This is a genomic window from Streptomyces sp. NPDC101151 (genome assembly GCF_044768335.1).
Classification (GTDB): Bacteria; Actinomycetota; Actinomycetes; order Streptomycetales; family Streptomycetaceae; genus Streptomyces.
In genome coordinates, this window is the sequence record NZ_JBIWPP010000005.1 from 1 (window position 1) to 226094 (window position 226094).

Here is a 226094-nt window from a genome sequence, read left to right on the forward strand (position 1 = left end):
CTGGGAGATCCGCGACGACATCCACGAAGCGTTCCTCACTCTCGGATGCGCACTCATCTGCTGGCGACGCCTGAAGTCATTCCGATAGGAGTTCTTAGGGCCTGGCCGGCGGATCAGGCCCTAGCGCCGCTTGCGCAAGGCGCGGCCCAGGACGATCGCGGAGGCCAGGGCCAGGGCTGCCGCGGGGGCCGCCCAGCGCAGGACCTGGTTTCCGGCGACGGTCTGGGGGGCCGGGACGGGGGCGTAGCGGCCGCGCGGCGGGGCGTGGTCGACCTCCTCGGCGCTGCGGCCGATCATCGTGCGGCGCGCGTGCGCGGCCTCGGCGGGCGGCTCGCCCGAGTCCGTGGAACCGTCGGCGGCGGTGTACTCGGCCTGCGCCGCCGACCCGGCCCCGGTGTCGTCCGCGCCGGGGTCCAGGGAGGGCGGAGGGACCTCGGTGTCGAAGACGGAGGTGTGCCCGGGCTCGGGTTCCGGCTCGGGTTCCGGCTCGGATTCCTTCTCCTCCGGGCTCTGCGCCAAGCTCTCCACGAAACGGTCGAGCAGCCGGTTCAGCGCCGAACTCACCGCGTCCGCCGGGAGTTCCGCGATGCGTCCGTCCGCGTCCGCCGTGCCCTCGACCGTGACGGTCGTGCCGTCCTCGGTGCCGGTGAGGCGCAGGGTGAGGGCGAGTTTGACGCTCCCGGTGCCGCGGGCCTCGGTGGCGTCGCCCTCGACGGCGTACGTGCCGTCCTCGCGAGGCGTGACACGGACGGCTCCGCGGTAGGTGACGGAGTGGCCGCCGACGCGCAACTTCAGCCGCCCGGCGACGGGTTGGGCACCGGCGTCCTGCTGGAGCCCGGGGACCGCCCGCGCCACCCGTGCGGGGTCGGCGAGGGCCTCTGTGAGCCGGTCGGCCGGAACCGGAACGAAGACCTGGTACTCCATGTCGGCTGAGCCTACCCAGGTGTGGCCGGAACGTACCCTCCCCCGAAGGGGTGGCTCGTCAATAACGCGGATGCACCAGGGTCGACGCCGGCAGTCCCCCGATCCGGGTGCGTTCCGCCGCCCTCGCGTCCGCCGCCAGGCCGCCCGGTGTCAGGGTGCGCGGCCGTGGCCCCCGGGGGTCCAGGCGCAGCGGTGGTGCCGAGGCGGCCGGCGCTGCCAGCAGGAAGCCCCAGTCGTGCGGGGACCGGGACGCTCCCGCAGCGCGGTCGGGGCCGGCCGGGAAGCCGGAGCCGCGGCCGAGGACCCGGTAGGGGCAGGTGGCGAAGCCGGACGCGGCCAGGGTCGACGTCACCGTCCAGAAGACGCGGGGCCGGGTGGACAGCGGGCCGGGGTGCACCACCAGACGGCCGTCGGCGGCCAGGACGCGGCGGGCGAGGCCGTAGAACTCCTGCGAGTACAGCTTGGTGCTGGCCGTGATGCCGGGGTCGGGCAGGTCAGCGATCACGACGTCGTACGCCGCCCGGGGTGCCCGGCGCAGCCAGGTGAGCGCGTCCGCGGTCGTGGGGTGGACGCGAGGGTCGTCGTAGGCGTGGGCGTTGAGGGCGGACAGGCCGGGGTCGTGGCGGGCCAGGCCGATCAGGCCCGCGTCGAGCTCGACGAGGTCGACGCTGCGCACGTCCCGGTAGCGCAGGACCTCGCGGGCGGCCAGGCCGTCGCCGCCGCCGAGGATGAGCACGCGGGCGTGCGGACCGGTCATCGCGGGGTGGACCAGCGCCTCGTGGTAGCGGCGTTCGTCGCGGCCGCCGACGCGCAGCCGGCCGTCGAGGAAGAGATCGAGGGGGCGGCCGTGGGTGCCGCCGGCGAGAACGACCTCCTGGACGTCGGTCTGCACGGCGACCCGGACGTCCCTGCCGTACACCGCGTGCCGGGCGGCGCGTTCGAAATCGTCGGACAGGGCCGCCGCCGAGGCGAGGACGCCGAGGACGACGAGCCCGACGAGCAGCAGGGTCCAGCGGGCGCGGCGGGTCAGGTCGCGGCGGAACAGGCCGAGGACGAGGGCGCCGCCGGCGACCACGTTGACCGTGCCGGTGAGCAGGGCGCCGGTCAACTGGCCGAGGAAGGGCAGGAGAAGAAAGGGGAAGGCGAGTCCGCCGACCAGCGCGCCGACGTAGTCCGCCGCGAACAGGTCGGCCACCGCCCCGCCCGCGTCCTGGCGGCGGATGCGCTGGATCAGCTCCATCAGCAGGGGGACTTCGGCGCCGACGAGCAGGCCGATGGCGAGGGAGAAGGCGACCAGGAGACAGCGCGGGCCACCGGCCCACACCCCGCCCCAGCCGCCGGTCCAGGCGAAGACGGCGTACAGCGCCATCGCGCTGCAGCCGCCGACCAGCGCGAGGGCGGTCTCGATCGCGCCGAAGCCGACGGCCGCGTGCCAGCGCAGCCGCTTGGCGGCGAGGGAGCCGATGCCCATGGCGAAGACCATCACGGACAGCACGACGGAGGCCTGGGTGACCGAGTCGCCGATCAAGTACGAGGCGAACGCGACGAGTTCGAGTTCGTACACGAGTCCACAGGCCGCGCAGACGAAGACGCACACGAGGACCAGGAACCGCCCGGTGCCGGGCCGGACCGGCAGCCGTGCGGGGCCTGTCCAGGGCGGGGCACCCGGGGGAGCGGGGGCGTGCGGATCGATCACGCTGCGACGTTACGTCACATGCTCGGTACGCTTCGTCACCCACACGTGTGGAACTCGGGGCAGTTGACGCCCTGCGGGTTTATGTCTCCCCAGGGCCTGTCGTCACATTCCCGTCGTCGCCCGACGGGTGGCCCCGCGGCGTCCGGTGCGTGCTCCGGGGTGCGGCGAGTGGGGGTACCCCCGCTGGGGGAGCGTGCCGGGCGTCGCGGGGCAGAAGGGAAGGTGAGGACAGGTCCTAGCCTGGTCGGGCAACCGACACCCGCGCCCCGACCCGTGTCCGCGTGGCCACCAGCTGCCCGTCCTGCGGGTAGGCGTGCCAGGTGCGCCAGTGCACCTGGCCCTCGTGCCGCTGGGCGAGCATCGCGGTGAAGGCGTACGGGCTGCCCGGGAAGACACCGGCCAGACCGTGGGGGTGGTCCGAGACGAGGGCCAGCAGCTCCTGGGCGCGGCCTGCGAACGAGCCCGGTGTGAGCACCTCGACGCGCGCCGCGAACTCGTACTCCCAGTCGCCGACGCGCTTGGCGACACCCAGCGGCAGCGGCGTGCTGGACCCGGGGATGCACGCGACCGTCTCCGAACAGCTGCCCCGCTTCTCGTCCAGCAGTACCTGGTGGGATGCACCGAGCAGTCTCAACTGCAGCTTTGCTCCGGTCAGTTCCAGATCGAGGATGGCCAGGGCGGGGAGCGGCTCGCGTCCGAGTGCCCAGGCGAGGTCGGCAGCGCGCGTATCGGTGTAGGAGGTGTTCAGGGTCGTGAGCATGGATCGGCTCCGCTAACACGCAAAAGATGGGGGGAGATCGGCCATGTCAGCCCGGTCATCCCAGCCGGCCCGGCCGGGGAGGGGAGTCTGAGGGACGTCCGAGGGGCTGCGTTGGTGATTTAGAGGGAATCATGAAGAGTGGCTCCGCCACAGCGTTTTTACCCAACTTCGTGGGGTTTCCATCCCTCAGGGGGCTCCACAGTTCAACTGTTCAACTACGGCGTGCGCGGGGCGTGCGGACGAAACGGTCGGGCGCCCACCGGAATACCCTCGTCCGGCGGGCGCCCAGGAGCGGGAAGCTCAGCTGCCCCGTGTCAGCTGCCTCCGCCGCCGCATCCACCCCCGCCACCGCACGAGGAACCCCCGCCGCACGAGGAACCCCCGCCGCACGAGGAGTGGCCACCCCCGCAGGAGTGGTGACCGCCCGAGTGGTGGCCGGACGACGAGCCGCCGTCTCCCCCGGCCCACCAGCTGCTCCCGCCACCCGAGGCCGAGGACGACGAGCCGCCCCCTCGCCCTTTGCCGACCACGGCCGCGACGATCGCCACGAAGAGGATCACGACCACCACGACGATGAAGACGGTGCCCATGGCGTCACCTTCTTTCTTCCCCCGAAGCGGCCCCCGTGGACGCCTCGACTGTTGCCGCCTCTTGTGCGGTGAACGGGGGATGCCCCGCCGTTTCGGCCGTCAAAGCAGAGTTGAGGAACTTCAGAGGGTTCCCTCGGGGAAATGGCCCCTGACCTGCACAGAAGGGCAGGTCGGGGGCCGTCCGCACCTTACCGGGCCGTCATCGGTGCCCGAACGTGCCCGACCGAGAGGCGACCGCCGGGGTACAGCGGCGAGCGCCCCGGGAACGCGCAGGTCACCGTCTCCCTGGCTCAGCCCCCCCCATCCGCATACGCGCTCTGTGGTCACACGGTCAGGGGGACCGGGTGGATCTCGTCGGCCAGGTGACCAGCGCGTTCGTGGATGCGCTGGACCGCTTCGGCCGTGGGGGCCTCGGAGAGGCAGTAGACCGTGCCGGACTCCGGATCCGCCCAGGCCTTCTCGAAGTGGACGCCTTCTTCCTCCTCGATGGCGAGGTCGGCCCTGTGTGCCTGCATCAGCTGGTCGGCCGTGATGCCCTTCATCCCGTGGTGGACATCCATGAACTGGGGCATGGCGTCGCGCCTCCTTCCGGCTGTCGCGTCCCGGCGCATGGCCGAGTCGCCTGCCAACTCCGTCATGTCCATCGTGTGCCTGTACGGCCGCGACAGCGACCGTGCAGCCCGGCCCAGCAGCGGAGCTCCACCGACGCCGAGCCGCCGACGACGGCACTTCGGGTACCGGCGCAGGTGCTCATCCGAAAAGGTGAGTTGAGGAACCCCGGATCCTGGGCGGAGGATGACCGGCATGACCTCCACCGCGCGCCCGCACCTCAACCGCCGTCTCGCCGCGTTCGGGACGACGATCTTCGCCGAGATGTCCGCCCTCGCCGTGTCGACGGGTTCGATCAACCTGGGCCAGGGGTTCCCGGACACGGACGGCCCCGAGGAGGTACGGGAGGCCGCCGTACGCGCGCTGCGCGACGGGCGCGGCAACCAGTACCCGCCGGGCCCGGGCATCCCCGAGCTGCGCACCGCGATCGCCGCGCACCAGCTGCGCCGCTACGGACTGTCGTACGACCCCGACACCGAGGTGCTGGTCACGGCGGGCGCGACGGAGGCGATCGCGGCCTCGCTGCTGGCGCTGCTGGAGCCGGGCGACGAGGTCGTGGCCCTTGAGCCGTACTACGACTCCTACGCGGCGTGCATCGCGATGGCGGGTGGCAAGCGCGTGCCGGTGACGCTGCGCCCGTACTCCGAAGGAGGGGCTCGCTTCCGGCTGGACCTGGACGAGCTGCGTGCGGCGGTCACCGACCGCACCCGGCTGCTGCTGATCAACACCCCGCACAACCCCACCGGTACGGTCCTCACGCGCGCGGAGCTGGCCGCGATCGCCGAGCTGGCGGTGGAGCGGGATCTGCTGGTGGTGACGGACGAGGTCTACGAGCACCTGGTCTTCGACGACGCCGAGCACCTGCCGCTGGCCACGTTCCCGGGGATGCGGGAGCGGACGGTGACGATCGGCTCGGCCGGGAAGACCTTCTCCTTCACCGGCTGGAAGGTCGGCTGGGTGACGGCGGCGCCGGAGCTGGTGACCGCGGTCCGCGCGGTGAAGCAGTTCCTGACGTACGTCTCCTCGGGCCCCTTCCAGTACGCCGTGGCGGAGGCCCTGGCGCTGCCCGACTCCTACTTCGACGGTTTCCGCCGGGACATGCGCACGCGCCGGGACATCCTCGCCGAGGGGCTGGCCGAGGCCGGCTTCGAGGTCTTCGGGACAGCCGGCACCTACTTCATCACCACCGACATCCGCCCGCTCGGCGAGAAGGACGGCTTCGCGTTCTGCCGTGCGCTGCCGGAGCGGGCGGGCGTGGTGGCCGTTCCCAACGCGGTCTTCTACGACGACCGCGAGGCGGGAGCGCCGTTCGTGCGGTTCGCCTTCTGCAAGCGGGAGGAGGTCCTGCGGGAGGCGGCGGAGCGGTTGCGGCACATGTGAGCTGGTCCGGGGGCGTGGCCCCCGGACCCGGCCGGGCTCGCCTACTCCCCGTCTTCCTCGGGCTGCTCCGAGTCGTCGACGTCCTCTTCCAGTCCGAGCTGCTCGACCAGCCACTTGTCGAACTCGATCGCGGCCCGCACCCAGCTGACCGTGGAGGAGACGAAGTGGTTGAGGTCGACGCCGGTGCCGATCAGCATCTGGGCCTCACCGATGAGGCGGACGGTGCCGTCGTCATGGGTGTGGGTGTACACCTTGGGCCACAGCGTGCGGCGGTTCCAGTCGTCGATGGACTCCAGCAGCTGGATCTTCTCGTCGATCTTGTGCGGACGGTCGTAGAAGGTCCGCACCGAGAAGACGGCCTGCTCGGCCTCCCCGCGGAACATGAAGTAGGTGCGGAACTGCTCCCACGGCGCGGCGAGGTCACCCTCCTCGTCGACGACGTACTTCAGCTCCATCTGGTCGAGGAGCTGCTTCACGAGGTCCTGATCCGGGACGACGGGGCCCGCCGGCCCTTGGGGCTGCGGTTCGGGCTGGCCCCCGAAGTTCGGAATCGAGGACGGGTCGATGGTCACCGTGTATTTCCCTTCATGCGGATTCCGCCATCCTCCCCCAGAAGGGGCGGGGGATGGCAACCCCGCACCGCCTGTCAGCCGTGGGCTGAAGAAACGGCGCCGGGACTACGGAAGAACGTGGTGTGCGCCCACGGTGAGCGACGATGCGGGCATGCGCACCACACGGCCGGGGCGGTGGCTGCGGGCCCGGGCCGGAGCGTACTCGATCACAGCGTCTTTCCGGTCGCCGGACCCACGATCAGACCCTCGCCGAAGCGGTCCACGCGGACCGTGTCGCCGTCCTTGATCTCGCCGGAGAGGATCTCCTTGGCGAGGCGGTCGCCGATCGCGGTCTGCACGAGGCGGCGCAGCGGGCGGGCGCCGTAGGCCGGGTCCAGGCCCTCCTCGGCGAGCCACGCCAGCGCCTGAGGGGTGACGTCCAGGGCGAGGCGCCGCTCGGCCAGCCGCCTGCCCAGACGCTCGATCTGCAGCTGGGCGATCCGCTCCAGCTCGGCCTTGTTCAGTGCCGTGAAGACCACCAGATCGTCGAGCCGGTTGAGGAACTCCGGCTTGAAGGAGGTCCGTACGACCTCCAGGACCTGCTCCCTCTTCTCCGTCTCACCGGTCGTCGGGTCGACCAGGAACTGGCTGCCCAGGTTGGAGGTGAGCACCAGGATGGTGTTGCGGAAGTCGACCGTACGGCCCTGACCGTCCGTCAGGCGGCCGTCGTCCAGCACCTGCAGAAGGATGTCGAAGACCTCGGGGTGCGCCTTCTCCACCTCGTCGAGCAGGACGACGCTGTACGGGCGCCGCCGCACCGCCTCGGTGAGCTGGCCGCCCTCCTCGTAGCCGACGTAGCCGGGGGGCGCGCCGACCAGCCGGGCCACGCTGTGCTTCTCGCTGTACTCCGACATGTCGATGCGGACCATGGCCCGCTCGTCGTCGAAGAGGAAGTCCGCGAGTGCCTTGGCGAGTTCCGTCTTGCCGACACCGGTCGGGCCGAGGAAGAGGAAGGAACCGGTCGGCCGGTCGGGGTCGGCGATACCTGCCCGCGAGCGCCGCACCGCGTCCGACACGGCCTGGACCGCCTCGCTCTGGCCGATGAGCCGACGGCCCAGCTCCTCCTCCATGCGCAGCAGCTTCTGCGTCTCGCCCTCCATCAGGCGGCCGGCCGGGATGCCGGTCCAGGCGGCGACGACGTCGGCGATGTCGTCGGAGCCGACCTCCTCCTTGACCATGGTGTCCCGGGCGGCCTCCTCCTCGGCCTCGGACGCGGCCTCCAGCTCCTTCTCCAGCTGCGGCATCTCGCCGTACAGCAGCTTGGCCGCGGTGTCGAAGTCGCCGTCGCGCTGGGCGCGTTCGGCCTGGCCGCGCAGCTCGTCCAGCTTCTCCTTCAGCTCGCCGACCCGATTGAGGGACTGCTTCTCCTTCTCCCAGCGGGCGGTCAGACCGCGCAGCTCCTCCTCCTTGTCGGCGAGGTCGCGGCGCAGTTTCTCCAGGCGTTCGCGGGAGGCCGGGTCGGTCTCCTTGGCGATCGCCAGCTCCTCCATCTTCAACCGGTCGACGGCGCGCTGGAGTTCGTCGATCTCGACGGGGGACGAGTCGATCTCCATGCGCAGGCGGGAGGCCGCCTCGTCGACGAGGTCGATGGCCTTGTCCGGCAGGAAGCGGGAGGTGATGTACCGGTCGGACAGGGTGGCGGCGGCGACCAGCGCGCTGTCCGCGATCTGCACCTTGTGGTGCGCCTCGTAGCGGCCCTTGAGTCCGCGCAGGATCGCGATCGTGTCCTCGACCGTGGGCTCCGCCACCAGCACCTGCTGGAAGCGGCGCTCCAGTGCGGCGTCCTTCTCGATCCGCTCCCGGTACTCGTCCAGCGTGGTGGCGCCGACCATGCGCAGCTCACCGCGGGCCAGCATCGGCTTGAGCATGTTGCCCGCGTCCATGGCGGAGTCCCCGCCGGCACCGGCGCCCACGACGGTGTGCAGCTCGTCGATGAAGGTGATGATCTGCCCGTCGGAGCCCTTGATCTCGGCGAGCACGGCCTTCAGCCGCTCCTCGAACTCACCGCGGTACTTGGCACCGGCCACCATCGCACCGAGGTCGAGGGAGACCAGCCGCTTGTCCTTCAGCGACTCCGGCACGTCCCCCTTCACGATCCGCTGGGCGAGCCCCTCGACCACGGCGGTCTTGCCGACGCCGGGCTCACCGATGAGGACGGGGTTGTTCTTGGTACGACGGCTCAGCACCTGTACGACCCGCCGGATCTCCTGGTCCCGTCCGATGACCGGGTCCAGCCGGCCCTCCCGGGCGGCGGCGGTGAAGTCGGTGCCGAACTTCTCCAGGGCCTTGTACTGACCCTCGGGGTCGGCGGTGGTCACGCGACGTCCTCCCCTGGCCTTGCCGAAGGCCTCCTCGAGCTTCTTGGCGTCCGCGCCCTGCCGCTGGAGCACCTCGCCGGCCGCACCGCCCTTCGCGGCGATGCCGATCAGCAGGTGCTCGGTGGACAGGTACTCGTCACCGAGTGCCTTCGCCCGCTCGGTGGCGTCGGCGATGACGGCGAGCAGCTCGCGGTTCGGCTGCGGGGGCGCGACGGTGGAGCCGGTCACGCTGGGCAGCGAGGCGAGCACCCGCTCCGCGCCGGAGCGTACCGCGACCTGGTCGGCCTCGACGGCGGCCAGCAGGTCGGTGATGTTCTCGTTCTCCTGCCCCGCGAGCAGCGCGAGGAGCAGGTGAGCAGGCGTGAGGTCCGGGTGCCCCTCGGTCACGGCCCGGTTGCCGGCCGCGTTGATCGCGTCCCGGCTCCTGTTGGTCAGCTCGGCGTCCACGTTCGCGTTCTCCTCCAGGCGTCGGCTCGTCGGCCACAGCTCCCACTGCTGACTTGACCAGCGTACACAAAGTTGAGTCCGTTCCGCTCAAGGTAGGAGTACGGGTTGCAGGATCCTGCAGCTAGGTTCGGGCCATGCCCACGCATTCCCAGGACCCCGCCGCCCCCGACGAGCCGTACCTCGCCTTCTGGCGGGAACGGCACCTGTGCACGCTGACCACGCTGCGGCCCGACGGCAGCCCGCACGTGGTGCCGGTCGGGGTGACGTACGACCCCGAGGCACGGCTGGCCAGGGTGATCACGAACCGGACGAGCGCGAAGGTGGCCCACGTCCTGGCGGCCGGACCCGAGGGCGCGCGGGTCGCGGTGTGCCAGGTGGACGGCCGGCGCTGGGCCACGCTGGAGGGCCGGGCGCGGGTGCGCACCGAGCCGGAGCGGGTGGCGGAGGCGGAGCGGCGGTACGCCGAGCGGTACCACCGGGAGCCCCGGGAGAACCCCTCCCGGGTGGTGATCGAGATCGAGCTGGAGCGGGCGCTCGGCCATGGCTAGAACGGGGCGGTCACCCGGTTGGTTTTCGGCCACCGTGAAAGCGCTCGCACGTCCCGAAATGTCGGCACAAACTGCAGCGGCGTCACCGTGTTCAGGTCACGGTGACGCCGCTGCGGGGGGAAGCACCTGAGCGATCTTTTACGACGGGGGAATCGCGTCAGGCACTGCGGGGGGTGGCCGAAATGGTCCTCAAGTCCGCGATCTCCGGTTCTGCCAGCCGGTGGTCACGTTGGTCCAGGTTCACAAAGATCATGCCGTACCGGACGGCGCACCGTACCGGCTGCGGCGCCCCGCGGGGCTTGCGCAGGCACCGGTAGGCCCTGACGTCCTCGTCGTCGTCCCGGGTGACGACGACCGGCTCGCCGAACACCGTCACCATCAACGAGTCACCACTGTGGGGGATGGCGGTGACCAGGTCGATGAAGTGCCAGCCCGAGCGGTAGGCGGTGGCCATTTCGCGTCGGAAGGAGCGGTCGTCTGGTGGAGTAGTCATAGTCAGTCAGTCCCAGACACTGTCGTCCATGCTGACCGGAGTCTCGACGCCGACAGCCACCGTCCCCGTGGTCCGAGTACCACTCGTCTTGTGGCCGTCACCCTGCGCACCGGAGAGGCCGGCCAGCGTTCCGAAGGCCACAACGGCGGAGAAGGCGGCGACAAGCACCGAGCGAAGCATTCTCTTACGCATAGTCGGCTTCGTCCTCACTTGAAGGTCCCCTCTTCCCCCGTCGTGTAAGACGATGGCTCATTCGGGCACGTCATGACCACACGATCGGTGCATCATGTTCCTGCACGTTCAGGACCCTGGGGGGTGGAGATTTGGCAACAAATGGGACTAAGGCGGCACATCCCCACGCGATGACCGAGCTATGTGACGAAGGCAACCGTCTCTATGCGACGGCACTGCGCACCGGTCGCATCGCACGGTCCGACGCCGAGGCCGCTCCTTGCCTGATGGAGTTCGCCCTTCTCCACCCCGATCCGGACGACGCCAACTGGCTGCGCCCCGTCCCGCCCGCGGTGGCCCTCGCCCAGCGGCTCCACCCCCTGGAGCGGGAGATCAGCGACCGGCGCCGGATGTCCGTGGCTCTGGCCGACGCCTTCGAGCCGTTCATGGCACTCAGTGCCCAGGAGAGCGCGCCGACCCACTCGATCACCGTCCTGGAGGGGCTCGACCGGATCAACGCGGCACTGGACCTGGCCACCTCCCAGTGCCGGACGGAGATGCTCACGGTGCAGCCGAGCGGCCGGCGCCGCCCCGAACACCGGCTCATCGAGGGCCTCGAACGGGACAAGCCGCTGATCGAGCGCGGGGTGCGGATCCGGACCCTGTACCAGCACACCGCCCGGTACAGCCCCGACCGGCTTGCCTACGTGGACCAGTTCACCAACGGCAAGGTGGAGTACCGCACCATCGACGAACTCGTGGAGCGGCTCATCGTCTGCGACGAGGCCGTGGCGTTCATCCCCATCCGGGACGACCGTCAGGTGGCTCTGGAGCTCCGCCACCCCGGCCTGGTCAGCTATCTGATCAAGGTGTTCGAGTTCATGTGGGACCGCGCGGTACCGCTGAGTGCCGGCGCTCCCTACGAAACGGCCCCCGACGGCATCACCGACATCCAGCACTCCATCGCCAAGCTCCTGGTCGAGGGGCACGTCGACGAGGCCATCGCCCGCCGCCTCGGCATGAACGTCCGCACCTGCCGGGCCCACATCGCCAAGCTCGCGCAGGCGCTGGGCAGCGGCAGCCGGGCTCAACTCGGATTTCTCATAGCCCAGTCCGGAATCCTGAAGCAGGAGCCCTGAGCCGCAGGGGGAGAGCCACCCGTGACCGCAAGAGCGCACCACCACGGACCGGAGGAGCTGTGCGAGGCGGGTCTGGAGCTCTACTCGCGCGCGCTGCGTGAGGGCCACGTCCCGGCCCGCGACGCCGCCGCGCTGCCCTGTCTCGCCGACGCGGGACTCCTGCGGCCGGACGTCGAGAACGCCGACCGTCTGCGCCCGGTGGCACCCTCCGTCGCCCTGCCCCGGCTGCTGCGCGGCTCCCGGGCCCGGATCGCCGACGAGTACCGGCGCGAGGAGCGGCTGGTGGAACGTCTGGAGCCGCTGCTGCGGACGGGCGGACCGCCGGCCGCCGGCACCGGAGCCGGCGCCGACACCCCGATGCTGCGCCTGCACAGCGGCACCCAGCGGATCAACCAGGCCATCACCGAGGCCATGGAGGAGGCGCACCGGGAGGTTCTGGCCGTCCAGTCGCACACCGGTCTCGTCGGCCCGCGCGGCGAGACCGCCCACGATGTCGCCTACGACCGCGACCAGAGACTGCTCGACCGGGGCGGCCGCATCCGCACGCTCTTCCAGCACACCGTGGTCCATCTGCCGACCGTCCACGCGTACAGCGAACGCCTCGTGGGCGACACCGAGGCCCGCTGCCTGGACGAGCTGACCGACCGGCTCCTCGTCATGGACCGCACGGTGGCCTTCATCCCGGCCGACGACGACGGCAGGCTCGCCCTGGAGGTCCGCCACCCGGCGCTGGTCACGTACTTCGCGACCACCTTCGAGCGGCTGTGGCGGCTGGCGACGCCGATGTACCCGCAGCCGGTACGGCGCCCCACCCTGAACGGCGTCACGCCCCGGCAACGGGCCATCGCCCGGCTGCTGGTCGAAGGGCACACCGACGCCGTGATCGCGGACCGCCTCGGCATGAACGTGCGCACCGCCCGCGACCACATCGCCAAGCTCGCCGCCACCCTCGGCAGCGGGAGCAGGGTCCAACTCGGCTTCCTGATAGCGCGGTCGGGGATACTCGAGCTGGAGGAGACGACCCGGTGAACCACCGCGAGCACGGGATCGAGGACCTGTGCGCGACGGGCGCCGAGCGGTACGAGCAGGCGCTGCGGGAGGGCCGTATCAGCGCGGCGGACGCGGCGGACGCCCCGTGCCTGACCGACCTCGGGCTGCTGCACCCGGCCGTCGACGACCTCGGCCGGCTCGAACCCGTCGCGCCCGCCGCCCTGCTGAGCCACCTGCTGCGCGGCTCCCGCGCCCGCATCGCCGAGGAACGCCGCCGCGAGGACCGGCTGGTGGAGCTGTTCGAGCCGCTGATGCGCGTCGAGACCGGGCACCGTACGCACACGGACACCCCCACCCTGCGCGTCCTGAGCGGCACGGAACGCATCAACGGGGCCATCGGCGACGCCATGGGCCAGGCGGCCCGCGAGCTGCTCTGCATCCAGCCGAACGTCCAGTACGGCACCGAGCGCGGCCGGAAGGCACAGGTGGTGGCCATGGACCGCGACCAGGCGCTGCTGGACCGGGGCGGCCGTATCCGCACCCTCTACCAGCACACCCAGCGCCATCTGCCGCTCGTCCACGCCCGGTACGAGGAGCTGCGCGGGGAGGCGCAGGCGCGCACCCTGGACGAGCTGCCGGGCCGGCTCATCGTGATCGACCACACGGTCGCCTTCATCCCGGCCGACGAGGACGGCCGGCTCGCCCTGGAGGTACGGCACCCGGCCCTGCTCCGGTTCTTCGTGACGGCCTTCGACCGGCTGTGGCGGCTGGCCACCCCGATGTACCCCGAAGCCGTCCAGCGCCCTTCCCTCCACGGCATCACCCCGCGCCAGCGCGCCATCGCCGCCCTCCTCGTGGAGGGCCACACCGACACCGCCGTCGCCGACCGGCTCGGCATGAACGTCCGCACCGCCCGCGTCCACATCGCCAGACTCACCGCCACCCTCGGCAGCGAGAGCCGCGCCCAGCTCGGCTACCTCATCGCACGCTCGGGGATTCTTGATCAGGAACCCTGAGCGCGGCCGGCGGGCCGGCCTGCGGGAGCCCGTCCAGGCCCACCTGGGCGATGCGCACGCCCAGTTGGGTACGACTCGCCGCACCGAGGGTGTCCGACAGGCGGGCGATGTGGGCCCGGCAGGTACGGACGCTGATGCCGAGCCGCTCGGCGATCACCGCGTCCTGGTGGCCCTCCGCGAGCAGCGCGGCGATGGACCGCTCGCGGTGCGAGATGCCCTCGATGCCGGTGTCGGGCAGCGGGGCGGTCAGCGGCAGGGCGAGCCGCCACAGCCGCTCGAAGACCGTCACCAGATACTCGACCAGGGCCGGGTGGCGCAGCTCAAGGGCCATCGTGCGGTCGGTGTTGGCGGGGATGAAGGCGACCGTGCGGTCGAAGAGGATCAGCCGGTCGATGACCTCGTCCAGGGTGCGGGCCTCGACCGCGTCACCCATCAGCTCCAGGTAGTTGAGCAGCCCCTGCCCGTGCCGGGCCACATGCGTGTACAGGTCGCGCATCCGCACGCCCCGGCCGCGCAGCGCCAGCGCCCGGTGCAGTCCCTCGGTCAGCTCGGCCTCGCGCCGGATGCCGCCCGGCTGCACGGTCAGCACCTCGGTGGTGCACGCCTCGGTGGCCTCGTCCATCGCGGCCTGGATGCGGGAGAGTCCGTCCAGCACGCGGATGGCCGTTCCCTCGCCCGGCACCGACAGCGCCTGCAGCTGCCGGCCCAGACCGGCGTACCACTCGAACGCGGCCACCGCCGAGCCCACCCGCCGCTGGCTCTCCCTGACCTCGTCGTAGACCCCGCGCAGCAGCCGGGTCATGACCTCCTGCGGGGAGGTCGGCACCAGCCAGTCCATGTCGTCGGGATCCGGGTGCAGCAGGGCCAGTTCCAGCAGACAGGGCACCGGCTCCGCGTCCGTGCGCGGCACCCGTCCCCGGCGTACGGCCCGGGAGTACACGCGGTCCCCGGCCCCGCACAGTCGGTCGGCACCGTGTGGATGCTCACCCGTTCCGTGCCCGGCCATCGCCCATTCCACCCCCGGTTTGCTGCCACTTCCGCAGCGCAACTATGCGCGGCCGGGACCGGGTCCGCAACACGGCTCCGTCTGCCGTGGGCGTCGAAAAGCGCGGTTCTGCGGTGGTATCGTCCGGCCTCCGCCCGTCGCATTGCAACAAGCTGATGGTGGTGGCGGGAACACCACCGGGGCATCGTTGATCCCGCTTCCCCCGGGTGCACCAGTACCCGGAAGCGGCCCCGGCCGGGCTCCCCCCGCGCGGCCGGGGCCGCGTGCATCGCGCCCACGGGGGTGGCGCGATGCCGGGAGGGTCGCTCGGGGCACGTGACGCGGCAGCCCGACGGAATCCGCCGGCGATCGCCGCGTTGCGTGCCCCCACCCAGGACACCGGGTCGAGGCGTCCGGCGGCCTGCCCGCCCCTACTTCAGGCCGTTGGCCGCGCAGGCCGTCTTGTACTTGGCGGTGCAGATCTGGCCGACCGTGTAGATCCCGTCGGCGATGACGGTGTCCTTGATCTTGCTCTTGGTCAGCGCGCTCACCTGGACCAGCTTGGACGGGATGTCCTTGTCGGTGGGGCTGTCCACCTTGTCCTGGGTGAGGGCGTCGAACTGGATGTCCTTGCCCTGCACCTTGGTGACGGCCATCTGGGCGGCGGCCTCGGCCTCGTCCGGGTAGGACTTGTAGACGCTCATGTACTGCTCGCCGGTCAGAACCCGCTGCACCGCGTCGAGTTCGGAGTCCTGGCCGGTGATCGGGGGCAGGCTGGTGACGCCGGCCGCTTTGAGGGCCTTGATGACACCGCCCGCCATGCCGTCGTTGGCGGCGTAGACCGCGGCGATGTTGTTCTTGCCGATCTTGCTGATCGCCTCGGTCATTTCGGCCTCGGCGTTCTCCGGCTTCCAGTCCTTGGTGTCGTAGCTCGCCGCGATCGTCACCTTGCCCTTCAGCTCGGAGAGCGCGCCCTGCTTGAACTGCTTGGCGTTCGGGTCGGTGAGCGAGCCGTTCACCATGACGACCTTGTCGGAGGTGTCGGCGCCCGTCCCCAGCGCCTCCAGCACCGAACGGCCCTGCACCTCGCCGACCAGCTCGTTGTCGAAGGAGATGTACGCGTCGATCGGGCCCTCGGCCAGCCGGTCGTAGGCGATGACCGGAATGCCCGCTTCCTTGGCTTTCTTCACCTCACCGGAGATGGCGTGCGCGTCGACCGCGTCGAGCATGATGATGTCGACCTTGTCGTCGATCATCTGCTGCATCTGGTCGGCCTGCCGGGCGGAGTCCGCATCGGCGTTGGCGTACGCGACCTTGCCCTTCTTGTGGGTCAGTTCGACGACCTTGTCCCTGATGATGGGGTAGTCGAACTTGTCGTAGCGGGTGTTCGCCTTCTCCGGCAGCAGCAGCCCGATGGTGACGTCGTCGCCCTTGGTCGGGCTCGCGCTCGCACCGTCGTCCGTCGCGTTCAGCACCCCGCAGCCGGCAAGCGAAAGGGTCATTGTGGACGCGGCCACGGATATGGCGATACGGCGCATTCGAGGGCTCACTTCAGGTGCGTTCCGGACGTGGGTGCTGCATTACGACCCAGGTGTCTGAAAAGCCAACGCGGACCACACACCCGTCGTCAAGCGGAACTACTTAACGAGTGCGCAACAGCACGCTCCGCTGCACCTGTGAAGAAGGAGCGGAATCATCTTCAAGCTCTCTTTACGGACCCTCCATCCAAGGGGAGTTCATGAGACGGCAAAGATCCGCACAACCAATATCGATCTTCGCGAGTCGTGATCACCGGTGGCCGTACAACGCCCCGTCGAAATCGACCAGAGGACCGAATGAACCCAGCCAGACGCACGGTCGCCACGGCCGTCGCACTCTTTGCCGCCGGCACCCTGCTGAGCGCGATCACCGCCCCCGCTTCCGCCGCCACGAGCTGTGCCTCACCGGTGTACACCCGGACGTTCTACGCGAACACCACGTTCTCCGGCACGCCGAAGAAGACCGACTGCGACAGTGCGATCGACCAGAACTGGAAGACCGGCGCTCCTGCCTCCGGCCTCCCGAAGGACAACTTCGGCGTCCGCTGGACCGTCACCCGCGACTTCGGCTCCGGCGGCCCCTTCGCCCTGCCGGTCGCCGTACAGGACGGAATCCGGGTCTACCTGGACGGCGTCCGCAAGGTCGACCTGTGGAAGAACGTCTCGTCCACGGTGAAGAAGACCGCCGACGTCACCGTCCCGTCCGGCAAGCACACCCTGCGCATCGACTACGTCAACTGGACCGGCACCGCCAACGTCTCCTTCACGTACCAGCCGCGCACCTCCGCCGATGTCGACAAGGTCAGGCCCCTCGTCCCGACGGGGACTTCGGTGTCGTACGACACCGCCGCCGGCAGGACCGAGGTCACGTGGGCGAAGAACAAGGAGATGGACCTCGCCGGCTACCGCGTCTACCGGCGGCTGCAGGGCACCGCCTTCGGCGGCAAGCCGCTCGCGACCACCACCTCCGGCGCCTACACCGACACCCCGCCCGCGACCGGGCAGACGTACTACTACGAGGTCCGCGCCCACGACAGGGCGGGCAACGAGTCGGCCGGCACCGCCGACCAGCCCGTGGCCACCCCCGACCGCACGGGTCCGGCGGCGCCCTCGGGGCTCACCGCGCACGGCGACCTGTACGGGATGGTGCTCACCTGGAACGCCCTACCGGACGCGGCCGGTTACGAGCTCTACGAGCGGGACGCGGCCACCGGCGCCTCCACCCTCGTCAAGAAGCTCACGGGTACGTCCTACACGCAGCCCATGGAGCAGACCGCGGCGAAGCACACCTACGTCGTACGGGCCCATGACGCGGCCGGGAACGCGGGGGCCTACTCGGCGCCGGTCACCTCCGACAGCGTCGACCGCACGGCACCGCCGGCGCCCGGCAATCTCCGGGCGGTGCCCTACCGGGGCGGGGTGACGCTGTACTGGGAGGCGCCCTACACCCCCACGGACGACGAGCTGACCAACGGCGCCCACTTCACGCTGTACCGCTCGAAGGGGACCACGCTCGCCGCGGACGCCGCCGAGGTCGCCTGCGAGTACCCCGATCACGGGATCGGCAGCCTCGACGACACCCATCTCACGTTCGAGTGCGAGGACCCCGCCTGGGAGCTCGACACCACGTACACCTACGGCGTCACCGTCACCGACGGCAACGGCAACGTCTCGGAGATGTCCCGGACAGCCACCGTGACCACCGCCGACCGCACCGCGCCACGCCCGCTGACCGGGCTCACCGCGACCCCGCGGGCCGACGGCATGGTGCTGCGCTGGGACCCTCCCGTCGACGACGACGTCGTCTCCTACCGCGCCCTGGCCGGGGTACGGCGGGCGGACGGGACGGTGAACTGGCTCGCGGGACCGATGTGCGTGGACCACGGTGACGACCCGCTCGCCCTGCTGTGCCCCGACGTCCCGGACGGCGAGACCTACGTCTACACCGTGATCGCCGAGGACAAGTGGGACAACGCCCTCTCTCCCAACGATCCGTCCACGGCGGCGGTGACCGCGACCGAGCTGGACATCGCCCCGGGTGAGCCCATCGGCGCCGACAAGGGGCCGTTGTTCCCCTCCGGCGGCTGGCTGGCGACCGAGGACATCACCCCGGCCGAGTGGGACTGCCGCGGCGCCGGCTGCGCCGGCGTCAAGGAGTTCCGGGTGAGCCGCTGGGACCCCGCGACCGGGACCTACCAGCTCCTCGCCACCGTGCCCGCGACGAAGCCGGAGACGGACTACTACTTCTCCTACCTCGACCGGACCCAGCCGCTCGGCTCGGTCTCGTACTACCGGGTCGTCGGTGTCCGCACCGACGGCACCGAGACGGCGGCCACGCACCCCTGGCGGATCCGGCCGGACCTGCTCTGAGCGGGGCCCGGCACGGCGAAGGGGCCGGGAGGACTGATCCTCCCGGCCCCTTCCGCCGCGCACACACGCGATTCAGTCCGACGGCTGCTGCCGCTTCGGCCGCCACACCACCAGCGCGCTGGTCTGCTGCACCTCCTGGTACGGGACCAGGTCACGGCGGTAGGAGGCGTGGACCGCGGCCTCGCGCTGCTGCATCGCGGCCGCCGCACCGTCCAGGGCCGCCTGCAGCTCCGCGACGCGGCTCTGGAGCGCGGCGACCTGGTTCTCCAGTTCGATGATGCGCTTGATGCCCGCCAGGTTGATGCCCTCGTCCTGCGACAGCGCCTGCACCTGGCGGAGCAGTTCGATGTCGCGGGCCGAGTAGCGACGGCCCCGCCCGGCGGTGCGGTCGGGAGAGACCAGGCCCAGGCGGTCGTACTGGCGCAGCGTCTGCGGGTGGAGTCCGGAGAGCTGGGCCGCCACCGAGATGACGTAGACCGGGGTCTCCTCGGTCAGTTCATACGGGTTACGCCGACGGCCTGGTGTGTCCATGGGGCTCTCAATCTCCCTTCGCGGCCTCGAACAGCTCCGCCCGCGGGTCCTCGCCCGCGGTTGCCTCGCGATACGCCTCCAGTGCGTCACGAGCCTTCCCCGACAGGTCCTTGGGGACACTCACCTCGACGGTGACCAGCAGATCGCCGCGAGTGCCGTCCTTGCGGACCGCGCCCTTGCCCCGGGCGCGCATGGTGCGGCCGTTGGGGATGCCGGGCGGAAGCTTCAGGGTGACGGCGGGGCCGCCGAGAGTCGGGACCCGGACCTCGCCGCCGAGGGCCGCCTCGGCGAACGTCACCGGGACGGTGACGGTGAGGTTGTCGCCCTTGCGCCCGAACACCGGGTGCTCGCCGACGTGCACGACCACATACAGGTCGCCCGCCGGTCCGCCCCGCTCGCCGGGCGCGCCCTTGCCGCGCAGCCGGATCCGCTGCCCGTCCGTGACCCCGGCCGGGATCCGGACCTGCATCGTGCGCGACGACTTGGCGCGGCCGCTGCCCTTGCACTCCAGGCAGGGGTGCTCGGCGATGAGGCCGCGGCCCTTGCAGTCGGGGCAGGGGTCGGTCAGCGAGAAGCCGCCGCCCGAGCCCCGGGCGACCTGCCCGGTGCCGACGCAGGTCGGGCACACGCGCGGGGTGCCGTTCTTGTCGCCGGTGCCGGAACAGGCCTTGCAGGGCGCCTGGGAGGACATCCTGAGGGGCACCGTGGCGCCCTCGATGGCCTCCGTGAAGCTCAGCGTGACCTCGGACTCGACGTCCTGGCCGCGCCGGGGCTGGGTGCGGGTGCCCGTGGTGCCACCGCGGTTGAACAGGCCCCCGAAGACGTCACCGATGCCGCCGCCGAAGCCGCCGCCGCTCTGCGCGTTGCCTCCGAAGAGGTCGCCCAGATCGAAGTTGAAGTTGCCGCCGCCCGCGCCCGGCCCCGGGCGGAAGCCGCCGTTGCCGAAGAGGGCGCGGGCCTCGTCGTACTCCTTGCGCTTCTTGGCGTCGCCGAGGATGTCGTTCGCCTCGGAGATCTCTTTGAAGCGCTCCTCGGCCTTGGCGTTGCCCTTGTTGGCGTCCGGATGGAACTCGCGGGCGAGCTTCCGGTACGCCTTCTTGATCTCGGCCTCGGTGGCGTCCTTGGGGACGCCGAGGACCTTGTAGTAGTCCTTCTCGATGAAGTCCTTGGTGCTCATCCCCGACGTCCCTCCTTCCACTCGGTGTTCACGTCAGCCCTCGTCCGGGCCACCGTTCTCCTTGTCGTCGGCCGCGGCCGCCTCGGTGCTCTCCTCGGCGCCCTCGGCCTTGACGGTCTGCGCGCCGGGCTGCGGCTCGGCGACGGCCACCCGCGCGGGGCGGATGGTGCGCTCGCCGATGCGATACCCGGGCTGCAGGATGGCCACGCACGTCGTCTCGGTGACGTCCGGCGCGTAGCTGTGCATCAGGGCCTCGTGGATCGTCGGGTCGAAGGGCTCGCCCTCCTTGCCGAACTGCTGCAGGCCCATCTTGGCCGCGACGGTCTCCAGCGACTCGGCCACCGACTTGAAGCCGCCGACCAGTTCGCTGTGTTCCCGCGCGCGGCCGATGTCGTCGAGCACGGGCAGGAGCTCGGTCAGGAGGTTCGCGATGGCGATCTCCCGGACCGCGACCCGGTCGCGCTCCACTCGGCGGCGGTAGTTCTGGTACTCGGCCTGGAGGCGCTGGAGGTCCAGCGTGCGCTCGTTCAGTGCCGTGCGCACCTGGTCCAGCTGGGCCACCAGGCCCGCTTCTGCTGCTACGTCCCCGGCCGGGGCCGCCCCCTCCTCGGGAGCGGCCTTCGACTCGGCGTCGTCGGGGGTCGCGCCGGAGGGGACGTCGGGCTTCTCCTCAAAGCCCGGGGTCTCCTCCGTCACGCGGCACCGTCCTTGCGCTCGTCGTCCACGATCTCGGCGTCGACCACGTCGTCGTCGGCGGCCTTGGCGTCACCGGCGGCGGCACCCTCGGAGCCGCCCGCGGCCTGCGCGCCCTGGGCGTCGGCGTACATGGCCTGGCCCAGCTTCTGGGAGACGGCCGCGACCTTCTCGGTGGCGGTGCGGATCTCGGCGGTGTCCTCGCCCTTGAGCGCGGCCTTCAGCTCCTCGACGGACGCCTCGACCTCGGTCTTGATCTCGCCCGGGACCTTGTCCTCGTTGTCCTTGAGGAACTTCTCGGTCTGGTAGACGAGCTGCTCGCCCTGGTTGCGGGTCTCGGCGGCCTCGCGGCGGGCGTGGTCCTCCTCCGCGTACTTCTCGGCCTCCTGGCGCATGCGGTCGACCTCGTCCTTCGGCAGCGAGGAGCCGCCGGTGACGGTCATCTTCTGCTCCTTGCCCGTGCCCAGGTCCTTGGCGGTCACGTGCATGATGCCGTTGGCGTCGATGTCGAAGGCGACCTCGATCTGCGGGACGCCACGCGGGGCCGGCGGCAGACCGGTCAGCTCGAACATCCCGAGCTTCTTGTTGTACGCCGCGATCTCGCGCTCGCCCTGGTAGACCTGGATCTGCACGGACGGCTGGTTGTCCTCGGCCGTCGTGAAGATCTCGGACCGCTTGGTCGGGATCGTGGTGTTGCGCTCGATCAGCTTGGTCATGATGCCGCCCTTGGTCTCGATACCGAGGGACAGCGGGGTGACGTCGAGCAGCAGGACGTCCTTGACCTCACCCTTGAGGACACCGGCCTGGAGCGCGGCGCCGATGGCGACGACCTCGTCCGGGTTGACGCCCTTGTTGGCCTCGTTGCCGCCGGTCAGCTCCTTGACGAGCTCGGCGACGGCGGGCATACGGGTGGAGCCGCCGACGAGGACCACGTGGTCGATCTCGCCGAGCGCGATGCCGGCGTCCTTGATGACGTTGTGGAACGGCGTCTTGCAGCGCTCCAGCAGGTCCGCGGTCAGCTGCTGGAACTGAGCGCGCGTCAGCTTCTCGTCCAGGTGCAGCGGGCCCTCGGCGGACGCCGTGATGTAGGGCAGGTTGATCGAGGTCTCGCTGGACGAGGACAGCTCGATCTTGGCCTTCTCGGCGGCCTCACGGAGGCGCTGCAGGGCCATCTTGTCCTTGGACAGGTCCACGCCGTGGCCGGACTGGAACTGCTTGACCAGGTAGTCGACGACGCGCTGGTCCCAGTCGTCACCACCGAGGTGGTTGTCGCCGTTGGTGGCCTTCACCTCGACGACGCCGTCGCCGATCTCCAGGAGGGACACGTCGAAGGTGCCGCCACCGAGGTCGAAGACGAGGATCGTCTGGTCGTCCTTGTCGAGGCCGTAGGCGAGCGCCGCCGCGGTGGGCTCGTTGACGATGCGAAGGACGTTGAGACCGGCGATCTCGCCGGCTTCCTTCGTCGCCTGGCGCTCGGAGTCGTTGAAGTACGCCGGGACGGTGATGACCGCGTCCGTGACCTTCTCGCCCAGGTAGGACTCGGCGTCGCGCTTCAACTTCTGCAGGATGAAGGCGCTCATCTGCTGCGGGTTGAACTGCTTCCCGTCGAGCTCGATCTTCCAGTCCGTGCCCATGTGACGCTTGACGGACCGGATCGTCCGGTCCACGTTCGTGACCGCCTGACGCTTGGCGACCTCGCCGACGAGCACCTCGCCGTTCTTGGCGAAGGCGACGACGGACGGCGTGGTCCTGGCGCCCTCGGCGTTGGTGATGACGGTGGGCTCGCCGCCCTCCAGAACGCTGACGACGGAGTTAGTCGTGCCCAGGTCGATGCCGACCGCACGTGCCATGGTTGATTCCTCCAGCTGACTTGAGTGGAACAGGCTCAAGTGTGCACGAGGAGATTCTCTGGGTCAACAGACCTGAGTGCAGCCGACTCAACTCTTATCCGTTCCTTACACGCAATTGGCCTGTGACCTGTGTGGATGTATCCCCTCTAGACGACTGGACAGGGATACGAAGGAGTACAAGCACAGCCAACACCACCCCGCCGGCCACCCACAGCACGGCCCCCTCACCGGTCCATCCCGTGTGCACGAGCACCCCCACGAGCACCGCGGAGAAGGACCCGGCACCCAGCAGCACGACGACCCCCGGCGGGGTGGGGCCGAGCCGCCGCAGCCGGTGCGCGAGATGGTCCGGGCCCCGCCTCAGCAACGGCCGGCGGGCGAGCCCGCGCGCGAGGACCACGAGCAGGAAGTCGGCGACGGCGACGGCACCGAGGCAGAACAGCACGCCCGCACTCGGCCCGAGCCCGTACCCCGCGCGCGTGAAGACGGCGGCCGAGGAGAGCAGGAATCCGGTGAACAGGGATCCGCAGGCGCCCAGCCCGACCCGCGCGGGGTGCCAGTTGTGCATCAGGAAGCCGGTGAGGGCGGCCGCGAACACGCTCAGCAGTACGGCGAGCCCGTCCATCACCTCGGCCGCGGCGCAGGCCCCCGCACCGAAGGCGGTGACCACCCCGACCGTTCCCGCCAGCCCGTCGGCGTGGTCGAGCCCCTTGAAGGCGAGGGAGGCGAAGACGATCCAGCCCACGGCCAGGATCCCGCCCCAGACACCGGTCTCGTCGTACGGCACCACCCAGATCGCCGCCACCGCCGTACCGGCGACCAGCACCCGCGGCCGCAGCCGCCACACGTCGGCGACGAGCCCCAGCAGAGCGACCGCGGCGCCGGCGACGAGCAGATCTCCCACCCCCTCGCCGAGCGGGGCCACCTTCGTCCACTCCCCCGCCCATGCGACCAGACAGGTGACAGCCACGACGGCGGCTCCCCCGAGCACCGGCAGAGGCCGCTGCCGCCGCCGGTCGACGATCCCCGCACGCAGGGCGGGCACCCGGAGCAGCGCCGCGAGCACGGCGGTGAGCAGAAGGGCGGCGGAGGCTGCGGCGATCCCGTATAGCACGGCTCTAAGTTAGGCGCGAATGTAGCAATTCGGTACGAATAACACGATCAGATTGCCTGCCGGCTCAGGCTCCCCTCAGCGACCCAGATCACTCCATGCCTGGCTACAGTGCGAGTAAGGATGCGGGTAGTCTCGAACGGACTGCATAAGTTACCGCTTAGTAATTTCCCTCGCAGGCCCGAGGAGCCCCGAAATGCAACTCGCCGCGATCATCGTGTCGCTGGTTCTGATCGTGGTCGGCGTGGCCCTGTTCGCCCGCGCCGTCCTGCAGATCTACACCTTCATGCGGCTCGGCCAGAACGTGCCCGCGGGCACCCGCACCGACGAGCCCGTCCAGCGCACCCTCACGGTGGCCCGGGAGTTCCTCGGCCACACCCGGATGAACCGCTGGGGCATCGTCGGTGTCGCGCACTGGTTCGTGGCGGTGGGCTTCTTCTCGCTGCTGCTGACGATCGTCAACGCCATCGGCCAGCTGTTCCAGGCCGACTGGATCCTGCCGATCATCGGCGAGTGGGCGCCGTACAACGTCTTCGTCGAATTCATCGGCACGATGACGGTGCTCGGCATCGCCGTGCTGATCGTGATCCGCCAGCTGAGCAAGCCGGGCAAGCCGGGCCGCAAGTCCCGCTTCGCCGGCTCCAACTTCGGCCAGGCGTACTTCGTCGAGGCCGTCATCCTCATCGTCGGCGTCTGCATCTTCATGCTGCACGCGCTGGAGGGCGCCCAACACCACGTGGACGGCTACGAGGCCTCGTTCTTCATCTCGTACCCCGTGGTGTCGTGGCTGGAGGGCATGGACGTCTCCACGCTCCAGAACCTCACCTACTTCTTCGCGGGCCTGAAGATCGCGACCTCCTTCATCTGGATGATCACGGTCGCCCTGAAGACCGACATGGGTGTCGCCTGGCACCGCTTCCTGGCCTTCCCGAACATCTGGTTCAAGCGGAACGCCAAGGGCGAGACCGCGCTCGGCGCCCTGCTGCCGATGACCTCCGGCGGCGAGCCGATCGACTTCACCGACCCCGGTGACGACGACGTCTTCGGCGTCTCCCAGGTCGAGCAGTTCTCCTGGAAGGGCCTGCTGGACTTCTCCACCTGCACCGAGTGCGGCCGCTGCCAGTCGCAGTGCCCCGCCTGGAACACCGGCAAGCCGCTCTCCCCGAAGCTGCTGATCATGTCGCTGCGGGACCACGCGCACGCCAAGGCGCCGTACCTGCTGGCCGGCGGCGGCAAGACCATGGAGGGCGAGGAGAAGGCGAGCGAGGAGCAGCTGAAGGACGTTCCCGCGGCCGCCCTCGCCGAGGCCGAGCGCCCGCTGATCGGCACCGCCGAGGAGAACGGCGTCATCGACCCGGACGTCCTGTGGTCCTGCACCACCTGCGGCGCCTGTGTCGAGCAGTGCCCGGTGGACATCGAGCACGTCGACCACATCGTCGACATGCGCCGCTACCAGGTGATGATCGAGTCCGCGTTCCCGTCCGAGGCGGGCACGATGCTCAAGAACCTGGAGAAGAAGGGCAACCCCTGGGGTCTGGCCAAGAAGCAGCGCCTGGAGTGGACCAAGGAGGTCGACTTCGAGATCCCGGTCGTCGGCAAGGACATCGAGGACCTCACCGAGGTCGAGTACCTGTACTGGGTCGGCTGCGCGGGCGCGCTGGAAGACCGCGCCAAGAAGACGACGAAGGCCTTCGCCGAACTCCTCCACATCGCGGGCGTGAAGTTCGCGATCATGGGCGGCGACGAGAAGTGCACCGGTGACTCCGCCCGCCGCCTCGGCAACGAGCCCCTGTTCCAGGAGCTCGGCATGGAGAACGTCATGGCCCTGAACACGGCGTTCGGCGAGGAGCTGGACGACGACGGCAAGGCCACGGCGGAGTCGAGGAAGCCGAAGTCGGCGAAGAAGATCGTCGCCACCTGCCCGCACTGCCTCAACACGCTCGGCAACGAGTACCCGCAGCTCGGCGGCGACTACGAGGTCATCCACCACACCCAGCTGCTGCAGCACCTGGTGGACGAGGGCAAGCTGATCCCGGTCACCCCGGTCGAGGGCATCATCACCTACCACGACCCGTGCTACCTGGGCCGCCACAACAAGATCTACACGCCCCCGCGCGAGATCATCGGCAAGGTCCCGGGCCTGCGCAACGAGGAGATGCACCGCCACAAGGAGCGCGGCTTCTGCTGTGGCGCCGGCGGCGCCCGGATGTGGATGGAGGAGCGGATCGGCAAGCGCATCAACAACGAGCGCGTCGACGAGGCCCTCTCCCTCAACCCGGACATCGTCTCGACCGCCTGCCCGTTCTGCCTCGTGATGCTGACCGACTCGGTCAACGGCAAGAAGAACGAGGGCACGGCCAAGGAGTCCATCCAGGTCGTGGACGTGGCCCAGCTGCTCCTCGACTCCGTCAGGACGCCGGTCGACCCGGCGGGCGAGGCGGCGACCGAGAGCGAGCCGGAGCCGGAGCCGGTGAAGTGACCGCTCGCTGACGTGACCGGCCGCTGAAAAGCCCGACGGCGCCCCCTGACCCGCACAGGCAGGGGGCGCCGTCGTCTGTGCCTGCCGGTGCGGAGCCGGGCGTCCGGGCGCGTTGCCGTACGAGTCGGCGCCGGAGCGACCGGTCCTGCCGCGGCCTACTCGCCCTTCGGCCCCGCCTGCTGCACCACGTCGAAGGACCACAGCGTGGACCCGGAGGCGGCAGGCCCGGGCCGCTCTCCGCCCTCACCGGGAGCGCCGCCCTGGTGAGCGGACTTCATCGGCCCCTCCATCCACGCCTGGAACGACTCCTCGTCACGCCAGCGCGTGTACACGAGGTAGGCGTCGGTGCCCTCGACGGGCCGCAGCAGCTCGAACCACTCGAATCCGTCGGAGTTCTCGACGGCGTGGGCGCGCGAGGCGAACCGCTTCTCCAGCGTCTCCCGCTGCTCAACCGGAACGGTCAGCACATTGATCTTCACTACGCTCATGGCACCACCCTGGCTCAGGAGTTCGAAGGCCGCAGAAGCCGGCACGGGCCCCGCACCGCGGAAGACGCCGGCACGCTGAACACCTGATCGCTACCCGGCAGCCACGACCTGGCCGGCCGTGACCTGAGGAGGGTTGGGGAGCAGCGACGCGAGGTTGTCCCGTACGAAGTCCGCCGCCCTCGTGATCGACTCCTCGGCCCCGGACCGGTCTTCGAAGACGCTGGTGGAGAGCATCACTCCGTCCCCGGCGTCGACCCAGTAGTAGGCGACGAATCCGGAGACCTGGCGGAGGAGAGGCACGAATCCCTCGTCCACTCGGCGTCCCGCCTCGGCGGGGTCGGTCACCCCTTCGTATCGCCGGACCACTGCGTACATAGCTGCTCTCCTCATGGATCCCGCGGTCACCTTGCGCGAAACGACATACCCCCACCGCGCGTCTCTCGCTCGCGGGATGTCCGGAAGGGACTCGGATAGGCGCATGGGCCGTCCGAACCGGGCACAGGCGACCCGTTCCGGCGCCCCTGCCTCTCCCCGGCCGGGGCCGCCGCCGCGTGACCGATCCCGCACCCCCCACCCCTTACCCCATCACTCGAACACGTGCATCATTGCGAGGTTGTCGGGCGACGGTGCGGACGAGGTGAACGGTGCGCGTGCGAAGAGGCGGGATCTCCACGGCGGTCCTCTGCGGCGCACTGATGCTCGCCGCCTGCGGTCCCAGCGGCCCGGACGCCGGGCACGACACCCCCACCCGCGTCGCCGACGCCCCCGCCAGGCTCCCCGTCCCGCACGGCAGGGGCAGCAAGGTCCCGGACGACTTCAACGGCGACGGCCACCGCGACCTCGTCCTCAACGACCTGGTCAAGGAACAGAGCCACGCCGACGACGCCGGCATCGGGATCGTCTACGGCGGTCCGCACGGACTCACGCCCGGCGCACGGCAGTTGCTCAGCCCCACGAAGCAGGCGGCACCCACGAAGGGGCGACTCCCGGCCGTCTTCGACGCGGAGGAGAGCTGCGACCTCGACGGCGACGGCTTCACCGACCTCATCGTGTCCACCGACCCGCCCTACGACGGGCAGGGCCGGCCCCCGGTGCCGTTGCAGCTCCTGTTCGGCTCCCCCGCCGGGCTGACCGGCCGCGCCGTCAAGCTCGCCGTCCCGGCCCGGGCCCGCTTCGGCAACGACTGGGCGGACCAGCCGGTGTGCGGCGACTTCGACGGCGACGGCGAGAAGGACCTGGTGCTGCACGCGTCCGGGGGCAGGCTGTCGTATCTGCGCGGCCCGTTCAGCCGGAAGGGCGCCCCGCATGCGGCAGGCGCGCCCCTTCCCTCCCCCGGCGAGGTGCCCACCGGACCTGCCGCCGACGTCGACGGCGACGGACGCGACGACTTGATCGTCCGTACGGCGGAAGGCACCGGAAAGGCGGCGGTGGTGCTCGGCGGCCCCGACGGCCCGACCCGCACCGGAGTCGTCCTGCCCGCCGGCGTCGATGTCGCCCTGGGCCGCTTCGGCAGGGGCAAGGCACTGGACGCGGCCGTCGGCGGCATGGGGGAAACGTCCCTGCGCTACGACCTCCCGGCCCCGGCCGCCTCCGCCGCCCTCGCCGCCCCCGGCTCGATGCTCGACTCCGCCGACTTCGACGGCGACGGCCGCGACGAACTCGTCTCCAGCGGCTCCCGGCTGCACGTGCTCCGGGCCGGCGCGGCGGGCCTGTCGGCCACGCGGGGCGCGGTCACCGTCGTACCGCCCGTGCCCGGCACGACCCGCGTCCTGGCCGCCGCGGACCTCGACGGGGACGGCCGCGCCGACCTGGCCGTACGCACGTACCGGGGCGAGACGAAGGACACGGTCGCCGTGTACCGGGGGACGAAGCGGGGGCTGCTGGAGGCCCGGCCGGCGGTGACCTTCTCCAGCTCGGAGTTCCTGGCACCGTAGCCGCCGGCCACTCGGGTCACAGCAGTCTCAAGAATTTACCGAACGCCTGTACAACCCTTACGCCCCGACGCCGGTCTCCTGATCGCCGACCGCCCCGTGAACGGTGGGTCAACCCACGACGAACACGGATGGTCCGCACCCCATCGAATGCGGGATGCCCCGCCAGGCATCCCCCGCATGCCGCAGGAGAACCAGCATGCACACGCACCGCCGACTTGCCCTCGCGACGGCCACCGCGGCCGCGCTGACGGGCGGTCTGCTCACCTTCGCCGCCTCGCCCGCCACGGCGGCCGACTCCTTCAAGGTCGCCGGGGCCGACTTCAACGGCGACGGCATCGGCGATGTCGCCACCTCGGCGGCCACCGGCTACGTCAGCGGCCACAAGGGCGCCGGCCAGGTCGTCGTCCTGTACGGCACGTCCACCGGCGTCTCCTCCGCCCGGCGCTCCACCATCAGCCAGAACACCTCCGGTGTCCCGGGCGGCGCCGAGGCCGGCGACAGCTTCGGCTCGGAGCTGGCGTACGCCGACTTCAACAGCGACGGCTACGACGACCTCGCCGTGGGCACCCCGTACGAGAAGGTCGGCACCGACACCAACGGCGGCGGCGTCGCCATCCTCTGGGGGTCCGCGAGCGGCCTCACCGGCAAGGCCGTCGACGTGCCCGACCCGGCCGCCTCCTCGCACGACTTCTGGGGCAAGGACCTGGCCGCCGGCGACTTCGACGGCGACGGCAAGGCCGACCTCGTGGTGGGCAGTTCCACCAGCACCCTCTACCTCTACAAGGGCGGCTTCAGCAGCACCGGCGCTCCGGGCAGCCGCACCACCGTCAAGCCGCCGATCCAGTCGGGCACCAACGACTCCCCGTTCGGCCCGATGAGCCTGACCGCCGGTGACGTCAACGGCGACGGCCGCACCGACCTCGTCGTGGACGGCTACGAGACCACGACCCAGTACGGCTGGAACACCAACTACTGGCTGCCCGGCAGCGCGAGCGGCCTGAGCGGCTCCTCGGCCAAGGCCCTCAAGTCCGGCATCGTCACCGCCATCGGCGACATCAACGGCGACGGCTTCGGCGACATCGTCAGCGGCGCCGGCTGGGACGCCACCACCGAAGACGGCACCCCCGTCCCGGACGCCTCCAACGGCGGCCGGGTGAACGTCACCTACGGCTCCGCCTCCGGCCCGGCCGCCACGACCGGCATCAGCCAGAACACCGGCAGCGTGCCCGGCACCTCCGAGAAGGGCGACGGCTTCGGCTGGGACCTCGACCTCGGCGACATCAACGGCGACGGCTACCAGGACCTCGTCGTCAGCAGCCCGGACGAGGACATCGACGGCGTCACCGACACCGGCATGGTCACCGTCCTGTACGGCTCGGCCTCCGGCGTGAACACCGCCTCCGGCGCCCAGTCCTTCGAGCAGAGCACCGCCGGCGTCCCCGGCAGCGACGAGAAGAGCGACCTGTTCGGCGCCGACGTCAAGCTCGACGACGTCACCGGCGACGGCAGGGCCGACCTGATCGTGGGCTCGTACGAGAACAGCGCGGACGGCGCGGTCACCTACCTGCCGTCCGACGGCACGAAGATCACCACCAGCGGGTCGCGCGCCTTCGGCGCGAGCGCCGTGGGCGTCTCGACGACCGGCACGCCGCAGTTCGGCGCCCTGTTCGCCGACTGAGCCGTCCCGTCCCCTGCTCATCGACGGCCGGGCCCGCAGCCGTGCGGGCCCGGCCCGACGACAGCCCTGTGACCTCCCGGAGGACCACCCCGATGCCCCACCCGCGCAAGGCCGCCCCCGCCGCCCTCGCGGCCGCTCTGCTCGCCGCCGGCCTGACCCCGCTGGTGCTGGCCGCGCCGGCCACCGCCGCGGTCGCCAAGCAGTACGACGACTTCAACGGCGACGGCCACCGCGACCTCGCCTACCTCGGCTACAACCGGGAGAACCACCGGGGCGGCGCCGTCACCGTCGTCTACGGCGGCACGAGCGGCCTCGACACCTCGCACGTCCAGGTCATCGACCAGGACAGCGCCGGCGTGCCCGGCAGCGGCGAGGAGGACGACCTGTTCGGCGACTCCCTCGCCGGCGCCGACCTGAACAAGGACGGGTACGCCGACCTGGTCGTCGGCAACCCCACCGAGCACGTGGGCAGCGCGCGGTACCGGGGCACGGTCACCGTCCTGTGGGGCTCCCGCTCGGGCCTGTCCGGCGGCACCACCCTCACCCCGAAGGGCAGCGCGAACGGCTCGCAGGCCCACTTCGGCTCCGACCTCGCCACCGGCGACTTCACCGGCGACGGCTCACCCGACCTCGCGGTCATCGGCGGCGAGGAGGCCTGGCTGTACCGCGGGCCGTTCACCAAGTCCGGGCACACCGGCACCGTCGGCAAGATCGACAAGGAGGGCGGCGGCTGGTACTCCACCGGGCTCGCCGCCGGCCGGGTCAACAGCGACGGCAAGGCCGACCTCGTGATCCTCGGCGAGCAGTTCACCGGCGCGAGCAGCACCCCCGCCCTGCGCGCCTGGTTCCTGAAGGGCGCCTCCTCCGGCCTCGCCTCGGGCGCCACCAAGACCCTGGAGTCCGCCTGGCACGGCGGCCTCGGCCCGAACGCCGCCATCGCCGACTTCGACAAGGACGGCTACGGCGACATCGCCATCGGGCAGCCCGACAAGGACAAGGGCAAGGGCGCGGTGACCGTCTGGCGCGGCACCTCCTCCGGCCCCAGCGGCTCGAAGACGTTCACGCAGGCCACCGCGGGCGTCTCCGGCAGCCCGGAGACGGACGACGACTTCGGCTACGACGTCTCGGCCGCCGACACCAACGGGGACGGCTACGCGGACCTGGCGGTCGGCGTGCCCCACGAGGACGTCGACGGCAAGCAGGACCAGGGCGGTGTGCACGTCTTCCGCGGCGGCTCCGGCGGCCTGAGCGGCACCCGCTCCGCCTGGATCCCGCAGACGGTGGCCGGTGCCGCCGATTCCGACACCGCCTTCGGCTACAGCCTCCACCTGCGTGACCTCACCGGCGACGGCAAGGCCGACCTGGCGATCGGTCTGAGCGGCGGCGGAGTCCTGCTGCGCGGCACGAGCGGCACCCCGGCCGCGACCGGGGCGACCGTCCTGCCGGACCTGGGCGGCGCCTTCCTCGACTGACGCCCGCCCCCGTCAAGACCCCCACCTCCCGAACGGACGACATGCGCAAGCGCACCCTCCTGCTGGCAGCGACCCTCACCACGGGCCTGCTCACCGCCCTGCCCGGCACCGCGGCCTCCGCCGCCCCCGCCCGCTTCTCCGACGACTTCAACGGAGACGGCTACCGCGACCTGGTCACCGGCGCGCCCGGCACCACCGTGGGCGGAAAGGCCCGGGCGGGCGCCGTGGTCGTGCACTACGGCTCCAAGTCCGGCATCAGCGCCGCCCGGCACACGGTGATCACCCAGAACACGGCAGGCATACCGGGGACGGCCGAGCAGGACGACGAGTTCGGCTCGGCCCTCGCCTCCGGCGACCTCAACCGCGACGGCTACGCCGACCTCGTCGTCGGCACCCCGGACGAGAACGCCGGCTCCGGCACCGCGGTCGTCGTCTGGGGCGGCAGGAGCGGCCTCTCCGGCGCCTGGACCGTCCCCGACCCCGCGCCCTCGGCACACGACGACTACGGCCTGTCCCTGGCGGTCGGCGACTACACCGGCGACGGCCGCGCCGACCTCGCCGTCGGCAGCCTCGGCAAGGACGTGTGGATCTTCAAGGGCGGCTTCACCAAGGCCTCCGGCGCCGCGTCCCGGTTCGCGCTGCAGACCGTCCTGGAGGCCGGTGTCATCCATGGCGCCCAGGGCCTGGCCGCCGCAGACGTCAACGGGGACCAGGTCGACGACCTGGTGATCAGCGGCACCGACGAGCGGACGTACGACGACGGCCAGCTGGTCTACACGGGGTCCGCCGACGCCGCCTCGCCGCTGACCCTGCAGACCTTCGTGCACAGCGGCGCCTGGCGCACGGCCGCCGTCGGCGACCTCAACAAGGACGGCTACGACGACGTGGTCGCGGCCACCGCCCCCGGCTCGGTCTCCGCGAGCGACGGCGGCTCGGTCCGCGCCTACCTGGGCAGCGCGAACGGCCTCCGCACCAGCCCCCAGGCGACGATCACCCAGAACAGCCCCGGCGTCCCCGGTTCCGACGAGAAGGAGGACTGGTTCGGTCACTCCCTCTCCGTCGGCGACGTCAACGGCGACGGGTACGCGGACGTGGCGGTCGGCGCGATCTACGAGGCCGTCGGTTCCGTCTGGCAGGCCGGCTCCGTCACCGTGCTGCGCGGCTCGGCCGCCGGCCTGACCGGCACCGGCGCCCAGGCCTTCTCCCAGGACACGGCCGGCGTCCCCGGTGCCGCCGAGGACAACGACTTCTTCGGCTCGGCGGTCCGCCTGTCCGACCTGAACGGCGACGGCAAGGCGGACCTGTCCGTCGGCGCCCACGGCGAGAACGACTCCGACGGCGCGGTGTGGAGCCTGCGCGGCTCGTCCTCGGGAATCGGGGCGACGACGGGTGCGGTGTCCTTCGGCCCTGCGGCGAGCGGGGTGCCGGCCACGGGCTACCCGCACCTGGGCCGTCTGATGGGCCAGTGAAACCGGGGAAGTCCCTGGCACGCCCCCTGGCGGTCCCTTAGGGGATGTCACAGGTCGGCCGCAAAGCCGGGCCCGGATGGCCGGGCCCGGCACGTCACTCTTCGGGACCAGGTACGTTCGATGACGTGGCTGGATTCAGGATCGGACGCGGGGGCCGGGACAACCGCACCCCCCAGGGACAACAGGCTCCGCAGGGACCGTCGTACGGGCACGGCCAGGGACGCGGACACGGGCAGCCCCAAGGACGGCCGGGCGGCCGTCCGGAGGGCCCGTCGTACGGCTACCCGGCGGCGTCGCAGCCGTCGTACCCGCAGCAGGGTCGGCAGTACGGCTACCCGGGACCGGCCGACGACGGGCCGGAGTACTTCGGTGACGGCGGCTACGCGAGCCAGGGGCCCGACGGAGCCCACGACCCGTACGCGGCCAACAACCCGGGCCACACCCAGGCGTTCTCGATCGACGAGGCCTCCGGCTACACCCAGGGCGCGACCTACCACGCCGGTGCGGCGGCCGCGTCCGGCCCGATCGGCCCGCCCCTGCACTGGAAGGAACTGCTGCGGGGCATCGTCCTCGCCCCCAACCAGACCTTCCTGCGCATGCGGGACTACACGATGTGGGTCCCGGCCCTGATCGTCACGTTCCTCTACGGCCTGCTCGCCGTCTTCGGCTTCGACGGCGCCCGCCAGGACGCGATCAACGCGACGCTCTCCAACGCGGTCCCGATCGTCCTGATCACCGCCGTCGCCATGGTCCTGAGCGCCTTCGTCCTGGGCGTGGTCACCCACACCCTGGCCCGCCAGCTCGGCGGTGACGGCGCCTGGCAGCCCACGGTCGGCCTGTCCATGCTGATCACGTCGCTCACGGACGCCCCCCGCCTGCTCGTCGCCATGTTCTTCGGCGGCGACGCGGGCTTCGTCCAGCTGCTCGGCTGGGCCACCTGGATCGGTGCGGGCGTTCTGCTGACCCTGATGGTCTCCCGCTCCCACGACCTGCCCTGGCCGAAGGCCCTGGGCGCGTCGGCGATCCAGCTGATCGCGCTGCTGTCGATAGTGAAGCTGGGCACCTTCTAGCACCGACCCGCATGCGAAAGGGCCCCACGGCCGGGGGCCCTTTCGCACGGTTCTCATGCGGCCGGACATGCCCTGGGCATCGAGCACCTGTCCTGCTCGCTCCACCACGGGCGGCTACACAGCGTCGACGGCCGCACGTCGGTCCTCGCCGAGGTCGGGCTGGAGCTCCATGGTGAAGGCTGCGCTCTGCGCGTCGCCCTCCCAGCCCCGCCAGACGTGCACGTGAACGAGCCTCTTGCTGCGGAGTCCACGCATCTGCCAGTCGGCCGTCAGGTCGCGGGCGACAAGGGATGCCACGTACTCCGCGTCCTGGTCGGGGCTGTCGGTGGTGATCCTGCCGCGCCACTGGGCGGAGTGGACTCCGTATACGCGACACCCTGCGGAACCGTACGGTTCGTCCACCCGGTAGACCCAGTGGGCCACCCCGTTCGTGGTCCGGTCCCCCTCACGGAGTGCCCTGCGCGAGCGGAGGTCGGTGCCGTTGTGCGGCAGGCCGACCGGATGACCGTCGACACCTTGGCCGGCCAGATGGCGTGCGATGGCCTCCCCGGCGAGCTGCCCGTAGAGCTCCATGGTCCGGAGGTCCTGCTCGGCCGGGCGGCCGGGCTGCGACGCGTGAGTCGAGATCATTCCGACCATCCGTCCGGCGCGATCGACCAGCGGCGTCGACTGCACCGCGCGCACCCCTGCGGCACGGAAAATCTTCTGGTGCGGGGCGAAGGCCGGGTCCTCGCGGACGTCGGGCGCGACTGCCTGGACGCCCTGCCAGGCGGCCCGTCCGCAGACCGAGACGTTGTCATGGACCACCGCGAAGTGGTCGAGGAAGGCCTCGTCGAAGCCCGACTGTGTGACCAGGACCAAGGAGTCGTCGAGGGGGTTCAGGAACTGGATGTTCCCGAACTCGGCACCCATCAGACTCATTGCTCCCTCGGCGATCCGCGGAAGTACCGCGGCCAGCTGAGGGACGTCGCGCAGTTCTGCGGCTTCATCCTGCAGGTTCTTGAGGGCCGATGGCTCATCCAGGCTGAGGGCGACCCAGGCGGCGAGTTGGTCGGCTCTCTGCGTGACCGACACCTTGCGCGCAGGCCGTGGCCGCACGGAGCGATAGGCGGCCGTCACATGCTCGAGCGGCCCCACCAGGTTCTGGAAGTGGTTCATGCGCACCACACCCTCGTCAGGTGTCCTTGCGACGAGTCTACGTAGCCGTTGCCACGCTGCACAGTCCTGCAGGCCCTCATCCGCCGGACAGGCTTGTCATGGCAACGCGACGTCCGGCCGGCGATCGGCCTCCGTCGGTCCTCGCCGGCCGCGGTGCACGGCCGGCAGGAGGAGCGCTCTCAGCTCGGCGCGAGGGCGATGCTGCGGGCGTCGAAGGGCGCGGGGAATCCGGTCCGGCCGGCGCCGACCACCAACACGTTCCCTCGACAGCCGTAGTCACTGAAGATCGCCGCCTTGTAGCCCGGAGTCACATCGACCGAGCGGAAGGACCCTTCGGTGCCGAAGCACCCCACCGACCCTCCGACCGAACTCGTCGTTCCGTCGGTCCTTGTGACGACGGCAAAGGGTTGGGTGCTGGGAGCCGCGTGAGCGGGCAGGGCAGGGACCAGGCCGAGGAGCAGGAGCGGGGCTGCGAGCTTGACGATCTTGTTCATGCCCTGATCAACGACGCCCGCGCGGCGCGGTCACCTCGGCCTCACCTCTCACGTCCCACGAGACGCGAAGGTCAGAGCGCTTCCCTATTCTCCTTGGCTGCCTCGCCCGACCTGCTCACCGGAGGCAAAACACTCCACGGGAAGTTGATCCACTCGTCCGTACGCTTCCAGACGTACTCGCACTTCACGAGGGAGTGGGACTTCTCATAGATCACGGCGGAGCGCACCTCGGCGACGGTGTCGAGGCAGAAGTCGCGCACCAGCTTGAGCGTCTTGCCGGTGTCCGCGACGTCGTCGGTGATCAGCACCTTCTTGTCGGAGAAATCGATGACGTTCGGGACCGGCGCGAGCATGACGGGCATCTCGAGCGTCGTCCCCACACCGGTGTAGAACTCGACGTTCACGAGATGGATGTTCTTGCAGTCGAGGGCGTAGGCGAGCCCACCGGCGACGAACACACCCCCGCGCGCGATGCTGAGCACGATGTCCGGCTCGTACCCGTCATCGGCGATGGTCTGCGCCAGCTCGCGGATGGCGGTGCCGAACCGCTCGTAGGTCAGGTTCTCGCGCACGTCGCTCATGTCGTCGTCGCCCTCACACCTGGGTCCGGTGGAAGTTCTGGAAGGACCGCGAGGCGGTCGGTCCGCGCTGCCCCTGGTAACGGGAGCCGTAGCGCTCACTCCCGTACGGGAACTCGGCGGGCGACGACAGCCGGAACATGCACAGCTGGCCGATCTTCATGCCGGGCCAGAGCTTGATCGGCAGGGTGGCGAGGTTGGACAGCTCCAGGGTCACGTGACCGCTGAACCCGGGGTCGATGAACCCGGCGGTGGAGTGCGTGACGAGCCCGAGCCGGCCCAGCGAACTCTTGCCCTCAAGCCGCGAAGCAAGATCGTCGGGAAGCGTGATGACCTCGTACGTCGAGGCGAGCACGAACTCCCCGGGGTGCAGGATGAACGGCTCGTCGCCCTCGGGCTCGACCAGTCGCGTCAGATCGGCCTGCTCGACCGCGGGGTCGATGTGGGGGTACCGGTGATTCTCGAACACCCGGAAGAAACGGTCGAGACGCACGTCGATGCTCGACGGCTGCACCATGGTTTCGTCGTAAGGATCGATGCGTACCCGCCCGGCGTCGATCTCGGCCCGGATGTCCTTGTCTGAGAGAAGCACGTCCCGAGGATACGCAAGGCGCGCGGAGCCGTGACAATCGTGTGGACTCCGCGCGCCTTCGGCCTGCCGGCCCGCTCGTGCTTCTACCGCTTCTACCGGTTCTACCGCTTCTCGAGAGCGACCGGCACCACACTGCGGAGCCGGGCACACCGTGGACACCTCACGAGCCGACCGGGGCCGAGGCGCTCGGCCTTCTGCATCGGGAACGAAGCGGCGCTGAAGACGTGCCCGTCCGCACAGCGAACGACGGTGCGTTCCATCAAGTCCCTTCCCCAAGAGCCGCGTCCGGCTTTACCGCCCTGACGACAAAAGCCACATTACGGGATCAAAGAGACGACTCTCCAGGCGGCACTCCGGCCCCACCCGGACCCTCTCCCACTCCTCCACGGTACGCCCCAACTCGGTTCCCTCGCACGGGGATCCCACGCCCGCAACACGTCCGGACCCCGCGGTCCGAGCACCGGGGGTCTGCGATGAGGTACAGTGAGCGAGCGTTCGGACATCGACTCCGCCGGGGCCGATCATCCGTATTACGCGGGTGTAGTTTAATGGTAGAACATCAGCTTCCCAAGCTGAGAGCGCGAGTTCGATTCTCGTCACCCGCTCCATGTCGAAGGCCCAGGTCACAGACCCGGGCCTTTTTTCTGTCCATCGTGATCATTCGCCGCGTGCCAGATCCGTGCCGGAAGGCCGATCGTCGGGCTCGGGCTTCTCCGGTTCTGGCACGCCCGCAGCCTCCTGCACATCCCGGCGGCGGAGGCCGGGCACGGACGCCGGGCGCGATGATCTCGCCCAGGTCCGGTCCGCCGAAGTTCGCAACGATATGACCGTTGGGGAGGCAGCGGTACAAGTCCTCACTCAGAAGCGGGAGTTCTCGCTCCTCCACCCACTTCTCCGCATGCACCTTGAAATTTGACCGAGCCGGCTTCCGGACACCTGGCGCCTGGAATGGCTCGTCCGGGCTGAATATGGCGGATCGAACGTTGATCGTGGCGCCGAAGATGACAGCGGCGGGATTCGCCGGGACTTTTTATGTCCTGAGCAGCGATAATTTCCTCCACGACGGTACGAGCACCTGTGATTAATTGCTCGTGTACGCCTGAAGTTCCATGCGAAGGTCCCTCAACCCCCGCTTGTGCGGAGATCCCGCGTCCTACTCGTCTTCTCTGTCCCGGCCGTCCTCGAAGACGAAGAGCGGTTTGGCGCCGTGCGCGGGTGCTTCGGCGAACGAGATGGCTTCCGCGAAGCGTTCGAGCGGGAACGGCCGGCCTTGGGGGATGCTCAGCACTTCAGCAGCGACGAGACTGCGAACCTCGGACAGCGCGTGCAGCGCATCCGTGGGTGAGGCAGTGCCGAACCAGCGGTTCAGCCAGAAGCCACGGACTGCTTTGGTCTCGTAGATGAGCGAGCGTGCCTGCAGCGGGATCGTGAGCGCTGCCGGGTCGGTCTGCCGATGGGTGGAGAGCGCGCCGTAGACCACGGTCTCTCCTCCCGGAGCCAATGCCTGGGACACCTGGGCACCCACGTGGCCCGCGACACAGTCGGTGGCCTTGTGCACGCCGCCCGGTCCTGCAATCTCCGTCACACGCTGCACCAGGTCCTCGTCCTCGGTGCAGATGACCTCGTCGCCGCCCAGCGCCTTGATCTCCTCGACGGCATCGCGCCGCCGCACCACATTGATCGTGCGAATACCCAGATGCCCGGCCAGCTGAATGACGAGCCGGCCGACGGTGGAGCCCGCGGCCGTCTGCAACAGCCATTCACCCGACTGTACGTCGAGTTCGCGCGTCACCAGGAGCAGCGCGGTCAACGGGTTGACGGCGAGTTGGCAGGCGCTGGAGTCGCTCAGACGATCGGGGACCGGCAGAAGCCTGAGCGTATCGGCGACAAGGTATTCCTGCCAGGTGCCGGCCACGGGCGGCCCGGGTACCGCGGGGACAGCGACGGCCACCACGCGCTCGCCGATCTTCAGTCCCTCGGTCTCCGGACCCAGGGCCTCGATACGGCCCACGCATTCCATGTGACCCCCGACAGTGGGGAACTCGGGGGAGAAACCGTAGCGGCCGCGCAGCACGTGCAGATCGCTGGCGTGAATCGGAGTCGCCTTCACGCGGATCAACGCCTGACCGGCTGCCGGCGTGGGAACGGGCCGGGACTCCAGCCGCAGGACATCGCTCGGCTCGCCAACCTTTCCGGCCACGAGCGCGCGCATGGATTGTGGCATGAGCGGGCTTTCTTCTCTCGGCGCCGACGAACTCGACATTCTGGGCAGGGACGATGCGGCATCCAGCGGGCATCGACGTCATATGTGCAGGTCGCCTCGCCTGATCGATCACCAGGTGTCCCCCGCCACTCCTCCCAGCTTGCGCTCCTCCCCGAGCGCTGTCATGTCGATGGGAAGGCGTGCACCCGGAGTGCGCGGGCTATGAGTCCCTGAGCGGCTCTGGGGGCCGTCTGGAAAAATGTGAGGGAGGAACTCGGTCAGCATCTCCCGCCCGGCGGTGGGCACTGAGCCCAGAAGGACCGAACTCATGATCATATTTGGCACCAAGATATACCTGTACCGGCTCGCGATAGTGACGCTGGTGTGCCGCCACTGCGGCAACCCTGCCGCGCACACACTCACGAAGCGGGTCACCAAGTTCACCTTGTTCTTCGTGCCGCTGTTCCCCTTCTCGACGGGGTATGCGACGCAGTGCACGTTCTGTGGTATGGAGCAGGAAGTGACCAAGGAGTGGGCCGAGCAGTTGCAGGAACAAGCCGCAGTCGCTCCCGGCAGTGAGGCGTACGGGCAGTCGCAGCAGCCTTACCAGCACCCTGGGATCTGATCGGTCGCCGACGCTCTTCCGCTCCGCTCAGGGTGAGGGCGTGAAGCCGGCGAACAGGCCGAGGTGGAAGGGGGAGCCCGAAACCGTCGGGGTCCAGCCCTCGCGCAGGGCTCGTTCGATGGCTCGGGCAACGTGGGACGGAAGTACCGCTCCGGCCTCGCGTCCGATCCAGTTGCTCGGGTGCGGCTGGTCCGTGGTGACCACGAGTGTTGTCCCCGGGGTGTCCGCGTGCTCGACCGCGAACGTGCACGGTGACCAGGCCAGGCCCTGAAAATAGGTCGGCCTGCGTCGCAATCGCCAGCGGTAGGCCGTGCCGTCCACAAGGATGCGCCGTGCGCCTTTACGCCCCAGTGCCATGACTCCCCCTCGACGTGGAGGATGCCGGCCCTCCGACTCTGCCGTCCACAGGAAGACGAAGCTGTGCCAGGCTCCGCCGGAAGGCGGGACGGGCGGCCCGGGCTGCACCGGGGTACGGAAGGACGGCGACCAAGAGCGTCGAGGGGGGAAGGGGCCACGGCGTCACCGGACCGTCCACGTGAGTGAGTCGGACGTCTGTGCCCGGATCGCAGGGTCCCGTACGGCCGTCGTCCGGTCGGTCACGGTTGCCGTGATCTCGTGGCCGCGGCCATGGACGCCCAGTTTGCGTGGTGTCACCGACAGGGCGCCCGTGGCCGACGACACCTCTCTGCCGTCGACGTACCAGGTCAGGTCGAGGTCGGCGAGGCCGGTCAGCCGGGCGAGGCGCACGGTGATCCGCCGTCCTTGCCCGACCGGCCGGGACGTGGGCACGGAGGAGGTCAGCGCGTCCGCGTCGGCGTAGAAGCCGGCGATCATCGCCTCGCGGCCGACGACGTTGAACTCGGTCGAGGTCAGGGCGCGCATGATGGACGTCTCGGTCGGCCGGTAGACACCCGTCTCGTAGTACCCGCCGCCTTCGTACGTGCCCACGACCGAGCCCGTCGGGTCGGGGGAACCGAGCCAGCGGTACCACTTCGTCCCGGCAGGGTCGCGCCGGAGGGTGAGGTTGGCTTCGGCCGGTTCATCGGCGTTCGGGTAGGCACCGTAGCCCGCGTACTGGTACTCGTCGGCCAAGTGACCTATGGAGTGGCCCAGTTCATGGGCTCCTATGAGGTACGAACTGTCGTTGTCGGACGACATCGTCGCCACGCCGTGGAAGGGCGTGCCCGGCGGCAGGTCTACGGCGGAGTAGCCCGCGCCGCCGTACTTGGTGGAGTTCGCGATGACGAAGACGATGTCGGCGTCCGGCGCCGACGCGGCGTAGTGCGCGACCTTGTCCGTGTCGACGCACAGGAGGCGCTCGAGGTCGTCGCAGAAGAAGTGGGCGCCCAGCGCGGTGTCCTTCACGACATCGGCGGTCGGGTCGCCCGAGACGCCCGACTCGTGGGAGGCGGTATTGACCAGCCAGACGTTGAACAGCCCGCGGTAGCTGCGGTACGGCTCGACATCGAAGATCTCGTCCAGCTTCTCCTCGGCGTCGTCGGCGAACTCGCCCTGTTCGTCCGTGGTGTAGCCGTCGCCCATCACCACCAGGTCGAGCCGCCCGGCCACGGGTCCGGTCCGCTGGAGTGCCCTCACCGTCGAGGTGGCACCCCTTGGGATCGGCGCCTGACGGTCCGTCCGGGCGGGGGTGTCCGCCGGGACGGTCACCTGGCGGGGCTCTGCCGTGGGGCCGGGGAAGTACTCGACACGTTGCGTGGGAGCGGGGACGTCGGCCGCGCCGGCCGGCCCGGGGCTCGCTCCGATGACCAGCGCCGCGGCAGCGACCAGGGCGGCTGTGGCAGCGGCGGTCCGACGCCTGGCGGGTCTTGCGCGGTGCGGCACGGAAACCTCGCTTAAGCATCCAGTTAAGTGGACTTAAGGGCACGCTTAACTTAGAGAGCGGGGCAGGGATCGGCAAGAGCCGTAACCTGATTGCCAGTTCACGCATGCGGACCGCGAGCCGGTCGGAACTGGACTGGCGCGTACGGGGCTTGAGGAACTCCTCCACCGCGTTCTCGCGGGGACGCATGTGCCGGCCGGCCTGCGTGTACCGGATGCGGCGCCCTCGAAGGGCCGGCGCGGGAAGCGAACGGCCGTGCCGGGCCGTGCGGCGACCTGATCGGTTGGACAGACGGCGGTGCAGGACAACGGGCCCTTGCCGGCGAAGACTCGGAGGGCGAGGACGTACATCGTGCCGGACTCCGGCCCGGCGGCTGGTGCCGTCTGCGCTCGGCGTCGTTCGGCGCGGGCGGCGCGGAGGGGCCTGTGCGAGCAGGACCGCTGCCCGCGGACGGGCGACCGCACTCCGACGGGGTGGGGCGCCTTCCGGCGAGAACCGAACTCGCGGAACGGGACCGCAGGTTCGAGCCCGGCCGCCGGCGCCAACGCAAAGGCCCCGGACCGTGACCGGTCCGGGGCCTTTGACCTCCACACTCTGACATGCACACAAGCGGGCGCCAGGCTTACGGCCAGGGCGCCGAGACCCAATTCGGCGAGCTACGTAACACGGCTACCAGCCGTGTTCGCAGCCCATTTCGGAGCCGACATGGGTGTACTGCGCGCCTGGATTGCCCTCGCCGTTCACCAAGTTGCCGAGCAGGCCATTGGCGATACCCACATTATTGAGGAGGCCGAGGTCCAGGTCATGGGACTTGCACCCCCCGCCGCCGCGCACACTTTCCGCGGTCTGGGCGGTGGCCGTGCCGGTGGCTATGAAGCTGAGGCTACCGATGATGGCGGCCGCGACAGCGGCCTGGCGAAACTTACGCATTTCTCCTCCTTGGGTCGAGTGGAGCGCCCCATCAAAAGATCTACTCAGCGCTCATTTCGGAGGCTAATCCGACATTCGACGCAGCGCTCATCGAGGGCGCCATCCGGGGGTTCTGACGCTCAATCGGTCGCGGTGACCGCTTCCGGGGCCGACCCGGGGCAGGGGTTGTGCGGGGTGGCGCGACGACACCGGCGTCCCACCCGTATCCATGCGGTAAAGGGGCAGGTCACGTACACGCACCGGACGGCGGACCTCTGCCGTTCCGGGCCGAAAGCTGAACTCCGTGCGTCCCGACAGCCTGCGCGGGCCCGGACAGCCGTGCTCAGTTGACACTCAGCCAGATGCCAGATGCCAGATGCCAGAAGTGCGGTTCGTCCTCTTCCACGTCCTCTTCGGCACGATGTGCTGCCACCGCGCTGTGTCGTCCCGGTCGGGCGCGCCATCGGGCTCCGCGCGGCCGTTCTCTCCCGACTTCGCTCGACGGAGCCTCGACGGGCCACCGGGCCACCACCGTCTGCCGGTCCCAGGTGGCGCACTCGTTGCCGATCCGGTGCCCGCCCGCTCGGGGGGGGTGAGTGCACCCACGGCCGAGCCGATGTGATGCGCCGGTGGACCGCTGACGCATGGCGCCGCGAGGCCGGAGTACCGATCGCCGTGTCGATCATGCGGCCGGGCTCCTGTCGAGGGACGATCCCTTCACGGGCGTATCGGTCTCCCGCGTTCCACGGGTGTGCCGCCCCCGGCTGCGGCCTCGGTCGTCCGCGAGGGCGTTCCAGGACAGAAGGGACGGCGTGGTGGAGGGCATGATGCCCGGTGACGGAGCGGGGGCGCGGCGCCGGCCGGTGGCGGATCCCTTCTGGGACCAGGTGGTCGAGCAACTGGACACAGCCCTGATCGTGCTGGATCCAGCCGGGCGGATCCTTTCGGCCAACCCGGCCGCCGAGCGGCTGGTGGGCCACTCCGCTGCGGCACTGCGCGGGCAGGACGCGCACGACCTGCTGCACCGGGATGCGGACGGCGCCGAAATCCCGCAGGACCAGTGCCTGTTGCTCCGGGCGATGGCCGAACGGGCCACCGCGCGCGGGGAGGGCGACACCTATCTGCGCGCCGACGGCCGCCTGGTCCCGGTCACCTGGTCCGCTTCCCCCCTGACGGACGAGGGCTCCTTGACGGGCATGGCCGTGCTGCTCACCGACGCCACCAGTGAGCGCGGCGCGCGCAGGGAACGCGCCGCCTATACGAGTGCGCTGGAGGACCTCACCGAACGGCTGACACTGGTCGCGGAGATCACGGACGTACTGGGCCAGACCCTGGAGACCGATGAAGCCCTCGCCAGGCTGGGCCACCTCCTGGTGCCCCGCCTGGCCGACTGGGCGGCGGTGGACCTGCGGACCGGTTCCCGGCAGGTGCTCCGGATTGCGGTGACCGGCCCCGAGGGCCGTGACGCCGGACAGGAGGACTGGCGCGGTCCCCTTCCGCCCGCCGGAGAGACGACGCGCTCACCCCTGGTCCAGGTACTGAACGGAGGCGACGGGGTCCTGGAGGAAACGGCGGAGCCGGCCGCACCGCCCGACTCCGCCCTGGCCGCCCTTCACAGCGGCTTCCTCCGGGCGGTGGGCGCGACCTCCGCCATCACGGTGCCGCTGGGCACCAAGGAGCAGCTCACCGGCGCCCTGACTCTGGTGCGCACCGCCCCGGAGCACCCCTTCGGCACCAGCGACCTGGAGGTGGTGAGCGACATCGGCCGCCGGGTCGGCCTGGTCATCGACAACGCCCGCAGGTTCGGCCGCCAGCGCGCCGTCTCCGAGGCCATGCAGCGCAACCTGCTCCCCCCGCTGCCCCAGCCCGGCCGGCTGCAGCTGGCCGCCCGGTACCGGCCCGCCCCGGCCGGCTCCCAGATCGGCGGGGACTGGTACGACGCGTTCGAACTGAAGGACGGCGCGCTCGCCCTGGTCATCGGGGACGTCCTGGGTCACGATCTGACCGCGGCGGCCGGCATGGCACAGCTGCACGGCGTCCTGCGCTCACTCGCCTGGGACCACACCGGACCACCCGGCGCCGTCGTCGACCGCCTCGACGACGCCATGCCCAACATCACCACCGTCTCGCTGGCCACCCTCGTCCTCGGCCGGGTCGAAGGCCTGCCCGACGGCCCGTGGACCCTGCGGTGGACCAGTGCCGGGCACCCGCCGCCCCTGCTGCTCACCCCCGACGGAAACGCCCGGTACCTCGAAGCCGGGCAGGGGCTCCTCCTCGGCACCGGCCTGGGCGGCGGGGAGAGCCGGCCGAGCGCCCTCCAGGCCCTGCCCCCGGGCGCCACGCTCCTGCTCTACACCGACGGCCTGATCGAGAGCCCCGGCAGCGATCTCGACACGGGCCTCGGCCGGCTGCGCCGCCATGCCCTCGCGCTCGCCCACGAGCCCCTGGACACACTGTGCGACGAGGTGTCGGCCCGTGTTCCTCCCGGCAGTACCGACGACATCGCCCTCCTCGCCCTGCGCCTGCCCACGCCGTGACCGGGACGGGCTCGCCGGCGGGTGCGCATGGATCACCGACGGGTGCGGACGGTCCGCCGACGGGTGCCGAGGCGACGCCGACGCGCGCCGAGGCCGTCCGGTTCGCGGCTGCGGCCGCGGAACTCAGATCTCCCGGGCCAGGACCAGAACACGGAACGGACCGGTCAGGGGGAGCCGAGAGGTGTCGTCCCCGGCGCACCGCCACCCCCAGGACCGCAGCGCCTGGACGGTCTCGTCGTCGCAGCGGTTCACCAGTGTGACGCCGAGAGCGGCGCCGTGGTCGGTGAGCAGCCGCCGCTGCAGACGCCGGGCGAGATTCCAGGCACGGTCCTGGTTCTCCCGGCGCACCCGGGACGGTACGACGATCCCGGAGACCACGAAGAGTCGTCCGGAGGCGGCCCGGCGGAGCAGACTCCCCGAAAGGTATCCGTCGAAGCCCTCCCACCAGGGACCGCCCCCGCACGCGGGGAAGCCGTAGGCGCATCCGGTCAGGGCGGTGGTCTCCGCGATCAGCAACGAGAACCCCGGTCGCCGGGCATCGGCCGCCAGTCGCCGCAGAAAGGCGCCGCGGGCCTGGTTCCACGCCCAGGGGTCACCGCCGGAGGTCTGCGCGTAGAAGTCGCCCAGTTCCTGCAGCCGGTCCTCGACCTGCCATCGCGTCAGGGGGCGGACGCGCTCCCCCTCGTGGGGCGAGGCTCCACGCTCCGGCCTCGGGCGCCGAGCGCGCGTGTACCGCCGGTCCGGCCCGGTCTGCCGCCCGAGCACGTCCGTGGCTGTCCGAGCCGACATGTTCACGGTCATGGGGCAAACCCCGTCCCGGGCACGGGAGTTTCCGGCCCGGCGTCGTCGATCGCCGAGAGCGGTACCGGTGTCGGAGCCGGTGCGCGGTATGCCCTCGGTACCTTCACCGTACTCCCGGCCGCGCACGGCGCACTCCCCGCCGCGCACCGCCGTGGTGCCCCTGCGGTCACCTTCCGCGGCGGCACCGTCCGCCCCCGGACGCGCCGGAGAAGACCCGCTCTCCCGCAGACGCCGGACGCCTGCCGCCGGGCGCCTCTCGCCGGGCCCGGACGCCTGCCGCCGGGCGCCTCTCGCCGGGCCCGTACGCCTCGCCGGACGCCTGTCGCCGTACGCCTGCCGCCGGACCCCGGGCTCCGGACGCCCCTCGCCGCAGCCGCGACCGCCTGTGCCGGGGCCGCATTCCACCGCCGGGTGCAGCCTGGGCATGCCCGGTCATCGCGGCGTGCGGCACGCGTCGGCCACCGTTTCCACGGCGGGTCCGCCGTCCGAAACGAGGCATGTCCGTGGCCCTGCGCAACCTGGCCGGCGCTGCAGGGAAAGTCTGTGTCGGCGAGACCACATCTCCGCGCCTGCCGGAGATAGGGTTGTCGCGCGCGGCAGTGGTGCCGAGTCCTGCGGAACACGGGTGCCGCGCACGCCCGGATGCCTCGCCGCATCCCCGAAACGAAGGTGCCATGCCCGCTGAGAACGCCCCTGTCGCCGGCAACCTCGACGACGACGACTACCCCGCCTACACCATGGGGCGTGCCGCCGACGTCCTCGGTACCACCCCCGCCTTCCTCCGGGCCGTCGGCGAGGCCGATCTGATCACCCCCCTGCGTTCGGAAGGCGGCCACCGCCGCTACTCCCGCCGCCAGTTGCGCATCGCCGCCCGCGCCCGTGAGCTCGTCGACCAGGGCACCCCCATCGAGGCCGCGTGCCGCATCATCTCTCTTGAGGACCAGCTCGACGACGCCCTCCGCCTGAACCAGGAAATGCGCCGGCAGCTGGACGGGCACGGCGCGAATATCTAGTCCCGCCGATGCAGAATCAAAGACCCCACCGGCATGAGGGTTCCCGGACGACCAGAAAACACATAGGACTTCCCACCGACCTGTGTTAACGTGATAGCAGTTGCAGTTTTGGTTGCCGGAGAAATTTTTCTTTGCAAAGCTTTCCGGATCTTTCCGGAGGGGTGATCATCGCGGCGACTCGGCTTCGTAAAGTGCGGAGTCCGGCACTGCCCCCCAAGGGAGATTCAATATGGCATCTGGCACCGTGAAGTGGTTCAACGCGGAAAAGGGCTTCGGCTTCATCGAGCAGGAGGGTGGCGGCCCGGACGTCTTCGCCCACTACTCGAACATCGCCACCCAGGGCTTCCGCGAGCTTCAGGAAGGCCAGAAGGTTACCTTCGACGTCACGCAGGGCCAGAAGGGCCCGCAGGCCGAGAACATCGTTCCCGCCTGACACTGACGCGAACCATGTGGCTGGGGCCCGCGCTCTTGGGGTGCGGGTCCCAGCCCATTGTTTTCTCGCATTTCTCATATTTCCCGGATTTCTCACTCCACTGACAGCCTCGGCTTCAGCGCGCCGAGAGGTCCGGCTTTCGCTTTTCCCTCGGCTCATTCTTGCGAATCCTCGTGCGGCCCCCGCCGCTGGACGGAGTCCTCGATACGCCGCATCGAGGAAGGTTCCCTCATGAACCGAACCCGTCGCACCGGCGGCAGTTCCGGCCGCTTCCGCCCGGACAGAAGTTCCGCGCACTCGACAGGCTCCGCCCGCGGCAGCCGCCCCCATACGCAGGAGACGGGCCGGCAGAGCCCCCGTCCGGCCAGTGGGCGAAGGAGCGGCCAAGGCGCACGCTCCAGCACACGCCGACAGGAGTTCGCCCTGCCGGTCACCCTCACCGAGCCGCTCCCGGCGGTCGAGACGTTCGCCGAACTGGACATGCCCGCACGTCTGCTGGCCGCGCTCGTCACCGAGGGCGTCACCGTGCCCTTCCCGATCCAGGCGGCCACGCTGCCGAACGCGCTGGCCGGCCGCGACGTCCTGGGCCGCGGGCGCACGGGCTCGGGCAAGACCCTCGCCTTCGGGCTGCCTCTGCTGGCCCGTCTGGACGGGCAGCGGGCCCAGCCCCGGCAGCCGCTCGCCCTCGTCCTGGTCCCCACCCGGGAACTGGCCCAGCAGGTCACCGACGCGCTCACCCCCTACGCACGCGCCCTGCGTCTGCGGCTCGCCACCGTGGTGGGCGGCATGTCGATCGGCCGTCAGGCGAGCGCGCTGCGCGGCGGCGCCGAGGTCGTCATCGCGACGCCCGGCCGCCTCAAGGACCTCATAGAGCGGGGAGACTGCCGGCTGGACCAGGTCGGCGTCACCGTCCTGGACGAAGCCGACCAGATGGCCGACATGGGCTTCCTTCCGCAGGTGACCGCACTGCTCGACCAAGTCGGTGCCGACGGCCAGCGGTTGCTGTTCTCCGCCACCCTGGACCGCAACATCGACCTTCTGGTGCGCCGCTACCTCCAGGACCCCGTGGTGCACTCCGTCGACCAGTCCGCGGGAAGCGTCACCACGATGGAGCACCATCTGCTCCACGTCCACGACGCCGACAAGCACACCGCCGCGACCGAGATCGCCGCCCGCGACGGCCGCGTGATCATGTTCCTGGACACCAAGCACGCGGTCGACCGGCTGGCCAAGCACCTGCTGTCCGTCGGTGTGCGTGCCTCGGCCCTGCACGGCGGCAAGTCGCAGCCGCAGCGCAATCGGACGCTCGCCCAGTTCAAGGAGGGCCACGTCACGGTCCTGGTGGCCACGAACGTCGCCGCCCGCGGGATCCACGTCGACAACCTCGACCTCGTCGTGAACGTCGACCCTCCGGCCGACCACAAGGACTACCTGCACCGTGGCGGCCGTACCGCCCGCGCCGGCGAGTCCGGCACGGTCGTCACCCTTGTCCTGCCGCACCAGCGTCGCGCGGTGGACCGTTTGATGGCCGACGCCGGCATCACTCCGCGTACCGCCCGGATCCGCCCGGGCGAGGCCGAACTGCATCGCATCACCGGCGCCCGGACCCCCTCCGGCGTGCCCGTCACCGTCGCCGCACCGGCCGCCGAACGCGGCGAACGCACGGGATCCGCCGCCCGCGGCCGCTCCCGACGCGCCGCAGGCCGCGGTGGGAGCGGACGGACCGCCGCCCGAACCCGTCAATCCAGCCCGAGGACCAACCCATAGCCCAGGCACCGGACTCGCTCCCAGCGGCCGGCACGAGCCGTCACTCGTCCTGCCCGCCCGACGAAGAGGAGAAGCCCTTGACGCCGATCGCACCCCACCCACGGCAGGCCGGCAACGCCGGTGGCACCGGTCTCACCGCCCGTGACGCCATGCACGCTCCCGGGCCCCAGGTGGAGGACCACATGACCGTCGACGTGGCTCTGTCGGTGCTCATCGGAGCCCGCGTCCCGCACCTGCTCCTCCAGGACGAGGACGGGCGGTGCGCGGGACTGGTCACCCGGGCCCAACTCTCCGCGCACCGCGGCGGCAGGTGGTACAGCGACCGGACGCGGCTGCGGGACATCCCGCTCGACCGCGGGCCGTTCACCTCGTCCGTGGCCGTACTCAGCGAAGCGGTGGCCGCCATGCGGGGCCGGACCCTGGACGCGTCCCCCGTGATCGACGAGCACGGCTACGCCCTGGGCGTCCTCGCGCTCACCCACTGACCGCCCTCGCGCGGCCGACCCCTTCCGGTGTTTCTCCCCCAACCCTGTGGAGGCATCCATGCGCTGTGTCATCGCCCGTTTCCCCTTCGACCTGACCAAGAGCGAGGTCGAGCAGTCGATGAGCGGCATCACACCCGAGCCTGTCACCGGCTTGGCCGTGACCATCGGCCGTCGCGTCTACCCCGTGATGCAGGTCGGGGAAGTGATCACCCGGCAGAGCCGCCGCGACTTCACCGTGGGTGAGATGCGGCGGGCGCTGACCCGGCTCGGCTTCACCTGCCACGACGCGCCCGCGGTCACGCAGACCTGGGACGCGCGAGCCGACGAGGGCTGGCTGGGCTGAGGGAGTCGGGACGGCGCGGTCCTGTGGCCCGGACCTGCGCTGTTTCCGCCGCGAGTACCTCGCGCGGCGCGACCACGGCGGTGCCGTTCCCGGCCCGGCGAGCGACGGAAGCGGACGGCCGGGAGCCGCCCGGGACGGGATCGCATGATGGACGTAACGTCGGCCGAGGGTGTCTCCCCGGACGGAGCACGTACTTACCGGATGCCCGCCGCCCGGCTGGCACTCACTCCGGGTGCCGGCCAGGGTCCGCTCGACGGGGCCTGGTGGCCGCGCTGCGACATGCTGGAACTGGAGCTGCCCGCGCTGGTCGGCTCGCTGGACCCCGGCCTCGGCACCGTCACCCGCGTCACCGTGGACGCCGTCGCCTGGCCCGACGCCCCGCGCGAGGTCACGGTGCCCGGCCGCACGATCGAAGTCGCCCTGTCCGCCGTGGATGCCGAAGCGCATGCCATCGCCCTGGACTGCGGCACGGTGGGCCGCCGGGAGCTGCTGGTCATCCCGCCGAGCGAGTCGGTCGCAGCGGCAACCTGGCTGCTGACCACGGCCGCCGATCCCCGCAACGCCCTGACGGCCGCGCACATGCTGGCGCTCGCCGAGGCCGGTTTCGAGGGCGACGGCAGGTGAGGCACGGTTTGCGGGTGTGGAACGCGAAGGATGTGGCACCCGGCCTACGAGCGGGCCGGACACACGAACCGCGTCCCCGTCGGACAACCGGTTCGGCCATGAGCCGCGAGCCTCACGGGACCGGTACGGCCCGCGCCGCCCGGTTGTCGCCGCCAGGCTGCCCGGCGACAATCGGCGTGGCATCGGCCCTGCCGCACGCACGGTCTGTCGTTGTGGTGTGTGCTGCGCAGGGCCGACTACGTGGCGAGGACGGGCCGGGCGCGTCAGCCGGCCTGTGACGGGGTCTGCTTCATGCCGTCGACGACGGCCCGGCTCATGATGGCGCTGGTGTAGATCACCGTGCCGGGCTTCAGCAGGCCGTCCGTTCCGCTGTTCTTCCGCACCTGGACGGTGCGCTCCCCGAGGAAGACATGGGTCTTCCTGTCGAAGATCCATTCCTCGCGCCGGCCGCTGGTCTCGTCGAGCCGGGCCACCGCCACCCCGCGCCGGCCGACCGCGTCCACCGCGTCCTGGACCACCACGACACCGGGGATCCTCGCGGCGGCCTTGAACAGTGCCGAGTACAGCTCCGCCGGGGGATAGCTCTCGTTGACCAGGTCCCCGATCGTGGTGAACGCCTCCTGGTCGGGGGAGTTGCCGTGGCCCTTGGTCTCCTTGTAGATCTTGGCCAGCAGCGCGTCGGGGTCGGTGGTGAGTTTGGCCAGGTAGTCGTACGACGGAGCGTTCAGGTACGCCTTCGGGGTGTTGCCCCGCTCGTCGGGGAGGCTCAGGGTCTCGCCCTCGGAACTGTCGTTGACCGCGGGATCGATCAGCCAGCCCTTGGTGCCGTCCGGGGACTTCCACACCTGCCGGCGGTGCAGCGCGTGGCTGGCCACGCCGGACGTGTCACCGACGGTCTTCACGAAGGTGTCGGCCGTCTTGGACTCGATGTAGATGTACTGGCCGGGCTTGACGGCCGGGTGGGTCCCGTCGGCCGCCGCCAGCGAGATCTGGTCCAGCAGCTGGGGCGCGCCCTTGGCGGTCGCGGTGCCGATCCGCGTGGTCAGGGCCGGTCCGGTGGCGACGCCGCCGTCCCTGACGCCGGCACCGCCGGACATCGACACTCCGGCGACGACCGCCCCGGCCAGGACCGCGGCCAGCGCGGGCAGGGCGATCGCCGGGCGGGGCACCCGCAAACGACGTGTCTTCGCGGGGGCCGCCGTCACCGTGCGCTCTTCCTGCTGCATGTCGTGGATCTGGGCCATCAGTCGCTCCTTGTGGAACTGGTGGCGGCCCGTCGGCAGGTCACGCGCCGTCGAGGAGAGGAGCTGTGCACTCTCGTCCCACTCGGCCGGGTTCTCCCGGGACGTGTTCGCGTTCATCGGTTTCCTTCCTGTGCGGGCCGGATCGCGTTTGCGTGATCGCCTCTTGTCTGTCGGCCGACGATGCCGCCTTCCCCTTTTCCGCGTACTTTTTCGCGCGCCGTTCCGGTTGCGGTGCGTGACGGCCCGGTGTCCGGGCGGACAGCGGCCGCCGGACGGACACCGCCGGCCGGACGGACCGTCTCGGCGCAGGGGCGCGCCGACTCGGCCTCGGCCGCCGCGCGCAGCTTCTTGCGGGCCCGCGAGAGCCGGGAGGCGACCGTGCCGACCGGAATCCCGAGCGCTTCCGCCGCGGCCTCGTAGTCCAGGCCCTCCACCAGGCAGAGCGTGATGACCTCGCGCTCCGGTCTGCGCAGCGCGGCGAGCGCGGTGAGCGCCGTCACGAGTCGCCGGCGGTCGTCGACCCGGTCGGCCACCTCGTCGGCGTGGTCGGGCACCGACAACTCGGCGGCCGCGGCCGCGCCCGCCGCCGCCCGGTACCGCCGGTTGCTCCGGTACTGGTTGCGGGCCGTGTTGGTGGCGATGCCCAGCAGCCAGGGGCGCAGGGAGCCGCCCTCGGGGTCGACCCTGTCGCGAAGCCGCCATGCCTCCATGAAGGTCGCGGCCATCACGTCCTCGGCCGCCGACCAGTCGGCGGTCAGCCGGAAGGCATGGTTGTAGACCGCGCGGGCATAGCTGTCGAAGAGCTCAGCGAACGCGCTCGGTTCCCCGGCCCGTACCCGGGTACGCATATGAGTGCTCACCTCACTGAGCTGTCCGGCACCCCGGACCGACTTCCCATGACCTGCGTCACAGCCGAAATCCGTCCGGCTGCCACGGCCGAGGACGGTGCTCGTACTTCTCGAGCCCGCGGGAGCGGCCCGTCACGGCTGCGCGCCCTCGGACCGGCAGCCGCATCACACCGTACGACCACCCGGGGGTGTGGCGGTCTCGTCCGTCGTGGCGCCGGTCCGGCACCCCGGACGGCGACCGCACCCTCCGTCGACCGCCGCTGCCGTGACGCGGCGCTCGGGCACCGACGCGCCACCGCCCACCGCCGCACATCGAGCGGCCCTCACAGCCAGCCGCGTTCCCTCGCGCGCAAGGCCGCCTGGAAACGGGTGGTGGCGCCGAGCCGGGCCATCAGCTCGGCGACATGGGCGCGGTACTTGCGCAGGGACATGCTCAGCGCGCGGGCGGCGGTCTCGTCCTTGCCGTATTCGGCCAGTGCGCGCAGGACCCGTGCCTCGGTCGCGGTGATGTCGAGGGCGTCGAGGTCGGTGGCGCGCGCCCACAACGCCTCGAACAGGTTGACGAGCGCGGCGACGATCCCGGTCTGGCGGATCATCAGCGCGGCGGCGCGGGGCTCGCCCGGGTCGACCAGGACGAAGGCGATCCGCCGGTCGATGACGAGCAGGGGGAGGTACCGCTCGGTCGTCACCCGGTGCCGGTCGCCCGCCTCGTGCATGGTCCGGGCGTAGGCCATCTCGGCGGGCAGGTCGAGGGCCGGGGCGCCGACCAGGGTCCGGCTGATCATCCCGTGGGCCAGTCGGCGGCGGTACACGTGCGCCACCTCCTCCGAGTGACCGAGGGAGCGGGGCAGGAGCTTGGCGTTCATCGTCTCGTTGCGGTCGGGCAGCGCGTCGATGCGGTGGTTCACCTCCGCGCTGGTCTCCAGGCGTTCGACGAGTTCGACGGGGCGGCCGCGGCGCGCCTCCTCGGCCAGCTCGCGCACCACGTCGAAGACCGTGTCGAGGCGGGCCAGTTCACGCGAGGTGCGCTCCACCCGACGGCGCAGGAGCAGGTCGACGGCGGCAGCGGGCGGCAGTGGTACCAGGTGGCCGTCGACCACGCCCAGCGCCCGCAGCTCGTCGAGGACGGGGCTCAGGCGGGGTATGCCGAGCTCGGCCTCCGCCGCCGCGTGGTCGGCACGCGGTGTGCGCAGGAGGTAGCGGTAGAGGCGTTCCTGATCGCGTGTCAGCCCCAGGTGCTCCAGACTCATGGGTACCCCCGTACCGTGCAACTTCCTGTAACGAGTCTTGCATCTTCTCCCCGTGGTGGCGCGCACACCTGATCGACAGGCTGGGGACGACACACCGGCACAAGGGGGAACCAGTCATGGGTCATGTCCGCAGCTTCGTCCCATGGATCGTCGTCGCCGCGCTGACCGGCACGGTCGACATCCGCTGGGCCGCACTCGCCGGCCTCGTCCTGGCCGTCGGCCTGGTGGCGGTCCAGCGCCGGGCGGGACGCGGCTGGGACGCTCAGGTGATCGAGTGCAGCGCCGTCGCGTTCTTCGCCGTCTACACCGCGGCCGCGTTCGCCGCGCCCGGCTCCACGGCCGTCACCCACTACGGCCCGGCGCTCTCCTCGCTGTGGCTCGCCGCCACCGCCTGGGGCTCGCTGGCGGTCGGCCGCCCCTTCACGCTCGGCATCGCGCGCACCCAGGTGCCCGAACACGTATGGGGCAGCCCGCTGTTCCTGCACATCAACCGTGTCATCACCACCGTCTGGGCCACCGCGTTCGCGCTCGGCGGCATCGGCGGCGCACTGCTGCGCCACTACCAGCCGGGCGACGGCACCGCGCGCACCCTGCTCACGGTCGCCTCGTTCGTCGTACCGATCATGTTCACGGTGCGCTATCCGGAGATCGCCCGCACCCGGCACGCGGCACCGCGCGCGGCGGCCGCCGAGTGACCGCTCCCGCCTTTCACCTGGTGGGCAACCACAGACCGGTCGACGCCGAGCACACCGCCCACGACCTGGCCGTCACCGGCGCTCCGCCGCCCGGGCTGACCGGCTGGTACGTCCGGAACGGCCCCAACCCGCGCACCTCGTCGGCCCACTGGTTCAACGGCGAGGGCATGCTGCACGCCGTCCGTCTGCAGGGCGGGCGCGCGGCCTGGTACCGCAACCGCTACGTGCGTACCGCGTCCTTCGACGACCCCGCCCGCAGCGTCTACCGGGCCGACGGCAGCCGCGACCTCACGGCCGGCCCCGCCAGCACCCATGTCGTCCGGCACGCCGGCCGGGTGTTCGCGCTCGTGGAGTCCTCGCTGCCCCACGAGATCTCCTGCACCGCGGACGGTCTCACCACGCTCGGCCCCTACGACTTCGGCGGGCGTCTGGCGAACTCCATGACCGCGCACCCGAAGATCTGTCCCGACACCGGTGAACTGCACGGGTGAGCGGGGTCTGGTGGGTGCAGCTGCAAGGCGTAGGAGGGAGTCGACGCGATGGGGGTCCCCCGCGCGAGCGCAGCCGGGCGTGGGGGAGTCGGCGAGTGACGACGACGCGGCCGGGGGTGTGCCCACGCCCTTGAGGCAGTGGGGGAGGGCGTGCCGGGCCCCGCGATTCCGGCCTGATCCGCCGGACAGGACCTGCTCCTCGGCAGGGCGCGGGAGAACCGCAGGCTGTGACCGGTGCCTTCGGACCGGCGCGCGTCCTCGGCGACGCGCTTGTCGCGGGGGTCGCTCCCGGCGATGACCGCCCGGGACAGGGGACCTCCGGGGCAACGGGAACAGCGACGACCGTTTGCGGTCTTCGCAAAACTTCTGGGCCGGCGCCGTCGGCCGATCCGAGCATGGGTCGGCAGACGAACCCGGACAGAAGGTGGGCCCGTGAGCACGACATCCCTGGCTGCTCCAGCCGTACTGAGTGCGCGTCGGCGGTGGACGGTACTGGCCGTCTGTGCGCTGAGCATGTTCCTGGTCGGCCTGGACACGACCATCGTCAACGTGGGCCTGCCGGTGATCGGACACGGGCTGGGCGTGGGCACCCGCGGTCTGGAGTGGGCCGTGGACGCGTACACCGTGGCCCTGGCCAGCCTCCTCGTCGCGTCCGGAGCACTCGCGGACCGTTTCGGACGGCGCCGGGTGTTCCGGTGCGGACTGGCCGTCTTCGGCCTTGCGTCACTTGTGTGCGCGGTCGCTCCGTCGCTCGGCGTGCTCGTCGTGGCACGGGTCGCCCAGGGTGTCGGGGCCTCGATGCTGAGCCCCGTGGCCCTGGCGATCGTGGTCAACGCGATGCCCGATCCGCGGGAGCGCGCCAGGGCGATCGGCATATGGGCGTCCGTGTTCGGGCTGAGCATGGCGGCCGGCCCGGTCACGGGCGGGGCGCTGATCGGGGTGTTCGGCTGGCGTTCGGTGTTCTGGATCAACGTGCCGGTCGTCGCGGCCGCCCTCGTCCTGGTCGCGGTGTTCGTACCGGAGTCCCGCGGGCAGCGCGCCCGGCGGCTCGACCTGCCCGGCCAGGCGCTCCTCACGTCGGCCCTGTGCGCCCTGGTCGGCGTCCTCATCGAAGGACCCCGCATCGGCTGGTCCTCGCCGCCCGCGCTGGCCGGCTGTGTGCTGGCCGTGGCCGCGGCGGCCGCCTTCGTCCGGGTCGAGCTGCACCGGCCCGAGCCCCTGATGGACCTCGGGCTCTTCCGCAGGCCACCCTTCGCCACGGCGGTGCTGGGCGCCGTGGCGGTGTTCGCCGCGCTGAACGTGTGCCTGCTGCTCAACACGTTCTACCTCCAGCACGCCCGCGGCTGGACGCCGCTGGCGGCGGGCCTGGCGACCCTGCCCATGGCCCTCGGGGCCACCGTGTGCGCGCCGTGGTCCGGCAACCTGGTGGGCCGCCTCGGCCCACGACGTCCGCTCCTCCTCGCGGGCGGATTCATCACCGCCGGCGGCCTGTGCCTGGTGGATCTCGGCCGGGACACGAGTGTCGTACTGCTCCTGCCGGCCTACCTGCTCATCGGCATCGGGTTCGGCTTCGCCAACGCCCCCCTCACCGACACCGCGGTCGGCGGCCTGCCGCCCTCCCGTGCCGGCGTGGCCGGGGCGATCACCTCCACGGCACGCCAGGTCGGTTCGGCGGTCGGCATCGCCCTCGCGGGAGGCCTGGTCAGCGGCGTGGACCCGGCCGGTCTCGCCCGTGCCTCCCGTCCCGGATGGCTGATCGTGGCGGCCTGCGGAGTGTTCCTCCTCCTCGTGGCGCGAGCCGCCCGGGCGACGGCCGCACCGGAACGGAAAACGGCAGCCCCTCCGGCATGACATCCAGGTGTTGCATGATCATGCAATCTCCTGCATACTCATCCTATGTCCAAGGTCCTCACCTCCCTCCCCGTCGGCGAGCGCGTCGGCATCGCCTTCTCGGGCGGACTCGACACCTCGGTCGCGGTCGCGTGGATGCGCGACAAGGGCGCTGTCCCGTGCACCTACACCGCCGACATCGGTCAGTACGACGAGCCGGACATCGCCTCGGTGCCCAGCCGCGCGAAGACCTACGGCGCCGAGGTCGCGCGCCTGGTCGACTGCCGCGCGGCGCTGGTCGAGGAGGGGCTGGCCGCGCTCACCTGCGGCGCGTTCCACATCCGCTCGGGCGGGCGCGCCTACTTCAACACCACGCCTCTCGGCCGTGCCGTCACGGGCACGCTCCTCGTCCGGGCGATGCTCGAGGACGACGTACAGATCTGGGGCGACGGCTCGACCTTCAAGGGCAACGACATCGAGCGGTTCTACCGCTACGGCCTGCTCGCCAATCCGCACCTGCGGATCTACAAGCCCTGGCTGGACGCGGACTTCGTGACCGAGCTCGGCGGCCGCAAGGAAATGTCGGAGTGGCTGCTCGCCCACGGCCTGCCCTACCGCGACAGCGCGGAGAAGGCGTACTCCACCGACGCCAACATCTGGGGTGCCACCCACGAGGCCAAGACCCTGGAGCACCTGGACAACGGCGTGGAGACCGTGGAGCCCATCATGGGCGTGCGGTTCTGGGACCCCGAGGTCGAGATCCTCCCCGAGGACGTGACGATCGGCTTCGACCAGGGCCGCCCGGTGACGATCAACGGCAAGGAGTTCGCCTCCCCGGTCGACCTGGTGATGGAGGCCAACGCCATCGGCGGCCGCCACGGTATGGGCATGTCGGACCAGATCGAGAACCGGATCATCGAGGCCAAGAGCCGCGGCATCTACGAGGCGCCCGGCATGGCCCTGCTGCACACGGCGTACGAGCGGCTGGTCAACGCGATCCACAACGAGGACACCCTCGCCCAGTACCACAACGAGGGACGGCGCCTCGGCCGGCTGATGTACGAAGGCCGCTGGCTGGACCCGCAGGCGCTGATGGTGCGCGAGTCGCTGCAGCGCTGGGTCGGCGCGGCCGTCACCGGCGAGGTGACGCTGCGGCTGCGGCGCGGTGAGGACTACTCGATCCTCGACACCACCGGCCCCGCATTCAGCTACCACCCGGACAAGCTCTCCATGGAGCGCACCGAGGACTCGGCGTTCGGTCCGTCGGACCGGATCGGCCAGCTCACGATGCGCAACCTCGACATCGCCGACTCGCGGGCCAAGCTGGAGCAGTACGCCGGGCTCGGCCTGATCGGCACCGCCAATCCCGCCATCGGTGCCGCCCAGGCGGCCGCGACCGGGCTGATCGGCAGCATGCCGGAGGGCGGCGCCGAGGCCATCGCCTCCCGCGGCGAGGTCTCCGAAGACGACGAGCTGCTGGACCGCGCGGCGATGGAACTCGGCACGGACTGACCGGCCCACCGAGCGAGCGGCTCGCCCCCGAGAGGGGCGCATCAGCCAGAAGGCCGGCCCGACGCCAACGGCGTCGGGCCGGCCTTGTCGCTCGTCGGCGGCGCGGAAACGGAAGCAGAAGCGGAAGCCGCGTCGGCCGGCCGGCTCCGGACGGCGTGGTCGACCGGTCGTGAACTGGCCCTCATGAGAGGCACCGGTGATGCCCGGGAGAAGATTCTCAGCGCCGCGCGGTCTCCGAACCTCGGTGTACTGCCGAGGCGTTCGGACGACGGCCGGCACATCGGCCACCACCAGGTCTCCCGCCTCGACCGGTTCCCCGCCGATCGACCGGTCCCGCGCCGACGGGGGTTCCCCAGCCCGGGTGAACCCCCCGGGACATCCGGGCCGCCGCGCCGAGCGCCGTCCCTGCGGACGGCATAGTGGCGAAGGCCCAGTACCGGAACCGCAGGAGGACTCGCATGCTCGGCACCGACTTCCGCGCCGGGTCGCCCGTCTGGATCGACCTCGGCAGCCCCGACACGGACGCGGCCGCCGCCTTCTACGGTGCCGTCTTCGGCTGGCAGTACCTGTCCCTCGGCCCCGAAGCGGGCGGGTACGGGTTCTTCCAGACGGACGGGAAGACCGTCGCAGCCCTGGGTCAGCTGACCGAGGAGGGCGCACAGTCGGCCTGGACGACGTACTTCCGCAGCGAGGACAGCCGGGCCACCGCCCGTGCGGTGGCCGCCGGCGGCGGCAGTGTGCGGGTGGAGCCCATGAGCATGGGCGAGGGCCGGTTGGCCCAGTTCACCGACGAGCAGGGCGCACAGTTCGCCGTCCTGGAAGCCGGGCCGGGCCTGGAGCGGACGTCCGAGGACAACGCACTGGTGTGGGTCGAACTGCACGTCCCCGACCCGGAGTCCGCGATCCGCTTCTACCGGGAGCTGTTCGGCTGGCGCTCCCAGGAGATGCAGGCGCCCGGCATGACGTACCGGGTGCTGAGCATCGAGGACGGCGACCAGGAGGAGGGGTCCTTCGGCGGCGTGGCCACGCTCCAGGCGGAGCAGGAGATGGCTCGCTGGGTACCGTACTTCGCCGTGGCAGATGCGGACGCCGTCGTCACGGCGGTGCGGGGGAACGGCGGGACGGTGCTCATGCCCGCCGCCGACGTGCCGGAGGTCGGGCGCATCGCCTGGCTGGCGGACCCGGCCCAGGCGGTGTTCGCCGTGCTGCAGCCGAATCCGCGCCAGAGCTGACCGCACCCGCGCCCGTCCCGGCGACATGGGCGGCTGGAGTGCGCCGCCGTCGGCCCACCGGATTCACCCCCTTCCTGACTCGGTTCAACACGCCCCACCGGCTGCGCACCGCTTCTTACAGGGCGGTGACGTACGCCCCGTCATGCCCCGTTCCGGGCCGGTCGCGGACCTAGCGTGGCCGTATGCGAGTACTGGTCACCGGCGGTGCCGGGTTCATCGGGTCCCATGTCGTCGACGCGCTGCGGGCGCGCGGGCACGAGCCGGTCGTGTACGACGTCCGCAGCGAGCCCGGCGCCGACGTGCGCAACCCGCAGGCCGTCGCCACGGCCCTGTCCGGCGTGGACGCGGTGTGCCACCAGGCGGCCATGGTGGGCCTCGGCAACGGGGTCGCGGACGCGGCCGAGTACGTCTCCCGCAACGACCTGGGCACCGCCGTCCTGCTCGCCGCGATGGCCGAGGCGGGCGTGGGGCGGCTGGTGCTGGCCGGGTCGATGGTGGTGTACGGGGAGGGCCGCTACGAGTGCCCGGCGCACGGCACGGTGCGTCCCGGCCCCCGCGCCGTGACCGATCTGACGGCGGGCCGTTTCGACCCGAACTGCCCTCACTGCGGGGCGGAGCTGGCCCCCGGCCTGGTCACCGAGGACGCCCCGGCCGACCCGCGCAACGTGTACGCCGCCACCAAGCTCGCCCAGGAGCACCTGTCCGCCGCCTGGGCCCGCGCGACCGACGGCACGGCGGTCTCCCTGCGCTACCACAACGTCTACGGCCCCCGGATGCCCCGCGACACCCCGTACGCCGGAGTCGCCTCGTTCTTCCGCTCGGCCCTCGAACACGGCGAGGCCCCGCGCGTGTTCGAGGACGGCCGGCAACGGCGGGACTTCGTGCATGTGCGGGACGTGGCCGCCGCCAACGTCATCGCGCTGGAGTCCGGGGCACGCCCCGGAACGCTCACGGCCTACAACACCGGCAGCGGCGAGCCGCACACGGTCGCCGACCTGGCCCGCGCCCTCTCCGCCGCGCACGGCGGCCCCGAACCGCTGATCACCGGCGAGTACCGCCTCGGCGACGTCCGGCACATCACGGCGGACTCGTCCCGCCTGCGGGCGGAGCTGGGCTGGAAGCCGGAGGTCGGCTTCGCGGAGGGGATGCGGGAGTTCGCGCGGGCCAGGTGAGCCCCGGGGCCGGGCCGCCTATCCCTCCGCCGTCGGAAGGGTGACCTCGAAGCGGCAGCCGCCCGGGATGTTCCGTACGGTCGCCCGGCCCCGATGCGCCTCCACGATCCCCCGTACGATCGCCAGCCCCAGCCCCGCACCCGCCGGCGGCGTCCGGGCGTCCGTGCCGCGCCAGCCGGTGTCGAAGACGCGGGGCAGGTCCTCCTCGGGGATGCCGCCGCAGCCGTCCGTCACCGTCAGCACCACCCCCTCGGGCGCCCGCTCGGCGGCGACGGCGACCGTGCCGTCGGCGGGGGTGCGGCGGATCGCGTTCACCAGCAGATTGGCCAGGACGCGGCTCATCTCCTTGCCGTCGACCTCCACCGGCACCGGCTCCACCCCGTCGCCCACCAGCCGTACGCCTTGCTCGCGGGCGAGCGGGCCGACTCCCGCGAGGGCGTCGCCGACCAGGTCGTACAGCGAGATCCGGGCGGGGCTCAGGGGCAGGGTGCCGGCGTGGATGCGGGAGAGTTCGAAGAGGTCGCCGACCATGTCGTTGAGGCGTTCCACCTCGGTGCGCATCTGCTTGAGGTAGCGGTCGGGGTCGGCGGCCACCCCGTCCTCCAGGGCTTCCGACATGGCGCGCAGCCCGGCGAGCGGGGTGCGCAGGTCGTGCGAGATCCAGGCGACGAGTTCCCGCCGGGAGGTCTCCAGCGCCCGCTCGCGCTCCCGGGACGCGGCGAGCTTGGCGCTGGTGACGGCCAGCTCGCGGCTGAGCGCGTCCAGTTCGGCGGTGGCAGGGGCGGCGGGGGCCGCGAAGGCACCGCCGTCGCCGAAGTGGCGGGCCGCGTCGGCGAGTGCGCGACTGCGGGCGACGACCCAGCGGCCCAGCAGCAGCGCGGTCGCCAGGGAGACCACGGCCGCCATGGCGACCACGGTGCTGACGACCCGCAGGTCGTGCGAGGACAGGAACATCGCCCGGGCCACGACCATGGTCCCGGCGAGCATCGCCACCACCCCGACAGCGGCCACCACCGCGAGCGAGGTGGTGAGGGAGCGCCGGCGGATCAGGCGCAGCACACCCGCTCCGGCGAGGCCGGTGGCGGCGGCACCGAGGAATGCGTAGAGGGCGATGAGGAGGGTGTCGCGCATGTCAGGCCGCCTCCTCGCCGCCGGCGTCGAAGCGGTAGCCGACGCCCCACACGGTCTGGATGAGACGCGGCCGCGCGGGGTCGTCCTCGACCTTGCCGCGCAGCCGGCGGACATGGACGGTGACGGTGGACAGGTCACCGAAGTCCCAGCCCCACACCTCCCGCATCAGCTCCTCCCGGCCGAACGCCCGTCCCGGATGCCGCAGGAAGAAGGCGAGCAGGTCGAACTCACGCACGGTGAGGGAGAGTTCGGTGCCGTTCTTGGTGGCCCGGCGGGCCACCGGGTCGACGCTCAGACCGGCCGCGCCGAGCGGGCCGCGCGGCACGGTGGGCCGGGCGCGGCGCAGCACCGACTCCACCCGCAGCACCAGCTCGCGCGGGCTGAACGGCTTGGTGACGTAGTCGTCGGCGCCGACCTCGAGACCGAGGATGCGGTCGTCCTCGTCGCCGCGCGCGGTGAGCATCACGACCGGCACCGGACCGTGCGCGCGCAGCCGCCGGCACACCTGCAGGCCGTCCATCCCGGGCAGCATCAGATCCAGCACCACCAGGTCCGGCCGGTGCGCGGCGGCCCGGGCGAGGGCGGCCGGGCCGTCGGCGGCACGGTCCACGGTGAATCCGGCGCGGTCCAGGTATCCCGCGACGACCTCGGCGACGGTCGGGTCGTCGTCCACGACGAGGATCCGGCCCCGGGCGCCCGACGGCTGCTCGGTGTCCGGTCCGGCCTGCGGGGATGCGTACGGCTGCTGCATGTCTTCCACCCTGGCACCGCGCCGTCGACAGGGCTCCGTCACGGCTGCGACGTCCGCGTTTCGTAAGGTGCCGAAGCCCGCTTTGTCATGGTTCGTGTTCGTAGGGTGAAGGCCGTGACCACCTCCCCTCCTCCTCCCGACGTGGATGTCGTGCTGCCCTGCCTGAACGAGGCCGAGGCGCTGCCCTGGGTCCTCGCCCGTGTCCCGGCCGGCTGGCGCGCCCTCGTCGTCGACAACGGCTCCACCGACGGTTCCGGCGACCTCGCCCGAGCGCTGGGCGCGACCGTCGTGCGCGAGGACCGGCGCGGCTTCGGCGCCGCCTGCCACGCCGGGCTGCTGGCCGCCACCGCCGACGTGGTGTGCTTCTGCGACTGCGACGCCTCCCTCGACCCCGCACACCTGGTCCGGTTCGTCCGCGAGATCCGCGCCGGCGAGGCCGACCTGGTGCTCGGCCGGCGCCGCCCGCAGACGCGGGGCGCCTGGCCGGCCCACGCCCGCGCCGGCAACCTGGCCCTGGCCCGCCTGCTGCGCCGCCGCACCGGGCTGCGCCTGCACGACCTCGGCCCCCTGCGCGCCGCCCGCCGCGCCCCGCTCCTCGCCCTCGGCCTGACCGACCGGCGCAGCGGCTACCCCCTGCAGATGGTGGTGCGCGCGGCCGACGCGGGCTGGCGCATCGCCGAGCACGACGTCCCGTACCTGCCCCGCACGGGCACCTCGAAGGTCACCGGCACCTGGCGCGGCACCTGGCAGGCGGTACGGGACATGAGCCACGTGCTGAACGAACCGCCGGCCACCGCGCAGACACCGCGAGCCCCCCACACCCCACCCCTCAGGAGGCCCCGATGACCACCCTCCTCGTCATCGCCAAGGAGCCCCGGCCCGGGCGGGTCAAGACGCGGCTCACTCCGCCCTTCTCCCCCGAGCAGGCCGCCTCGCTCGCCGAGGCGGCGCTGGCCGACACCCTGCGGGCGGTGGCCGCCGCACCGGCCGGGCGGCGGGTGCTCGTGCTGGACGGGCGGCCCGGTCCCTGGCTGCCGCCCGGATTCGACGTCGTACCGCAGTGCGCGGGCGGGCTGGACGCCCGGCTCGCCGACGCCTTCGCCCGCTGCTCCGGCCCGGCCCTGCTGATCGGCATGGACACCCCGCAGGTCACCCCCGACCTGCTCACCGTGGACTTCGCGGACTGCGACGCCTACTTCGGACCGGCCGAGGACGGCGGCTTCTGGGCGCTGGGCCTGGCCCGGCCCGAGCCCGCGCTGCTGCGGGGCGTGCCCATGTCCTCGCCGGTGACCGGGGCCGTCCAGCGGGAGCGGCTGGTCACCGCCGGGCTTCGGGTGCGGGACCTGCCCCGGCTGCGGGACGTCGACACCGCCGCCGACGCCCACGCCGTCGCCGCCCTCGCCCCGCACGGTGCCTTCGCCGCACGGCTGGCCGACTGCGCGGCCGCCCGATGAGCGCCACGACCGCCCCGCCCGCCTGGGCCGCCTCCGACCCGTACGCCGCCGCCCTGGCCACCGGCCGCGGCCCGCTGTATCTGCGGCGCGCCGACGGCTGGCTGCTCCCCCTGGAGGTGGAGCGCTGGTGTGCCCGCGCGGACGCGGTCGACCGGGCGGTGCTGGACCGCTGCGAGGGCGCCGTCCTGGACGTCGGCTGCGGCCCGGGCCGGCTGGTGGCGGAACTCGCCGCCCGGGGCCGTACCGTCCTCGGCGTCGACGTCAGCGAGGCCGCCGTGACCCGCACCATCACCGTCGGCGGCCAGGCGCTGCGCCGCTCGGTCTTCGACCCGCTGCCCGGCGAGGGCCGCTGGGGCACCGTCCTGCTCATGGACGGCAACATCGGCATCGGCGGCGACCCGTATGCCCTGCTGCACCGGATGGCCCAGCTCCTCGCCCCCGGCGGCCTGTTGATCGCCGAGACGGCTCCGCTGGACCTGGACGAACGCGCCGAGGTGCAGGTCGTCGACGTCGCCCACGGCCTGGCGAGGACGGGCGAACCGTTCCCGTGGGCACGGATCGGCACCCCCGCCCTGCTCCGGCTCGCGGACCGGTCCGGGTGGCGGGCGGCCGCTCAGTGGACGGCAGGCGACCGCCGTTTCGCCGCCCTGCGCACCCTCATCGCGAGCAGCAGCGCCGAGCCGCCGAAGAGGACGGCGGTGATCAGCAGCCAGCGCCCGAGATAGACGTCCGGGTTCAGGCCTGTCGCCATGCGGTAGCGCCGGTCCACCAGGCCGAGGATCAGCGGGAACCAGACGAGCAGCAGCAGCCCCGACAGCACGGCCGGCACCCGCACGTACGGGGTCCACGCCCGCCGCCCGCCCGCGTCGAGTCCGTGCACGACGGCCCGGTCCGCCACCGCGTACAGCGGCAGCAGCACCAGGTCGTGCAGCAGGGCGGCGCCCACGATCCACAGCGCGACGCCGGACCAGTCATCGGCCAGCAGCCGTACCCCGGCATACCCGGCGAGCGCGAACGAGCAGGCGAGCAGCAGCAGTTGGAACGGACTGCCGACCGGAAGGCGGCGCAGCATCAGAGGTCTCCGAAGGTCAGCCGGGCCACCCATTTGGTGTTGAGCACACCGGGCGCGGCGGGCACGATGATCCGCGCCGGGTAGCCGTGGTCGGGGGACAGGTCCTCGCCGTTGACGTGCAGGGCGAGCAGGGAGCGCGGGTCGGCCACCTGGTTGGCACGCAGGGCCGCGCGGCGGAAGGCGCCGTGCCGCTGCAGGGACTCCACGAACACGTCGGGCGGGTCGCCGTCGTACCCGACGAGCGCCGCGAGGTCGCGCAGCCGCACCCCGCGCCACCACTGGTCGGCGGTGGACCAGCCCTCCACACAGGCGATCGGCAGCGACGAGCTGTACTGGGGCATCTGCAGCAGCCGGGCGCGGCTGAGGCGGACGGTTCCGGTGCGCCCGGTGACGACGAGCCGCCACGCCTCCTCACCGGTCTCCGCCGGGTCGATCCCGGCGTACGCGGCCGTCTTGTTGATCTGGAAGCCGTTCGGGCCGCCGCGCGGGTCGGCCCCGCCGTGCGGCGCGAGCAGGGCGGTACGCCGGAAGGGTCCGCCCAGACTCTGTCCCACCGTGGTCAGGAACAGCAGCAGCGAGCCGCCGCCGACCAGCCACAGCGCACCGCGGCGCGAGAAGGTGGGCGGGTCGGGGTCCGGGGAGACCAAGGAGTCCGGGGAGTCAGGAGACACCGGGGAGTCAGCGGACTCCTGTGCGGGTGAGGCGTCCTCCCGCAGCCGGCCCCGTACGGTCCGCAGCGCGGCCGGTGTCTTCAGCACCGCGTGCGCCACGAACGCGGCGAAGAACACCCACGCCCCGTAGAAGTGCAGCGGGTAGAAGGAGCCGGGGAAGACGTAGTCCAGCTGGACGTTGAGCACCCCGGTGGTGAACTCGAACAGCCCGCCGCCGACCAGCAGCAGCAACGAGATCCGCTCCAGCGCGTGCGCGACGGAGCGGGCCGGCGGCAACGTGAACAGCCTCGGCACCACCGACCACAGCTTGGCCAGCAGGACCGGGATCAGCGTGATGCCGAGAGTGACGTGGACGCCCTGGGTGAACCGGTACAGCCACACCGGGCCGGTCGGCCACGCGAACAGGTAGAAGCCGAGGATGCCCTTGTCCGGGGTGGTGTCGTTCACCCGGGACAGGTCCGGGTTGTAGGCCGCGTACGACAGCAGGCCGGTCACGAACAGCACGGTGATGCCGGCGAGCAGCACGAGGCCGAGCACCGAGGTGAACCAGGGGCCGCGCAGGGGGCTGCGCCAGAAGCCTGGGGAGGTGGGAAGCCGGGGGTGGTCGCGCATGTCCCGACCGTAGGCCGCCGGACGCCCATGAAAGGGTGCGCGACCCATGACGAAACGCTGACGTCCGGCCCGGACGGCGGCCTGTGCGGGTCACGTCGGCCTACCGTGCCGACGTGACCCGCTCCCTCCGCCGTGATCTGTACGCCGCCGGGGCCGCCGCCCTGCTCGTGACGGTGGCCGTACTCGTCGGCCGGCACATCCAGTTCACCCGCCACACCCTCTTCGTGCACTGGCCGCCGGTGTTCGCCGAATGGGACCCGCACGTCGGCCCCGGCACCCCGGCCGCCGTCCTCCTCGCGGTGGCCACCGTGGCCTACGGTCCGGCCCTGGCCGCCCGTCTGCCCTGGCGCGCCCTGCTCGCGGCCTCGTGGGCGACCGCGACGGCCTGGATCCTCTCCCTGGCCCTGGTCGACGGCTGGCACCAGGGCATCGCGGTCCGCCTCACGACCCGCGAGGAGTACCTCCGCGTCATCGGCCGCTTCCACGACATCCCGGCCACCCTGCGCGACTTCACCCACCACATCGTCAGCGGGACCCCCTCCCCCTGGCCGGCCCATGTCGCCGGCCATCCGCCGGGGGCCACCCTCACCTTCGTCCTCCTCGACCGGATCGGGCTGCGCGGCGGCGGCTGGGCCGGGACGTGGTGTGTCGTCGTCGGCGCGACGGCGTGCCTCGCGGTCCTGGTCGCGGTGCGGGCCCTGGCGGACGAGGGCCTGGCCCGCCGCGCGGCCCCCTTCCTGGTCCTCACCCCCGCGGCCGTCTGGCTCGGCACCTCCGCCGACGCCTACTTCGCGGCGGTCGCCGCCTGGTCGGTGGCCCTGCTCGCGCTCGCGGTCACCAGGCGTTCCCTGCCCTGGGCGGCGGCCTCCGGACTGCTCCTCGGCCTGACCTGCTACCTCTCGTACGGCCTCACGCTCATCGGCCTCGTCGCGGCGGCGGTCCTGCTGCTGGGCCGCGACGGCGTCCGCGAACGCCCGGCGCTCCTGGCGGCCCTCCTCGCCGGACTGGTCGTCGTACCCCTGGTGTTCACGCTCGCCGGGTTCAACTGGTGGACGGCGTACCACCTGCTGGTGACCCGCTACTACCAGGGTGTCGGCGGCACCCGTCCCTACGGCTACTGGGTGTGGGCCAACCTGGCCTGTGCGGCCCTGATCACGGGCCCGGCGACGGCGGCGGGGCTGCGCCGCACCGCGACCACCCTCACCCGCCGTACCGACCCGGCCCCCGTCCGCCTGGCCCTCCTCGTCGCCACCGCCCTGCTGGCCCTGCTGATCGCCGACCTGTCCGGGATGAGCAAGGCCGAGACCGAGCGCATCTGGCTGCCGTTCGCGATGTGGCTGCTCCCGGCCTGTGCATACCTGCCGAACCCACGGGCCTGGCTCACCGCCCAGGCGGTCCTCGCCCTGCTCCTCAACCACCTGCTGCTGACCGGCTGGTGACTGGAAAGTACTTGCATTGTTGGAAAGTACTGTCCATGCTGACTCCTGACGGGGCGGCACGACCAACCGCCCTTCCCACACCGGAGGCACACACATGGACAGCACGGGGGCACCCATGGACGCACGGCGGGCGAACGAAGCGCTCACCGCTGCGCTCACCGCCCAGGCCGCGGCACGCGCGGCGAGCGACCGGCGGACCAGGCCCCGCGGTTACGCCGTCGGCCAGGCCCTGAGTTTCGCGGCCGGCTTCACGGCGCTGGGCCTCGCCGACAGGCAACCACGCTGGGAGGCATGGCTGCTGACCGTCGCTCTGCTCAGCCTGGCCGCGTTCTTGGCCCTGGTCTGGATCGGCGCGCACCACGGCGGAGTGACACGCTGGTTCGACCGGCGCCAGGAGCCCGGCCGGCCCGCCTGGCGGATCTGGCTGCTCCCCTTCGCCGCCATCGCGGTGAGCCTGGCGGCCGCGATCCCGTACGGCATGGCGGGCTGGCTGGTGGCGTTCGGCCTCGCAGGCGGCCTGGAGCATCTGCTGCGGGCCACGGGGGCGGGTACGGCATGACCGGCGCGCCCCGGCCCCCCGCCCTGGACCGCGAACTCCACCACCCCACCCGGCTGGCCCTCACCGCCTACCTCTCGGCGTGCGGGGAGGCGGAGTTCGCCGTTCTGCGGGACTACTGCCAGGTGTCCGACTCGACGCTGAGCAAGACGCTCTCCGCCCTGGAGAAGACTGCTTACGTCAGCATCCGCAAGGGCTACCTCGGCAAGCGCCCCCGCACCTGGGCCGCCCTGACCCTCACCGGCCGACGGGCCCTGACGGCCCATCTGGCGGCACTTGAGGGGATCGCGTCGGCGGCCCGCAGGGCGGGCGCGGAGAGCGGGAGCGACTAGTCACTCACTCCTCGTCCTCATCGACGGTCTTCACGGGCCGGCTGCGGCCGGGCTCGGGCAGCTCGGCCATCTCGGAGCGCACGAGCAGGACGTCGCCGATGAACAGGTCGTAGACCAGGACCCCGACCACGCCGCCGACCAGCGGCCCGACGATCGGGATCCACCAATAGCCGCTGTACGCGCCGGACACGCTGCCCGGGAGGGCCAGGCTCTTCCATCCCGCCAGCCAGGTGAACAGCCGCGGCCCGAAGTCACGGGCCGGGTTGATGGCGTACCCCGCGTTGGCGCCGTAGGACATGCCGATGGCGGCGACCGCGAATCCGACCATCAGCGGGCCCAGGTTGGCCTTCACCGCCTGGTTGCGCAGGTCGACGATGGCGACGACGAACATGACCAGGAAGGCGGTGCCGACGATCTGGTCGATCAGCGGCCCCCAGATGCCGCCGTGGAAGTACGCGGCCGGGAACGTGGCGAAGATGGAGAACGTGGCATTCGTGTGCCCGTTCACCTTCGGTCCCGGCGCGGCCTGGTCATAGGCGTGGATGGCGTCGTGGTAGACGAGGTAGACCAGCGCCGCTCCCGCGAACGCGCCGACCACCTGCGAGAACACGTACGGCAGGACCTTCGCCCAGGAGAACCCGCGGCGCACGGCCATCGCCACGGTCACCGCCGGATTCAGGTGGGCGCCGCTGACGCCGCCTGCCACGTAGATGCCGAAGACGACGGCGAGACCCCAGCCCCAGGTGATCAGCAGCCAGTCGCCGGCCGCCAGGAAGATCGTCGTGGGGGTGGCGGCACGGCCGGAGCCGGGCAGCGCCGCGACCGCCATCGCGACCACGCCCGCGCCGAAGGAGATGAGGACGAGGGTCCCCAGGAACTCCGCCAGGCATTCGCCCAGCAGACCGCCCCGGCTCCGCAGCCGGGACGGCTTGATGAGCGGAGGTATTTCGACAGCCATTGAGGCCCCCTTGAAGAGAGCAATGCGGCCAACATCACCATATTGGCCCACAAATGCTCTTCACGCAGGGCGACCCGATCTCCGGGGTGCTCGGTCAGCTGTCCAGGTCGTCGGCGTAGTGCCGGAAGCCGTGCCGGTCCCGGTGCATGCCCCACAGGGTGTCCGCGAGCACGGCGGGATCCTTCCGCACGTGCCCGGGCGTGATGGCTCCCGGAATCACCAGCTGGGCGACATGGATCCCCTCGCCCGCGAGCCGGTCGTGCAGCAGATGCCCGTAGGCACTCTCCGCGGCGAACGCGATGGACGTCCCCGCCCGCTCGGGATGGGGCACGGCGGCGGTCCCTCCGTTGACGAGCAGGATGGTCCCCCGCCCCCGGGCCCGCATGCCCGGCAGTACCTGCTGCACCGCCGCGACCGGCCCGTACACCGAGAACTCGATCGGCCCGAGCAGATCCCGGTGGCGGGTCTCCAGCACGGGCCGCATGAAGTCCCGGTGCGGAACGGGGCTGTACTGCAACACCTCGACCGTCGTGAAGACACCGGCCGCGGCCTGGAGCGCCGCCACCAGCTCCTCCGGCCTGCGCACATCGGCGGGGAACCCACGCGCGGTGACGCCGCCGTCGGCGAGTTCGCCCACGAGGTCCTCCAGGCGGTTCCGGTCCCGGGCGACGAGGGCGACGTCGTACCCCTCCCGCCCGAACCGGCGTGCGACAGCGGCCCCCAGCCCGGGACCGGCACCGACGATGGCAATGCAGCTCATGAGGGAATCCTTGCCCCTGCGGGCGAGCATCACCACTCACGCACGGCGCCGGTCCGCACTCCGACGCGGCGCCGCGGTGTCAGCCCGCCGTACCGACGGCGAGGGGCTGCGCCCCCTGGCCCTGCCGGATCCGCTCCGCCTGCACGGCGGTGACGGCCCGCACGGCGAACGCACCGGCCACGGCAGCCCCGATGACGACGGCGTCGGACACGAGCAGCGGCCACACCTCGCTGTACGCACGGGCGATGATCTTGTCGGTGGAGTCCTTGTAGAGGATCCCGACCCCGCTGAGCATGCCGACCAGCCAGAGCCCCCACCACACATTGACGGAGACGGGCAGCTTGCGACCCGGAGCGGTGGTCCGGAAGGCATCGACGACGATCCCCCGCGGGAACCACAGGTTGACCACGGGCACGATCCACCCGAGAAAGACCCAGATCCCGGCGTACTTCGGCGCCTGCCCCGACAGCGCACGCGCGTTGTCCCGCATCCGCCCGAGCCAGGCGAGGAAGAGAAGCGCGCACAGGAAGGTGAGGCCGCCCCCGACGGAGGTGACGAGGTGGTACGAGTCCTCCAGCCCGTTGAGCGGCCGGTGCACCCCCTCGCCCTGGTCCGGCGGCCCCGAGGCAGGCTCCCCCGCCACGGCCAGCCGCACCTCCCACACGGCCCGCACGACCCACGCGAGCCCCGCGATCAGGAGTGCTCCGGCGGCCAGTTGCCCGGACAACAGGACGGGCCGCAGGGCGAGACGCGGTGGGGCGACGGGCTGGGCTGTCTCTTCGTTCACCGGCCCATCCTCACCCATGAGGGGCACCGGTCGCCAGGGCCGGTCAGGCCCTGACCGTGAGGCGGAGCCGGCCGCCCCACGTGGTCGGGTCGGTGGTGTCCTTCGTGCTGTGTACGTACTCCGAGCGCACCCGGAAGCGCTGGTCGACCGACCGATATCGCCGTCGTCGGACAGACGTGTCCGAGGCGCGTGGAGCTCCTGGAGAGACAGTGAACGCGCAAGGCGGACAATAGGTCCCGTACATGACAAGGTTGTGGCTCGCCACCGGCTTCTTCGTTGACGCCCGGACGGGCCGGGCGCAAGGCTGGGGCGACACCGACGCGGATTCACGGGGGAAGACGCCGATGAGGAAAATCCTCAACACTGCGCACGTATACATGATCATCGGGGTGGTCAGCGGCCTGTACTACCGGGAGCTGACCAAGGCCGAGGACTTCGAGGGCGACACCCAACTCGCCGTGGTGCACACCCATGTACTGGCACTGGGCATGCTGTTCTTCCTGGTGGTCCTGGCGCTGGAGAAGCAGTTCACCCTGACCGGCCACCGTTTGTTCGGCTGGTTCTTCTGGATCTACAACGCCGGCCTGGCGGTGACCGTGGGCATGATGACCCTGCACGGAACCCTGACAGTCCTCGGCCGGTCCGGTGGAGGAGCGATCGCGGGGATCGCCGGTCTGGGCCATGTCCTGCTGACGGCGGGCCTGGTCCTTCTCTTCGTCACGGTGGGCAAGTGCCTGCCGGCCGCGGCTCGACCGGCAGACACCGAGGTCAGCCGGTCGAAGGCCGCAGCCCCTTCAGCTTCTCCGGGTTCACCTGAAGGCGCAGGTTCTTGATGCCGTCCGCCGCCAGGTCGTAGGTCAGGGCGGCCACCGGCACCTCGGCCAGAGTGAAGAGAATGCCCGACTCGCCGTTGATGTCGGCCAGTCGGAAGGTGATGCCGGCCGACTGGGGCTTGGCCAGGACGCCGAGGATCCACCGTGCCACATGGTCCTGGCCGTACAGGGGGCGGCGGGCCGCGGTGACCTTGCCGCCGCCGTCGGACCAGCAGGTGACGTCCGGGGCGAGGAGTTCCATCACCGCGTTCAGGTCGCCGCCCGCGCACGCCTCGATGAACTGGGCGGTGATCCGGGCCCGCCGGTCCGGGTCCGTGTCGTAGCGGGGGCGGCGCGACCGGACGTGGTTGCGGGCGCGGTGGGCGATCTGGCGGACGGTGGGTTCCGGGCGGTCCAGGATGCCGGCGATCTCCGCGTGGGAGTAGCCGAAGACCTCGCGCAGGACGAACACCGCCCGCTCCACCGGGGTCAGCGTCTCCAGGATCACCAGCATGGCCGTCGACACACTGTCCGCCAGTTCCGTTTCCTCGGAGACATCGGGGGAGGTGAGCAGGGGCTCGGGCAGCCAGGGCCCCACGTACTGCTCGCGGGTCGCCCGGGCCGAGGTCAGCCGGGTCAGCGAGAGGTTCGTGACGGTGCGGACCAGGTAGGCGCGGGGGTTGCGGACTCCCGAGCGGTCCGCCGCGTTCCAGTTGAGCCAGGCGTCCTGGAGGACGTCCTCCGCGTCCGCCACGCTGCCCAGCATCCGGTACGCCGTCGCGAACAGCAGCCGCCTGTTGTCGAGGTACGGGTCCGGGTCCGGGACGGGCTCCCGTGCGGGCTCCGGCTCCGGGTCCGGAGCAGAGGTCCGGTCGCGCTTTCCCTCCATGCTCTCCATACTCTCCGTGCTCCCCGACTCTCCGTACTCTTCGCGCTCTCCGTACCCCCCGCGGGGTCAACCCGTCAGGGCCGCTGCGCTCATGTCCGGGGCGGCTGCGGCCCCCGTCCTCGCACGCCCTGCCCTCGACACCGCCGCCATCACGTTCATGCGCCTGCTCAGCCGGTAGAACGGCAGCGGGCTCCCGCTCACCAGTTCCTTGTACCGCACCGCCGCCCGGCCCTTCAGGTACACCCGCCGCGGGGTGTCGTCCGCGTGCGTGAACTGGATGACCGCGTCCCGCCGGCCGAGGCTCACCGGCTGGTGGACGTAGCCGAAGCGGAAGGGGCGGACCGGGCGGCCGCGCAGCAGGCGGGCGATCGCGTCCGCCGTGTACGCCGCCGTCGGCATCCCGCTCTGGCAGGTGCCGTGCAGCCTGCCCCAGGGCATGTGGACCGCCGCCGCGTCCCCGATCGCGTGGATCTCGGGGTGGGAGACCGAGCGCAGGGTCTCGTCCACGAGCAGCAGGCCCCGCTCGTCCACCGCCAGGCCCGCGCGCGCCGCCAGCGGCGACACCCGGACGCCCGCCGTCCACACGCACACCGCCGACTCGGGCGCCTCGCCCGTCGCCAGCTCCACCGCGTCGGGCAGCACCCTGGTCACCCGGGCGCCGGTGCGGACCGTGACACCGAGCCGGGACAGGGCGCCGCGCAGATACGACCGTGCCCGCTCGCCCATCATCGCGCCCGGTTCCTCCGCACAGAGCAGGGTCACCGAGAGCCCGGGGTACGACTCCGCGATCTCCGTCGCCGCCTCGACGCCGGTCAGGCCGCCGCCGCAGACCGTCACGGTGCCGCCCGCGTCCGCCGCCTCGGCCAGCCTCACCGACAGCCGGCCCGCCGGGCCGTGGCCGTCCAGGGTGTACGCGTGCTCCTCGGCTCCGGGCACCCCGCTGGTGTCGGCCCGGCTCCCGAGGGCGTAGATGAGGGTGTCGTACGGCAGTACAGCCGAATGCCCGCCGCCCTCCCCGCCCTCGCCGCTCTCGCCGCTCTGACCGCTCTGACCGCTCTCGGCCACCGTCACCGTGCGTGTCCGCGGGTCCAGGGCCGTCGCGCGTCCCCGGACGAAGGCGACGCCCGTGCCCGCCAGCAGGTCGGGGATGTGGTGCACGGCGAGGCCCTGGCCCGTCGCGGCCTGGTGCATGCGCAGACGTTCGGTGAAGCGGACGGTGGGGTTGACCAGGGTCACCCGGACTCCGGTGCGTCGGGTGCGGTGGGCCAGGCGGATCGCGGCCAGCATGCCGGTGTAGCCGCCGCCCAGGACCACGACCCGGTGTCCGTCGCCCGTCCCTCGTCCGGCCTTCGGCTGCTTCGGCATGTCCACTCCCGGGGTCGGGTCACCGGGTCTCGTCGTCCGTGGTCCGGTTCTGCCGGTGACGACCATGGGACAGACAGGGCTGTTCGAACGTGACAGACAGCCAATGTGAACCACGTCACATATCGCGGGTGGGAGGGGTCAGGCGGCGCTGCCGTCCGGCTGGTACGTGGCGAGCACCCAGATCACGAAGAAGTCGATGCCGATGATGACGAGCGCCCAGATCGGCGCGTACGGCAGGAAGAGGAACTGGGCGATCATGCTCAGGGAAGCGAGGCAGATGCCCACCGTCCGCGCCCACTCGACCTTGTTGAGGATGCCCACGCCGGTGAAGATGCCCAAGACGCCCAGGATGAGGAGAATCCAGCCCCAGCCGGTGAGGTTGATCTTGTAGACGTAGGAGTCGATGCGGGAGTAGACGTCGTCGGCCGCGAGCGCCGAGATGCCCTGGAGCACGGCGAGGACGCCTTCCACCAGGAGCAGCACCCCCGCGAAGAAGACCCCTCCCTCGACCCATCCGGGGTTCGGCGTCCGGGCCCGTTGGGTGTGCTGCGTCATGGCCGTACCTCCGCCGTCGTGACCCCGAGTCGGTCGTAGTACGACGATCCGGCCCACTCGGCCGGCCGACCACGGGGGGTGCTCCGTACGGGTGAGCCGGCCGGCGGAGGCGGGACGGCTCAGGCCATCCAGAAGAAGACCGCCGTCATCCGCTTCTCCTCCAGCGTCCGGCCGAAGTAGCCGGTCGCGCTGTGCACGAGGTTGGCGTTGTAGAGGAGCAGGCGGTTGTACTTGTGCGGGACGCGGACGTCCTCCTCGAAGGCGTCGGGGCTGACGAAGCGGGTGCCGAGGGCCTCGACGAGGTTGTTGTGCGGGGCCTGGACGACGTTGCCGCCGAGCCGGCCGCCGGACAGGGACTGACGGAAGAAGCTGGTGCCGCAGTCCTTGGGCACGTGCGGGTTCAGGTACAGCACGGCCGCGTACCGGCACAGCGCACGGGAGTCCGTGTGCGGGCGCGGCGCGCTCTCGCCCTCGCCGACCACCTGCACACAGTTGTGATTCAGGGTGCCACCGCCGGGCGTCTGCTGCACCCACAGCTCCTTGGCCCCGGTCGACTTCTTCACCAGCCGCTCGATACGGCCGAGTTCACCGGGTTCCAGGCCGGGCATCGCACGCAGTCCGGGCCAGGTCTCCGAGGTGTGGGGGTAACCCTTGACCCAGTCGTCCTTGGCCAGACACCGCTCCCGTACGGCCTCGACGTCCGGCAGGACGTCGTCGAGCACCCAGTAGTCGCGGCCCTTGGTGGGCTTGCGGTAGGGCAGGACGGGCAGGCCTGCGGGCGTTCTGGGGGGTGGCTGTGGGGGCATGCGGCGAATCTAGGGCTGCGTTTCCTCTGCCTTCTCCCGGAGAAAGGTCAACTCTCCGGCGGAAGGGTCAACCTTTGACCAACAACGGTCCACGCGACGGCCGGTGGAGCCGTCGCGGGACGCCGGGAGCCGGCCGGCGCGAGCCCCGGTAGAAATTCTTTACTCGAAACCACCGATACGAATCGTCTCCGCATCCGTACTGCTGTGCGTCCGAACCGCCTGCGGGCGGGATCCATGGCCGGGCAGGAGGCACGGTGCGCTTTTCGCGGAACGCGACGGGAACTCTCTTCGTGGGCGGTGCAATGGCCCTGACCCTCGGCGCGCTCGTCTACCCGAGCATGCTCGGTCTGAGCACCGTCTCCAGCTCACCCACACAGATCATCGCCCAGACACAGTGGGGGCCGCTCACCGAAGGCGACCGGGACTTCGTCGTCAAGGTGCGCGCGGCCGGCCTGTGGGAGTACCCGCTCGGTCAGATCGGGCTGCAGAAGGGGACCACGAAGGGGGTGCTCGAGGCCAGCAAGCACCTGGTCGACGGGCACGCCGCGCTGGACGCCAGCTGCCGCAAGATCGCGCCCATGCTGAACGTCACCCTGCCCAATGTGGCAAGCCCCCAGCAGGAGGGCTTCGTCACTCAGCTGAAGGCGGAGAGCGGCAAGCAGTTCGACACCGACTTCGCCAACATCCTGCGGATGACCCACGGCTCGATCTTCAACACGATCGCGAAGATCCGCTCCACCACCAAGAACTCACTGGTGCGCGCCCTCGCCGACCAGGCCAACGACACCGTGCTCGACCACATCACGGTGATGGAGAAGACGGGTCTGGTCGACTTCGACCAGACCATCTTCCAGCAGACCACCCCGCCGAAGCTGCCCTCCTCCGACATGACTCCGCCGCCGCCGATCGCGGGCCAGCCGGAAGTGGTCCTCACTCCGCCGCCGAACGCCACTTCCACGCCTCTGGACCTCAGCCGCCTGAGCGGCGGCGGAGGCGGCTCCGGGAACACCGCGCCCAGCCCGAGCCCCAGCCCGACGGTGGGCTAGGTCCGGGACGTAGGGGGCCGCGCCGCCGGTCCCCCGTTCCGGCCCGACCCGTCGGGCCTGTCTGTCCTAGGCCCGCTCCACGGTCTCCAGGTACAGCTTCACGAAGCGGTCCACGTCCACCTCCAACGCCACGTCCACCAGGGCCTGTTCGCGGGCACCCTCGTGGATCTCGGACTCGCCGGGGCGGGGGCGGCGGTCGACGATCGTCTGACCGCGGGTCGGGCCCGGGGCGAGGGAGACCTCGACCGGGAGGAGGCGGGTGGCGATGCCTGCCGGGTCGGCGACCGCGCACACCGCGCCGGCGTCGCCGATGCCGCCGGCCTCCTCGGCCTCCGGGGCGCCGCCCTGCGCGGTGGGCCGGTGGGCGAGCAGCTCACCGGCCAGCCGGGTGCCGGGATCGGTGCTCGCGCGCAGCCGGTGGACATCGGTGCCGGGTACCACGACCTGCATGAACACATCGAGGCCGTACATCGTGATCGGCACTCCGGCGGTGAGCAGGACCGCCGCGGCCTCCGGGTCGTGCCAGACGTTGAACTCCGCGACGGGTGTCGCGTTCCCGACCTCCACGGCGCCGCCCATGAACACGATCCGCTCGATGTTCCGCGTCACCTCCGGGTGGGTGCGCAGGAGGAGCGCGATGTTGGTGAGCGGTGCGGTCGGGATCAGGGTGACCGGGCGCGGGGAGGCCAGGATCTCTCGGTGCAGGAGGGTCACGGCATCCACGTCGGCGGGAGTGCGGCCGGGCGCGGGCAGACCGAGGTCGCCCATGCCGTCCGTGCCGTGCACATGCTGGGCCGAGCGGGCCGGCTCGATCAGCGGGCGCGCGGCGCCCCGCGCCACCGGGATGTCGGGGGCGCCCGCCTGCTCCAGCACGGTCAGGGTGTTGCGGACCACCCCGTCGACGTCCGTGTTCCCGGCCACGCAGGTCACCGCCCTGAGGTCCAGGCCCGGGTGGCGTACGGCGAACAGCAGGGCCAGGGCGTCGTCGACGCCGGTGTCGCAGTCGATGATCACGGGGATGGGCTGACCGGTCACAGCGGACTCCTTCCGTCGTACCGACCCTAGATCAGGACCAGAGCACGGTGCCGCGTGCGGCCACCCGGTCGGTGATGCGTCGCAGCAGCTCGGGCACCGGGAGCGGACCGGGTCGCCGGCCGTCCCGCAGGCGCAGGGCCGCGAGACCGGCCTCGGCCTCCCGCTCGCCGATCACCGCCTGGTACGGGACCAGCCGGGCCGCCCGGATGCGGGCGCCCAGGGTGCCCTGTCCGGGGCCGGCGAGTTCGGCGCGCAGGCCCTGTGCGACCGCCTCCCGGACCACCGCCGCCGCCCGCTCGGCCTGTTCCTCGGCGACCGGCAGCACGGCCAGCTGCACGGGGGCCAGCCAGGCCGGGAAGGCCCCGTCGTGCGCCTCGACGAGATGGGCCACGGCCCGCTCCACGCTGCCGATGACGCTGCGGTGCACCATCACCGGCCGGTGCTTCGCGCCGTCGGCACCGATGTAGTGCAGGTCGAAGCGGGCGGGCTGGTGGAAGTCGATCTGCACGGTGGACAGGGTGGACTCGCGGCCGGCCGGGTCCGCGATCTGCACGTCGATCTTGGGCCCGTAGAAGGCGGCCTCGCCCTCCGCCTCCTCGTACTCGACGCCGCCGGCGGCGAGGACCTCCTTCAGCAGCGCGGTGGCCCGGCGCCACAGCGCGGGGTCGGCGACGTACTTGCCGCTCTCGCCGGGCAGTGAGAGGCGGTGGCGTACGGCCTCGATGCCGAGGTCGGCGTAGGCGCGGGCGATCAGCTCCAGGGCGGCGCGGGCCTCGTCGACGGCCTGGTCGAGGGTGCAGAAGATGTGGGCGTCGTTGAGCTGGATGGCGCGCACGCGGGTCAGACCGCCGAGGACGCCGGACAGTTCGGCGCGGTACATGGTGCCCAGCTCGGCGATGCGCAGGGGCAGTTCGCGGTAGCTGTGGGAGCGGGAGCGGTAGATCAGGGCGTGGTGGGGGCAGAGGCTGGGGCGCAGCACGACCTCCTCCGACTCCTTGGCGCCCAGTCTCATCGGCGGGTACATGTCGTCGCTGTAGTGGTCCCAGTGCCCGGAGATCTCGTACAGCTCGCGCTTGCCGAGCGCGGGCGAGTACACGTGCCGGTAGCCGGCGGCGCGTTCCGCCTCCCGGATGTACTCCTCCAGGGTGTGCCGTACGACGGCCCCGTCCGGGAGCCAGTAGGGCAGGCCCGCGCCCATCAGCGGGTCGGTGTCGAACAGGTCGAGTTCACGGCCGAGGCGGCGGTGGTCGGGCATCCGGTCGTTCATGGGGGTCTCCTCGCTGCGGGAGGCGGACACCGCGGGACACGCCGAAGCCCCGGGGCGTTCGCCCCGGGGCTTCGGACTGGGTCAGGTGTCAGCGCGCCGGGACGGTCTCCGGCGTCGTCGTGCTCTGCGGGCACTGCTGGGCGCGCTGCATACGGCGACCGTAACAGCGCTGCCGCGGGCGAGGCCACGGGTTTTCCCCGCCCTCACCCGGACGGCCCGGAGCGCTGGTGGGCGGGTCCGGCCGATGGTGCCGTGAGAGCAGGCACCCCCACCGGCCCGCCCAGGAGGCATCCCCGATGACCGCTGCGATACGCCCTCGCGCCCTCCCGCTCGCCGCTCTCTGCGCCGGCCTCCTCGCCCTCACCGGCTGCGCGGCCCTCGGCCTGGAGCGCCCGCCGAGCGCGCACCAGCCCCTCCCGACCGTCGACGGGTCCTCCGCCGCACCGAAGGCGTCGGCCCAGGGCGACGGATCCGTGCTGACCGACGCTCAGGCCCGGGCCGCACTCATCACGGAGACCGACCTCGGCGCGCCCTGGTCCGTGACGCGCGGGGCGGCCACCTGGCGGGACGCCCTGCTGAAGGCGAGCACCGCGGCCGGGGAGTGCCAGCGTCTGCTCGACGCCCTCTACGCCGACGAACTCCTCGGCGCGCCCGCCCGCGTCGCCGTCGGCCTCGACGACGCCGACACCGACGCCCAGCTCCGCTACCAGATCGGTGCCCGCCGCCCGGCGGACGTCGACGCCGCGCTGGCGTGGCTGCGGACGATGCCGGTCCAGTGCGCCCGGTTCACGGCCGCCACGGAAAGTGGCCTGATCGAGGACGTCCAGGTCAGCGAGGCCCCGCTGCCGGAGGTCGGGGATGTGCGCGCGGGCCTGCACGTCACCGTCGCCACCATGACGTCCGACGGGGAGGAGGTCGTCCTGACGATGGACGTGGCCGCCGTGCGCGTCGGCGAGGACGCCTTCACCCTCACCAACGCCGGTCTGGGCGACGTGCCCAACGACGCGACGCAGGCGGCCGTCCAGATCGGCGCGCTGCGCCTGGCGGATGTGCGCAAGCAGGGCCGGGCCCAGGTCTGAGGCCTACGGCTTCTTACAGGGTTCGGCGTCTCGTAGGAATCGGCCTTCCCGCAGGGATCGGCTTTCTCGTGAGGATCGGCCGGCCGCGCACCGGCCCGGGGGTCGTCACAGCGGAGGCTGGGCCGGTGCCGGGCCCAGCGTGGTGGTGCCGGGGGCCGTGCGGTGGCCCAGGCCGGTGCGGTAGGCGTCCAGGGCCGCTTCCACCCGGCCCGTGCGGCGCAGGAGGTCGCCGAGCAGGCGGCACAGGTCGGCCAGGTCGCCGGCCGCGCCCGCCCGTTCCAGCAGACTGAGGGCGCGGACGTAGTGCTCCTCGGCGGCCTCGGTGTCGCGGGCGTCCTCGGCGATGATGCCGAGGAGACGGTGTGCGGCGGCCGCGTGGACGGCGCCGCGTTCGGAGGAGAGGTCGCCGAGAACGCCGTTGAGGAGGTCGGCGGCCTCCTCCGACTTGCCGCGCCGGTGCAGGACGTCGGCGAGTTCCACGGCGGCCTGGCTGCGGTAGAGGGCGGCCCGGGTCTGGGCGAGCATGGTGAGGGCCTGGCGCAGCTCGGCCTCGGCACGGTCGAGGTCGCCGTCCTGGGCGCAGACGTAGCCGCGCATCCAGTGGCAGTTGGCGAGTTCGGTGCGCAGCTGGAGCTGGCGGTACAGCTCGGCGGCCTTGGCGAGGGAGGCGTCGGCCTCGGCGACCCGGCCCTCGGCGAGCAGGGTGCGGGCGACCGAGCGGTGCATTCGGGCGATCAGCGCGGGGTCGGCGGCCTGCGGGGCCAGCGCGAGGGCGAACTCGGCGGCCTGGGCGGCGCGGGCATGGGCGCCCATGTCCATGTAGGGGCCGATGGCGCTGGCGTAGAGGAGCAGCAGGGCGTCGGGATCGTGCAGGCCGCCGCGGTTGAGTTCGTCGAGCGTGGATTCCAGGAGGTAGACGGCGTAACGGAGTTCACCGGCGAGGTAGTGGGAGATCGCGCGGCCGCGGATCGCCGGGACGCGGCAGGGCAGGGACTCTTCGGACAGCCGGTCCTCGGCCCGCTCGAAGTGCTCGCGCGCCTGGGCCAGCTCACCCGTCTCCAGGGCGCATTCGCCGAGTCCCAGCAGTGCCGTCGCCTGCTCGGAGGCCAGTTGGTGGGTCTCCGCCTCGGTGAGCAGCGCGGCGTACTGCGCGGCCGCCTCCTCCGCCCTGCCGTCGGCGAGGGTGCGCTGGGCCCCGGTGAGCCGCAGCCTGAGGTCGGTGGCGAGGCGGGCGGGGCGGCCGACGGCCAGTTCCTCGAAGGCGACGCCGAGGCGGCCGGCGATGTGCCTGAGCGCCTCGTCGGAGGCGCGGACCCGGCCCGCCTCCAGGGTGGAGATATAGGCAGGCGTGTAGGCCGGCTCTGCCAACTGCCGCTGGGTCAGTCCGCGTTCGCTGCGCAGCTGCTGCACGCGCCGCCCGATGACCTCGGGATCGTCCCGTTCCCGCATTTCCTGCTCCCCCAACTCCCCTGGAACCCCTTGCCGTTCGCGTCCGGCAGCCCCTAGGTTAAACGGCGGATTAAGCATGCTTAACACGTCGCTTGTTGCGAGGTCGCCGTGCATGGACGTACATCCGAACCCTACGGACGCCCCAGCGCACTCCCCCTCTCCCGGCTCCGCCCGAGCGCGGGTGCCTCCACCGCCAGAGGCGTGGCCGCTGCCGTGCTCGCCGTCGCGGCCCTGATCACGGCGGCGAACGCGGGACCGGCCCGGGCGTCGGACGTCCCGTCCGGCCCGACGGCCGTGCAGCAGTCTCGGCCCTGACGGTTCAACTCCCCGTAAGGCCAATGCATTGGCCTACGCTTGCCCCGTGACCTCAGCCGCAGCGCGCACCGCTCTGGATCTCACCGCCGGTCTCCCGGTCCAGGACCTGGAGGACCTCTACCGCGACCTGCACCGTCACCCCGAACTGTCCCTGCGCGAGCACCGCACGGCAGGCAAGCTCGCCGGCCTGCTCGAGGACGCCGGGTTCGAGACGGCCGAGGGGATCGGCGGCACCGGGGTGGCGGGGGTGCTGCGCAACGGTGACGGGCCGACGGTGCTGCTGCGCGCCGACATGGACGCGCTGCCGGTACGGGAGGAGACCGGGCTGCCGTACGCCTCGGAGACGGACGGGGTGATGCACGCCTGCGGGCACGACCTGCACGTCACCTGGCTGGCGGGCGCGGCCGGGGCGCTGGCGGCCGGGCGGGAGACCTGGGGCGGCACCCTGCTGGTCGTGGGCCAGCCCGCCGAGGAGACCGGGCAGGGCGCGGCCCGGATGGTCGCGGACGGGCTGTACGAGCGTTTCGGGCGGCCGGACGTGCTGCTCGGGCAGCACGCGGCCCCGGGCCCGGCGGGCCTGTACGCGCACGCACCGGGCCTGATCATGTCGGCGTCGACGGACGTGGACATCGTGGTGCACGGCCGGGGCGGCCACGGTTCCCGGCCGGAGTCGACCGTGGATCCGGTGGTGACCGCCGCCCATCTGGTCGTCCGCCTGCAGTCGGTCGTCTCCCGGGAGCTGGCCGCCCGTGAGGCCGCGGTGCTGACCGTGGGCCGCATCGAGGCGGGCACCCGGCACAACATCATCCCGTCCGAGGCGCGCATCGCCCTGAACCTGCGCACCCAGTCCGAAGAGGTGCGCGAGCGGATGCTGGCCGCGATCCGCCGTATCGCGCGGGGCGAGTGCCTGGCGGCCGGCTGCCCGCGCGAGCCCGAGGTGACCGTCGGCGACACCTTCCCGGTCACGGTCAACGACGCGGGCACGGACGCCACGGTGGCCGCCGTGCACGGCGAGGTGTTCGGCGCGGGTTCGGTGTTCGACCCGGGCCCGGCGATGGGCAGCGAGGACTTCCCGCAGCTGGCGCTGGGCTCGATCCCGTACTCGTACTGGTTCGTGACGACCACCCCGGCCGAGGTGTGGGAGAAGGCGCCCGGCGCGGGCTTCGAGGAGAAGTTCGCGGCTGTGCCGAGCAACCACAGCCCCCACTTCGCTCCCGATCTGTCCACAGTCGTCCCGGGTGTCGGGACGCTGGTGTCGGGGGCGCTCGCCTTTTTGTCTGTGGCATGACCTAGTCTTCGCGACCTAGTCTTCACTCACCCGCCACACATGGCTCACAGGGGACTCACACCACAGCCGTGCCGCGTGGCGCCCATGCCTTCATTCGTTCCGGGGGGTTCGAATCAGCGTGCGTATGCGCACTCTTCCCGCTGTCGCCGCACTGGCGGCACTCGTCGGCTCCATGGCGCTCGCCGCGCCGTCGTACGCCGACACCGACCGGCCCATTCCGCTCTGGGACGCCGGCGACACCGTGGTGGACGGTGTCCACCAGCACATCTTCCTGGCCGACAGCTACCACAACCAGATCGTGGTCACCGACTCCGCGGGCAAGGCGGTCGGCACGATCACCGGCCTGCCGCAGGTCAGGGACCTCGATCTGAGCCCGGACGGCAGCACCCTGTACGCGGCGGTCTCCGGCGCCGACAAGATCGTCGCGATCGACACCGCACAGCTCGCGCAGACCGCCGAGTACCCGACCGGCGCGGGCACCGCCCCCTCCCGCCTCGCCTACGCCGACGGAAGGGTCTGGTTCGGGTACGGCGACCAGTGGGAGTCCGGTCTGGGCGTGGTGGACCTGACCGCCGAGACGCCGAAGGTCACCCTCGACCTGGCCGCCGGCCACGACTTCGCCAGTCCGCCCAAGCTGTATGCGGATCCGGACAACCCCGGCACGCTGCTCGCCCTGGACGCGGGCATCAGCTCCGGCCCGATCGTCGTGTACGACGTGTCGTCCGGCACCCCGGCGATCCGTGTCACCGAGAACAAGGGCGGTTTCTACCACGACGCGGCGCTCACGCCCGACGGACTGAACGTCGTGGTCGCCGGTCCGGGCAACCGGGCCCTCACCGAGTACCGGCTCTCCGACCTGGCCGAGGTGCGCACCTACCCGGTCAAGGACGAGCCGGAAACGGTGAGCATCGCCCCGGACGGCACCGTCGCGGCCACGGTCCTCGACACCGAGGACATCGGCGACACCTACGTCTTCACCAACGGCCCCGACAAGCCCAGCGTCCGCAACATCTCGCACAACTGGATGCCGTGGGGTGCGCACGCGATCAGCTGGTCGGCGGACGGCGCGAAGCTGTTCGTGCAGACGGGCTCGGGGGAGTCCACCCGGCTGCACGGGATCGACGAGCCCCGCAAGTACCAGGCGGTGCTGACCGCCGACGCCCCGTCGACCGCGCCGCGCGCCAAGTCCCTCACGGTCACCGGCAAGCTCACCTCCGGGCTGGCCCTGCCCGCGGGCACCCCGCTGAAGGTGACCCGCACCGACATGGAATCGCCGAACGGCAAGTCCCTCGGCACCAAGCCCCTCGGCAGCGGCGGCAGGTTCAGCTTCACCGACACACCGCCCTCCGGCGGGAAGGTCACGTACACGGTGACGTACGAGGGTGACGCCACGCACTCGTCCGCCAAGGCCGCCGACTCGGTCGACGTGTCCCGCGCCAAGCCGGCGCTGACGGTCAGCAACAACGGCAAGGTGTACTCCTACGGCAAGGACGTGAAGTTCACGGCCCACCTGGGGACGACGTACAAGAACCGCACGGTGGAGATCTGGGCCGACCCCTTCGGCTCCGACAAGCCGAACAAGCTGGTGAAGTCCGGCAAGGTCAACTCCCACGGCGACCTGTCGGTCACCCTGGACCTGAAGCGGGACACCAAGGTCACCGCGAAGTTCACGGGCGACTCCCGCTACCAGTCCCGGTCGGCCTCCAGCACGGTCGGCGCCAAGGTGAGCGTGTCCACGTCGGTCAGCAAGCACTACAAGGCGAAGAGCGCGTGGGGTCACACCTACTACTTCTTCCACAAGTCGAAGAACCCGCTGTTCACGACGAAGATGCCGTACTACCCGAACCGCCACCAGCGCTTCGACTTCGAGGTGTACTACCAGGGCAAGTGGCGCTCGGGCGACTCGCAGTACTTCAAGCTCGGTACCGCGGGCATCTCCGAGGTCGAAGTGACCGGCAACCACGGCTCGGACGTCGGCTGGCGCTTCCGGATGCGCTCGGACTACATCAACGGCTCCTCGGGTGACACGGTGAACTCCACGACGTACGGCGCCTGGAAGTACTTCACCTTCACCAGCTGAGCCGCCAGGGCCTACTGGGCCTACTGGGCCTGGAGCTGCCGCAGGTGCCGCTGGACGTTCTCCAGTGCGCCCTGCCGGCGGCCCGGCACCCTGAGTCTCAACTCCGCGAGCGCGGGCCCGAGTTCACGGGCCCGCGCCGCGTCGTCGATACGCCCCCACTGATGGTGGGCCCGGTCGGCGGCCGCCTCCACGGCAGGCGCGTCCGGTGCCTGCCCGGCGGCCAGCCGCACCTGCGCCACGCCCAGCCAGGCCAGGCAACTGCGCGCCGCGTCCCCCGCGAACATCGCGAGATCGGCGCGTACTTCGGCCCAGTGCAGCGCCTCGTCGGACGCGGGGCCCCGGGCGTGCACGGCGGCCTGCTCGCACCGGGCGGCGAGCACCTCGGCATCGGCGTGCCGCCCGGCCTGGACGGCGGCGCTGATGGCGGCGTGGGGGTCGCTCTCCACGAGCGGCGGGGCAACTCCCGTCCCGTAGGGGGAGTTCCCCCGCTCGAACGGGGCCGAGGGCGGGGGAGTGCGCGGACGAGACGGTTCGGGCCGGTACGGCGGCCCGGGGACACCGCCGGGGACGACGCCCCCGGGTACGAGGCCCCCGACGCCGGCCAGCACCAGGTCCCGCCCCGCGCCGGCTTCGGGCATCCGCGCCAGCGCCTGCTCGTGCAGCTGGGCGAGAGGCGGCCGGTGTCCGCTGCGCAGCAGCGTCGCCACCGCCTTCATGTACGACGGCTCGGCCAGGCCCCGCCGGCCGGACGACGCCGGTGCGACACGGCCGTACACCGCCGCGGTGCGGCCCGAGTCCAGCGGACGCTCGGCCAGGTGCCGCCAGGTCTCCGCGTCCGCGTGCAGGTCGACGACGAGCGCGGTGTCCCCGGCGGAGCGCAGCCGCAGCTCCTCGCGGATCCAGTGCCAGGGCAGGGCCGTGTAGCGCACCGTGGCCGGGGTGGTGCGGGCCAGGGCGAGGTGGGGCAGGTGCTGGCGGCGGTCCAGGTGCAGTTGCCCGGTGATGTACACGGTGAGCGGTCCGGGCGCGGCCGCGGCGGCGCGCAGCCGGGTGAGGACGGCCTGCGGCTCCAGCGGGTCGGCGAGTTCGACCACGTTGGCGGTGTCGGTGCCGGACAGCACGGCGGGGGCGACCGCGGCCAGAACGGGCAGCACACCGGCCGCGTCCACCAGGCGCCCCCGGCCCAGCGGTGAGGCCGCGAGCAGCAGCACGGTTCCGGCCATCGTCCCTCCCCTGTAGATCGCCCTGCAGTCAGCACCGTAACCGCTGCTGCTGCAAAGGCGCTTCTCAGGACTGCAAACGTCCCCGTACGGGGTCTTCGCCCGGCAGCCGCCGGATGGCGAAGACCGTGGTGTCGTCGCCCAGGTGACCGCCGCTGTGCCGGAGCACGCCGTCACGGATCCGGCGCACCAGCCGCCCCGGCTCGGCCCGGCCCGGGTCGGCCTCGACCGCCCGGACCAGCTCCCGGACCAGCGGGTAGAACTCCCCGTCGGCGTCCCGGGCCTCGGTCACCCCGTCGGTCACCAGCAGCAGGGTCTCCTCGCGGTCCAGCGGCACCCGGTGCAGCGGCGGCGGGCCGCCGTCCACCAGGTCGCCGAGCCCGAGCGGCAGCCCGTCGCCGCCCGGCAGGGCGCGGACACCGTGCGGGCCGACGGCCAGCGGGGGCTCGTGGCCGAAGTTGATCACCTCGACCGTGCCCGGGGCGTCCTCGGAGAAGCCGAGCAGCACGGCGGTGGCGAAGCGGTCGCCGTCGTTCCGGCCGAGGGCGGTGGTGTGCCCCCGGTGCCGCCGGATGCGGATCTCGAGCCGCTCGGCGACGGTCGCCAGGTCCTTCTCGTGGTAGCCGGCCTCCCGGAAGGTGCCGAGCAGCGCGGCCGCCGTCTCCACCGCGCCCAGCCCCTTGCCCTGCACGTCCCCGACGAGGACCCGGGTGCCGTGCAGGCCGGGCTGGATGTCGTAGAAGTCCCCGCCGACCCGGGCGTCGACGTCCGAGGCCAGGTACACGCCCGCATGTTCCAGGCCCGCCCAGTGCGGCGGCAGCGGGCGCAGCACGGTACGGCGGGTCGTCTCGGCGATGTCCCGCATGTGCAGCATCTGCCGCTCGCCGCGCACTCGTACGGCACTGGCCAGCGTGGCCAGGACGCCGCCGAGGGCGACCAGCACGAAGTCGGCGAGGCCGGCCTGGTACTGCTGGGGCCAGGCGCTGTCCACGGCGACGTACGTCACCACCGACAGCAGCGCGAAGACGGCGGTCGGCCACACCCCGCAGAGCGCGGCGGCGATGCCGGGGACCAGGACGATCCAGGAGATGATCCGGAACCGCTCGGTGGTCCTGAGGTCCACCAGCGTGATGCCGAGGTACAGCAGCAGGGGCGGCATCCAGGCGATGCTCCGGCCACGGACCCGCAGCAACTGCCGCCGGCGCCGGTACTCCGGGTCCGTCACGGCGGGCAGCCCTCCATGTCGTTCAGACAAGCACGGGAACACCCGGGCCGCATCCGGGCACTCGTCACCCTCCTGGCCGACTTGCCAGGGCGTCCCCCCAGGTGTGCTCTGGAAGGCGGGGGCGAGGAGAGAGAGGAGTGCTGTCATGGCTCAAGCGGCACCCACGTCCGGCGGAACGCCCCGGCACGCCCGTCCGGCCGTGACCGGCGGCCCCACGACCGATGTCTTCGACGCGCGCACCCACAGGATCGCCCGGGTGGCCGTGCCGATCGTGCTGGCGTTGGTCTACGGCTACTGGGCGGCGGCCAACCGCCGCAGCGGCGGTCCCATCACCGGCTGGAACGTGCTGTTCGGGTTCGTCACGGCGATCGTGTTCGCGGTGGTGCTCATCGGACTGCTGACGGTGGCCCCGCGCCTGCGGCGGGAGGTGCACGCGCTGGCGTGGACCGCGTTCGTCGGCTGTGCGTTCGGGTTCCTGTACAGCCAGTCGGGCGCCTCGATCCTGCGGTCCGTAGGCATGTCGCTGGCGGTCTCGGTGGTCACCTTCGCCGTGTTCTTCTACCGGTTCTACACGCACGAGGACGCGGAAGGGCGCCGCATTCGCTGAGCATGCGGCACGCGCGCGGGCCCCGGCCGGGCAGCCCGGCCGGGGCTCACGCACTCCCCTGTGCTTCCCTCCTCCTCACCAGCACCAGGAAACACCCGTTCGAGGGTTCTCTCCACCGGAGAACGGAATCCCCAGTTCCACCAGGGGGCACGGCCGTTCGGTCCGATTTTTCCCCCGAACGCAGTCGTACCGGTCGCGCGACCGGCCCCGGGGACCTTGCCTGGAGGCGTGCCCCCACGCCTCAGGAGCGTCCTGTCGGCCGTACTGATCGCCCTGTCCTGCCTCCTCGTGCCGTTCGGCGCACTGGCGGCCTGGGCGTCGTACGGGCTCGCCGACACGGGCCGGTACGTCACCACGATGGCGCCGCTCGCCGCCGACCCCGACGTACGGGAAGCCGTCGCCGAGACGGTCGGGGACGGCATCCTGCGTGAGGTGGACCAGCGGATGGACGTCCGCCCGGTACGGGGCTCGGTCGCGCCGTTCGTGCACGACGCGGTGCGCTCCTTCACCCAGACCCGCGCATTCCGGCTGGCCTGGGACACCGGCAACCGGGTCACGCACGACGCGATCCTGCGCGCCCTGCGTGCGGAGGAACCCGCCGAGGAGGCGTTCGAGCGCCCGGTCACCGTCGACTTCGCCCCCGTCACCGCCCAGGTCAAACAGCAGCTCGCCCATGACCACATTCCGCTCGCGGCCCGCATCCCGGTGGAGCACACCGCGGTCGCCGTCCTCCCGGCGGACGAGGTGGGCCAGTTGAGGAAGGGATTCCACGTGCTCGAAGTCGCGGGTTTCTGGCTCCCGGTCGCGGCCGTCGTGTTCGCAGTCGCCGGGATGGCCCTGGCCGTCCACCGGCGTCGCGCGGTCGCGGCGACCGCGCTGGGCACGTCCCTGGGCGGCGCCCTGCTGGTCCTCGCCCTCGGCGTCGGCCGCAGCCTCACCCTCGCGGGCCTGCCCGCCGACGTGCCCCACCCGGCCGCGGGCGCCGTCTACGACGCCCTGACCGCCACCCTGCGCACCGCCTCCTGGCTGCTGCTGGGCCTCGGCCTCGCGGTGGCGCTGACGGCCTGGCTCACCCGCTCTCTGCGGCTGCCCCGCCCCGCGCGACGCCGGCGAGGGTCCGCAGCGCCCGCGCCAGCTCCGGCTCCGGAGCCGTCGCGAGCCCGAGCCTGACGGCGTCCGGGGTGCGGTTCGGGTCGACGGAGAAGGCCGTACCCGGTGTGACGGCGATCCCGTGCGCCAGCGCGGCAGCGGTGAAGGTGTCGGCCCGCCAGGGCGCGGGCAGTCGCCACCAGGCGAAGTAGGCGGCCGGATCGGACTGTACGGCGAAACCGTCCAGCTCCTCGGCGACCAGCCGCTGCCGCCGCCCCGCGTCCCGCCGCTTGGCCTCGACGAGCCGTGCCACGGTTCCGTCCCCGATCCATCGCACGGCCGCCTCCAGCGCGAAGGAACCCGCACTCCAGCCCCCGGACCGGACGGCCCGCGCCACCGCCTCGACCCGCCCGGCCGGTACGGCGACGAACCCGACGGTGAGGCCCGGCGCGACCCGCTTGGACAGCCCGTCGACGACGTGGACGAGCCCGGGGGCGAGGGCGGCGAGCGGGGGCCCGCCGCCCGGGTGCAGGAAGGACCAGATCCGGTCCTCCACGACCGGTATCCCCAAGCTGTGGATGACCTCGGCCAGGCGGGTCCGCCGCTCGGTGCCCAGGGTCCGCGAGGTCGGGTTGTGCAGGGTCGGCTGGAGGTACAGGGCGGACAGGGGAGCGGCGCGGTGGGCCGCCGCGACGGACTCCGCAAGGGGTCCCTCCGCGTCCGCCGCGAGCGGGACCAGGGTGCTGCCGAGCCGGGCCGCGATCTCCTTGACCAGCGGATACGTCAGCGGTTCGACACCGACGCGGCCGCCGGGCCCGACCAGGGAGGCGAGGGTGGCAGCGATGGCCTGGCGGGCGTTGCCGGTGAACAGGATCCTGTCGGGGTCGGGCCGCGGACCGCCCGTGGAAAGCAGCCCCGCGACCGCTTCCCGCGCCACCGCGCTGCCGGCGGCCGGGGCGGGCCGCAGCGCCTCGGCCAGCGCGTCCGGCCGCAGCAGGGGAGCGAGGGCGGGAGCCAGCAGCTCCGCCTGGTCCGGCGCGGACGGGTAGTTCAGCTCCAGGTTCACGCGCGCGGCACCGGCCGCCTCGGTCAGCGCGTGCCCCGGCTGCGCGTCCGGCCGGGCGGCCCGGACGAACGTCCCGCGCCCGACCTCGCCCACCACCAGCCCGCGGCGCACGAGTTCGGCGTACACCCGCCCGGCCGTCGAGGCGGCGATCCCGTGCCGCCGGGCGAACGCCCGCTGCGGCGGCAGCCGTTGCCCCGGCCGGAGCCGGCCGCCGCTGATGTCGCCTGCGATCCGGTCGGCGATACGCCGGTAGTCGTCCACAAGTCTCCCTGTCGTACGGCAGCGCACATTGCACCGAGAGCAAAGATTTTATTGCACCGAGAAGTTGGGGAGTCCTAGGGTCGATCACATGCCCCCCTTCCTCTCCTACGAGGACAAAAAACCCGGAGTCTCCTCCCGGGTACCCCTTGTCCTCGTCCACGGACATCCCTTCGACCGCACGATGTGGGCCCCGCAGCTGGCCGCGTTCTGCGCCGGCCGCCGGGTGATCGCCCCCGACCTGCGCGGCTACGGCTCCTCCGGCGTGACCCCCGGCATCGTCCCGCTCGGCCGCCACGCCCGGGACATCGAGGAGCTGCTGGACTTCCTGGCGGCGGACTCCTTCGTACTGGCCGGACTGTCGATGGGCGGCCAGATCGCCATGGAGTGCTACGCCCGCTTCGGCGACCGCATCCGGGGCCTGGTCCTCGCGGACACCTTCCCCGACCCCGAGACGCCCGAGGGCCGACGGGGCCGCAACGCCCTGGCCGACCGGCTGCTCGCCGAGGGCATGCGCGGCTACGCCGACGAGGTCCTGGAGAAGATGGTCGCGCCGTACGCCGGCCCCGAGGTCAAGGCCCATGTCCACCGCATGATGACGGCCACCTCCCCCGAGGGCGCCGCGGCCTCGCTGCGCGGCCGCGCCGAACGTCCCGACTACCGGCCCCTGTTGGCCGAGGTCACCGTGCCCACGCTGGTCGTGGTCGGCGCCGACGACACCTACACACCGGTGCCGGACGCGGAGGCGATGCACGCCGCGCTCCCCGACTCCGTGCTGCACGTGGTCGAAGGGGCGGCCCATATGCCGAACCTGGAGCGGGCGGGCGAGTTCAACAGGGTGTTGGCGGAATTCCTGACCGAGGTCGACTCGCGCTCGTAACCTCGGGACGTGACGCATGGCCCTGGACGCGGACCCGGTCCCTGGTCGGCCGGACTGCTGCTCGCCGGGGTGAGCGTGGTCGTCGGCTGCCGGGTGGCCGGCACCGACGGCATCACGCCCGTGCCGCAGCTGCTCGCCTTCCTGCCCTGGCTGCTCGTGCCGACGGGCCTCGGCCTGCTGTGCGCGCTGCTCGCCCGCTGGTGGCCGGGGCTGGTGTGGGGCGTCGCCGTACTCGGCCTGCTGGCCTGGTACATGGAGCCGTACGGGAAGACGAGCGAACCCGGCGGACAGCCGCTCGCCTCCCTGCGCGTGCTGACCTCCAACGTCGAGTTCGGACGCGGCACCCCCGCCCTGGTCCCGCGGATCCGCCGCAGCCACCCGGACCTCGTCTTCGTCGAGGAGTGCGAGTACACCTGCCGGGCCACGCTGGAACGGGACTTCGCCGGCACCTACCCCCACCGGCGGGCCGTGGCCGCCGGCGGCTCCCACGGCTCCCTCGTGCTGAGCCGCTTCCCGCTGAAGGCAACGGCCGGCGTCCCCGGCGTCATGGGCATGCCCGGCGCCGTCGCCGACGTGCGCGGCCACGCCGTGCGGGTCCAGCTCGCCCACCCCATGCCCCCGCTCCCCGGTCAGGTCGGCCTGTGGAAAAGGGAACTGGGCCGGCTCCGCGCCTTCGCCGCCGCCGACACCCGCGCCCCCACCATCCTCGCCGGCGACTTCAACGCCTCCCAGGACCACGCGGCCTTCCGCCGCATCCTCGACGCCGGCCTCACCGACGCCGCCCGCCTCGCCGGCCACGACCGCACCCCCAGCTGGCCCTCGCGGACCGCCTCCGTCATCGGCGCCCAGATCGACCACGTGCTGCTCTCCCCGGACTTCTCCGTGGCCGGTGCCCGGTTCCTGCGCCTGACCGGCACCGACCACCGCGCGCTCGTCGTCGACATCACGCTCCACCAGCGCAGATGACCCGGGACGCCCCGGAGCGAAACGGTCATAATGGGCGCATGTCCCGCGAGTTCCCCATCGGCCTCACCCCTCCCGACTGGCTGGTGCGGAACCTCCGGCCCCACCGGGCACCCGTCAACCGGGCCGCGGCGGCCCGGGCGGCCGTCGCCATGTCCGCACCCCTGGCGATCGGACTGGCCGCCGGGCAGCCCGCGTACGGCGCGCTCGCCTCCATGGGCGCGCTCAACGGCGTCATCGGCGACACCGCCGACGCCTACCGCATGCGCGTCATCACCATCGCCGTCCCGCAGCTCGTCGGCGCCGTCGGCGTCATCCTGGGCGCGCAGGTGTACGGGCGGGGATGGGTCGCGGTCGCCACCGTCACCGGCGTCGCCCTGGTGTCCGGGATGATCTCGACGATCGGCGCGGTGGCCTCCGTGTCCGGACTGCTGCTGCTCCTGAACGCCGTGATCGGCGCGGGACTTCCGCTCCCCGGGCCCTGGTGGGCCGCCCCGGCCCTGATGACCGGCGGCGGCCTGTTCGTCCTCGCCCTGGCACTGCTCGCCTGGCCGCTGCGGGCCGGAGTGCCCGAGCGCGCGTCGGTCGCGGCCGTGTACCGCACGGTGGCCGACCTCCTGGCCGCCTGCGGCGACTCCGACCGCTATGTCACCGTCCGCTTCGACGTCACCAAGTCCCTGAACCGGTCCTACGACCTCATCCTCGCCAACCGCGCCCGCCACCAGGGCCGCAGCCGCGAACTCACGCGTCTCCTGGCCCAGTTGAACGCACTCATCCCGGTGGTCGAGGCGGCACCCGCCGTCCACCTCGCCGGCCGGCCGCTGCCGCCGGAGGTCCCCGAGGCGGTCCGCCACCTGGCCCGGGCCGTCGAGAGCCGCCACTCGATCCCCGTGGGCCCGGCACACCTCCCCGCCCCCACCACCGAGACCGCCCGGGTCGTCGACCACGCCCTGCGCCACGCCGCCGAGGTCGTCACCTCCCCCGACGCCGACCCACGCGGCATCGACGACCGCCTCGGCCGCCCGGCCGCCCTCGGCATCCGCACCGCCCGCGCGGCCCGCAACGTCGTCCTGTCCGCCCACTCCTGGCGCTACGGCCTGCGCCTCGCCGTGTGCATCGGCATCGCCCAGGCCCTCGTCTCCCTGGTCCCGGTCCCCCGCTCCTACTGGGTGGCCCTGACCATCACCTTCGTCCTCAAGCCCGACTTCGGCTCGGTGTTCTCCCGGGCCCTGCTGCGCGCCCTGGGCACGGTGGCCGGCCTGGTGATCGCGGCGGCGGTACTGGCGGAAGTGCCACGCGGCTGGTGGGACGTCCCCGTGATGCTGTTGCTCGCCCCCCTGATCCCGGCACTGACCCCCCGGGGCTACGGCTACCAGACGGCGGCGATCACCCCGGTGATCCTCCTCCTCTCGGACATCCTCAACCACCAGGGCACGGCACTGCTGCTCCCCCGCCTCCTGGACTCCCTCATGGGCTGCGCGATCGCCCTCGTCGCCGGGTACCTCCTGTGGCCGGAGAGCTGGCACACCCGGGTCGGCGACCGCCTGGCGGACGCGGTGGCGGACACGGCGACATACCTGGAAACGGCCTTCGGCCCCGGCACCGACACCGCAGGCCGCGCCCGCATGCGCCGCCGCCTCTACCGCGATCTCTCGGCCATCCGCACGGAGTTCCAGCGGGCACTGACCGAACCCCCGCCCACCGGCAGCCGCGCCGCCGCCTGGTGGCCGCTGGTCGTCGCCGTGGAACGCATCGTCGACGCGACGACGGCGGCCCGGGTCCGCGTCCGCCACGGCGCCCGGCCCCCGTCGGCCGCCGAGGTCCGGCAGGTGGCGCTGCAACTGCGGGAACTGTCTCAGGGCGTACGCCGGGCGGAGACCCTCACCGCTGTCCGCACCCACCTGACGGGCCCGTCGGGGAGCGTGCTGGAATCTCTGCGCCAGGAGGTGGCCGCGGCGCGAGCGATCGCAACGCCCCACTGACGGCTCAACCACCGACAGAAACGCAATCCTGGGCCGCTAACCTTACGTGTCCGTCCTGGCCAGGGATTGACGGTACCAACTCACGCGAAGGGTTGCGCACATGGGCATTCTCACTCTCCTGCGGAACGCATTCGGCCGCTCACGCAAGGGACGAACGGCCGAGGCAGAGGGTGCAGACCGCAACCCTTCCGGGTCCTCCGCCCCCACGGTTCCGGCCGAATCCCCCGCCCCGGCTCCCACTCCCGGGCCGTCCCAGACCGCCCAGGTCCCCGAGCCCCGCACCTCGTCACCCGACGAACACGATCTGGTCTCGGCAGCCTTCGACAACGTGACGGTCCCGAGGCAGGGAACGGAACGCGATCCGGACCAGCCGGCAGAGCGGACCCCGGCGACCGAGGCCGAGCAGGAGCCGGTGGCGAAGGCCGAGGCTGAGCCGGTGGCGGAGCCCTCGGCCGAGACGCAGGCCCAGCCGGCAGCCGAGCCGGTGGCCGAGGTCAAGGCGGAGCCCGTGGCCGAAGTCCAGGCGGAGCCGGTGACCGAGCCGGAGCCGGAGCCGGTGGTGAAGATTGAGCTGGAGCCCGAGCTGGAGCCGGCAGCCGAGGCTGAGCCGGTGGCCGAGCGGCTGGCCGAGGTCAAGGCTGAGCCGGTGACCGAGCCGGAGCCCGTGGCCGAGACCCAGGCGGAGCCCTCAGCCGAGGCCGAGGTCCAGCCCGAGCCGGAGCCCGCAGCCGAGGTCCAGCCCGAGGCTGTGTCGGTGGCTGCGCCGGCGGAGAAGCCCGAGCCGGCAGCTGAGGTCCAGCCTGAGCCGGCGGCCGAGCCCGAGGCCGAGACTCAGTCGGAGCCGGTGGTCGAGGCCCAGCCCGAGGCTGTGGCGGTCCCTGCGCCGGCGGAGAAGCCCGAGGCGGCAGCCGAGGCCCAGCCTGAGCCGGCGCCCGAGCCGGTGGCCGAGACCCAGGCGGAGCCGGTGACCGAGCCGGAGCCTGTGGCCGAGGCCGAGGTCCAGCCCGAGCCCGTGGCCGAGGTTCAGCCGGACCCCGAGCCGGAACCCGAGCCGGAGCCGGAACCGGCAGCGGAGGCAGCCGCAGAAGCAGCGGCGGAGCCGGTCGTCGAGCCGGAGGCCGCGGCTGTCGAGACGCAGGACGAGCCGCAGGCCGCCGACGGCGAGGACGCCCCACAGGGGCCACCCGCAGCCGACGACGAAAGCAGCACGGGTGGTGCGGGTGGGAACGAATCCGCCGAGGCACCGGCCAGGCACACCCCCGCCACCCCCCTCACCCGCGTGAAGTCCCACACCCCCTCCCTCACCACCGCCTACAAGGCAGCCACCACCACCCTCAAGAAGACCGACCTCACCGGCACCCGAGCGAAGCTCTACCTCGTGCTAGACCGCTCCGCGAGCATGCGCCCGTATTACAAGGACGGCTCCGCCCAGGCCCTCGCCGACCAGACCCTCGCCCTCGCCGCCCACCTCGACCCCGAGGCCACGGTCCACGTCGTCTTCTTCTCCACGGAGGTCGACGGCACCACCGACCTCACCCTCGCCCCGGACCACGAGACCAAGATCGACGACGTCCACGCCGGCCTCGGCCGCATGGGCCGTACCAGCTACCACGCCGCCGTGGAAGCCGTACTCACCCACCACGAGAAGAACGCGGACCCCGCCACCCCCGCCCTGGTGATCTTCCAGACGGACGGCGCCCCCGACGCGAAGACCCCCGCCACCCAGTCCCTCACCGAAGCCGCGAAGAGCCACCCCGGCGTCTTCTTCTCCTTCGTCGCCTTCGGCGAGCAGGACAACAAGGCCTTCGACTACCTCCGCAAACTGAAGACCGAGAACACGTCCTTCTTCCACGCCGGCCCGGCCCCGCGCGAGCTGACGGACACGGAGCTGTACGAGGGCGTACTGGCGAACTGGCGCCCGTAAGCCCCGTAAGCCCTGTAACCCCCCGTAACTCTCCGAAACACCCGTGCCGCCCGCTTCTCACCCCGTAAAACGGGAAGCGGGCGGCATACACACGTCGGCTACGATTTCAAGGTTCGTACACGTAGCGACCTGGGAGCAGCCCGCGATGGCTCGACACCTCATCACCAGCGCCCTTCCGTACATCAACGGGATCAAGCACCTGGGCAACATGGTGGGGTCCATGCTCCCGGCGGACGTGTACTCCCGGTACCTCCGCCAGCGTGGCCACGACGTCCTGTACATCTGCGCGACGGACGAGCACGGCACCCCCGCCGAGCTGGCCGCCCAGGAGCAGAGCCTCCCGGTCGCCGAGTTCTGCGCCCAGGCGCACGGCGCCCAGAAGGCGGTCTACGACGGCTTCGCGCTGGCCTTCGACTACTTCGGCCGGAGCTCCTCGCCCGAGAACCGCGAGATCACCCAGCACTTCGCCCGCAAGCTGAACGAGAACGGCTTCATCGAAGAGCGCGCGATCCGCCAGGTCTACTCGCCCGCCGACGGCCGCTTCCTCCCGGACCGGTACGTGGAGGGCACCTGCCCGCACTGCGGCTACGACAAGGCCCGCGGCGACCAGTGCGAGAACTGCACCCGGGTCCTCGACCCCACGGACCTGATCGACCCGCGCTCGGCGATCTCGGGCTCCACGGACCTGGAGGTCCGCGAGACGAAGCACCTCTTCCTCCTCCAGTCGAAGCTGGAGAACGAGGTCCGCGAATGGGTCGCCCGCCACGACAAGGACTGGCCGCAGCTGGCCTCCTCCATCGCCCACAAGTGGCTGACCGAGGGCCTGCACGACCGTGCGATCACCCGTGACCTGGACTGGGGCGTCCCGGTCCCGGCCGACACCTGGCCGGAGCTGGCGGCCGAGGGCAAGGTCTTCTACGTCTGGTTCGACGCCCCGATCGAGTACCTCGGCGCGACCAAGGAGTGGTCCGACCAGGACCCGGAGAACCGCGACTGGAAGTCCTGGTGGTACGACGTCGACACCGACGTCCGCTACACGCAGTTCATGGCCAAGGACAACGTCCCGTTCCACACGGTGATGTTCCCGGCCACCGAGTTGGGCGTGCGCGAGCCCTGGAAGAAGGTCGACTACGTCAAGGCCTTCAACTGGCTGACGTACTACGGCGGAAAGTTCTCCACCTCGCAGAAGCGGGGTGTCTTCACCGACCAGGCGCTGGAGATCCTCCCCGCCGACTACTGGCGCTACTTCCTGATCGCCAACGCCCCGGAGTCGGACGACTCGTCCTTCACCTGGGAGCACTTCACGGCCACGGTGAACAAGGACCTCGCCGACACCCTCGGCAACTTCGTCAACCGCGTCCTGTCCTTCTCCCGCAAGCGCTTCGGCGACGACGTGCCCGCGGGCGGCGAGCCGGGCGAGGCGGAGGCCCGCCTCGGCGAGGAGATCGCCTCGCTCCTCGCCGAGTACGAGTCGCACCTGGAGACCCTCCAGTTCCGCAAGGCGGCCGCCGCCCTGCGCGCCCTGTGGTCGGCCGGCAACTCCTACCTGGAGGAGAAGGCCCCCTGGCTGGAGATCAAGACCGACAAGGACGGCGCCGCCCTCACGCTGCGCACGGCGATGAACCTCATCCACCTCTACTCGGTGGTCTCCGAGCCGTTCATCCCGGCGACGTCGGCCGCCATGCGCCAGGCCTTCTCCCTGAAGGACGACACCGCGACCTGGGTCGCCCCGGCCGAGGCGAAGTCCCTCGCCGCGGTCCCCGCGGGCACCCCCTTCACCGTGCCGCCGGTCCTGTTCGCCAAGCTGACGGACGAGGACCTGGAGACCTACAAGGAGCGTTTCGGCGGCCAGGAGGCGTGACGCCGCCGCCGAGGCAGTGACAACCGGCCGGCTTCCCGCCTTCGCAGAAGCCGGCCGGACAGGGGCCGCCGCTCCCGGGAAGGCTGCCGCGCGCCGGGCCCGATTGCCGCGAACACTCCTTCCGGCACGCGTCGTCGCGCGCGTGTGACAGGAAGCCAGAAAAGATCTTCCCGTGGACATTCCCGAACCCCATCAGCGACTCCTCGCGGACGTCGTCTCCGTAGGCAGCCCGTACGTTCTCGTGCTCGCCGGTGGCTACGCGCTGCAGGCGCACGGGCTGCTGCGGCGGCCGCATGCCGACCTCGACTTCGCCACCGAGAGTCCCGAGACCATGGACCGGATCGCGGGCGCCGTCGGTGCGGCGCTGGAGGCGCGGGGCCGGCAGGTACGGGCCGGAGCCGGCACCGCGCTCACCGCGCAGCTGACCGTCATGGACCCGCCCACCGGTGAGCCGTGCGCGCTCGCGCTGCACAAGGAGGCCTTCTGGCAGCCGCCGCAGCTCACCGAGTACGGCCCCGCCCTCTCCCTGGAGGACGCGGTCGGTACGAAGATCCGCGCCCTGTACGACCGGGGCGCGGCCGTCGACCTGATCGATGCCCAGGCGGCGGCGACCCGCTTCTCCCTCCCCGACCTGGAGGAACTGGGCCGCCGCCACGCCCACGACGTCTTCGACCTGCCCGCCCTCCAGTCCCGCCTGACCGGCACGGACTGGTACGCGGACACGGACTTCATCCGGTACGGCCTGACCGAACCGCAGGTCACCGCCCTGCGCGCCTGGGCCCAGCAGTGGTCCGACGACATCGCCGAGCGGCTGCTGGAGGACGGCGCGTCGCCCGACACGGAGAACGGCACGGAGAACGGCACGGAGAACGGCACACAGGGCGAGCAGGGCGGCGACTGACGTCAGCTGCCGTCGTGGGTCTCCTCCGGAGCCACGCCCAGCGTCAGGCGGGCACGGACCCCCCTGGCGATGTGCTTCCTGTCGTACGTGAGGTACAGCAGGCCGCCCTCGTGGCCGTTGTCCGGGTAGATCGTGTCCTCGTCGAGCGTGGTGCGGGTCGTGGTGTTGGTGGAGTACGGCGCCACGTCCTCGGTCAGCAGCACCGCCTTCTCCGCGAAGAACAGCTGGCCGGTGTGGCAGGTGCGGCCGCCCTCGTAACCGGCGTCGGTCCAGGTCCCGCCCACGTGCACCTTGATGTGCATGTGCACGCAGCGGCCCTGGTACCAGCCGGGGAAGACCGTCCGGAAGGTGACGTACCCGCGCTTGTCCGTTCGCCAGATGCCGCGCAGATAGCGCTTGTCGTCGGTCGGCTCCTGGTGTCCGCCGCCGCCACCGGGTCCGCCGGAGGGCGGCGCGCCGGTCGGGGTGCCCGTGGGGGTCTCCGTCGGGGTGCCCGAGGGGGCCGGGCCTCCGCCGCCGCCGCTGCCCATCTCCTCGTACCCGGAGTACACGCCCAGGGCGTTGCAGTGCCAGATGTCGACCGCCGCGTCCCGCAGCGGCTTGCAGGTCTCCGCGTCGATCACCTTGAGGGTGAGTGCGAGGGGGATGCCCTCCTCGTCCTCGGTGACGTTCCGGCGGATCTTGTCGGCGTCGATGTAGTACGGGCCCTCGACCAGTTCCGAGGTCAGCGTGTAGCACGCGTCCCCCGTGGACTCGTCCTGCGCGAAGGCGCCCTGGGCCAGGGCGCCGCCGATCCCCACCGCCGTCACGGCCACGCCACCGGCCGCCAGCACCGTGCGGCGCGTCACCTTGCCCATGTCCTGCGGTTCCTGAGTATCCGTCATGGCCGGAACCGTAGAAGCGGGAAGCCCCGCCGGAACATCGGAAAGAGCTGTGAATCGGGGTGCGCAAGCGGAAGGGCTCGAAACCGGTGCCGGTTTCGAGCCCTTCCTGCCGGACTGTGGCCTTACTTCGGCTGCGGCTTCCGGACGGACAGGTGCAACTCCCGCAGGCGGGACTCGTCCAGCTCCGTCGGAGCGCCCATCATCAGGTCCTGGGCGTTGCCGTTGAGCGGGAAGGAGATCGTCTCGCGGATGTTGGGCTCGTCCGCGAGGAGCATGACGATGCGGTCCACGCCGGGGGCGATGCCGCCGTGCGGCGGGGCGCCGAAGCGGAAGGCGCGGAGCATGCCCGCGAACTTCTCCTCGACGGTCTCACGGTCGTAGCCCGCGATCTCGAAGGCCTTGAGCATGATGTCCGGCTCGTGGTTCCGGATCGCGCCGGAGGACAGCTCGACGCCGTTGCAGACGATGTCGTACTGCCAGCCGAGGATGTCCAGCGGGTCCTGGGTCTCCAGGGCCTCCAGGCCGCCCTGCGGCATCGAGAAGGGGTTGTGGGAGAAGTCGATCCCGCCGGTCTCCTCGTCCTTCTCGTACATCGGGAAGTCGACGATCCAGCAGAAGCGGAAGACGCCCTCCTCGAAGTGGCCGGCGCGCTTGGCGGCCTCCACCCGGACGGCGCCCATGATCTTCGAGACCTCGTCGTACTCGCCCGCGCCGAAGAAGACGGCGTGGCCGGGGGCCAGGGAGAGACGCTTGGTCAGCTCGGCGACGTTCGCCTCGGTCAGGAACTTCGCGATCGGGCCGGAGAGCGAGCCGTCCTCGGCCACGCGCACCCAGGCCAGGCCCTTGGCGCCCTGCTCGACGGCGTACTCACCGAGCTGGTCGAAGAACTTGCGGGGCTGCGCGGAGACGTCCGGCACCGGCAGCGCACGTACGTGCTTGCCCGCGAACGCCTTGAACTCCGAGCCCTCGAAGACATCGGTGATGTCCACCAGCTCCAGCTTGGCGCGCAGGTCCGGCTTGTCGGAGCCGTACTTCGCCATCGCCTCGCGGAACGGGATCCGCGGGAAGGGGGAGGTGACATGACGGCCGCCGCCGAACTCCTCGAAGAGTTCGGTCATCAGCTTCTCGATCGGCTGGAAGACGTCCTCCTGCTCGACGAAGGACATCTCCACGTCGAGCTGGTAGAACTCGCCCGGCGAGCGGTCCGCGCGGGCGTCCTCGTCGCGGAAGCAGGGCGCGATCTGGAAGTAGCGGTCGAAGCCGGAGATCATCAGCAGCTGCTTGAACTGCTGCGGGGCCTGCGGCAGCGCGTAGAACTTGCCCGGGTGCACACGGGAGGGGACCACGTAGTCGCGGGCGCCCTCGGGGGAGGTGGCGGACAGGATCGGCGTCGCCATCTCGTTGAAGCCCATCGCCGCCATCTTGTGACGGATCGCGGAGATCACGGCCGTGCGCAGCAGGATGTTGCGGTGCATGCGCTCGCGGCGCAGGTCCAGGAAGCGGTACTCCAGGCGCCGCTCCTCGTTGACCCCGTCCTCCGCGTTGATCGTGAAGGGCAGCGGGGCGGCCGCGCCGAGCAGCTCGACCTCGGCGACCTCGACCTCGATCTCGCCGGTGGGCAGGTCGGGGTTCACGTTCTCGGTTCCACGTGAAACAACCCGGCCGTCGACGCGGACCGTGGACTCCTTGGAGATCGTGTCCAGGGCCTCGTAGGCGGGCGTGCCGGGACGGGCGACCAGCTGCGTGATGCCGTAGTGGTCGCGCAGATCGATGAAGAGGATGCCGCCCAGGTCGCGCCGATTGTGCAGCCAGCCACTCAGCCGGACGTCGGTGCCGACGTCAGAGGAGCGGAGCTGGCCGCAGGTGTGGGACCTGTACCGATGCATCGTCGTTCATCGTCCTTCGTGGTGGGGTGATGAGTGCCGGGACTGCCGCCCCGGCAGGAGCCGGACACGGGGCCCGGACCCATCAAGGGTACCGGGGACGCCAAGATCGGCTCTCCATCATTTCACCCGCCGGCACGGCACCGGTTCCGTGCCTTCGGCGACACCTCCAAAGGCACCTGTCGCCCATCAGAGGTTCTTACAGTGGCACCTATAAGTACGATCTTCATAAAGTGGGGCAATGCGCACAGGCGAGTCCTTGCCGCCCGTGGGTGACGTACTCGCCGCCCTCGCAACCGGGCTGTGGCACTGGGACACGGCCGCCGGGCTGGTCACCGTGGACGCGGAGGCCGCGCGGCTGCTCGGGCTGCCCGCGGAGCCGACCACCCTCACCCAGGCCCAGACCCGGGCCCGCTTTCATCCGGTCGACTGGAACGAGATCACCGGGGTGGTGCAGCTGGCGGTCGCCGAGGGCACGCCGGCCGAGGTGCGCATCCGGATCATGGACGAGCAGGGGCGGGTCGTACGGGTCGTACGCAGCCGCTCGAAGCCGTCCTACGACCCGGTCCGGCAGGGGTACGAGCTGATCGGCACCCTCCAGGAGGTCACCGAGCCGACCCCGGGCACCCCGGCGGCCCGCAGCGCGGTCACCGGCGACTGGCGGCGCTCCCGCGAGGCGTTCCTGCTGGACGCGGGCCGGGCGCTGGCGGAGGCGCGGTCCACGGCGGAGGTGCTGCGGGTGGCGGGCGGCCTGTCGATGCCGGGGTTCTCCCCGGACGGGCTCGTGGTGTTCGGGGCCGAGGGCGACCGGCTGACGATCATCGGCCAGCACGGGCACGAACCCGCCGCCATGAACCCCTTCTCGAACATGCCGCTGGCCACCTCCTATCCGGCGGCCGAGGTCGTCCGCAGCGGCCGGGCCGTGTACATGTCCTCCCCGGCCGACTACCAGTCCCGCTACCCCCTCACCTGGCCGCTCGCCCGGCCCTTCGGCCGCCGTTCGTGGGCGTTCCTGCCGCTGACGGTGGCAGGGCGCACCATGGGCGCCTGGATGGCGGCCTTCACCTACCCGGTGGCGTTCACCCCGGACGAGCGCGCCGTGCTGGCGACGGTGGCCCGGATGCTCGCCCAGGCCCTGACCCGCGCCGGCGCCGCCGAGTCGGAGCGGGAGCTGACCGAGGGCCTGCAACGCTCCATGCTGCCCACGCTGGGCCCGAAGATCCCGGGCATGGGGGTGGCCGCCCGCTACATCCCGACCGGCGGCGGACTCCAGGTCGGCGGGGACTGGTACGACATGATCCCGCTGCCCGGGGGCGCCTCCCGGCCGCAGTGCGGCCCGGGACGGTTCGCGCTGGTCATGGGGGACGTCCAGGGGCACGACGTCCGTGCGGCGGGCCTCATGGGCCAGCTCCGCATCGCGCTGCGCGCCTACGCCTGCGAGGGCCACCGGCCGGACGCCGTACTCACCCGCGTCTCCCGCTTCCTGCACGGCATCACCCACGACGAGCGGACGGCCGACCCGCGCTTCGCGACCTGCCTGTACGTGGAGGCCGACCCGGCGACCGGGGTGCTGGAGATCGCCCGTGCCGGGCACCCGGACCCGGCGATCCGGATGGCCGACGGGACGGTGATGACACGGCCGACCGCGGGCGGGCTGCCGCTGGGCATCGACCCGGACGCCGACTATCCGACGACCCGGTTCACGCTGGAGCCCGGCGAGACCATGATGCTCTGCACCGACGGTCTGATCGAGACCGGCGGACACGACATGGAGAGCGGCTGGCGGCGCATCCGCACGATCCTGGAGGCCCACCAGGGGAACCTGGAGTCGCTGGCCGACGCGCTGGTCCAGGGCGTGCACGGGCCGTCCTCGCACCACACGACCGGACCGCTGGCCGACCGCCGCGAGGACGACATCGCGGTGCTGCTGCTGTGCCGGGCGGCGACGGACAGCGGCGACACGGTGCTCGTACGGCCGACGGTGCGGCGCACACTGCTGTCGGTGGCGCAGGACGAGCCCGAGCGGATCGCCGAGGCCCGCCGGCACCTGCGCGAGCTGCTGCACGACTGGGCGTCCGGGGAGCAGGTGGACTCCGCGGTGCTGCTGCTCTCCGAACTGGTCACCAACGTGCTCGTACACACCGACGCCGACGCGCTGCTGCTCGCCGAGGCCACCGGGGAGCCGGGCGGGCGGCGGCTGCGGGTGGAGGTCACGGACACCGGCGACGACCTCCCGCACAAGCGCCGGCCCGGGGAACTGGCCTCCTCCGGCCGCGGCCTGGTCCTGACCGAGCTGCTCGCGCACGCGTGGGGGGTGGATCCGCGGGGCGAGGGCAAGAGCATCTGGTTCGAGCTCTACGAGTCCGACGGCTCGGGTGCCGCGGTGCCGTAGCGCACGCGGAGTTCCTGGACGACTCCGAAGGCGGCCGCGATCAACGGTACCGAGAGCAGCATGCCGAGGATGCCCGCGACGGACGCCCCGGCGGTGATCGCCAGCATCACCGCCGCCGGATGCATCTGCACGGTGCGGCTCTGGATGACCGGCTGGAGCACATGCCCCTCCAGCACCTGCACCCCGATGACGACCCCGAGCGCCCACAGCGCGATGACGAAACCGCGGTCGGCGAGCGCGACCAGCACGGCCACCGAGCCGGAGAGGAAGGCGCCCAGGTAGGGGATGTAGGCGGTGATGAAGACGAGTGCGGCCAGGCCGACCGCGCCGGGCACCCGGAGGATCAGCAGGCCGATGCCGATGCAGGTCGCGTCGATGAGGGCGATGAGGGTCGTACCGCGCATGAACCCCTCCACGGCCTCGTAGGCGCGGCGCGCCATGGCCTCCAGGGTGTCGGCGGTGTTCCCGGGCGCGACGGTCCGCAGGGTCTCGACCGCCCGGTGGGAGTCACGCAGGAAGAAGAAGACGAGCAGCAGCGCGAGGACGGCCATCGCGATGCTCTCGCCGACCACGCTGACCCCGCTGATGACGTTGGAGGCCGCGGTCCCGCCGAATCTGCCGAGCAGTGTGCGCGCGTTGGCGGCGAGGTCGTCGAGTCCGGTGCCCGCGGCTCCGAAGTGCTGCGCGACGGACCTGGCGGCGGCCCGGAGCGAGGCGATGATCTGGTCGCCGGTGTCGATGAGGGCGGCGACGACGATGTACACGGCGCCGCCGACGACGGCCACGACGGCCACACACGTCAGCCCGGCGGCGAGCGACCTGTGCATCCCCGCCGCCACCATCCGCCGGTGCAACGGCCCCAGCAGCGCCGTCCCGAGCAGCGCGAGGAGCACCGGAACGACAGCCGTCCGGAACTCCGCGCACAGCCGTACCCCGACCCACCCGACCCCGGCGACGAGCAGCAGAACGACACACCAGGCGGCGACACGGCGGACGGGGTCGGGCAGCAGCGGCACGCCTCCAGGCGACCACAGGGCCTGCGAACCGTCCTGTCGGGCGGGCCGCCCGGGTGACGTACGGGGCGCCCCGCGCACGGCACGAGCGGCCGCCCCTTCACGGGGCGGCCGCTCGTGGTGCGCGCGGTGGCCGGTCGGACGCTGTCGGGGCGTCCTCAGCCGAGGAGGCCGCCGAGGAGACCGCTGAGGATGCAACCGAGGCCGAGCAGCCCGCACTGGGGCGCGGTGCCGCTGCCGTCGTCGGTGCCGGCGAGGACCACGGTCGCGCTCTGCCGGGCGACGTCTGTCTGTGCCTGGGCGGGGGCGGCCAGCGCGACCCCGCCGACGGTGAGGAGGGCGCTTGCCGCGGTGCACGCCATGAACCTGCGGATGCTGCTCATATGTGACTCCTGAACTGGTCTGGTTGCGAGGTGTCCGCTACCGAGAGCGACCACTCGTGCGCGCTGTGGGACAAGTCGCGCAGTTGCGACGCTATGGGGCCGTCTGGCCCGACGCCTTCCGGACCTACTCCATCCGTGGCGGCGCGCCGCCTTGCGCCTCGCGCACGGAAAGCCCCGTCCGGCACCCGGACGGGGCTTTCTCGCAGCCGGCCGATGGGGCCTACAGCCCGCCCTCGGTCATCCCGTGCACCGCCGGGATCGTCCCCAGGCGGCCCTTCTGGAAGTCCTCGAAGGCCTGCATCAGCTCTTCCTTGGTGTTCATGACGAACGGGCCGTAGTGGGCCATGGGCTCACGGATCGGCCGGCCGCCGAGGAGGACGACCTCCAGGTCCGGGGTGTGCGAGTCCTGCCTCTCGTCGGCGCGGACGGTCAGCGAGGACCCGGCGCCGAAGACCGCGGTCTGGCCGAGGTGGATGGGCCGGCGTTCCGTACCCACGCTGCCGCGGCCCGCCAGGACGTACGCCAGGCCGTTGAAGTCCTCGCGCCAGGGCAGGGTGATCTCGGCGCCCGGAGCGAGGGTCGCGTGGATCATGGCGATGGGGGTGTGGGTGATGCCGGGGCCCTGGTGGCCGTCCAGTTCGCCCGCGATCACACGGAGCAGCGCGCCGCCGTCGGGAGTCGTCAGCAGCTGGACGTTGCCGCCGCGGATGTCCTGGTAGCGCGGGGCCATCATCTTGTCCCTGGCGGGGAGGTTCACCCACAGCTGCAGGCCGTGGAAGAGGCCGCCGGACATGACGAGGGACTCCGGCGGGGCCTCGATGTGCAGCAGACCCGAGCCCGCGGTCATCCACTGGGTGTCGCCGTTGGTGATGGTGCCGCCACCGCCGTTGGAGTCCTGGTGGTCGAAGATCCCGTCGATGATGTAGGTGACGGTCTCGAAGCCGCGGTGCGGATGCCAGGGGGTGCCCTTGGGCTCGCCCGGCGCGTACTCCACCTCGCCCATCTGGTCCATCATGATGAACGGGTCGAGGTGGCGGTAGTTGATCCCGGCGAACGCCCGGCGGACCGGGAAACCCTCGCCCTCGAAACCGCTCGGTGCGGTCGTGACGGTGAGCACGGGACGTGCCACCGCATCGGCGGGAGCGGCCACGCGGGGCAGCGTCAGCGGGTTCTCGACGGTCACTGCAGGCATGTCGGTACCTCCTTGTGCGCCCAGTTTAGTTGAGCATTGAACTTCCTGCCACCCCACAACACAGGAAGCCCGGAGGGCATTCCCTCCGGGCTTCCACAGCGGCGTGGCCTAGCCGTACATTCTGCGCATCGCGAAGTCCACCATCTGCTCGACCGCCTTGGCGTCGAAGACCATCCGGTGCTCGCCCTCCATGTCCAGCACGAAGCCGTAGCCGGTCGGCAGCAGGTCGATCACCTCGGCACCCGTGATCACGAAGTACTTGGACTCCTTGCCCGCGTACCGGCGCAACTCCTTGAGCGAGGTGAACATCGGGATCACCGGCTGCTGGGTGTTGTGCAGGGCGAGGAAGCCGGGGGTGTCGCCGCGCGGACAGTAGACCTTCGACGTGGCGAAGACCTGCTGGAAGTCCTCCGCGGACATCTGCCCGGTGGTGAAGGCCCGCACCGCGTCCGCGACCGAGGGCGGCGACGGCTCGGGGTACAGGGGCGGCTGCTGGCCGTAGCCGCCGGCACCGCCCGGCATCTGCTGCTGGGGTGGCGGCGCGTAGCCCTGCTGGGCGCCCAGGTTCTGGTCGTAGCCGTACATGCCCCAAAGCGTACTGAGTCACAGATGACCGGTTCGGGGTTGCTTCTTATTACCGACGGGTAGCATCATCTTAGCTACTTGTTGGTACGTGAACCAGATGCGAGGAGCGAGTGCCTCGCCGAGTCCTATACGGAGCCGTCACCATGGGGCACTACAAGTCCAATCTCCGCGACATCGAGTTCAACCTCTTCGAGGTGCTCGGCCGCGACAAGCTGTACGGCACCGGTGCGTTCGAAGAAATGGACACCGAGACCGCCAAAAGCATCCTCGAGGAGCTGACCCGGCTCGCGGAGAACGAGCTGGCGGAGTCCTTCGCCGATGCCGACCGCAACCCGCCGGTCTTCGACCCCGAGACGAACACCGCCCCGGTCCCGGCATCCTTCAAGAAGAGCTACAAGGCCTTCATGGACTCCGAGTACTGGCGCCTGGGCCTGCCCGAGCAGATCGGCGGCACGACGGCTCCCCCGTCCCTGATCTGGGCCTACGCCGAGCTGGTCCTCGGCTCGAACCCGGCCGTGTGGATGTACTCCTCCGGCCCGGCGTTCGCCGGGATCCTCTTCGACGAGGGCAACGAGGTCCAGAAGAAGATCGCCAAGATCGCCGTCGAGCGGACCTGGGGCTCCACCATGGTCCTCACCGAGCCCGACGCCGGCTCGGACGTCGGCGCCGGCCGCACCAAGGCGATCCAGCAGGAGGACGGCTCCTGGCACATCGAGGGCGTGAAGCGCTTCATCACCTCCGGTGAGCACGACATGGAGGAGAACATCCTTCACTACGTGCTCGCCCGCCCGGAAGGTGCCGGTTCCGGCACCAAGGGGCTGTCGCTCTTCCTCGTGCCGAAGTACCTCTTCGACTTCGAGACCGGCGAGCTGGGCGAGCGCAACGGCGCCTACGCCACCAACGTCGAGCACAAGATGGGCCTGAAGGCCTCCAACACCTGCGAGATGACCTTCGGCGACCGCCACCCCGCCAAGGGCTGGCTGATCGGCGACAAGCACGACGGCATCCGCCAGATGTTCCGGATCATCGAGTTCGCCCGCATGATGGTCGGCACGAAGGCGATCTCCACGCTGTCCACCGGCTACCTGAACGCGCTGGAGTACGCCAAGGAGCGCGTCCAGGGTCCGGATCTGGCCAACTTCATGGACAAGTCCGCGCCCAAGGTCACCATCACCCACCACCCCGACGTGCGCCGCTCGCTGATCACGCAGAAGGCGTACGCGGAGGGCATGCGCGCCCTCGTCCTCTACACCGCCTCCGTCCAGGACACGATCGCCCTCAAGGAGACGAACGGCGAGGACGCCAAGGCCGAGCACGCGCTCAACGACCTGCTCCTGCCGATCGTCAAGGGCTACGGCTCCGAGAAGGGCTACGAGCAGCTCGCCCAGTCGCTCCAGACCTTCGGCGGCTCCGGCTTCCTGCAGGAGTACCCGATCGAGCAGTACATCCGCGACGCCAAGATCGACACCCTGTACGAGGGCACCACCGCGATCCAGGGCCAGGACTTCTTCTTCCGCAAGATCGTCCGCAACCAGGGCGCGGCACTGAACGGCCTCGCCGAGGACATCAAGAAGTTCCTGGCGCTCGGCACCGGCGGCGAGGAGCTGGCCGGCGCCCGCGAGCACCTCGCGAAGGCGGCCGTGGAGCTGGAGGCGATCGTCGGCCTGATGCTGACCGACCTCGCGGCCACCGAGCAGGACGTCAAGAACATCTACAAGGTGGGCCTGAACACCACCCGCCTGCTGCTGGCCTCCGGCGACGTGATCGTCGGCTACCTGCTGCTCAAGGGCGCCGCCATCGCCGCCGAGAAGCTGCAGACGGCCTCCGCCAAGGACAAGGCGTTCTACACCGGCAAGATCGCGGCGGCGAAGTTCTTCGCGGCCAACGTCCTGCCGGGCGTGACCCTCGCCCGCAAGGTCTCGGAGAAGGTCGACCTCGACCTGATGGAGCTCGACGAGGCCGCGTTCTGACAAACGAGCTCGTCAGCCACCTCGCGGACCCGTTCCGCACCCACTGACTGCCGCCGTGGGCCCGCTCCCCGTACCGGGGGCGGGCCCACGCACGTCGTTAAGGTAAGCCCATGAGCGCAGCAGCCCGCTTCGATCGCGGCCACACCGACGACCTGATGTCCTTCCTGGCGGCGAGCCCGTCGCCGTACCACGCCGTGGCGAACACCGCCGAGCGGCTGGAGAAGGCGGGCTTCAGGCAGGTCGCCGAGACCGACGCCTGGGACGGCTCGAGCGGCGGCAAGTACGTGCTGCGCGGCGGGGCGATCGTCGCCTGGTACGTCCCCGAGGACGCCCAGCCGCACACGCCGTTCCGGATCGTCGGCGCCCACACCGACTCGCCCAACCTGCGGGTCAAGCCACAGCCGGACTGCGGAGCGCACGGCTGGCGGCAGGTCGCCGTGGAGATCTACGGCGGCCCGCTCATGAACTCCTGGCTCGACCGCGACCTGGGCCTGGCCGGCCGGCTCACCCTGCGCGACGGCACCACGGTCCTCGTCAACGTGGACCGGCCGCTGCTGCGGGTGCCCCAACTCGCCATCCACCTGGACCGCTCGGTGGCCACAGAGGGCCTCAAGCTCGACAAGCAGCGCCATCTGCAGCCGGTGTGGGGGCTCGGCGACGACTCGCGCGACGGCGGCCTGATCGCCTTCCTGGAGGCGGAGGCAGGTCTTGCGGCGGGCTCGGCGGCCGGCTGGGACCTGATGACCCACCCGGTGGAGGCACCCGCCTACCTCGGCCGGGACCAGGAACTGGTCGCCGGGCCCCGGATGGACAACCTGCTGTCCGTGCACGCCGGCACGGCCGCCCTGGCCGCCGCCGCGACCTCCGGCGCCCCGCTCACCCACATCCCCGTACTGGCCGCCTTCGACCACGAGGAGAACGGCTCCCAGTCGGACACCGGCGCGGACGGCCCACTGCTCGGCACGGTGCTGGAACGCTCGGTGTTCGCGCGCGGAGGATCGTACGAGGACCGCGCCCGCGCCTTCGCCGGCACGGTCTGCCTGTCCTCCGACACCGGCCACGCCGTCCACCCCAACTACGCGGAGCGCCACGACCCGACCCACCACCCGCGTGTCAACGGCGGCCCGATCCTCAAGGTCAACGTCAACATGCGCTACGCCACCGACGGTGCCGGCCGCGCGGTGTTCGCCGCCGCCTGCGAGAAGGCGGGCGTGCCGGTGCAGACCTTCGTCTCCAACAACTCCATGCCCTGCGGCACCACCATCGGCCCGATCACCGCGGCCCGGCACGGCATCCTGACCGTCGACATCGGCGTGGCGATCCTGTCGATGCACAGCGTGCGCGAACTGTGCGGCGCCGACGACCCGTTCCTGCTGGCGAACGCACTGACGGCGTTCCTGGAAGGCTGAGTTCCCGGCCGCGAGGACCACACACACGGTCTGAACCCCCGTCAAAGACCGCCCCGGGCATGCCCGGGGCGGCCCCGGGTACCCGGACGGCACCGGAGATTCCGGAACCCGAAGGGGAGGCGACACCTATGGGCCTCGGCGGCTGCATCATCCTCATCGCCGTGGGAGCCATCCTCACGTTCGCGACCGACTGGCACATGCAGGGGGTCGACCTCCACGTGGTCGGCCTCATCCTGATGGCCGTCGGGCTCATCGGCACCGCCACGTTCAGCGGCATCGCACGGCGCCGGCGGGTCGTGGTCCCGTCGACGCCGGTGGTCGAGGAGGAGCCCCACCACCATCACCGCGGTGAGGGCTACACCGACGGCTACGGCGTGTGAGATTCCCCGGCTGCTTCTCGTCCGCCGCTCCTACTCCTCGTCCATCCCGGCCAGGACGAGCGGCAGCCGGTCCGCGCCGCCCTCGGTGAGCCGGACCGGAACACCCCAGTCCTGCTGGTGCACATGGCACGCCGGATAGGCGTTCGCCGGGTCGTCGTCACAGCTGGCAGCCATCGCGGAGACATGCAGGACGCCCTCCCGGACGGCCGGATTCAGCTCCAGCTCCCGCGCGAGATCCGTGTCCGCTCCCTCACCCTCGAGCAGCAACTCCGGCGGGGTCGAGGAGACCAGCAGACGCGTCGACGGACCGTACCGGAGGTCCAGCTTCTGGCCCACGGGCGCCTGGAAGATCACGTCCAGCCGGAGCCGGCCCGGGGCGACCTCCGTCGCCGCACGCCGCGTGCGGTGGGCGACCGCCTCCACACGGACCGCCTCCTCCGGCAGCCGCAGCCGGATCAGCCGGTGCCGCGCCGACTCGACGACCACGATGTCCCCGCCGACGAGGACGGCGTCGCTGGGCTCGCGCAGATCGGTGGCGAGAGTGCTGACCTCGCCGGTGGCGGGGTCGAAGCGGCGCAGCGCGTGGTTGTAGGTGTCGGCGACCGCGACCGAGCCGTCCGGAAGGGCCGTGACACCCAGCGGGTGCTGGAACAGGGCCTGGTCGGCGGCGCCGTCCCGGTGACCGAAGTCGAACAGCCCGGAGCCGACCGCGGTGTGGACGTGCCCGTCCGGGTCCACCCACCGCAGGGCCGACGTCTCGGAGTCGGCGAGCCAGAGCCGGTCCGCGGTGGCCGCGAGGCCCGAGGGCTGCGCGAACCAGGCCTCGGCCCCGGGTCCGTCCACCAGGCCCTCGTTGGTGGTGCCCGCCGCCACGGCGACGGTCTCCGCGGCGGGGTCGTACGTCCACAGCTGGTGGACACCCGCCATGGCCATCCACACCTTGCCGCCGAAGACCGCCACGTCCCAGGGGGACGAGAGGTCGACCTCGCGGGCCGGGCCGGAGGTGGGGGATCCCTGCCACCACTGTCTGCCGGTGCCGGCCAGGGTGGTCACCTTGCCGGTGGCGAGGTCGAGGCGGCGCAGGGCGTGGTTGACGGTGTCCGCGACGATCACGGCCGCACCGTCCTCGGACAGCGCGAGGCCCTGCGGCTCGTTGAAGGAGGCCTCCTCGGGGCCGCCGTCGGCGAACCCGCGCGCGCCGCCGCCGATCCGCCGTACGACCGTCTCGGCGTCCTCGGCCAGTTCCACCAGCTGATGCCGGGTGGTGTCGCTGACCAGGAAGGTCCCGCCGGGCAGCAGCAGTGCCTTGCCGGGGAAACGCAGCACCGTCGGCTCGGGCTCCGGCGGCACGTACGGGCCGTCGCCGCGGCGCAGGGTGCCCTTCGCCTCGTGCTCGGCCTCCAGTTCCTCCAGCAGCCGCTCGATAGCGTGCACATGACCCTCGCCGGCGTGCTGGGCGACCACGTATCCCTCGGGGTCGATGACGACAAGGGTCGGCCAGGCCCGGACCGCATACTGCTTCCAGGTGGCCAGCTCGGGGTCGTCCAGCACCGGGTGCTCCACGCCGTAGCGCTCCACGGCGTCCACGACCGCCTCGTGCTCGGCCTCGTGCACGAACTTCGGCGAGTGCACACCGATGACCACCACCGAGTCCCGGTGCTTCTCCTCCAGCTCACGCAGCTCGTCCAGGACGTGCAGACAGTTGATGCAGCAGAAGGTCCAAAAATCCAAGATCAATACGCGACCTCGAAAGTCGGCGAGCTTGAGATCCGTCCCGCCGGTGTTGATCCACCCACCCTTGCCGATGAGCTCGGGGGCGCGGACGCGGGCGCGTCGGCGTATGGAGTCGGTCATGGCCCCAAGGGTGCCACCCGGCGCCGACAGCGCCCCCGGCGCCCGTCCTCAGTCCTGGTGGACCACGTTCGTGCCGGGGCCGCCGGAGAGCGTGTCCCGGCCGGGACCGCCGTACAGCCTGTCGTTACCGCTGTTGCCGTAAAGCCTGTCGTTGCCGCTGTTGCCGTACAGGACGTCGTTGCCCTTGCCGCCGTACAGGGTGTCGGCGCCGGATCCGCCGGAGATGGTGTCCTTGCCGTCGTCGCCGGCCAGGTACTGGTCCCCGGCGCCGCCGCGCAGCACGTCGTCGCCCTTGCCGCCCTGCACGATGTTGTCGCCGCCGCTCGCGTCGACGGTGTCGTTGCCGTCGCCGCCCCAGGCCAGGCCCAGCTTGCCCACGGTGAGGGTGTCGTTGCCCGCGTCGCCGGAGACGTAGGCGCCGTCGAGGCGCCCGGAGTCGGTCGCCCTGTCGTTGCCCGCGCCCAGCGAGATCTCGGCGTAGGAGTAGACCTGGTCGGTGGAGTTCTTGTACGTGACCGTGTCGTTGCGGTCGCCCAGGTCCATGATCAGGGCGGCGTAGGGGTCCTGGCTGTCGACGCTGGTGACCGTGCAGGAGACCTTCGTGCGGTCCGCGCCGTCGGGGTGGGCGCAGTCGTGGCCGGCGCTGATCGGGACGACGTCGTCGATCACGTAGGTGATGCCCGTGCGGTCCGCGGTGAGCGACGCGGTGACGCTGGCCTTGTTGGTCTGGCCGGCGGCGGCCTGGTAGGTCAGCTGCCAGTCGTACTGGTTGACCGCGGCGGTGGCCTGCGACGGCGCGGCGCCGGCGGTGCCGGCCAGCGTGAGCGGCACGGCCAGGGCCGTACCGAGGACCAGCGACATCGGCGAGACGGCGCGTATCACCCGGCGGCGGGCGGGACGAGCGGGCATGGTGGACCTCCGAGAGGAACGGGCGGATCCCTGTGACGGCTTCCGCGACAGGACGACTTACGCCCCGTTCGACTCGAGGGCCCCGCTCTTGGTTGGCCGCGTTCGGGGCAACTTCCCCTCGAACACCGGAAGTTCAACTGCCGGACACCCGCGTGCCCGCCGGATTCCGGTGCCCGGTCAGGTGGGGTCAGGTCAGGGCGTGGCCCGTCGTCGCGTCCACGTGGTCGGGGACCTCGTCGTGCCGGTCGCCCACCGTGAGGGTGCCGGTGGGTTCGAACAGCAGGATCTCGGTGGGCACGCGCGCGTACGGCTTGTGCTCGGTGCCGCGCGGGACCGTGAACACCGCGCCCTTGGGCAGGACGACCGTACGCTCGCCGGCCGCCTCCCTGAGGGAGATGTGCAGTTCGCCGTCGAGGACCAGGAAGAACTCGTCGGAGTCGTCGTGTACGTGCCAGAGGTGCTCGCCCTCCACCTTCGCCACGCGTACGTCGTGGTCGTTGACGGTGGTGACGATGCGGGGGCTCCACTGCTCGGTGAAGGACGCGAGGGCCCGGTCCAGGGAGATGGGGTCGATGGATGCCATGGGCTCATCGTGCGGGTGCGCGGACCGTCGCACGAGTGCTAGATATTGCATATGGCGCAAGGATCCTCTCACCGTGTCGTGCTGGTGGTCGACGAGAACTCCAATCCCTTCGAGATGAGCTGTGCCATCGAGATCTTCGGGCTGCCGCGGCCCGAGCTGGGCCGGGACCTGTACGACTTCCGGCTGTGCTCGGCCGAGCCGGAGACCCGGATGCGGGACGGTTTCTTCACGCTCACCGGGGTCGCCGGTCTGGAGGCCGTCGAGGAGGCCGACACGCTGATCGTGCCGAACCGGCCCGACACCGAGGTCCCGCGCGCGGAGCGCGTCCTGGACGCGGTGCGCCGGGCCCACGCGCGCGGCGCCCGGCTGGTCGGCTTCTGCTCGGGCGCGTTCACGATCGCGGAGTCGGGACTGCTGGACGGGCGCCGGGCGGCCTGTCACTGGATGTGGGCGGACGCCTTCCGGACCCGTTTCCCCCGGGTGCACCTGGAACCGGACGTGCTGTTCGTGGACGACGGCGACGTCCTCACCGCCTCCGGCAGCGCCTCCGCGCTGGATCTGGGTCTGCACATCGTGCGCCGGGACCACGGCGTGGAGATCGCCAACCACGTGTCCCGGCGCCTGGTCTTCGCCGCCCACCGGGACGGCGGCCAGCAGCAGTTCGTGGAGCGTCCGGTCCCCGCGGTCCCCGACGAGTCGCTCGGTCCGCTGCTGGCCTGGGCGCAGGAGCGGCTGGGGGAGCCGCTGACGGTCGCGGACCTGGCCGCCCGCGCGGCCGTCTCCCCCGCCACCCTGCACCGCCGCTTCCGCGCCCAGCTGGGTACGACTCCGCTGGCCTGGCTCACCGGGGAGCGGGTCGCGCTCGCCTGCCGGCTCATCGAGCGCGGGGAGGAGCGTCTCGACGTCGTGGCGGCCCGCAGCGGCCTGGGCACGTCGGCCAACCTGCGGGCGCGGCTGCGGCGCGAGACGGGTCTGAGCCCGTCCGACTACCGCAGGCGTTTCGGGCCGGCGGGCGGTCCGGCCGCTTCTGCTCCGTCCGGCTCCGTGATGAGCATCCCGCGCCGGGGAACGGTAAGCCCATGAGATTCCTCGTACGCGACCGGCTCCTCGGCATCGGTGACGACTACTGGATCGAGGACGAGCACGGCCGGAAGGTGTTCCTCGTCGACGGCAAGGCCATGCGGCTGCGGGACACCTTCGAGCTGAAGGACGCCCACGGGCGCGTCCTGATCGACATCCACCAGAAGATGTTCGCCCTGCGCGACACCATGGTGATCGAACGGGACGGCGAGGGCCTGGCCACCATCAAGCGCAAGCGGCTGTCCCTGCTGCGCAATCACTACCGGGTCGCGCTCGTGGACGGCACCGAACTGGACGTCAGCGGCAAGATCCTCGACCACGAGTTCGCCGTCGAGTACGACGGCGAACTCCTGGCGGTGATCTCCCGCCGCTGGCTGCACGTCCGGGACACCTACGGCGTCGACATCGTGCGCGAGGACGCGGACCCGGCGCTGCTGATCGCGGTGGCCGTGTGCGTGATCCACCTGGCGCAGAAGGAGCGGGAGGACGACTAGAGCGGTGGCGGGGGCTATCAGCGGCGCGGGGGCTGTCGCGGGGTTGGGAAGGTCAGCGGCGCGGGGGCTCCAGGCCCAGCATCCGGTCCTTCAGGGCCGGGAACTGTTCGCGGGTGGCCGCCACCCTCGCCGGGTCGAAGTCGACCGTGAGGACCTCCTCGCCCGCGCCCGCCTCGGCGAGCACCTCGCCCCACGGATCCACCACGATCGAGTGACCCGCCTGCGGAACTCCGGCATGCGTCCCGGCCGTTCCACACGCGAGCACGAACGCCTGGTTCTCCACCGCCCGTGCCTGGGCCAGCAGCGTCCAGTGCGCGCGTCGCCGCTCGGGCCAGCCCGCCGGGATCACCAGCGTCTCGGCGCCGGCGTCGACGAGAGAGCGGAAGAGTTCGGGGAAACGGAGGTCGTAGCAGGTGGCCACGCCGAGGGTGGTCCCGGGCAGACGGACCGTCACCAGATCCCGCCCGGCGCCCATCAGCACGGCCTCGCCCTTGCCGAAACCGAAGCGATGGATCTTGCGGTAGGCCGCCGCCAGATCACCGGAGGGGGAGAAGACGAGCGAAGTGTTGTAGAGGGAGCCGTCGGGGTCCCGTTCCGGGACGGAGCCGGCGTGCAGCCACACACCCGCGTCGCTCGCCGCCTTGGCCATCGTCTCGTACGTCGGGCCTTCGAGCGGCTCGGCCTCCGGGCCGAACTCCTCGTAGGCGAAGGCGCCGGTCGTCCACAGCTCGGGCAGAACCACCAGGTCGGACCCGGCTTGATCCCGCACCAGCGCGGCCATCCGCTGCCGTCGGGAGGCAACCGATTCGTCCTCGTCCACGGCAATCTGGATCAGCGAGGCGCGCACACTACCACCGTCCTGGCATTCGAGTCGTCCACACGGGCCTACGATCGTCACACGAAAGCACTGCCGGGGTGCCTCGCAGCAGCGTAACTTAGCGTCTCGAGACACCCGCCGAGTGCAGCCACCTCCCGCTGGCATTGCCGCCACAACCTGCCCGTGTACCGACCGCCGAGGGGTCCCGTTCCGTGAGTCTGCATCCCACCCTCCAGCCCTACGCCGACGCCTGGACCCACTCCATCGAAGCGATATCCGAGCTGGTGCAGCCCCTCCCGGAGGGTGAGTGGAACCGGAGGACTCCGTGCCCGGGCTGGTCGGTCCGTGACGTGGTCTCGCACGTCATCGGCCTGGACTGCGAGATGCTGGGCGATCCGCGCCCCATCCACACCCTTCCGCGTGACCTCTTCCACGTCACCAACGAGCACCAGCGCTACATGGAGATGCAGGTCGACGTCCGCCGCCATCACACGGCGCCGGAGATGACGGCCGAGCTGGAGTACACGGTCATCCGCCGCAACCGCCAGCTGCGCAACGAGTCCCGTGAACCCGGCGCCAAGCTGCGCGGCCCGATGAGCACCGAGGTCACCCTCGAGCAGGCCATGCGGACCCGGGCCTTCGACGTGTGGCTGCACGAGCAGGACCTGCGCGCGGCCCTCGGCCGCCCGGGCAACCTCGACTCGCCCGGTGCGTACGTCGTCCGGGACATGCTGCTGGAGGCGCTGCCCAAGGTGGTCGCCAAGGACGCGGACGCACCGCGCAGTTCGGCGGTCGTCTTCGACGTGCACGGGCCCGTCGAGTTCCTGCGCACCATCCGCGTCGACGTCCAGGGCCGGGGCAGCCTGGAAACGGCCCCCGCCCTCGGCCCCGCCGCCTCCCTCACCCTCGACTGGGAGACCTACGTACGTCTGGCCTGCGGCCGGGTGACCCCGGAGGCGGTGGCGGACCGCCTGAAGACGGAGGGCGACCCGGACCTGACGGCGGCGATCCTGCGCAATTTCGCGGTGACGCCGTAGCCCGGGCTCCGGTCAGGGCCCGGGTCGGTGGTTAATCGGTGGTCGTTGCTCCGTCGCCGGAACTAGCGTGCGGGCCATGACCGACACTGCGGCGACTCCGCGCGCCGACGACGCTCCACCCCGGCTCACCCGGCTCGTCTTCCACGGCCCCCTCTCGGAGGCACGTGCGGCCGGGATGGTCCGGCGCCTGGCGGCACTACGTCCCGGCAGCGTGCTGGACATCGGCTGCGGCTGGGGCGAATTGATGCTCCGGCTGCTGGACGCCGTACCGGAAGCCCGCGGAGTCGGCATCGACGTCAACGGTGCGGACCTGGCCCGGGGCCGGCTGAACGCCGAGGCGCGCGGGCTCGCGGACCGCGTGGAGTTCGTCGAGGAGTCCGCCGCGGACACCCGGCGCGGGCCGGCCGACCTGGTGCTGTGCCTGGGCGCGAGCCAGGCGCTGAGCACGGACGAACTGCCCACCGCACAGGCGCTGCGCGAGCTGCGCCGGCTGGTGGCCGACGGCGGGCGCGTGCTGCTCGGCGAGTGCTTCTGGGAGCGGACTCCGACGTCGGCCGAGCTGGCCCGGATGTGGCCGGGTGCGTCCGCCGGCGATCACTACGGCCTCCCCGCTCTCCTCGATCTCGCCGTAGAGGCCGGTTTCCGGCCCGAGTGGACGGAGACCGCGAGCCCGGGCGAGTGGGAGGAGTTCGAGTCGGCGTACCAGGCGGACGCCGAGGTGTGGGTGGCCCGGCACCCCGACCATCCGCAGGCCGCCGAGACCCGCGAGCGCCTGGACCGCCACCGGGGCGAGTGGACGGCCTACCGGGGCATCCTCGGACTCGCCTACCTCACCCTGGTACCGGTCACCGGCTGACCGCACGGCGGGACGGACGGAAGGCCGTCGCGGACGGCGGGGCGGCGCGGCGGCGGGACGGCGGGACGGCGGACAAGGCACCGGCAGGTCGCCCGGCCGCGCAACCCACGGGAAACCGGGGGTGCGGGCGGGCGGGAGCACACGGCTCAGGCAGGCACGTGCACCGTCTCCACCCGGCTCGCCACCAGCCGCTCCCGCTCCCGGCGGGCCGCCCGGCCGCGCAGGCGCAGGATCTGGCTCACGCCCAGCGCCTGGAGGACGAACACGACCGAGAAGGCCACCGTGTAGTCGTCGCCGGTGGCGTCCAGCAGGACCCCGACCGCGAAGAGTGTCGTCATGGAGGCGACGAAGCCACCCATGTTGGTGATGCCGGACGCGGTGCCCTGTCGCTCGGGCGGGTTGGCGGGGCGGGCGAAGTCGAAGCCGAGCATCGAGGCCGGGCCGCAGGCGCCGAGGACCGCGCAGAGGGTCACCAGCAGCCACATCGGGGCGTGGTCGCCGGGCCAGGCGAGGGTGAGCGCCCACAGGGCCGCCGTCGCCGCGACCGTGCCCAGGGCCAGCGGCAGCCGGGCCGCGTGGTGCCGGGCGACGATCTGGCCGTAGACCAGGCCGATCACCATGTTGGACAGGACGACCAGGGTCAGCAGCTCCCCCGCCGTGGCCCGGCCGAGGCCCTGCGCCTGGACCAGGAAGGGCAGGCCCCACAGCAGCAGGAACACCATCGCCGGGAACTGGGTCGTGAAGTGCACCCACAGGCCCAGGCGGGTGCCGGGCTCCCGCCACGCCGCGGCGATCTGCCGGCGGACGTAGGCCGCCCCCTGGTGCGGGAACGGCTCGGGCTCGTGCCCCTCGGGGTGGTCCTTCAGGTACAGCAGCGTCAGGACCAGGACGACCGCACCGGCCAGCGCGCTGCCCGCGAACGCCGGGGTCCAGCCGATGCCGTGCAGCAGCCGGGCGAGGACCAGGGTGGAGACCAGGTTGCCCGCCATCCCGACCAGGCCCGCGAGCTGCGCGACCAGCGGTCCGCGCCGGGCCGGGAACCAGCGGCTGCCGAGGCGCAGCACGCTGATGAAGGTCATCGCGTCACCGCATCCGAGCAGTGCCCGCGAGGCGAGGGCCGTGCCGTAGGAGGGCGAGAAGGCGAAGCCGAGCTGGCCCGCCGTGAACAGCACCGCGCCGATGCTCAGCACCTTCTTGGTGCCGAGCCGGTCCACCAGCAGGCCCACGGGTATCTGCATACCGGCGTAGACCAGCAGCTGCAGGATCGAGAAGGCCGAGAGGGCGGAGGCGCCCACGTGGAAACGGTCGGCCGCGTCCAGGCCGGCCACGCCCAGGGACGTACGGAAGATGACGGCGACGAAGTAGACCGAGACGCCGATGGACCACACCGCGACGGCACGACGACCGCCCGGCGGGTCACCCGGCAGGGTGGCGTTGCTCATCGGACCTCACCCCGGGCGAGGTGCGAGAACCAGCCCACGTGCCGGTGCACGATCTCCACGGCCGCCTCCGCGTCCCCGGAGCGCAGCGCGGCCAGGATCTCCTCGTGCTCGGCAAGCGTCTTGGCGATGCGGTCGGGGTGCGAGTGCATGACGGCGACGCCCATCCGCAGCTGACGGTCGCGCAGCTGGTCGTAGAGGCGGGAGAGGATCTCGTTGCCGCCGCTGCGGACGATCTCGGCGTGGAAGCAGCGGTCGGTCTTCGCCGCCGCGGCCAGGTCACCGGCCGCCGCCTGCGCCTTCTGCTGCTCCAGCAGCTCCGCCAGGCGCTCCAGCAGTCGCGGCGGGGCGGGAACGGCCTTGCGGGCCGCGTGCTCCTCGACCAGCAGCCGGGTCTCCACCACATCGGCGATCTCCTGCGCGGAGACCGGCAGGACCAGGGCACCCTTCTTCGGGTACAGCCTGATCAGGCCCTCCACCTCCAGCCGCAGCAGCGCCTCCCGAACGGGTGTGCGCGAGACCCCCACGGCCTCCGCCAGCTCGCCCTCGGTGAGCAGCGTGCCGCCCTCGTAGCGGCGGTCCAGGACGCCCTGCTTGACGTGGCTGTAGACGCGGTCGGCGGCGGGGGGTTGCTTCGTGGGCGTGGCCATGCCCACAGGATAGATACAACACGTACACATGGGAGGGCTTCGTCCACCATGCGGACGTGACGCAGATCTCCCTCAGCCGGTGTACAACCTTCTGTGCTACTTACGTGTCACACACGTGCGGCCGCACTCTCCTCCATCTCAACATGGCCGCACCATATGGGGCATTCAACACAATCGGGGTATATCACTTTGATTACCGGCATTAAGGGCACCCGCCGCATCCGCAGAGCAGGCGCCGTCGCCCTCACCTCCGGCGCACTGGTCGCCGCCGGGGCCCTCACCGCGACGCCCGCGCAGGCCGTCACGACGCCCTCGATCATTGCCAAGGGCGGCTACGTGATGAACAACGCGAACGGCTCCACGCTGTACACCAAGTCTGCGGACTACAGGCGCTCCACCGGCTCCACCACCAAGATCATGACCGCCAAGGTCGTCCTGGCACAGCCGAACCTCAACCTGGACACCAAGGTCACGATCCCGAAGGGCGCCAGCGACTACATCGTCGCCAAGGGGGCCTCCTCGGCCCACCTCATCGTCGGCGACAAGGTCACCGTCCGCCAGCTGCTGTACGGCCTGATGCTGCCGTCCGGCTGCGACGCCGCCTACGTGCTCGCGGACAAGTTCGGCTCCGGCACCACCCACGACGCTCGCGTGAAGTCGTTCATCGGCAAGATGAACTCCGCAGCGACGAGCCTCGGCCTGAAGAACACGCACTTCGACTCCTTCGACGGCATCGGCAGCGGCGCCAACTACTCGACGCCGCGCGACCTGACGAAGATCGCCAGCAGCGCGATGAAGAACTCCACGTTCCGCACGATCGTCAAGACGAAGTCGTACACGGCGAAGACGGTCACCAAGACCGGCGGCACCCGCACGATGACCCCGTGGACCAACACCAACGGGCTCCTCAGCAGCTACAGCGGCACCATCGGCGTGAAGACCGGCTCCGGCCCCGAGGCCAAGTACTGCCTGGTCTTCGCCGCGACCCGGAACGGCAAGACGGTCATCGGGACCGTCCTCGCCTCCACCTCCATCCCGAACCGTGAGGCGGACGCGAAGAAGCTGCTGAGCTACGGCTTCGCCAAGCTCGGCTGACGTTTCTCCCGACCCCACGGGCCCGTTGCAGAAGGCTGCGACGGGCCCGTGTCGTATGCCGGGCCAGGGTGCCGGTGTCGCTGTACGCGGTTGTGCTACCCGAGCTGGTCGTAGGTCTTAAAGGTGTAGGAGGCGTCGTACGACATCAGGTTTCCGTCGGGGGCCGGTATGCCGAGCCGTCGGTCGAGGGGGCCGGTGAGCGGTCCGCAGTGTTCCGCGGCCGGCACGGTGAAGGTGTCGTCGTACGCCGAGAACTCGATCAGCGGCGGGTCCTGGGAGACCCACTTGGAGGGGCCCGAGCGCTTCAGCCGGAAGTCGACGGGTTCGCTCGCCCCGATGGTGCAGCCGTGCGGCAGCAGCGGGCCGACGAGCCGGAAGCGAAGACTGAGTTGCCCGGTGTAGAAGTCGGACCGGCCACCGTACTCCGGCTGTATCGCCAGTCCCAGGACGGAGGAGTGACCGCCCGCGGGGGTGCCGGTCAGCCCACCCGGTACGGCGGTCGGCGCACTGTGCATCGCACCCCACACCTGCCCCTTGCCGCCGTCCGGCAGCGGGCCCTCGGCGTGCGTCATGGTGATCGGGGCGAGGTTCACCGTGACCTTGCCGATCGTCAACCGCGGCGCCGCGGTGTGCACTTCGCATCTCCACCGCGCCGGATCGACCCCCTCGGGCAGGGAGGGGCAGTCGGCGAAGTCGAACGAGGAAGGGGTGGCGGCAGCGGACGAGGACGAGAGGGCGGCAGTGGACACGGAAGGGGTGGTGGCGGCAGTGGGCGCGGAGTAGGCCACTCCCGGCGCGCACACCGCCGCCGTGCCGGCGAGGACGGCGGCGCCCGCGGCCGCGGCGACACGGTGGACGGGGGAGGAACCGGGACGGGCAGCAGCGGATTTCGTCATGTCATCAGCGTGCCGTCGCCGCCACACGACCACCATCCGTGACATCCCCTGCACACCCCTGACCGACCCCTGACGCCATGTCAGGGGTCGGGCGGCTGTGCCCCTGAGACGGTTCCGGCTTCGGCCGAGTCCCGCCCGGAAGCCGCACCGCTCCGCCGCCGTCCGTCTCCTCGCATGACGTGCCGCACTCCTTGATGTTCGTCACCGCGCGCTCGACTCAGGGCAGTTGTGATCGCATACGCTCAACTGCGGTCCCGTCGGCGGAATCGATGATCTTCCCTCGCAAACATGAACATCCCGGTTGGAACTGGCATGTTCGATCTCCTTCGCTCTGCGTTCCGCAGCGGAGGCGGTTCACATGAGGGAACCGGCAAGCAGCCCGACGCGGGCGAACAGCATGAGGCGATCGACGTCAGCGACTTCGTGTACGCGGCGACGGGGGCCAGGGTCCGTCGGCTGACCATGCCGGAGGGGGTCCACCGGTTTCCGGCGGTGGATGTGTGCAAGGAATTCGGACACACCAACTCGAGGCAGGCGCTCGCTCTCGCGGACCATGTCCCCAAAGAGCACCGAGAGATCCTCGAGACCGTAACCGGAGCTTACGGTCTCAGCATTCCGCAGGTGGAGAGTGGCGCCGAGACCTGCGCGGCGGAGGACGGGGCACCGGTGTACGTGCTCAACCGGGCCCGAAGAGGCGACCGGTCCCGAAGAAGACCGGTTCTGAAGAAGACCGGTTCTGAAGAAGACCGGTTCTGAAGAAGACCGGTTCTGAAGAAGACCGGATTCTGAAAGAGAGGGGGCAGCCGCAGGACGAAGTTGCGGCCGCCCCCTTCAGGTCTCGGAGGCCATCGGTCCGAGGGCCGTCAGGCCCAGGTGATCAGCCTCTTCGGCTGCTCCAGGATGGCCGCGGCATCGGCGAGCACCTTGGAACCCAGCTCCCCGTCCACCAGCCGGTGGTCGAAGCTCAACGCGAGCGTCGTCACCTGACGCGGCTTGACCTTGCCCTTGTGGACCCACGGCTGGAGCTTGATCGCACCGACCGCGAGGATCGCCGACTCGCCGGGGTTGAGGATCGGCGTGCCGGTGTCGATGCCGAAGACGCCGACGTTGGTGATGGTCACCGTGCCGCCCTGCATCGCCGCCGGGGAGGTCTTGCCCTCCCGCGCCGTCGCCACCAGTTCGCCCAGTGCCTCGGCCAGCTGCGGAAGCGTCTTGGCGTCGGCGTCCTTGATGTTCGGGACGATCAGGCCGCGGGGGGTCGCCGCCGCGATGCCCAGGTTCACGTAGTGCTTGAGCACGATCTCCTGGTTGGCCTCGTCCCAGGACGCGTTGATGTCCGGGTTGCGCTTGATCGCGACCAGCAGGGCCTTGACGATCAGGAGCAGCGGGTTCACGCGCAGGCCCTGGAACTCCTTGTCCTGCTTGAGCTCCTCGACCAGATTCATCGTGCGCGTCACGTCCACCGTCACGAACTCCGTGACGTGCGGCGCCGTGAACGCCGAGCCGATCATGGCCTGCGCGGTCGCCTTGCGGACACCCTTGACCGGGACACGGGTCTCGCGGGCGCCGTCGTGGGCCACGACGGGTGCGGGAGCCGGGGCGGTGGCGGGGGCCTCCACGACGACCGGTGCGAGAGCCTCGGCAGTCTTGGGGACAGCCGCCGCGTGGACGTCCTCGCGGGTGATGACGCCGTCCGGGCCGGACGGGATGATCGCGGCGAGGTCGACGCCTAGGTCCTTCGCCAGCTTGCGCACCGGCGGCTTGGCCAGGGGGCGCGACTGGGCGGGGACGGCGGGGGCGCCGTGTCCGTTCAGCTCCGTCTGGATGGCCTGGGCCGCTGCCGGGACGGTGACCTCCGGGCCCTTGCGCGGGCGGCGCTTGGTGGAGGAGGTGGCGACCCCGTAGCCGACCAGGACCGGCTGGCGGCCCTCCGGCTTGGCCTCGGGCTCCTTGGGGGCCGCCTTGGGCTGCTCTGCCCTGGGCTGCTCGGCGGGCGCCTCGGCGGGCGCACCGCCGGACACGTCCACGGCGATGATCGCCGTGCCCACGTCCACGGTCGTGCCCTCGGGAAAGCGCAGCTCGCGGACCACGCCGTCGTAGGGGATGGGGAGTTCGACGGCCGCCTTGGCGGTCTCGACCTCGCACACCACCTGGCCGTCGGTGACCGTGTCACCCGGCTGGACGTACCACTTGAGGATCTCGGCCTCGGTGAGTCCCTCGCCCACGTCGGGCATCTTGAACTCGCGTACGGAAGCTTCCGTCATCGTCGTCACGAACCCTCTCCTCAGTACGCCAGGGCACGGTCGACGGCGTCGAGCACCCGGTCCAGACCCGGCAGGTACTCCTCCTCCAGGCGCGCCGGCGGGTACGGGGCGTGGTAGCCGCCGACCCGGAGCACCGGGGCCTCCAGGTGGTAGAAGCAGCGCTCCGTGATCCGGGCGGCGATCTCCGCACCGGAGCCGAAGAACACCGGCGCCTCGTGCACCACGACCAGCCGGCGGGTCTTCTCCACCGAGGCCTGGACGGAGTCGAAGTCGAGGGGGCTGACCGAGCGCAGGTCCAGCACCTCCAGGGACTTGCCCTCCTCGGCGGCCGCGTCCGCGACCTCCTGGCACAGCTTCACCATCGGCCCGTAGGCGGCCAGGGTCAGGTCCGTGCCCTCGCGGACCACCTGCGCCTTGTGCAGGGGGCCGGGGATCGCCTCGGTGCTGACCTCGCCCTTGTCCCAGTAGCGGCGCTTGGGCTCGAAGTAGATCACCGGGTCGTCGCTCTGGATGGCCTGCTGCATCATCCAGTACGCGTCCGACGGGTTGGAGGGGCTGACGATCTTCAGGCCCGCCACGTGCGCGAACAGTGCCTCGGGGGACTCCGAGTGGTGCTCGACCGCGCCGATGCCGCCGCCGTAGGGGATGCGGATGACGATCGGCATCTTGACCTTGCCCAGCGACCGGGCGTGCATCTTCGCCAGCTGGGTGACGATCTGGTCGTAGGCCGGGAAGACGAAGCCGTCGAACTGGATCTCCACCACCGGGCGGTAGCCGCGCAGGGCCAGGCCGATCGCGGCGCCGACGATGCCCGACTCGGCGAGCGGGGTGTCGATGACGCGGCTCTCGCCGAAGTCCTTCTGCAGGCCGTCGGTGACACGGAAGACACCGCCCAGCTTGCCGACGTCCTCGCCCATGACGAGGACCTTGGGGTCCGTCTCCAGGGCCCGGCGCAGCGACTCGTTGATCGCCTTGGCCAGCGCCATGGTCTTGGTCTCGGCTGCCATGATCAGACCCCCTCTGCCTCTGCGTCCGCGAACGACGCCTGGTAGGCGGCGAACTGGGCTCGCTCCTCGTCGACGAGCGCGTGCCCGTCCGCGTACACGTTCTCGAAGATGGCGAAGTGGTCCGGGTCCGGCATGGAGCGGACCGCTTCGCGCACTCGCCTGCCCAACGCCTCGGACTCGGCCTCGAGTTCCGTGAAGAATGCCTCGTCCGCGTGGTCCGACGCCTCGAGGAACCGGCGAAGGCGCAGGATCGGGTCCTTCGCCTCCCAGGACTGCCGCTCCTCGTCGCCCCGGTAGCGGGTGGGGTCGTCGGAGGTGGTGTGGGCGCCCATGCGGTAGGTGTAGGCCTCGACCAGGGTCGGGCCCTCGCCGTTGCGGGCGCGCTCCAGCGCCCACTTGGTGACCGCGAGGCAGGCCAGGACGTCGTTGCCGTCGACGCGTACGCCGGGGAAGCCGAAGCCCTGCGCGCGCTGGTAGAGCGGGACGCGGGTCTGCTTCTCGGTCGGCTCGGAGATCGCCCACTGGTTGTTCTGGCAGAAGAACACCACGGGGGCGTTGTAGACCGCGGAGAAGGTGAACGCCTCGGCCACGTCGCCCTGGCTGGAGGCGCCGTCGCCGAAGTAGGCGATCACGGCCGAGTCGGCGCCGTCCTTGGTCACGCCCATCGCGTAGCCGGTGGCGTGCAGCGTCTGGGAGCCGATGACGATCGTGTACAGGTGGAAGTTGTTGCTGTTCGGGTCCCAGCCGCCGTTGTTCACCCCGCGGAACATCCCGAGCAGGTTGGCCGGGTCGACCCCGCGGCACCAGGCGACGCCGTGCTCGCGGTAGGTCGGGAAGACGTAGTCGTCGTCGTTCAGGGCCCGGCCGGAGCCGATCTGGGCGGCCTCCTGGCCGAGCAGCGAGGCCCACAGGCCCAGCTCGCCCTGGCGCTGCAGGGCGGTGGCCTCGGCGTCGAAGCGGCGGGTGAGCACCATGTCCCGGTACAGGCCGCGCAGCTCCTCCGGGGTGATCCCGGCGACGTAGGCCTCGTACTCGGCGTTCTTGACCCGCTTGCCCTCGGGCGTCAGAAGCTGCACGAGTTCCGGGTCGCTGCTCTTCTTGGTGGTGCGGCTGGTGCGCTTGGTGCCGGTGGTACCGGTACTGCTGCCGGTGGTGCCGGCCTTGCCTGCGGCGCTGCGTCGCGGCTTGCGCGCGGCACTGCTGTCCACGGTCACGTGTGCTCCTCCGTCGTTCCGGCCCCCGGGGTTGCCGGTAGGCCAGTGCGGCTCACCTGTTCTCGACCACCGGGCACGGGGTGGGTGCCACTCGGCCGGGAACAGGCGTGACAGGTGCCCCGGCGAGCGCCCTGCAACTTTCACGTTACCCAGTGCTCCACATTTCTGTGAAACCCCTCCTGACCTGCGTTTTTGCTTGGATTTCCAAGTAAATCCGCAGAGGCCGGAAGGCCGCTGGTCACAGCCTTGCAGGAGGCCGGAGCAACGGCACGTTATCCCGGGCACCCCGGACACGGGAAGAGCCGGTGTGTGACACTGCCCTCGTGCGTGAAGGCGGAAAAATCCGCGTATTCCCGCTCGGCGACCACTCGGTCGCCTGTCTCGGCGTCCGCGAAATGCCCTCCGTATGCTCCCCGGCGAACCGGCATCGAGGCGGTCGGCGAGGCCGGTACGGCGGCGACGCGCTGGTGCGGATTTCCGCCACCCGGCCGTACGTCGCGATGCTCGTCGTACGGCTCCCGGACGGCACCGGCGCCGAGGTGTGCCGTGAGATCCGGTCCCGGGACGAGGCGCTCGGATGCCTGATGCCGGCGTCGTTCGCGGCCCGGCGAGGCCCTCTCCGACACGATCACGGCGGGTGCCTCCGGATACGCCCTGAAGGCGGTCCGCGGCAATGAACTGCTGCAGGCCGTAGGGATGTCGCCGCGGGGCGGTCCCTGCCCGACCCGGTCACGACGGGCCGTGTTGCGGGGCGGCTGCGCGACGGCGGCAGCGCGCGCCCCGCCGACAGACCGGCCCGGCTCACCGGCCAGGAACACCAGATCCTCGAACTGATCGGCGAAGGACTCGCCGATCGCCGGATCTGTGAGCGGCCACACCTCACCGAGAAAACGATCAAGAAGTGAGTTTCCGGCCCGCTCGCCGAACCCGGTATGCAACGACGTTCCCGGGCGGCCGCTCATGCGGCCCGAATGCAGGCGGAAAAGCACGGAAGCCATTGAGGAACGACCGGGTCGACCAATTTTTTGTCGGACCTTTAAACAGAGTCTTGTTCAAGTCGGACTTTATAAAGGGACCGAAGGGACTTATGTCCTCACCCTTCACCTGTGTATCCGGCCGTCGATCCGGAGTTCGCCACAAGGCACCGCGTGACCGAAAGCGACCGTCGGCGACTGCCTGTGACAAGCCCCAGCTCACAGCCGCTTTTTCTGCCCTAACATCTGGCGCGTGCCGCGCTCATGTGTACCACCGCCTGTACCTCACGCGCCCCCTCTGGGCGCCCTGCTGCGCCTGTACGCCGCCGGATCCGCCCTCACCTGCGAACCCGTCGACCAGGGGCTGCTCAATCGCGGCTACCGGCTGTGCACCACCCGCGGCCGCTACTTCCTCAAGCACCACTTCGACCCCGACACCGCCGACCCGGCCGCCATCGAACGCCGGCACCGGGCCACCCAGCGCCTGGCCGACCTCGGCGTCCCGGTCGCCCCGCCGCTCGCGCACCGGGAGGGCCGTACGGTCGCCGTCGTCGGCGGCCACGCCTACGCCCTGCACCCCTGGATCGACGGCAGGCACCGCCACGGCGGCCAGCTCACCCGCGGGGAGAGCGCACGCCTGGGGGCGCTCCTGGGCGCCGTGCACGCCTGTCTGGAGCGTGTGATGCCCCCCAAGGGGCGCACGCGCCCCGCCACGAGCCCGCATCCCGTGGAGAGCGCCGACCCGGCCGACACCTTCGCCCTCATCGACGACCTGCTCGCACATGTCCGCCGCCACCGCCCCGCCGACGCCTTCGACGAACTGGCCCGCCACCGTCTCCTGGAGCGCCGCGCGCTCCTGGAGCAGCACGCCGGCCGGCGCCCGCCGCGCGGCGCCTCGGTGGGCTGGGTGCACGGCGACTTCCACCCGTTCAACCTGCTCTACAAGGGCGACGCCCCGGCCGCCATCGTCGACTGGGACCGGCTCGGTGTGCAGCCCCGCGCCGAGGAGGCCGTACGCGCCGCCGCGATCTTCTTCGTACGGCCCGTGGGAGCGCTGGACCTGCCCAAGGTGCGGGCGTACGCGCGCACGTACCGGCGCGCGGCCGGGGCCACCCCCTCGGAGCTCTCGGCGGCCGTGCACCGGGTGTGGTGGGAACGGCTGAACGACTTCTGGATGCTGCGCTGGCACTACGAGCGCGGCGACACCCGCGCGGACTGCCAGTTCCCGGCCGCCTCGGCGCTCGCCGTGTGGTGGACGCGGGAGTACGACGCGGTGTGCGACGCCTTCGTGAGCTGACCGCCGTACCGGGCGGGACGCGGCCGGGCACGGTCGCGCACGGCCCGGCACCCTCGTGCACGACCGGGCGCAGTCGCGGACAACGGCACGCGCGCGTGGAGCCGATGCTCGCACGCGCGCGTGGTGACTCGTCCGGGGTGCCTCAGGCCGACGCCGGGGCGGACGGCGTCGGTGGCCTTCAAGTCCCGTTGCCGGTCGTGGTCCCGTCCGTGGTGCCCGCGTCCGTGCCGCCTTCGGTGGTGCCCGCGTCCGTGCCACCGTCCGTGGTGCCCGCGTCGGTGCCGCCGTCCGCCGGGTCCGTCGGCTGCGACGGGGTGGTCTGCGGATCCGTCGGCTCGCCCGAGGTCTGCGGATCCGTCGGGTCGGAGCTGGCCGTGTCGGACGGGGTGGTGGACGGCGAGTACGAGGGCGTTCCCCAGTCCGAGCCGGTGTCCGTGCCCGAGCCGTCGTCCGTGGTCTGGTCCGTGGGCTCGTCCGTGGGCTCGTCCGACGGCGACTCGCTGGGCGTCTCGTCCTTGGTGGTCTGCGAGTGGGACGGCTGCGGGTCGTTGCCCGTGCCGCCTCCGTTGCCCGTGTTGTGCAGCGCGAGCGCGACACCGGCCACGATCGCGATCACCGCGAGGACCGCGAGGATCCACAGCTTGCCGCGGCCGCTGCCCTTGTTGCCGTGTCCTTCGAAGCCGCCGTCGTCGCCCCCGCCGTACCCGGCGGGCAGGATCGGCTGCGGGATCTGCGCGGTGCCGGCGCCGAATTCACCGGGGTGCTGCATCGCGGTCGTGCCCGCGAAGCCGCTCGCCGGGGTGTGCCGGCCGTCGTGCATCGCCACCGGGCCGGTGTTCCAGGTTCCGGTGTGGCCGCCCTGGTCGTACAGCATCTGCAGGCCGTACTGGACCATGCCGCGCATTTCCTCGGCAGTCTGGAACCGGTCGTCGGGTTCCTTGGCGAGCGAGCGCATGGCCATGCCGTCCAGCTCCGGCGGGCAGGCGTCGGAGAACTCGGAGGGCGGGGTCGGGATATCCTGGACGTGCTGGTAGACCACCGACAGCGGCGTCTCGCCGGTGAACGGGGGCCGCAGCGCGAGGAGTTCGTACAGCAGGCAGCCGGTCGCGTACAGGTCGGAGCGGTGGTCCACGGCCTTGCCGAGCGCCTGCTCCGGGGAGAGGTACTGCGGGGTGCCCATGACCATGCCGGTCTGCGTCATCGTCGTCGACGCGCCGTGCAGGGCGCGGGCGATGCCGAAGTCCATCACCTTCACGGCGCCGTTGTGGGTGATGATGACGTTGGCCGGCTTGATGTCGCGGTGCACGATGCCGTGCTGGTGCGAGTAGGCGAGCGCCTCCAGCACCCCGGAGACGATGATCAGGGCCTGCTCGGGGCCCGGCGCCTCGGCGTTCATCAGCAGGTCACGGATGGTGCGGCCCTCGACCAGCTCCATCACGATGTACGGCACCGACTGGCCGCCCACGTAGTCCTCGCCGGAGTCGTACACAGCGACGATCGCGTGGTGGTTGAGCCCGGCCACGGACTGGGCCTCGCGCGTGAAGCGGGCCTTGGAGACCGGGTCCTCGGCCAGGTCGGCGCGGAGCAGCTTGACCGCGACGGTACGGCCCAGACGGACGTCCTCGGCCGCGAACACCTCGGCCATGCCGCCACGGCCGAGCCGGTGGGTGAGCCGGTACCGGCCGTCGCCGACGAGCCCTCCGTTGCCCCACATCTCCGGCGTCTCTGACATGCCGCCGCCAGTCGCCTCGGGGTCGGACGGGCCCTGGGCGCTGTGCGTCTGTGCCATCGGTCCTCGCCGTCGTTTCTGCCCGCGGTGCGCGGTGTTGTTACGGTCTCCGTCGGCCACGCTACAGCCTTCGTGGGGGCCGCCGGTCCGGATCCGGCACCGGGACCGGCCCCAGACTGACCGGCCATGAAACCCCTAGCACGCGCTCTCGTGCAAATTCTGTGTACTGGTGGTACGGCCGCTGTAACGCTTCCGCGACGCTTCATTCGCGTACGGTCACGGAACGGGCACCGAGCTTGACGTGTCGGTGCCCTGGGGCAGACTTGGCCGGGAATGACACATTCGATCAAGGCATGTTCGCCAGATGACGGCGCCGGACGGCCAGTGGGGGACGCGGAAAGATGAGCCAGGACGGCGCACAGGGCCGGTACACGGGGCGGGCGGTGGCCGGAGGCCGCTATCAGCTGCGTGACCTGCTCGGTGAAGGCGGTATGGCCTCGGTGCACCTGGCGTACGACGCCGTGCTGGACCGACAGGTCGCCATCAAGACACTGCACACCGAGCTGGGCCGGGAGCAGGCCTTCCGTGAGCGGTTCCGCCGCGAGGCCCAGGCCGTGGCGAAGCTCACGCACACCAACATCGTCTCGGTCTTCGACACCGGCGAGGACGACCTCGACGGCCTGACGACTCCGTACATCGTCATGGAGTACATCGAGGGCCGCCCGCTGGGCTCGGTGCTCGACGAGGACATCCGGCAGCAGGGCGCGATGCCCGCCGACAAGGCGCTGAAGATCACCGCGGATGTGCTGGCGGCGCTGGAGATCAGCCACGAGATGGGGCTGGTCCACCGCGACATCAAACCGGGCAACGTGATGATGACCAAGCGCGGCGTGGTCAAGGTCATGGACTTCGGCATCGCCCGCGCCATGCAGTCCGGCGTCACCTCGATGACGCAGACCGGCATGGTCGTCGGCACCCCGCAGTACCTCTCCCCCGAGCAGGCCCTCGGCCGCGGCGTGGACGCACGCTCCGACCTGTACTCGGTCGGCATCATGCTCTTCCAGCTGGTCACCGGACGGCTGCCGTTCGAGGCGGACTCCCCGCTGGCGATCGCGTACGCGCACGTGCAGGAGGAGCCGGTCGCTCCCTCCTCGGTCAACCGCGCCCTCCCGCCCGCGGTGGACGCGCTGGTCGCCCGCGCGCTGAAGAAGAACCCGAACGAGCGCTTCCCGACCGCCGAGTCCATGCGCGACGAGTGCCTGCGCGTCGCCGCCTCCTTCCAGGCGGCCCCGCCGAGCATCGTGCCGGGCGCCGCGCCGATGCAGAGCGGCTCCGGCGTCGGTTCCGCGGTGTTCCCGCCGGTCGACCAGGCGACCCCGGCGCCCGCCGGCCCGGTCCAGACGCCGTACCAGCCGACTCCGCCGCCGAACCCGTACGGCACCCCGGCGCCCACCCCGGCCCCGGCGTACGGCTACCCGCAGCAGGGCGGCTACCAGACCTCGCCGGCCGCGTACGGGCAGCAGGCCCCCTCCACCCCGCCGCCGTACAACCTCACACCCCAGACCGCGGTCCAGTCCGCCGGCGGGGGCGGCGGCAGGAGCAACAAGCCGGTGATCATCGGCTCGATCGCGGTGTCCCTCGTCGCGGTGGCCGGCCTGGTCGTCGCACTGGCGCTGCACAACGGCGGCGGGGACGACAAGGGGGGCGGCGGCGCCAGCCCCTCCGCGTCGGCCCATGCGGCGGGCTACCGCGGCCCGGACACGTCGAAGGCGGTCGAGAAGACCGACTGCACGGAGCCGCAGGAGTCGTACAACGACCCGAACAAGATCGAGATCCCCGACTTCCGGTTCAAGTACATCAAGTCGGTCAAGGAGTGCGCGGCGGCCGCGGGCTGGCGCATCACGACCAAGGACGTCGACGAGAACACGTACGGCGACGGCGCGGTGATCGACCAGTTCCCCAAGCAGGGCACGGATGTCGACCCGAAGAACGTCGAGATCCAGCTCAACGTGTCGACGGGCAACCCGTAGCAGCGACCGGCCGCACCACGGCCGGCACAGGACACAGAAAAACGGCCCGGCGGACGACCGCCGGGCCCGTTCTTCTGACAGTGCGGGCCGCTGGAACCGCGTGCCCGCCGCGTCGGGTTACAGGTACGGTCCGCCCGAACGGCCGCCCGTGCGCGGGTCGTCCACGCCCTCATGACCCATGCCCGGCGGAAGCGCGCGACGCATCTGCTCCAGCTGGGCCCGCGCGGCCATCTGCTGCGCGAACAGCGTCGTCTGGATCCCGTGGAACAGGCCCTCCAGCCAGCCCACCAACTGGGCCTGTGCGATACGCAGTTCCGCGTCGCTCGGGGTTCCCTCGTCCGTGAACGGCAGGGAGAGCCGCTCCAGCTCCTCGACCAGCTCCGGCGCCAGCCCGTCCTCCAGCTCCTTCACGGAGCTGCGGTGGATCTCCTTGAGCCGGGCCCGGCTCGCCTCGTCCAGGGGAGCCACACGCACCTCCTCCAGGAGCTGCTTGATCATGCTGCCGATCCGCATCACCTTGGCCGGCTGCTCGACCTGGTCCGTCACCGGAATCTCGCGGGAGTCCTCGTCTGCGCCACCGCCGCCAATCGCCATGCCGTCCTGGCCCACGACCAGGATCTGGGGATTCTCCGGTGACCGTTCGTTCCTCGGCATCTCCATGCCGCCATTCTCTCGCACGCCTACACCTCATCACCGTGGTGCCCCCTCTTGGGGCTGATCCACCGTTTAGACCTGTCGGCCCAATCCGGAATGCCCGGCCTGCCATGAAATGTGAGGCTGGCTTTCGTCGAAATTCGACGACTGGGCTCCGGGAGGTCACCAACGTGACTCCATGGCTGCGACTGACGCTCCGCCTCGTTCGGCTGCTGCTCGTCCTCGCGGCGGCCGTGCCGGTGTGCGGCACGGCCACCGCGTACGGCGCGGAGGCGGCACCGCCGGACTCCCCCATGCCGTCGGCCCGGCCCACGGCATCCCCGTCGCCTGCCGCACGGGCCACCGTGTCTCCCGCCGCACGGGTCTCCGCCTCCCCCGCGGAGCCGTCCCGGGCCGGGAGCCGCGCCGGTGAGGGCCGGATGCGGCCGGGCCGCCCGGACGGGCCGCCCGCCGAGGAGGAGGGCGACGACACCCCCACGGTCACCGGGGTCCCCGGCACCGGCGATCCGGAGGACGGCTATCCGGAGGAGCCGGAGACCGCGGACAGCCCGGCCGGGGCGCGGTCGGCCTCCGCCTCGCCCGCGGAGGCCGGACTGGACCCCGCCCGGCCCCCACAGCAGCCCCCGCCCCGGAACGCCGTCCACCAGGGCGGGGCCCCGACCGAACCGACCCTGCAGATCCTGCCCCTGGGCACCGGTCTGGTGCTCATCGGCCTCGGTCTGGGCCTGGCGTTCGTGGGCCTGCGGGTACGGCGCGGCTGATCAGCCGGCCACGGGCGGGACCAGCAGAACCTTCCCGATGTGTCCGCTCGCCTCGACCACCCGGTGGGCCTCGGCCGCCTCCGCCATCGGCAGCTCGCGGTCGACGATCGGGCGGACGTGCCCCGCGGCGAGCAGCGGCCACACGTGCTCGCGTACGGCGGCCACGATGGCCGCCTTCTCGCTCAGCGGCCGGGCCCGCAGCGAGGTGGCGCTGATGGCGGCCCGCTTGTTCAGCAGGGCGGCGATGTTCAGCTCGCCCTTGGCGCCCCCCTGCAGCCCGATGATCGCGAGGCGTCCGTTGACGGCGAGGGCCTGGATGTTGCGGTCCAGGTACTTCGCGCCCATGTTGTCGAGGATGACATCGGCGCCGGCACCGTCCGTGGCCTGCTTGATCTCGGCGACGAAGTCCTGTTCGCGGTAGTTGATCAGCAGGTCCGCGCCCAGCTCGGCGCACCGGTCCAGCTTTTCCTTCGTCCCTGCGGTCACCGCGACCCGGGCGCCGACGGCCTTGGCCAGCTGGATCGCCATCGTGCCGATGCCGCTGGAGCCGCCGTGCGCCAGCAGGGTCTCGCCGGGGTGCAGATGGGCGACCATGAAGACGTTGGACCAGACCGTGCAGACCACCTCGGGCAGCGCGGCCGCCTGCTTCAGGTCGACGCCGTCGGGCACGGGCAGCAGCTGTCCGGCCGGAACGGCGACCTTCTCCGCGTAGCCGCCGCCCGCGAGCAGGGCGCACACCTCGTCGCCGACGGCCCAGCCGGAGACCCCGGGGCCGAGCTCGGCGATCCTGCCGGAGCACTCCAGGCCGGGGTAGGGGGAGGCGCCGGGCGGCGGCTGGTAGAAGCCCTGGCGCTGCAGGATGTCGGCACGGTTGACGGCACTGGCCACCACCTCGACCAGCACCTCGCCCTCGCCGGGCACCGGGTCGGGAACCTCGTCCCACACCAGCGCCTCGGGTCCGCCGGGTTCGGGAATCGTGATCGCATGCATGAGCGCGACGCTACTCCTCGCGGGTGCCGACCCCGGGGCAGGCCCGCTCGGTCGCGGGGCGGGCCCGGCTCAGTCGTGGGGCAGCGGCCGGGTGTGCGGGGTGACCTGGGCGCCAGGGGTCGCGCGGACGATGGTGATCAGGCGGTCGGTCAGCTGGAGGGTGCCGATAGACGGGTCGTCGTAGCCGAGCACCCGGTGTCCGCGTACGACGCTCACCACGAGGTCGTCGGTTTCGCGCGGGGACCTGCCCGCCTCGGCCCGGACCACCGGGCGCTCGACGATGTCCAGGCCGCTGCCCTGCTGGATCAGGTCCTCCATGACCATGCCGGCCGCGGGGCTGAGCACGGACAGGCCGAGGAGCCGGCCGGCCGCGCCGGAGCTGGTGATGACGGCGTCGGCGCCGGACTGTCTGAGGAGCGGGGCGTTCTCCTCCTCGCGCACGGCGGCCACGATCTTCGCGCTCCGGTTGAGCTGCCGGGCCGTCAGGGTGACGAGGACCGCGGTGTCGTCGCGCTGCGGGGCGACGATGATCTGCCGGGCCTTGTGCACTTCTGCGCGGTTGAGCACCTCGCTGCGGGTCGCGTCGCCCATGACGCCCGCATAGCCCTCGGCGGTCGCCGCGTCGATCACCTTGGAGCTGGGGTCGACCACGACCACCTGCTCCTTCCTCAGTCCCGTCGCGCAGACGGTCTGGACGGCCGACCGTCCCTTCGTGCCGAAGCCGATGACGACGGTGTGGTCGCGCAAGGTGGACCTCCAGCGGTTCAGGCGCCATTCGTCCCGGGTGCGTTCGGTGAGGACCTCCAGTGTGGTGCCGACCAGGATGATCAGGAACAGCACGCGCAGCGGGGTGATGACGAAGATGTTGGTGAGCCGGGCGCCGTCGCTGACCGGGGTGATGTCGCCGTATCCGGTGGTGGAGAGGGTGACGGTCGCGTAGTAGAACGCGTCGAGGAGGTCGATGGACCCGTCGGAGTTGTCGCTGTATCCCTCGCGGTCGGCATAGACGATCAGTGCGGTGGCGACCAGCACCGCAAGGGCCATGAGCAGCCGTTTGACGACCTGGCGGATCGGGCGCTCCACCACTTTCCTCGGGAGTTTCACCCGATGGGTCACCAGATGCTCGTCCGCTTGGCGGGCGATGGCGTCATGGCCCGGAAGTTTCACGTGAAACACACCCCGATTCCGGCCGCCGCCCACGGCAGGTCCAGCAGCTCCGTCTCCTCTCCCTGTCCGGCCCCGCCCGGTGCCACGACGGCCAGCGCGTCGGCGGCGGCGATCCCGCGCAGCATGGCCGGGCCGTTGTAGTGCAGCGGTACGGCGTGGTCACCGCGCAGCACCACAGGGATCAGCCGGGTGTCGTACGGGTGCCCCTGCACCTCTTCCTTGAGCGGCAGCGTGTACGGCTCGGGGGCGGAGCGGGCGGCGAGAGTGCGCAGCAGGGGATCGGCGAGCGTGAGGAGGCCGGAGACGGCCGCGAGGGGGTTGCCGGGCAGGCCGACGAGGTGCTGGTGCTCCTTGGTGCGGGCCAGCAGCATGGGGTGGCCGGGACGCACCTTGACGCCGTCGACGAGGAGTTCGGCGCCGATGCGTTCCAGGGTGGGGTGGACGTGGTCGACGGGTCCGGCGGCGGTGCCGCCGGTGGTGACGATGAGGTCGGCGTCGGAGGCGGTGAGCGCCTTGCGCAGGGCCCTGGCGTCGTCACCCAGTCGGCGTACGACGGTGACCTCGGCGCCCATCGCCCGCAGCCAGGACGGCAGCATCGGGCCGAGCGCGTCCCGGATCAGCCCGTCGTGCGGGAGTCCTTCGGTGAGCAGCTCGTCGCCCAGGACGAGGACTTCGGCGCGGGGTCGGGGCACGGCGGTGAGGGTGTCGTATCCGGCGGCCGCGGCGAGGCCCAGGACGGCGGGGGTGACGAGGGTGCCGACGGGGAGCAGCTGGTCGCCGCTGCGGCACTCCTGGCCGCGCGGGCGGATGTCCTGGCCGTGGCCGGCCTCGCGGGTGGCGTGCAGCCGTCCCTGGGTGTCGGTGCGGCCGTGTTCGGTGCGCAGGACGGCGGTGGTGTCGGCCGGGATGCGGGCGCCGGTCGCGATGCGGACGGCCTCGCCGTCGGTCAGCGGCTCGGGCTGCGCGTGCCCGGCGAGCAGACCCCCGTCGCGGACCCCCCAGGGGCCGGGTCCGGCGACCGCCCAGCCGTCCATCGCGGAGGTGTCGAAGGAGGGAAGGTCGGTGAGCGCGTCGAGGGGGGCGGCGAGGACCAGGCCGAGGGCGTCGGCGAGGGAGACGGAGACGGGGGTGCGGCGGCTGCCCGAGCGGGCGGCGCGGGCGGCGATCTCGCGGGCCCGGGGCCAGGGGGTGGCCTTGTGCCGCTCGTGCCCGTGGCCGCTCTGCGCGGCGGAGGCGGGCCCGGATCCGGAGCTGTCGTCCTTGGGCTGCCTCACCAGGGCCAGGGCCTCCTCGACGTCCAGGTCGTCACTGTCCTCGGCGGGCGCCGAGGCCGGGATGCCGGGGGCGGTCATCCGGCGTCCGGGGCGGAGGTGCCCCCGCCGTTCTCTTCCTCCCAGCGCAGGGCCAGCGCGGCGGCCTTGCGGGCGGCATCGGCGACGGCTTCCGGGCCGCCCTTGCCCTGGGCGGCGGCATAGCCGACGAGGAAGGTGGTCAGGGGCGCGGCCGGGCGGGCCACGCCGTGGGCGGCGTCGCGGGCCAGGTCGAGCAGGACGCCGGTGTCGACGTCGAGATCGATGCCCAGCTCGTCCTTGACTGCGGAGATCCATTCATCCAACACGTGCCCATGCTCCCTGATGCGTGCCCTGGCGTCGGCGATGTCGTCCCAGGTGTCGCAGTCGAAGGACGCGAGCGGGTCCGGGATGCGGGTGAGATCGAGGGCGCCGGTCAGCCGGCGCAGGGGCAGGCCGGTCAGACCGTCGTGCCCGGTCGCGAGGGCGGCCAGTTCGCGGCGCAGCGCCGCGGTGCGGTAGGCGGCCACGAGCGGCTGGTCGCGGCCGTCGGCGTCGGTGAGCAGCGCGCCGTCGGTGTCCGTGTCCCGCAGGGCGGTCAACAGGCGCTCCAGCGTGGCCGCTTCGAGGAAGGGCAGGTCGGCGGAGAGGACGACCGTGTGGTCGGCGGTGGCGAGCCGCAGGCCGGCCTCCAGTGCGGCGACGGGCCCGCCGCCGGGTGGTTCCTCGTGCGCCCAGCGCACCGGGCGGACGGTGGGCCGGGGATCGGCGACGACGACGGTCGTGGCAGCGCCGGAGCAGGCGGCGAGCACCCGGTCGAGCAGTGCGCGTCCGCCGACCCGCAGTCCGGGCTTGTCGGCCCCGCCGAGCCGCCGGGCGGCGCCGCCGGCCAGTACGAGGGCGTCGTACGGGGCGGTGGTCCCGGGGGCGGCGGGAGCGGTGTCGGTCACCCTCCGAGTATGCGTGCCGCACTGATCGCAGGGAACCGACGGGCCGGGAGGCGATCGGCGGGGAGCGCCGGTGACGGCGTTCCCCGCCTCCGCCTCTCGGGTCACAGGGTGCGCAGCAGCACCGCCGGCTGTTCCACGCAGTCGGCCACGTACCGCAGGAAGCCGCCTGCCGTGCCGCCGTCGCACACCCGGTGGTCGAAGGTGAACGAGAGCTGCACGACCTGGCGCACGGCCAGCTCGCCCTCGTGCACCCAGGGCTTGGGGACGATGCGGCCGACGCCGAGCATGGCCGCCTCGGGGTGGTTGATGATCGGGGTGGAGCCGTCGACGCCGAACACCCCGTAGTTGTTCAACGTGAAGGTCCCGCCGGTGAGTTCCGCGGGTGTCAGGGTCCCGGTCCGGGCGGCCTCGGTGAGCCGGGCGAACTCCGCGGTCAGCGCCTCGGCGTCGCGTGCGTGGGCGTCCCGGACGACCGGCACGACCAGTCCGCGCGCGGTCTGCGCCGCGAAACCGAGGTGCACGTGGTCGAGTTGGACGACCTCGCGGGCGTCGGTGTCGACGTAGGAGTTCAGCTCGGGGAAGCGGGCGAGGGCGACGGTGCAGATGCGGGCGAGCAGCGCGAGGAGGGAGATCTTCGCTCCTCCTGCCGCGTTCATCGCCGTCCGCGCGCGCATGAGTTCCGTCGCGTCGGCGTCGACCCAGCAGGTCGCGTCGGGGATCTCGCGCCGGCTGCGGGAGAGCTTGTCGGCGACGGCGCCGCGGACGCCCTTGAGCGGGGTACGGATGCCGTTGCGGACGGGGGAGATGCGGACGGCCGGCTCCGCTGCCACGGGGGCGGGGACGGGGACGGTCCTGGCGCGCAGGGCGCCCTCGACGTCGGCCCGCAGGATCAGTCCGTCGGGGCCCGAGCCGGTCAGCAGCCGCAGGTCGAGGCCGTTGTCCCGGGCGATGCGGCGCACCAGCGGGGAGATCACGGCGACGGGTCCCGCGGCGGGTACGGGCTCGGGAGCGGGCGGTGCCGGAGCGGGCTCCTGCGCCGTCCCGTTGGCGGTCGCCGTGCGCACCCTGCGGCGCCGCGCCGGCGCTTCGGAGGTGCCGTAGCCGACCAGGACGTTGCCCGATCCCTCCGTGTCGCCGGCCGTGGCCAGGGGGGCCTGGGGGCCCACCGCCACGGTCAGCAGCGGGGCGCCCACGGGCAGTTCCGTGCCCTCTTCGCCGAAGCGGGCGGTGACCACGCCGCCGTAGGGGCAGGGGACCTCGACCATCGCCTTGGCCGTCTCGACCTCCACGACCGGCTGGTCGATGGCGACGACGTCGCCGACCTGGACCAGCCAGCGGACGATCTCCGCCTCGGTGAGGCCTTCGCCGAGGTCGGGCAGTTTGAACTCCAGCACCTGTGCCATCAGCCCTCGGCCTCCCACTGCAGGCGCGCCACGGCGTCCAGGATGCGGTCGACGCCGGGCAGGTGGTGCCGCTCCAGCATCGGCGGCGGGTAGGGGATGTCGAAGCCGGCCACGCGGAGCACCGGTGCCTCCAGGTGGTGGAAGCAGCGCTCGGTGATGCGGGCCGCGATCTCGCCGCCCGGGCCGCCGAATCCGGTCGACTCGTGCACGACGACCGCCCGGCCGGTGCGCCGGACGGCCGCGCAGACCGTCTCGTCGTCGAACGGCACCAGGGAGCGCAGGTCGAGCACTTCCAGGTCCCAGCCCTCCGCCCGGGCGGCCTCGGCGGCCTCCAGGCAGACCGGCAGGGACGGGCCGTAGGTGATGAGCGTGGCGCTGGTGCCGGGGCGGCGGACCACCGCCCGTCCGATGGGCTCGACGTCCGTGGGGTGCTCGGGGTTCCAGGTGTCCTTCGACCAGTACAGCCGCTTGGGCTCCAGGAAGACGACGGGGTCGTCGGAGGCGATGGCCCGGCGGAGCAGACCGTAGGCGTCGGCGACGGTCGCGGGCGTGACGACGTGGAGGCCCGGGGTGGCCATGTAGTAGGCCTCGGAGGAGTCGCTGTGGTGCTCGACGCCGCCGATGCCGCCGCCGTAGGGGACACGGACGGTGATCGGCAGGGGCATCCGGCCGCGCGTGCGGTTGCGCATCCGGGAGACATGGCTGATCAGCTGCTCGAACGCCGGGTAGGCGAAGGCGTCGAACTGCATCTCCACGACCGGGCGCAGCCCGTACATGGCCATGCCGACGGCGGCGCCGAGGATGCCCGCCTCCGCGAGCGGGGTGTCGGTGCAGCGGTCCTCGCCGAACTCCTTGGCGAGCCCGTCGGTGACCCGGAAGACACCTCCGAGGGTGCCGACGTCCTCGCCCATGACGTGCACGTTCGGGTCGGCGGCCATCGCGTCGCGCATCGCGCGCGTGAGGGCCTGCGCCATGGTGGCGGGCTTGACGGCGACGGTGGTCATCGAAGGTCGCCTTCCTGGTCGTCCTGTTCCGCCTCCAGCTCGGCACGCAGCAGGGCGCGCTGCTCGCGCAGTTGCGCGGTGGCCTCCGCGTAGACGTGGTCGAAGAGGTCCATGGGATTGAGCTCGGGGTCCCTGTTCATACGTTCGCGCAGGTCGGCTGCCATCTCCTCGGCGTCCTGCCGGGCGGCCTCGATGCCGGCGTCGTCGAGCAGGCCGCGCGCGGTCAGCTCCTGTTCCAGCAGCCGGATCGGGTCGTGCGCGCGCCAGGCCTCGACCTCGGCGTCGCCGCGGTAGCGGGTGGCGTCGTCGGCGTTGGTGTGGGCCTCGATGCGGTACGTCACCGCCTCCACCAGGGTCGGGCCGCCGCCCGCGCGGGCGTGCCGTACGGCGTCGCTGAGGACCTCGTGCACGGCGGCCGCGTCGTTGCCGTCGACCAGCCGGCCAGGCATGCCGTAGCCGACGGCCTTGTGGGCCAGGGAGGGCGCGGCGGTCTGCTTGGCGAGCGGGACGGAGATGGCGAAGCCGTTGTTCTGCACCAGGAAGACCACCGGTGCCTGCCAGACGGCGGCGAAGTTCAGGGCCTCGTGGAAGTCGCCCTCGCTGGTGCCGCCGTCGCCGACCATGGCGAGCGCGACCACGTCGTCGCCCTTGAGGCGGGCGGCGTGGGCGAGGCCGACGGCGTGCGGGAGCTGGGTGGCCAGCGGGGTGCTGAGGGGTGCCACGCGGTGGGCATGGGGGTCGTAGCCGGTGTGCCAGTCGCCGCGCAGCAGGGTGAGCGCCTCGACCGGGTCGACGCCCCGGGCGACGACGGCGAGGGTGTCGCGGTAGCTGGGGAAGAGCCAGTCGCGCTCCTCCAGGGCCAGAGCGGCGGCGACCTCGCAGGCCTCCTGCCCGGTGCTGGAGGGGTAGACGGCGAGGCGGCCCTGCTTGGTCAGCGCGGTGGCCTGCGTGTTGTAGCGGCGGCCGCGCACCAGCTGGGCGTGGAGCCGGCGCAGCAGGTCCGGATCGGCCTTGGCGGCCGCCTCGGTGCCGAGGACGCGGTAGGGCTCGGCGTCGGGCAGCAGCGGCGCGGGGTCCATACGGGGCTGCCAGGCGGGCGGCGGCGAAGGCCGATACGCGCCCCGCTGCTCCATGACCGTCATGACGGCACCTCCTCGTGGGAGCGGCTAAGGGAGACGTGTCGGCTGTGACCCGCCTCACCTACCGATTGTTCGGTCGTCGGCACATTTTGGCTACAGCCCCCGTCAGGCTGTGGACAAACGGTTCTCCACAACCTGGAATGAATGCAGGACGTCCACGGCAGTGAAGCGGGGGGACATGGCAGCTGAACAAATGGCCGACGGACCGCACGACAGCGCCGCGCAGCCGCCACGTCCGCTCGACGCCATAGACCAGGACATCCTGAAGATCCTGCAGGCGGACGGCCGAGCCTCGATACGCTCCGTCGCCGAGCGCGTACACGTCTCGCGCGCCAATGCCTACGCGCGCATCAACCGTCTGGTCGAGGACGGGGTGATCAGGGGTTTCAGTGCCCGCGTCGACCACGAGCGGGCAGGGCACAGCACCTCGGCGTACGTCACCCTGAAGATCGTCCAGAACACCTGGCGCACGGTCCGCGAGCAGCTCAGACAGCTGCCCGGTGCCTCCCACATCGCGCTGGTGGGCGGTGATTTCGACGTCCTGCTCCTGGTGCACACGCCCGACAACAGGGCGCTGCGCGAGCTGGTGCTCACCCGGCTCCAGGCGATCCCCGAGGTGCTCAGCACCCGCACCCTGCTGGTGTTCGAGGAGGAGGACCTGGAGCCGGAGGCCTGAGTCAGGCACCGCCGCCCGCCCGAGCCGGTCTCAGCTCCGGCGCAGGCCCGAGAAAACCAGGCGGACCACCGCGTCGGCCACCTCGCGGCCGCTGGCGCCGCGCGTGTCGGGCCGGTACCACTCCACGATCGAGTTGATCATCCCGAAGACCAGCCGGGTCGCCAGCCGCACCTCCACGTCGCCGCATATGTCCCCGTCGGCGGCCGCGGCCTTGAGCAGCTCGGCGACCTGGTGGTCGAAGTCGCGGCGGCGCTCCAGCGCCCAGCGCTCGGTCTCGGTGTTGCCGCGCACGCGCAGCAGCAGCGTCACGTACGGCAGCTCGGACATGAGGACCTCGACCATGCGCCGTACGACGTGCTCCAGACGGTCCGCGGCGCGCCCCACGCGCGCGTGCTCCTCGCCGAGGATCCCGAACAGTCCGTCCAGCGCCCGGCTGACGGCCCGGCGCAGCAGCTCTTCCTTGCCGCTGACGTGGTGGTAGATGGACGACTTGGAGATGCCGGCCGCCTTGGAGAGATGCTCCATGGAGGTGCCGTCGTAGCCGCGCTCGTTGAACACCTGGACGGCCACGGAGAGCAGCGTCTCGGGGGTGTACGTGTCGCGCTTGGCGGTGGTCATGGGGTGGCCTCCCGCTTGTCGGTGGCGTACGCGTGCCGGTAGAGCGCGAGGGAGGCCGCGTAGCGTCCGGAGGGGTCCCGCTCGTGCATCTCGTCCAGGAGACCGCAGGCGAAGTCCCTGCCGAGCCTGCGGTTCCACTCGAAGGGGCCGAGCGGGTAGCTGACCCCGAGACGCATGGCGGTGTCGATGTCCTCCTCGGTGGCCACGCCCTTGGCCACGGCGTCGTAGGCGAGGTCGACGACCCGGGCGACCGTGCGGGCGACGATCATGCCGGGGGCGTCGCCGATGACGCTGACGTCCTTGCCGAGCGCCTGGAAGAGGCCGGTGGCCTCGGCGAGGGTCTGCGGCAGGGTGTCCTGGCAGGCGGAAAGGGCGATGCGGGTGGCCTTGCGGTAGTCGAGTGCGAGGTCGAAGTAGACGACGTCGCGGTACTCCACGGACGTCTGGCCGTCGGCGAGGACCAGCTGGCCGCCGCTCGGCAGCACCAGCCGGGTGCCGTTGTCCTCGTCCTCCTCGCGGACCTCGATGCCCGCCTCGCGGACCAGCGCGAGAACGTCGGCCGCCGGGCCCAGGGTGCCCTCGGCGACGACGTACGCGGGCGGCTGCCGCCTATCGGCGGTGTGCGGCTCGGAGCGCTCGGCGTCCTCGGCGTAGTCGAACCAGCCGTGCCCGCTCTTTCGGCCGAGCCGCCCGGACTCGACCAGCCGGCGCTGGGCCAGCGAGGGCGTGAAGCGCACGTCCTGGAAGAAGGACTGCCACACCGAGTGGGTGACGGACTCGTTGACGTCCTGCCCGATCAGGTCGGTCAGTTCGAACGCGCCCATCCGGAAGCCGCCGCACTCGCGCAGGACCGCGTCGATGGTGGCCGGGTCGGCGGCCTGGGCCTCGTAGACCGCGAAGGCCTCGGCGTAGAAGGGCCGGGCGATCCGGTTGACGATGAAGCCGGGGGTGTCCGCGCAGGCCACCGGGGTCTTGCCCCAGGCGCGCGCGGTCTCGTACGCGCGCGTGGCCGACGTGACGTCGGTGGCGAAGCCGGAGACGACCTCGACCAGAGGCAGCAGCGGGGCCGGGTTGAAGAAGTGCAGGCCCAGGAAGCGGCCGGGGTTGCCGAGGGCGCCGCCGATGGCCGTCACCGACAGGGACGAGGTGTTGGTGGCGAGCAGACAGTCGTCGGCGACGATCTCCTCCAGCTCGCGGAAGAGCTGCTGTTTGACGTCCAGCCGCTCCAGCACGGCCTCGACGACCAGTGCGCAGTCGGCCAGCTCGGCGAGGCCGCCCGCGGGCATGAGCCGGGCGCGCGCGGCGTCTCGTTCGGCGGCGGTGAGGCGGTCCTTGGCCACGAGCCGGTCGAGGCGGGCGCCGATCGCTTCGGCCGCCTCCTGGGCGCGCCCGGCAACGGCATCGTAGAGCCGCACGGGGTGGCCGGCGGCCAACGCGACCTGGGCGATGCCCTGGCCCATGGTGCCGGTGCCGACGACGGCCACGGGGCTGCTGAGGTCGAGTGCTGTCATGTGCGCGATCCTCCCGCACGACGTTTTCCACACATGCGCCGGACCCCCTTGTCCCGACCGATCGTTCGGTTACTCTAGCTCTGACCGTCTGTTTCCGCCTCTGTTTCCGCCCAGGTCATGAACTCGACGAAGAGTTCTCCAGACGAGGAGTTGGTCCCGCATGGCCGCCGAACTGACCACGCACGAGCTGATCGCGAAGCACCGGCCCACGCTCGACCAGGCGCTGGAAGCGATCCGCACGCGCGCCTACTGGTCCCCGCATCCCGAGCACCCGAAGGCCTACGGCGAGCACGGCAGCCTGGACGCGGCGGCGGGCAAGGCCGCCTTCGACGCGCTCCTCGGCTCCCGCCTCGACCTCGGCCAGCCCGGCACCGACGACTGGGTCGGCGGCGAGGTCTCGCCGTACGGCATCGAGCTGGGCGTCACCTACCCGCACGCGGACGTCGACGTGCTGCTGCCCGCGATGAAGGCCGGACAGCGCGCCTGGCGGGACGCGGGCGCGGAGACCCGTGCGGTGGTCTGTCTGGAGATCCTGAAGCGGATCAGCGACCGGACGCACGAGTTCGCGCACGCGGTCATGCACACCAGCGGGCAGGCTTTCATGATGGCGTTCCAGGCGGGCGGCCCGCACGCCCAGGACCGCGGTCTGGAGGCGGTGGCGTACGCGTACGTGGAGCAGGTCCGCACACCCGAGACGGCCGAGTGGACCAAGCCGCAGGGCAAGCGCGACCCGCTGGCGCTGACCAAGCAGTTCACGCCGGTCCCGCGCGGCATCGGCCTGGTCATCGGCTGCAACACCTTCCCGACCTGGAACGGCTACCCGGGCCTGTTCGCCTCCCTGGCCACCGGTAACGCGGTCCTGGTCAAGCCCCACCCGCGCGCGGTGCTGCCGCTCGCCCTGACCGTGCAGGTCGCCCGGCAGGTGCTCGCCGAGGCGGGCTTCGACCCGAATCTGGTGACACTGGCCGCCGAGCGCCCCGGCGAGGGCATCGCCAAGACGCTCGCCACCCGCCCCGAGATCCGGGTCATCGACTACACCGGCTCGACGTCCTTCGGCGACTGGCTGGAGGCCAACGCCCGCCAGGCGCAGGTCTACACGGAGAAGGCCGGCGTCAACACGGTCATCGTGGAGTCGACGGACAACTACAAGGGGATGCTGTCCAACCTGGCCTTCTCGCTGTCCCTGTACAGCGGCCAGATGTGCACCACCCCGCAGAACCTGCTCGTTCCGCGCGAGGGCATCCGCACCGACGAGGGCCCCAAGACGTTCGACGAGGTGACCGCGGACCTCGCTCGCGCGGTCGACGGCCTGCTCGGCGACGACGCCCGCGCGAACGCGCTGCTGGGTGCGATCGTCAACCCGGACGTCAAGGCGCGCCTGGAAGCGGCGGCCGGCCTCGGTGAAGTCGCCCTGGCCTCGCGCGAGATCAGCAACCCGGAGTTCCCGGGCGCGGTCGTGCGCACCCCCGTGATCGTCAAGCTGGACGGCGCCAAGCCGGACGACGAGGCCGCCTACATGAGCGAGTGCTTCGGCCCCGTGTCCTTCGCCGTCGCGGTCGACTCGGCGACCGACGCGGTGGAGCTGCTGCGCCGCACGGTCCGTGAGAAGGGCGCCATGACGGTCGGCGCGTACACCACCGACACGGAGGTCGGGCAGGCCATCGAGGAGGTCTGCCTGGAGGAGGCCGCCCAGCTGTCCCTCAACCTGATCGGCGGGGTGTATGTGAACCAGACCGCCGCCTTCTCCGACTTCCACGGCTCGGGCGGCAACCCGGCGGCGAACGCCGCGCTGACCGACGGCGCGTTCGTGGCCAGCCGCTTCCGGGTGGTCGAGGTCCGCCGGGAGGCCTAGGGAGCCGTGGGTGCGCCCCCGGCGGCACTCCAGTGGTACAGCGTCATGGCCACGCTGGTGGCCAGGTTGTAGCTGGAGACCTGGGGGCGCATCGGCAGCGCCAGCAGATGGTCGGTACGCGCGCGCAGCTGCGCCGACAGGCCGCTGCGCTCCGAGCCGAAGGCCAGCACGGCGTCGTCCGGCAGCTTGACGCCCCGGATGTCGTCGCCCTCCGGGTCCAGGGCGAACAGCGGCCCGGCCGGCAGCTCCTCGACGCCGAGCCGTTCCACGGCGGTCGCGAAGTGCAGTCCCGCTCCGCCGCGCACCACGGTGGGGTGCCAGGGGTCGAGGGTGCCCGTGGTGACCACTCCGGTCGCCCCGAAGCCGGCGGCCAGCCGGATCACCGCTCCCGCGTTGCCGAGGTTGCGCGGCTGGTCGAGGACCACGACGGGCGCGGTACGGGGCGCATGGGCGAGCGCCCGCAGATTGGCCTCGCGGGACGGCCGTACGGCCAGGGCCGCCACGCCCGTCGGGTGCGGGCGGGGCACCAGCGAGGCGTACGTCTCCTCGGGCACCTCCGCCAGGAGCGCGTCCAGCCTGTCCCTGACGTCCCCGGCCAGCTCCTCTGCGAGGGCGAGCGCCGCCCGCCGGTCGGTGGTGACCGCCACCGGGATCTCCGCGCCGAAGCGCAGCGCGTGCTTGAGGGCGTGAAAGCCGTCGAGCAGCACGGCGGCACCGGCGCTCTCGCGCCAGCGGATCACGGGGTCGGTCATGCGGTGAACCCTACGCGGCCCTGCGCGCTCTCCTCGGGGGAGCGCGGCGGGGGCAGCGTACGGTCCTCGGCGCCGCGCCGTACCAGGCGTCCTCGCGCCCGTGCCGCCCAGCCACCGAGCAGCAGCAGGAAGGACGTCGGCAGGAAGACCGCGTCCGCGGTGATCATCGCCAGCGAGAAGAACGGCAGGCCGAGGACGACCGCGATCACGGCGTGCTCGGTCATCATCAGCACCAGCAGGACATTCTTGACCCGGCGGTTGAACAGCGTGAACGGGAAGGCAACCTGCACCATGACCGTCCCGTAGGTCACGATCATCATGATCGTTCCGCTGGAGGACATCAGGTCGGCCAGGGCGGGCCACGGCGAGAAGTAGTCCAGGTGGAGCGGGTAGTAGACGGCGGTGCCGTCCTGCCAGCGCGAGCCCTGGATCTTGTACCAGCCGGCCGTGGCGTAGATCAGGCAGGCCTCGGCCATGATCACGAACAGGGCGCCGTTGTGCAGGACGTTGGCGATCACGTCCAGCAGGATCCGCGGCTCCTGCGACCTCGCCCGGCGCTGCACCACCCCCCACAGACCGAGCACCACCCACACCGTCCACAGCAGCGCGGGCACCAGCCAGCCGTTGTCGAACCGGCCCGCCAGCGTCACACCACCGAGCACGAGGCCGAGCACCGCCCACAGCAGCGGTCCCACCCGGTCGGGGCGAACCCGATCCCCACGCGCGCGTGCCGCCTCGGCGCGGGCCGCCCGCCGCGCGTCGAGCGACCACACCCGGCCGCAGCGCGTGAAGACCAGGTAGAAGGACATCAGGTGCAGGACGTTGTCGCCGCCGTCGCCCACGAAGACACTGCGGTTCTGCAGCGACAGCACACCCACCATGAACAGCACGGAGGCGGTCCGGGTGCGCCAGCCCAGCAGCAGCGCCGCGCTGGAGAGGATCGCCAGCAGGTAGAAGGCCTCGAACCAGGCCTGCCCGTCCGACCACATCAGGGCCGTGAAGGCGTGATTGTCGGAGGTCAGCTGCTGAGCGAGGTCCCAGCTCCAGGGGCCGTCGGGACCGTACAGCTCCTGACGGTGGGGGAACTCGCGCAGCAGGAACAGCAGCCAGGTCGCGGCGAAGCCGATGCGGATCACGGCGCTCTGGTACGGGCCGAGCGCCGACTCGGTGACGCGGGCGATACCGCGCGACAGGGTCAGGGAGAGCCGGTTCACCGCGCACCTCCCGCGGCCTCTTCGTCGCCCACCGTCCACCAGGGCAGCAGACGGAAGACGGGCTTGTCGGAGATCTTCTCGCGGCTCCACTTCGGCGGCTGCACATTGGTGGTGCTGGAACGGACCTGCACCCGCTGGATGACACCCTCCCGGCTGATCGCGTCGTCCCGGTTCAGGCGCATCACCACGATCCGCCGCACGTACTGCTCGGACAACGCGCCCCGCATACCCACGGGCCGGTTGTCGGCGCCGTGCGTGGCGACGAAGAAGTCCCAGCCGCGGCGCACCTCGTTCTGCTCGGTGTGGCTGGGCAGCAGGCTGCCGTCGATGGCCGCGCCGTCCTGGGCGGAGAGATCGTTCCAGGCGGTGGTGCGCACGTTGCCGTCCTTCATCCGCACCTCGGCGCGCGCCTGGACGGCGATGTTCTGCTGCAGCGGGTTCGGGGCGAACAGCTTCCAGTTCTGCTCGAACTCCGGATACACCCACTCCTCTATCGCCTTGCCGTGCTGCTTGGTCACCGTGTTCGCCGGCGCCAGGCTCAGGAACACCATGCCCAGATGCACACAGGCGGCGACGGCGACCACCGCGAGCGCCACCGCGGCACCCACCTGGTAGCGGGGGGAGAGGGCGGCCACGCCGGTGCGGCGCGGCACGGGCGGCGGGGACCCGGTCGACGGGGAGCCGTCGGGATCACCGGAGGCCGGCCGGACAGGAGCCTCCTGGTGCTCGGGGTCCTCCGGGCGACGCGCCCCGGTCGACCCGTCGGGCCCGCGCAGGGCCTGCGAGTCCTCGTCGTACGCGTCCATTTCCGCCCCGTCCCCCGATTCCACTCGGTGTCCACTCGGTCCCGGCACCGCCACAGGCACCGCGTTCTTCCCGGGCGCCGCTCCTCGGCACTCGGGACCGAACGGTACTCAGCACTGGCCGTCCGGCGCAGCCCCGGGTATGTGCCGAAACAGTGGCCCTCGCCACGCCGCACCGCCCCACGCCCGGTTTTCCACAGGCCGTCCACGAGGTTTTCCACAGCAGTTGACACCCGCAGCGCCCCGGCACACCATTGATGACGCACGGACCGAACGATCGGTCGGGACAGTGTTCAAGGAGAGCCCGAGGTCAGGGGGACCGCATGGCCACAGCAGCCGCGCACACCACAGCCCACACGGACACGGACGGCGCACGGACCACCGCCGGCGACACGGCGGAGTACCAGCGCGCCTTCGACGCGGCCGTGGCCGCCGACGAGCGCATCGAACCGCGCGACTGGATGCCCGACGCCTACCGCGCCACCCTGGTCCGGCAGATCGCCCAGCACGCACACTCCGAGATCATCGGCATGCAGCCCGAGGCCAACTGGATCACCCGCGCGCCCAGCCTGCGCCGCAAGGCGATCCTGATGGCCAAGGTCCAGGACGAAGCCGGCCACGGCCTGTACCTGTACAGCGCGGCCGAAACCCTCGGCACCAGCCGCGACGAACTCCTCGACAAACTGCACAGCGGCCGCCAGAAGTACTCCTCGATCTTCAACTACCCCACGCTGACCTGGGCCGACGTCGGCGCCATCGGCTGGCTGGTGGACGGCGCCGCGATCACCAACCAGGTCCCCCTGTGCCGCTGCTCCTACGGACCCTACGCACGCGCCATGGTGCGGATCTGCAAAGAGGAGTCCTTCCACCAGCGCCAGGGCTACGAGCTCCTGCACGCCCTCAGCAAGGGCACCGAGGCACAGCACGCCATGGCCCAGGACGCCGTGAACCGCTGGTGGTGGCCCTCACTGATGATGTTCGGCCCACCCGACGACGCATCACAGCACTCCGCGCAGTCGATGGAATGGAAGATCAAGCGCCACTCCAACGACGAGCTGCGCCAGCGCTTCGTCGACATCTGCGTCCCCCAGGCCGAATCCCTCGGCCTGACCCTCCCCGACCCGGACCTGCGATGGAACGAGGAGCGAGGACAGCACGACTTCGGCAGCATCGACTGGACGGAGTTCTGGGAGGTCCTCAAGGGCAACGGACCCTGCAACGAACAGCGGATCACCCAGCGCAGAACCGCCCACGACGAGGGCGCATGGGTACGGGAAGCGGCCGCCGCCTACGCGGCCAAGCACACCGGAACCACCGGTGGGACGGGAGAAACGCGAGCATGACCAACACCGACTGGCCCCTGTGGGAGGTCTTCGTGCGCTCCCGCCGCGGCCTCTCCCACACCCACGCCGGCAGCCTGCACGCACCCGACGCCGAACTGGCCCTGCGCAACGCCCGCGACCTCTACACCCGGCGCGGCGAGGGCGTCTCGATCTGGGTCGTCCCCGCCTCCGCGATCACCGCGTCCTCACCCGACGAGAAGGACCCCTTCTTCGAACCGGCCGCCGACAAGCCCTACCGCCACCCGACCTTCTACGAGATCCCGGAAGGGGTGAAGCACCTGTGACCACGACCGCCACCGCGACCGCCGCGCTCGCCCTCGGCGACGACGCCCTGGTGCTCTCCCACCGCCTGGGGGAGTGGGCCGGACACGCCCCCGCCCTGGAGGAGGAGGTCGCCCTCGCCAACATCGCCCTCGACCTGCTCGGCCAGGCCCGGATACTGCTCTCGATGGCCGGCGACGAGGACGAACTGGCCTACCTCCGCGAGGAGCGCGCCTTCCGCAACCTCCAGCTGGCCGAACAGCCGAACGGCGACTTCGCGCACACCATCGCCCGCCAGCTGTACTTCTCCACCTACCAGCAGCTCCTCTACACCGAACTGGCCACGTCCGACGGCCCGTTCGCACCGCTGGCCGCAAAGGCCGTCAAGGAGGTCGCCTACCACCGCGACCACGCCGAGCTGTGGACACTGCGCCTCGGTGACGGCACCGACAGCAGCCGGGACCGGATGCAGCAGGCATCCCAGGCACTGTGGCGGTACACCGGGGAGATGTTCCAGCCGGTGGAGGGCCTGGACGCCGACTGGGCAGGCATGGAGACCCAATGGCTCCAGTCCATGACGGACGTGCTCGGCCGGGCCACCCTGGCCATGCCCGAAGGACCGCGCACCGGCGCCTGGACGGCAGGCGCCGGCCGGCAGGGCCTGCACACCGAACCCTTCGGACGGATGCTCGCGGACATGCAGCACCTGCACCGCAGCCACCCGGGGGCGTCATGGTGACGGCCACCGCCCTGGAGGCGGAACTGCTGGAGCTGGCCGGTTCGGTACCCGACCCCGAACTGCCCGTGCTCACACTCCAGGAGCTGGGCGTCCTGCGCGCGGTACACATCAGCGGAGCGGACACGGTAGAGGTCGACCTGACCCCCACCTACACCGGCTGCCCCGCCATCGAGGCGATGAGCCTGGACATCGAGCGGATACTGCGCGCCCACGGCATGCGCGAGGTCACCGTCCGCACGGTCCTCTCCCCCGCCTGGTCCACCGACGACATCACCCCCGAAGGCCGCCGCAAACTCCAGGAGTTCGGCATCGCTCCCCCACGCGAGCACCATGACTCGGGACCGGTGCCACTGACCCTGGGCGCGACCCGCACCCTCACCGAGGACACCGACCCGGTCCGCTGCCCGCACTGCGGATCCACGGACACCGAACTGCTGAGCCGGTTCTCCTCCACCGCATGCAAGGCACTGCGCCGCTGCCTCTCCTGCCGTGAACCGTTCGACCACTTCAAGGAGTTGTGATGGCACGCTTCCACCCGCTCCCGGTGGCCGCGGTCGACCGGCTCACCGACGACTCCGTCGCACTCACCCTCACCGTCCCGCCCGAGCTGCGCGAGGAGTACCGGCACGCACCCGGCCAGCACCTCGCCCTGCGGCGCCGCGCGGACGGCGACGAGATACGAAGGACGTACTCGATCTGCTCCCCGGCCCCCCACCCGGCCGGCGAGGGCCCGAGCACGCTGCGTGTGGGAGTGCGGCTGGTCGAGGGTGGAGCCTTCTCCACGTACGCGCTGAAGGAGATCACTGTCGGCGACGAGCTGGAGGTGATGACCCCGGCCGGACGCTTCGTCCTCGAACCGGCACCGGGCCTGTACGCGGCCATCGTCGGCGGCAGCGGCATCACCCCCGTCCTGTCGATCGCCGCCACGCTGCTCGCGCGGGAGCCCGCGGCCCGGTTCTGCCTGATACGCAGCGACCGCACGGCCGCCTCGACGATGTTCCTGGAGGAGGTCGCCGACCTGAAGGACCGCTACCCGGAGCGGCTGCAGCACGTGACCGTGCTCTCCCGCGAGGAGCAGCAGGCGGGCCTGCCGTCCGGACGGCTCGACCGCGAGCGGCTCGCCGGACTGCTGCCGGCGCTGCTGCCGGTGGACCAGGTGGCGGGATGGTTCCTGTGCGGACCGTTCGGTCTGGTCGAGGGCGCGGAGAAGGCGCTGCGCGGACTGGGCGTGGACCGGACCCGCATCCACCAGGAGATCTTCCACGTGGACGCGGGGACGACCCCGGCGGCCCGCGTCCCGGCACCCGCGCACAGCACCGTCACCGCCCGGCTCGACGGACGCGGCGGCACCTGGCCGGTCCAGGACGGCGAGTCCCTGCTGGAAACGGTGCTGCGCAACCGCTCCGACGCGCCCTACGCCTGCAAGGGCGGGGTGTGCGGAACCTGCCGGGCCTTCCTGGTCTCGGGCGAGGTGCGCATGGACCGCAACTTCGCACTGGAGGCGGAGGAGACGGAGGCCGGATATGTGCTGGCCTGCCAGTCGCATCCGGTGACGGAGAAGGTGGAGCTGGACTTCGACCGCTGAGGCGTGCCTCGGTGGTGGACGGGGAGGGGCTGGGGGAGGGGGAGGGAGGGGGGTGGGGAACCCCCAGAAGCAATACCGAGAAGCGACCTCGAATCCCCCACCCGAAGACCCCACCCCCTCCTCCCCGTTCCCTTCTTCTAGAACCTGTTCTATCTTGACGCCTCGTCAGACGAACCGTCGGATGAGCGGATCCGCCAGGAGGACAGGTCGTGGACTTCACCTTCAGCGAGGAGCAGTTGGCGGCGGCCGAGGCGGCGCGGGGCGTGTTCGCCGGGGTGGCGCCGGACTCGGTGCCCAGTCCGGCGCTCACCACCGGCGCCGTGGCCGAGACCTTCGACCGGGAGCTGTGGTCCCGGCTGGCCGGAGCGGACCTGCTGAGCCTGCTGCTCGGGGAGCAGTACGGCGGGGCGGGCCTGGACGCCATCGCGCTGTGCCTGGTGTTGCGCGAGTCCGCCAAGGTGCTCGCCCGGGTGCCGCTGCTGGAGCACAGCGCGGCCACCGCGGTCGTACAGGCCCATGGCGGAAAGGAGTTGGGGGAGCGGGTGCTGGCCCGGGCCGGGCGCGGCGAGCTGGTGCTGACCGTCGCGGCGCACGGCCGTACCGGGCACGACCCGGCCGAACTCGCGGTGACCGCACGGCGGGACGGGCGGGCGTGGGTGCTGGACGGGGTGCAGACGGCGGTGTCGTGGGCGTACGACGCGGACCTCGTGCTCGTACCGGCACACATCGAGGGCACGGGCGCCGACCGGACCGTGCTGGCACTGGTGTCGCGCGAGCAGGACGGGCTGGTGCTCGCGGAGCAGATCTCCACCAGCGGGGAGCGGCTGGCCGAGCTGCGTCTGCAGTCCGTACGGGTCGAGGCGGGTGACGTCGTCGAGGCCGGTGGTGCCTGGGAGTGGCTGCTTGCGCTGCTGGCCACCGGCACCTGTGCGCAGGCCCTCGGCCTGGGGGAGCGTGTGCTGCGGATGACCAGCGAGTACACCGGCAAGCGGGAGCAGTTCGGGTATCCGATCGCGACCTTCCAGTCGGTCGCCGTCCAGGCCGCGGACCGGTACATCGATCTGCGGGCCATGGAGGCCACCCTCTGGCAGGCCGCCTGGCGGATCGCGTCGGGGGCGCCGGGGGCGCTGCCCGCCGCGGGGGACGTCGCCGTGGCGAAGATCTGGGCGGCGGAGGGCGTGCGCCGGGTCGTGCAGACGGCGCAGCATCTGCACGGCGGGTTCGGCGCGGACACCGACTATTCGCTGCACCGGTATCACGCCTGGGCCAAGCACCTGGAGCTGGCGCTGGGCCCCGCGGCGGCGTACGAGGAGACGCTCGGGGATCTGCTGGCGGCGCACCCGCTCAGCTGACCGCGTCGCTGACGGGCTAGACGACGGTGCCGGGCGCCCCGGCGCCGGTGACCAAGGGCCGGCCGGCGGCTTCCCAGACCTGCATGCCGCCGGCCACGTTCACGGCGTCGATGCCCTGCTGGATCAGGTACATGGCGACCTGGGCGGAGCGGCCGCCGGAGCGGCAGATCACGTTCACGCGGCCGTCCTGGGGGGCCGCCTCGGTCAGCTCGCCGTAGCGGGCCACGAAGTCGCTCATGGGGATGTGCAGGGCCCTCTCGGCGTGGCCCGCCTCCCACTCCTCGTCCTCGCGGACGTCCAGCAGGAAGTCGCCGTCCTTGAGGTCCGCGACCTCGACCGTGGGCACAACAGCTCCGAAACTCATGGTTCCGACGCTACCTGAAGGACGCGGTGCTTCACCCTTGGCCCAGCAGGCCCGCCAGCTGGGCTTCGCGCTGTCCGATGTCGGCGCGCAGCCGGTCGGCGATCTCTTCGAGGAGGGCGTCGGGGTCGTCGGGGGCCAGGCGCAGCATGCCGGCGATCGCGCCGTCCTCGAGTTCGCGGGCGACGAGCGTGAGCAGTTCCTTGCGCTGGGCGAGCCATTCGAGGCGGACGTACAGCTCTTCGGCGCGGCTCGGGCGGCGCTCGGGCGGTACCGGGCCGGCCGCCCATTCCTCGGCCAGTTCCGCGAGGAGCTTCTCGTCGCCGCGGGCGTAGGCGGCGTTGACGCGGGTGATGAACTCCTCGCGCCGCTGCTGTTCCTCTTCCTCCTGTGCGAGGTCGGGGTGGGCCTTGCGGGCCAGCTCGCGGTAGAGCCTGCGGGCCTCCTCGCTGGGCCGTACCCGCTCGGGGGGTCGTACCGCCTGGCCGGTGAGCATGGCGGCGGCCTCCGGGAAGAGGCCGTCGCCGTCCATCCAGCCGTTCAGCATTTCCTCGACGCCGGGGATCGGCAGCACGCGGGCGCGGGCCTCCTCGGCGCGGCGGACGTCCTCGGGGTCGCCGGTGCGGGCGGCCTTCGCCTCGGCGATCTGCGCGTCCAGCTCCTCGATGCGGGAGTAGAGCGGGCCGAGTCTCTGCTCGTGGAGCCGGGAGAAGTTCTCGACCTCGACGCGGAACGTCTCCACGGCGATCTCGTATTCGATCAACGCCTGCTCGGCGGCCCTCACGGCTTTCTCCAGCCGTTCTTCGGGCCGCGGTGCCTGGGACTGCTCAGCTTCCGGGGTCGTCACCTGACCAGCGTAGGCCACGGCCGAAACCTGTCGGCGGTGACGGACGGGCTCAGCTGTCCGGGGCGGCGTCCGGGCAGTCGGCCGGTACCCACTCGGCCTCCAGGTCCCGGCAGGCGACCACGAGGGTGCCGGGCCGGCAGGCCAGCTCGTGGGTGCAGCCGCCGGGGTGCGGGAGGATCTCGTCGAGGATCACATCGCCGAGGGAGGCCGGGTCGCACACGCCCAGGACGTCCGACTGGAAGCGGGAGACGCCGGTGTAGCGGACGACGAGGTCCTCGTCGTGTGTGAAGCAGTTGTGCCGGAAGCGGATCTCGATGTCGCCGTCTCGGGTGCGGTGCACCTGGACCGGCCGGAGGTCCTTCACGCAGCGCTTGCCACCGATGTCGTAGTGTCCGCGGTCGGTGGCGAACGCGCGGGCGCCCGGCGGCAGTTCGTGCGCGAGCGCGGGCAGCCGGGCGAGGTAGGGCCGGGGGTCGATGAAGGCCGGTTCCTCGCCCTCGCCGCCGGTCAGCTCGACGTACCTCACTTCACCACCACCTCGGCCCGCTCGGTCCCCCGCATCCGCCGTCACACGCCCGTCTCGGCCGCGAGGCGCCCGGACCGCACCGCCGCCACCAGCTCCGCGTGGTCCGCTTCGGTGCGGTCGGCGTAGGCGACGGCGAAGTCGGCCATGGCCTCGTCCAGCTCCTCGTTCTTGCCGCAGTAGCCGGCGATCAGGCGCGGGTCGGCGCTGTGGGCGTGGGCGCGGGCCAGCAGGGCGCCGGTCATGCGGCCGTAGTCGTCGACCTGGTCGGCGGCGAGGGCTGCCGGGTCTACGCTGCCCTTGCGGTTGCGGAACTGGCGCACCTGGAAGGGCCGCCCGTCGACCGTCGTCCAGCCCAGCAGGATGTCGCTGACCACCTGCATCCGCTTCTGTCCGAGGACCACCCGGCGTCCTTCGTGCTCGACGGGCGGTGCCTCGATTCCGGCCGTGGCCAGGTGCGGGACGAGCGCCGAGGGGCGGGCCTCCTTCACCTGGAGCACCAGTGGCTGACCGCGGTGGTCCAGGAGGAGCACGACGTACGACCGTGTGCCCACGCTGCCCGTGCCGACGACCCGGAAGGCCACGTCGTGCACGGCGTGCCGGGCCAGCAGGGGGAGCCGGTCCTCGGAGAGCGTCGTCACATACGGCTCCAGGGACGCTGCCACGGCGGCTGCCTCGGCGTCCGGGACGCGGCGCAGCACGGGCGGTGCGTCGACGAAGCGCCGTCCGCCGTCCGCGGTCTCCTCGGTCGACTTGGCAGCGAACCGGCCGCTGGTGTTGGCGCGCGCCTTCTCCGAGACCCGTTCCAGGGTGCCGAGCAGGTCGTGGGCGTCGGTGTGGGAGACCAGTTCCTCGTCCGCGATGGCGTTCCAGGCGTCGAGCACCGGCAGCTTGGCGAGCAGCCGCATGGTGCGCCGGTAGGCGCCGGCCGTGTCCTGGGCGGCCTTGCGGCAGGTGTCCTCGTCGGCGCCCGCCTCGCGCCCGGCCAGCACCAGTGAGGCGGCGAGCCGTTTCAGGTCCCACTCCCAGGGGCCGTGCGCGGTCTCGTCGAAGTCGTTGAGGTCGATGACGAGGCCGCCGCGGGCGTCTCCGTACAGGCCGAAGTTGGCCGCGTGTGCGTCGCCGCATATCTGGGTGCCGATCCTGGTCATGGGGGTGCGGGCCAGGTCGTATGCCATGAGCCCGGCCGAGCCGCGCAGGAAGGCGAAGGGTGTGGCGGCCATCCGGCCCACCCGTATCGGCGTCAGCTCGGGGATGCGGCCGGCGTTGGACTCCTCCACGGCGCTGACCGCGTCCGGGCGGGAGCCGTCCAGGTCGAGGGTGCGGTGCGTGCCGCGCGGCACGCTCGCCCGGAGCGCCTTGCCTTCTTCCTTGGGCGAGCCGTACGGGCGCCGGTCGGCGAATCCACGTACCGGCGGCAGCCGGCGTGCTGCCGCCTCCTCGGTCGTTTCCGCCACTCCAGCACCGGCTTCGGTCACTGTGACCGCCTCCCCCGAACACACCGCGTCCACGCTCACACGTGGATCAGCTCGTGCAGACCGTACAACCGGTGGCCGAAAGGCGTCAGACCCTGTGGACAACTCGGCGCCTGTGGAAAACCTCGGAACCCCCGGCGACCTCGGGCATCGAAGGTGCTTCGAATCCCCCCGACCACTCCCCCCGACCACCTTCCGCGAATCCTCCGACCGCCGTTCGACGTGGGCACGCCTGCGGCCACGCCGCGGCCGCGCCTGCGCTTGACTCACCGTGGTGAGGGGGATCCGGAGCACCGCTCCGGGCAGGGTCTGGACCGGCCGGTCAGGTCCGTGGGGGGGTGCTTCGGCTTCGCCGCCCGTGGACGCTGGTCGGCTGCACCGTCGTGCCCGCCCCACGCGGAGACGCCCCACGACGGAAACGCCCCACGCGGACGCCCCACGATGGAGACTCCCCACGCGGACACCCCGCGGCGGAGACTCCCCACGCGGACGCCCCAAACGGAGACGCCCTCATCGGGACGGCCCCGCCGTGACATGACTCACGCGCCGCGGCAGCATGCGGCATCGCACGGCTCGATCGAGCTGTGCGATGCCTCACGACCATGGGCAGAACAGGAAAGTCTCTGTCTGCATGTTCTGCGGGGGAACCGACGAAATGCGCTGGTCAGGGCCTACCCGCAGCTGGCGAAGACTGTTTCCCGGTGCGAACTTGATCGCTTGCCGCTGCCCAGGTGGGCCGCCAGGCACTGATCACTGTCCGCGTGGACGAGCGTCGTTGATCCCGGGAGGAACCATCGCCGGGTCTCCCGCGGAGTGACGTAGCCGTTCCGCACGTCCCAGCAGTCACCTCGCCAGGTGAGGCAGACCGCGGACAGCGGGGGCACGGGCAGATGCCAGAAGGCTCTTGCCGGCAGGCCCAGGGCATGGATGAGCACGGCCCGGACGACGGCCGTTTCGGTGACAGCCACGGCGTGGCCCGTCTCGGGCCCCAGGCTGCGCAGCCAGTGCGCCGTGCGGCGGCAGAGCCGGCGTACCGACTCACCTTCGTGTGGCGCGGCATCGGGGTCCGTGAGCCAGGCGGTGAAGCCGTGGGGATCCGTCGCGGCGACGTCACCGACGGTGCGACCGCACCATGTGCCGACGTCGAGATCGCGCAGCGCAGGCTCGGACACGGTCGCCAGGCCCAGGGCGTCGGCGGTCTGCGAGCAACGGATCGAGGGCGCCCGGACAGCGGGCCCGTAGGGAGGGAGCGCTGCTCCCGCTGCACCGGCCTTGCGCAGGCTGCGCTCGCTCAGGGGAGCGTCACCGAGGAGTGGATCCCGGGTGGCGTCACCGCCGGGCGCACACACAAACGTCAGGCGGATCGTCATGAGGCTGACCTCCTTCTTGGCCCGGCACGCCTCCGGATGGTGTGAGACCGGACAGCGGTCACGCCCAGGATCACCAGAGCGCAGACCGCGTGCCGGATCCGTGCCGTTCGGCCGGATCCACACCGTTCAACCGCATTTTCGAAGGCGAGCATGAGACAGAGCAGCCGGCCGCCCCGGAAGTGGGTGGAACGGCAGACGCCACGTCGTGACTCATGTACTCCAGGGTCGGCGAGAGCCTCCCGCTGCAACATCCGTCAGGTGTCCGGAACCACCCCGCCGACCGGCTGGTCCACCCCGGCCACCCGGCCGGATACGGCATTCGGTCCTCCCTGCGCCCCCGGGCCGGCGCCCTCTGCCCGGTGCCTTCTGCCTACGCCTCTCCCGGCGCCCGCCTGGGGCCAGGGTCCACCCGACACCACAGGCCGCCAGCCATGCCCATGCCCATAGCCATAGCCGTCGCCATCGCCATAGCCACGGCCATGCCGACCTCCTCGCGCCCCGCCTGCCTCTTCACCTCCGCGCAGACGTCCTCGCCACGGTGGAAGCTCACCGGTTCCGCTCGACGGGCAGTTCCAGGCAGAGCTCGTAGCCCCCTTGGTCCGTAGGACCGGATGTGACCGTGCCGCCGAGCAGCTCGGCTCGTTGGGCCAGGCCGACGAGGCCCTGGTGGGCGCTCGGCAGGGCGAACGCGCGCCGGGTGGGGGCGGTGTTGGTGACGGTGGTACGGACGGCTCCGTCCTGGTAGTGGATGCGGACGGTCACGGTGGCGCCGGGCGCGTGTTTGCGGACGTTGGTCAACGCTTCCTGGACGGTGCGGTACACGGCGCGCTGGACGGTGGGCGGAAGCTCGTCGGGCAGGTCGGTCTCCAGGCGCGCTTCGATGCCGCTGGCGTCGACGAGGCGCTCCAGATCGGCGAGGGAGGGCTGGGGGGTGAGTTCCGTGGGCCTGCTGCCGGAGGCACGCAGCACGCTGACCATGTGCCGCAGTTCGTCCAGGGTCTGCACGCTGAGGCGGCGGATCGTGGCGGCAGCCTGCCTCGTTTCGGCGTCCTGGCTGCCCACCTGGAGTGCTCCCGCCTGTACGGCGATGAGACTGACCTGGTGGGAGACCACGTCGTGCATCTCCCGGGCAAGTTGTGCGCGTTCCTTTGCCAGAACGCTCTGGGCGGTGAGGAGCCGTTCGTGCTCGCGGGCCTCGGTGATGTCGGCGAGCCGCAGGGAGAGTTCGCGTCGGGCCTGGACGAGTTGGCCCAGGAAGACGGGAGCTGCAGCGGTGGCCAGGGTGTAGCTGAGGTGGAACAGGGTGTTCGTCTGGGACAGTTCGGTGGCGTCGAGGGAGGACCACGGCCAGGGCAGGAAGTCGGCGACCGCGTAGATCAGCGCGCAGCCGCCCAGCAGGACCCGGTGGCGGCTGAGTGAGGAGAGCGTGTACAGCGCGACCATGGGGGCCACCACCGCGTCGGTGATCAGGGCGGTGGGGAGTGTGAGGACGAAGGTCGTCAGGGGCCGGTGGCGCCGCAGTACGAGAGCGAGGGCGCCGAGCAGCGCGCAGGCGGCGGCGGGTTGATCCGCGACATCGACATGAATCCATGTGTCCACCAGCGCCAGCCCGACAAGGACGATGTCGAGCAGCAGAGCCGGCGGCCGTCGGGAGCTCACCGGGAGCCCTCGCCCTGCGACGGCTCATCCTGGGGCGGCTCGTTCCGCAACGGCTCGTCCCGCGACCGCTCGTCCTGCGACCGCTCGTTCCGTGACGGCTCGTCCTGCGACGGAGCGAGCAGACCCGCGCGCTCGGCGATCAGCGCCGCCTGGAGGCGGCTGCTGACCTGCAGTTTGCCGAGCACGTTGGTGACATGGCCTTTGACGGTGCCGGTGCTCAGGTGCAGCCGTTCGCCGATATCGGTGTTGGCGAGTCCTTGGGCCATGAGGACGAGGACGGCGCGCTCGCGCTCGGTCAGCCGGCCGGTGAGGCGGACGGCGCTGGGCTCGCGGACGCTGTGGTCGAGGTAGCCGTCGACCACCAGGCGGGTGACCTTCGACGACAGCACGGTCCCGCCCTTGGCCAGGGTGCGCACAAGGTGGGGAAGCTGCTCGGGGTCGGTGTCCTTGAGCAGGAATCCGGCGGCGCCCGAACGCAGGGCGGTCGCCACGTATTCGTCGGCGTCGAACGTGGTGAGCATGGCGACCACCGGGGCGTGTGGCATGCCGCGGAGGTCGGCCAGGATGGTGAGCCCGTCCACGTCCGGCATCCGGATGTCGAGCAGGACGACGTCGGGCAGCAGCTCCCGCACCGTGCGCACGGCCTGGCCTCCGGGTACCGCCGCGACGACCTCGATGTCGTCCGCCGCGTTGAGAATGTGCGTGAAGCCCGTGCGGATCAAGGCTTCGTCATCGACCACCAGTACCCGGATCACCTGCGCTCCGCTCCTCGCGTGCCCGCTGTTCGATGCGTACCCCTGCGGGAGCTCTGCCTGGGCGCCCGGGACGGAATTCCCGCCGGTTGGCGGCGTGGCCCCAGCCGGTCGGAGGGGGTGGCGCCGACCACGTCCGCGGGGTGCCTCCGCAAGGGCGGCTGGCGTCGACTTGGCCCGCCGCCCGGCGGTCTTCGGCCGACACTCCGCCGCCTGTACCCCGCCGCGTCGTGCCCGGCACCCCCGGACAGATACAGCCGGTCGCGTCCGTGACATAGCTCACCGGAACGGACCGGCTACGCCCGCCCTGGGCTGTGCGATCCCTCACAAACCCGGACACAACGAGAAACGGGCCCCTGCCGTGACTTCCGTCACTGGCAGAGACCCGTTCCACGGTTTCTCTGTGCGCGAGGGGGGAGTTGAACCCCCACGCCCTTGCGGGCACTGGAACCTGAATCCAGCGCGTCTGCCTATTCCGCCACCCGCGCATTGGGTGTGTCTTCCGGCTTCTGCCCTTGTGGGCTGGCCCCTTCCGACATCCAGAACATTAGCACGCCGTACGGGGTGGGTTCACATGCCTTTCCGCCCGCCAGGACCCGTCCTACTGCCCGCTCACGTATCAAGGAGTGCAGGTTCACGTATCAACCTCGTACCGGTCCCGGTCATCTCCCCAGGAGGCGGACCGGGTCCACAGCCCAGTGCGGGACACTGGTCCTCACCCGCCTCTACGATCCTTGCCAGAGGAGTTCGAAGGGCAGCCGCTGGGGGAACCGGCTGATTGCCGGGCGCGTAGATACGATCAGTAGGCAGTACCGGGCAAGACAGCGGCACAGAGCAGGGCAAGGTAGAGCGGCAGCGACGAAGGAGGTGCCCCATGGGAGTCCTGAAGAAGTTCGAGCAGCGTCTCGAAGGTCTGGTCAACGGCACCTTCGCCAAGGTCTTCAAGTCCGAGGTCCAGCCCGTGGAGATCGCCGGTGCGCTCCAGCGGGAGTGCGACAACAACGCCACCATCTGGAACCGCGACCGCACGGTCGTCCCCAACGACTTCATCGTGGAGCTGAGCGCGCCGGACCACGAGCGCCTCAGCCCCTACTCCGGGCAGCTCGGCGACGAGCTGGCCGGCATGGTGCGCGACTACGCCAAGCAGCAGCGGTACACCTTCATGGGCCCGATCAAGGTCAACCTGGAGAAGGCCGACGATCTCGACACCGGCCTGTACCGGGTGCGCTCGCGCACCCTCGCCTCCTCCGCCGGCCAGCAGGGCGCGGCCCCGGCCGCTCCGGCCGGCCGCCCCGGCCAGGGCGCCCCGGGCGGCTACGGCTACCCGCCGGCCGCTCCCGCCGGAGCTCCTCCGATGCCGTCCGCGCCGCCGCCCGGCGCCCGCCCCGGCGGTTACGGTTACCCTCAGCCCGCCGGCCAGCGGCCCGCAGCCGCTCCGGCGAGCGGCGGACGCACCCGCTACTGGATCGAGATCAACGGCGCCCGCCACCAGATCTCCCGCCCGACGCTGGTGCTGGGCCGCAGCACCGAGGCCGACGTGCGGATCGACGACCCCGGCGTCTCCCGCCGGCACTGTGAGATCCGGACCGGAACGCCCTCGACGATCCAGGATCTCGGGTCCACCAACGGCATCGTGGTGGACGGGCAGCACACCACCCGCGCTACGCTCCGCGACGGCTCGCGGATCGTCGTGGGCAGCACCACCATCATTTACCGGCAAGCCGAAGGGTGAAGCGGGGGCAATGTCAGAGCTGACCCTCACGGTCATGCGGCTGGGTTTCCTGGCCGTACTGTGGCTGTTCGTGATCGTGGCCGTGCAGGTCATCCGCAGCGACCTGTTCGGTACGCGCGTCACCCAGCGCGGATCGCGTAGGGAGGCCGCGCGTCCGCAGCAGGCGGCCCGGCAGCAGTCCGCGCCTCCGCAGCAGCGGGGCCAGCAGGGCGGCGGCCGGCAGCGTCGTAACGCCCCCACCAAGCTGGTCGTGAGCGAAGGCACACTGACCGGCACCACCGTCGCGCTGCAGGGCCAGACCATCACTCTGGGCCGGGCGCACGACTCCACGATCGTGCTGGACGACGACTACGCCTCCAGCCGCCATGCCAGGATCTACCCGGACCGCGACGGCCAGTGGATCGTCGAGGATCTCGGATCCACCAACGGCACCTACCTGGACCGGTCCCGGCTGACGACCCCCACACCGATCCCGCTGGGCGCGCCGATCCGCATCGGCAAAACCGTCATCGAGCTGCGGAAGTAGTACGACAATGAGCGAGCGGAGCGAGCACGCAGCGGCAGGCCGCACCCTGGTCTCCGGCGCGCTCCCGACCGGAGGGTGGGCAGTGTGGCGCGACACGACCGGCTGTACCCGGAGCCGACGGGCGAGGTGCGCATGAGTCTGTCACTGCGCTTCGCCGCCGGATCGCACAAAGGCATGATCCGGGAGGGCAACGAGGACTCCGGTTACGCCGGTCCGCGCCTGCTCGCCATCGCCGACGGCATGGGAGGCCAGGCGGCCGGCGAGGTCGCCTCCTCCGAGGTCATCTCCACCCTGGTCACGCTCGACGACGACGTGCCCGGCTCCGACATCCTCACCTCTCTCGGCGACGCCGTGCAGCGCGCCAACGACCAGCTGCGCACCATGGTCGAGGAGGACCCCCAGCTGGAGGGCATGGGCACCACGCTCACCGCCCTGCTCTGGACCGGTCAGCGGCTCGGGCTCGTCCACATCGGCGACTCCCGGGCGTATCTGCTCCGTGACGGCGTGCTGACCCAGATCACCCAGGACCACACCTGGGTGCAGCGGCTCGTCGACGAGGGCCGGATCACCGAGGAAGAGGCCATCACCCACCCGCAGCGCGCCCTGCTGATGCGCGCCCTGGGCAGCGGCGACCACGTCGAACCCGATCTGTCGATCCGCGAGGTCCGGGCCGGCGACCGCTATCTGATCTGCTCCGACGGCCTGTCGGGCGTCGTCTCCCATCAGACGATGGAGGAGACGCTCGCCAGCTACCAGGGCCCGCAGGAGACCGTGCAGGAGCTGATCCAGCTCGCGCTGCGCGGCGGCGGCCCCGACAACATCACCCTCATCATCGCCGACGTCCTGGACCTGGACACCGGTGACACCCTCGCCGGGCAGCTGTCCGACACCCCGGTCGTGGTCGGCGCCGTCGCGGAGAACCAGCACCACCTGCACGACAACGGCATCATGCAGACCCCGGCCGGCCGCGCCTCCCACCTGGGCCGCCAGGGCCGCGGACAGGGCGGCGGCGGCGAGTTCGGCCCGCCCGGCTCCGGCGACACCACCGGCTATGTGCCCGCCGGCGGCTTCGGCGACTACACCGACGAGGACTTCGTCAAGCCGCGCAAGGGCCGCAAGTGGCTGAAGCGGTCGCTGTACGGCTGCCTCGCCCTCGCGATCATCGGCGGCGGTCTCTACGGTGGTTACCGCTGGACGCAGACGCAGTACTACGTGGGCACCAACGGCGAGCACGTGGCGCTGTACCGCGGCATCAGCCAGGACCTGGCCTGGGTGTCGCTGTCAAAGGTGGAGAACGACCACCCCGAGATCGAACTCAAGTACCTGCCGCCCTACCAGCAGAAGCAGGTCAAGAACACGATCGCCGCAGGTGGACTGCAGCAGGCCCGCACGAAGATCGAGGCACTGTCCGTGCAGGCCTCCGCCTGCAAGAAGCAGGCGGAACGCACGGCCGCGGAGACCGACAAGAACGCCAAGACGGGCCAGGGCGAGGCCGGAGGCACCACGGGAACCACCCGTACCTCCTTCTCGTCCAAGGCATCACCGACGCCGAACCCGTCGGCGTCGCAGTCGTCTCCCTCGTCCAAGTCCCCGACCCCGCCCGCGACCGCCACTCCCCGCCCCGGCCCCAGCCTCTCCGAGGATGAGCAGAAGGTCGTCGATCAGTGCGGCAAGCAGTAGGCAAGCCGTGAGAGGCCCTGTCACACGATGAGCAGTACTTCGAATTCGCCGACGCACCACACGTCCACGATCGGCGCGATCGGTGCCCCGAGCCGACGCAACACCGAGCTGGCCCTGCTGATCTTCGCCGTGGTCATCCCGGTGTTCGCCTACGCCAACGTGGGCCTGGCCCTCGACGACCAGGTGCCCGCGGGCCTGCTGGCCTACGGTCTGGGCCTCGGCCTGCTGGCCGGCATCGCCCATCTCGTCGTACGGAAGTTCGCCCCGTACGCCGACCCGCTGCTGCTGCCCCTGGCCACCCTGCTCAACGGACTCGGCCTGGTCGCCATCTGGCGCCTGGACCAGTCCAAGCTGCTGCAGGGCCTCGGCGTGGCCGGAGGCAAGGCGACCAACCAGCTGATCTACACCGCGATGGGCATCGCCCTGTTCGTCGCCGCGCTGATCTTCCTGAAGGACCACCGCACCCTGCAGCGCTACACCTACATCTCCATGGCGGCCGCGCTGTTCCTGCTGCTGCTCCCGCTGGTCCCGGGCCTCGGTGCGAATGTCTACGGCGCCAAGATCTGGATCCAGATCGGCAGCTTCACCATCCAGCCCGGTGAGTTCGCCAAGATCGTGCTCGCGGTGTTCTTCGCGGGCTACCTGATGGTCAAGCGGGACGCGCTCGCCCTCGCCAGCCGCCGCTTCATGGGCCTGTACCTGCCGCGCGGCCGCGACCTCGGCCCGATCCTGGTGGTCTGGGCGATCTCGATCCTCATCCTGGTCTTCGAGACCGACCTCGGTACGTCGCTGCTGTTCTTCGGCATGTTCGTGATCATGCTGTACGTCGCCACCGAGCGGACCAGCTGGATCGTCTTCGGTCTGCTGATGTCCGCGGCCGGCGCCGTCGGCGTGGCCAGTTTCGAGCCGCACATCCAGACGCGTGTGCAGGCCTGGCTCGACCCGTACCGCGAGTACAAGCTCAGCCGCAGCGGAAGCAGCGACGGCATCCTCCACTCCGAGCAGGCCATGCAGGCCCTGTGGGCGTTCGGCTCCGGTGGCACCCTCGGTACCGGCTGGGGCCAGGGCCACTCCGAGCTGATCCGGTTCGCCGCCAACTCCGACTTCATCCTCGCCACCTTCGGCGAGGAGCTGGGCCTGGCCGGCATCATGGCGATCCTGCTGATCTACGGCCTGATCGTGGAGCGCGGCGTGCGCACCGCCCTCGCCGCCCGCGACCCGTTCGGCAAGCTGCTCGCCATCGGCCTGTCCGGCGCCTTCGCGCTGCAGGTGTTCGTCGTGGCCGGCGGTGTCATGGGCCTCATCCCGCTGACCGGTATGACGATGCCGTTCCTCGCCTACGGCGGTTCCTCCGTGATCGCCAACTGGGCGCTGATCGGCATCCTGATCCGCATCAGCGACACCGCCCGCCGCCCGGCGCCCGCCCCCGCCGCAAACCCCGACGCCGAGATGACCCAGGTGGTCCGCCCGTCATGAACAAGCCCCTGCGCCGGATCGCGATCTTCTGCGGCCTCCTCGTCCTGGCCCTGTTGATCCGTGACAACTGGCTCCAGTACCTCAAGGCCGACTCGCTTCGCACCGACTCCGACAACCGCCGCGTCGCCATCGAGCGGTACGCGAACCCGCGGGGCGACATCATCGTCGACGGCGACCCGATAACCGGCTCGGTCGAGTCCAAGAGCGGCGACTTCAAGTACAAGCGCACCTACAAGGACGGGTCCATGTGGGCCCCGGTCACCGGCTACTCCTCGCAGGCCTTCGACAGCAGCCAGCTCGAGAAGATCAACGACGGCATCCTCACCGGCAACGACGACCGGCTCTTCTTCCGCAACACCCTCGACATGATCACGGGCAAGCCGAAGCAGGGCGGCGACGTCGTCACCACGCTCAACGCGGCCGCGCAGAAGGCGGCGTTCAACGGCCTCAAGAGCCGCGGCGGCAAGGGTGCCGTGGTCGCCCTCGAGCCGTCCACCGGCAAGATCCTGGCGCTGGCCTCCTACCCGTCGTACGACCCCTCGTCCTTCGCGGGCAACTCCACCGACGTGGACTCCAAGAACTGGACCAAGCTCCAGAAGAAGAACAACCCGGCCGACCCGATGCTGAACCGGGCGCTGCGCGAGACCTACCCGCCGGGCTCCACCTTCAAGGTGGTCACGGCCGCGGCCGCGCTGGAGAACGGCAAGTACACCTCGGCCGACGAGCCGACCGACTCGCCGCAGCCGTGGACCATGCCGGGCACGCACACCGAGCTGAAGAACGAGGGCAGCATCCGCTGCAAGAACGTCGACATGCGCGAGGCGCTGCGGATCTCCTGCAACACCGTCTTCGGCAAGATCGGCTCCGACCTCGGCAGCGACAAGATGCTCGAGGAAGCGAAGAAGTTCGGCTTCGACGCCGAGCAGTTCACCCCGATCCGCTCCAACGCCTCGGTCTTCTCCGACAACATGAACCAGTCGCAGACCGCTCTGTCCTCCATCGGCCAGTACAACACCGCGGCCACCCCGCTGCAGATGGCCATGGTCGCCTCGGCCGTCGCCAACGACGGCAAGCTGATGAAGCCGTACATGGTCGACGAGCTGCGGTCCTCCAACCTCGACCCGGTCGAGAAGACCGAGCCGAAGGAGATGAGCCGGCCGCTGTCGCCGGAGAACGCGCAGATCCTGCAGGACATGATGGAGACGGTCGTCAAGCAGGGCACCGGTACGAGGGCCCAGATCGGCGGCGGCGTCACCGTCGGCGGCAAGACCGGCACCGCCCAGCACGGTGTGGCGAACAGCGAGAACCCGTACGCGTGGTTCATCTCGTACGCCAAGCTCAGCGACGGCAGCTCGCCGGTCGCCGTGGCCGTGGTCATCGAGGACGAGAGCGCCAACCGCGACGACATCTCCGGTGGCGGTCTGGCCGCGCCGATCGCGAAGAACGTCATGGAGGCGGTCATCAGCTCCAAGAAGTGACCCTGCACACGTCCCCTTCACATCGGTGCACGTTGCGATACCGGTCCTGTATCGGGTTACGGGCTTGGCCAGGTCACACAAAGAGAGCCGGGTACGGTAGGCCCGGACGGCAGCCTCCGGCGACACACACGTGACGGCCGGGACCGACGGAGAGGGCTGGTAGGTAGCTATGGAAGAGCCGCGTCGCCTCGGCGGCCGGTACGAGCTGGGCCAGGTGCTCGGCCGTGGTGGCATGGCCGAGGTCTACCTCGCGCACGACACCCGGCTCGGCCGCACCGTGGCGGTGAAGACGCTGCGCGCTGACCTCGCGCGCGACCCTTCCTTCCAGGCCCGGTTCCGCCGGGAGGCCCAGTCGGCCGCCTCGCTCAACCATCCCGCGATCGTCGCGGTCTACGACACGGGCGAGGACTACATCGACGGGGTCTCGATCCCGTACATCGTGATGGAGTACGTGGACGGTTCCACGCTCCGTGAGCTGCTCCACTCCGGCCGCAAGCTCCTGCCCGAGCGGGCGATGGAGATGACCGTCGGCATCCTCCAAGGCCTGGAGTACGCCCACCGCAACGGCATCGTCCACCGCGACATCAAGCCGGCGAACGTCATGCTGACGCGCAACGGCCAGGTCAAGGTGATGGACTTCGGCATCGCCCGGGCCATGGGCGACTCCGGCATGACCATGACCCAGACCGCCGCGGTCATCGGCACGGCCCAGTACCTGTCTCCGGAGCAGGCGAAGGGCGAGCAGGTCGACGCACGGTCGGACCTGTATTCGACCGGTTGCCTCCTCTACGAGCTGCTGACCGTCCGCCCGCCGTTCGTCGGCGACTCCCCCGTGGCCGTGGCCTACCAGCACGTCCGCGAGGAGCCGCAGGCCCCGAGCGTCTTCGATCCCGAGATCACGCCCGAGATGGACGCCATCGTCCTGAAGGCGCTGGTCAAGGACCCGAACTATCGGTACCAGTCGGCCGACGAGATGCGCGCCGACATCGAGGCCTGCCTCGACGGCCAGCCGGTCGCGGCCACGGCCGCGATGGGCGCGGTCGGCTACGTCGGCTACCCCGACGACCAGCCGACGACGGCCATGCGCCCGGACGCCGGCGCGGGAGCCACCTCCATGCTCCCGCCGATGAACCCGGACGACGGCGGCTACGGCTACGACGACCGCCCCGACCGCCGCCGCCAGCAGAAGAAGAGCAACACCTCCACGATCCTCCTGGTGGTCGCCGGCATCCTGGTCCTGATCGGCGCGATCCTGATCGGGAAGTGGGCGGTCAGCGGGAAGAACACGGACGAGACGTTCAAGGCCCCGAACTTCGTCGGCAACAGCTACGCCACCGCCCAGAAGATGGCCGTCAACTCGGACCTGAAACTGGCTGAGCCCACGCGCAAGCCGTGCGCCAACCAGCCGAAGGGCAACGTCTGCTCCCAGGACCCCAGGCCGGGCACGGACGTGAAGAAGAACGACACGATCACGCTGGTGGTGTCGACGGGTGCGCCCAAGGTCCTCGTACCGGATGTCCGCGGCATCCAGTACGACAAGGCCGAGGCCCAGCTGAAGGCGAAGGGCTTCGAGGTCGACAAGAAGACCGAGGTGTCCACCCAGACGCCGGGCGTCGTCACGGCCCAGAACCCCGAAGGCGGCGTGGAGAAGCAGAAGGGCACCACGATCACCCTCACGGTCGCCAAGGCCGAGGAGAAGATCGCGGTCCCCGACGTCACCGGCCAGACCTGTGACGAGGCGAAGGCGGCGCTGCAGGCCAAGGGTCTGGTGCCCACCTGCAACGACACCCCCACCACCAACCCCGACGACGAGGGCAAGGTCCTCTCGACCAACCCTGCGGCGGGCCAGGAGGTCTCCAAGAACACCAATGTGGTGATCAACGTCGGCAAGGTCCAGGGCCAGCAGCAGACGCAGGTGCCGAACATCCAGGGCCAGAAGCTGAAGGACGCCAAGGCCCTGCTTCAGCAGGCAGGTCTGCAGGTCGGCAACATCACCGGCTCGCAGGACGACAACGCGATCGTCTTCACGTCGACCCCGGTCCAGGGCAGCCCGGTCCAGGCGGGCTCGTCCGTCGACCTGGTCACCGTCGGGCAGGGCGGCAACAACGGCGGCAACAACGGCGGCACCAACATCTTCGGTGGCACCGGCGGCTGACCGACACCTGCCGCCGGCCGTCGCCGGCGGTTGACCGTCACCAGACGAGTGGGCCCCTGCCGGAGCATCTTCCGGCAGGGGCCCATCTGTGGATGCGGGGCACCCATGGAACCCGCGGCGCGGGGACGACGACACGGACCTTGACGTTGTGCTTCGAGGTCTCAGGAAAGATCGAGAGGACCTTGTGGACGGACCACTCGTCCTTCGTCTCGAAGGCGATCGGGTCCCCTTCCTCACCCTGCCGATGGTGTGGAACTTCGCGCCGCGATCGCACTGCAGTACTCCTGCCGATCGTGTCTTCAAGACCCTGCGCGACAGCGTGCTGGAGCGGACTGACGTACTCGACAGCGTCAAGGCACTGTCGCTGCTGCCGGACGGGATGCATGTGACGACGGCGATGGTGGCGGCGTATTTCGGCGTCGCCGTAGAGGCGATCCGACAGCTCAAGGCACGGCACCGCGAAGAGCTCGCCTGCAACGGCATGGTGACGCTGCAAGACCGTGACCTCGCAGAATTTAAGCGTGCCGTCCTGTCACGCCATCCGGGAAGTTATCCACAGCCTCGATCGAGCCTGGCTCTCTACTCCCGTCGAGCCGTCCTCACCATCGCCATGCTCCTCCGCGACAGCGAAGTCGCCCGTCAGGTACGCACGTACCTTCTCGACATGGAGTACCTGGCGCGTACACGGCCTGTGGATGACTCCGTCCCCACAGACACCACCTCCCTCGACGACCGAATCGACCAACGCATCACCCACATCCTCGGCAAGACCGTCGTGCCGATGTTCAACGCCCTGATCGAAACGTCGGGCGAACACCGCAAAGAACTGATCGCCCTGCTGGCCGGAGTCCAGCGCATCGGGCGCCGGCTCCACCAGCACCACGCCAGGCTGCAGAGGCTCGAAGGGGTACGAGACGACCGGCCCCGCCGCCGGAGTCATGGCGGCCATGGACAGCTCGCCGCCGAGGCGGGCATCACCGCCGTACACCGAGGGGTGCTGGAGGCACGGAGCGCCGGGGAACCGCTGAAGATCCTGGAATAGGTACGGGCTGGCCAAAAGAGGCCCGAAGCCGCATAAGGGTAGTTGCGGCTTCGGACCTCCGTCATGTCGGGCGACTCTCCTCCTCGAAGGAGGTCTGTCGCCTCAGCGAATCTCCTTCGGCAGAGTCCGCTCGCTGTCCACCTTCTCCACGCGGACCAGCTCTCCCCACACCACATACCGGTACTCGCTCGTATAGACCGGTGTGCACGTCGTCAGCGTGATGTAGTGGCCCGGCTTCTTCTTGCCGGACTCCTTGGGGACCGGCGACAGGACCTTGACGTTGTACTTCGAGGTCTCGGGAAGGATCGAGTAGACCTTGTAGACGTACCAGTCGTCCTTCGTCTCGAAGACGATCGGGTCGCCCTTCTTCACCTTGTCGATGTTGTGGAACTTCGCGCCGTGGCCGTCCCGGTGGGCGGCGAGGGAGAAATTGCCGTCCTTGCCCGTGATGGGGAGGGCCGCCTTGACGGGGTCCGTGTAGTAGCCGGCCACCCCGTCGTTCAGGACGCCCGTCCCCGTGCCCTTCTCGACCAGCACCACGCCGTTCTTCATCGACGGCACATGCAGGAAGCCGATGCCGTCCTTGGTGTTCAGCGCGCCGGGGCCCGAGTCGGTGTTCCGGGCCCAGTGGTCACGGACCTTGTCGGCCTGTCTGTCCGCCTTGCGGTCCGCTATGACGTTCGTCCACCAGAGCGAGTAGACGACGAACAGGCCGAGCAACACACCGGCCGTGATCAGGAGTTCACCGAAGACGCTGACCGCCAGGGCGATCCTGCCGGGGCGCCGTCGGCGCGGGGTGGGTGCCGCGTCGGACGTGGCTGTGTGCTCTTCGGTGTCGTCGGCGGTCCCTGCCACTGTTCCTCTGCCCTTACTCGATGAGCGCGTCCGGCTTGCCCTTGCTGCGCGGGCGTTCCTCGACCATCTTGCCCCAGACGATCAGCCGGTACTTGCTGGTGAACTCCGGCGTGCAGGTGGTGAGGGTGATGTACCGGCCCGGTTCGGTGAAACCCGATCCTCTGGGGATCGGATTCAGCACACCGGTGTTGGACGGCGGGGTCACCGGCAGCGTCGAGGTCACCTTGTACACGAAGTACTTGTCCTGCGTCTCGACCACGACCGGGTCGCCGGGCTTGAGCTTGTTGATGTAGCGGAACGGCTCGCCGTGCGTGTTGCGGTGCGCGGCCAGTCCGAAGTTGCCGGTCCTGGCGTCCGGCATCGCCGTCTTCAGCGTGCCCTCGCCGTAGTGCCCGACCATGCCCTTGTCGAGGACCCGCTTGTTGCTGACGCCCTCCGCGATCGGCGCCACCACGTCCAGCTCGGGGATGTGCAGGATCGCGAAGCCCTGCCCCGGCTCGAACACTCCGGGGCTGCGCTTGCCACTGGCCCAGTCGTCCTGCAGCTGGTGCGTCTCGCTGCCCGCCTGGGCGTGCGCGCGCACGTTCGTCCACCACAGCTGGTAGGTGACGAACAGCAGCATCAGGACGCCGGTGGTGATGAACATCTCGCCGATCGCACGGCTCGCGAGCACGCCCGGACTCGGCTTGCGCAGGCGCGCCTGACGCCGGGCCTCGACACGGGAGAGCGGCCGCTGCGGACCGGACTCCGACGAGGTGCGCGCCGCACTCGCCGCCTCCCGGGCGCCGCCATGGCGCCCACCGCGCCGCTTGGCGGCCTTTCTGCGGGCCGCACGGCCGCCCGGCGTGGTTCCAGTGGCAGAGGAGGCCGAAGAGGCGCGAGAGGCGCGTACGGCCTCGCTCCCCGGAGGTGCATCGGGGATCCGCAGCGCCATCGTCTCGTCGTCCGCCGGCGGCAGCAGGGTCGTCGCCTGCTCGTCCATCGCCGGGACCGGCGGCATCCGCGCCGTGGAGGGGTCGCCCGCGCCCGCATACGGCGCACGGCCGTAGGACTCGTACGGCGTCTCGCCGTACAAGTCCTCGCGCTCCGGGCGCAGCGCGGTCACGCCGTGGCCCTGCCCACCACCGGGGCGAGCCCCGCCGACCTCGCCACGGCATCCTGGTAGCCGCACTGAACCAGCCAGTTGGCCAGCATCCGGTGCCCGTGCTCGGTCAGCACCGACTCGGGATGGAACTGCACTCCCTCGACCGGAAGTTCCCGGTGGCGCAAGCCCATGATGATCCCGTCGTGCGTACGGGCCGTGACCTCCAGCTCCGCCGGGACGGTGGCCGGCTCGGCGGCCAGCGAGTGGTAGCGGGTCGCCGTGAAGGGCGAGGGCAGCCCGGCGAAGACGCCCGTGCCCTCGTGCTCCACCAGGGAGGTCTTGCCGTGCAGCAGCTCGGGCGCCCGGTCCACCACACCGCCGTACGCCACCTGCATCGACTGCATGCCCAGGCACACCCCGAACACCGGCACCCCGGTCGAGGCGCAGTGGCGGACCATGTCCACGCACACGCCCGCCTCCTCCGGCGTACCCGGGCCGGGCGAGAGCAGCACGCCGTCGAAACCGTCCTGGGCGTGTGCCGTCGACACCTCGTCGTTGCGCAGCACCTCGCACTCGGCACCCAGCTGGTACAGGTACTGGACCAGGTTGAAGACGAAGCTGTCGTAGTTGTCGACGACGAGAATCCGCGCGCTCACTGGTTGTCCACCGTCACATCGTTGAAGGGCAGCAGCGGTTCGGCCCACGGGAAGACGTACTGGAAGAGGACGTAGACCATGGCCAGGAGCAGGACGAGTGAGATCAGCGCCCTCACCCACGCGTTCCCCGGCAGATGCCGCCAGATCCAGCCGTACATGCCGTTCCTTCCGTATCCCCACGGCACCTGACTCACGCCGTACTGCACCAGACTAACGGCGTAGAGCCCTCGGTTCGCCTGTCTCCACAGGCTGTGTGGAGTCCAGGTGCGCCCAGACGATCAGCCGGTGACTGTGCCCCCATTCCGGATCGCACGTGGTCAGCGTCAGATACCGGCCCGGACGCGTGTACCCCGACTTACGTGGCACAGGGTCGATCACCTCAACGTCGGTCGGAACGGTTTTGTAGGGCCCTTTGTCGATCCGATACGTGAACCAGGTCGTTCCGTCCGTGAGCACCACCGCGTCGCCCGGCCGCAGCCGCGGGAAGTCCTTGAAGGGGTCGCCGTAGGTGCGCCGGTGGCCGGCGACCGCGAAATTGCCCTCCTGGCCGAGCCGGGCCGTCCCGGCGTAGTGGGCCAGTCCCTTCTTCAGTACGTCCGTGCCGGTGCCCTGCAGCACCGGCTTGTTCCACGTGAAACCGAACCGCGGGATGTACATGATCGCGAAAGGCCTGCCGTAGCGGTACGCCGCCGGCTTCGCCTCGCTCGCGGAGGCCCCGGTGCCTTTGGCCGTGGACCCCACGTTCCCCTTCGACCACTGCTGGTGCAGCTGGTCGATCTGGTCGCTCATGACGCCGTCGGCCTGCACGCCCGTCCAGAACAGCACGTAGACGACGAAGAGCACGATCAGGGTGCCGACGGTGATGCACAGTTCGCTGACGGTCCTGACGATCACGCGCACCGGCGGCTCCTGACGGGGACCTGCGCTTACTCCACGGGCTTCGCGTAGTGCAGATCCACTGTGCCCGAGTAGCCCGGCAGAGTCACCGTCCCGTCCTCGGCGACTTTCCAGCCGAGGCCGTAGACGTTGACGTACACCATGTAGGTCTGGATCGCCTTGCTCGCGGCGAGCGCCTGCCGCAGCGTGCCGGGGTCCCCGACCGCGGTGATCTTGTACGGCGGCGAGTAGACGCGGCCCTGGAGGATCAGGGTGTTCCCGACGCAGCGCACCGCGCTGGTGGAGATCAGCCGCTGGTCCATGACCTTGATGCCCTTGGCCCCGCCCTGCCACAGGGCATTGACCACGGCCTGCAGATCCTGCTGGTGGATGACCAGGTAGTCGGGCTGCGGCTCGGGGTAGCCGGGGAGCTTGGCGGTCGCGTTCGGCGGGGCGTCGTTGAGGGTGACGGTGAGCGCCTTGCCCGTGACCTTCTCGGTGCCCGCGCTCTTCTCCAGCCCGCTGAGCTTCTCGTCCTGGGCCTTGGTGCTCCCGTCGTCGCTCTCGGCGAGCGACTCCACGTTGCCGCGCAGGGCCGCGTTGGACTCGTCCAGCTCCTTGTTCTTGTGGCTGCGCTCCTGGATCAGGTCGGACAGCTTCAGCAGGGAGGCGTCGGTGCGGATGTCGGTGCCCTTGGCCGTGTTGAAGCTGGTGAAGAAGATGAGCCCGGCGAGCGCGAAGACGGCCACGGTGAGAATCCGCACCGGACGGAAGCGCAGCCCACGCGCAGGGCCGGAACCCGTTGATCCCGTCCCGGGGGAGTCGGCAGAATTGCTCAACGTACCCTTATCTCCTTCGGCGCCGCGGAAGCACTACGCTAACGGACGCCCGGGGGAGCGCTAAGTGTCCCCTTGTACGCTGCCCCGGACCGACCCATTACCTGCGCGGCCACGCAGCGCATCGACAGGAGAGACCCTCGTGCCGAAGTCACGTATCCGCAAGAAGGCTGATTTCACGCCGCCGCCCGCGAAGCAGGCTCAGGCCATCAAGCTCACCAACCGCGCCTGGGTCGCGCCCGTCATGCTGGCCATGTTCCTCATCGGCCTGGCCTGGATCGTCGTGTTCTACGTGACCGACGGCTCGCTGCCGATCGACAGCCTGGACAACTGGAACATCGTGGTCGGCTTCGGCTTCATCGCCGCCGGGTTCGGTGTCTCCACCCAGTGGAAGTAGCGCGGCCCCGAGCAGCTCTGCCCACGGCTGTTCGCTGAGTTATCCACAGCCTCGATGGCCTGTCCACATCCCCCTGGGGAAAAGACTACGATCTGTGGATAACTCATCGGCCGTTGACGCCGGTGTGACTGCCCTACCGGCCCTCATACACCCGTTCGCCCCCTGTCCGACCTGCGGAAACACATCCGAGCGACAGGGGGCACAGCTGTTCCCGCACCGTATGCACAAGATCCGCCACACGCTGTGGACAACGTTTCGGTATCAGGTGAGCTGAGCGGTCCTGACCAGCGTCAGGACCACCACCACGGCCAGGACCAGCGCACAGGTGCCGTACTGGATCAGCGCTCGCCTCTCCCGCGGAGCGTGGACCATGGCGTAGCCGGTGACGACACCGGCGACGAGGCCGCCGATGTGAGCCTGCCAGGCGATGCTGCCCCAGCCGAAGGTGATGATCAGGTTGATCACCAGCAGGGCGATGACCGGGCGCATGTCGTAGTTGAGTCGGCGCATCAGCACCGCCGTGGCACCGAAGAGGCCGAAGATCGCGCCGGAGGCGCCGAGCGAGGCCGTGGACGGGCCCGCCAGCAGATACGTCAGGGCCCCTCCGGCCAGTCCGGAGACGAAGTACAGCGCCAGATAGCGGGCCCGGCCGAGAGCCGCTTCGAGCGGGCCGCCGATCCACCACAGGCTGAGCATGTTGAAGGCGATGTGCCAGATCGCCTCGTGCGTGAACATCGAGGTCACGAAGCGGTACCACTCGCCCTCGGCGACGCCCATGGTCGCCTGGTAGGGCTTCGGGGGCCACTCGCCGATGAGGACCAGGTCGTTGAGCAGCGAGCTTTTCGCCTGCACCGCGATGAACACGGCGATGTTGATCCCGATGAGAATCTTGGTGACCAGCCTCGGGTCCGCCGTGACCGTCCCGCCCGCGACCGTACGCGGCCGGGAGGCGGCCGGGGCGTGCCCGGCGCCGGAGCCGCCGCGGACGCATTCGGGGCACTGGAAGCCGACCGAGGCGCTGACCATGCATTCGGGGCAGATGGGGCGCTCGCAGCGGGTGCATTGCACGCCGGTCTCGCGGTCCGGGTGCCGGTAGCACATGGGCAGGCTCTTGGCGTCCTGCGTGCTGCCTTCGGCCTGGTCCATGAGATCCCCTTGCTGGTCGTGGCCTGTCACCCGGCACATACCCCGCCCCGCTCTTCCATACGGACGAGCGGGGCGTTTGGTTCCCTGCGGACGGTCGGGGGCGGTGGGCTCAGCTCTGGCGCTTCTCGACGACGACCGCCTCGATGACGACGTCGTCGACCGGCCGGTTGTTCGGCAGGGTGGTCGGCACGGCGGCGATGGTGTCCACGACCTTCTGGCTGGCCGGGTCGGTGATCTCGCCGAAGATGGTGTGCTTGCGGTTCAGCCAGACGGTCGGGGAGACCGTGATGAAGAACTGCGAGCCGTTGGTGCGCGGGCCGGCGTTGGCCATGGCGAGCAGGTACGGCCTGTTGAAGGACAGGTCCGGGTGGAACTCGTCCTCGAACTCGTATCCGGGGCCGCCGATGCCGGTGCCCAGCGGGTCGCCGCCCTGGATCATGAAGCCGCTGATGATCCGGTGGAAGACCGTGCCGTCGTAGAGCTTGTCCTGGCTCACCGCACCGGTACCGGGGTGCGTCCACTCACGCTCACCCTGAGCGAGTTCGACGAAGTTCCTGACCGTCTTGGGCGCGTGGTTCGGGAACAACCGGATCTCGATGGCGCCATGGTTGGTCTTCAGGGTGGCGTAGAGCTGCTCGGCCACGGTCTGCCTTCCGTTGTCCTCGTGTGACCCCCAGATCCTCGCACGGCCCGGCACGGGCGACGCCCGGCCGCATTGAGTTCCTCCGCGAAGGGAGCGCGCGGCGGTGATTCGTGGCAGTGTCGTCGGGAAGCCCTTGTTGCACCCATATGCCCGCCCTCGCATGCCGCGCAGACTGTTGGCAGGCATGATCCGTAAAAGGGTGGAAAGTCGAATTACCGTACGCCACCGAGGAGGAGGAACCCGTGACCCGCATCGACAGCGTGCGCGCCGCGACCGGCTCGGCGAAGGACAGCGTGCTGCACGCCGCGGAAGTGGTGGCGCCCTACGCCGACACGGCCAAGGAGCGTGCCGCGTATTACGCGCAGGAGGCACGCGTACGGCTGGCACCCGTGGTGTCTCAGGCCGCCGAACAGGCCCGCGAGCAGTACGACGCCCGGCTCGCTCCTCGTCTGGAGCAGGCCCGTGCGCATGTGCCGCCGAAGGTGGACCTGGCCGCGCACGAGGCAGCCGTCCTGACCCGCAAGGCTGCCCGGCAGGCGGCCGACTATTCACGTCCGAGGATCGAGCAGGCCGTGGCCGTGGCCGGACCGGTGGCCGACGAGGCCGCCGCGCGGGGTGCGGCGGCGCTGGTCGCGCTGCGCGGCCATGTCTCGGCGCAGGACATCCAGAAGCTGGCCCACCGCAACGAGCGGCGCTGCCGGGCCGGCCGTGCCTTCAAGGTGCTGGCGCTGCTCGGCCTGGTGGCGGGCGGTGCCTTCTGTGCCTGGAAGTGGTGGGACAAGCAGGCCAACCCCGACTGGCTGGTGGAGCCGCCGGCCGCGACGGAGGTGCCGGAATCGGGCCGGCTGAGCTCGGTGGACGGCAGCGGCGGCGCGGTACTGGACCCGGAGGTCCAGGCGAAGCAGGCCGAGGACGAGGCCGCGGACCGCGACGACAAGGAGTGAGCCGTCCGGCACCGCCCGGGTGTCGGACGAAAAGAACCCCATCTGACAGCGTTTCCGCTGGTCAGATGGGGTTTTCTGGGTGGAGCCTAGGGGAGTCGAACCCCTGACATCCGCCATGCAAAGACGGCGCTCTACCAACTGAGCTAAGGCCCCGGGAATGGGTGACGTCGGCCGGAGATCTCGCGTTCCGGCTGGCGCCGCAGACCAGAGTACCGGGTCACCCCCCGTATCCCGCAAAAAGATTGGGGGTCCCCGCGGATGACCACTCTCCGTAAGATGCTCGACGTGGTTCGCTACAGCGAACCGGCGGTTCTTTTGGGGAAGCGATGGGGAGACGCAATGGACGCCGCACAGCAGGAAGCCACCGCCAGAGCGCGGGAGCTGCAGCGGAACTGGTACGGGGAGCCGCTGGGGGCGCTCTTCCGTAAGCTCATCGACGATCTCGGGCTCAACCAGGCCCGTCTCGCGGCGGTTCTGGGCCTGTCGGCCCCGATGCTGTCGCAGCTGATGAGCGGCCAGCGCGCGAAGATCGGCAATCCCGCCGTGGTCCAGCGGGTGCAGCTGTTGCAGGACCTGGCGGCCCAGGTCGCTGACGGCAGTGTCAGTGCGGCCGAGGCGACCGACCGCATGGACGAGATCAAGAAGTCCCAGGGGGGATCCGTGCTGAGCAACACGACGCAGACGACGAGCAGTTCGGGAGCGCCGACGGTCAAGCGCGTGGTGCGCGAGATCCAGTCGCTGCTGCGCTCGGTGGCCGCCGCCGGCGACATCATCGATGCCGCCGACGCGCTCGCCCCGAGCCACCCCGAGCTGGCAGAGTTCCTCCGGGTCTACGGCGCCGGCCGCACCTCCGACGCGGTCGCGCACTACCAGTCCCACCAGAACTGACCCTCGCGGCCCGGTTTCCCGGAGGGGGTCCGGGGCCGGGCCGAGGGGGGAAGAGGGGGATACAGAGGGCACAGGGGGTAGAGGGGTGGAGGGGGAAGCGAGGGGCTAGGGGGAGGAGCGGCGGACTGTCATGGGTGAGGTCTTCGCCGGCCGGTACGAGCTGGCCGATCCGATCGGACGCGGTGGTGCGGGTGCCGTGTGGCGTGCCTGGGACCACCGGCGTCGGCGCTATGTGGCCGCCAAGGTGCTCCAGCAGCGCGACGCCCACTCGCTGCTGCGCTTCGTACGCGAACAGGCGCTGCGCATCGACCACCCTCATGTCCTCGCTCCGGCCAGCTGGGCCGCCGACGACGACAAGGTCCTGTTCACGATGGACCTGGTCGGAGGCGGCTCGCTGGTCCACCTCGTCGGTGACTACGGCCCGCTGCCGCCCGCGTTCGTGTGCACCCTGGTCGACCAGCTTCTGTCGGGTCTCGCCGCGGTGCACGCGGAAGGTGTCGTGCACCGGGACATCAAGCCCGCCAACGTGCTGCTCGAAGCCACCGGTACCGGTCGGCCGCGGCTGCGGCTGTCGGACTTCGGCATCGCCATGCGGTTCGGCGAGCCCCGCCTGACGGAGACCAACCTCGTGGTGGGCACGCCCGGTTATCTGGCGCCCGAGCAGATGCTGGGTGCCGAACCGGACTTCCCCGCCGACCTGTTCGCCGTGGGCCTGGTCGCCCTGTATCTGCTCGAGGGTGCCAAACCGGACGCCAACGCCCTTGTGCAGTACTTCATGGAGCACGGGACGCCCGGCCCGCCCAAGGGGGTCCCCGAGCCGCTCTGGCAGGTCGTCGCCACTCTGCTGCAGCCCGATCCGGCGGCTCGTTTCCGGACCGCCACGGGGGCGCGCAAGGCGCTCGTCTCCGCCACGGAACTCCTGCCGGAGCCCGGCCCCGACGACGAGCTGATCGAGATCTTCGACCAACTCGGGCCGCTGCCGCCCGGGTTCGGATCGGGGGGTCCGCTCAAGCCGGCCTCCGGAGTGCGGGTGCGGGCGGTGCACGCGGCCACGGACACCACCGGCACCGACTCCGCCACCGACGGCACCGGAGGCACGGGGAGGCCGGCCCCGTCCGACGTCCGCCTCGATCCCCGCCTGGGCGCCGACGGCGGCAACAGCGGCGGTGACGGGACGCAGGATCCCGTACCTCCCTCGATGTCGGACACCGGGAGCTTCCCTCTCCCGCCGCCACAGCCGACGCCGAGCCCCCGGCCGTACGCCCGGCAGGCACAGCACGGCGAACAGGAGGGCGAACAGTACGGTCTGCACCCCGTCGAGCAGCCGCCCACCCCCACCACGGGGCCCACCGCCTTCTCCTCGCACGCCCCCGCGCATCCGCAGTCCTCCGCCCAGCCGTACGCCTGGCACCCCGCCCCGGCGGGGCCTCCGGTCCCGGTTCGGGAGGCACGGCCGCGCATCGATGCCTCTACTGCTTCGTACACCGCTCGGGAGCCGCAGGTTCCACCTCTCGCGCCACCGATCGGGCCGGTCCGGGCGCACGGCCGCCGGGCCCGTCGCGCGATCCGCCGCCCGGGCCCCCCGGCAAAGGCGGCGATCCCGATCCTGCTCCTTGCGCTGGCCTGCTACGCCGTGGGCTTCTGGGCGCTGACCCGCGTCTGAGCCCGCCGGGCCGCCACCGTCCACCCGCCAAGTACCAGCAGCAGCGCGGTCCCGGCCCCGATGCCGCCGGCCGCGAGCGCCTTCATCGCGGTGTCTCCGCCCCCGGTGCTCCCGGTCGCCGCCGCCCGACGGTCCTGCTCCGTGACGGCGAAGACACCGTCCGGCACGGACCGCCCGGCGTAGGCGGGCCCGCCGTGCGCCTGCCCGTCGACGCGTACCCGCAGCGTCACTCCGAACGGTCCGGGTCCGAAGGTGCCGGCCATCTGCTCGCTGAGGTGCACGACCAGGTAGTACGCGCCGGCGAAGCGCATCGCGTTGTCCCGGGTGAGGACGGCGTACCGGTTGGCGTACTCCACGGGCGGCAGCGGATCGAGGGCGGCCGACTTCTGGGTGCCGGTGTAGCCGAGGGGGGCGTCGTCGACGTATCCGCGCACGGGGTTGTAGAGCGCCAGGTTCAGGGCCCCGCCGACATAGCCGTGGCCGCTCGTGGAGCTGCCCAGTTCGGCGACGGCGCGCACCTGGCGGCCCCAGTCGAGCGGCACCTTGTAGAAGAGCGTCTGCCCGGGGCTGATCCCGGTCCGCCAGACCCCCTGGTCCAGCGGGCGGGCCTGGGCGAAGCCGGTGCCGCCGGTCCGGTCGCGTGGGTCGCCGGCGACGGCCTCGGGAGAGGCGGAGTCCCAGGTCCGGGGTGCGTCGGTGGGCCCGGTGCCTGCCAGGCCCGGTTCCGTGGCGGGCTTGAGCTCCAGGTCCCAGCGCTGCGCCGGGTCCGCCGTACCGGAGTTCTCGGAGCCGTCGGAGCCCGCGGTGTCGAGGCGTTCCACGAGGAGGTAGTACGTCCCCGCGCCCTGGCACAGCGTCCGGCCGGCTTCGCGCTCTCCCAGGGCCGTGACGGGACGGGCGCTGAGTGCGGCGCCGAAGCGTGCGGAGGCGTTGGAGCAGGAGGTGCCGCGCGCGTCCTGGAACGAGACACGGATGCCGTCGGTCGAGGAGACGGTGGCGTGGGCGGGAGGAACGGCGGTGACGGGGACGTAGGCCGTGGTCGTCGCGGCGAGGTCGAGGCGGTAGTAGAGCTTGCCGTTCTTGGGGAGGGTGCTCCGGTAGGTGCGGCCCGGCTCCAGCCGCGGGGCGTCGGTGGTGCCGGTCGCGCCCGTGACCGGCCGGGCGTCCGGGGCGAACCCGTACGTTCCCTGGGCGCTGCCTGCCGCGATCCCGCCCGGCAGCGCGGCCAGCGCGCACAGCACGGCGGTCACGACCGTGGCACGGGCCCCGGCGCCCGCCGGCCGGCCGCTCCGCCGCCACGTCGTACGCCTTCGCCCCCGCACGTGCCACCCCCTGCCGCTCCGCACCCGACCGTGGCCCATCCTGCCCCGAGCGTCCCTGCGCCATCCGTGGAATGCGTACGGCCGTCCGAAACTCCGTACCGCCCGTGCTCGTCCCTCCTGCGCCGCCGGGCCCCGTACACCACCCGTCGAGGAACGGCAACACGACGCATCACCATCGACCGGCTGGGCCGCCCGGGCAACACAAAACCCCGACCGCGCAGGCGGCCGGGGTCTGATCAGATTCTGGATCGGTACTCACGAACCCGTGGGCACGGAGTCAGTCGCCTCCGTCCACAGGTCCTGCTCGGCGCGATCCGCCTGGATCTGGCGGTACACGAGGAGCCCGCCGATGGCGGCCAGTGCGACCAGGAGCAGCTTCTTCACCGCGCGACCTCGTCTTTCCTTGACGTAGGGGACCTCTGGCGCCCGACTATACACACCGACCGATATCGATCGGTGACCTGCGTCGGGCCTCAACTCCCGCCTCCGGCAGAGCAATAGGCCAGGTCCGCCGCGTTCCGATCGGAGGGTGATCACACCCCCACGGACCGTGACTTTGCTCCCCTTTCACTCTCTCTCGGGCAGCTTTGAGGGGTTTTCTCCCTTCTTGCACCCATTCGTGTGGTGTTCATCGGAACATCGACGCGCCACGGGCGTAGGTCCACCACTTCGCGATCCCCATACACATCATGAACAAAGTACGCAAATCGCCCAACCCGAAAGTGAGGGGCCATGACCCAGAACAAGGTCATGAAGCTGTGGACCGCCATCGTCACCGCCTTCCTCGCGCTGTGCACGGCGCTCGGACTCGTCACCGCGGCCAGCGCGGCCGCCGCCGCGACTCCGGCCGAGAGCCCGCAGAGCACCACCGAGCAGCGGACGGTCCCGACGATCCCGGCGATGAACCACTGGATCTGGTCCCAAGGCAGGGCCCTGCCCCCCACGATGAAACAGCGCATCCGGGCCGAGGCCCACGGAAAGTCCCCCAGCTGCCGGCACCGCCCCCTCGACGAGACGGAAGCGGAGACGGGCGCGGCGAACCAGACCACAGCACCTCTCGCCTGCTGAGCCGCGGCAGGACACGGCACCGCAGACGTTTCGACATCAAGGCGACTTGCGTACGCATCAGTCGACACGGACAGACCCCCGGCCGGGGCTCGGCCGGGGGTCTTGCGCTGTTCAGGGGCACCACCACCGAGTCGTCGGGTCCCGGTCAGGAGTCGTAGCCTGGACAGGTGCCCAAGGCCTACGAGGAGATCGCGGACGACCGGCAGCACGGGCGCGGCACCTTCGTACGACGCCCTCGCGCGCGGGTGGTGCGCGACAACGGCCGCCATCAGTGGGAGAAGGACCGGGCCAGGCAGCCCTCGGCCGTCCGGGCCGCCACCGGCGCCACGGAGCACGACACCGGCCTGGTGCCGGACGACCTCGTCTTCCTCGCCCGTTACCGCACGGTCGAGGCATCGAAGGATCTGGCCGGGGTCTTCGGGGTGCCGGAGGGGACGCCGCTCCTCGAACGCAGCTACCGGACGCGTTACGCGGCGGAGGCGGCCGCCTTCGGCCTCGTCACCTCGTATCTCCCGCACGCCGTCGCGGCGGCCAACCCCGACCTTCTGGACGCGTCCCGGGAGCCCTGGCCCGGCGGCACCCACCACCAGCTGTCCACCGTGGGCATCGAGATCGACCGCATCGAGGAACGTGTCGGCGCGCGTCCGCCGACCCCGCAGGAGACCCGGGAGCTGGAGCTGCCGGCAGGTACGGCGGTGATCCTGATCCGCAAGACGTCGTACGACACCCTCGGCCGTGTCGTGGACGTCTCCGACGTCGTGCTGCCGGGCGACCGTACGGAACTGCTCTTCACCACTCGACTGGAAAGGTGGTGATGGCCGCCGTGACCCGGCGCATCACCGTAGTCACCGCCGTCCACGCCCCCTCCGCCCACTTTCTGCCGGAGGCCTACAAGTCCCTGCGCGAGCAGTGGCTTCCGGACGGCTGGGAGTGGGACTGGGTGATCCAGGAGGACGACAGGACGGACGCGGTCCGCCCGTACGTCCCGGACGACGAGCGGGTGAGCTTCCGTCAGGGCCGCCGGGGCGGACCCGGCATCGCCCGCACGATCGCGCTGGCGCACGCCGACGGCCTGTATGTGAAGGTCCTGGACGCCGACGACCAGCTCCCGCCCGGAGCCCTCGCCCGTGACCTGGCCGTCCTGGAGGCCGACCGCACGATCGGCTGGACGACGTCCCGGGTCCTCGACCTGCTGCCCGACGGCACCACGGCCGGCTTCCCCGGCGATCCGGACGACGGCCCGATCGAGCGCGGGGCCGTCCTCGGCTTCTGGCGGCAGAACGGGTTCCGGGCCCAGGTCCATCCGGCGACGCTCTTCGTACGGCGCGACCTGCTGACGGCCCTGGGCGGCTGGATGGCCCTGCCGGCCTCGGAGGACACGGGCCTGCTGCTGGCGCTGAACGCGGTCAGCCGCGGGTGGTTCTCCGCGGAGGTGGGACTCCTGTACCGGAAGTGGGACGGACAGGCGACCGGGCAGGCCTCGCACGTCGACCCGGCCGAGCGGGAGGCACGCATGGCGGTGGTGGAGGCCAGGGCGCGGTCGCTTGCGGACTTCGGGTGGACCTACCCCCCCGGGGACGGCCCTTCGGTCATTCGCTGATCACGACGGCCTGCGAGGGGCACTTCTCGGCCGCTTCCCGCACCTGTGGATCGTCGTCCTGCTCTTCCCGGCCGGGCCGCACCATGCCGTATCCGTCCTCGAACGCGAAGACGGACGGGGCACGGTGCGCGCACTCGGCTGAGCCGTAGCACACGGTGCGGTCGACGGAGACCTTCATGCGTCCTCCAGCCGTAGGTGACGTCCAGGACGTCACTGCCCGGTGGAGCGCACGGTGAACCGGTGCTTCCTAGCCGCTCTGCGGCCGGCCCGCGGCGGAGAGCCAGTGGGCGACCCTGCGGACCGTGGGTTCGTCCAGCCCGTCGACCAGCGCCTGTACCGCTTCCGCGTCCTCGGAGGAGAGGTCGTACAGGCCGGCCTTGCTCAGGCCGGCCATGAGCACCTGGTGCCGGCGGTCCGACATGCGTTCGGCGAGCCTGACCGGCTCCCCGGAACGTTCCGGGGACGGCTCGGGCGCTGCGGGGGCGGCGGGTTCGGCGGCCTGGGTGTCGAACCGCTGCCAGGCACCGTCCCGCGGGCCCCACAGGGCGACCGTCACGTCCTGCCCGCGCGCTCGTACCGTCTGGGCCATGTCTCCCACCGCGTACAGCACGGGGGTTCGGTCGGGCGACTCGGCGCCGACCCGCCAAGCGGCCCGGGACGGCTGGTAGAACATCGCGACCCAGCGCGGGACACCGGGAGGTTGCGGGCAATCAGGATGTTTCACCATGGCACTCACCCCTTCGGGAACAGCCGGCGGCCCGACCATAACTGACGGTCCGTCAGATTTCCAGGCGCTCGGGATGGTCACGCCGGTCGCGCGGCCCGCTCCCCGCGCCCTTCTGGCCTCTTCACGGCGCCCTTCTGGCCTCTTCACGGCCGACGTGGCACCCTGCCCGCGCCCGGACCACGACGGGCAGCGCATGCGGAGCCGTCTCGGCAGAGGGAGACCGAAGATGAGCGGACTCGAAGAGACAGTGACCGGATCCGGGACGCCGGCGTCGGCGCCTGCGTCGGCGCTGAGAAGGATCCACGCCGACCGAGCACGCAGCGCGTACGACCGCGCCGCCGCCACCTGCCGTCATGCCGGCTTCACCGAGGACGCCGCCCAGCTCGTGCCGACGGGCCCCGTCGGCCGGGCCGCGGGCGCGCTGCGGCTGTCGGCCGCGTCGATCGACGCCCTGACCGCGAGTGCGCCCGATCCGGCGGCGGACGCCCGCTGCGCCCGGAACGCCGCAGCGGCGGCCGCCCTGGCGGCTCAGGTGGCCGCATCACGGGACTCAGGCGGCGCCACCGCCGCCGCCTCGGCCCTGCGCGCCGCGCTGACCGCGTCCCAGGCCGCCGCGGCCGCCGCGGGCGGGACGGCGCCGGGCCGGGACGCATCGCTGAACGCGACGGCCGACGAGACCGAACGGCAGGCCGTATCCGCCGCTCGCGCGGCAGGGTGGATCGCCTAGGTGTATTGCCCGGCGGATCAGGCCGGCTCCGGGCAACGGTGCCTCGTCAGCGCGGGTGAGCGGGGTCTGGTGCGTCCAGCTGCGAGGCGGAGGAGGGCGTCGACGCGATGGGGGTCCCCCGCGCGAGCGCAGCCGGGCGTGGGGGAATCGACAACCGACGACAACGCCGCCGGGGGTGCCCCCTCCCCACGCCCCTGAGGCAGTGGGCGGAGCGTGCATGACGTCGGGCGGCAGGCGGGAGTCTGCGGGCGGGAGTCGGCCGACGGGGCCTGAGCGCCGCCGTCCGTCCCGTCCGGCGTTGCGGCACCGGCCCGTCCGGCACCGGTCCCTCCCCTCGTGGGGACCGGTGCCGGACGGAGCGGGTGACGATCGATCCGTGCCGCGTCGGCGTATCGGCACGAATCGAAGTATCGAAGGGTCTTCGGTGTCGTCGATGTCTCCGGCGCCCCGGGAGAAGTTGACCGAGAACATTCGGCGCCTTGGGCTGTCTCTCCGAGCGCCGAGCCGGTGGCCTGTCCGGACGGTGTGTGAGGGGGCGGCTACCGCGTCGTGATCCTGCCATTTGTGGGCGCCGAGGAGGAGGTTCCGGTCTCCGGACCACGGTGTAACCGCAGGTCAGCCATATAGGGTGAGTTTTCCGGTCCGGACGTCCAGATACGGGGGGGAGTAAGGGGTGGGACCTTGGGTTCCGACTCAGGGGCACGCACAGCCTTCGCCGAGCGCCTCGCACTGCTGTACAAGGAGGCCGGAAACCCTCCCCTCAAGAGCGTGTCCGACGCGGTCGTACGGCTGCAGCGGACGGACGAGCGCGGACGGCCCGTGCGGGTCTCCGCCCAGCGCATCAGCGACTGGCGGCGGGCGAAGAACGTACCGGCCCAGTTCGCCGCCCTCGCGGCCGTCCTGCAGATCCTGATCCCGGAGGCGCGGCGCTCGCGGCCCGTCCCGGTCTCCGGCGGCCTGTACGACCTCGCCCACTGGCAGCGTCTGTGGGAGCGCGCGCTGGCCGACCCGGCCGCCGAGCGCCCCGCGGTGCCCGCCGAGGAGAACCGGCAGCCACCGGCCCAGGCCCCACCCGTCGCCGGCGGTGTCTGCCCCTACCGGGGACTGGCGCCCTACCGCCAGGAGGACGCCCGGTGGTTCTTCGGGCGGGAACGGAGCACGGAGGCCCTCGTGGCCCAGCTGCGCGCCGTGGAGAAGACGGGCGGGCTGATCATGCTCGTCGGCGCCTCGGGCGCGGGGAAGTCATCGCTGCTGAACGCCGGGCTGATGCCCGTGGTGCGGGGCGGCGCGCTCGGGGACGGGAGCAGCGGGTCGAGCGCCGTGCTCCAACTCGTGCCGGGCGCCGATCCGCTCGGCGAACTGACCCGCCGCATCCCGGAGCTGGCCTCCCTCGCGGCGGAGGCACGCAAGGCCGAGGAGAAGGCGGCCGAGAACCCGGCGATGCCCGGATCCGACGCCCCGCACTTCGCCCGCGCGGTGCGTGAGGCGGTCACGGCCTGGGCGCGCCGGGAGGCGTCCGCGAAGGAGCGGCCGTCCGGCGACGCCTCCGGCCTCGCCCCTGCGGACCCCTCCGCGAACCCCCTGCCGGACACCGGCGCCGACACCGATCCGGCCACCTGCCCCGTCATCGTCGTCGACCAGTTCGAAGAGACGTTCACCCTCTGTCCCGACGAGGCCGACCGCCGTACCTTCCTCCAGTTCCTGCACGCGGCCTGCACCCCGCCCGCGGACTCGGCCGGCCCCGCCCCCGTCCTCGTGGTCCTCGGTATCCGCGCCGACTTCTACGAACGGTGCCTGGTCTATCCCGAACTGGCCGACGCGCTGCAGCACCGGCACATGGTGCTCGGACCGCTGACCACCGCGGAGCTGCGCGAGGCGGTGACCGGCCCCGCCAAGGCCGTGGGACTGGAGCTGGAGCCCGGACTGGCCGAGCTGATCGTGCGGGAGGTGAGCGCGGACGGCCCGCGCGGGGCGCACGACGCCGGAGTGCTCCCGCTCCTCTCCCACGCCCTGCTCGCCACCTGGCAGCGCCGGAAAGGGGGACGTCTGACGGCGGCCGGCTACCGAGCTGCCGGCGGCATCCAGGGCGCGGTGGCGGCGACCGCCGAGCGCGCCTGGACCAGCCTCGACCCCGCCGCCCGCACGGCAGCCCGGCTGCTCCTGCTGCGCCTCGTCCGGCTGGGCGAGGACACCCAGGCCACCCGCAGGCGCGGCACACGGCGCCAGCTGGCGCAGGAGTCGGCGGACCCCGGCAAGACGGAGGAGTCGCTGGAGGCGCTGGTGCGTGCCCGGCTGGTGACGCTCGACGCGGAGACCGTGGAGATCACCCATGAGGCGCTGCTCCACGCCTGGCCGCGGCTGCGCCACTGGATCGACGAGGACCGCAACGACCATCTGCTGCGCCAGCGGCTGGAGGAGGACGGCCACGCCTGGGAGGCCTCGGACCGGGACAGCTCGCTGCTCTACCGTGGCTCGCGCCTGGAGCAGGCCCGCAGCTGGGCGAAGTCCGCCGGGAACACCTATCTGACGCGCAGCGCGGTGCAGTTCCTGGCCGCCTCGGTCAGGCTGCGCAAGCGCACGGTCCTGATCAGCCGTGGCGCGGTGGCGACGCTGGTCGTGCTCGCCGTACTCGCCGCCGGTTCGGCGGTGGTGGCGTGGCAGCAGCGGGACGACGCCGTGTTCGAGCAGGTCCTCGCCGAGGCGGACCGGGTCCAGCACACGGATCCCTCGCTGGCCGCTCAGCTCGATCTGGTGGCCCACCGGCTGCGGCCGGACGACGAGGGGACGTTCAGCAGGCTGATCTCGATCGTGAACGCGCCCCTGGCCACCCCGCTGCTCGGCCACACCGGCGCCGTCTACCTCACCTCCTTCAGCCCCGACGGCAAGACCCTGGCCACGGCCAGCTACGACCGGACCGTCCGCCTGTGGAACGTGGCCGACCGAAGCCGCCCGAGGCCGCTCGGCAAACCCCTGACCGGCCACCGGAGCTGGGTGAGCAGCGCGGTCTTCAGCCCGGACGGACACACCCTGGCCAGCGCCGGCGACGACGGCACGATCCGGCTGTGGGACGTCACCGACCCCGCTCACCCGGCACCCCTGGGCCGGCCGCTGACCGGCCACAAGAGCACGATCTACCTGGTCGCCTTCAGCCCGGACGGCCGCACGCTCGCCTCGGCGAGCGAGGACCGCACCGTCCGCCTGTGGGACGTGGCCGACCCGGGCCGGCCGAAGCCGCTCGGCACCCTGGGCGGCCACACCGCGGCGGTGCGCAGTGTGGCGTTCAGCCCCGACGGCCGCACCCTCGCGGCGGGCGGCGACGACGACACCATCCGGCTGTGGAACACGGCCGATCCGCGGCACCCCGAGCCCCTGCCGACGGTACTGACCGGTCACACGGACATCGTGCACACAGTGGCCTTCAGCCCCGACGGGCGCACCCTGGCCAGCGGCAGCGCGGACGACACCATCCGGCTGTGGAACGTCTCCGATCCGGCGCACGCGGCACCGATCGGCTCACCGCTCACCGGGCACACCGGCCCCATCTGGTCCGTGGCCTTCAGCCCGGACGGCGGCCGGCTCGCCGCGGCCAGCGCGGACAGCACGGCGAGCCTGTGGAACGTCGGTGATCCGGCGTCCCCCTCGCAGGTCGGCGAGCCGCTCTCGGGCAGCAGCGGCGAGATGTACGCCCTGGGCTTCAGCCCCGACGGCCGTACCCTCGCCACCGGCAGCGGTGACAGCAAGGTCCGTCTGTGGTCGGTACCGACGCAGGACATGATCGGCCGCAGCGGCGCCTTCCGCCCGGACGGGAAGGTTCTCGCCACGTCCGCGCGCGACGGCAGAGTCCGGCTGTGGAACGTGTCGGCTCCCGGCCGGCCCGTGTCCCTGAGCAAACCGTTCATGCCCGCGGACGGCTACCAGCGTTCGATGGTGTTCTCCCCCGACGGCCGCACCCTCGCCGTACGGACCGGGAACGCGGCGCTGTATCTGTGGAACGTCACCGACCCGGCCCACCCGGTCCGGGCCAGGCCGCCCCTCACCCTGCACACCCGCTTCGCGGGCCACAACTCACTGGCCTACAGCCCCGACGGTCACACCCTGGCCAGCGCCTACGACGACGACACCATCCAGCTCTGGAACGTCACCGACCCCGCCCGTGCCGTCCCGCTCGGCAAGCCGCTCACCGGCCACCGGGGCTACGTCAACGCCCTCGCCTTCAGCCGGGACGGGCACACGCTCGCCAGCGGCAGCGCGGACAGCAACATCCGGCTGTGGGACGTGTCCGACCCCGCCCACACCACCGGAATCGGCCATCCCCTCAGGAAGCACTCCGGCCCGGTCAACGCGCTCGCCTACAGCCCCGACGGCCGTACGCTGGCCAGCGGAAGCGACGACGACACCGTACGGCTCTGGGACGTCACCGACCCGGGCACGGCGAGCGCGCTGGGCTCCCCGCTCACCGGCCACACCGAGGCGGTCACGTCACTGACGTTCACCGCGACCGGCCACACCCTGGCGAGCGGCGGCAACGACAACACGGTGCGGCTGTGGAACGTCACCGATCCGTCCTCGGCGGCCCCCATCGGCCAGTCGATGAGCCCCTACGGCAAGACGGGCAACTTCCTGTCCTTCAGCCCCAACAGCCATGTGCTCGGGGTGTCGAGCGGCGCCGACACGGTCCGTCTGTGGCGGCTGGACGCCGACGCGGCCATCCGCCACATCTGCTCGGTGACCGGGGACGTACTGACCCCGCAGAGGTGGCACGAATACCTCCCCCGCCTCTCCTACGACCCCCCGTGCCCCGACTGACCGATCAAGATCAGCCAACTACCCGAACCAACAGGCCCGTTGCCTCCCCTAGCCCCCACAACCTTGTTACCCTTGGCCATAGCCCGATCGCTGGTGCATCCCCCGTCGCCAGCGGTCGGGCCTTTTTTCGTGTCGTGAAGCGGAAGGCGTGCTGCGAATTCCGTGAAACAGAAGCCATGACCGGCGCTGTTCGCCGCTGTTGGTGCCAGGCGAAGGTGTCAGCGCTCGGGGCTGTCCTTGACGGGCGGCGCACCCTGGAGCACGCGTCGCGCGCCCGAGCGATGACCGACCACAAGACCGGCGAAGAATGACCAGATCACCAGGACTACGACGCCTTCCACCTGGGCATTCCTGTTTCCCTCGATCACGCCCTTGAGGATGACGCCGGACAGCAGCGCACTTCCCCCGAGACCGATCCAGAGCTGCGGTGTGCGCCAACGACTTGTGCTCTCCGGCATGCTGCCCCCTCCCGGGCGCACCGTGCGCCTGCGGCTCTCCCTCACCCGACGCGGCTCCCGCGGCTGATTCCAGCCACAGATGCCAAGAACCCCCAGCCGGATCCGACTGGGGGTCTTCGTCTTGTGGGGCTAACAGGATTTGAACCTGTGGCCTCATCCTTATCAGGGATGCGCTCTAACCAACTGAGCTATAGCCCCGCCGCGCTCTGCGGTGTTGTCCCGCGCGCTGACTCCTGAAGATTAGCGCACGAAGGGGGCAGTCCCAAAATCGGTTGTCGGGGGGCTGTCAGGAGAGCCCGGCAGGTGGCGTCACTCGTCCTCGGCCAGCGTCAGCTCGATGCCGCCCACGAAGCCGGCGGACAGGTTGTAGATGAACGCACCGAGGGTGGCCAGCGCTGTCGCGAGGACCACGTCGATCACCGCGATGATCGCCGCGAACGTCAGGACGTGCGGGAGGGAGAGGAAGGCCTGGAGGTCGAAGCCGTTCGCCTCGTTGGAGCCGGTCGCCTCCGAGATCGTGCCGCCGACGGTCGAGAACACGCCCATCGCGTCCATCACCATCCACAGCACCGCCGAGGCGACGATCGTGCAGATGCCGAGCGCGATGGAGAGCAGGAAGCTGACCTTCATGACCGACCACGGGTCGGCCTTGGCGACGCGCAGCCGGGCCTTACGGGTGCGCGGCGCGGTCTTGGCGCCGGTGCGCGGCCGGCGTACGGCGCCGGCCGGGGCCTGCGCCGGATAGGCCTGCGGCGGGTGATAGGGCCCGGCGGGCTGCTCGGACCGCCGTTCCACGGGCAGCGGGGAGGCCTGCTGTCCCTCGGCCGGGCCGGGCCGGGTCTGCTGACCGCGGGTGTCCGTCACAGTTCCCCCCTGGGATCCATGCCTGCCGGGCGAGGGCGAGTCGCCCGTGCCCGCGTCGATCTTGCGCAGCTGGGTCGTGTGCGGGTCCGCCGCACGCGCGGCGGAGCCACGGCCGCCGCCGTCCGATTCCGTACCCGTCGAGGTACCGGACGATCCGGCGCCCGTGGCTCCGCTCACGATGACTCTCTCCTCGTGCTACTCGGCCGAGGGCGCCTCACCCTCGTCCGTGCCGGTGGTCACGGCACCCTCGGCGGTCTCGTCCACGGCCACGTCGCCGTCGACTTCCTCCGCCTCGCGCCCCGCCTCGGCGTTACGTGCGATACCGACCACGGCATCGCGCTTGCCCAGGTTGATCAGCTGGACGCCCATGGTGTCACGGCCCGTCTCCCTGACCCCGCTGACTCGCGTACGAATCACACCGCCGGACAGGGTGATCGCGAGGATCTCGTCGTTCTCCTCGACGACCAGCGCGCCGACGAGAGAGCCGCGGTCCTCCACGATCTTGGCGGCCTTGATACCGAGGCCGCCACGACCCTGGACGCGGTACTCGTCGACGCCGGTCCGCTTGGCGTATCCGCCGTCCGTCGCAGTGAACACGAACGTACCGGGTCGAACAACATTCATCGAGAGAAGCTCGTCGCTCTCGCGGAAACTCATCCCCTTGACACCGGAGGTGGCACGGCCCATCGGGCGCAAGGTGTCATCCGAGGCGGTGAACCTGATCGACTGCGCCTTCTTGCTGATCAGAAGGAGATCGTCGTCGGCCGAGACGAGTTCGGCACCGATCAGTTCGTCGTCCGAACCGTCCTCCCGCTCGCGCAGATTGATCGCGATGACACCGCCGGCGCGGGGCGAATCGTAATCCTTCAGAGGCGTCTTCTTGACCAGACCGGCCTTGGTGGCCAGGACCAGGTACGGCGCCGCCTCGTAGTCGCGGATCGCGAGGATCTCGGCGATCGCCTCGTCCGGCTGGAAGGCGAGCAGGTTCGCCACGTGCTGACCACGCGCGTCCCGGCCGGCGTCCGGAAGCTCGTACGCCTTGGCCCGGTACACCCGGCCCTTGTTGGTGAAGAACAGCAGCCAGTGGTGCGTGGTGGAGACGAAGAAGTGGTCGACGATGTCGTCCTCCTTCAGCTTCGTACCCCGCACGCCCTTGCCGCCGCGCTTCTGCGCCCGGTAGTCGACGGTCTTGGTGCGCTTGACGTAACCGCCGCGCGAGACCGTGACGACGATGTCCTCCTCGGCGATCAGGTCCTCGATGGACATGTCACCGTCGTAGGGCACCAGCATGGTCTTGCGGTCGTCGCCGTACTTCTCGACGATCGCGGCGAGTTCCGCGCTGACGATGCCGCGCTGGCGGACCGGGGAGGCGAGGATCTCGTTGTACTCGGTGATCTTCAGCTGGAGTTCGTCGTGCTCCTGGACGATCTTCTGGCGCTCCAGGGCGGCCAGGCGGCGCAGCTGCATCTCGAGGATGGCGTTCGCCTGGATCTCGTCGATCTCCAGGAGGCCCATCAGGCCGGTGCGCGCGATCTCCACGGTGTCGCTGCGCCGGATCAGCGCGATGACCTCGTCGATGGCGTCCAGGGCCTTCAGCAGACCGCGCAGGATGTGGGCGCGCTCCTCGGCCTTGCGCAGCCGGAAGCGGGTCCGGCGCACGATGACCTCGATCTGGTGCGTCACCCAGTGGCGGATGAACGCGTCCAGCGACAGTGTGCGCGGCACGCCGTCGACCAGCGCCAGCATGTTGGCGCCGAAGTTCGACTGCAGGTCGGTGTGCTTGTACAGATTGTTCAGGACGACCTTGGCGACCGCGTCCCGCTTGAGGACGATGACGAGTCGCTGGCCCGTACGGGACGAGGTCTCGTCGCGTACGTCCGCGATGCCGCCGATCTTGCCGTCCTTCACCAGGTCGGCGATCTTCTGCGCGAGGTTGTCGGGGTTGGTCTGGTACGGAAGCTCCGTGACCACCAGGCACTGGCGGTTCTGGATCTCCTCGACCTCGACCACCGCGCGCATCGTGATGGAGCCGCGGCCGGTGCGGTAGGCCTCTTCGATGCCCTTGCGGCCGACGACGAGCGCGCCGGTCGGGAAGTCGGGGCCCTTGATGCGCTCGATCAGGGCGTCCAGGAGCTCCTCGTGCGAGGCCTCCGGGTTCTCCAGGTACCACTGGGCGCCGGCCGCGACCTCGCGCAGGTTGTGCGGCGGGATGTTGGTCGCCATACCGACCGCGATACCGGCCGAGCCGTTGATCAGCAGGTTCGGGAAGCGGGACGGCAGGACGGTCGGCTCCTGGGAGCGGCCGTCGTAGTTGTCCGTGAAGTCGACGGTCTCCTCGTCGATGTCGCGGACCATCTCCATCGACAGCGGCGCCATCTTGCACTCGGTGTAGCGCATGGCCGCCGCCGGGTCGTTGCCCGGAGAGCCGAAGTTGCCGTTGGAGTCCACCAGCGGCATCCGCATCGACCACGGCTGGGCGAGGCGCACCAGAGCGTCGTAGATCGAGGAGTCGCCGTGCGGGTGGTAGTTGCCCATGACGTCGCCGACCACGCGGGCGCACTTGTAGAAGCCGCGCTCGGGGCGGTAGCCGCCGTCGTACATCGCGTACAGCACACGCCGGTGGACGGGCTTGAGGCCGTCCCGGACGTCGGGCAGCGCACGGGACACGATGACGGACATCGCGTAGTCCAGGTACGAGCGCTGCATCTCCGTTTCGAGCCCGACGGGCTCGATGCGCACGGTCGCGTCGCCGCCCTCTTCAGGGGTGACGGGAGTGTTCTCGTCGGCCATTGCTGGTGAAGATCCTTCCTGGTGCGGTCAGCTGAGACCGACTCAGATGTCGAGGAAGCGGACGTCCTTGGCGTTGCGCTGGATGAACTGGCGGCGGGCCTCGACGTCCTCGCCCATCAGGACCGAGAACAGGTCGTCGGCCTGGGCGGCGTCGTCGAGGGTGACCTGGCCGAGGACGCGGTGCTCGATGTCCATGGTGGTCACGCGCAGTTCCTCGGCGTTCATCTCGCCGAGACCCTTGAAGCGCTGGATCGAGTCCTCCTTGACACGCTTGCCGCGCTGCCTGCCCATCTCCAGCAGGGCGTCGCGCTCACGGTCGGAGTACGCGTAGTCGACCTCGTCCCGGCCCCACTTGATCTTGTAGAGCGGGGGACGGGAGAGGAACACGTGCCCGGCCTCGACCAGCGGCCGCATGAAGCGGAACAGGAAGGTCAGCAGCAGGGTGTTGATGTGCTGGCCGTCGACGTCGGCGTCCGCCATCAGGATGATCTTGTGATAGCGGAGCTTCTCGATGTCGAAGTCCTCGTGCACACCCGTGCCGAAGGCGGAGATCAGTGCCTGGATCTCCTGGTTCTGCAGGATCTTGTCGATCCTGGCCTTCTCCACGTTGAGGATCTTGCCGCGGATCGGGAGGATCGCCTGGTACTGCGGGTTGCGGCCGGACTTGGCCGAGCCGCCGGCGGAGTCACCCTCGACGATGAAGATCTCGCACTTGGTGGGGTCGTTCGACTGGCAGTCCGACAGCTTGCCCGGCAGGGACGCGCTCTCCAGCAGGCCCTTGCGGCGGGTCAGGTCACGGGCCTTGCGGGCCGCCACGCGCGCGGTGGCCGCCTGGATGCCCTTGCGGACGATGTCCGCGGCCTCGACCGGGTTGCGGTCCAGCCAGTCGTTGAGGTGCTCGTAGACCGCCTTCTGCACGAAGGTCTTGGCCTCCGTGTTGCCCAGCTTGGTCTTGGTCTGGCCCTCGAACTGCGGCTCGCTGAGCTTGACCGAGATGATCGCGGTCAGTCCCTCACGGATGTCGTCACCGGTGAGGTTGTCGTCCTTCTCCCTCAGCAGCTTCTTGTCGCGCGCGTACTTGTTGATCAGCGAGGTCAGCGCGGCACGGAAGCCCTCTTCGTGGGTACCGCCCTCGTGGGTGTGGATGATGTTCGCGAAGGAGTACACGCCCTCGCTGTAGCCGCTGTTCCACTGCATCGCGACCTCGAGGGACAGGCTCTTGTCCCGGTCCTCGGCCTCCAGGTCGATCACCGAGGGGTGGACGGCCTCTCCCTTGCGGGAGTTGAGGTACTTCACGAAGTCGACGATGCCGCCCTCGTAGTGGTACGTAACCGCCTTGACCTCGGCCTTCTCGTCCCCACCCGCCTCGTCCGCACCGCTGGTGGCCTTCGCCGACTCGCGCTCGTCGGTGAGCCTGATCGTCAGACCCTTGTTGAGGAACGCCATCTCCTGGAAGCGCCGCGACAGCGTCTCGAAGGAGTACTCGGTGGTCTCGAAGATCTCCGGGTCGGCCCAGAAGGTCACCGACGTGCCGGTCTCCTCGATCGCCTCGTGCTGGACGAGCGGGGCCGTCGGGACGCCCATTTTGTAGTCCTGCGTCCAGCGGTGGCCGTCGGTCCTGACCTCGACGGCGACCTTCATGGACAGCGCGTTGACGACGGAGACACCGACACCGTGCAGACCGCCGGAGACGGCGTAGCCGCCGCCGCCGAACTTGCCGCCCGCGTGCAGCACGGTCAGCACGACCTCGAGGGCCGGCTTGCCCTCGGAGGGCACGATGCCCACCGGGATGCCACGGCCGTTGTCGACGACGCGCACGCCGCCGTCGGCCAGGATCGTCACGTCGATGGTGTCGGCGTGGCCGGCCAGCGCCTCGTCGACCGAGTTGTCCACGACCTCGTACACCAGGTGGTGCAGACCGCGCTCACCGGTCGAGCCGATGTACATACCGGGTCGCTTGCGGACCGCGTCCAGCCCTTCGAGCACGGTGATGGCGCTGGCGTCGTAGGAGGCAGAGGCCACGGCGGGGTCTGTGACCTCGCCGCTCACGCCGGCGTCGGTGGACGGGATGTTCTCGTTGGGGTTGCCGGAATCGGCCACGAAGCGCCCTTTCTGGCACAGCACGAGCCGGGCTCGTCGGCGGGTTGCCGGAGCGGCTGCGGCATGTTGCGTTGGTAAGCCTTGATCAGCGTTGCTCAGCTTTTCCCGGACGGTCCCCACGATTGGGGCGGGATTGGCTTCCAGTCTACCGGTAGCACCGACAGTGATGGGGGTTTGCCGGTACCTGAGTCCGCATGTGCCGCCCTGAACCGGTCTCTGCCGGGTCCCGATATGCGGATGGGGGCTCAAAGGGGCTCACAGCGCCACTCAGCGCTTCGGGCCGTCAACCCTTGGCTACTGGGGGGTCAGCTCGTGATCCACGCCTGTGAACGGCCCCACGACGGCGCCACAGAGGCACCGCGCAGCGACCGCACGACGTGAGGTACGTCACCCGTAGGTGTCGCCGGGACCGGTGCTCCCCGGAGCCCTCAGCGGGCCGTAGCGGCGGGCGGGACCGGTGGGGCCGTTCACCTTGATCATCCGGACCGTGCCATGGCCCAGGTCCTCGTTGAGCCGGGCTACCAGGGTCGGGGCGAGCAGCCGCAGCTGGGTCGCCCACGCCGTCGAGTCGCACTGCACGGACAGCACGCGCTCGTCCTCGTCGTACCTCTGCGGCACACAGTGCTTGGCCAGGTCCTCGCCGACGATCTGCGGCCAGCGGCCCATGACGCCGCCCACCGCGGCCGGGGTCTCCCAGCCGCGCTCGGTGATCAGCCGGTTGATGGCGGACCCGAGCGCCATCGGGTCGCGGCCGTCCGCACGCGCGCCGGAGCGCAGACCGCCGCCGCGCCGCGCCTGCTTCTTCTGCCGCGCCGCGTCCCCCCGCGCGCGCGCCTGCTCCTTCGCGGCGCGCAACGCCACGCGCGCGAGGTCGACGCCGGAGGGCTCCGGAGACGTCTTGGGGGTGGGTTCGTCGGTGCTCATACGCGCTCCACCGTCCCGTCGGCCACCGCATAGCGGGCACCGGCCAGTACATGCGGTACGTCGTCGTCCACAGCGGCGGTGACCAGCACCTGCTCGCCGGGCGCGACCAGCTCGGCCAGCCGCTCACGGCGGCGGGCGTCCAGTTCGGCGAAGACGTCGTCCAGGATCAGCACCGGCTCGTTGCCCTCGGCGCGCAGCAGGTCGTACGAGGCCAGGCGCAGGGCGAGAGCGTAGGACCAGGACTCGCCGTGGGAGGCGTAGCCCTTGGCGGGCAGCTGACCGAGTTTGAGAACCACATCGTCCCGATGCGGTCCCACCAGGGTGACGCCCCGCTCGATCTCCTGCTTGCGCGCCTCCGAGAGGGCCGCCATCAGCTGGGCGTAGAGGTCCTCGCGTGTGTGCGCCTCACCGGGCGCGGACGCCTTGTACTCCAGCGCGACCGGACCACCGCCCGGCGCCAGCTGCTCGTACGCCTTGTCGGCCAGCGGCTGCAGCGCGGCGATCAGGTCCAGGCGCTGGGCGAGCAGCTCGGCACCCGCGCGCGCGAGGTGCTGGTCCCACACGTCGAGTGTGGACAGATCCGCCCCCACGCTCGAATCCGCTCCCGCGGGAGGTGCCCCCCTCCGCCCACCGTGCCGGCGCGCGAGCGCGGCGGTCTTCAGAAGTGTGTTGCGCTGCTTGAGCACCCGCTCGTAGTCGGAGCGCACGCCCGCCATGCGCGGGGAGCGCGCGGTGATCAGCTCGTCCAGGAACCGGCGCCGCTCACCGGGATCGCCCTTGACCAGCGCGAGGTCCTCGGGCGCGAACAGCACGGTCCGTACGATCCCCAGCACGTCCCTCGGCCTGACCTGCGAGGACCGGTTGATCCGGGCGCGGTTGGCCCGCCCGGGGTTCAGCTCCAGCTCGACCAGCTGCTGCCGCTCGCCCTGTCTGACCTGCGCCCTGATCACGGCCCGCTCGGCGCCCATGCGGACCAGGGGTGCGTCGGAGGCGACACGGTGGCTGGCGAGGGTGGCGAGATAGCCGACCGCCTCGACCAGGTTGGTCTTGCCCTGGCCGTTGGGGCCGACGAAGGCGGTGACGCCCGGATCGAGCGGGACCTCGACCCGGGCGTACGAGCGGAAGTCGGCCAGCGAAAGATGCGTGACGTGCATGGTCGTTCGCCGACCTCCCCCATGGTTGTGGATCGCGGAGCGATCCTGTGGATTACTTCTTCTCTACGGCGTGGCCGCCGAACTGGTTGCGCAGTGCGGCGATCATCTTCATCTGCGGCGAGTCCTCCTGGCGGGAGGCGAACCGCGCGAACAGCGACGCGGTGATCGCGGGAAGCGGCACCGCGTTGTCGATGGCGGCCTCCACAGTCCAGCGTCCCTCACCGGAATCCTGTGCATAACCGCGCAGCCGGCCGAGGTGCTCGTCCTCGTCCAGGGCGTTCACCGCGAGGTCCAGCAGCCACGAGCGGATGACCGTGCCCTCCTGCCAGGAGCGGAAGACCTCGCGGACGTTCTCCACGGAGTCCACCTTCTCCAGCAGCTCCCAGCCCTCGGCGTAGGCCTGCATCATGGCGTACTCGATGCCGTTGTGGACCATCTTCGCGAAGTGGCCCGCACCCACCCTGCCGGCGTGCACCGCGCCCAAGTCGCCCTCCGGCTTGAGCGCGTCGAAGACCGGCTGCGCCTTGGCGACGTTCTCGGCGTCGCCGCCGTACATCAGCGCGTACCCGTTCTGCAGGCCCCAGACGCCGCCGGAGACACCGCAGTCGACGAAACCTATGCCCTTGGCGGCCAGCTCCTCGGCGTGCCGCTCGTCGTCCGTCCAGCGGGAGTTGCCGCCGTCCACGACCACGTCGCCGGGCTCCAGCAGCTCGGCGAGCTGGTCGATCGTGGTCTGGGTGGGCTCGCCGGCCGGGACCATCACCCAGACCACGCGCGGACCGCTGAGCTTGCCCACAAGTTCTTCCAGGCTGTGGACATCCGCGAGGTCGGCGTTGCGGTCGTATCCGAGGACGGTGTGGCCGGCGCGGCGGATCCGCTCGCGCATGTTGCCGCCCATCTTGCCGAGGCCGACGAGACCGAGCTCCATCAGTTGTGTTCCTTAGGTTGCTGTGTGGCGTGTGGGGCACCTGCGTACCCGGGTCCGAGCCTAGCCCCGGACCCTCACGCACAGCTGTGGGCATACGCGCTCATACGTATGCCCTCACCTGGGGCTTTGACCTCAGCCGCTGAGACGCACCGGCATGATCAGGTACTTGTAGGCGTCGTCCGCCTCGGCGTCCAGCGCCGGCTTGCCGCTGAGCAGCGCGGGCTTGGTGGACGTCGTGAACGACAGCTGGGCCACCGGGGAGTCGATGGCGCTCAGACCGTCCAGCAGGAAGGTCGGGTTGAAGGCGATCGAGATGTCGTCGCCCTCCAGCTGGGCGTCGACCCTTTCCACAGCCTGTGCATCGTCGCTGGAGCCGGCCTCCAGGATCAGCACGCCCTGCTCGAAGCTCAGCCGCACCGGGGTGTTGCGCTCGGCGACCAGGGCCACACGCTTGACGGCCTCCACGAAGGGGGCGGTCTCGATCACGGCGACCGAGTTGAACTCCGTCGGGAACAGCGTGCGGTACTTGGGCAGGTCGCCTTCGAGCAGCCGCGTGGTCGTACGCCGGCCCGCGCCCTCGAAACCGATCAGGCCCTCGCCCGCACCCGAACCGGACAGCGCGAGGATGACGCTGTCACCGCTGGTCAGGGCCTTGGCGGTGTCCTGGAGCGTCTTGGCGGGCACCAGGGCGACCGCGGAGACGTCCGGGTTCTCCGGCTTCCACAGGAACTCGCGGACCGCGAAGCGGTAGCGGTCGGTGGAGGCCAGGGTGACCGTGTCGCCCTCGATCTCGATGCGCACACCGGTGAGGACGGGCAGCGTGTCGTCACGGCCGGCGGCGATGGCCACCTGGGACACGGCCGACGCGAAGACCTCGCCGGGGACGGTGCCCGTGGCGTTCGGCATCTGGGGCAGTGCCGGGTACTCCTCCACAGGCAGGGTGTGGAGTGTGAATCGCGAGGAGCCGCAGACCACGGTCGCCCGTACACCGTCTGTGGAAATCTCCACCGGACGGTTGGGGAGGGCGCGGGAGATGTCGGCGAGCAGGCGGCCGGAGACGAGCACCGTCCCGTCCTCCTCGACCTCGGCCTCGACGCTCACCTTCGCGGAGACCTCGTAGTCGAAGCTCGACAGGCTGAGCTGGCCGTCCTCGGCCTTCAACAGGAGGCCGGCGAGGACAGGAGCCGGCGGACGGGCCGGGAGGCTGCGTGCAGCCCACGCCACTGCCTCCGCGAGTACGTCGCGTTCCACCCGGATCTTCACCGTAAGCCGCCTCCTGCTGTTGCTACTGAGTCCTCCGACTCGGTGTCACCGCCCACTGCGGAGGGAAGGACACCGGGGACCAGTCTGACGCACCGCACTGACAGTAGGTGCCTGTCGGGGTCAAGTCGCACCGAGGGGCAGCCGGGCTCGAGACAGCGAGTTGTGCACAGGTCCCGCTTCGAAACGGATTCCCAGCTCTCTCTAGTCGGGAGTAGTAGTAGGGCCTGTGGATACCGTGGATAACCACGTTTGCCCAGCTCAGAGCAGGAATTTTGTCCACTGGTCCTGTGGGTGGAGCCGGTGGACAACCGGGGGTATCTGTGGAGAACAGAAAGTTCTGCACACACCGCCCACAGCTCGGGGGCAGTTCTCCCCAGCTGTGTCCCCAGGTTTACCCACGTTTCCCACACCCCAACCTGGCATCTTCGTGTGACGGCTTTCACTCGACGCGGTGAGAGGGTGCGTCGCGTTGCCGAACAGTGGACAGCCATGTGGAGAAGCCGGGGATCGCTGGGGACAACCAGCCCCAGCCTGTGGGCTGCCGGTGGACAACTCCGTGCACAGCCTGTGGATCTCCGCTTCGTCCACAGTCTGTGGAGATCCTTCGTCCACGATTCCACAGGCTGCTGAGCTGGGCGGACACGATTTCCCAAGGTTCCCTGTGGACGCAGTTCGGGACAACTCCGCAGTCCCCAGCATGTGGAAGGAAGAAAGTCACCAAATCTGTGGAGAGTGGCCGTAACCAGGCACTTATTCGAACACCGGGTGACTGGGGAGGAGCGGCCGAGGGGCGGGCACGGGGCGGTGGCGGGGCCGCAAACGGGCCGCGAAAGCGCGGCGGCGGGGCTGCAGCGGGCCCAGGAGGGGCCGGAAACCGGCGCCGGAGGGCCGGAAAGCGACGCCGACAGGTCGGGGGAGACGGGGCCCACGGGCCGGAGGGGCCGGTGATGCGGGTGCTGGTCGGACGAAGGCCGGCGAGCCGGAGGCCGGTGATGCCGAGGCCGGTGATGCCGAGGCCGGAGGGGGAGAGGCCGGAGGGGGAGAGCGGCGGGTGCCGGCGGGTGCCCGGGACATCGGCGGCGTAGGGGGGCACTGACGGGCGCCCGGGATGCGGAGGGGCGCCCCCCGGGATCTTCTCCCGGGGGGCGCCCTCAGCGCTGTCCTGCGGCTTGTGTCAGCCGTTCTTGATGCGGTTCGTCAGCTCGGTCACCTGGTTGTAGATCGAGCGACGCTCGGCCATCAGCGCGCGGATCTTGCGGTCGGCGTGCATGACGGTCGTGTGGTCGCGGCCGCCGAACTGCGCACCGATCTTCGGCAGCGACAGGTCGGTCAGCTCGCGGCACAGGTACATCGCGATCTGCCGGGCGGTGACCAGCGCGCGGCCGCGCGAGGTGCCGCACAGGTCCTCCACCGTCAGCCCGAAGTAGTCGGCGGTGGCCGCCATGATGGCTGTCGCCGTGATCTCCGGAGCGCTGTCCTCGCCGCCGGGGATCAGGTCCTTCAGGACGATCTCGGTCAGGCCCAGGTCCACCGGCTGCCGGTTGAGCGAGGCGAACGCCGTCACCCGGATCAGCGCGCCCTCCAGCTCACGGATGTTGCGCGAGATCCGCGAGGCGATGAACTCCAGTACCTCCGGCGGGGCGTTGAGCTGCTCCTGCACCGCCTTCTTGCGCAGGATCGCGATGCGCGTCTCCAGCTCGGGCGGCTGGACGTCGGTGATCAGGCCCCACTCGAAACGGTTCCGCAGCCGGTCCTCCAGGGTCACCAGCTGCTTGGGCGGCCGGTCGGAGGACAGGACGATCTGCTTGTTCGCGTTGTGGAGCGTGTTGAAGGTGTGGAAGAACTCCTCCTGCGTCGACTCCTTGTCCGCGAGGAACTGGATGTCGTCCACGAGCAGGATGTCCATCTCGCGGTAGCGCTTGCGGAAGCTGTCGCCCTTGCCGTCGCGGATGGAGTTGATGAACTCGTTGGTGAACTCCTCCGAGCTGACGTACCGCACGCGTGTGCCCGGGTAGAGGCTGCGCGCGTAGTGCCCGATCGCGTGCAGCAGATGCGTTTTGCCGAGCCCCGACTCCCCGTAGATGAAAAGGGGGTTGTACGCCTTCGCCGGTGCCTCGGCGACCGCCACCGCGGCCGCGTGCGCGAAGCGGTTGGAGGCGCCGATGACGAACGTGTCGAAGAGGTACTTCGGGTTCAGCCGTGCGGTCGGCTCGCCGGGGCCGCTCGCCGGTGCGGGCTGTGCGGCCAGCGGACCGGGCGCACCGCCCCCACCGGAGGACGGCAGGTCCGGGCGGGCGGGGCCGCCGCGGTGCACCGGGCCGCCGCCGGGCGGCTGTTCGGACCGCTCACGGCGGACGGGGTCGCGCTGGTCGTACTCGGCGCGCGGAGCGTCGTAGGCCGGGCGGTCGTACTCCTTCCGGGAGTCGTACTCCGGCCGGTCGTACTCCTTCCGGGAGTCGTACTCCGGGCGGTCGTACTCCGGGCGCGGGGCGTCGTACTCGCCGCGCTGCTGGTCGTACGGCGGGCGCTCGACGCCCTTCGGGCGGTAGTCCTGGGAGGGCGAGCCGTAGGTGTCCTGCCCCGAGGAGCCATAGGCGTCCTGCGACGGCGAGGCGTACGGGTCGCGCTCGGGGAAGCCGAGGCGCGGCTGCTGCCAGCTGTACTCGTCCTGCCCGGACCGCGGCCAGGCGCCGGGCTCGGGCCGCTGGTACTCGGACGGGTACGTGGGCCGGGCGGTCGGCAGCTGGTCCCCGCGGGAGCCCGGCTCGCCGCCAGGGGACGGATCGGCGGCTCGGTGGCGGCCGTAGCCCTCGTACGGTCCGGACGGCAGCTCCGGCTCCTCGTAGCGCGGCTGCGGCTGGGCAGGGGGCGCCTGCGGGGCCGGCGGCTCGCCCGCGGAGTCGTCCACGGTGATCGCGATGCGGATGGGGCGGCCGCACTCGCGGCTCAGGGTCTCGCTGACGATCGGCGCGAGACGGCCTTCCAGTACGCCCTTCGCGAATTCGTTCGGTACGGCCAGTAGAGCGGTGTCCGCGACCAGCGCCAGCGGCTGGCAGCGCCGGATCCAGTGCTCGTCCTTCGCCTCGACCCCCTGTCCGCGGCCCTCACCGAGGAGCTGCTCCAGTACTCGTGGCCACACTGCGGCAAGATCGGCAGGTACGTCAGCCACAGGGCACGCTCTCTCGCAGGTCCCACGAACGTGTGGTTCGAGGACGGGTCGGGATGAAAATCGGGTCGGGCGGGGATAAGGGAACGAATCGGAGTTCAGCCACGGTAGTCAGCGTGGTGGGTACGGTTCAAGTTGTTGTCCCCAGCCTGTGGATAGTGTCTCTCGGTGACCGCCGGTTTGACCGGATGGCGTAGCCCCGCGTACCGTAACCAGGTCGAGTTGTCGATGGCTGCTGCCGCCTGCCTCCGATGGGCACAGGTCACTTCAGGTGATTGGGAAGCGGTGCAATCGGGCGTGACGCGAGCTACTCGTGGGCGCACGGTGACAGCCAGGACGGCACCCCGCCACTACCGATTCTTTCTGGAGCCCCCGAGTGAGCAAGCGCACCTTCCAGCCGAACAACCGTCGTCGCGCGAAGACCCACGGCTTCCGCCTGCGGATGCGCACCCGCGCCGGCCGCGCGATTCTCGCGAACCGTCGTGCCAAGGGTCGCGCGAGTCTGTCCGCCTGATCCTGATCAGGTCATGACGTCGTGCTGCCTACCGAGCATCGGCTGAGGCGGCGCGAGGACTTCGCGACCGCGGTACGACGGGGTCGTCGGGCAGGCCGCCCGACCCTCGTCGTCCACCTTCGTAGCGGTGCCACGGACCCGCACGCGCCTGGGGAGAGCGCTCCCCCGACGCGTGCGGGTTTCGTCGTGAGCAAGGCCGTGGGTGGAGCGGTCGTCCGCAACACAGTGAAGCGCAGACTGCGCCACCTGATGCGTGACCGAGTCGCCCTGTTTCCCCCCGGTAGCCTGGTAGTCGTACGAGCGCTGCCCGGAGCGGGCGACGCAGACCACGCACAGCTGGCCCGAGACCTGGATGCCGCCCTGGAGCGGCTGCTGGGAGGGGGCACGCGATGAAGTACCCACTGCTGGCCCTGATCAAGCTGTACCAGTGGACGATCAGTCCATTGCTGGGTCCGGTGTGCAAGTACTACCCGTCGTGCTCTCACTACGGCTACACGGCCATCGACCGGCACGGTGCGATCAAGGGAACGGCACTCACCGCCTGGCGCATCCTCCGGTGCAACCCGTGGTCGCTCGGCGGCGTGGACCATGTTCCGCCGCGCAAGCGCCCGCGGTGGCACGAAATGCTGCGCAACGCTTGGCGCGCACGCAAGGGCGGGACCTCCGCCGCCGAACCGGCCACCGAGGAGAAGTCTCGCTCCGAGCTCTCTTCGAGCCCGGCCGCAGAGACCTCGTCCCATGCCCAAGGAGCATGATTAGTGGACACGATTGCCAGCCTCTTCAGCTTCATCACAACACCTGTTTCCTGGGTCATCGTCCAGTTCCACGCGGTGTACGGCGCCATCTTCGGCCCTGACACCGGATGGGCCTGGGGCCTGTCCATCGTGTCCTTGGTGATCCTGATCCGTATCTGCCTGATCCCGCTCTTCGTGAAGCAGATCAAGGCGACCCGGGCCATGCAGACGCTGCAGCCCGAGATGAAGAAGATCCAGGAGCGCTACAAGAGCGACAAGCAGCGTCAGTCCGAAGAGATGATGAAGCTGTACAAGGAGTCGGGCACCAACCCGCTCTCCTCGTGCCTTCCCATCCTGGCGCAGTCCCCGTTCTTCTTCGCCCTGTACCACGTGCTCAACGGCATCGCGTCGGGCCAGACCATCGGCGTCATCAACGAGTCGCTGCTGGAGAGTGCCCGTAAGGCACACATCTTCGGGGCTCCGCTCGCCGCGAAGTTCAAGGACGGCGCCGACACGATCCACGCCCTGGGCGCCTCGGTCACCGACGTGCGCGTGGTGACCGTGGTCATGATCGTCCTGATGTCTGCGTCGCAGTTCTACACGCAGCGCCAGCTGATGACGAAGAACGTCGACACCACGGTGAAGACGCCGTTCATGCAGCAGCAGAAGATGCTGATGTACGTCTTCCCCATCATGTTCGCCGTCTTCGGTATCAACTTCCCGGTCGGTGTCCTCGTCTACTGGCTGACCACCAACGTGTGGACCATGGGTCAGCAGATGTACGTCATCCACAACAACCCGACCCCGGGTTCCAAGGCCCAGGCCGCCTACCTGGAGCGCCTCACCAAGCACATCACGCAGCACGGCAAGGTCAGCCGCCGGAGCGAGAAGACCATCGTCAAGGCGATCGTCACCAAGGGCCGTGACCGCAACGAGTTCGAGCGCAAGTTCATCAACGGCCTGACCAAGGCGGGCCTCGCGGCCCAGGCCGACGGCACCGTTGTGAAGGGCGAGAGCCAGGCGGTGGCGCAGGCAGAGGACGGTACGACCACCACTGCCACCGCTCCTCGGCGCCAGCAGCCCAAGCGCCAGAGCAAGGCCCAGCGCCAGTCCGGTGTGTCCAAGCAGGAGGACGACGACCAGCCGCCCACCTCGCTGGAGAAGTCCGACGAGCCACAGGACGCCAAGCCCGCCGCTGCCAAGCAGCCCCAGAAGCCCGGCTCCGGCACCCGCAGCAAGGCCCAGTCCGGCCAGCGCAAGGGTGGCCCGCAGCGGCCCAAGTCCCCGTCCAAGAAGTAAGAAGGAGCCCATCCCGTGACGGAAGGCACCACCTCCGCCGCTGCCGAGGGTGCAGACACCCTCACCCGCCTGGAGCAGGAGGGTGAGATCGCGGCGGACTATCTGGAGGGTCTGCTGGACATCGCCGACCTCGACGGCGACATCGACATGGACGTCGAGGCCGATCGCGCCTCCGTGTCGATCATCAGCGACAGCGGCAGCCGTGACCTGCAGAAGTTGGTCGGGCGGGACGGCGAGGTGCTGGAGGCGCTCCAGGAGCTCACGCGCCTTGCCGTGCACCGGGAGACCGGCGACCGCAGCCGGCTGATGCTGGACATCGCGGGCTACCGGGCCAAGAAGCGCACCGAGCTTTCCGAGCTGGGTGCCAAGGCCGCCGCCGACGTCAAGAACACCGGCGAACCCGTGAAGCTCAAGCCGATGACCCCGTTCGAGCGCAAGGTCGTGCACGACGCGGTCAAGGCTGCCGGACTGCGCAGCGAGTCCGAGGGCGAGGAGCCGCAGCGGTTCGTCGTCGTGCTGCCCGCCTGATCGGACACACACGTTTCACCGGCCCCGTCTGTTGAGCAGACGGGGCCGAACTTTGTCAGCCTGGTAGTTCTGGTGGCCGGTGCGCGAAGCGCCGGCGCTGTACGGAAGGACGGTCCCCGTGACGGAGGCAGCGGAGCTTCCCCCCGCGCCCGAGCAGGCTCGGGAAGTGTTTGGTGATCGCTTCGCCGATGCGGTCCGCTATGCGGAGCTGCTTGCCGAGGCGGGCGTGCAGCGTGGGCTGATCGGCCCGCGCGAGGTGCCCCGCCTGTGGGAGCGGCACCTGCTGAACTGCGCGGTCCTCTCGGAGGCGGTCCCCGAGGGGGTGACCGTGTGCGACGTCGGCTCGGGCGCCGGCCTGCCGGGCATTCCGCTGGCCCTGGTCCGGGACGACCTGAACATCACCCTGCTGGAGCCCCTGCTGCGGCGCACCACCTTCCTCACCGAGGTGGTCGAGCTGTTGGGCCTGGATCACGTCACCGTGGTGCGGGGCCGGGCCGAGGAGGTCATGGGCAAGCTGCAGCCGGTGCATGTGGTGACGGCCCGTGCCGTGGCCCCGCTGGACCGGCTCGCCACCTGGGGCATTCCGTTGCTGCGCCCCTACGGCGAGATGCTCGCGCTCAAGGGTGACACCGCCGAGGAGGAGCTGAAGGCGGCGGCGACCGCACTCAGCAAGCTCGGTGCGGTGTCGACATCCATCCTGCACGTGGGCGAGGGCGTGGTGGATCCCCCGTCCACGGTCGTACGGGTCGAGGTGGGCGAGAGCCCGGGCGGTGTGCGTTTCGCCGCCAAGCGGGCCAAGGCGGCACGGACGGGGCGGGTGCGCCGACGCCGCTGACGCTTGAGAGCGACGTCTCTGATCCGTCCTGACGACGAGACGTACTCCACACAAGCTGCCAAACCTACGCGAGCCGGAGTGTCGCGAGGGTCCGGTCGCTGTCGCTGTGCATCGTGTTTCACGTGAAACGTCGATCACTGCTGCACGGCATCATCAGTCGTGGCCGCGCTGCGGCCGAACCGCGTGACCGCAAGCCTCTCGGGTCACTCGGAGAGGCATCAGAGTTGTCCACAGAGGTGGATTTCTCCACAGAACAACAGGCCTCACTGGTTCACGACCCCGAAGGCATGGGAGGCTCTGTTCATTGCGAGCCTGAAGTCGAGGAGAGTGAATCCTTGCGGTCCGACGCCAACATCGCGGGACCGATGACCGATCCGGTCCCCGGTCCCCGTACCGAGTCGTTGGGGACGGATGTTTCACGTGAAACACCGTCCCCCATGGACGACACTCCCATCGGTCGTGCTGCCCAACTGGCGGTGGAGGCTCTGGGCCGCGCCGGCGAAGGGCTGCCGCGACCCGAGCAGACCCGAGTCATCGTGGTCGCCAACCAGAAGGGCGGCGTCGGCAAGACGACGACGACCGTCAACCTTGCCGCTTCGCTGGCTCTGCACGGCGGCCGCGTCCTGGTGATCGACCTCGACCCGCAGGGCAACGCGTCCACGGCGCTGGGGATCGACCATCACGCCGAGGTTCCCTCCATCTATGACGTGTTGGTGGAGAGCAAGCCTCTCGCCGAGGTCGTCCAGCCCGTCCCTGATGTCGAAGGCCTCTTCTGCGCCCCCGCCACCATCGATCTCGCCGGTGCGGAGATCGAGCTGGTGTCCCTGGTGGCCCGGGAGAGCCGGCTGCAGCGCGCCATCCAGGCGTACGAGCAGCCGTTGGACTACATCCTCATCGACTGCCCGCCGTCGCTGGGTCTGTTGACGGTCAACGCACTTGTCGCGGGCCAGGAGGTCCTCATCCCCATCCAGTGCGAGTACTACGCGCTGGAGGGCCTGGGCCAATTGCTGCGCAATGTCGACCTCGTGCGGGGCCACCTCAACCCCACCCTGCATGTGTCGACCATCCTGCTCACCATGTACGACGGCCGGACGCGTCTCGCCTCGCAGGTCGCCGAAGAGGTGCGCACCCACTTCGGCGACGAGGTGCTGCGGACGAGCATCCCTCGCTCGGTCCGTATCTCCGAGGCGCCGAGCTACGGGCAGACGGTGCTGACCTACGATCCTGGATCGAGCGGCGCCCTCTCGTATCTTGAGGCGGCCCGAGAAATCGCGCTGAGGGGCATCGGCGTCAGCTACGACGCGACCCAGGCCCACATCGGTGCCCAGAACGACCCGAACATGGTGGAGGGGATCCAGTGAGCGAGCGACGGAGGGGGTTGGGCCGTGGACTCGGCGCACTGATCCCTGCTGCCCCGACCGAGAAGAACCCCGCTCCGGCCGCGATGGGGAGTGGAGCGTCCCTGTCCCCGGCAGCGGTCCCGGTGCTGACGACCGACCGCGGGGTGGCCGCGGCGAAGGTGGCCACGCTGCCGCCTGTGTCCCATGAAACCGAGGAGCCCTTGGTGAGCCCCGTGGTGGAGGCTCCCGAGGCTCCGGTGGGCGCTCACTTCGCCGAGCTGCCTCTGGACTCCATCACGCCGAACCCGCGCCAGCCGCGTGAGGTCTTCGACGAGGACGCCCTCCAGGAGCTGGTCACCTCCATCCAGGAGGTCGGTCTCCTCCAGCCCGTCGTCGTACGGCAGCTGGGTCCCGCCCGCTACGAGCTGATCATGGGTGAGCGCCGCTGGCGGGCCTGTCGCGAGGCCGGCCTGGAGGCCATCCCGGCGATCGTCCGGGCCACCGACGACGAGAAGCTCCTTCTGGACGCCCTGCTGGAGAACCTGCACCGGGCGCAGCTGAACCCGCTGGAAGAGGCGGCCGCCTACGACCAGCTGCTGAAGGACTTCAACTGCACGCACGACCAGCTGGCGGACCGCATCGGGCGCTCTCGCCCGCAGGTCTCCAACACCCTGCGACTGCTGAAGCTGTCGCCGGCGGTCCAGCGGAGGGTCGCCGCCGGGGTCCTGTCCGCCGGGCATGCCCGGGCCCTGCTGTCCGTCGAGGACTCGGAGGAGCAGGACCGGCTGGCCCATCGGATCGTGGCCGAGGGCCTCTCGGTACGAGCCGTCGAGGAGATCGTGACCCTCATGGGCTCGCGGCCTCAGACGCCCCAGCGGTCCAAGGGACCGCGCGCCGGTGCCCGGGTCTCCCCGGCTCTGAGCGAACTGGCCACTCGGCTGTCGGACCGCTTCGAGACCCGGGTGAAGGTCGATCTCGGGCAGAAGAAGGGCAAGATCACCGTCGAGTTCGCCTCCATGGAGGACCTTGAGCGGATCCTCGGCTCTCTCGCCCCGGGCGAGGGGCCGGTTCTCCAGCAGGGTCTCCACGACAGCGAGTCCGAGGAGCAGGACGACTGATCCTCCGGCGGTCCCGTCGGAGGGTGCAAGGGAGCGGATCGTGTCCGGTGCGTACCGGAAGACGGTCCGCTCTTTGCTTTGAGGCGCTATCGAGGGAATCGCATCGTGGATACGATGCGGATGGGGTATGGCGCATCCACCTGGCAGATCTCTGAGTGGGGAGCAGGGGCCATGCGATCGATGAGCCGCACCGGACTGGTGAGCGCGGGTCTGGGCCTGGGGGCCGTCGGCGGATTCGTCGGCAGCCTGCTCAGGGAACGAAGTGCTCTGACGGCCGCTCGCGACGCGGCGGGCGAAGGAAGCGAGGAACAGCCTTCATGGGGCGCCGGCTCGTACCGCTCACGCTGGACAACCTTCAGGACCTTCCCAACCGCTGTCGCTCGTGCGTCTTCTGGGAACTCGACCCCGTCAGCGGCGAAGCCGCGATAACGGCGGGCACCTCCGCGCTCGAGAAGGAGTCGTGGATCTCCGCCGTTCTGCTGGACTGGGGATCATGCGGCCGAGTGGTCTACGTCGATGACGTCCCTGTTGGCTTCGTGCTCTACGCGCCGCCTGCTTACGTGCCACGCTCCACGGCATTCCCCACGAGCCCGGTCTCCCCGGATGCCGTCCAGCTGATGACGGCGTTCATCATGCCCGGCTATCAGGGGCAAGGGCTGGGCCGGGTGATGGTCCAGACGGTCGCCAAGGACTTGTTGCGCCGGGGCTTCAAGGCGATCGAGGCGTTCGGTGACGCCCGCTGGAAGGAGCCCGCCTGTCTGCTCCCCGCCGACCATCTCCTGGCCGTGGGTTTCAAGACGGTCCGGCAGCACCCCACACATCCCCGTCTGCGGCTGGATCTGCGCTCTACGCTCTCCTGGAAGGAAGACGTGGAACATGCCCTGGACCGGCTCCTGGGGGCCGTCCAGAAGGAACCGGCGCTGCGTCCGCTGTAGCGGGGGACATCAGCCGAGGACCTCATGCACCTCATGCAAATGGGCCAACCCGCAGGGGTTGGCCCATTCGTGTTTCACGTGAAACATGTGCCGTCCGCTCGACGGCGTTGCACGACTACTCGGCGATGAACGCTTCGAGGTCGCGCACGATGGCGGCCTTCGGCTTGGCACCGACGATCGTCTTTGCGACCTCGCCACCCTGGTAGACGTTCAGGGTCGGGATGGACATGACGCCGTACTTGGCGGCCGTGTCCGGGTTCTCGTCGATGTTGAGCTTGACGATCTCGATCTTGTCGCCGTACTCGGCGGCGATCGCCTCGAGCGACGGGGCGATCTGGCGGCACGGACCGCACCAGGCGGCCCAGAAGTCCACCAGGACAGGCTTGTCGCTCTTGAGGACGTCCTGCTCAAAGGAGGCGTCGGTCACTTGCTTCAGGGTGCCGGCCACGGCGGGCTCCTTAACTTGGTCGTACGGTGGGGCGGGGAACGAGAGGGGTCAGACGGTGACGATCGTCTCGGCTCAGGCGTTGGCCTCGTCCGCGAGAGCGGAGAGCAAGCGCTCGGCGTCGAGGGCGGCGGAGCAGCCGGTGCCGGCCGCGGTGATCGCCTGCCGGTAGGTGTGGTCGACCACGTCGCCGGCGGCGAAGACACCGGTCAGGTTGGTGCGGGTGGACGGAGAAGCGACCTTCAGGTAGCCCTCCTCGTCCAGGTCCAGCTGGCCCTTGAACAGCTCGGTGCGCGGGTCGTGGCCGATGGCAATGAACAGACCCGTCACGGCCAACTCCGACAGCTCGCCCGTCTTGACGTTGCGCAGCTTGAGAGAGGCGAGCTTCTGGTCGCCCTGGATCTCGGCGACCTCGCTGTGCCAGGCGAACTTGATCTTCGGGTCGGCAAAGGCACGCTCCTGCATCGCCTTGGAGGCGCGCAGGCTGTCACGGCGGTGGACGATGGTCACGGACTTGGCGAACCGGGAGAGGAAGGTGGCCTCCTCCATCGCGGTGTCGCCGCCGCCGATCACGGCGATGTCCTGGTCCTTGAAGAAGAACCCGTCACAGGTGGCGCACCAGGAGACACCGCGGCCGGAGAGGGCGTCCTCGTTCGGCAGGCCGAGCTTGCGGTGCTGCGAGCCGGTGGTGACGATGACGGCCTTCGCCCGGTGGACCGTGCCCGCGGTGTCGGTGACGGTCTTGATCTCACCGGTCAGATCGACGGAGACGATGTCGTCCGGGATCAGCTCGGCGCCGAAGCGCTCTGCCTGCGCCCGCATGTTGTCCATCAGATCGGGACCCATGATGCCGTCGCGGAAGCCCGGGAAGTTCTCCACCTCAGTGGTGTTCATCAGCGCGCCACCGGCGGTGACGGCGCCCTCGAAGACCAGAGGCTTCAGCGACGCGCGCGCGGTGTAGAGCGCCGCCGTGTAGCCTGCGGGCCCTGAGCCGATGATGATCACGTTACGGACGTCGCTCACGGCTTGATTCCTCGTCTCTGGTCTGTTCAGTCGACCGGTGGGAGCCCCTTTCAGAACTCTCACCCCACCCAACGGATCCTACGGGGCGCGCATTCCCGGTGTGTCCGGGCACACGGGGATCGCACACGGTACGGATGACCGCGCAGAGGCAGACGAATCCTTCTTCGGACTCAGGACCGAGAGAAGGACTGTTTGAGGAGGACCTTGCCGGCGGAGGCGGGCTGCTGATGGACGCAGGCCGCGTCGACGACATACGCCGTGACCCGGGTGGTGTCGTCGGCGTCGGGCAGCACGACGAGATAGGCGCTCTTGCCGGCGTAGGTGCCTGTCTTGGCGCCGAGGACGTCGTCACCGCCGTTGATCGCCTGCCGGACACAGTCGGGAACCGAGGGCTGGGTCTGGATGAGGGTGTTCGCGCTCTGGGTCGACGCGGGGCTGTTCTGCTCGGAATCGACCCCCGATCGCGGCCGCCCGCTGTCGGACCCGCGGTGCGTGTCCTTCTTCGTGGCGAGCAGACCCTTCACCTGGCTCTGCACGCTGTCCCCGGAGAAGGCAGTCGCGGACGCCGACGATGTACCGGGTGCTGCCCTGTCGGAGCCGTCACTGCCGAGCGACTGCAGGACCAGGGACCCGGCTCCCAGGAAGGCAGCGGTGAGGACAGCGCCCAGGACGACAGACCTGCGACGCCGCCCTCGCTCGCGGCCCTTCCGTCCCGGACCGGTCGACGCGTGCGGGCGCCCGGCGGGGCGATCCGACGGGACAGATGTTTCACGTGAAACACGACCGCCGGTGTCCTCGCCGTCCGCGTCATCGGACCCGGAGACCAGGACTGGCACGTCCAGGGCCTCAGGAGAGGCGGCGGCCGGCAGTGCTTCGGCAGCGAGGGCGGCGTCGATACGCCCGACGATGTCCGCCGGCATCCGTGGCGGGGCCGGCACGGCGCCAAGCAGCCCCCGGATCTCCTCCAGGGAGGCATGGGCATCCGCACACAGCTCGCACTCTTCCAGATGGCGCCGTACATCAGCGCTGCGATCCGGTGGGAGGAGGCCTTCGGTGAGGTCGGAGATCTCGGCGACGTCCGGGTGCCCGGCCGTGTCTGTCGAGGAAGTCACGCTCGCCCACCTCCGCCCTTCACTACAGCTGAATCGCTCGGACCCGTACCAGCGGGACCTCTGTCATGCGGCCCCGTCGCAGGTGGGACGGATGTCCCCTGCACCCGGTTCCGTCCCGGCCCGGGTTCTTTTTCGTCGCCTGTGCTTCCGGGCCGCAGATGGGTGAGCAGGGGAAGGAGTCTGGCTCTGCCTCGGGCACACCGGCTCTTCACCGTCCCCGTGGGCACATCAAGGATCCGAGCGGCTTCGGCCACGGGGTATCCCTGCATGTCCACGAGGACCAGGGCCGCACGCTGCTCATACGGGAGCGTGCCGAGCGCCTCCAGGAGCTGCCGGTGCAGATCGTTCCGCTCGGCGGGTGCGGAAGCCGACTCGTGCGGCTCCAGCAGCTGCTCCAGCCGCTCGGTGTCGTCCACCGGAGCGGTCTTCCGCGATGCCGCTTTTCGCGCCCGGTCCAGGCAGGCATTCACCGTGATCCGGTGCAGCCAGGTCGTGACGGCCGACTGCCCCCGGAAGGTATGGGCAGCCCGGTAGGCCGACACCAACGCATCCTGAACGGCGTCAGCGGCCTCCTCCCGGTCCCCCAGCGTCCGCAGGGCAACCGCCCAGAGCCGGTCCCGATGCCGCCGCACAATCTCACCGAATGCATCGGGGTCGCCTTCTACATGGCGGGCGAGCAGGTCCTGGTCGCTCACTCCGTCGTATCCGGCGTCCTCTGCCATCTGTCCCCTCCGGGTCGGGTGAGACGTCAGCCCGTGAACCGCACTTCGCTGATGGCCTGCTTGTAGCCTGCGCCGGCGTATGCGGCCGAGTCCGACCCCGAGTACGGTACGGCGGTCAGCCATACGAGGACGTACTGCGTCTTCACTGACTTGGTGAGCTTCACCGTAGCGGTCGTGTCCGCCGTTTGGACGCTGCCGATCTTGTCCATGGAGTCCAGCGAAGCAGGCGTCAGCGAGTCGGCCGCGTACAGCTCGACCGTCGTGTGATTGCCCCCGTAACGAAGGCCGATCGTGGCGGTGCTGAGGTTCTTTGCCGATCCGAGGTCATAGACGATGCCAACGCCCGGCTTGTAGGGCGCGATCGGAGGACCTTCGGTGAAGGTCTTGGTCCTCCAGTACGTCGAGCCATCGCCGTCGTGGGTCTTGTCGACGTCGTTGGGGTGCTGGGCATCTCCCTTGGCGACGAACTCCTGAGCTTTCTGGATCCCTATCGGCGTCGGCTTCGGCCTCGTGTCGTTCTTGTCGCCGCCGTCCTGTGTATGCGTGTTGTTGGTGTCGTCCGACTTGTCACTTTGGTCCATCAGCGCGTCCGCCAGTTGCCAGCTGCCCAGGCCCAGCGCGGCGATGAGCAGCGCCGAGACCGTCCACTTCAGGACCTTGCCTGTGCGGCTCTGCAGCGGAGGCGGCGGGGTCGCCAGCGGCTGCGTGACACCGGGGCCGGGCCCGGGGCGACCGTAGGTGCCCTGCTGGTACGTCGTGCGCTGGTACTCCGGCGGGGCCGTGAACGACGGCTCCGGCGGGCGGATGCGGGGCATCTCACCGATCGCCTTCACCAGCTCCTCCGGCGTGGTGCACGGAGCCTCGTGGCGGGACGCGGTGGCCCCGTCGTTGACGAGGGCACGCATGGCGAGTTCGGACAGGCCGCGGTGGATACCGGCGCGCACCTGGTCGGGTGCGATCAGCCCGATGTGCTTGGGCAGGCCGGACAGGCCGTAGGCGTCGTTCTCGTACGGCCAGCGCTGGGTCAGCGCCGCGTACAGCAGGGCGCCGATCGACTCGGTGTCGGTGCGCTGCGGGGTGTCGGAGTTGATGCCGCGCAGCGCCGCGTTCACGGCGAGGCCACGGATGCGCCACTGGCCGGTCGAGGCGCGCAGTACGGCGTTCGGGTTCAGCCGCAGATGGGCGAGGCCCTCGCGGTGTGCGGCGGCCATGGCGGAGGCGACCTGACTCACCATCTGGTAGGCGTCGTGCGGCTCCATGGGGCCGGCCGCCAGCAGCGTGGTCAGCTCGGTGGCGTCGGGCAGCCATTCGTGCACGACATAGACGAGGTCGTTCTCCTCGACGGCGTCCAGAACCTGGACGAAGCGTGGATCGCCGAGCAGCGCGGAGGAACGGGCGGCGGCCAGTACCGACCGGGCCCGTGCATGGTCCGCGGGCAGGGTGTGGACGCCGACGGCGCGACGGAGCTTCTCGTCGACCGCACGCCAACTGCTGAATCCGTCCAGACGGGTGACGCACTCCTCGAGACGGTAGCGTCTGGCGAGTTTGTGACCGCTGTGCAGTTCTGGAGGCGAGGCCTTCTTCCGTGGACCTTCCGTCCCGGGGCTCCCCTGCGCCTCCTTGCTGTCCGTGTCACGCTCCGGGTTCTGGGCCACCCCGTCGGCCGTGGACTGGTCCGCCTTGGCGGTCAGCGGCTTGTCGCCGCTGTTGTCTGCCACGTCGACGGCAGCCGTGCTCCGATCCGCCACCGTCGTCCCTGCCTCCCCATCCGTTGCACGCTGTCCGACGCCGAAACCAATTGTGCCCACAGTCCGGCGCTATGCACGACACACAGCTGCGGACGATGGTTGTGCGCCTACCCCCACCTCAGCGCCCCAGACGCCCGCGCACCATTCCCACGAGCGAATTGAGCTCCTCGATCCGCATCCGGCGCGCGGCCACGAAGAAGACTCCGAGCAGCACCGCTCCGCCGACGAGCAGCGCGGCGAAGGAGCCGACGACGCCCTGGCCGAGGGTGTGTCCGATGCCGTAGCAGGCCGCGCCGCTGAGCAGGGCCGCCGGCACCGACGCGATTCCGAGCCGAGCATAGGTCCGCAGCACCCGGGTGCCGTCCAGGTCACCGCCGAGCCGCTTGCGCAGCCGCTGCCAGGCGATGCCCACTCCGATGGCGTAGGCGAGGCCGTATGCGGCCGCCATGCCTGCCACCGCCCAGCGGGACGGCAACAGGAAGTAGCAGAGCAGGGACGCGCTCGCGTTCACCGCTGCCACGATCACGGTGTTGTAGAAGGGCGTGCGGGTGTCCTCGTAGGCGTAGAAGGCGCGCAGGACGACGTACTGGACGGAGTACGGGATCAGGCCGAGGGCGAAGGCCATCAGCATGTAGCCCATGTTCACGGCCGAGCTGGTGCCGGCCGATCCGAAGATCAGCGTGCACATCGGGATGCCCAGTGCGAGAAAGCCGAAGGAGATGGGCACGATGGCGACGGCAGTGGTGCGCAGGCCCTGGGAGATGTCGTCCCGGACGGCCCCGCTGTCGCCCTCGGCGGCCGACCGCGAGATGCGCGGCAGCAGTGCGGCCATGAGGGACACCGTGATGATGGCCTGCGGGAGGCCCCAGATCAGCTGGGCGTTGGCATAGGCGGCGAAGCCGGTGCCCTTGACGCCGGAGTCGTCACCGGCGGCGGTGGACAGCTGGGTCACGACCATGGCGCCCACCTGGTTGGCGAGAACGAACAGGATCGTCCACTTGGCGAGCATCGCGGCCTTGCCCAGGCCGTGGCCCCTCCAGTCGAACCGCAGCCGGATCCGGAATCCGGTCTCGCGCAGGTAGGGGATCATCGCGAGGGCCTGTACGACCAGACCGAGCAGTACACCTACACCGAGCAGTCGCTGACCCTGCGGAGGGATGCTGGCGACGTCCAGGTGGGAGTTGGCCGCGGTGCCGTAGACCCAGATGAACGCGCCGAGCGAGACGATGATGACGATGTTGTTCAGGACAGGGGTCCACATCATCGCGCCGAACTTCCCGCGCGCGTTGAGGATCTGACCCATCACCACGTGGATGCCCATGAAGAAGATCGAGGGCAGGAAGTAGCGGGTGAAGGTGACCGCGACGTCGTTGGCCGCCGGGTCGTCGGCGATGGTGGGGGACAGCATCCGCACCAGCAACGGCGCCGCGAACATCGCAAGACCGGTCAGCGCGGCCAGGGCCACCATCACGAGGGTCAGCAGCCGGTTGGCGAAAGCCTCGCCGCCGTCTTCGTCCTCCTTCATGGACCGCACCAGCTGCGGCACGAAGACGGAGTTGAGACCACCACCGACGGTGAGGATGTAGATCATCGTCGGCAGCTGGTAGGCCACCTGGAAGGAGTCGGCGAGGAAACCGAGACCCAGTGCGGCGGCGATCAGCGCGGAGCGGACGAAACCGGTGAGCCGGGAGACCATCGTGCCCGCCGCCATGACGGCGCTGGACTTCAGCAGCCCGGAGGCACGCCCGCCCTTCTTCGCGGCCGGAGCCGCGGGCGCGGCAGCCTGGGCGGGCCCGGACGGACCGGCCGGCTCGGGGACCGTGGCCGGGGCCGGCACGGGGGGCTGCGCCGGGTTTCCGCCGATGGGAGGACCCGCCTGGATGGGGGTCTCGGTGTACTGGTTCACCGGCTGGGGGCTCTGAGTGTTCGGCGGCGCCGGGTACGGGCCCATGGGGCCCTGCTCGGCGCTCGGTGCGGCAACCGGGCCGGAGAAGGCCGCGGGGTCCATCGGAGCGGCCCCGCCAACCTGCTGCTGGTCCCGGAAGAGGTGGGCGAAGGCGTCCGGCTCGTGGTACTCCTCGCCGGAGTGCGAGACCAGGTCGTCCACGCCCACGAACTGGGTCGTACGCGGGTCGTCACCGTACGGCAGATGCTGGGTGGTGCCCTCCGGCTCCGGCGCCGGGGTCTGCGCCCACACGCGCGGGTCGGGGGCATACGGCGACTGCGCCGGAGGGGCGTACAGCGGCTGCTGCTGCTCGTGGGTGCCCGGAGGGGGCGGGGGGTGGGCGGCACGGTCGTAGAGCGCCTCGGCGACCGGGTCCTGGGCGGTCAGATCGTGCGCCCGATAGGGGTCCTGGTCGTAGGCGTCCTGGAGGTACATGTCCGCCGCGTGCTGCGGCGGCACCTGGCCGGGCTCGGGCGCCGGCTCGGGGTAGCCCGAGCCGGCCGCGCCCTGGCCGCGGTCACCGTCGTACGGCGCGTTCATGGTTACCCCACCTCATCGTCCCGGGCCACACCGGCCACGACATCGCTCAACGGTCCACTCTCTCACCCGTCCCGGACGGGTCGGCGCTTTCCGGTGCGGTGTCCGGTGCAGGGTCACTCGCCTGCTCCGGGTCGTCTGCCCCGGAGGGGGCATCGGACTCCTCCGGGAGACGGTCCCCGGGGGCGCCGGGGTTCCCAGGCTCGTCGCCGGGGCCCTCCCCCGCGGCGTCGGGGCCGTCGTCCTCTGCCTGGCGGGCGGCCGCGCGCTTGCGCTGCGTGTACATACGGAAGCCTGCGAGGACGAGCAGCAGCACGCCGCCGCCGATGACCAGCATGACGGTGGGTGTGACCTCGGTGACCTTCACGTCGAAACTGACCGCGTCGCCGTACTCCAGGCCGTCTTCGGTGTACAGCTGGGCGATGACCGTGACCCGGCCGTTGGCGTTGGCCGAAGTGGTGAACTTCACGGACTGGCTGTGCCCGCCGGAGACCTCGACCGGCTGCTCGTAATAGGCCTTGCCACCGATCTTGAGGCGGGTCGGCTGCGTCGAGGTGAGCCGCAGAACCAGGTGGCTCACGGGCTGGACGAGGTTGTTCTGGACGGTCACCGGGATGGTGGCGCTGCGCCCGGAGAGCTTGGTCTCGGACTTGTCGATCAGCTTGACCTGGTCGGCGAGCTCGTCGAGCCAGGTCTCCACGTCGCCCCGGAAGCTGTCCGCCTCCGAGCTGCGGCCTCGCCACGACGTGGACATCTCACGGTTTATGGCCCGCCCGAACGGGGTGACCACGCGGGACTGGTCGCTGAGGATCACCTTGAAGTTGTCGAGCTTGTCCTGCGTGCGCGCGATCTGCTCGAAGGCCGTCCTCGGCAGCTCCTGCTTGCGCAGCGAGGAGGGGTACGCGGACGTGGAGGGGATGCGCGTGGTGGCATCCGGGTCCGGCTTGGCCTTGGCAGCCGCGGTGAGGTTCTGCGACTGCGACCAGGTCCCGCCCTGGAGCGCGTTCACCGCCGCCGCCATGGCCTGAGCCTGGCTGGCCGACGGCATGCGCTGCGGGGCGACGAGGATGCTGCGCTGCTCGTCCGTCTGCGCGTTCACTTCCAGGCTCTGGGCCAGGAACTCCTGCACGGCCAGCGTGGCCGAGTCCGCCTTGGTCAGATCGCCCTCGAAGGCCGTGGACAGCCGTGCGTCGGCCACGACCGCCGTCGTACCGCCGCCGACCGGGCGGGCGGTGGAGGGGGTGTAGGACAGCCCGGCGGTCTCCTGGAGGCTGTCGCTGCGGGCGATCACCCGGTCGGCACCCGCAGAGGTGGCGACCTTCATGATCGACGGGTCTACGGCGCCTTCAACGGGCCACGCGAAGTCGGTGCTCGGTGTGACATGCAGCACGGTCTTCACGGTGGTGGCGGCGACGTCGGTGGCGTCCTTGAGATGGCTGAGCGAGCCGGTGACGCTGGTGCCGTTGTGGGCGAGCGAGGCGAGGTCGGGGTCTGCGAAGGGCAGCGCGACGACTTCCTTGCCCGCTACGGCCTTCTGCAGGGCCGCCAGCCACTGCTTGGCGACCGCCTGGTGGGTGCCGGCCGTCGTGGTGCCGCCGTCGCCCTGGATCCGGTAGCTGCCCGCCATCGCGTCCACGGACGCCAGCAGGTCCGGGTCGATCACCCAGGTGACGTCGAGATCCTTGCCCAGCTCCAGCATCTGCGCCAGCCGGCCGCCCGGGGCGATCTCCTTGGCCAGGTCGTCGTTGAGGAAGACCGGCGTCTGCAGCTCGCCGGCGCCCGTCCTGGCCGTCATGTGGACCGTGGAGATCAGCGGCCACAGGAATGTCGTCTTCGTCTTCGTGTCGGCGTCGGACGGCTGCCACGGCAGGAACGTCCGCTGGATGCCGAGCACCCGGTCCCACGGCTGTGCGGCCGTCTGGCCGGACAGGGAGACCCCGAACTCGTAGACGCCGTCCTCGCCCAGGTCCAGCTTGTCCACCGGGACCGAGATGCTGAAGTGCTCAGCGATGCCAGGGGCCAGCTTCGAGAACTCCTCCTCGTACTTTCCGCCGATTTCGGAGCCGGTGCCGGTCCGGAGGTCGGCGGGGTGCTGTGCGAGGGCGTCGATCGCCGAGCGCGTGTTCAGCATGGGACCCACCCGCAGGCCCACGTGGGCGTCCGTGACGGTCCGCTTGCCGTTGTTGGTCACCGTGCCGGACACGGTCAGCGTGTCCCCGTCCGTGGGGGCGCTGGGGCTGAGCGAGTCCAGGGCGACGGACACCGTGTCGGAGGAGGCTGCCTGCGCCGACCCCGCGGCGGGCAGCTGGAGGAGTCCGGCCAGCAGAGGCGCCCCGGCGAGCAGTGCTCCGGTGCGCCTCAACCACCGGCGCACGGGTGAGGCACTGGTCCCCTGGAAGTCAGCCGCCTCGGCCACGCGCTCGCCCGTCCCTCGTCGTCGTCAGTGGTCGTCGGAATGTGCGTCCACGCATGGTAACGATGCGCGCTGAGGGGAAGTGCCGCGGTCCGCTCGACAAGATCGGGGAACAGCGGCGACCCGTCCTCTATATCCAGTATCGAGGGGAGAACCGTCGTACGCCGCAAGCGCAGTGCTTGTGTGGGTATGACGGGAGCCGTCCGCGCCCCTAATCGAGGCGCCCCGGGCGGCCGGGGCCACGTACCCTCTTTTGTTGTGCCGAACGCCAACGATGACAATCCCTCTGCCCTGAGCCAGGCGCAGCAGCGCGCTGTGAGCGAGCTGCTACGGGTGGCACCCGTAGCCGACGACCTCGCCCGCCGCTTCCAGGAGGCCGGGTTCTCGCTCGCCCTGGTGGGCGGCTCGGTCCGCGACGCGCTGCTCGGCCGGCTCGGCAACGACCTGGACTTCACCACCGACGCGCACCCCGAGGACGTACTGAAGATCGTGCGTCCATGGGCGGACGCCGTCTGGGAGGTAGGGATCGCCTTCGGCACCGTCGGCGCGCACAAGGGCGGCTACCAGATCGAGATCACCACCTACCGGTCGGAGGCGTACGACCGCACCTCGCGCAAGCCTGAGGTGTCGTACGGCGACTCCATCGAGGAGGATCTGGTCCGCCGGGACTTCACAGTCAACGCGATGGCCGTGGCACTGCCGGAGAAGGAGTTCGTCGACCCGCACGGCGGCCTGGAGGACCTCGCGGCCCGGGTGCTGCGTACCCCTGGTACCCCCGAGGACTCGTTCTCGGACGACCCGCTGCGGATGATGCGGGCCGCACGGTTCGCCGCCCAGCTGGACTTCGAGGTCGCCCCCGAGGTCGTCACCGCGATCACGGAGATGGCCGGGCGGATCGAGATCGTCTCGGCCGAGCGGGTCCGGGACGAGCTGAACAAGCTGATCGTCTCCGCGTTCCCGCGCAAGGGCCTGAGCCTGCTGGTCGACACCGGACTGGCCGACCACGTCATGCCCGAGCTGCCGGCCCTGCGTCTGGAGAGTGACGAGCACCACCGGCACAAGGACGTCTACGAGCACACACTGATCGTGCTGGAGCAGGCGATCGCGCTGGAGGAGGACGGTCCCGACCTCACGCTGCGCCTTGCCGCCCTGCTGCACGACATCGGCAAGCCGCGCACGCGCCGTTTCGAGAAGGACGGCCGGGTCTCGTTCCACCACCACGAGGTGGTCGGCGCGAAGATGACCAAGAAGCGCATGACGGCTTTGAAGTACTCCAACGAGCTGGTGAAGGACGTCTCACGGCTGGTCGAACTCCATCTGCGCTTCCACGGCTATGGCACCGGCGAATGGACGGATTCGGCGGTACGCCGCTACGTCCGTGACGGCGGCCCGCTCCTGGACCGCCTGCACAAGCTGACCCGCTCCGACTGCACCACGCGGAACAAGCGGAAGGCAGTGGCGCTGTCGCGGGCCTACGACGGCCTGGAGGAGCGCATCAGCCAGCTCCAGGAGCAGGAGCAGCTGGACGCGATCCGTCCGGACCTCGACGGCAACCAGATCATGGAGATCCTGGGAGTCGGTCCCGGCCCCCTCATCGGCAAGGCGTACAAGCACATGCTGGAGCTGCGCCTGGAGTACGGCCCGATGGACCACGACGCGGCGATGACGGCCCTCAAGGAGTGGTGGGCCGAGCAGAGCTGAGGCCGCGGCCGGGGGGGGGGGGGGGGTTGTCGCAAAACCACCCCCCCCCCCAGGGCGGGGGGGGGGGGTGGTGAAACGACGCCACCCCGGGGTGGGGGGGCGTCGGG

The 226094-nt window shown here is 71.0% G+C and carries 203 protein-coding genes, 4 tRNA genes and 3 pseudogenes; 94 read left to right on the plus strand and 116 right to left on the minus strand.

All coding sequences use genetic code 11. The annotated features are described in order from the left end of the window. Positions 1-120: 120 nt before the first annotated feature. The 5 genes from ACIRU3_RS10835 to ACIRU3_RS10855 form a co-directional block, all read right to left on the minus strand. Complete coding sequence (locus ACIRU3_RS10835; RefSeq protein WP_404054464.1) at positions 121-924, minus strand: SRPBCC family protein; 804 nt, start codon at positions 922-924, stop codon at positions 121-123. A 58-nt stretch (positions 925-982) separates the two neighbouring features. Further along, positions 983-2620, minus strand: a complete 1638-nt coding sequence (locus tag ACIRU3_RS10840; protein ID WP_404054466.1) for a polyamine aminopropyltransferase — start codon at positions 2618-2620, stop codon at positions 983-985. Between the two features lie 235 nt (positions 2621-2855). After that, positions 2856-3380 carry a DUF2617 family protein gene (locus ACIRU3_RS10845; protein WP_404054469.1) on the minus strand — a complete coding sequence of 175 codons (525 nt, stop codon included), beginning with the start codon at positions 3378-3380 and terminating at the stop codon, positions 2856-2858. Positions 3381-3694: 314 nt separating this feature from the next. Further along, on the minus strand, positions 3695-3970 hold the full coding sequence (locus tag ACIRU3_RS10850; protein ID WP_404054472.1) for a hypothetical protein: 276 nt from the start codon (positions 3968-3970) through the stop codon (positions 3695-3697). A gap of 323 nt (positions 3971-4293) precedes the next feature. Continuing rightward, positions 4294-4542: an SCO4226 family nickel-binding protein gene (locus tag ACIRU3_RS10855; protein ID WP_404054475.1), complete on the minus strand. Its 249-nt coding sequence runs from the start codon at positions 4540-4542 to the stop codon at positions 4294-4296. Positions 4543-4765: 223 nt separating this feature from the next. On the opposite strand from ACIRU3_RS10855, the gene ACIRU3_RS10860 reads away from it, so the two are divergent. After that, positions 4766-5959: a pyridoxal phosphate-dependent aminotransferase gene (locus tag ACIRU3_RS10860; RefSeq protein WP_404054478.1), complete on the plus strand. Its 1194-nt coding sequence runs from the start codon at positions 4766-4768 to the stop codon at positions 5957-5959. A gap of 41 nt (positions 5960-6000) precedes the next feature. Here the strand turns inward: ACIRU3_RS10860 and ACIRU3_RS10865 are convergent, their stop codons facing one another. Both ACIRU3_RS10865 and clpB read right to left on the minus strand, forming a co-directional pair. Beyond that, positions 6001-6531, minus strand: a complete 531-nt coding sequence (locus tag ACIRU3_RS10865) for a YbjN domain-containing protein (RefSeq protein ID WP_404054481.1) — start codon at positions 6529-6531, stop codon at positions 6001-6003. Between the two features lie 206 nt (positions 6532-6737). Further along, the gene (clpB, locus tag ACIRU3_RS10870) at positions 6738-9335 is read right to left on the minus strand and encodes an ATP-dependent chaperone ClpB (protein WP_404054483.1); all 2598 of its coding nucleotides are present in this window, start codon (positions 9333-9335) and stop codon (positions 6738-6740) included. A gap of 134 nt (positions 9336-9469) precedes the next feature. Here clpB and ACIRU3_RS10875 point away from each other — a divergent pair, with 134 nt between their 5' ends. After that, on the plus strand, positions 9470-9883 hold the full coding sequence (locus ACIRU3_RS10875; RefSeq protein ID WP_404054486.1) for a pyridoxamine 5'-phosphate oxidase family protein: 414 nt from the start codon (positions 9470-9472) through the stop codon (positions 9881-9883). Between the two features lie 157 nt (positions 9884-10040). Here ACIRU3_RS10875 and ACIRU3_RS10880 read toward each other — a convergent pair whose 3' ends face one another. Together ACIRU3_RS10880 and ACIRU3_RS10885 are read right to left on the minus strand one after the other, a co-directional pair. Then, entirely contained in the window at positions 10041-10376 is a 336-nt protein-coding gene (locus tag ACIRU3_RS10880; RefSeq protein ID WP_404054489.1) for a hypothetical protein, read from the minus strand. Positions 10377-10382: 6 nt separating this feature from the next. Further along, positions 10383-10568: a hypothetical protein gene (locus tag ACIRU3_RS10885; protein ID WP_404054493.1), complete on the minus strand. Its 186-nt coding sequence runs from the start codon at positions 10566-10568 to the stop codon at positions 10383-10385. A gap of 170 nt (positions 10569-10738) precedes the next feature. On the opposite strand from ACIRU3_RS10885, the gene ACIRU3_RS10890 reads away from it, so the two are divergent. Genes ACIRU3_RS10890 through ACIRU3_RS10900 form a run of 3 tightly spaced genes read left to right on the plus strand, consistent with a single transcriptional unit; the run spans position 10739 to position 13692 of the window. After that, the gene (locus ACIRU3_RS10890; RefSeq protein ID WP_404054496.1) at positions 10739-11686 is read left to right on the plus strand and encodes a helix-turn-helix transcriptional regulator; all 948 of its coding nucleotides are present in this window, start codon (positions 10739-10741) and stop codon (positions 11684-11686) included. Between the two features lie 21 nt (positions 11687-11707). Continuing rightward, positions 11708-12715, plus strand: a complete 1008-nt coding sequence (locus ACIRU3_RS10895; protein ID WP_404054499.1) for a helix-turn-helix transcriptional regulator — start codon at positions 11708-11710, stop codon at positions 12713-12715. Next, positions 12712-13692, plus strand: a complete 981-nt coding sequence (locus ACIRU3_RS10900) for a helix-turn-helix transcriptional regulator (protein WP_404054501.1) — start codon at positions 12712-12714, stop codon at positions 13690-13692. The genes ACIRU3_RS10895 and ACIRU3_RS10900 overlap by 4 nt, the downstream gene beginning before the upstream one ends. On the opposite strand, the gene ACIRU3_RS10905 is transcribed toward ACIRU3_RS10900, so the two are convergent. Together ACIRU3_RS10905 and ACIRU3_RS10910 are read right to left on the minus strand one after the other, a co-directional pair. Beyond that, positions 13655-14698, minus strand: a complete 1044-nt coding sequence (locus ACIRU3_RS10905) for a LuxR C-terminal-related transcriptional regulator (protein ID WP_404054504.1) — start codon at positions 14696-14698, stop codon at positions 13655-13657. The two genes, ACIRU3_RS10900 and ACIRU3_RS10905, sit on opposite strands and share 38 nt — an antisense overlap. 410 nt (positions 14699-15108) lie before the next feature. Beyond that, positions 15109-16215, minus strand: coding sequence for a sugar ABC transporter substrate-binding protein (locus tag ACIRU3_RS10910; protein ID WP_404054507.1), 1107 nt, complete (start codon positions 16213-16215; stop codon positions 15109-15111). A 297-nt stretch (positions 16216-16512) separates the two neighbouring features. Between ACIRU3_RS10910 and ACIRU3_RS10915 the strand changes: the two genes are divergently transcribed. Next, positions 16513-18585: a PA14 domain-containing protein gene (locus ACIRU3_RS10915; RefSeq protein ID WP_404054510.1), complete on the plus strand. Its 2073-nt coding sequence runs from the start codon at positions 16513-16515 to the stop codon at positions 18583-18585. A gap of 72 nt (positions 18586-18657) precedes the next feature. On the opposite strand, the gene ACIRU3_RS10920 is transcribed toward ACIRU3_RS10915, so the two are convergent. From ACIRU3_RS10920 to ACIRU3_RS10940, 5 genes are all read right to left on the minus strand, one after another. Continuing rightward, entirely contained in the window at positions 18658-19116 is a 459-nt protein-coding gene (locus ACIRU3_RS10920) for a heat shock protein transcriptional repressor HspR (RefSeq protein WP_404054513.1), read from the minus strand. A gap of 7 nt (positions 19117-19123) precedes the next feature. After that, a complete protein-coding gene (dnaJ, locus tag ACIRU3_RS10925) occupies positions 19124-20293 on the minus strand; it encodes a molecular chaperone DnaJ (RefSeq protein ID WP_404054516.1) in 1170 nt (389 codons plus the stop codon). A gap of 33 nt (positions 20294-20326) precedes the next feature. Beyond that, on the minus strand, positions 20327-20989 hold the full coding sequence (gene grpE, locus ACIRU3_RS10930) for a nucleotide exchange factor GrpE (RefSeq protein ID WP_404054519.1): 663 nt from the start codon (positions 20987-20989) through the stop codon (positions 20327-20329). Next, complete coding sequence (gene dnaK, locus ACIRU3_RS10935; protein WP_404054521.1) at positions 20986-22836, minus strand: molecular chaperone DnaK; 1851 nt, start codon at positions 22834-22836, stop codon at positions 20986-20988. Before dnaK ends, grpE begins: the two co-directional genes overlap by 4 nt. Positions 22837-22930: 94 nt before the next feature. After that, positions 22931-23950 (minus strand): MraY family glycosyltransferase, encoded by a 1020-nt coding sequence (locus ACIRU3_RS10940; RefSeq protein WP_404054524.1) that lies wholly within the window; start codon positions 23948-23950, stop codon positions 22931-22933. Between the two features lie 193 nt (positions 23951-24143). Here ACIRU3_RS10940 and ACIRU3_RS10945 point away from each other — a divergent pair, with 193 nt between their 5' ends. Beyond that, positions 24144-26426, plus strand: a complete 2283-nt coding sequence (locus ACIRU3_RS10945; protein ID WP_404054527.1) for a (Fe-S)-binding protein — start codon at positions 24144-24146, stop codon at positions 26424-26426. A 155-nt stretch (positions 26427-26581) separates the two neighbouring features. Here ACIRU3_RS10945 and ACIRU3_RS10950 read toward each other — a convergent pair whose 3' ends face one another. Continuing rightward, complete coding sequence (locus ACIRU3_RS10950) at positions 26582-26914, minus strand: antibiotic biosynthesis monooxygenase family protein (RefSeq protein ID WP_404054530.1); 333 nt, start codon at positions 26912-26914, stop codon at positions 26582-26584. Positions 26915-27004: 90 nt separating this feature from the next. Continuing rightward, on the minus strand, positions 27005-27289 hold the full coding sequence (locus ACIRU3_RS10955) for a hypothetical protein (RefSeq protein ID WP_404054532.1): 285 nt from the start codon (positions 27287-27289) through the stop codon (positions 27005-27007). Positions 27290-27558: 269 nt separating this feature from the next. Here ACIRU3_RS10955 and ACIRU3_RS10960 point away from each other — a divergent pair, with 269 nt between their 5' ends. From ACIRU3_RS10960 to ACIRU3_RS10980, 5 genes are all read left to right on the plus strand, one after another. Further along, positions 27559-28848, plus strand: coding sequence for an FG-GAP repeat domain-containing protein (locus ACIRU3_RS10960; protein WP_404054535.1), 1290 nt, complete (start codon positions 27559-27561; stop codon positions 28846-28848). Between the two features lie 196 nt (positions 28849-29044). Beyond that, entirely contained in the window at positions 29045-30526 is a 1482-nt protein-coding gene (locus ACIRU3_RS10965) for an FG-GAP and VCBS repeat-containing protein (protein ID WP_404054538.1), read from the plus strand. A 92-nt stretch (positions 30527-30618) separates the two neighbouring features. Then, positions 30619-31998 (plus strand): FG-GAP and VCBS repeat-containing protein, encoded by a 1380-nt coding sequence (locus ACIRU3_RS10970; protein ID WP_404054541.1) that lies wholly within the window; start codon positions 30619-30621, stop codon positions 31996-31998. A 41-nt stretch (positions 31999-32039) separates the two neighbouring features. Continuing rightward, positions 32040-33467 carry an FG-GAP-like repeat-containing protein gene (locus tag ACIRU3_RS10975; RefSeq protein ID WP_404054544.1) on the plus strand — a complete coding sequence of 476 codons (1428 nt, stop codon included), beginning with the start codon at positions 32040-32042 and terminating at the stop codon, positions 33465-33467. A 44-nt stretch (positions 33468-33511) separates the two neighbouring features. Then, positions 33512-34537, plus strand: coding sequence for a Yip1 family protein (locus ACIRU3_RS10980; protein ID WP_404054547.1), 1026 nt, complete (start codon positions 33512-33514; stop codon positions 34535-34537). 114 nt (positions 34538-34651) lie between these two features. On the opposite strand, the gene ACIRU3_RS10985 is transcribed toward ACIRU3_RS10980, so the two are convergent. The 4 genes from ACIRU3_RS10985 to dcd form a co-directional block, all read right to left on the minus strand. Then, entirely contained in the window at positions 34652-35695 is a 1044-nt protein-coding gene (locus ACIRU3_RS10985) for a GAF domain-containing protein (RefSeq protein ID WP_404054549.1), read from the minus strand. Positions 35696-35874: 179 nt separating this feature from the next. After that, positions 35875-36189 carry a hypothetical protein gene (locus tag ACIRU3_RS10990; protein WP_404054551.1) on the minus strand — a complete coding sequence of 105 codons (315 nt, stop codon included), beginning with the start codon at positions 36187-36189 and terminating at the stop codon, positions 35875-35877. A gap of 71 nt (positions 36190-36260) precedes the next feature. After that, positions 36261-36770, minus strand: coding sequence for a phosphoribosyltransferase (locus tag ACIRU3_RS10995; protein WP_404054554.1), 510 nt, complete (start codon positions 36768-36770; stop codon positions 36261-36263). 13 nt (positions 36771-36783) lie between these two features. Then, the gene (gene dcd, locus ACIRU3_RS11000; RefSeq protein WP_404054557.1) at positions 36784-37359 is read right to left on the minus strand and encodes a dCTP deaminase; all 576 of its coding nucleotides are present in this window, start codon (positions 37357-37359) and stop codon (positions 36784-36786) included. Positions 37360-37893: 534 nt separating this feature from the next. Between dcd and ACIRU3_RS11005 the strand changes: the two genes are divergently transcribed. Then, positions 37894-37967: transfer RNA gene (locus tag ACIRU3_RS11005), tRNA-Gly, on the plus strand. A 545-nt stretch (positions 37968-38512) separates the two neighbouring features. Here the strand turns inward: ACIRU3_RS11005 and ACIRU3_RS11010 are convergent. After that, positions 38513-39571, minus strand: coding sequence for a zinc-dependent alcohol dehydrogenase family protein (locus ACIRU3_RS11010; RefSeq protein WP_404054560.1), 1059 nt, complete (start codon positions 39569-39571; stop codon positions 38513-38515). Between the two features lie 319 nt (positions 39572-39890). On the opposite strand from ACIRU3_RS11010, the gene ACIRU3_RS11015 reads away from it, so the two are divergent. Beyond that, positions 39891-40187, plus strand: a complete 297-nt coding sequence (locus tag ACIRU3_RS11015) for a zinc-ribbon domain-containing protein (protein WP_404054562.1) — start codon at positions 39891-39893, stop codon at positions 40185-40187. A 27-nt stretch (positions 40188-40214) separates the two neighbouring features. Here the strand turns inward: ACIRU3_RS11015 and ACIRU3_RS11020 are convergent, their stop codons facing one another. From ACIRU3_RS11020 to ACIRU3_RS11030, 3 genes are all read right to left on the minus strand, one after another. Continuing rightward, the gene (locus ACIRU3_RS11020; protein ID WP_404054565.1) at positions 40215-40544 is read right to left on the minus strand and encodes a hypothetical protein; all 330 of its coding nucleotides are present in this window, start codon (positions 40542-40544) and stop codon (positions 40215-40217) included. Between the two features lie 162 nt (positions 40545-40706). Then, entirely contained in the window at positions 40707-42029 is a 1323-nt protein-coding gene (locus ACIRU3_RS11025) for a M64 family metallopeptidase (protein WP_404054568.1), read from the minus strand. 667 nt (positions 42030-42696) lie between these two features. Next, positions 42697-42957 carry a hypothetical protein gene (locus tag ACIRU3_RS11030; RefSeq protein ID WP_404054570.1) on the minus strand — a complete coding sequence of 87 codons (261 nt, stop codon included), beginning with the start codon at positions 42955-42957 and terminating at the stop codon, positions 42697-42699. Between the two features lie 791 nt (positions 42958-43748). On the opposite strand from ACIRU3_RS11030, the gene ACIRU3_RS11035 reads away from it, so the two are divergent. After that, positions 43749-45473 (plus strand): SpoIIE family protein phosphatase, encoded by a 1725-nt coding sequence (locus ACIRU3_RS11035; RefSeq protein WP_404054572.1) that lies wholly within the window; start codon positions 43749-43751, stop codon positions 45471-45473. Positions 45474-45596: 123 nt separating this feature from the next. Here ACIRU3_RS11035 and ACIRU3_RS11040 read toward each other — a convergent pair whose 3' ends face one another. Continuing rightward, entirely contained in the window at positions 45597-46274 is a 678-nt protein-coding gene (locus ACIRU3_RS11040; protein ID WP_404054575.1) for a hypothetical protein, read from the minus strand. Positions 46275-46948: 674 nt separating this feature from the next. Here ACIRU3_RS11040 and ACIRU3_RS11045 point away from each other — a divergent pair. From ACIRU3_RS11045 to ACIRU3_RS11070, 6 genes are all read left to right on the plus strand, one after another. Then, entirely contained in the window at positions 46949-47287 is a 339-nt protein-coding gene (locus ACIRU3_RS11045; RefSeq protein WP_404054578.1) for a MerR family transcriptional regulator, read from the plus strand. 229 nt (positions 47288-47516) lie between these two features. Continuing rightward, positions 47517-47720 carry a cold-shock protein gene (locus ACIRU3_RS11050; protein WP_031482971.1) on the plus strand — a complete coding sequence of 68 codons (204 nt, stop codon included), beginning with the start codon at positions 47517-47519 and terminating at the stop codon, positions 47718-47720. A 231-nt stretch (positions 47721-47951) separates the two neighbouring features. Further along, entirely contained in the window at positions 47952-49487 is a 1536-nt protein-coding gene (locus ACIRU3_RS11055) for a DEAD/DEAH box helicase (protein WP_404054580.1), read from the plus strand. Between the two features lie 77 nt (positions 49488-49564). Continuing rightward, complete coding sequence (locus tag ACIRU3_RS11060; protein ID WP_404054583.1) at positions 49565-49972, plus strand: CBS domain-containing protein; 408 nt, start codon at positions 49565-49567, stop codon at positions 49970-49972. Positions 49973-50030: 58 nt separating this feature from the next. Beyond that, the gene (locus ACIRU3_RS11065) at positions 50031-50315 is read left to right on the plus strand and encodes an SCO5918 family protein (protein WP_404054586.1); all 285 of its coding nucleotides are present in this window, start codon (positions 50031-50033) and stop codon (positions 50313-50315) included. 144 nt (positions 50316-50459) lie between these two features. Next, positions 50460-50939: a DUF5994 family protein gene (locus ACIRU3_RS11070; protein ID WP_404054589.1), complete on the plus strand. Its 480-nt coding sequence runs from the start codon at positions 50460-50462 to the stop codon at positions 50937-50939. A 263-nt stretch (positions 50940-51202) separates the two neighbouring features. On the opposite strand, the gene ACIRU3_RS11075 is transcribed toward ACIRU3_RS11070, so the two are convergent. The 3 genes from ACIRU3_RS11075 to ACIRU3_RS11085 form a co-directional block, all read right to left on the minus strand. Then, positions 51203-52300: a CU044_5270 family protein gene (locus ACIRU3_RS11075; protein ID WP_404054592.1), complete on the minus strand. Its 1098-nt coding sequence runs from the start codon at positions 52298-52300 to the stop codon at positions 51203-51205. Further along, entirely contained in the window at positions 52297-53031 is a 735-nt protein-coding gene (locus ACIRU3_RS11080; RefSeq protein ID WP_404054595.1) for an RNA polymerase sigma factor, read from the minus strand. The genes ACIRU3_RS11075 and ACIRU3_RS11080 overlap by 4 nt, the downstream gene beginning before the upstream one ends. A gap of 323 nt (positions 53032-53354) precedes the next feature. Further along, on the minus strand, positions 53355-54281 hold the full coding sequence (locus ACIRU3_RS11085; protein ID WP_404054598.1) for a hypothetical protein: 927 nt from the start codon (positions 54279-54281) through the stop codon (positions 53355-53357). A 116-nt stretch (positions 54282-54397) separates the two neighbouring features. On the opposite strand from ACIRU3_RS11085, the gene ACIRU3_RS11090 reads away from it, so the two are divergent. The 6 genes from ACIRU3_RS11090 to ACIRU3_RS11115 all read left to right on the plus strand — a co-directional run bounded on the left by ACIRU3_RS11090 (position 54398) and on the right by ACIRU3_RS11115 (position 61213). Next, a complete protein-coding gene (locus ACIRU3_RS11090) occupies positions 54398-54976 on the plus strand; it encodes a hypothetical protein (protein WP_404054600.1) in 579 nt (192 codons plus the stop codon). Between the two features lie 20 nt (positions 54977-54996). Beyond that, complete coding sequence (locus tag ACIRU3_RS11095; RefSeq protein WP_404054602.1) at positions 54997-55467, plus strand: carotenoid oxygenase family protein; 471 nt, start codon at positions 54997-54999, stop codon at positions 55465-55467. 432 nt (positions 55468-55899) lie between these two features. Continuing rightward, positions 55900-57318, plus strand: coding sequence for an MFS transporter (locus ACIRU3_RS11100; protein WP_404054605.1), 1419 nt, complete (start codon positions 55900-55902; stop codon positions 57316-57318). Positions 57319-57363: 45 nt separating this feature from the next. Then, positions 57364-58809, plus strand: a complete 1446-nt coding sequence (gene argG, locus ACIRU3_RS11105) for an argininosuccinate synthase (RefSeq protein ID WP_404054607.1) — start codon at positions 57364-57366, stop codon at positions 58807-58809. Positions 58810-59267: 458 nt separating this feature from the next. After that, a complete protein-coding gene (locus tag ACIRU3_RS11110; protein ID WP_404054610.1) occupies positions 59268-60041 on the plus strand; it encodes a VOC family protein in 774 nt (257 codons plus the stop codon). A gap of 182 nt (positions 60042-60223) precedes the next feature. Then, entirely contained in the window at positions 60224-61213 is a 990-nt protein-coding gene (locus ACIRU3_RS11115; protein ID WP_404054612.1) for an NAD-dependent epimerase/dehydratase family protein, read from the plus strand. Positions 61214-61231: 18 nt separating this feature from the next. On the opposite strand, the gene ACIRU3_RS11120 is transcribed toward ACIRU3_RS11115, so the two are convergent. Together ACIRU3_RS11120 and ACIRU3_RS11125 are read right to left on the minus strand one after the other, a co-directional pair. Continuing rightward, positions 61232-62344 carry a sensor histidine kinase gene (locus ACIRU3_RS11120; RefSeq protein WP_404054615.1) on the minus strand — a complete coding sequence of 371 codons (1113 nt, stop codon included), beginning with the start codon at positions 62342-62344 and terminating at the stop codon, positions 61232-61234. Between the two features lies 1 nt (position 62345). Next, positions 62346-63095 (minus strand): response regulator transcription factor, encoded by a 750-nt coding sequence (locus ACIRU3_RS11125; RefSeq protein WP_404054618.1) that lies wholly within the window; start codon positions 63093-63095, stop codon positions 62346-62348. Between the two features lie 105 nt (positions 63096-63200). Here ACIRU3_RS11125 and ACIRU3_RS11130 point away from each other — a divergent pair, with 105 nt between their 5' ends. From ACIRU3_RS11130 to ACIRU3_RS11140, 3 genes are read left to right on the plus strand one after another with little or no spacing between them, the layout of a single operon-like run. Continuing rightward, complete coding sequence (locus ACIRU3_RS11130) at positions 63201-63941, plus strand: glycosyltransferase family 2 protein (protein WP_404054621.1); 741 nt, start codon at positions 63201-63203, stop codon at positions 63939-63941. Then, positions 63938-64549 carry a DUF2064 domain-containing protein gene (locus ACIRU3_RS11135; RefSeq protein ID WP_404054623.1) on the plus strand — a complete coding sequence of 204 codons (612 nt, stop codon included), beginning with the start codon at positions 63938-63940 and terminating at the stop codon, positions 64547-64549. The genes ACIRU3_RS11130 and ACIRU3_RS11135 overlap by 4 nt, the downstream gene beginning before the upstream one ends. Further along, positions 64546-65274 carry a class I SAM-dependent methyltransferase gene (locus ACIRU3_RS11140; protein ID WP_404054625.1) on the plus strand — a complete coding sequence of 243 codons (729 nt, stop codon included), beginning with the start codon at positions 64546-64548 and terminating at the stop codon, positions 65272-65274. Before ACIRU3_RS11135 ends, ACIRU3_RS11140 begins: the two co-directional genes overlap by 4 nt. On the opposite strand, the gene ACIRU3_RS11145 is transcribed toward ACIRU3_RS11140, so the two are convergent. Continuing rightward, the gene (locus tag ACIRU3_RS11145; RefSeq protein ID WP_404054628.1) at positions 65163-65621 is read right to left on the minus strand and encodes a hypothetical protein; all 459 of its coding nucleotides are present in this window, start codon (positions 65619-65621) and stop codon (positions 65163-65165) included. The genes ACIRU3_RS11140 and ACIRU3_RS11145 overlap by 112 nt on opposite strands. Beyond that, entirely contained in the window at positions 65621-66904 is a 1284-nt protein-coding gene (locus tag ACIRU3_RS11150; protein WP_404054630.1) for a molybdopterin-dependent oxidoreductase, read from the minus strand. The genes ACIRU3_RS11145 and ACIRU3_RS11150 overlap by 1 nt, the downstream gene beginning before the upstream one ends. Positions 66905-67017: 113 nt before the next feature. Here ACIRU3_RS11150 and ACIRU3_RS11155 point away from each other — a divergent pair, with 113 nt between their 5' ends. From ACIRU3_RS11155 to ACIRU3_RS11165, 3 genes are all read left to right on the plus strand, one after another. After that, a complete protein-coding gene (locus ACIRU3_RS11155) occupies positions 67018-68343 on the plus strand; it encodes a hypothetical protein (protein WP_404054633.1) in 1326 nt (441 codons plus the stop codon). A gap of 94 nt (positions 68344-68437) precedes the next feature. Beyond that, positions 68438-68902, plus strand: a complete 465-nt coding sequence (locus ACIRU3_RS11160) for a hypothetical protein (protein ID WP_404054635.1) — start codon at positions 68438-68440, stop codon at positions 68900-68902. Next, positions 68899-69231, plus strand: coding sequence for a transcriptional regulator (locus tag ACIRU3_RS11165; RefSeq protein ID WP_404054637.1), 333 nt, complete (start codon positions 68899-68901; stop codon positions 69229-69231). Before ACIRU3_RS11160 ends, ACIRU3_RS11165 begins: the two co-directional genes overlap by 4 nt. A 4-nt stretch (positions 69232-69235) precedes the next feature. Here ACIRU3_RS11165 and ACIRU3_RS11170 read toward each other — a convergent pair whose 3' ends face one another. The 3 genes from ACIRU3_RS11170 to ACIRU3_RS11180 all read right to left on the minus strand — a co-directional run bounded on the left by ACIRU3_RS11170 (position 69236) and on the right by ACIRU3_RS11180 (position 71736). Then, positions 69236-70189 (minus strand): MIP/aquaporin family protein, encoded by a 954-nt coding sequence (locus tag ACIRU3_RS11170; RefSeq protein WP_404054639.1) that lies wholly within the window; start codon positions 70187-70189, stop codon positions 69236-69238. 94 nt (positions 70190-70283) lie between these two features. After that, on the minus strand, positions 70284-70949 hold the full coding sequence (locus ACIRU3_RS11175; RefSeq protein WP_404054642.1) for an SDR family NAD(P)-dependent oxidoreductase: 666 nt from the start codon (positions 70947-70949) through the stop codon (positions 70284-70286). Between the two features lie 79 nt (positions 70950-71028). After that, complete coding sequence (locus ACIRU3_RS11180; RefSeq protein ID WP_404054644.1) at positions 71029-71736, minus strand: DUF4328 domain-containing protein; 708 nt, start codon at positions 71734-71736, stop codon at positions 71029-71031. Between the two features lie 344 nt (positions 71737-72080). On the opposite strand from ACIRU3_RS11180, the gene ACIRU3_RS11185 reads away from it, so the two are divergent. After that, a complete protein-coding gene (locus tag ACIRU3_RS11185) occupies positions 72081-72569 on the plus strand; it encodes a DUF2871 domain-containing protein (protein ID WP_404054647.1) in 489 nt (162 codons plus the stop codon). Here the strand turns inward: ACIRU3_RS11185 and ACIRU3_RS11190 are convergent. From ACIRU3_RS11190 to ACIRU3_RS11205, 4 genes are all read right to left on the minus strand, one after another. Further along, positions 72505-73437, minus strand: a complete 933-nt coding sequence (locus tag ACIRU3_RS11190; RefSeq protein ID WP_404054650.1) for an RNA polymerase sigma-70 factor — start codon at positions 73435-73437, stop codon at positions 72505-72507. The genes ACIRU3_RS11185 and ACIRU3_RS11190 overlap by 65 nt on opposite strands. Positions 73438-73503: 66 nt before the next feature. After that, on the minus strand, positions 73504-74802 hold the full coding sequence (locus ACIRU3_RS11195; protein WP_404054653.1) for an NAD(P)/FAD-dependent oxidoreductase: 1299 nt from the start codon (positions 74800-74802) through the stop codon (positions 73504-73506). A 138-nt stretch (positions 74803-74940) separates the two neighbouring features. After that, positions 74941-75357, minus strand: a complete 417-nt coding sequence (locus ACIRU3_RS11200; protein WP_404054656.1) for a hypothetical protein — start codon at positions 75355-75357, stop codon at positions 74941-74943. A gap of 119 nt (positions 75358-75476) precedes the next feature. Continuing rightward, complete coding sequence (locus ACIRU3_RS11205; RefSeq protein WP_404054658.1) at positions 75477-76163, minus strand: DUF6445 family protein; 687 nt, start codon at positions 76161-76163, stop codon at positions 75477-75479. A gap of 290 nt (positions 76164-76453) precedes the next feature. Between ACIRU3_RS11205 and ACIRU3_RS11210 the strand changes: the two genes are divergently transcribed. Beyond that, complete coding sequence (locus tag ACIRU3_RS11210; RefSeq protein ID WP_404055483.1) at positions 76454-77209, plus strand: DUF4142 domain-containing protein; 756 nt, start codon at positions 76454-76456, stop codon at positions 77207-77209. A 66-nt stretch (positions 77210-77275) separates the two neighbouring features. Here ACIRU3_RS11210 and ACIRU3_RS11215 read toward each other — a convergent pair whose 3' ends face one another. Continuing rightward, entirely contained in the window at positions 77276-78244 is a 969-nt protein-coding gene (locus ACIRU3_RS11215) for a nucleoside hydrolase (protein WP_404054660.1), read from the minus strand. Positions 78245-78275: 31 nt separating this feature from the next. After that, positions 78276-79499, minus strand: a complete 1224-nt coding sequence (thrS, locus tag ACIRU3_RS11220) for a threonine--tRNA ligase (RefSeq protein WP_404055485.1) — start codon at positions 79497-79499, stop codon at positions 78276-78278. A gap of 308 nt (positions 79500-79807) precedes the next feature. Here thrS and ACIRU3_RS11225 point away from each other — a divergent pair, with 308 nt between their 5' ends. After that, positions 79808-80590 (plus strand): hypothetical protein, encoded by a 783-nt coding sequence (locus ACIRU3_RS11225; RefSeq protein ID WP_404054662.1) that lies wholly within the window; start codon positions 79808-79810, stop codon positions 80588-80590. Between the two features lie 105 nt (positions 80591-80695). On the opposite strand, the gene ACIRU3_RS11230 is transcribed toward ACIRU3_RS11225, so the two are convergent. Continuing rightward, complete coding sequence (locus ACIRU3_RS11230; protein ID WP_404054665.1) at positions 80696-82039, minus strand: tetratricopeptide repeat protein; 1344 nt, start codon at positions 82037-82039, stop codon at positions 80696-80698. A gap of 361 nt (positions 82040-82400) precedes the next feature. Here ACIRU3_RS11230 and ACIRU3_RS11235 point away from each other — a divergent pair, with 361 nt between their 5' ends. Continuing rightward, a complete protein-coding gene (locus ACIRU3_RS11235) occupies positions 82401-83642 on the plus strand; it encodes an amidohydrolase (RefSeq protein WP_404054667.1) in 1242 nt (413 codons plus the stop codon). 124 nt (positions 83643-83766) lie between these two features. Further along, positions 83767-85722 carry a YncE family protein gene (locus tag ACIRU3_RS11240; protein WP_404054669.1) on the plus strand — a complete coding sequence of 652 codons (1956 nt, stop codon included), beginning with the start codon at positions 83767-83769 and terminating at the stop codon, positions 85720-85722. A 20-nt stretch (positions 85723-85742) separates the two neighbouring features. Here the strand turns inward: ACIRU3_RS11240 and ACIRU3_RS11245 are convergent, their stop codons facing one another. Continuing rightward, positions 85743-86945, minus strand: a complete 1203-nt coding sequence (locus ACIRU3_RS11245; RefSeq protein ID WP_404054672.1) for a hypothetical protein — start codon at positions 86943-86945, stop codon at positions 85743-85745. A 64-nt stretch (positions 86946-87009) separates the two neighbouring features. Next, positions 87010-88101, minus strand: a complete 1092-nt coding sequence (locus tag ACIRU3_RS11250) for a PP2C family protein-serine/threonine phosphatase (protein WP_404055487.1) — start codon at positions 88099-88101, stop codon at positions 87010-87012. A 211-nt stretch (positions 88102-88312) separates the two neighbouring features. On the opposite strand from ACIRU3_RS11250, the gene ACIRU3_RS11255 reads away from it, so the two are divergent. Further along, positions 88313-88774 carry a hypothetical protein gene (locus ACIRU3_RS11255; protein ID WP_404054675.1) on the plus strand — a complete coding sequence of 154 codons (462 nt, stop codon included), beginning with the start codon at positions 88313-88315 and terminating at the stop codon, positions 88772-88774. Between the two features lie 228 nt (positions 88775-89002). Continuing rightward, positions 89003-89944, plus strand: a complete 942-nt coding sequence (locus tag ACIRU3_RS11260) for a hypothetical protein (RefSeq protein WP_404054678.1) — start codon at positions 89003-89005, stop codon at positions 89942-89944. Here the strand turns inward: ACIRU3_RS11260 and ACIRU3_RS11265 are convergent. Continuing rightward, a complete protein-coding gene (locus ACIRU3_RS11265; RefSeq protein WP_404054680.1) occupies positions 89844-91190 on the minus strand; it encodes a PLP-dependent aminotransferase family protein in 1347 nt (448 codons plus the stop codon). The two genes, ACIRU3_RS11260 and ACIRU3_RS11265, sit on opposite strands and share 101 nt — an antisense overlap. Before the next feature lie 88 nt (positions 91191-91278). On the opposite strand from ACIRU3_RS11265, the gene ACIRU3_RS11270 reads away from it, so the two are divergent. The 6 genes from ACIRU3_RS11270 to ACIRU3_RS11295 all read left to right on the plus strand — a co-directional run bounded on the left by ACIRU3_RS11270 (position 91279) and on the right by ACIRU3_RS11295 (position 99698). Beyond that, positions 91279-92067, plus strand: a complete 789-nt coding sequence (locus ACIRU3_RS11270) for an alpha/beta fold hydrolase (RefSeq protein WP_404054683.1) — start codon at positions 91279-91281, stop codon at positions 92065-92067. 9 nt (positions 92068-92076) lie between these two features. Then, a complete protein-coding gene (locus ACIRU3_RS11275) occupies positions 92077-93033 on the plus strand; it encodes an endonuclease/exonuclease/phosphatase family protein (RefSeq protein ID WP_404054686.1) in 957 nt (318 codons plus the stop codon). 38 nt (positions 93034-93071) lie between these two features. Further along, complete coding sequence (locus ACIRU3_RS11280; RefSeq protein WP_404054689.1) at positions 93072-95012, plus strand: FUSC family protein; 1941 nt, start codon at positions 93072-93074, stop codon at positions 95010-95012. 100 nt (positions 95013-95112) lie between these two features. Then, positions 95113-96936 carry a VWA domain-containing protein gene (locus ACIRU3_RS11285; protein ID WP_404054692.1) on the plus strand — a complete coding sequence of 608 codons (1824 nt, stop codon included), beginning with the start codon at positions 95113-95115 and terminating at the stop codon, positions 96934-96936. Between the two features lie 145 nt (positions 96937-97081). Further along, entirely contained in the window at positions 97082-98797 is a 1716-nt protein-coding gene (metG, locus tag ACIRU3_RS11290; RefSeq protein ID WP_404054694.1) for a methionine--tRNA ligase, read from the plus strand. Between the two features lie 172 nt (positions 98798-98969). After that, entirely contained in the window at positions 98970-99698 is a 729-nt protein-coding gene (locus ACIRU3_RS11295) for a nucleotidyl transferase AbiEii/AbiGii toxin family protein (protein ID WP_404054697.1), read from the plus strand. A gap of 2 nt (positions 99699-99700) precedes the next feature. Here ACIRU3_RS11295 and ACIRU3_RS11300 read toward each other — a convergent pair whose 3' ends face one another. Further along, the gene (locus ACIRU3_RS11300; RefSeq protein WP_404054700.1) at positions 99701-100582 is read right to left on the minus strand and encodes an intradiol ring-cleavage dioxygenase; all 882 of its coding nucleotides are present in this window, start codon (positions 100580-100582) and stop codon (positions 99701-99703) included. A gap of 122 nt (positions 100583-100704) precedes the next feature. Then, positions 100705-102468, minus strand: a complete 1764-nt coding sequence (aspS, locus tag ACIRU3_RS11305) for an aspartate--tRNA ligase (RefSeq protein WP_404054703.1) — start codon at positions 102466-102468, stop codon at positions 100705-100707. Positions 102469-102706: 238 nt separating this feature from the next. Here aspS and ACIRU3_RS11310 point away from each other — a divergent pair, with 238 nt between their 5' ends. After that, positions 102707-104857 carry a SpoIIE family protein phosphatase gene (locus tag ACIRU3_RS11310; RefSeq protein WP_404054706.1) on the plus strand — a complete coding sequence of 717 codons (2151 nt, stop codon included), beginning with the start codon at positions 102707-102709 and terminating at the stop codon, positions 104855-104857. Here ACIRU3_RS11310 and ACIRU3_RS11315 read toward each other — a convergent pair. The 4 genes from ACIRU3_RS11315 to ACIRU3_RS11330 form a co-directional block, all read right to left on the minus strand. Further along, positions 104821-105873 carry an AI-2E family transporter gene (locus tag ACIRU3_RS11315; protein ID WP_404054709.1) on the minus strand — a complete coding sequence of 351 codons (1053 nt, stop codon included), beginning with the start codon at positions 105871-105873 and terminating at the stop codon, positions 104821-104823. The two genes, ACIRU3_RS11310 and ACIRU3_RS11315, sit on opposite strands and share 37 nt — an antisense overlap. Positions 105874-106028: 155 nt before the next feature. Beyond that, positions 106029-106253, minus strand: a complete 225-nt coding sequence (locus ACIRU3_RS11320; RefSeq protein WP_404054711.1) for a hypothetical protein — start codon at positions 106251-106253, stop codon at positions 106029-106031. Between the two features lie 220 nt (positions 106254-106473). Beyond that, the gene (locus ACIRU3_RS11325; RefSeq protein ID WP_404054714.1) at positions 106474-107445 is read right to left on the minus strand and encodes a pirin family protein; all 972 of its coding nucleotides are present in this window, start codon (positions 107443-107445) and stop codon (positions 106474-106476) included. Positions 107446-107553: 108 nt separating this feature from the next. After that, positions 107554-108030, minus strand: a complete 477-nt coding sequence (locus ACIRU3_RS11330) for an SseB family protein (protein ID WP_404054717.1) — start codon at positions 108028-108030, stop codon at positions 107554-107556. 143 nt (positions 108031-108173) lie between these two features. On the opposite strand from ACIRU3_RS11330, the gene ACIRU3_RS11335 reads away from it, so the two are divergent. The 3 genes from ACIRU3_RS11335 to ACIRU3_RS11345 all read left to right on the plus strand — a co-directional run bounded on the left by ACIRU3_RS11335 (position 108174) and on the right by ACIRU3_RS11345 (position 111789). Continuing rightward, on the plus strand, positions 108174-110000 hold the full coding sequence (locus tag ACIRU3_RS11335; protein ID WP_404054719.1) for an acyl-CoA dehydrogenase: 1827 nt from the start codon (positions 108174-108176) through the stop codon (positions 109998-110000). A 110-nt stretch (positions 110001-110110) separates the two neighbouring features. Next, positions 110111-111409, plus strand: coding sequence for a M18 family aminopeptidase (locus ACIRU3_RS11340; protein WP_404054722.1), 1299 nt, complete (start codon positions 110111-110113; stop codon positions 111407-111409). A 128-nt stretch (positions 111410-111537) separates the two neighbouring features. After that, complete coding sequence (locus tag ACIRU3_RS11345; RefSeq protein ID WP_404054724.1) at positions 111538-111789, plus strand: DUF6458 family protein; 252 nt, start codon at positions 111538-111540, stop codon at positions 111787-111789. A gap of 30 nt (positions 111790-111819) precedes the next feature. On the opposite strand, the gene ACIRU3_RS11350 is transcribed toward ACIRU3_RS11345, so the two are convergent. The 3 genes from ACIRU3_RS11350 to ACIRU3_RS11360 all read right to left on the minus strand — a co-directional run bounded on the left by ACIRU3_RS11350 (position 111820) and on the right by ACIRU3_RS11360 (position 115135). Further along, positions 111820-113643, minus strand: coding sequence for an NHL domain-containing thioredoxin family protein (locus ACIRU3_RS11350; RefSeq protein ID WP_404054726.1), 1824 nt, complete (start codon positions 113641-113643; stop codon positions 111820-111822). 48 nt (positions 113644-113691) lie between these two features. Further along, entirely contained in the window at positions 113692-114552 is an 861-nt protein-coding gene (locus ACIRU3_RS11355; protein ID WP_404054729.1) for a calcium-binding protein, read from the minus strand. 187 nt (positions 114553-114739) lie between these two features. Further along, positions 114740-115135, minus strand: a complete 396-nt coding sequence (locus ACIRU3_RS11360) for a cupin domain-containing protein (RefSeq protein WP_404054732.1) — start codon at positions 115133-115135, stop codon at positions 114740-114742. Between the two features lie 51 nt (positions 115136-115186). Between ACIRU3_RS11360 and ACIRU3_RS11365 the strand changes: the two genes are divergently transcribed. Both ACIRU3_RS11365 and ACIRU3_RS11370 read left to right on the plus strand, forming a co-directional pair. After that, positions 115187-116218, plus strand: coding sequence for a helix-turn-helix domain-containing protein (locus ACIRU3_RS11365; protein WP_404054735.1), 1032 nt, complete (start codon positions 115187-115189; stop codon positions 116216-116218). Next, entirely contained in the window at positions 116215-116709 is a 495-nt protein-coding gene (locus tag ACIRU3_RS11370; protein WP_404054737.1) for an LURP-one-related/scramblase family protein, read from the plus strand. The genes ACIRU3_RS11365 and ACIRU3_RS11370 overlap by 4 nt, the downstream gene beginning before the upstream one ends. Positions 116710-116761: 52 nt before the next feature. Here ACIRU3_RS11370 and ACIRU3_RS11375 read toward each other — a convergent pair whose 3' ends face one another. After that, entirely contained in the window at positions 116762-117556 is a 795-nt protein-coding gene (locus tag ACIRU3_RS11375) for a carbon-nitrogen family hydrolase (protein WP_404054739.1), read from the minus strand. Positions 117557-117738: 182 nt separating this feature from the next. Here ACIRU3_RS11375 and ACIRU3_RS11380 point away from each other — a divergent pair, with 182 nt between their 5' ends. Then, positions 117739-118563, plus strand: a complete 825-nt coding sequence (locus tag ACIRU3_RS11380) for a maleylpyruvate isomerase family mycothiol-dependent enzyme (RefSeq protein WP_404054742.1) — start codon at positions 117739-117741, stop codon at positions 118561-118563. Positions 118564-118639: 76 nt separating this feature from the next. Continuing rightward, complete coding sequence (locus tag ACIRU3_RS11385) at positions 118640-119419, plus strand: SAM-dependent methyltransferase (protein WP_404054744.1); 780 nt, start codon at positions 118640-118642, stop codon at positions 119417-119419. A 146-nt stretch (positions 119420-119565) separates the two neighbouring features. Here the strand turns inward: ACIRU3_RS11385 and ACIRU3_RS11390 are convergent, their stop codons facing one another. Both ACIRU3_RS11390 and ACIRU3_RS11395 read right to left on the minus strand, forming a co-directional pair. Then, a complete protein-coding gene (locus ACIRU3_RS11390) occupies positions 119566-120861 on the minus strand; it encodes a nitrate/nitrite transporter (RefSeq protein WP_404054747.1) in 1296 nt (431 codons plus the stop codon). Then, positions 120858-121508, minus strand: coding sequence for a GntR family transcriptional regulator (locus tag ACIRU3_RS11395; protein ID WP_404054749.1), 651 nt, complete (start codon positions 121506-121508; stop codon positions 120858-120860). The genes ACIRU3_RS11390 and ACIRU3_RS11395 overlap by 4 nt, the downstream gene beginning before the upstream one ends. A gap of 189 nt (positions 121509-121697) precedes the next feature. Here ACIRU3_RS11395 and ACIRU3_RS11400 point away from each other — a divergent pair, with 189 nt between their 5' ends. Then, positions 121698-122603, plus strand: coding sequence for a D-alanyl-D-alanine carboxypeptidase family protein (locus ACIRU3_RS11400; RefSeq protein WP_404054752.1), 906 nt, complete (start codon positions 121698-121700; stop codon positions 122601-122603). A gap of 95 nt (positions 122604-122698) precedes the next feature. Here the strand turns inward: ACIRU3_RS11400 and ACIRU3_RS11405 are convergent, their stop codons facing one another. Next, the gene (locus ACIRU3_RS11405; RefSeq protein WP_404054755.1) at positions 122699-123499 is read right to left on the minus strand and encodes a hypothetical protein; all 801 of its coding nucleotides are present in this window, start codon (positions 123497-123499) and stop codon (positions 122699-122701) included. A gap of 423 nt (positions 123500-123922) precedes the next feature. Between ACIRU3_RS11405 and ACIRU3_RS11410 the strand changes: the two are divergent. Beyond that, positions 123923-124143: pseudogene (locus ACIRU3_RS11410) on the plus strand (DNA-binding protein); the annotation flags it as partial. 219 nt (positions 124144-124362) lie between these two features. Here the strand turns inward: ACIRU3_RS11410 and ACIRU3_RS11415 are convergent. The 3 genes from ACIRU3_RS11415 to pdhA (ACIRU3_RS11425) are packed head-to-tail and all read right to left on the minus strand — an operon-like array spanning position 124363 to position 127984. Beyond that, complete coding sequence (locus ACIRU3_RS11415; RefSeq protein ID WP_404054758.1) at positions 124363-125772, minus strand: dihydrolipoamide acetyltransferase family protein; 1410 nt, start codon at positions 125770-125772, stop codon at positions 124363-124365. An 11-nt stretch (positions 125773-125783) separates the two neighbouring features. After that, positions 125784-126770, minus strand: coding sequence for an alpha-ketoacid dehydrogenase subunit beta (locus tag ACIRU3_RS11420; RefSeq protein WP_404054761.1), 987 nt, complete (start codon positions 126768-126770; stop codon positions 125784-125786). A gap of 2 nt (positions 126771-126772) precedes the next feature. Continuing rightward, positions 126773-127984: a pyruvate dehydrogenase (acetyl-transferring) E1 component subunit alpha gene (gene pdhA, locus ACIRU3_RS11425; protein ID WP_404054763.1), complete on the minus strand. Its 1212-nt coding sequence runs from the start codon at positions 127982-127984 to the stop codon at positions 126773-126775. 323 nt (positions 127985-128307) lie between these two features. On the opposite strand from pdhA (ACIRU3_RS11425), the pseudogene ACIRU3_RS11430 reads away from it, so the two are divergent. Together ACIRU3_RS11430 and ACIRU3_RS11435 are read left to right on the plus strand one after the other, a co-directional pair. Continuing rightward, a pseudogene (locus tag ACIRU3_RS11430) lies at positions 128308-128985 on the plus strand (response regulator). A gap of 226 nt (positions 128986-129211) precedes the next feature. Beyond that, a complete protein-coding gene (locus ACIRU3_RS11435) occupies positions 129212-130255 on the plus strand; it encodes a phosphotransferase (protein WP_404054766.1) in 1044 nt (347 codons plus the stop codon). Between the two features lie 178 nt (positions 130256-130433). Here ACIRU3_RS11435 and ACIRU3_RS11440 read toward each other — a convergent pair whose 3' ends face one another. Further along, a complete protein-coding gene (locus ACIRU3_RS11440; RefSeq protein ID WP_404054768.1) occupies positions 130434-132044 on the minus strand; it encodes a protein kinase in 1611 nt (536 codons plus the stop codon). Positions 132045-132385: 341 nt separating this feature from the next. Here ACIRU3_RS11440 and ACIRU3_RS11445 point away from each other — a divergent pair, with 341 nt between their 5' ends. Beyond that, a complete protein-coding gene (locus ACIRU3_RS11445; RefSeq protein WP_404054771.1) occupies positions 132386-134014 on the plus strand; it encodes a protein kinase in 1629 nt (542 codons plus the stop codon). Between the two features lie 117 nt (positions 134015-134131). Here the strand turns inward: ACIRU3_RS11445 and ACIRU3_RS11450 are convergent, their stop codons facing one another. Then, a complete protein-coding gene (locus ACIRU3_RS11450; protein ID WP_404054774.1) occupies positions 134132-134674 on the minus strand; it encodes a bacterial proteasome activator family protein in 543 nt (180 codons plus the stop codon). Between the two features lie 164 nt (positions 134675-134838). Here ACIRU3_RS11450 and ACIRU3_RS11455 point away from each other — a divergent pair, with 164 nt between their 5' ends. Further along, complete coding sequence (locus tag ACIRU3_RS11455; RefSeq protein WP_404054776.1) at positions 134839-135429, plus strand: hypothetical protein; 591 nt, start codon at positions 134839-134841, stop codon at positions 135427-135429. Here ACIRU3_RS11455 and ACIRU3_RS11460 read toward each other — a convergent pair whose 3' ends face one another. The 7 genes from ACIRU3_RS11460 to pdhA (ACIRU3_RS11490) form a co-directional block, all read right to left on the minus strand. Beyond that, positions 135430-136419: an NAD(P)H-quinone oxidoreductase gene (locus ACIRU3_RS11460; protein WP_404054779.1), complete on the minus strand. Its 990-nt coding sequence runs from the start codon at positions 136417-136419 to the stop codon at positions 135430-135432. It abuts the gene before it with no gap. 69 nt (positions 136420-136488) lie between these two features. Continuing rightward, positions 136489-137586, minus strand: a complete 1098-nt coding sequence (locus ACIRU3_RS11465; protein ID WP_404054782.1) for a potassium channel family protein — start codon at positions 137584-137586, stop codon at positions 136489-136491. After that, on the minus strand, positions 137583-138938 hold the full coding sequence (locus ACIRU3_RS11470) for a molybdopterin molybdotransferase MoeA (RefSeq protein WP_404054785.1): 1356 nt from the start codon (positions 138936-138938) through the stop codon (positions 137583-137585). The genes ACIRU3_RS11465 and ACIRU3_RS11470 overlap by 4 nt, the downstream gene beginning before the upstream one ends. Beyond that, positions 138935-139825 (minus strand): NTP transferase domain-containing protein, encoded by an 891-nt coding sequence (locus tag ACIRU3_RS11475; protein WP_404054788.1) that lies wholly within the window; start codon positions 139823-139825, stop codon positions 138935-138937. Before ACIRU3_RS11475 ends, ACIRU3_RS11470 begins: the two co-directional genes overlap by 4 nt. Positions 139826-139926: 101 nt before the next feature. After that, complete coding sequence (locus ACIRU3_RS11480; RefSeq protein ID WP_404054791.1) at positions 139927-141228, minus strand: dihydrolipoamide acetyltransferase family protein; 1302 nt, start codon at positions 141226-141228, stop codon at positions 139927-139929. Beyond that, positions 141228-142232, minus strand: a complete 1005-nt coding sequence (locus ACIRU3_RS11485) for an alpha-ketoacid dehydrogenase subunit beta (protein ID WP_404054793.1) — start codon at positions 142230-142232, stop codon at positions 141228-141230. The genes ACIRU3_RS11480 and ACIRU3_RS11485 overlap by 1 nt, the downstream gene beginning before the upstream one ends. Beyond that, positions 142229-143374, minus strand: coding sequence for a pyruvate dehydrogenase (acetyl-transferring) E1 component subunit alpha (pdhA, locus tag ACIRU3_RS11490; protein WP_404054796.1), 1146 nt, complete (start codon positions 143372-143374; stop codon positions 142229-142231). Before pdhA (ACIRU3_RS11490) ends, ACIRU3_RS11485 begins: the two co-directional genes overlap by 4 nt. A 190-nt stretch (positions 143375-143564) precedes the next feature. On the opposite strand from pdhA (ACIRU3_RS11490), the gene ACIRU3_RS11495 reads away from it, so the two are divergent. Further along, the gene (locus ACIRU3_RS11495) at positions 143565-144047 is read left to right on the plus strand and encodes an Lrp/AsnC family transcriptional regulator (RefSeq protein ID WP_404055489.1); all 483 of its coding nucleotides are present in this window, start codon (positions 143565-143567) and stop codon (positions 144045-144047) included. 30 nt (positions 144048-144077) lie between these two features. Here the strand turns inward: ACIRU3_RS11495 and ACIRU3_RS11500 are convergent, their stop codons facing one another. Continuing rightward, positions 144078-144665 (minus strand): TetR/AcrR family transcriptional regulator, encoded by a 588-nt coding sequence (locus tag ACIRU3_RS11500; RefSeq protein ID WP_404054799.1) that lies wholly within the window; start codon positions 144663-144665, stop codon positions 144078-144080. Continuing rightward, entirely contained in the window at positions 144662-146176 is a 1515-nt protein-coding gene (locus tag ACIRU3_RS11505) for a 3-hydroxyacyl-CoA dehydrogenase (RefSeq protein ID WP_404054801.1), read from the minus strand. Before ACIRU3_RS11505 ends, ACIRU3_RS11500 begins: the two co-directional genes overlap by 4 nt. A 160-nt stretch (positions 146177-146336) precedes the next feature. Here ACIRU3_RS11505 and paaN point away from each other — a divergent pair, with 160 nt between their 5' ends. Further along, on the plus strand, positions 146337-148028 hold the full coding sequence (paaN, locus tag ACIRU3_RS11510; RefSeq protein WP_404054803.1) for a phenylacetic acid degradation protein PaaN: 1692 nt from the start codon (positions 146337-146339) through the stop codon (positions 148026-148028). On the opposite strand, the gene ACIRU3_RS11515 is transcribed toward paaN, so the two are convergent. From ACIRU3_RS11515 to ACIRU3_RS11525, 3 genes are read right to left on the minus strand one after another with little or no spacing between them, the layout of a single operon-like run. Beyond that, positions 148025-148780: a TrmH family RNA methyltransferase gene (locus tag ACIRU3_RS11515; RefSeq protein WP_404054806.1), complete on the minus strand. Its 756-nt coding sequence runs from the start codon at positions 148778-148780 to the stop codon at positions 148025-148027. The two genes, paaN and ACIRU3_RS11515, sit on opposite strands and share 4 nt — an antisense overlap. Then, the gene (locus tag ACIRU3_RS11520; protein WP_404054808.1) at positions 148777-149994 is read right to left on the minus strand and encodes an HTTM domain-containing protein; all 1218 of its coding nucleotides are present in this window, start codon (positions 149992-149994) and stop codon (positions 148777-148779) included. Before ACIRU3_RS11520 ends, ACIRU3_RS11515 begins: the two co-directional genes overlap by 4 nt. Then, positions 149991-150800 (minus strand): DUF5819 family protein, encoded by an 810-nt coding sequence (locus ACIRU3_RS11525; protein WP_404054810.1) that lies wholly within the window; start codon positions 150798-150800, stop codon positions 149991-149993. Before ACIRU3_RS11525 ends, ACIRU3_RS11520 begins: the two co-directional genes overlap by 4 nt. A 320-nt stretch (positions 150801-151120) precedes the next feature. Between ACIRU3_RS11525 and paaA the strand changes: the two genes are divergently transcribed. The 6 genes from paaA (at position 151121) to ACIRU3_RS11555 (ending at position 156077) form a co-directional block, all read left to right on the plus strand. Further along, positions 151121-152140, plus strand: coding sequence for a 1,2-phenylacetyl-CoA epoxidase subunit PaaA (gene paaA / locus ACIRU3_RS11530; protein WP_404054812.1), 1020 nt, complete (start codon positions 151121-151123; stop codon positions 152138-152140). Continuing rightward, the gene (gene paaB / locus ACIRU3_RS11535) at positions 152137-152424 is read left to right on the plus strand and encodes a 1,2-phenylacetyl-CoA epoxidase subunit PaaB (RefSeq protein ID WP_359062396.1); all 288 of its coding nucleotides are present in this window, start codon (positions 152137-152139) and stop codon (positions 152422-152424) included. Before paaA ends, paaB begins: the two co-directional genes overlap by 4 nt. Beyond that, positions 152421-153140: a 1,2-phenylacetyl-CoA epoxidase subunit PaaC gene (paaC, locus tag ACIRU3_RS11540; RefSeq protein WP_404054815.1), complete on the plus strand. Its 720-nt coding sequence runs from the start codon at positions 152421-152423 to the stop codon at positions 153138-153140. The genes paaB and paaC overlap by 4 nt, the downstream gene beginning before the upstream one ends. Next, positions 153134-153661 (plus strand): 1,2-phenylacetyl-CoA epoxidase subunit PaaD, encoded by a 528-nt coding sequence (gene paaD, locus ACIRU3_RS11545; protein ID WP_404054817.1) that lies wholly within the window; start codon positions 153134-153136, stop codon positions 153659-153661. Before paaC ends, paaD begins: the two co-directional genes overlap by 7 nt. Further along, positions 153661-154725: a 2Fe-2S iron-sulfur cluster-binding protein gene (locus tag ACIRU3_RS11550; RefSeq protein ID WP_404054820.1), complete on the plus strand. Its 1065-nt coding sequence runs from the start codon at positions 153661-153663 to the stop codon at positions 154723-154725. The genes paaD and ACIRU3_RS11550 overlap by 1 nt, the downstream gene beginning before the upstream one ends. Positions 154726-154934: 209 nt before the next feature. Then, complete coding sequence (locus tag ACIRU3_RS11555; RefSeq protein ID WP_404054823.1) at positions 154935-156077, plus strand: acyl-CoA dehydrogenase family protein; 1143 nt, start codon at positions 154935-154937, stop codon at positions 156075-156077. A 16-nt stretch (positions 156078-156093) separates the two neighbouring features. Here the strand turns inward: ACIRU3_RS11555 and ACIRU3_RS11560 are convergent, their stop codons facing one another. The 8 genes from ACIRU3_RS11560 to ACIRU3_RS11595 all read right to left on the minus strand — a co-directional run bounded on the left by ACIRU3_RS11560 (position 156094) and on the right by ACIRU3_RS11595 (position 163552). Continuing rightward, complete coding sequence (locus ACIRU3_RS11560) at positions 156094-156441, minus strand: rhodanese-like domain-containing protein (RefSeq protein ID WP_404054826.1); 348 nt, start codon at positions 156439-156441, stop codon at positions 156094-156096. A gap of 31 nt (positions 156442-156472) precedes the next feature. Continuing rightward, the gene (locus tag ACIRU3_RS11565) at positions 156473-157285 is read right to left on the minus strand and encodes a hypothetical protein (protein WP_404054829.1); all 813 of its coding nucleotides are present in this window, start codon (positions 157283-157285) and stop codon (positions 156473-156475) included. Positions 157286-157334: 49 nt separating this feature from the next. Then, a complete protein-coding gene (locus ACIRU3_RS11570) occupies positions 157335-157811 on the minus strand; it encodes a hypothetical protein (protein WP_404054832.1) in 477 nt (158 codons plus the stop codon). Positions 157812-157852: 41 nt separating this feature from the next. Next, a complete protein-coding gene (locus tag ACIRU3_RS11575) occupies positions 157853-159286 on the minus strand; it encodes a DUF2252 domain-containing protein (RefSeq protein ID WP_404054835.1) in 1434 nt (477 codons plus the stop codon). 668 nt (positions 159287-159954) lie between these two features. Further along, positions 159955-160653 carry a histidine phosphatase family protein gene (locus ACIRU3_RS11580; protein ID WP_404054838.1) on the minus strand — a complete coding sequence of 233 codons (699 nt, stop codon included), beginning with the start codon at positions 160651-160653 and terminating at the stop codon, positions 159955-159957. 546 nt (positions 160654-161199) lie between these two features. After that, the gene (locus ACIRU3_RS11585; protein ID WP_404054840.1) at positions 161200-162312 is read right to left on the minus strand and encodes a sensor histidine kinase; all 1113 of its coding nucleotides are present in this window, start codon (positions 162310-162312) and stop codon (positions 161200-161202) included. Further along, the gene (locus ACIRU3_RS11590) at positions 162309-163067 is read right to left on the minus strand and encodes a response regulator (protein ID WP_404054842.1); all 759 of its coding nucleotides are present in this window, start codon (positions 163065-163067) and stop codon (positions 162309-162311) included. The genes ACIRU3_RS11585 and ACIRU3_RS11590 overlap by 4 nt, the downstream gene beginning before the upstream one ends. Positions 163068-163468: 401 nt before the next feature. Beyond that, positions 163469-163552: transfer RNA gene (locus tag ACIRU3_RS11595), tRNA-Leu, on the minus strand. Positions 163553-163938: 386 nt separating this feature from the next. On the opposite strand from ACIRU3_RS11595, the gene ACIRU3_RS11600 reads away from it, so the two are divergent. The 6 genes from ACIRU3_RS11600 (at position 163939) to pknB (ending at position 172111) form a co-directional block, all read left to right on the plus strand. Beyond that, the gene (locus ACIRU3_RS11600) at positions 163939-164796 is read left to right on the plus strand and encodes an FhaA domain-containing protein (protein WP_404054845.1); all 858 of its coding nucleotides are present in this window, start codon (positions 163939-163941) and stop codon (positions 164794-164796) included. A 10-nt stretch (positions 164797-164806) separates the two neighbouring features. Continuing rightward, entirely contained in the window at positions 164807-165322 is a 516-nt protein-coding gene (locus tag ACIRU3_RS11605; protein ID WP_404054848.1) for an FHA domain-containing protein, read from the plus strand. 132 nt (positions 165323-165454) lie between these two features. Then, positions 165455-167002, plus strand: coding sequence for a Stp1/IreP family PP2C-type Ser/Thr phosphatase (locus tag ACIRU3_RS11610; RefSeq protein ID WP_404055491.1), 1548 nt, complete (start codon positions 165455-165457; stop codon positions 167000-167002). A 27-nt stretch (positions 167003-167029) separates the two neighbouring features. After that, positions 167030-168478: an FtsW/RodA/SpoVE family cell cycle protein gene (locus ACIRU3_RS11615; protein ID WP_404054850.1), complete on the plus strand. Its 1449-nt coding sequence runs from the start codon at positions 167030-167032 to the stop codon at positions 168476-168478. After that, the gene (locus tag ACIRU3_RS11620; RefSeq protein ID WP_404054853.1) at positions 168475-169956 is read left to right on the plus strand and encodes a peptidoglycan D,D-transpeptidase FtsI family protein; all 1482 of its coding nucleotides are present in this window, start codon (positions 168475-168477) and stop codon (positions 169954-169956) included. Before ACIRU3_RS11615 ends, ACIRU3_RS11620 begins: the two co-directional genes overlap by 4 nt. 169 nt (positions 169957-170125) lie before the next feature. Beyond that, the gene (pknB, locus tag ACIRU3_RS11625; RefSeq protein WP_404054856.1) at positions 170126-172111 is read left to right on the plus strand and encodes a Stk1 family PASTA domain-containing Ser/Thr kinase; all 1986 of its coding nucleotides are present in this window, start codon (positions 170126-170128) and stop codon (positions 172109-172111) included. Positions 172112-172232: 121 nt separating this feature from the next. On the opposite strand, the pseudogene ACIRU3_RS11630 reads toward pknB, so the two are convergent. Further along, a pseudogene (locus tag ACIRU3_RS11630) lies at positions 172233-172375 on the minus strand (class E sortase); the annotation flags it as partial. Here ACIRU3_RS11630 and ACIRU3_RS11635 point away from each other — a divergent pair. Further along, the gene (locus ACIRU3_RS11635; RefSeq protein ID WP_404054859.1) at positions 172356-173153 is read left to right on the plus strand and encodes a restriction endonuclease; all 798 of its coding nucleotides are present in this window, start codon (positions 172356-172358) and stop codon (positions 173151-173153) included. The pseudogene ACIRU3_RS11630 and the gene ACIRU3_RS11635 overlap by 20 nt on opposite strands. A gap of 102 nt (positions 173154-173255) precedes the next feature. On the opposite strand, the gene ACIRU3_RS11640 is transcribed toward ACIRU3_RS11635, so the two are convergent. Genes ACIRU3_RS11640 through ACIRU3_RS11665 form a run of 6 tightly spaced genes read right to left on the minus strand, consistent with a single transcriptional unit; the run spans position 173256 to position 177463 of the window. Further along, positions 173256-174008, minus strand: a complete 753-nt coding sequence (locus ACIRU3_RS11640; protein WP_404054862.1) for a class E sortase — start codon at positions 174006-174008, stop codon at positions 173256-173258. A gap of 13 nt (positions 174009-174021) precedes the next feature. Continuing rightward, positions 174022-175113, minus strand: coding sequence for a class E sortase (locus ACIRU3_RS11645; RefSeq protein ID WP_404054864.1), 1092 nt, complete (start codon positions 175111-175113; stop codon positions 174022-174024). Next, on the minus strand, positions 175110-175748 hold the full coding sequence (locus tag ACIRU3_RS11650) for an aminodeoxychorismate/anthranilate synthase component II (RefSeq protein WP_404054866.1): 639 nt from the start codon (positions 175746-175748) through the stop codon (positions 175110-175112). Before ACIRU3_RS11650 ends, ACIRU3_RS11645 begins: the two co-directional genes overlap by 4 nt. After that, positions 175745-175906: a hypothetical protein gene (locus ACIRU3_RS11655; protein ID WP_404054869.1), complete on the minus strand. Its 162-nt coding sequence runs from the start codon at positions 175904-175906 to the stop codon at positions 175745-175747. Before ACIRU3_RS11655 ends, ACIRU3_RS11650 begins: the two co-directional genes overlap by 4 nt. Positions 175907-175958: 52 nt before the next feature. Then, positions 175959-176648, minus strand: coding sequence for a class E sortase (locus ACIRU3_RS11660; RefSeq protein ID WP_404054872.1), 690 nt, complete (start codon positions 176646-176648; stop codon positions 175959-175961). A 26-nt stretch (positions 176649-176674) separates the two neighbouring features. Next, positions 176675-177463, minus strand: a complete 789-nt coding sequence (locus ACIRU3_RS11665; protein ID WP_404054875.1) for a DUF881 domain-containing protein — start codon at positions 177461-177463, stop codon at positions 176675-176677. A gap of 139 nt (positions 177464-177602) precedes the next feature. Here ACIRU3_RS11665 and crgA point away from each other — a divergent pair, with 139 nt between their 5' ends. Further along, the gene (gene crgA / locus ACIRU3_RS11670; protein WP_161298380.1) at positions 177603-177857 is read left to right on the plus strand and encodes a cell division protein CrgA; all 255 of its coding nucleotides are present in this window, start codon (positions 177603-177605) and stop codon (positions 177855-177857) included. 261 nt (positions 177858-178118) lie between these two features. On the opposite strand, the gene ACIRU3_RS11675 is transcribed toward crgA, so the two are convergent. Both ACIRU3_RS11675 and ACIRU3_RS11680 read right to left on the minus strand, forming a co-directional pair. After that, positions 178119-179003, minus strand: coding sequence for a rhomboid family intramembrane serine protease (locus ACIRU3_RS11675; protein ID WP_404054878.1), 885 nt, complete (start codon positions 179001-179003; stop codon positions 178119-178121). Between the two features lie 109 nt (positions 179004-179112). Next, on the minus strand, positions 179113-179646 hold the full coding sequence (locus tag ACIRU3_RS11680; RefSeq protein WP_404054881.1) for a peptidylprolyl isomerase: 534 nt from the start codon (positions 179644-179646) through the stop codon (positions 179113-179115). 242 nt (positions 179647-179888) lie between these two features. On the opposite strand from ACIRU3_RS11680, the gene ACIRU3_RS11685 reads away from it, so the two are divergent. After that, entirely contained in the window at positions 179889-180590 is a 702-nt protein-coding gene (locus ACIRU3_RS11685; protein ID WP_404054883.1) for a DUF5324 family protein, read from the plus strand. An 80-nt stretch (positions 180591-180670) separates the two neighbouring features. Here the strand turns inward: ACIRU3_RS11685 and ACIRU3_RS11690 are convergent. Then, positions 180671-180743 (minus strand) — tRNA-Ala (locus ACIRU3_RS11690). A gap of 186 nt (positions 180744-180929) precedes the next feature. Here ACIRU3_RS11690 and ACIRU3_RS11695 point away from each other — a divergent pair. Together ACIRU3_RS11695 and ACIRU3_RS11700 are read left to right on the plus strand one after the other, a co-directional pair. Next, positions 180930-181478, plus strand: coding sequence for a helix-turn-helix domain-containing protein (locus ACIRU3_RS11695; RefSeq protein WP_404054886.1), 549 nt, complete (start codon positions 180930-180932; stop codon positions 181476-181478). 130 nt (positions 181479-181608) lie between these two features. Next, on the plus strand, positions 181609-183141 hold the full coding sequence (locus ACIRU3_RS11700) for a serine/threonine-protein kinase (protein WP_404054889.1): 1533 nt from the start codon (positions 181609-181611) through the stop codon (positions 183139-183141). On the opposite strand, the gene ACIRU3_RS11705 is transcribed toward ACIRU3_RS11700, so the two are convergent. Then, the gene (locus tag ACIRU3_RS11705; RefSeq protein WP_404054892.1) at positions 183105-184463 is read right to left on the minus strand and encodes a hypothetical protein; all 1359 of its coding nucleotides are present in this window, start codon (positions 184461-184463) and stop codon (positions 183105-183107) included. The genes ACIRU3_RS11700 and ACIRU3_RS11705 overlap by 37 nt on opposite strands. A 255-nt stretch (positions 184464-184718) precedes the next feature. Then, positions 184719-184847, minus strand: coding sequence for a DLW-39 family protein (locus ACIRU3_RS11710; protein ID WP_003999697.1), 129 nt, complete (start codon positions 184845-184847; stop codon positions 184719-184721). A 348-nt stretch (positions 184848-185195) separates the two neighbouring features. Between ACIRU3_RS11710 and ACIRU3_RS11715 the strand changes: the two genes are divergently transcribed. The 3 genes from ACIRU3_RS11715 (at position 185196) to ACIRU3_RS11725 (ending at position 187131) form a co-directional block, all read left to right on the plus strand. Beyond that, entirely contained in the window at positions 185196-185531 is a 336-nt protein-coding gene (locus ACIRU3_RS11715) for a DUF6344 domain-containing protein (RefSeq protein WP_404054894.1), read from the plus strand. A gap of 167 nt (positions 185532-185698) precedes the next feature. After that, on the plus strand, positions 185699-186346 hold the full coding sequence (locus ACIRU3_RS11720; protein ID WP_404054897.1) for a UTRA domain-containing protein: 648 nt from the start codon (positions 185699-185701) through the stop codon (positions 186344-186346). Next, positions 186346-187131, plus strand: coding sequence for a glycosyltransferase family 2 protein (locus tag ACIRU3_RS11725; RefSeq protein ID WP_404054899.1), 786 nt, complete (start codon positions 186346-186348; stop codon positions 187129-187131). Before ACIRU3_RS11720 ends, ACIRU3_RS11725 begins: the two co-directional genes overlap by 1 nt. On the opposite strand, the gene ACIRU3_RS11730 is transcribed toward ACIRU3_RS11725, so the two are convergent. Continuing rightward, entirely contained in the window at positions 187121-187309 is a 189-nt protein-coding gene (locus tag ACIRU3_RS11730; protein ID WP_404054902.1) for a ferredoxin, read from the minus strand. The two genes, ACIRU3_RS11725 and ACIRU3_RS11730, sit on opposite strands and share 11 nt — an antisense overlap. A gap of 69 nt (positions 187310-187378) precedes the next feature. After that, positions 187379-187858, minus strand: a complete 480-nt coding sequence (locus tag ACIRU3_RS11735) for a hypothetical protein (RefSeq protein WP_404054905.1) — start codon at positions 187856-187858, stop codon at positions 187379-187381. Positions 187859-188084: 226 nt separating this feature from the next. Between ACIRU3_RS11735 and ACIRU3_RS11740 the strand changes: the two genes are divergently transcribed. Both ACIRU3_RS11740 and ACIRU3_RS11745 read left to right on the plus strand, forming a co-directional pair. Next, entirely contained in the window at positions 188085-188585 is a 501-nt protein-coding gene (locus tag ACIRU3_RS11740; RefSeq protein WP_404054908.1) for a hypothetical protein, read from the plus strand. Positions 188586-189266: 681 nt separating this feature from the next. Beyond that, positions 189267-193391 (plus strand): AAA family ATPase, encoded by a 4125-nt coding sequence (locus tag ACIRU3_RS11745; RefSeq protein ID WP_404054911.1) that lies wholly within the window; start codon positions 189267-189269, stop codon positions 193389-193391. A 218-nt stretch (positions 193392-193609) separates the two neighbouring features. Here the strand turns inward: ACIRU3_RS11745 and ACIRU3_RS11750 are convergent, their stop codons facing one another. From ACIRU3_RS11750 to dnaA, 10 genes are all read right to left on the minus strand, one after another. Continuing rightward, a complete protein-coding gene (locus ACIRU3_RS11750; protein WP_404054914.1) occupies positions 193610-193849 on the minus strand; it encodes a hypothetical protein in 240 nt (79 codons plus the stop codon). Positions 193850-193973: 124 nt separating this feature from the next. Next, a tRNA-Ile gene (locus ACIRU3_RS11755) sits at positions 193974-194047 on the minus strand. 111 nt (positions 194048-194158) lie between these two features. After that, a complete protein-coding gene (locus ACIRU3_RS11760; protein ID WP_404054917.1) occupies positions 194159-194890 on the minus strand; it encodes a DUF3566 domain-containing protein in 732 nt (243 codons plus the stop codon). 18 nt (positions 194891-194908) lie between these two features. Then, entirely contained in the window at positions 194909-197503 is a 2595-nt protein-coding gene (gyrA, locus tag ACIRU3_RS11765; protein ID WP_404054920.1) for a DNA gyrase subunit A, read from the minus strand. 42 nt (positions 197504-197545) lie between these two features. Then, a complete protein-coding gene (gene gyrB / locus ACIRU3_RS11770) occupies positions 197546-199627 on the minus strand; it encodes a DNA topoisomerase (ATP-hydrolyzing) subunit B (protein WP_404054922.1) in 2082 nt (693 codons plus the stop codon). A 363-nt stretch (positions 199628-199990) separates the two neighbouring features. Next, on the minus strand, positions 199991-200527 hold the full coding sequence (locus ACIRU3_RS11775) for a DUF721 domain-containing protein (protein ID WP_404054925.1): 537 nt from the start codon (positions 200525-200527) through the stop codon (positions 199991-199993). Further along, positions 200524-201681, minus strand: coding sequence for a DNA replication/repair protein RecF (gene recF / locus ACIRU3_RS11780; protein WP_404054928.1), 1158 nt, complete (start codon positions 201679-201681; stop codon positions 200524-200526). The genes ACIRU3_RS11775 and recF overlap by 4 nt, the downstream gene beginning before the upstream one ends. 52 nt (positions 201682-201733) lie before the next feature. Then, positions 201734-202609, minus strand: a complete 876-nt coding sequence (gene gnd, locus ACIRU3_RS11785; protein WP_404054931.1) for a phosphogluconate dehydrogenase (NAD(+)-dependent, decarboxylating) — start codon at positions 202607-202609, stop codon at positions 201734-201736. A gap of 132 nt (positions 202610-202741) precedes the next feature. Then, entirely contained in the window at positions 202742-203872 is a 1131-nt protein-coding gene (dnaN, locus tag ACIRU3_RS11790; protein WP_404054934.1) for a DNA polymerase III subunit beta, read from the minus strand. Between the two features lie 1174 nt (positions 203873-205046). Further along, entirely contained in the window at positions 205047-207041 is a 1995-nt protein-coding gene (gene dnaA, locus ACIRU3_RS11795) for a chromosomal replication initiator protein DnaA (protein ID WP_404054937.1), read from the minus strand. 373 nt (positions 207042-207414) lie between these two features. On the opposite strand from dnaA, the gene rpmH reads away from it, so the two are divergent. The 9 genes from rpmH to ACIRU3_RS11840 all read left to right on the plus strand — a co-directional run bounded on the left by rpmH (position 207415) and on the right by ACIRU3_RS11840 (position 214341). Then, complete coding sequence (rpmH, locus tag ACIRU3_RS11800; RefSeq protein ID WP_015659252.1) at positions 207415-207552, plus strand: 50S ribosomal protein L34; 138 nt, start codon at positions 207415-207417, stop codon at positions 207550-207552. 21 nt (positions 207553-207573) lie between these two features. Further along, entirely contained in the window at positions 207574-207945 is a 372-nt protein-coding gene (gene rnpA / locus ACIRU3_RS11805; RefSeq protein ID WP_404054939.1) for a ribonuclease P protein component, read from the plus strand. Next, complete coding sequence (gene yidD, locus ACIRU3_RS11810) at positions 207942-208307, plus strand: membrane protein insertion efficiency factor YidD (protein ID WP_404054942.1); 366 nt, start codon at positions 207942-207944, stop codon at positions 208305-208307. Before rnpA ends, yidD begins: the two co-directional genes overlap by 4 nt. Before the next feature lie 3 nt (positions 208308-208310). Further along, a complete protein-coding gene (yidC, locus tag ACIRU3_RS11815) occupies positions 208311-209585 on the plus strand; it encodes a membrane protein insertase YidC (protein ID WP_404054944.1) in 1275 nt (424 codons plus the stop codon). 15 nt (positions 209586-209600) lie between these two features. Then, entirely contained in the window at positions 209601-210113 is a 513-nt protein-coding gene (locus ACIRU3_RS11820) for a protein jag (protein WP_404054947.1), read from the plus strand. Between the two features lie 118 nt (positions 210114-210231). Beyond that, on the plus strand, positions 210232-210948 hold the full coding sequence (gene rsmG, locus ACIRU3_RS11825; protein ID WP_404054950.1) for a 16S rRNA (guanine(527)-N(7))-methyltransferase RsmG: 717 nt from the start codon (positions 210232-210234) through the stop codon (positions 210946-210948). Between the two features lie 287 nt (positions 210949-211235). Beyond that, a complete protein-coding gene (locus tag ACIRU3_RS11830; protein ID WP_404054953.1) occupies positions 211236-212309 on the plus strand; it encodes an AAA family ATPase in 1074 nt (357 codons plus the stop codon). Then, positions 212306-213406, plus strand: coding sequence for a ParB/RepB/Spo0J family partition protein (locus tag ACIRU3_RS11835; protein ID WP_404054955.1), 1101 nt, complete (start codon positions 212306-212308; stop codon positions 213404-213406). The genes ACIRU3_RS11830 and ACIRU3_RS11835 overlap by 4 nt, the downstream gene beginning before the upstream one ends. Before the next feature lie 317 nt (positions 213407-213723). Beyond that, positions 213724-214341: a GNAT family N-acetyltransferase gene (locus ACIRU3_RS11840; RefSeq protein ID WP_404054958.1), complete on the plus strand. Its 618-nt coding sequence runs from the start codon at positions 213724-213726 to the stop codon at positions 214339-214341. 115 nt (positions 214342-214456) lie between these two features. Here the strand turns inward: ACIRU3_RS11840 and trxA are convergent, their stop codons facing one another. The 7 genes from trxA to ACIRU3_RS11875 all read right to left on the minus strand — a co-directional run bounded on the left by trxA (position 214457) and on the right by ACIRU3_RS11875 (position 224289). Then, complete coding sequence (gene trxA, locus ACIRU3_RS11845; RefSeq protein ID WP_404054961.1) at positions 214457-214789, minus strand: thioredoxin; 333 nt, start codon at positions 214787-214789, stop codon at positions 214457-214459. Positions 214790-214861: 72 nt separating this feature from the next. Further along, entirely contained in the window at positions 214862-215809 is a 948-nt protein-coding gene (trxB, locus tag ACIRU3_RS11850; protein ID WP_404054964.1) for a thioredoxin-disulfide reductase, read from the minus strand. 170 nt (positions 215810-215979) lie between these two features. Then, complete coding sequence (locus tag ACIRU3_RS11855; protein ID WP_404054966.1) at positions 215980-216921, minus strand: anti-sigma factor family protein; 942 nt, start codon at positions 216919-216921, stop codon at positions 215980-215982. Further along, positions 216918-217643, minus strand: a complete 726-nt coding sequence (gene sigM / locus ACIRU3_RS11860; RefSeq protein WP_404054969.1) for an RNA polymerase sigma factor SigM — start codon at positions 217641-217643, stop codon at positions 216918-216920. Before sigM ends, ACIRU3_RS11855 begins: the two co-directional genes overlap by 4 nt. A 26-nt stretch (positions 217644-217669) precedes the next feature. Continuing rightward, positions 217670-219391: a protein kinase family protein gene (locus tag ACIRU3_RS11865; protein ID WP_404054971.1), complete on the minus strand. Its 1722-nt coding sequence runs from the start codon at positions 219389-219391 to the stop codon at positions 217670-217672. 118 nt (positions 219392-219509) lie between these two features. After that, on the minus strand, positions 219510-221876 hold the full coding sequence (murJ, locus tag ACIRU3_RS11870) for a murein biosynthesis integral membrane protein MurJ (RefSeq protein ID WP_404054973.1): 2367 nt from the start codon (positions 221874-221876) through the stop codon (positions 219510-219512). Between the two features lie 46 nt (positions 221877-221922). Continuing rightward, positions 221923-224289, minus strand: coding sequence for a DUF6049 family protein (locus ACIRU3_RS11875; RefSeq protein WP_404054977.1), 2367 nt, complete (start codon positions 224287-224289; stop codon positions 221923-221925). Positions 224290-224544: 255 nt separating this feature from the next. On the opposite strand from ACIRU3_RS11875, the gene ACIRU3_RS11880 reads away from it, so the two are divergent. Continuing rightward, the gene (locus ACIRU3_RS11880) at positions 224545-225987 is read left to right on the plus strand and encodes a CCA tRNA nucleotidyltransferase (RefSeq protein WP_404054980.1); all 1443 of its coding nucleotides are present in this window, start codon (positions 224545-224547) and stop codon (positions 225985-225987) included. The last annotated feature ends 107 nt before the right edge of the window (positions 225988-226094 follow it).

Bases quoted from the DNA above. Each gene is read 5' to 3' on its own strand.
- ACIRU3_RS11040 (WP_404054575.1), bottom strand. From the start codon at position 46,274: ATGACCGTGAACATGTCGGCTCGGACAGCCACGGACGTGCTCGGGCGG.
- ACIRU3_RS11115 (WP_404054612.1), top strand. From the start codon at position 60,224: ATGCGAGTACTGGTCACCGGCGGTGCCGGGTTCATCGGGTCCCATGTC.
- ACIRU3_RS10890 (WP_404054496.1), top strand. From the start codon at position 10,739: ATGACCGAGCTATGTGACGAAGGCAACCGTCTCTATGCGACGGCACTG.
- ACIRU3_RS10850 (WP_404054472.1), bottom strand. From the start codon at position 3,970: ATGGGCACCGTCTTCATCGTCGTGGTGGTCGTGATCCTCTTCGTGGCG.
- ACIRU3_RS11175 (WP_404054642.1), bottom strand. From the start codon at position 70,949: ATGAGCTGCATTGCCATCGTCGGTGCCGGTCCCGGGCTGGGGGCCGCT.
- ACIRU3_RS11045 (WP_404054578.1), top strand. From the start codon at position 46,949: ATGCCCGCTGAGAACGCCCCTGTCGCCGGCAACCTCGACGACGACGAC.
- ACIRU3_RS11140 (WP_404054625.1), top strand. From the start codon at position 64,546: ATGAGCGCCACGACCGCCCCGCCCGCCTGGGCCGCCTCCGACCCGTAC.
- paaA (WP_404054812.1), top strand. From the start codon at position 151,121: ATGGCCACAGCAGCCGCGCACACCACAGCCCACACGGACACGGACGGC.
- ACIRU3_RS11485 (WP_404054793.1), bottom strand. From the start codon at position 142,232: ATGACCACCGTCGCCGTCAAGCCCGCCACCATGGCGCAGGCCCTCACG.
- ACIRU3_RS11390 (WP_404054747.1), bottom strand. From the start codon at position 120,861: ATGAGCAACGCCACCCTGCCGGGTGACCCGCCGGGCGGTCGTCGTGCC.
- ACIRU3_RS11085 (WP_404054598.1), bottom strand. From the start codon at position 54,281: ATGAGTCTGGAGCACCTGGGGCTGACACGCGATCAGGAACGCCTCTAC.
- ACIRU3_RS11335 (WP_404054719.1), top strand. From the start codon at position 108,174: ATGGGGCACTACAAGTCCAATCTCCGCGACATCGAGTTCAACCTCTTC.
- ACIRU3_RS11190 (WP_404054650.1), bottom strand. From the start codon at position 73,437: ATGGAGGGAAAGCGCGACCGGACCTCTGCTCCGGACCCGGAGCCGGAG.
- ACIRU3_RS11015 (WP_404054562.1), top strand. From the start codon at position 39,891: ATGATCATATTTGGCACCAAGATATACCTGTACCGGCTCGCGATAGTG.
- paaD (WP_404054817.1), top strand. From the start codon at position 153,134: ATGGTGACGGCCACCGCCCTGGAGGCGGAACTGCTGGAGCTGGCCGGT.
- ACIRU3_RS11225 (WP_404054662.1), top strand. From the start codon at position 79,808: ATGACCGCTGCGATACGCCCTCGCGCCCTCCCGCTCGCCGCTCTCTGC.
- ACIRU3_RS11165 (WP_404054637.1), top strand. From the start codon at position 68,899: ATGACCGGCGCGCCCCGGCCCCCCGCCCTGGACCGCGAACTCCACCAC.
- ACIRU3_RS11270 (WP_404054683.1), top strand. From the start codon at position 91,279: ATGCCCCCCTTCCTCTCCTACGAGGACAAAAAACCCGGAGTCTCCTCC.
- ACIRU3_RS11615 (WP_404054850.1), top strand. From the start codon at position 167,030: ATGAGCAGTACTTCGAATTCGCCGACGCACCACACGTCCACGATCGGC.
- ACIRU3_RS11030 (WP_404054570.1), bottom strand. From the start codon at position 42,957: ATGCGTAAGTTTCGCCAGGCCGCTGTCGCGGCCGCCATCATCGGTAGC.
- ACIRU3_RS11550 (WP_404054820.1), top strand. From the start codon at position 153,661: ATGGCACGCTTCCACCCGCTCCCGGTGGCCGCGGTCGACCGGCTCACC.
- ACIRU3_RS11230 (WP_404054665.1), bottom strand. From the start codon at position 82,039: ATGCGGGAACGGGACGATCCCGAGGTCATCGGGCGGCGCGTGCAGCAG.
- ACIRU3_RS11440 (WP_404054768.1), bottom strand. From the start codon at position 132,044: ATGGCACAGACGCACAGCGCCCAGGGCCCGTCCGACCCCGAGGCGACT.
- ACIRU3_RS10915 (WP_404054510.1), top strand. From the start codon at position 16,513: ATGAACCCAGCCAGACGCACGGTCGCCACGGCCGTCGCACTCTTTGCC.
- ACIRU3_RS10955 (WP_404054532.1), bottom strand. From the start codon at position 27,289: ATGTACGCAGTGGTCCGGCGATACGAAGGGGTGACCGACCCCGCCGAG.
- ACIRU3_RS10985 (WP_404054549.1), bottom strand. From the start codon at position 35,695: ATGAACCACTTCCAGAACCTGGTGGGGCCGCTCGAGCATGTGACGGCC.
- ACIRU3_RS11360 (WP_404054732.1), bottom strand. From the start codon at position 115,135: ATGGCATCCATCGACCCCATCTCCCTGGACCGGGCCCTCGCGTCCTTC.
- ACIRU3_RS11775 (WP_404054925.1), bottom strand. From the start codon at position 200,527: ATGAGCACCGACGAACCCACCCCCAAGACGTCTCCGGAGCCCTCCGGC.
- ACIRU3_RS11160 (WP_404054635.1), top strand. From the start codon at position 68,438: ATGGACAGCACGGGGGCACCCATGGACGCACGGCGGGCGAACGAAGCG.
- ACIRU3_RS10950 (WP_404054530.1), bottom strand. From the start codon at position 26,914: ATGAGCGTAGTGAAGATCAATGTGCTGACCGTTCCGGTTGAGCAGCGG.
- ACIRU3_RS11090 (WP_404054600.1), top strand. From the start codon at position 54,398: ATGGGTCATGTCCGCAGCTTCGTCCCATGGATCGTCGTCGCCGCGCTG.
- ACIRU3_RS11830 (WP_404054953.1), top strand. From the start codon at position 211,236: ATGGGAGGCTCTGTTCATTGCGAGCCTGAAGTCGAGGAGAGTGAATCC.
- ACIRU3_RS11675 (WP_404054878.1), bottom strand. From the start codon at position 179,003: ATGGACCAGGCCGAAGGCAGCACGCAGGACGCCAAGAGCCTGCCCATG.
- ACIRU3_RS10965 (WP_404054538.1), top strand. From the start codon at position 29,045: ATGCACACGCACCGCCGACTTGCCCTCGCGACGGCCACCGCGGCCGCG.
- ACIRU3_RS11635 (WP_404054859.1), top strand. From the start codon at position 172,356: ATGGTGTGGAACTTCGCGCCGCGATCGCACTGCAGTACTCCTGCCGAT.
- ACIRU3_RS11110 (WP_404054610.1), top strand. From the start codon at position 59,268: ATGCTCGGCACCGACTTCCGCGCCGGGTCGCCCGTCTGGATCGACCTC.
- ACIRU3_RS11480 (WP_404054791.1), bottom strand. From the start codon at position 141,228: ATGGCACAGGTGCTGGAGTTCAAACTGCCCGACCTCGGCGAAGGCCTC.
- thrS (WP_404055485.1), bottom strand. From the start codon at position 79,499: ATGCCCGACCACCGCCGCCTCGGCCGTGAACTCGACCTGTTCGACACC.
- ACIRU3_RS11605 (WP_404054848.1), top strand. From the start codon at position 164,807: ATGTCAGAGCTGACCCTCACGGTCATGCGGCTGGGTTTCCTGGCCGTA.
- paaN (WP_404054803.1), top strand. From the start codon at position 146,337: ATGGCCGCCGAACTGACCACGCACGAGCTGATCGCGAAGCACCGGCCC.
- ACIRU3_RS11495 (WP_404055489.1), top strand. From the start codon at position 143,565: ATGGCCGACGGACCGCACGACAGCGCCGCGCAGCCGCCACGTCCGCTC.
- ACIRU3_RS11840 (WP_404054958.1), top strand. From the start codon at position 213,724: ATGGGGCGCCGGCTCGTACCGCTCACGCTGGACAACCTTCAGGACCTT.
- ACIRU3_RS10910 (WP_404054507.1), bottom strand. From the start codon at position 16,215: ATGCGCCGTATCGCCATATCCGTGGCCGCGTCCACAATGACCCTTTCG.
- ACIRU3_RS11385 (WP_404054744.1), top strand. From the start codon at position 118,640: ATGACCGACACTGCGGCGACTCCGCGCGCCGACGACGCTCCACCCCGG.
- ACIRU3_RS11135 (WP_404054623.1), top strand. From the start codon at position 63,938: ATGACCACCCTCCTCGTCATCGCCAAGGAGCCCCGGCCCGGGCGGGTC.
- ACIRU3_RS11450 (WP_404054774.1), bottom strand. From the start codon at position 134,674: ATGGAGATGCCGAGGAACGAACGGTCACCGGAGAATCCCCAGATCCTG.
- ACIRU3_RS10980 (WP_404054547.1), top strand. From the start codon at position 33,512: ATGTCACAGGTCGGCCGCAAAGCCGGGCCCGGATGGCCGGGCCCGGCA.
- dnaK (WP_404054521.1), bottom strand. From the start codon at position 22,836: ATGGCACGTGCGGTCGGCATCGACCTGGGCACGACTAACTCCGTCGTC.
- ACIRU3_RS11610 (WP_404055491.1), top strand. From the start codon at position 165,455: ATGAGTCTGTCACTGCGCTTCGCCGCCGGATCGCACAAAGGCATGATC.
- ACIRU3_RS11505 (WP_404054801.1), bottom strand. From the start codon at position 146,176: ATGACAGCACTCGACCTCAGCAGCCCCGTGGCCGTCGTCGGCACCGGC.
- ACIRU3_RS11365 (WP_404054735.1), top strand. From the start codon at position 115,187: ATGGCGCAAGGATCCTCTCACCGTGTCGTGCTGGTGGTCGACGAGAAC.
- ACIRU3_RS11600 (WP_404054845.1), top strand. From the start codon at position 163,939: ATGGGAGTCCTGAAGAAGTTCGAGCAGCGTCTCGAAGGTCTGGTCAAC.
- murJ (WP_404054973.1), bottom strand. From the start codon at position 221,876: ATGAACGCGCCGTACGACGGTGACCGCGGCCAGGGCGCGGCCGGCTCG.
- ACIRU3_RS10855 (WP_404054475.1), bottom strand. From the start codon at position 4,542: ATGCCCCAGTTCATGGATGTCCACCACGGGATGAAGGGCATCACGGCC.
- ACIRU3_RS11330 (WP_404054717.1), bottom strand. From the start codon at position 108,030: ATGTACGGCTACGACCAGAACCTGGGCGCCCAGCAGGGCTACGCGCCG.
- ACIRU3_RS11420 (WP_404054761.1), bottom strand. From the start codon at position 126,770: ATGGCAGCCGAGACCAAGACCATGGCGCTGGCCAAGGCGATCAACGAG.
- ACIRU3_RS11345 (WP_404054724.1), top strand. From the start codon at position 111,538: ATGGGCCTCGGCGGCTGCATCATCCTCATCGCCGTGGGAGCCATCCTC.
- ACIRU3_RS11560 (WP_404054826.1), bottom strand. From the start codon at position 156,441: ATGAGTTTCGGAGCTGTTGTGCCCACGGTCGAGGTCGCGGACCTCAAG.
- ACIRU3_RS11470 (WP_404054785.1), bottom strand. From the start codon at position 138,938: ATGACCGCCCCCGGCATCCCGGCCTCGGCGCCCGCCGAGGACAGTGAC.
- ACIRU3_RS11020 (WP_404054565.1), bottom strand. From the start codon at position 40,544: ATGGCACTGGGGCGTAAAGGCGCACGGCGCATCCTTGTGGACGGCACG.
- ACIRU3_RS11620 (WP_404054853.1), top strand. From the start codon at position 168,475: ATGAACAAGCCCCTGCGCCGGATCGCGATCTTCTGCGGCCTCCTCGTC.
- dnaJ (WP_404054516.1), bottom strand. From the start codon at position 20,293: ATGAGCACCAAGGACTTCATCGAGAAGGACTACTACAAGGTCCTCGGC.
- ACIRU3_RS11150 (WP_404054630.1), bottom strand. From the start codon at position 66,904: ATGCGCGACCACCCCCGGCTTCCCACCTCCCCAGGCTTCTGGCGCAGC.
- ACIRU3_RS11515 (WP_404054806.1), bottom strand. From the start codon at position 148,780: ATGACCGACCCCGTGATCCGCTGGCGCGAGAGCGCCGGTGCCGCCGTG.
- ACIRU3_RS11205 (WP_404054658.1), bottom strand. From the start codon at position 76,163: ATGCCCCCACAGCCACCCCCCAGAACGCCCGCAGGCCTGCCCGTCCTG.
- pknB (WP_404054856.1), top strand. From the start codon at position 170,126: ATGGAAGAGCCGCGTCGCCTCGGCGGCCGGTACGAGCTGGGCCAGGTG.
- ACIRU3_RS11010 (WP_404054560.1), bottom strand. From the start codon at position 39,571: ATGCGCGCGCTCGTGGCCGGAAAGGTTGGCGAGCCGAGCGATGTCCTG.
- ACIRU3_RS11340 (WP_404054722.1), top strand. From the start codon at position 110,111: ATGAGCGCAGCAGCCCGCTTCGATCGCGGCCACACCGACGACCTGATG.
- ACIRU3_RS11170 (WP_404054639.1), bottom strand. From the start codon at position 70,189: ATGGCTGTCGAAATACCTCCGCTCATCAAGCCGTCCCGGCTGCGGAGC.
- ACIRU3_RS10990 (WP_404054551.1), bottom strand. From the start codon at position 36,189: ATGAACAAGATCGTCAAGCTCGCAGCCCCGCTCCTGCTCCTCGGCCTG.
- ACIRU3_RS11715 (WP_404054894.1), top strand. From the start codon at position 185,196: ATGACCCAGAACAAGGTCATGAAGCTGTGGACCGCCATCGTCACCGCC.
- ACIRU3_RS11075 (WP_404054592.1), bottom strand. From the start codon at position 52,300: ATGAACGCGAACACGTCCCGGGAGAACCCGGCCGAGTGGGACGAGAGT.
- argG (WP_404054607.1), top strand. From the start codon at position 57,364: ATGTCCAAGGTCCTCACCTCCCTCCCCGTCGGCGAGCGCGTCGGCATC.
- ACIRU3_RS11120 (WP_404054615.1), bottom strand. From the start codon at position 62,344: ATGCGCGACACCCTCCTCATCGCCCTCTACGCATTCCTCGGTGCCGCC.
- ACIRU3_RS11080 (WP_404054595.1), bottom strand. From the start codon at position 53,031: ATGCGTACCCGGGTACGGGCCGGGGAACCGAGCGCGTTCGCTGAGCTC.
- ACIRU3_RS10885 (WP_404054493.1), bottom strand. From the start codon at position 10,568: ATGCGTAAGAGAATGCTTCGCTCGGTGCTTGTCGCCGCCTTCTCCGCC.
- ACIRU3_RS11740 (WP_404054908.1), top strand. From the start codon at position 188,085: ATGAGCGGACTCGAAGAGACAGTGACCGGATCCGGGACGCCGGCGTCG.
- ACIRU3_RS10920 (WP_404054513.1), bottom strand. From the start codon at position 19,116: ATGGACACACCAGGCCGTCGGCGTAACCCGTATGAACTGACCGAGGAG.
- ACIRU3_RS11735 (WP_404054905.1), bottom strand. From the start codon at position 187,858: ATGGTGAAACATCCTGATTGCCCGCAACCTCCCGGTGTCCCGCGCTGG.
- ACIRU3_RS11255 (WP_404054675.1), top strand. From the start codon at position 88,313: ATGGCTCAAGCGGCACCCACGTCCGGCGGAACGCCCCGGCACGCCCGT.
- ACIRU3_RS11310 (WP_404054706.1), top strand. From the start codon at position 102,707: ATGCGCACAGGCGAGTCCTTGCCGCCCGTGGGTGACGTACTCGCCGCC.
- ACIRU3_RS11125 (WP_404054618.1), bottom strand. From the start codon at position 63,095: ATGCAGCAGCCGTACGCATCCCCGCAGGCCGGACCGGACACCGAGCAG.
- ACIRU3_RS11200 (WP_404054656.1), bottom strand. From the start codon at position 75,357: ATGACGCAGCACACCCAACGGGCCCGGACGCCGAACCCCGGATGGGTC.
- ACIRU3_RS11245 (WP_404054672.1), bottom strand. From the start codon at position 86,945: ATGGCCGGAACCGTGCTGCTGCTCGCGGCCTCACCGCTGGGCCGGGGG.
- ACIRU3_RS10975 (WP_404054544.1), top strand. From the start codon at position 32,040: ATGCGCAAGCGCACCCTCCTGCTGGCAGCGACCCTCACCACGGGCCTG.
- ACIRU3_RS11580 (WP_404054838.1), bottom strand. From the start codon at position 160,653: ATGACGATCCGCCTGACGTTTGTGTGTGCGCCCGGCGGTGACGCCACC.
- ACIRU3_RS10880 (WP_404054489.1), bottom strand. From the start codon at position 10,376: ATGACTACTCCACCAGACGACCGCTCCTTCCGACGCGAAATGGCCACC.
- ACIRU3_RS11370 (WP_404054737.1), top strand. From the start codon at position 116,215: ATGAGATTCCTCGTACGCGACCGGCTCCTCGGCATCGGTGACGACTAC.
- ACIRU3_RS10835 (WP_404054464.1), bottom strand. From the start codon at position 924: ATGGAGTACCAGGTCTTCGTTCCGGTTCCGGCCGACCGGCTCACAGAG.
- ACIRU3_RS10995 (WP_404054554.1), bottom strand. From the start codon at position 36,770: ATGAGCGACGTGCGCGAGAACCTGACCTACGAGCGGTTCGGCACCGCC.
- ACIRU3_RS11055 (WP_404054580.1), top strand. From the start codon at position 47,952: ATGAACCGAACCCGTCGCACCGGCGGCAGTTCCGGCCGCTTCCGCCCG.
- ACIRU3_RS11195 (WP_404054653.1), bottom strand. From the start codon at position 74,802: ATGCCGAAGCAGCCGAAGGCCGGACGAGGGACGGGCGACGGACACCGG.
- sigM (WP_404054969.1), bottom strand. From the start codon at position 217,643: ATGGCAGAGGACGCCGGATACGACGGAGTGAGCGACCAGGACCTGCTC.
- ACIRU3_RS11300 (WP_404054700.1), bottom strand. From the start codon at position 100,582: ATGACGGATACTCAGGAACCGCAGGACATGGGCAAGGTGACGCGCCGC.
- ACIRU3_RS10860 (WP_404054478.1), top strand. From the start codon at position 4,766: ATGACCGGCATGACCTCCACCGCGCGCCCGCACCTCAACCGCCGTCTC.
- ACIRU3_RS11395 (WP_404054749.1), bottom strand. From the start codon at position 121,508: ATGGCCACGCCCACGAAGCAACCCCCCGCCGCCGACCGCGTCTACAGC.
- ACIRU3_RS11325 (WP_404054714.1), bottom strand. From the start codon at position 107,445: ATGCCTGCAGTGACCGTCGAGAACCCGCTGACGCTGCCCCGCGTGGCC.
- ACIRU3_RS11460 (WP_404054779.1), bottom strand. From the start codon at position 136,419: ATGCATGCGATCACGATTCCCGAACCCGGCGGACCCGAGGCGCTGGTG.
- ACIRU3_RS10875 (WP_404054486.1), top strand. From the start codon at position 9,470: ATGCCCACGCATTCCCAGGACCCCGCCGCCCCCGACGAGCCGTACCTC.
- ACIRU3_RS11050 (WP_031482971.1), top strand. From the start codon at position 47,517: ATGGCATCTGGCACCGTGAAGTGGTTCAACGCGGAAAAGGGCTTCGGC.
- ACIRU3_RS11700 (WP_404054889.1), top strand. From the start codon at position 181,609: ATGGGTGAGGTCTTCGCCGGCCGGTACGAGCTGGCCGATCCGATCGGA.
- ACIRU3_RS11320 (WP_404054711.1), bottom strand. From the start codon at position 106,253: ATGAGCAGCATCCGCAGGTTCATGGCGTGCACCGCGGCAAGCGCCCTC.
- ACIRU3_RS11145 (WP_404054628.1), bottom strand. From the start codon at position 65,621: ATGCTGCGCCGCCTTCCGGTCGGCAGTCCGTTCCAACTGCTGCTGCTC.
- ACIRU3_RS11250 (WP_404055487.1), bottom strand. From the start codon at position 88,101: ATGCCGCCCCTGCTGCTGTACCTCGGCATCACGCTGGTGGACCTCAGG.
- ACIRU3_RS10845 (WP_404054469.1), bottom strand. From the start codon at position 3,380: ATGCTCACGACCCTGAACACCTCCTACACCGATACGCGCGCTGCCGAC.
- pdhA (WP_404054796.1), bottom strand. From the start codon at position 143,374: ATGACGGTCATGGAGCAGCGGGGCGCGTATCGGCCTTCGCCGCCGCCC.
- aspS (WP_404054703.1), bottom strand. From the start codon at position 102,468: ATGCATCGGTACAGGTCCCACACCTGCGGCCAGCTCCGCTCCTCTGAC.
- ACIRU3_RS11065 (WP_404054586.1), top strand. From the start codon at position 50,031: ATGCGCTGTGTCATCGCCCGTTTCCCCTTCGACCTGACCAAGAGCGAG.
- ACIRU3_RS11405 (WP_404054755.1), bottom strand. From the start codon at position 123,499: ATGACGAAATCCGCTGCTGCCCGTCCCGGTTCCTCCCCCGTCCACCGT.
- ACIRU3_RS11285 (WP_404054692.1), top strand. From the start codon at position 95,113: ATGGGCATTCTCACTCTCCTGCGGAACGCATTCGGCCGCTCACGCAAG.
- ACIRU3_RS11350 (WP_404054726.1), bottom strand. From the start codon at position 113,643: ATGACCGACTCCATACGCCGACGCGCCCGCGTCCGCGCCCCCGAGCTC.
- gyrA (WP_404054920.1), bottom strand. From the start codon at position 197,503: ATGGCCGACGAGAACACTCCCGTCACCCCTGAAGAGGGCGGCGACGCG.
- metG (WP_404054694.1), top strand. From the start codon at position 97,082: ATGGCTCGACACCTCATCACCAGCGCCCTTCCGTACATCAACGGGATC.
- ACIRU3_RS11185 (WP_404054647.1), top strand. From the start codon at position 72,081: ATGAGGAAAATCCTCAACACTGCGCACGTATACATGATCATCGGGGTG.
- ACIRU3_RS11500 (WP_404054799.1), bottom strand. From the start codon at position 144,665: ATGACCACCGCCAAGCGCGACACGTACACCCCCGAGACGCTGCTCTCC.
- ACIRU3_RS10970 (WP_404054541.1), top strand. From the start codon at position 30,619: ATGCCCCACCCGCGCAAGGCCGCCCCCGCCGCCCTCGCGGCCGCTCTG.
- ACIRU3_RS11355 (WP_404054729.1), bottom strand. From the start codon at position 114,552: ATGCCCGCTCGTCCCGCCCGCCGCCGGGTGATACGCGCCGTCTCGCCG.
- ACIRU3_RS11525 (WP_404054810.1), bottom strand. From the start codon at position 150,800: ATGGACGCGTACGACGAGGACTCGCAGGCCCTGCGCGGGCCCGACGGG.
- ACIRU3_RS11750 (WP_404054914.1), bottom strand. From the start codon at position 193,849: ATGCCGGAGAGCACAAGTCGTTGGCGCACACCGCAGCTCTGGATCGGT.
- ACIRU3_RS10945 (WP_404054527.1), top strand. From the start codon at position 24,144: ATGCAACTCGCCGCGATCATCGTGTCGCTGGTTCTGATCGTGGTCGGC.
- paaB (WP_359062396.1), top strand. From the start codon at position 152,137: ATGACCAACACCGACTGGCCCCTGTGGGAGGTCTTCGTGCGCTCCCGC.
- ACIRU3_RS11445 (WP_404054771.1), top strand. From the start codon at position 132,386: ATGAGCCAGGACGGCGCACAGGGCCGGTACACGGGGCGGGCGGTGGCC.
- gnd (WP_404054931.1), bottom strand. From the start codon at position 202,609: ATGGAGCTCGGTCTCGTCGGCCTCGGCAAGATGGGCGGCAACATGCGC.
- ACIRU3_RS11725 (WP_404054899.1), top strand. From the start codon at position 186,346: ATGGCCGCCGTGACCCGGCGCATCACCGTAGTCACCGCCGTCCACGCC.
- ACIRU3_RS10905 (WP_404054504.1), bottom strand. From the start codon at position 14,698: ATGGCCGGGCACGGAACGGGTGAGCATCCACACGGTGCCGACCGACTG.
- ACIRU3_RS11655 (WP_404054869.1), bottom strand. From the start codon at position 175,906: ATGTACGGCTGGATCTGGCGGCATCTGCCGGGGAACGCGTGGGTGAGG.
- ACIRU3_RS11240 (WP_404054669.1), top strand. From the start codon at position 83,767: ATGCGCACTCTTCCCGCTGTCGCCGCACTGGCGGCACTCGTCGGCTCC.
- recF (WP_404054928.1), bottom strand. From the start codon at position 201,681: ATGCACGTCACGCATCTTTCGCTGGCCGACTTCCGCTCGTACGCCCGG.
- ACIRU3_RS11070 (WP_404054589.1), top strand. From the start codon at position 50,460: ATGATGGACGTAACGTCGGCCGAGGGTGTCTCCCCGGACGGAGCACGT.
- ACIRU3_RS11280 (WP_404054689.1), top strand. From the start codon at position 93,072: ATGTCCCGCGAGTTCCCCATCGGCCTCACCCCTCCCGACTGGCTGGTG.
- ACIRU3_RS11730 (WP_404054902.1), bottom strand. From the start codon at position 187,309: ATGAAGGTCTCCGTCGACCGCACCGTGTGCTACGGCTCAGCCGAGTGC.
- yidD (WP_404054942.1), top strand. From the start codon at position 207,942: ATGAAGTACCCACTGCTGGCCCTGATCAAGCTGTACCAGTGGACGATC.
- ACIRU3_RS11695 (WP_404054886.1), top strand. From the start codon at position 180,930: ATGGACGCCGCACAGCAGGAAGCCACCGCCAGAGCGCGGGAGCTGCAG.